Raw genomic sequence first — 228282 nt, 5'->3', positions numbered from 1 at the left:
CGCGGGCGCCTGCGCGGGCGCGGGGAGCGCGGGCATGGGCTGGGCCACGGCCGGCTCCAGCGCCGCGGCGCCGGTCGGCTCCACGGGCTGCTCCTGGCCCTGGACCTGGCCCTGGACCTGGCCCGGCTGCTGCTGCTGCGGTGCGGGCCCGATCGCGATGCGCTGCTGCGCCTCGCCGCCCTGCGCCGGCGGCTGCACCCGACGCCTCCGCCCGGTGGGGCGTTCGGCCACGCCCTGCCCCGCCTGCCCCGCTTGACCGGCCTGCCCGGGAATCGGCGCCTCGGCCGCCGGGGCCAACGCCCGCCTGCGCCGCCCGTTTCCGCCCTCCTGTGCCCGGGCCCGGGCCTGGCCCTGGCCGGGTGAGGGTGCCGGTGCGGGAGCCAACGCCGGCGCCTGGCCCTGCCGCTGGCTCTCGGCCTGTGCCTGTCCCCGCGCCGGCGACGGCTGCCTGCGGCGCCGCCCGGACGGCGTCTGCTGCACGGGCTCTATCTCCGCCGGCTCCCGACGCGCCACCTCGGCGCCCGGCGCACCCGGCGTACCCGCCGTGCCGCGCGCGGGCTGCGCGGGCACCGGCATCACCGTCGTGTCGCCGCTGGCGTCGCGCGTGGACGGCGCCACCGGCCCGCGCGCGCCGTCCGCCGTGACCGGCACCTCCAGCACGTACGCGCTCGCGTCCGCGCCGCCCGGTCCCGGCACCTCGTGCGTCTGGAGTACGCCGCCGTGCTGGCGCACCACGCCGCGCACGATCGGCTCGTGGACCGGGTTGCCGCCGGCGTACGGTCCGCGCACCTCGATCCGCACCACGTCCCCGCGCCGCGCCGCCGCGACCACGATCGTGGAGTCCCCGGCCGGGGCGCCGCCCGCCGCCTGCCCGGTGGCGTCCACGCCCGCGACGTCCGCCACCAGGTGGGCCAGCGCCAGCGCCATCCGGTCCGGGTCCACCTCCGCCTCGATCGGGGGGGCGTGCACCGCGAACTGCGCGCGCCCCGGCCCGATCAGCTCGGTCGCGCCCTCCACCCCGGCGGCGACCACCTCGTCCAGCGCGACCACCCGGCGTTCGAGCTTCTCCATGCCCTCGTCCAGGCGCTGGTAGCTCAGCACGTTGTCCAGCAGCGTGGTCATGCGCGCGTATCCGGCGGCGAGGTGGTGCAGCACCTGGTTGGCCTCGGGCCACAGCTGCCCGGCGGAGTCGGACGCCAGCGCCGACAGCTCGGTGCGCAGCTGGTCCAGCGGGCCGCGCAGGCTCTCGCCCAGCACGGACAGCAGCTGCGCGTGGCGGGCCGCCAGCGCGTCGTACGGGCGGCGGTCGGTGAAGGTCAGCACCGCGCCGACGAGTTGGTCGCCGTCGCGCACGGGCGCGGTCGTGATGTCGACCGGCACCGCCCGTCCGTCCTTGGTCCACAGCACCTGTCCGCGCACCCGGTGCTTGCGGCCGGAGGAGAGCGTGTCGTGCAGGGGCGTCTCCTCGAACGCCAGCGGGGTGCCGTCGGGGCGCGAGTGCTGAATGAGCGGGTGCAGCTCCTGGCCGCCGAGTTGGCTGGCGCGGTGGCCGAGGATCTGCGCCGCGGCGGGGTTCACCAGGACGATCCGGCCGGCGGTGTCGACCCCGACCACGCCCTCGGAGGCGGCGCGCAGGATCATCTCCGTCTGCCGCTGCTGGCGGACCAGCTCCGCCTCGGTGTCCAGCGTGCCGCTCAGATCCCGGACCACGAGCACGAGCAGCTCCTCACCGGAGTAGTCGTCGGCGAACGCCGCCTCGATGGAGGAGGCGTACGCGTACGGGGTGTGACCCGAGTTGAGCCCGGCGCTCGTCACCTCGACGGGGAGCACCACGCCGTCCGTGCGCCGGGCGACCATGCGGGTCGGCGGGGTGCGGACCGTGGGGTCCTCCTCGGGGCGGCGCATGGAGCCCGGGATACGGCGTGGGTCGAAGTCGGGGATGATGTCCAGGAGTCCACGGCCGACCAGGGGCGCGCCCGGGACCTCAAGGGTCTCCACAGCGATGGCGTTGGCGTTGACGACGGTGCCGTTGCCGTTGACGAGCAACAGGGCGTCGGGCAGCGCGTCGAGTATGGCGGCGAGGCGAGCAGCGCCCCTCGCTGGCCTGCTGCTCACGACGTCGTTTCCTCCCTTGACCCAGAGTTCCCAAACGCACGACCCCGTGCGAGTCATTAGAGGGGAGTCTACGGGCAGCACTCCCGGGCGCGGCGGTCCGTTCGAAAGAAGCGATTCACCCGCGTTCAGGCCCGATCACCCGCAATCCGGGGCAGGGCGGGCACAAGGCGGTCCCAGCGGGCGATCTCGCAGCCGTCGCTGCGTTCGAAGCGGGCGTTGACCGGCTCCCCCTGCCAGGTGCCCTCGACCTGGGCGACGGCCGGGCCGCCGTACATGTAGGTGCACAGGGCGTCGTCGGGGACCGGGGCGAACGGGTCGCCGCCGGGGGCCTCCTCCTCGGCGCGGTGGAGGGCATCGCACGCCTCGAGCGGCTCGGGGTGCGGGAAGCCGCGGGCCGGGTCGCAGTACAGCTCGTACGTGCCGTCGGTCTCGCCACTCTCCGTGATGGTGATGACGAGGTGGTTGGCGGCCGCGCCGTGCGCTGGCCAGCCGGCGGGGGTGAGGGCGACGGCGGCGGCGGCGGGGCCGGAGACGGACGCGGCGGCCGTCGCGAGCGCGAGGGCGAGGGATCTGTGCAGCATGGGGTGCTCCGTGGGGTGGCGTTCATGGGGTGACGGGAGGGGCGAAAGTGCCGCCCCTCCCTGCTAACGCTCCCCGACGCCGTCCGTTGCGCAACTCCACGCGACCGTGTTCCCCCCTTAGGGTGGAATCCGATTGGCTGCGTCCCTCGGGCCTGTGGCATCATTTGCACGCACCCGGCGTTCGCGCTGCTGTGCGAGGAGGCTTCGCCTAGTCTGGTCTATGGCGCCGCACTGCTAATGCGGTTTGGGGTAACCCCCCATCCCGGGTTCAAATCCCGGAGCCTCCGCCACCCTCTCCAGCACCTCGCAGGCCCTGGCCGCTCGCCAGGGCCTTTGCGCTGCTCAGAGCGGGTGCGAACAATGGATTTCACCCGCGCCCCAGGGTCATGTACGCTGGTGCCGCATCCCAGCCCAACCCCTGCGGACGGGCTGAGCGCTCGTAGCTTAACGGATAGAGCATCTGACTACGGATCAGAAGGTTGGGGGTTCGAATCCCTCCGAGCGCGCTCCTGCTGAAGGGCCCTGTCGCACGATCGACAGGGCCTTTTGCTTACCCATGTGGCTGATGGTGTCACGCTGTGCGTCCGTTCGGGTGACGGCGCGGATGGCCCCGGGCTTCCATGATCATTTGGGTGGCCTGCCTTGCCCGTGTAGGAGCGATGGGCAGGTGTGCCGAAGATCGTGGGACCGGACCGTGCAGCCCCGCGCGGAGGCGTTCGGCTGCCCGACTCCACGTCCGCCGACGGCACGCCGTGATCGGAACGGGGCTTCTTCGTTCGGATTAGCGGACAGGCCGTGCGCTGAGGGCGTTTGCCTCGTTGCCGTGAGTGGGAGGCCGTTGAGCCTTCCGCGATGCGTCCCCGATGCGGAGAGCTGGGAAGCCATGGCATACGCCTGTCCCTCCTGCGAGGCCGAGAAGACCGTCGTCGTGCTGTTCGGGGAGGAGGGGTCGTTTCCGTATCCGTGTCTGCGGTGTGCGTGGGTGCCGCGCTGGCTGCCGGCGGCGGCGGTGCAGCGGGCCAACGCGCCGTGCCCGACGCGGGGGTGCGACGGGTCGGTGTGCGCGGTCTACGTGTACGACCGCGACCGGGAGCTGCGGCAGGTGCGGCACGAGGCGTGCGCGCAGTGCTACGGGGGTGAGCGGGGGGAGGGCCGTGAGGTGGGTGTGGCGACGACGGGGTGGGGATAGCGAGGCACCACGAGGGGGACGCGCGCATGCCGTGCTCCCGCTGCTCCGGAGAGGGGTATGCCGGCGTGCGGGGGCACGGGGCCGGGGACCAGGCCGGCGCGGCGCCGAGGCACCAGCAGAAGCCCCAGCGGCAGGACGACGAGGAGCAGCGGCAGCGGCAGCAGCGGCGGCAGGGCATGCCGCCCGCGCCGCGGCGGCGGGCGCGGGCCGTGTGACGGGGCGGCGGCGCGGCGGCGCGCTCAGGTCCGCGTGGAGCCGCGCACGCGCAGGCCGTCCATCAGGCGCTGGGTGGCCTCGGCTATCGAGTCCACCGCCTCGTCGAACACCTCCCGGTTGTGCGCTGCCGGGGCGCGGAAGCCGCTCACCTTCCGCACGAACTGCAGGGCCGCCGCGCGCACGTCCTCATCGGTCACCTCGGGCGTCGCGGGCGGGCGGAGTGTCTTGATGCTGCGGCACATACGGCCAGTCTCGCACCCGGCACTGACAGGCGGGCCGCGTCATAGTCCACACAGCGACCGTCATCGTCCACAGAGCCCGCCCTAGCATCGTGCCAGTGCCTACCCGAACGTTGCCGAGAGCCGCGGCACGGGTTCGGGATCGGTGACCGTAAGACCCCCACACACCGCACAATCCCACACCCCCCACAGAGACCCCCACACTCGGATGGAGATTCCCATGCGCAGGACGAGCGCACGGTTCAGGCTGGGCAGCGCCGTCGCGGTGGTGACCGCCGCGGCGACCGTCGGCGGGCTCACCGCGTGGAACGGCGCCGCCGCCGAGCCCGAGGCGGCGGAGACACTGCAGGTCGGCACCCCAGAGGGCTACGGCGCGGCCGCCACCGGTGGCGCGGGCGGCGACGTGGTCCAGGTGGCGAGCGAGGAGGAGCTCGTCGCGGCGCTGGAGACCGAGGGCGCGCTGCAGATCGAGGTCACCAGCAACATCGCGCTCGGCGACTCGGTCGACGTGACCTCCAACAAGAGCATCGTCGGCTCCGGCACGTCCGGCGGCATATCCGGCGCCACCCTGAACGTCAGCGAGGCCGACAACGTCGTCATCCAGAACCTCACGTTCACCGGCTCCAACGACGACGCCATCAACGTGGAGTACTCCACCAACGTGTGGATCGACCACAACGACGTGAGCGGCGCCGCAGACGGCGGCATCGACATCAAGCGCGCCTCGGACAACATCACCGTGTCGTGGAACCACATGCACGACCAGGACAAGAACATGCTCCTGGGCCACGACGACGGCAACGGCTCGGAGGACTCCGGCAAGCTGCACGTCAGCTACCACCACAACTGGTTCGACGGCACTGGCCAGCGCAACCCGCGCGTCCGCTTCGGCAACCCGGTGCACGTCTACAACAACTTCTACGACGGCGTCGGCAGCTACGGCGTCGCCTCCACCATCGACGCCGGCGTGCTCGTCGAGGGCAACTACTTCCTGGACACCGAGGACCCCTTCCACCTCGGTGAGGGCGACTCGCCCGGGGGCGCCCTGGTGGCCCGCGACAACGTCTTCGACAACTCCGGCGAGGGACAGCAGGGCGGCTCGGTGAGCGACCCGTCCTACAGCTACAACCTCGACCCGGCCGACCAGATCCCCTCGATCGTGTCGTCCGGAGCGGGCGTCGGGAACATCTGACCCCCTTTAGCCCGACCCACTCCGGTCGCACAGGCCGGCCCGGACAAGGCAGCCAGCAATTGGCGTTGCGGTGCCGACAGCCTTGTCCGGGCATTGGCCTGCCGCTATCGTCCTCGCGCGTCAAGCGTCTCCAAGGAGCGAGCGAGGCGAGCCCCCATGGCGGAACGCGGGCCCGCAGCGGCGCGGGCGCCGAGACGGACCCGGCCCACCGTCGGGCTCGTCACGGCAAACATTCACCTGGGCGTCGGCGCCACCCTGTGGTCCGGGGTGCTGGAGGCGGCCGAGCGCAACGACGTCAATCTCGTATGCTTCCCCGGTGACGCGCTGCGCCCCGGCGGCGCCCCGCGCAACGCCCTCTACGACCTGATCGGCGGCGTCGGCCGCGTGGGCGGCCCCGCGGGGCCGCTGCACCTGGACGGCGCCATCTGCTGGACCTCCACCCTCGGCCTGCCCGCCCCCGACGACGAGCGCGCCGAACGCCTCACCCGCCGGCTGGCCGCCCTCCCCGTCGTCAGCCTCAACCGCGCCCTCGGCGAGGACCACCCCGACCACGAGACGCTGCTGCTCGACTCCGACGCCGGCATGCGCAGGGCCGTCGGCCACCTCGTCGAGGCCCACGGCCGCCGCCGCCTCGCCTGCCTGCGCGGCCCGCTGGCCAACCCCGTCTCCGTCAACCGCTACCGCGCCTACACCGACGCCCTCTCCCGCCACCGCATCCCGCACGACGGCGCGCTCGTCGCCGCCTCCGTCGACTTCGCCAACAGCGCCGGCGCCTCCGCCATGCGGGTCCTGGTCGACGTGCGCGGCCTGCGGCCCGGCCACGACTTCGACGCCGTCGTCGCCGTCAGCGACGTGCTCGCCGCCGACGCGCTGCGCTTCCTGGCCGAGCGGGGCGTGCGCGTGCCGGAGGACGTCGCCGTCATCAGCTTCAACGACTCCCTGGAGGCGCGGCTCGCCGACCCGCCGCTGACCTCGGTCGCGCTGCCCTTCGCCGAGCTCGGCGCGCTGGCCGTGGACACGCTGCTCGCCCGGCTGCGCGGCGACCAGCCGCCCGGCCGCCGCGCCGTGCCCGGCACGCTCGTCACCCGCCGCTCCTGCGGCTGCCACTCGCCGCTGGTCACCCAGGGCGGGCCCGAGCCGGAGGCGGGGATCGCGGACGACGACGCGCCGGTGCGGCTGCCGGAGGCCACGGCCGAGCTGAGCGAGGCACTGCGCGCCGACCTGGCCGCGCCGCACGGCATCGGCTTCCTCGGGCTCCTCGAACGCCACCTCGACCGGTGGATCGAGAGCTTCGAGGACGTCGCCGCCTGGGACCGCGCCCTGCTGCGGCTGCGCGCCCGCCACGCGGCGTCCCCGCGCGCCGAGCGGCTGCTCGGCCAGGCCCGGCTGCTGGTGGCCGACAAGTCCTACCGCCTGCTGGAGTACGAGCGCTGGACCCGCGAGCAGGAGTCGCGGCGGCTGCGCGAGCTCGGCACCACCCTCACCACCGTCACCGACACCGGGGCGATACGCGACGCCCTCACCCGCCACCTCCCCGGCCTCGGCGTCCCCGGCTGCCGCCTGATGCTGGACGGCGACGGCGACGGCGACGGCGACGGCGACGGCGACGGCCAGGGCGACGGCGACGACTCCCGCTCCGGCTCCGGCTCCGGCTCCGGTCAGGGCGGCCCGCGCCGCCTCCTCAGGCCGCCCCGCGAGGGCCGCTTCACCGCCGTGCTGGAGCCGCTGCACATCGGCGAGGAGCAGCTCGGCTTCGCCCTCTTCGACGCCGGGCCGCGCCAGTTCGCCGCCCGCCACGGCGCCCTCTACCGGGCCCTGGGCGACCAGATCAGTGCCGCGCTCAAGGGCGTCCGGCTGTTCGAGGAGGTACGCCGCGCGCGGGACGCGGCCGAGCAGGCCAGCCGGTTCAAGACCCGGCTGCTGGACAACGTCACCGACGAGCTGCGCACCCCGGTCGAGACGATCCTGCGGCACACCCGGGGCCGGGACCCGGCCACCGCCGAGGACGCCGAACGCCTGCTGCGGCTCATCGACGACCTGCTGGACCTCAGCCGGTCCGAGATCGACGCCCTGGACCTCACCCGCCGCCTGCTCGACCCGGGACCGCTGCTGGAAGAGGCGTTCACGGCCCTGGCGCGGCCGGGCTGGCGTCTGTCGCTGCCGCGCCGCCTGCCCGCGCTGCGCGCCGACGCGACGAGGCTGCGGCAGATGGTGCGCGGCCTGCTCACCGCCGCCGGGTCGGCCGCCGGGTCGGCCGCCGCGTCGGCCCACGGCCCCGGGCCGAACGCCGGGCCGGCCGCCGGCGTAACGACCGAGCTGGCCGCCGAGGCGGGCGTGGACCGGCTCCACATCCGCGTCACCAGCCCCGGCCTCGCACGGCAGGACGAACGCCTCTTCGAGCCCTTCGCGTCCGGCGAGCGCGGCAGCCGGCTGGGCCTGGCCATCGCCCGGCGCCTGGCCGTGCTGCACGGCGGCTCGGTCACGCTGCTGCGCGGTGACGGCGCGACTACGCCGGGGTTTCACGTGGAACTTCCCCTCCCCACCCCCGCCGAGCCCACCGGCCCGCCCGCCGCCCCGGCCGCGCCCGGGGAACGCCGCAGGGTGCTGCTCGCGGCGGCGCACGGCGGCACGCGTGGCGACACGTGCGGCGACACGCGTGACCGCGAGGAGCCCGTGCCGCCGGGGCTGCCCGAGGAGATCGCCGCCCTCGCCCGCCGCGAGGGCCTGATCCCGCACCCGCTCCACCCCGACGACGACATCGCCTCCCTCACCAGCGAGCCCGGCCCCGCCGCCGTCGCCTGGGACACCGAGGGCGCCACCCCGCAGGACTGGGCCACCATCAGCCGCCTCCACGACCACCCCGCGCTGCGGCACACCCCCTTCCTCCTCTACGGGCTCATGGAGGGCGCGGAGCTGGCCGACCTGAGCCAGGCGCTGCGGGCGCTGCGCCCCTTCGGCCTGGCCGAGCCCGCCCTCATCGTCGACGCCTCGGAGCACTCACGGGAGGCGCTGCGCGTGCTGCTCACCGGCGTACTCCCCGGCCGCCCGGTGCGGGCCGCCGCCGACGGCACGGCCGCCTGCGCGCTCCTCGCCGAGGACCCGCCCGGCCTGCTCATCGTGGACCGGGCGCTGCCCGACATGGACGGCTTCGAGCTCGTGGAACGCCTGAGCGAGACCACCGGCCAGCAGGGCATCCCGGTCCTGATGCTCAGCGGCAACGGCTTCACCTTCGCCGACGCGCGCCGCGCCGAGCGGCACCCGGGGGTGGTGCTGCTGGGCCGGGACATCCTCACCGAGGCCGAGACAGCGCGGCTGCTGGCGGCGATGCTGCACCGCGCCCGCACCGACCCGATGGCGCAGCGCACCTACGCGCCGGTCCGGCACGCCCTGGCGTACCTGGAGGAGCACTACCGGCACCGCTTCTCCCGCTGGCAGGTGGCGCAGGCCGCCGGGGTCAGCGAGGACCACCTCGGGCGGCTCTTCCACCGCGAGCTCGGCGTGACGCTGTGGGAGTACCTCACCCGGCTGCGGATCCGCCGGGCCAAGGAGCGGCTGCAGCGCAGCGACGACAGCGTGCAGACCATCGCCCGCGCGGTCGGCTTCCACGACCGCGCCTACTTCAGCCGCGTCTTCCGCAAGGTGACCGGCATCGCGCCGCACGCCTACCGCGACGCATCGTAGGCGTTATGCCCCATTTTGACGGACTATGGGGGAATGGCGCAGCAATCAGAGCATCCTGTCATCGGCTATCTGGTGTGGGCGGCCCTCTTCGGGGCGCTGTTCGTCTGGGAGGGGATCGGGCTGGTCCGCTCCGGGGACGGCTATCCGACGCTGAGCGACGCCATCGACGCGGTGATGCGTTATCCGCTGGCGCGCTGGGCGCTGTTCGCGGCGTGGCTGTGGTGGGGGTGGCACACGTTCGTCCGCGGCTGGCACTTCCTGCTCCGGGGGCCCATCGAGTGAGCGGCGGCGGGCCGGCGTGAGCGTTCCGAAGATCGTCGTCATCATGCTCGCCGGGTACACGCTGGTGATGGGGCTGCTGGCGTTCGGCCTGGCGGCGAGGCCCACGACGGCCGCCGAGCCGAGGCTGGCGGCGGCGCGACGCCCGCGCCGCGGCTGGCGCGGCCTGATCCGCCAGGTGGCCGCCACCATGCTCGGCGGCTACCTGCTGCTGATGGTGGTGGTCTTCGGCTACTACTACGCCGTCGCGCGCGTCGGCAGCGACTTCCTCGTCAACGCGGTCACCGGCTCGGCGATGCTGATGGGCCTGGCCCTGCCGCTCTTCCTCGCCACCTCCTGGCTCGTCGAACGCCACCGGCGCACCCGGCGAAAACCGCTACGCGGCGCCCGGCGGCGGGAGTTACCGTCAGCGCATGACCGAGACCGCCGGAAGCGGCATCGACTGGCAGCGGATCAACCGCGAGAACTGGGACGACCGGACGCGGGTGCACGCCCAGAGCGCCACCTACGACCTGCCGGGCTTCCGCGCCAAGCCCTCCTCCACGCTGCGGCCCTTCGAGCCCGGGGAGATGGGCGAGGTCGCGGGCCGGAGCCTGGTGCACCTCCAGTGCCACATGGGTCTGGACACCCTCTCCTGGGCGCGGCTCGGGGCGCGCGTCACCGGCGTCGACTTCTCGGCACCCGCCATCGACACCGCCCGCTCGCTCGCCTCGGACATCGGGGTCGCCGACCGGGCGCGCTTCGTGGTCTCGGACGTGTACGGGGCGCCCGCCGCGCTGGCGGGGGAGCGCTTCGACATCGTCTACACGGGTGTCGGGGCGCTGGTGTGGCTGCCCGACCTCACCCGCTGGGCCGAGGTGGTGGCCTCGCTGCTGAAGGAGGGCGGGGCGCTGTACCTCGTCGAGTTCCACCCGGTGACCGACATGCTGGACGACGAGACCGGGCACCGCGTGACGCACGACTACTTCTGCGACGAGCCGCACGTCGAGGACTTCCCGTACACCTACACGGACGGGCCGCAGCTGACGAAGGCGCAGCACGTGGAGTTCCACCACACGCTCGGCGACCTGATCAATGCGATCGCCGGGGCCGGGCTGCGGATCGAGTTCTTCCACGAGTTCGACTACACGCTCTTCGGGCGCTACGAGTCGCTGCGCTGGGACGACTCCGACGGCGGCTACGGCTTCCGGCTCCCGGCCGGGCAGCCGCGCGTCCCGCTGATGTACTCGCTGCGCGCCACCCGCTAGCCGCTCCCGAACCGCTCCTCGCACATCTGGCGCATCTCGGCGCTGCCCCAGTAGTCGTTCGGCTCCGCCATCTCACACCACGCGCGCAACTCCTCGTCCACGTCCACGCTCGGGCTGGCGCCCGGCTCCTGGCCGGGGGCGGAGGGCGGCGCCGAGGGCAGGGCGGTCTCGCCGCCCGAAGGGCTGGGCGAGGGGTCAGGGGACTCGCTGGTGGGCTCGGGGAGGGGCGAGACCTCGGTCAGGCTCTCGTCGGGCGAGGCCGGGGTCAGGCTGGTGGTCTCCGGCTTGGGGCTCAGGGAGAACTCCGGGCGCGGCGGGGCGCTGGGGGCCGCGCGGTTCTCCGGCGGCGACTCGTCGGAGGAGAGCTGGATACCCGCCATCACCCCCGCCGCCATGGCTACCAGGGCCGCCGCCACCAGGGCGACGACCCGCGCGTCGAGCACGCGGCGCGGCTGACTGCTGCTCACGTTCCCCTCCCCCTCGGGAAGTTGACCGGAGATCGATGGGGATCACCGTACCGGCCGCGCGCACATCGCGGTGCCCGTGGGGCCCTTGGGAGGCGGGACCGCGGGACGCGCGGTCAGGCGCCCACGAGGGCCGCGAGCTCGGCCGGCGTCATCGACCCCGGCTCGCGGCCGGCCGCCGCGGCGGCGTTGGCCGCGTGCCGCAGCGCCTCGTTGACCGGCGTCGGAACGCCGTGGAGGCGGCCGAGCAGCACGATCTCGCCGTTGAGGTAGTCGGCCTCGATGGAGCCGGAGCCGCGCCGGAGGCTCTGCCAGGAGGAGCCGCCGCCGTACTCCTCGATCGGCTGGATCTCCATCCTCCCGCCGCGCAACTCGTCCTGCTCGTCCTGGCCGGCGTAGGGGATGCCCGCCGCCGCCAGCACGGCCTCGCCCTCGGCGCGGGCGCGCCGCACCACCGCGCCGGCCTCGGCCATCCCGGCCCGGCCGACCAGCGCCTCCACGGCGTTGCCCAGGTTCAGCAGCAGCTTGGCGTGCTTCCACCGCATCACGTCCGGCACCACCGGCGCCAGGAAGCGGGACTTCTCCAGGTCGCCGGCGATGGCCCGCGCCGTCTCGTCGGGGGCGGCCTCCGGGTAACGCCCGAGGTGCAGCATCCCGGTCAGCGGCACGCACGGCGCGACGACCGAGCCCGGCTCGAGGTGCTGCGACGGCAGCCACACGCACACGCCGTACACCTGATCGAAGCGCCGCAGCGCCAGCCGCTCGCCCGCCACGCCGTTCTGCGCGCACAGCAACGGCAGGCCGCCGGCCGCCCTGGCGTACGGCGCCCAGGCGTCCAGCGCCGCCACGGCCTGCTGCGTCTTCACCGCCAGCACCAGCACGTCGCCGGGACGCGGAGCCACCTCCTCGGGACCGGCGGCCGCCGGCACCGGCAGCGTCAGCGTGCCCTCCGGGGTCCGCAGCCGCAGCCCGCCCTCGCGCAACGCCGCCAGGTGCGCGCCGCGCGCCACCAGCACGACCTCGTGCCCGCTCTCGTGCAGCCGCCCGCCTATGGCGCCGCCGACCGCTCCTGCCCCGATGATGATGTAGCGCATTGGCCAATTATCGGCCGGAGCCCGCTCACCCGTACACGATCACCGTTCGCCGATCACCAGTACACGCCGATCACCAGTACACGATGACCTTGTCGCCCACGTTCACCTCGTCGAAGAGCTGGGCGATCGCCGCCTCGTCCCGGACGTTGACGCAGCCGTGGGAGGCGCCGTTGTACCCGTTGACCGCGAAGTCCTCCGAGTAGTGCACGGCTTGGCCGCCGTCGAAGAACATCGCGTACGGCATCGGCGAGTCGTAGATCGTCGAGTGGTGGTGGCGCGACTTCCAGTACACCGCGAACTCGCCCTCGCGCGTGGGCGTCTCCTCGGCGCCGAAGCGGACGTCCATCGTCATCTCCACCTCGCCGTCGATGACCCACGACAGCGTCGAGGAGGTCTTCGATATGCACAGCACGCGCCCCGTCAGGCATCGCTCGTCCAGCTCCTGCGCGGGCTGCGCGTCCGGCACGTCGACCGGCGGGTACATCTCCTCCTGCGTCGGCATCGTGGTCTCGCCGGTCAGCGCCTCCCACGTGTCCTCGTACACCGTGCCGGTGGCCTCAAGGCCGGCCGCCTCCTGGTACGCCGTGACGGCGGCCGTGGTGACGTCGCCGTAGTACCCCGTCGGGTTCTCCTCGAAGTGGCCGAGCTGGGCCAGCCGGGCCTGGAGCTCCCGCACCTGCTTGGAGGACTCGCCGTAGTCCATGACGGGCTGCGGCGGGAACATCTCCTCCTCGGTGGGCATCGTGGTCTGCCCGGTCAGCGCCTCCCACGTGGACTCCGGCACGTCCCCCGTGACCTCGATGCCCTCCGCCCGCTGGAACTCCGAGACCGAGCCCAGGGTGATGTCGCCGAAGTACCCGGTGGGCTGGGCGGTGAAGAACTCCAGCTGCGCCAGCCGGGCCTGGAGCTCCCGCACCTGGTCGGAGGTGTCCCCGAACCGGAAGAGGATCTCCTCGGCGGGCTCGGTCTCCTCCGCCTGCGGCTCCTCGGCCTCGCCGCCAGGGTCCTGCGACTCCTCGGCGGCCGGGCCCGTCGGCTCGGCGGCGGCCGACTCGTTGTCCGGCGAACACCCGGCCAGCAGCAGCGTCGCCGCCACGGCAACGGCGGCGACGCCCGATCGCGCCCTGCGCGAGACGAGCCATGTGAAAGACATGCGGTGAAGAGCGGTGCGCATGCGTGATCCCCCTGAAGTAACACAATGCCACTGGGAAAACTCTGTCCCAACGGCCCTCACTGGTAAAGACCGCCCGAACCCCCAGGTTCGTTGCCCATCTCCCATAACGATGCCGCGACGAAACAGCATCGGCCTCTGCGAGATCGGCCTCGACGGCCTCGGCCAACTCGGCGGGGGCCTCAGCGCAGCAGCGCCAGCACCGACGCGACCGTGTCCGCCTCCGCCGCCGACTTGTCCTCCCTGTACCGCACTACCCGCGCGAACCGCAGCGTCACACCCTCGGGGTAGCGCGGCGAGCGCTGCACGCCGTCGAACGCAACCTCCACCACCAGTTCCGGCCGCACCCGCACCACCCACCCCCCTTCCTCCTCGCCCACCGCCAGCTCCCGCAGCCGCTCCGTCTGCCACGCCAGCATGGCGTCCGTCAGCCCCTTGAAGGTCTTGCCGAGCATCGAGAAGCCGCCGTCCTCCCGCCGCGCTCCCAGGTGCAGGTTCGACAGCTTCCCCGTGCGCCGCCCGTGCCCCCACTCGGCGGCCAGCACCACCAGGTCGAGCGTGTGCACCGGCTTCACCTTCAGCCACGCCGCGCCCCGCCGCCCCGCGCTGTACGCCGCCCCCAGCGCCTTCACCATCACGCCCTCGTGCCCCCGCTCCAGCACCCGCCGCGCGAACTCCCGCGCCGCCTCGCGCTCCCCGGCGTCCGCCGGGTCCGACACCACCACCCGCCGCACCCGCCGCGGCTCGGGCGCGATCCGCGCCAGCTCGGCGTTGCGCTCCCCGCCCGGCAGGTCCAGCAGGTCCCGCCCGTCCACCGCCAGCAGGTCGAAGAAGACCGGCGTCAGCGGCAGGCCCCCGGCGCCCGCGAGCGTGCCGACCCGGCCCGAGGTCTCCTGGAAGGGCCTGGGCCGCCCCGCCGCGTCCAGCGCGATCACCTCCCCGTCGAGCACCGCCCGCTCCGCCGCCAGCTCCATCGCCGCCGCCCGCACCTCCGGCAGCCGCGCCCCGATCTCGTCCAGCGTCCGCGTGTAGACCCGCACCTCCTCCCCGTCCCGGTGCACCTGCACCCGGATGCCGTCGAGCTTCTCCTCCACCGCCACCGGCCCGGGGACCTGCCGGGCCAGCCGGTCCAGCGCCTCGTCCAGATCGACGGCGCTCTGCGCCAGCATCGGTTGCACCGGCCGCCCGACCACCAGCCGGAACTCGCCCAGCGCCGCCGGGCCCTCGGCCAGCACCGCCCGCGCCACCGCGCCCAGCGAGCCGCCCAGCATCACCGCCCGCCGCACCTCCTCCGGCGCCGCGCCGACCGCCTGCGCCAGTCCCTCAACGGCCAGCGCGTCCAGCGCGCCCTGCCGCAGCTCGCCGCTGATCAGCCGGAACAGGAAGTCCCGCTCCTCCTCCGTGGCCGCCGCCATCAGCTCGCCCAGCAGCCGCCGGCGTTCCGCGGCCGAGCCCTTCCCCTTCACGGCCGCGATGCGTTCCAGCGCCCGGTCGACCGCCGGCACGGTCAGCGTGGGCACCTCCGGCGCCGCGACGCCCGCCGCACGCGCCTCGCCCAGCGCCCGCCACCCCACGCCGATCCGTCGCTGCGGCAAGCGCCCGGCGAGGTAGGTGGTCACCACCTCCGCCTCCTCCGGCTCCGCCAGGGCGAAGAGCCGTGCGAGTGCGGCGATCTTCGCGGAGCGGGCGGCGGTACCCGCCACCTCGCGGGAGGTCGCGGCAAGATCGGCCATCAACATGACCCCATCATGACCGGACCTGTCCTTTCCCGCCCGGAATTGGCGGCTAATCGTCTGTTCACAGATAGGATGCGCATTCTATTGTCGCCTGGTGCAGGAGTGGCGGCGGGCGCGAGCTGTGAGAGTGTGCGAGTGCGAGTTTTCGGACGATCAAGATGGCGGCGCAGCGGCGGCCCGGCTCGAGTGCGGCCCGAGGCGTTCCCGATCCCACGCGGTGCGGGCCGGGTGATGTGCGAGGTGCTCGACCCGGTCGGCCTGCCGATGCAGCGGGCCGAGGTCGCGCTCATCGGCGCGGACGGCCGCCCGGTGGCGCGCGGCACCAGCGATCCCTACGGGCAGTACCAGGCCACGGTGCCGCCCGGCGACTACCAGCTCGCGGTGACCGCCGACGGCTTCCAGCCACACCGCTCCCCCGTCCGCATCGACGAAAGCGGCTGCGCCGCCGCCGGCCCCATCCGGCTCGACGTCGCCCCGCCCTCGCCGCTGCCCGGCCCCGGCCGCTGGGACATCGACCCCGCCCACACCGCGATCCGCTTCATCGCCCGCCACATCGGCCTGGGCGACGTGCACGGTCGGTTCAACGCCTTCCAAGGCGCCATCTGGGTCGGCGATCCGCTGGCCACCTCCCAGCTGGAGGTCGTCATCGAGGCCGCCAGCATCGACACCGGCGTCAGGATGCGCGACGACCACCTGCGCTCCCCCGACTTCCTCGACGTCGACCACTACCCCACGCTCCGCTTCACCGGTGATCGCTTCACCCACCGCGGCGGCTCGCGCTGGTCGGTCGCGGGCGTGCTCGACCTGCACGGCGTCGCCAGGACCGTGCGGCTGGACGCCGTCTACCTCGGCAAGGGCACCGGCATGGAGGGCGAGGCCCGTGCCGCCTGCCGGGCCGGCACCGAGCTGCACCGCGAGGACTTCACCCTCAACTGGCGCAAGATGCTGGCGGCCGGCATCGCCGTCGTGGGCCCCACCATCCGCGTCGAGCTCGACATCCAGGCGGTCAAGTCCTCATAGCCCCTCCAACCCCTCCAGCCCCTCCAGTGGCTCGGCCTCCGCCAGCTCGTCCAGCAGGTCCGCCGCCCGCCGCACGTCGGCGTCCAGCGTCCGGTCCGGATCGATCGCCGGCACCAGCGCGCACAGCCGTTCCAGGAACGCCGCGCACCCCGGCGCCGTCGGCGTCGCGCCCCCGCGTGCGCGGCGGCGGCAGCGGTCAGCGAGGTGCCGTTGACCATGGCCAGCGCGTCGCGCCCGTCGAGCGACAGCGGCAGCGGCACGAGAGCCCGGCCCGCTTGAGCGCCTCGTCAGCCGGGAACGCCTCGCCCCCGACGTACGCCCGCCCGCGCCCGCGCAGCGCCTGCACGGCGTACCCCAGTGGTATCAGGTCGCCGCTGGCGCCGACGGAGCCGAACCTCGGCACGGCGGGCGTGAAGTCGGTGCCGACCTCCTGGGCGCCGCGCATGCCGCCGCGTTCGGCTGACCGCCGCTGGAGTAGTTCCTCCGCTGCGATCTCGCACGGCACGGGTCCGGGGATCTCCACATGAGCCGTTTCCAACCTCAGTTTGAGCTTGCCAGGTGGAGGGCGAGGATGGCTTTGACGAGGTTGGTGATGCGGGTGGTGCTGCACCGCAGCTTCCGCAGCAGCCGCCAGGACTTCAGCGTGACGACGGCCTGTTCGCCGAGTGCTCGTATCCTCGCGTGGGAGCGATTGTGGGCCTGCTGGCCGGTGGAGAGCGTCTCCCACCGGCCGCGGTAGGGGACGCGGAGCGTTCCACCAGCGACCTGGTACGCCTTGTCCGCCCAGCACGGGACGTCCTCGCTGGTCAGCGTGTCGATGATGCCGTGGGTGCGGGCCGCGCGGATGTCGTGGACCGCGCCGGGCAGCGCGGGTGAGGCCCACACGAGCCGGCCAGGTGCCGCAGGGATGAGCTGGACAGATCGATCCCGGATGGGTAGACAAGCACGACGAAGCTCCTGGTACAGCGAGTGATCTTGGTCGCGAACTCGTCTACCAGGAGCTTCACCACGTCGTGCAACCGGGGGCGGGCCCTCACCAACCAACGCTGCCCGTCAGCGGGTTGGAAACATCTCAGTGCCGGAGGTACGCTTCGACGCCCTCGCGCGTGCCGGGTCCGCCGTTGCCTTCATCACAGCCGTGACCACCGGCCAGCTCGGCCCCCGCTGACCACACGATCGGGGCGTACGGGACCACCACCCGGTCCCGTACGCAGGCTTGATCATGTTCCGTGGGTGTCCGGGTCGTTCGCTGATGGCCGGGGAGTCCACGAAAGAGAGGAACCCCGGCCGACGGGCGGCTGGGGTTCTTCAAGGCGGTGGGTATCGGTCAGCGGGTGACGTTGCCCACGGCGTAAACCGCTCGTCTACTCGTCGGTGGACCGCACCACATGGCGATCACCGTGGATCCGGCTGGTCATTGCTGCAGGGTAAGCAGGCCCGGCCGCCACGGCAGCATGCCGTAGTCAGTGTCCGGCGGTGTGCCGAGGGGCAGGCCCTGGTAGAGGAACTCCATGTTGCAGGGGTCGATGGTCTTGGTCTGGTCGGGGTTGTGGCGGACCAGGTCACCGTGGCTGATGTCGTTGGTCCAGGTGGCGCCGCTGTTGGCCTTGCCCGCGAAGGGGTTGTCCTCGGTGGCGGCCTGCGGGGTCCACTCACCGTCGAGGCTGGAGGCGGTGAAGGAGCGGAAGTAGCGCGCGCCGTTGCCTATCGCCTCGACGATCATGAGGTACTGGTCCTGGCCCTCGACCTTGTAGACCTCCACCCCCTCGAACAGATTCTCCCTGGTGTCGGTCATGATGGTCTCGTAGGAGGAGCCGAAGCTGCCGGGGAAGTCCCCGATCGGCATGCTGGACCGGTAGATGCTGCCGTTGTCGCCGGCGAAGAACATGTACATGTTCTCGTCGTCAGCGATCAGGCTCTGGTCGAGCGGGGCGCTGTCGGGGATGCTGCCGGTGAACAGCTCCTGGGGCTCGGACCAGCTGGTGGGGTCGGTGGGGTCGGTGGAGGTGCTGTAGAAGAAGGGCCACTGACCCCACTGGGACGCCATCACCCAGATGTCCTTGGGCGCGAAGTAGAACAGCGTGGGCGCCACCGTGCCCACGTTCATCTGGGTCTGGGGGGCCGAGGCCATGTCCGGCCAGTCCGTGAAGGGAGCGAAGCCCATCGAGTGGTACGCGCCGGACTCGTCGACGGTCGAGCCGTAGACCAGGTGCTGGCCGTTGTGGACGACACTGGTGAAGTCCTTCAGCGAGACCCACCCGTTGGCCGGCTGCGCCAGCGGCGCATCCGTCGAGGACCAGTTGTACGTCGATGGAAGAGAACACTGCTTGGTGTCGCTGGTGCCCGCCTGAGCCGTGTTGCCGACGAGCAACGCCGCCACCGCGACCAGGGCCGCGACCACGGCGGTGAGCATCGCGGACAGACGCCCGCGGCTGATTCTTCCTATTCGCATGGGGGGACTCCTAGTGCCTGACTGATTCCAGAGCAAGCGGTTCCGGTCGGCCTCGTTCCGCCAGAGGCTGTCCGGACTGTCGATGTGGTGCGCTACGTTTCAGCCCTTGATGGCGCCGATGAGCACTCCCTTCTTGAAGTGGCGCTGGACGAAGAGGGAGAGGACGGCGACGGGCAGCAGCGCGAGGATCATGACGGCGGCCTGCGCGGCGCGGCTAGGCACCTGCCGCTGGCGATCATCTCCGACATGCCGGCGGGCCGCTGGCGGCGTTACGACGATCTGGTAGAGCACGTTCCGCAGCGGCAGCTTCTCCAACCTCTCCGGCTGAGCCCGGAGCGTGGGTTCGGCATGACGTCAGCGACCCTCCATGGCTCTGCTTCATCGCAAAATCCAAGGTCCGTGATACGTAAGATGAATGATCGAAGCGCTTCGACGCCTGGCTGAGGTTAGGAGCCCTCAGCGGAGCGCACAAGCCTTGCGGCAGAAGTTCGAGGGGAATTGGCAACGTTACCGACGGGTTCCAGCGGGCACCGCAAGCCGTTGCCACGCGATCTCTTGACAGAAGCAGGACCCTGGCTGAGTATCGAAGCGCTTCGATGAGGGGGTGTTCCCCGCTACTGCGGGGAGCACCCACCGCTCCGCACCTTCGGCTCTCGGTCCCCCACGCGTGAGGAAGCTGATCTCGTATGTCCTGGCTCCAACAGCCCCACGGCCGCCGGAGAGTCATGGGGGCCAGCGCCGGCCTGGTCGCGGGAGGCTCGCTGCCGGCGATGGGCGTGATGCGCGCGGCGGCGGGCACGACGGCCCAGCAGGAGCAGTTCACCAACCCGGTGATCTGGCAGGATTTCGCCGACCTCGAGGTCATCCGCGTCGGCGACACGTACTACTACACCGGCTCGAACATGCACTACTCGCCGGGCGCGCCCGTCCTGCGCTCCTACGACCTGGTCAACTGGGAGTTCATCGGCCACTCGGTGCCGGTCCTCGACTTCGGCGACGCCTACGACCTCAACGGCGGACGGGCCTACGTCCAGGGCACCTACGCGTCCACGATGCGCCACCGCCCCAGCGACGAGACCTTCTACTGGGTGGGCCAGATCGGCTGGCAGCGGTCGTACGTCTACAGCGCCACCGACGCGGCGGGCCCCTGGACCCGGCACGCCGAGATCGGCAGCGTTTACTACGACGCGGGGCTGCTCTTCGACGACGACACCCCGTACGTGGCGTACGGCGCCAACGAGATCCATGTCGCGCAGCTCGCCCCGGACATGCTCACCGAGGTCAGGGACGAGCACGTGCTCACCAAGCCGGACGAGTTCGGCCTGATGGAGGGCTCCCGCTTCTACAAGATCAACGGGAACTACTACATCTTCGTCACCCGCCCGGCCAACGGCCAGTACGTCTGGAAGTCCACCTCAGGCCCCTTCGGCCCGTACGAGATGCGGGAGGTGCTGTGGGACCTGCCCGGCCCGATCCCCGGCGGCGGCGTACCGCACCAGGGCTCGCTGGTCGACACCCCGAACGGCGACTGGTACTACATGGGCTTCATCGACGCCTACCCCGGCGGCCGTGTCCCCGCCCTGGCCCCGGTCATCTGGAACGCCGAGGGCTGGCCCGAGCTCCAGACCGTCGACGGCGCGTGGGGCGGGACATACCCCTACCCGGTCACCCCGCACCCGCTCCCGCCGATGACCGGCGCCGACACCTTCGAGGGGACGGCGCTGGCGCCGTACTGGGAGTGGAACCACAACCCCGACACCGCCGCGTTCACCGTCGACAACGGGCTCACCCTCAGGACCGCCACCGTCACCGACGACCTCTACAGCGCCCGTAACACCCTCACCCGCCGCATCCAGGGCCCCACCTCCACCGCGACCGTCGTGCTCGAGTGCTCCGGGATGGCGGACGGCGACCGGGCCGGGCTGGCGATGCTGCGGGACTCCTCCGCCTGGATCGGCGTCACGCGGCAGGACGGCGTCAGCAGGCTGGTGATGTTCGACGGCCTGACCATGAACGCCGATTGGAGCACCAGCGGCACCGGCACCGAGCAGGCCGGCGCCGACCTCCCCGGCAGCCGCGTCTGGCTGCGCGCCGCCGCCGACATCAACCCGGGGCCGGGCCGCCAGGCGACGTTCTCCTTCAGCACCGACGGCACCACCTTCACCCCGCTCGGACCGGCCTTCACCATGAACGACGCGTGGGAGTTCTTCATGGGCTACCGCTTCGCCGTCTTCAACCACGCCACCCAGGCCCTCGGCGGCGAAGTGCTGGTGGAACGCTTCGAGGTGAGCACGCCCTGACCATCCGATGCAGTCCGGCCCTCAGCCGAACGGCGCGGTGCGCCACTCATCGATGGACGGTGCCAAGGCGTCAACTCCTTCTCAGCCGGGCCCGCATCATAGGCCCCGGCCACGACAACGGCCCAGGTCAGATGGCCTGGGCCGTCGCGCGTTCGCTCAGAAGGCGATCAGCAGGTGATCACGAGCCGATCAGGAGTTGATCTGCTCGGTCACCAGGTCCGAGAAGGTGGTCAGGCGGGTGTACACGCCCGGGTACCCCTCGCGGGCGCAGCCGTTGCCCCACGAGGTGATGCCGGCGAGGCGGCCGTTGATGACGAACGGGCCGCCGCTGTCGCCGGAGCAGGTGTCGACGCCGCCCTCGGGGAGGCCGGCGCAGACCATCGCGGTGCTGTTGAACAGGACCGGGTAGCTGTCCTTGCAGTCGGCGTTGGAGACGACGGGGACCAGCGCGGTGCGCAGGCGGTTGGAGGAGGGGCCGTTCTCACGGGTGGTGCCCCAGCCCAGGACGCGGGCGTCCGCGCCGACGGCGTACGGCTTGGCGGTCGCGGAGACGTACGGGATGGGCTCGTACGGCATGTCCTTCGCCAGCGTCAGCACCGCGACGTCGTTGCGGTACTTGTCCGGCATCCAGTTGGGGTGGATCCACGTGTCGGTGACCCGCCTGACGGTGCCGTCGCTGCCGTCGAGGTAGGTGCGTCCGCCGATGACGCGCGTCTCTTCGGCGCTGATCCAGTCCACGCAGTGCGCGGCGGTGACGACCTTGTTGGGCGCGACAAGGGTGCCGCCGCAGAACTGGCTCTGGGTGGAGTCCGTGATCTGCATCACGTACGGGTACCGGTCGGTGGTGGTGACGGTGCCGCCGACGATGCGGGTGGACGGGGAGTCAGCGGTTGCGGCCTGCGTGGCCAGGACGCCGGTGACGGCGATGGCCGCGGCGATCATGGCGAGCAGCGCCCGTATGCGGGTGCGTCGTCTCAACGAAAACACCATGCCTCTCTGGAGGAGTCGTCAATCGAACTCCTAGACGCTGGAGAGGCGTCAGGCGTTGCACGAAGTTGTGCTTTCTTGACCTCGGATGTCGCGGATGTTGATCGGCGGGCCTTTCGACCGCCTAGGGCGTGCGGCTCACGGTGCGCCCCAACGCCGCCGCCGCGCGGGCGAACCGGGTCGCGTCGGCGACGGCGGCGCCGCCCGTGTCGTTGTTGAGGTACACGTACACGTCGTCCTCGTCGCCCCAGGCGTCCGCCACGCGCCGCGCCCAGGAGGCCAGCGCCTGGCAGCCGTAGCGCGGAGGCGGCTGGGCCGCGCCGCCGTGGAGGCGGACGTAGCCCCAGGGCGCGGTGCGCCACAGCGGCGTGACCGGGCGGGACCACCGGTCGGCCCAGCACAGCGCGGCCCCGCTCCGCTCCAGCGCGGCCCGCAGCTCGCGCTCCGCCTCCCACCACGAGGGGTGGCGGAGCTCGACGGCGACGCGGACCGCGCGGGGGAAGCGGCGCAGGCAGGCGTCCAGGCGGGCGATGGTGTCGGCGTCCGCGTGGAAGGTGGCGGGGAGTTGGAGGAGCACGGGCCCCATGCGTTCGCCCAGGCCCGCCGCCCGGTCCATCAGGCGGGCCACGGGCTCGGCCGGGTCGCGCAGCCGCTTGATGTGCGTGAGGAAGCGGCTCGCCTTGACCGCCATGACGAAGCCCGGCGGCGTCCGCTCCCGCCAGGAGGCGAAGACCTCGGCCGTGGGCAGCCGGTAGAAGGCGTTGTTGTTCTCCACGGTGGCGAAGCGCCGGGCGTAGTCCTCCAGCCACAGCCGCTGCGGCTGGTCAGGCGGGTAGAGAACGCCGCGCCAGTCCGCGTACTGCCATCCCGACGTGCCGACGAGCAGGGGCATGCCTCCACGGTGCCCCCGGGCTCAGCCGTCGGCCAGCCGGCGTACGGCGTCGGCGGCCCGGCCGGCGACCTCCTCGGACGGCGCGTCGATGTCGACCACGGCGCCGCGCTCGTCCTCGGCGAGCGGCTGGAGCGCGGCGAGCTGCGAGTCGAGCAGGGCCAGGGGCATGAAGTGGTCCTTGCGGGCGGCCATCCGGCCGGCGATCAGCTCCCGGGAGCCGCTGAGGTGGACGAAGACCAGCCCGGGGGCCGCCGCCCGCAGCCGGTCCCGGTACGCCCGCTTCAGCGCCGAGCAGCTCACCACGCCGCCGCCGCCGGTCCCGGCGCGCTCGTGGGCCCAGGCTCCTATGGCGTCGAGCCAGGGCGCGCGGTCGGCGTCGTCGAGCGGCTTGCCGGCGGACATCTTGGCGATGTTCGCCGGAGGATGGAAGTCGTCGGCGTCGGCGTAGGGAACGCCGAGCAGCTCGGCGAGCCGGGTGCCGACGGTGGTCTTGCCCGATCCGGACACGCCCATGATGACCACGACGGGGGGCTGTTGCACGGCGTTGTCTCCTTGTCCCTGTTCCTGGGTCTTGTTCCTGGTCTGGATCCCTGGACCGACGCATTAACGTACGACAGGTTTTAGGGGTCTGGCGGTGCGGGTGCTGGAGTCGATGCGCCTGGTGGCGTCCCGGCGGGAAGGGTGGGACGTCTTCGACCCGCAGGTCATCCGCTGGCGCATGGCGGGCAGCGACCGCCCCCGCCAGCTCCGCTCGCTGACGGTGCTGCGCAGCGCCATCGAGCCGGTCGCCGCCGCACTCGCCGCGCGGCAGGCCACCGGCGAGCAGTGCGCGGACCTCCTAAGCGCTCCGACGTGAGCTCGCGCTCGATGCGGTGCCGCAGCTCTCCGGCCAGGGCGGTCAGCCGGGCGCTGGCGGTCGCGTGCGGCGCCTCGGGGTCGCGCACGCGCCGGGCGGAGGGCGGGAGGGCGTCCAGGTCGCCGGCGAAGCGGCGCCGGGCCCGGGCGAGGGTGTCCGGCGGCCCGGTGCGGCGGCCCCCGGCCATCACCGTGCGCAGCAGCGGCTCGCCGTCCCCCGGCGGGTCCTCGCCGCGCAGGCCCAGCACGTCGGCGTACCCCGGCCGCCGCCACACCTGCTTGCCACCCGGTGCGGTCACCTTCGCCGAGGACAGCTTCATCACCGGCCTGCCCTCGTACGCCACGAGCTTGTACGCCGAGTCCAGGAACGGCGCGTCCGCCGCGACGCCGACGCGCGTGCCGACGGCGAAGACGTCGACCGGCGCGCCGGAGCGCACCAGCTCCTCGACGGCGTACTCGTCGAGCCCGCCGCTGGCGACGATCCGCACGCCCGGGAGCCCGGCGTCGTCCAGGATCCGCCGCGCGCGCCGGGCCAGCGTGCCCAGGTCGCCGCTGTCGATCCGGATGCCGCAGCCCCCCGGGTCCCGGCCGAGCTCACGCAGCACGCGGGCGGCCGTCGCCGTGCCCGCCTCGGTGTCGTAGGTGTCGACGAGGAAGGTGACCGGGCCGGGGTGGGCGCGGGCGAACGCCCGGAAGGCGGTCTCCTCGTCGGCGAACGCCTCGATGTAGGAGTGCGCCATCGTGCCGGTCGCGGTCAGGCCGTACGCCGACGCCGCGGCGACGTTGCTGGTGGCGGCGAAGCCGACCATGCCGCCCAGGCGCGCGGCGTGCAGCCCGGCCTGCGGGCCGTGCGTGCGGCGCAGCGAGAAGTCGACGACCGGGCGGCCGTCGGCGGCCAGCACGCAGCGCGCCGCCTTGGAGGCCACGGCGGTCTGGTGGCTGAGCTGGTTGAGGAGGAAGGTCTCGACGAGCTGGGCCTGCGGCAGGGGGGCGGTCACCTCCAGCAGCGGCTCGCCCGCCAGCACGATGCGGCCCTCAGGCACCGCCCGCACGTCACCGGTGAACGCCATGCCACGCAGCGGGGCGAGGTCGCCGACGGGGCGGCCGAGGGCGGCGGCGAACGCCTCGGCGTCCTCCTCGCGCACCCGGAACCGCTCCAGGTAGTCGAGCGCGGGTTCGAGCCCGGCCGCCACGAGGAAGCCGCGCCCGGGCGGCAGGCCGCGGACGAAGAGGCTGAAGGTGGCGGGTCCCGTCATGCCCTCGTGCAGGTAGGACAGGGCCATCGTGACCTCGTAGAGGTCCGTGGTCGTCGTCTCCGTCGCGCCCCTCGGGCCTGTCACGCCCCTCGCGCCCGTCACGCCTGTCGTCCCCACACTCCCCACCGTCGCACCCCTCGGGGCCGAGGGCCATTCGGCTGGCCGGTCCCGGCTGGCAGGGCCGCGCGCGGCGGTCTAGACAGGAAAACATGAAGGCGCTGGTCTTCTACGGGCCTGGCCAGCCGGTGTGGGAGGACGTCGCCGATCCCCGCCTGCTGGAGCCGGGCGACGCCATCGTGCGCGTCGACGCCACGACCATCTGCGGGACGGACCTGCGCATCCTGCGCGGCGACCTGCCGAAGGTCGCGCCGGGCACGGTCCTCGGACACGAGGCCGTCGGCAGCGTCGTCGAGGCCGGACCCGAGGTGCGGGCGGTGCGGCCCGGTGACCGCGTCGTGGTGTCGTGCGTCTCGGCGTGCGGGCGCTGCCGCTACTGCCGGCGCGGCGCGTACGGCCAGTGCGCCGGCGGGGGCGGCTGGCTCCTTGGCCGCCTCATCAACGGCACGCAGGCCGAGTACGTGCGCGTGCCCTTCGCCGACACCTCCACCCACCGCCTGCCCGGGGGCGGAGAGGCGCTGGCCGACGCGGACGCCGTGCTGCTGGCCGACGTGCTGCCCACGGCGTACGAGGTGGGGGTCCTGGGCGGCCGCGTCACCCCCGGCGACACGGTGGTGGTCGTCGGCGCCGGGCCGGTCGGGCTCGCCGCGGTCGCCACGGCCCGGCTCTTCTCGCCCCGCCGGATCGTCGTCCTCGACCCGGCCGCCGACCGCCTGGAGGTGGCACGCGCGCTCGGCGCCGACATCATCGGCGACCCGGGCGAGCAGCCCGAGGCCCTGGTCGGGGACCTCACCGGCGGGGCGGGCGCGGAGGTGGTCATCGAGGCGGCCGGGCGGCCGGAGACGTTCGAGCTGTGCACGCGCCTGGTGGGGCCGGGCGGGCGGCTGGCGAACACCGGCGTTCACAACGCCCCCGCGACGCTCCCCCTCCAGGAGCTGTGGTCGAAGAACGTCACGATCACCACCGGCCTGGTGGACACCCGCACCACCCCCACCCTGCTCTCCCTGCTGGCCGCCGGGCGGCTCTCGCCGTCCGCGCTGGTCACGCACGACTTTCCGCTGGAGGAGGTGGCGACGGCGTACCGCGTCGTCGCCGCGCCCGCCGAGACGGGAGCGCTGAAGGTGGTGCTGGCCGCCGGACCGGCCGAGGAGCGCTCCCTCGTGCGGACGGCGGCGGCGGCATGACGCGCCCCGTCGTCGCGGGCGTCGACCGCTCGGCCGAGGCAGCGGCGGCGGCGGAGTGGGCCGCGGCCGAGGCGGTGCGCCGCACCGCCCCGCTGCGGCTGGTCAGCGCGGTGCCCGAGGACACCGGCGGGGCCGGGGACGCCGGCGAGGCCGGGGAGCTGAGCCGTTCGGCGGAGCGGCTGCTGACGCGGACCCGCGACGATCTGCTGGACCGCCACCGCGAGCTGGCGGTCCAGGGCGTGGTGGCGTTCGGCGCCCCCGCCGCCGCGCTGCTGGACGCCTCCGGCCAGGCCGAGCTGATCGTGCTGGGCTCGCGGGGCCTCGGGACGCTCGCCGGCTTCCTGCTCGGCTCGGTCAGCGCGCCGGTCGTCGCGCGCGCCGCGTGCCCCGTCGTCGTCGTGCGGACGCGGGAATTCGCGGAGGGAGGGGAGGAGGAGCGGGAGGTGGTCGTGGGGCTCAAACGCCTCCGGGAGCCGGACGCCGAGGTGCTGGACTTCGCCTTCGGCGCGGCGAGGCGGCAGCGGCTGGCCCTCCGCGTGGTCCACGCCTGGCGGGGCGGCCCGCCGCCGCCGACGCTCGCCGACGCGCTGCGCCCCTGGCGCTCCCGCCACCCCGACGTGCGGGTCGGCCTCACCCTCCTCCAGGGCAACGCCGCGAAGGCGCTGCTCGACGCCTCCGGCCGGGCCGCGCTGGTCGTCGCCGGACGCGGCACGAGGGCCGTGGTCCACGCGCTGCTCCACCACTGCGCGGCGCCCGTCGCCGTCGTGCCGCGCCCGTAGCCGGTGCACCACGGGCGGCGTGCCGGGCGCGCTCGACCCCTCGATCCCCTCGGCCTGTTCGGCCGCTTTGGCCGCGTCCGCCACGCCGCCCCCGTTCCGCATCCGTGAGCGGACCCACAGTAGCGACGCCGTCGCCGCCCAACGAGCCATGGAGAACGAGGAGTTAGTGAACCGTTACGCAGCGGCGCCACGTAGGGGTGCCACGCGGCGGTGCTGCGCGGCGCTGTCGCGTCACGGGCTGACCCCCCGCGCCGGCTCCGGGTAGAACTCGCGCGGCCTGCCCGCCGGGTCCTTCAGGCGGCCGAGCAGGGCGGCCGGGTACTCGATGACCCAGTAGCTCAGCACCGCCGCGGGCACCGTCACCGCCAGCACGATCGGCACGGCCCAGGGGAAGCCCGCCGGTCCGTCGTCGGGCAGCAGCCCGGCGTTGTAGAGCTGGAGCATGATCGGCTCGTGCCAGATGAAGAGGCTGTAGCTCACCAGGCCCACGTAGTTGAGCCAGCCGACGCGCAGCACGGCGTTCCACGGCACCCGCTCCGCGCCGCCCCGCACGTGGAGCGTGGCGTACAGCAGCACGCCCCACAGCGCGCTGGCGACCGGGTGGTAGAAGGTGAACGCCGCGTTCTCCGGGTCGGCGGCCAGGGACAGCAGGTAGAGGGCCACCACCGACACGGCCTGGAGCGACATCGCCTGCGAGGGGCGCAGCCTCCCCTCGCGGCCGAGGGCGACCATCAGCACCGCCAGCCCCATCCCGACGGCGAAGCCGCCGAAGCGGGCCTGCGGGCCGAAGTACACGGGCCAGTCGGTGTGGGGCACCCCGAAGCCGTAGTGGGCGACGGCGATCCACGCCACGGGCACGGCGTACAGCAGCGCGCACGCGCCCGCGCACGCCGCCACCCGCGCGCGCCGGGTGGCGAGGGCGCGGCACGCCCGCACGCCGAGCGGGCCCAGCGTGACGAGGAGGAGGTAGAACGCCACCTCGAGCGACAGCGACCAGACCGGGCCGAGGGTGTAGAAGATCCGCTTGCTGTCGAAGACGTGGGTGAAGGTGAGGTGCTCCACCAGGTCCCGCCAGTCGCCGGGCAGCGTCGGGTTGCGGCCGGCCCACACCACGAGCACCGCGATGACGTACAGCGGCAGGATGCGGATGGCCCGGCGGAAGAGGAAGTCGCGGGCCGTGCGGATCGAGCCGCCGTCGATCGCGGCGCGGGCGTAGGAGAGCGTCAGCAGGTACGCGGACATCACGAAGAAGAGGTCGATCACCTCGAAGGAGAGCCCGGCCGCGAGGTAGGGGTTGGTGACGGGCGGGTGGCCGCCGGCGGCGTCGTAGGTCCAGTACTGCTGCCAGACGTGGAAGACGACGGTGCTCAGCGCCGCGATGCCCCGGAAGCCCTGGAGCTCGCGGACCCCGCTGCGGGCGGCGGCGGCGCTCACCGCGAACCCCCGGTGCGGGGCGTGACGTGCCACTGCCGCTGGCCCAGTGCCTCCTTCAGGTGCGCGTGCCGGGCCACCAGGTTCTTGAAGTGGGTGTAGAAGAGCGTCGAGGTCAGCAGGTAGCGCCAGAACCACCGCCTGCGCCGCCGCATCTCGGGCGCGGCCAGCCGCCAGGCGAACGCCCCCTGCACCAGCCCCGCGAAGAGCGTGAACGCCAGGGCCAGCAGGCAGATCGGCACGGCCCAGTCCAGCTGCGTCACGCCGCCCGCGCCCCACGCCGAGTAGAGCAGGACGGGCAGGATCTGGAGCGTCAGCCACGGCTGCACCTCGCGCCAGCCCAGCAGCACCGCGAGCCCCGCCTTCTGGCGTGGCGAGAGGTCCGGCGAGCGCAGGCCGCGCCACAGGTGCTTGAGCGAGACCTGGAGCCAGCCCTGCGCCCAGCGCGAGCGCTGCCGCCACAGCGGCGCGAGCATGGTGGGCGCCAGCTCGCGCGAGATGAGGGTCCGGTCCACGGTGAAGCGGGCGCCCGCCGTCAGCCCGCGCATGGTGGCGTCGATGTCCTCGGTGAGCATCGAGCCGTGCATCCGGATCCGGGCGAGCACGTCGGTGCGCCAGTAGCCGTTCGAGCCGCCGAAGACGCCGAAGCCGTACATCCGGGTGCGGCCGGGGTGGCTGACGGCGTAGATCGCCTCGAACTCGACGGCGACCATCCGCGCGACCCAGGAGGCGTCGCCGTTGCGGACCAGGCAGTGACCCTGGACGACGTCGTAGCCGCCTGACAGCCAGTGCCAGGCACGCTGGAAGGAGTCCGGCGCCGGATGGTGGTCCGCGTCGAAGACGCCGACCATCTCGCCGCGCACGCGCGTGATCGCGGCGTTGATGTTCTGCGCCTTGGAGGTGCTGCCGGGCACGGGGAGCAGGACCAGGCGCGGGTCGCGGCGCGCGATGTCGCGGAGCATCTCCTCGACGGGGAGGGGGTGCGGGGTGTTGTAGGCGAGGACGATCTCCAGCTCGGCCGGGTAGTCCAGCTTCAGGAACGACTCGACGGTGTCGACGATCGTCGCGGCCTCGTTCTTCAGGTGCGCGGCGATGATGGCGGTGGCGGGCGGGTAGGGCTGGCCGGGCCGGTCGGGGCGCGCGGGGGCGTCGAGGGAGAAGAGGCACTCCAGCACGATCAGCACGGAGGAGAAGACCAGGCCGGCCACCACCACCCAGTACATGGCGGAGCCGAGGTCCCAGCCCAGCAGCGCGTGGGCCTGCTGGTAGAGGAGGAACGGCGCGCCGACGCCCAGCAGCGGGACGAGCGCGGAGGCCAGGGCCGAGGGCCACCAGCCGCGGCGGCGCGCGGCCCCGCCGCGGCGGTGGCGGTGGCGTCCGCGGGCGGCGGCGGGGTGCATCCAGCGGGCGTACCGGACCGGGCGCAGGTCGCCGTGGCGCAGCGACTCGGTCACCGCGTCGCGGGCGCGCTCGACGGCCTGCCCGGCGTCGGCGCATGCGGCCAGCGGGGTCCAGCCGATGGCGGGGGTGAGGCGCACGTTCTCGCCCGCCACCGTGAAGCGGGTCCCGGCCACGGCGTGGGCGAACGCCGCCAGCCGCCGCTCGGCCTCCTCCTCGTCGATGCCGGGCAGCAGCATCAGCAGGTGGCCGTCGCCGCCGTCCCAGCCGAGGCGTTCGGAGGCGGCGTCATCGCAGAGGCGCCGCACGACGCCGGCCACGCGCTCGGCGACCTCGCGGCGTACGCGGTGGCCGAGGCGGGACTCCAGGGCGGACAGCTCCGCGATGGCGATCATGGCCATGACACCCTTGGGGCGAGGGCGACCCGGGCGGCGCAGCTCCCTCTTCAGCTCGTCGGTGAAGTGCGCGCCCGAGTACAGGCCGGTGCGCGGGTCGAGCGGCAGCCTCTCGACGGGGACGGGCAGCCGCCGCAGCCTCGCCTCGATGCGGGCGGACAGCTCCAGCGGATCGGAGGCGTCGGCGAGGCAGTCGTCCGCGCCCGCGCGCAGCATGTCGGCGACGTCGGCCGGGCGCGGATCGGGGGTGATGGCGAGCAGCGGCAGCACCTGGCCGTCGGGGGCGGCGCGGACCTCGCGGATCACCGCCAGCCGGTCCGCGATGGTGCCGCCCGCGTCGTCGAGGAGGACGACGGCGTCGGGCTGGGCGTGGGCGACCCGCGCGGTCACCTCCCCGGGCGCGGCGTGGACCACCTCGTGACCGGCGGCGAGCAGCGTGCCCGTCAGCCGCTCGCGCCGCGGCCCGGGCACGCCGACCGCCAGGACGCGGCCGTGAACGGGAGGTAAATCGGCGAGCCGAGAAGTCGCGGTGGAATCCGCCGAATCCATCGAATCTGCGTAGTGTGAAATGACCACCTGGAGAAAACCTTCCTGAGATCACTCCTTCAGGACAGGCGACCATGCCACCGGGCGACGGCGGAAATTCGATGATGCTGTTGGGGGTGTGACGGTCGGAGGCGGTCCCATCCTGACGGACGGTGGGGGAGGACCAGTGGGGAGGACCAGCGAAGAGAAGTCTCACCCGCGAGTGTGGACCACAGGTTGCTCCCCATTGCGACTTGATTTCTGACGCTTTTTGTTTGTTCGGCCCGCCGCACACGCGCAGGCAACACGCCGCAGCACCAAGGCGGCCCGGGCCATTGGCCCGGGCCGCCTTGGTGGGGGTGGGGTTTCGCTCAGGAGCTGACGCTCAGGAGCTGATCAGGAGCTGATCAGGAGCTGATCAGGAGCTGATCAGGAGTTGATCTGTGCGGTCACGTCGTCCGAGAACGTCGTCAGGCGCGTGTAGACGCCGGGGAATCCCGCCTGGGCGCAGCCCGAGCCCCAGGAGACGATCCCGGCCAGCTTGCCGTCGATCACCAGCGGGCCGCCGCTGTCGCCCTGGCAGGTGTCCACGCCGCCCTCGGGGAGGCCGGCGCAGACCATGTCCGAGGCGACGTAGCTGCTGCCGTACGCGTTCGAGCACTCCTCGTCGGAGACGGTCGGGACCTCGGCGGTCAGGAGCTCGTCGGACGACTGGCCGCCCTCGCTCGTCGTGCCCCACCCGAGGATGCGGGTGGTGGCGCCCGCCGCGTACACGTCCGTGTCGGTGGGGGCGACGTACGGCAGCGGCTCGTACGGCAGTTCCTCGGCGAGCGTGATGACGGCGACGTCACCGGTGATGGTGCCGCTGTCGTAGCCGGGGTTCACCCAGATGTCGCTCACGTCGGCCACGGTGCCGTCGGAGCCGCTGAGGAAGGTGCGGCCGCCGACGACCTGGATGTCGCCGGGCGCGGTGCCCTCCACGCAGTGGGCGGCGGTGACGACCTTCGTCGGCGCCACCAGCGTGCCGCCGCAGAACTGGAAGCCGGTGGTGTCCGTTATCTGGGTGATGAACGGGTAGGCGTCGGTGGTCGTGGGGGTGCCGCCGACGATCCTTGTCGACGGCTCGTCGGCGCTGGCGGTGGGGGCGGTGAGCACGCCGGCGACGGCCATCGCCGTAGCGGCCAGGGCAAGGGCCGGCCTGAACATGCTGCTCATGCTGCTGCTCCTCGGCTGGATGGGGGGGACGGGCTGCGACGTGCCCAGGCGACGCTGCACGGCGCGCCGAATCACGCTAGGGGCGGCCGTCGGCCCGTCCAATGAGGGAAACCCCTAAACCTCTGAAGGCCCTCACTTTTCAGGCGCGTTGGGCCGCCTCCGCCTCGGCCTCCGCCTCGGCCTCGGCCTCGGCCGTCAGCCGCACCACGTCGACGCGGGAGCGGATGCCCAGCTTGCGGTAGACGCGGGTGAGGGTGGCCTCCACCGTCTTCACGCTCACGCACAGCCGGGCGGCGATCTCGCGGTTGGTCGCGCCCTCCGACACCAGCCCGGCCACCCGGCGTTCCATCGCCGCCAGCCCGGCGAGGGCGCCCATCGCCCCGCCGCGTTCGCGGTCCCGCCCGGGCCCCGGCCCGGCCGCCGCCAGCTCCAGCCAGGGCTTCGCGCGCGCCGTGCGGAAGAGCCCGGTCGCCGCCTCCAACGCCGCCCGCGCGGAGGCGGCGTTGCCCCGGGCCCGCTCGACGCGGGCCAGCTCCAGCAGCGTGCGCCCCTCCTCCAGGCGGAGCCCCAACGCCGTGAACCGCGCGGTCGCCGCCCGCAGCAGCTCGGCCGCCTCGGCCGCGTCGTCCGGCGCACGCAGCAGCGCCTCGGCCCGGTCGAGCGCGGCCAGCACGCTCTCCCGCCCCAGCCGCCGCGCAGCCGCCCGCGCCTCGTCGATCACCTCCCGCGCCTCGCCCTCCGCCTCCCGGCCGCCCCACCGCACCAGCGCCTCGGCGAGGTCCGCGTGCCAACGCCCCCGAGCCGGGTCGGTCACTCCCTGCGCCCGCTCCAGCTCACGCGCCCGCCGCAGGGCCGGCACCGCGCCCCGCGCGTCGCCGCCGACCAGCCGCGCGTGGCCCAGCGCGGCCAGCCCGCGCGCCGCGTACACCGCGTCGCCCTCCTCCTCGGACAGGTGCACCGCGCGCTGCGCCAGCGTCGCGGCCTGCCGCGTGCTGCCCCCGGCGGCCTCCGCGAGGGCGGCGAGCTGGAGCCCGGCGACCGCGCCGACCCCGGCGTCCGTCGCCAGCCGCAGGCAGGAGTGGGCGACGTCGAGCGCGAGCGCGCAGCGGCCCGCCCGCAGCTCCGTCTCGGCGAGGCCGCGCAGGAACAGCACGTGGCTCTCGACGGCGCCGCGCCGCTCCGCCACCCGGACGAGACCGCCGATCACGGCCCGCGCCTCCTCCAGGCGGTCGCTCATCAGCAGCGAGCGGAAGCGGAAGTAGACCGGGCCGTTGTGGTCGCAGGCCACGCGCGGATCCTGCGGCTCGGCGAGGGCGCGGGCGAGGGTGCGCTCGGCGTCGGGGTGGCCCATCAGCACCTCCGCCTGGGCCATGAGGGACAGCGCCAGCAGCTCGGTACGCCGGTCCGCGACGCGCGCGGCCAGCTCGGCGGCGCGCGCCGCCTCGGCGCGGGCGTCGGGGAAGGAGCCGGTCACCAGCAGGGCGCGCCAGGCGAACTGGTAGCGGAGGGGGGCGAGCAGGCGCGGGTCATCGCCCGCGTCGGCCAGCGCCCGGGGGAAGACGTGGTCCACCTCGGCCATGGCCTGCCCGGCGGAGTCGATCACGACGATCCAGGCGCGGACCCGGTCGGCGGGGCGTTCGGCCTCGGCCAGCACCTCGTGGGCGGTGGAGCGGGCCAGGACGGGCTCGCCCGCCGTCAGCGCGTCCTCGGCGGCGTCGAGGCGGCGGGCGACGGCCGCGCCGGGCTCCGCCTCGGGGGTGCGCTCGGCGGCGAGCAGCCCGAGGCGGGCGGCCTCGGCGGGGGCCCCGCGCTCGCGCGCCGCTGCCGCCGCCCCCTGGAGGGTGCGGGCGAGGTGGGCGTCCTCGCCGGGGGTGGCGAGCGCCAGGTGCCGGGCCCGCTCGATGGGGTCGGCGGAGACGCGCGCGAGGACGGCGTGGGCGGCGCGGCGCTGCGCGGGCGTGGCCTCGGCGTAGAGGGTGGCGGAGAGGAGGGGGTGGCTGAACCGCACGACGCCGCCCCGGCCGGCGCGACCGGCCGGGGTGTCCGGCCCGTCGGGCCCGGTCGGCCCGTTCGGTCCGTTCGGTCCGGCCGCTCCGGCCGCCCCGTCCTGCGCGAGCACGCCCGACCGGGTGGCCTCGGCTATCTCCTCCTCCGCCCGCGTCCGGCCCGCCTCGCGCAGCAGCGCGAGCGTGGGGCGGGCGGAGGCGCCGGCGAGCAGCAGCGTGTGCCGCGCCTGGGGCGAGAGCCCGGCGAGCCGCTCCCTCACCAGCTCGCGCAGGCTTCCCGGCACGGGCAGCGGGTCGCCGGGACGCGGCGGCACGGGCTGCGCGGCCAGGGCACGGGCCAGCTCCAGGGCGTAGAAGGGATTGCCGCCGCTGACGCGGTGGATGTCGCGCAGCGCGGCGCGCGGCACGTCCGGCTGCCCGTGGCGGGCCAGCACCTCCGCGAGCTGCGGGTAGCCCAGCGGCGGCACCGGCAGCTCCAGCGCGGGAGCTGGTAACACGCGTAGATGCCGCGTGCCGCCGGCGCCCTCGCTCTCGCCCTCGCCCTCCACGCGCGCGGCGGCGATCATCCGCACCGGCAGCCCGGCGACGCGGCGGGCGGCGAAGGCGAGCAGCTCCGCGCTGGGCGGGTCCATCCACTGCAGGTCGTCGGCGACGATGAGCACGGGGCCGCGCGCCGCCAGGCGCCGCACCACCGACAGCACCGCCAGCCGCAGCGCCAGCCCGTCGCGCTCCCGCTCCGGGACGGGCTCGCGCCGCCCGCCCGCCAGGGCGCTCTCCAGCGCGTCGCGCTGCGCGCCCGGCAGCCCGGTCACCACCTCGCGGCCCACGCCGTCCAGCAGGTCGATCAGCGACAGGAACGGCAGCCCGCGCTCGGCCCACGTCGGCAGGCAGCGCAGCACGGTCGTCTCCCCGGACGCCGCCGCCCCGGCCTGGGCGGCCAGCGCCCCGACCAGCGCCGACTTCCCGATCCCGGCCGGGCCGGTCAGCAGCACCCCGGCCGGGCCGCCGCCGCGCTCCAGGTGTTCCCCGGCCCGCGCGAGCAGCTCCGCCCTGCCGCCCACGGCGGAGCCACAGGAACCAGGACCGGAACCGTCGCCGTCACCCGCACGTATGCCATGCACCCGTCAATAATCTCAGCCCTCAGGTGTACCGGCACAGCCCTCCGATGCCGTGCGCCGGAACGCCCTCGGGCGCGGCCGTCTCCAGCGCGCGGTCTGCCGCCGTCTCCGGCGCCAGGTCCGGCGCGAGAACCCGCACCTCGGCGCCGGTGAGCACGGCCGCCCGCACGGCGACGTCGGCGAGCGGCGCGCGCGTCAGGACGGCGGCCCGCCGCCCCAGCACCCGCCGCCGGTCCGAGACGTCCGTCGGATCGGGCCCGAAGAAGGCGGTACGCCGGTCCGCCGGGTCGTGGACGATCACCAGCGTGCCGAGCTGCCCGCGCGCCAGCGCCTCCAGCGTGGGCCGCACGCCCTCCACGGTGCGCCCGCCCGGCCCCCGCTCGTCGGCCATGCGCCGCAGCAGCGCCCAGGTCTCCTCGCTCGCCGCGCGGTGCGTCTCGGCCGCGACCTGGTCCCGGCGTTCCCCGGCCGCCCCGTCGGCGCTGCGACCGCCGCTCACCGTGCGGACGGCCACCCGGTGGCGTACGCCCTCGGGCAGGTGCTTGGTCAGGTACTGCACGGCGCGCACGTCACCGGCGAGCAGCACCAGGCGCGCGCGGACCCGTGAGGCGGCGTGGCCCAGCGCGTCGGCCACGCGCGCGGCGTTGTGCTCCCAGGAGTCCTCGGCCCGGTGCTGGTAGCGCGCCTGCGACCAGCCGCCGGGGGCGTTGCGTTCGATCTCGTCGTCCGGGCCCAGGACGGTCTGCCGGGTCGGCGCGGTGGAGCCGCGCGCGTACGCCTCCAGGTCGGCCCCGGTGCGGTCGACGACGGCCAGCACGTGCGCCGGGTGGTCCTGGCGCCACCGAAGGAGCGGCAGCAGGTGCGGCAGCGGGCCGTGGACCGCGAGGTCGGGGTGGAGCGGCCCGGGCATCTCGGCGGCGTACAGCACCTCGCCCTCGGCGGCGAAGGCGGCCAGCGTGCCGGAGCCGGGCAGCGACTCCCTCACCCGGCCCCCCAGGGCCTCGATGGTGTCGATGCCCGCCGACTGCCCGGCCAGGTGCCGGGCGAGGGAGTGCCAGCGCAGCTCCGCGTCCTCCGCCTGCTGCGGGCGGGGCTCCAGGCCGAAGTACACCGAGGTCACGGGCCCGGGCGCGGCGAGCAGGTCGCGCAGGACGCCGTCGCTGATCTCGCTGATCGTTCTCATGGGGACCTCCTCGGTCGAGGGAGTCGAGTCGAGGTGAACGCCCCCCACCTACGACGCTAGATCCCCTCCGCCCACGATGCGCGGCGGCCACCGGCTGGCGGCGTTACTCCGGGCCCTCCTCCTTCAGGGCCAGGCCCCGCAGCGCGGCGGCGAACTCGGCCGCTCGCTCGATGGTCAGCGGCTGGGGCTCCTCCACGTCCTCGTGCTTGGTGACGAGGACGATCGCGAACGTGTCGTAGTCCGCCCACGCGCACAGCGGCGACTGGGCGGGCTCGTAGGGCTGCGGCTCGTGCGGCTGGTACATCTGGCACTTCATGACCGCGTTGTCCAGCCCCGACGGGCTGACCTCGGTCCGCTCGCCTGCCAGCACGGCGTAGTTCTCCTCGGTGATGCGGCCTCCCCCGGCGTCGAAGAAGGCGTCCACCGCCGCCTCCGGGTCCTCCACGGTGCCGTACAGGCCCGTGAAGTTGGCGTGGCCGGGATTGTCCCCCTCCTCGAGCGGGAACTCGGTGGTGTAGACCCCGGTGACGCGCCCCTCGACCTGGGCGTTCAGCATGGCGGCCTCCTCGTCCCTGATCTCCCACTCGCTGCGGAACTGCTCCGTGAGCTCGGGGTTGAGGCTGATGCCCTGCACCGCCTCGGGGGCGGTGAGGCTGTAGTCCTTGCCGTCGTCGGTGACGCCGTCGTCGCCGCCGAGGACGAAGAGGAAGAGCCCGGCCGCCACGACGGCGAGCGCGACGACCACGGCGACGACCGCGACGAGCGGCCCCTTCTTCGAAGGCCGCGGGCCCGGCGCCGGCGGCGGCCCGGGATACCCGCCGTACGGCGCCTGCCCCGGCGGCGGCCCGGGCGCCTGCCCCGGCGGCGGCCCGGGCGGCGCGGCGGGCGGAGCCGGGTAGCCGGGCGGCGCCTGCCCGTACGGCGGCTGCGGCTGTGGCTGTCCGTAGGGCTGCCCGTACGGCTGTCCCTGCGGCGGCTGCCCCATGGGCGGGCCCGGCTGGCCGTAGCTCACGATGTCCCCCATCCGATCAAGCGCCCGTCCCCGGTGCGCACTTGGTGTCGCCCGGCATCATCGTGAAGCGGTCCGCGTGGGTCAACCGGCCCCGGGCCCCGTCCCGGCTCCCCGGCGGCAGGCTGGGGACACTCGCAGCAGTCGGGCTCGTGCAGCCTCACATCCGGGATCTCAGCACGTCGACCTCACAGCCCGGCGCGAACGGGTCGAAGCCGTGCTCGATCAGCCAGCGAACCCCCAGCAGGCTTCGCAACGACCACCACGCGCGGATCACGTCGAGGTCGACGTCGGTGCCGTAGCCGGCGATGACGTCGCCGAGGTGCTCCTCGTGTCCGAGCGTGAAGGTGGCGAGGTCGTACAGGGCATCACCCTGGCCGGCCTCGGACCAGTCGATGATGCCCGTGATCTCGTCACCGTCGACGAACACGTGAGCGATCTGCAGGTCGCCGTGCGTGAACACCGGAGTCCACGGCCGGAACGCGGCCTCGGCGACCTGGCGGTTGCGGGTGACCAGGCCGGCGGGCAGGACGCCGTTCGTCACGAGCCACTCGCACTCGCCGTCGAGATCCGCCACCAACTCGTCCAGGCCCCGGCCGGCCCGTCCGGGCCGGGGCGGCAACGGCGCGTCGTGCAACTTCCGGATGGCGGCACCCGCCGCGGCCCACGCCGCCGGCGACGCGGTCGACGGCTCGCCGAGGCGGCCGAGCTCCGTCCCCGGGACCGCGGCGATCGCGAGCACGGGCGGCCTGCACCACAGGACCTTCGGGGTGGGGACCGGCGCCAGGGCCATCGCCTCGGCCTCGACGTCGATGCGCGCCTGATCGGCGTCCACCTTCAGGAACACGTCGCCGACGCGCAGGGTCGCGCGCTCGGAATGGGCGACGACGACCTTGACCTCATCCATGGGCGACCAGTATCCCGGGGGTGATCGCCGACGTCGCCGGGTTTATCGCGGGCGATCGCGCGGCCGACCGCGTCGCGCCACCCGGCGGCCTCCCGGCGCCCTCGTGCACGACGTCGACCGCCGGCCGGATACATTCCGCACCAGTCTGTAATATCGCCACATGACAGCAGAGTCGCCGACGCAGACCGTGCAACGCTTGTTCCCGCTCCTCGCCGACGGGAAGACTGCGGAGGCGGCGGCGCTGTTCGCCGACTCGGTGTCGTTCTCGATTCCGCACCCGCCGGGCCTTCCGTGGGTACCGGAGGTCGACTCGGCCGAGGGCATGCGGACGTTCTTCGAGCTGCTGCGGACCCATGTGCAGCCGAAGGAGTTCGACCTCCGCCAGGTCATCGCAGAGGGCGACGACGTGGTGCTCATCGGGCGCATGGTCTCCGAGGTCAAGAAGACGGGCCGGGACATCGACACCGCGTTCGCCCTGCACACCACGGTCCGGGACGGGCGGATCACGCGCTACCACCTCTACGAGGACACCTACGCCGTCGCCAAGGCCTACTTCGACGACTGATCATCCGGCGGGCACGCTCCGACGGACCGCCGCCTCTGATCGGCATCGCGGGCAGAATGAACGCGTGCCGCCTTTCGACCAGACCCGTTTCCGGCTGCCGCGCGGCGCCCGCGCTGACGCCGCGCTGGCCAGCGGGGTGTTCGTGCTGGTGGCGCTCGGCGCCGAGGGGCAGCGGCTGAGGAACGGCGGGGACTCGGTGCCCCTGCTGATCGCGTCCTGGCTGCTGATCATGGCGGTGTGCGGAGCGCTGCTGTTCCGGCGCCGGTATCCGGTGGCAGTGGGCTGGTTCACGGTGGTGGCCACGGGCGCCTACTACCTCCTGAGCGACATCGACGGCCCGCTGATCGTGGTTCCGATCGTGGCGTTGTACGCCGTCGCGGCCCTGGGCCGGCTGCAGGCGGCCGTCGCCATGGCGGCGGCCATGGTGATCGTCGTGGCCTCGGGCACGCTGGCGGGCAGCGGCGACATCAGCGGCACGGTGGTGTTCATGCTCACCGGCTGGCTGGTCGCCGTCGTGGCCCTCGGCAGCGTGCGGCACAGCCGGGTGGCGTTCGCCGAGGAGGAGGCGCGGCTCCGGGCCAGCGAGGAGCGGCTGCGCATTGCCCGCGAGCTGCATGATGTGATCGGGCACAACGTCTCGATGATCAACGTGCAGGCGGGCGCGGCACTGCACCGGCTGAAGGAGAACCCCGCCCAGGCCGAGGATGCGCTCGGCGCGATCAAGGCGGGCAGCCGGGAGGCCCTGCGGGAGCTCCGGGCCACCCTCGGCATGCTCCGTCAGGTCGACGAGGAGGCGCCCACGGCACCCGCGCCGGGGCTGGCCCGGGCAGACGAGTTGGTGGCCTCGGCGAAGCTGGCGGGGCTCGCGGTGCGGATCGTGCGGACCGGGGTTGAGCGCTCGCTGCCCGCCCCGGTCGACCTGGCCGCGTACCGGATCGTGCAGGAGTCGCTGACCAACGCCGCCAGGCACAGCGGCGCCGGACGGGTCACGATCCGGCTCGCCTACGGGGACGAGGAGCTGACCCTGGCCGTCGAGGACGACGGCCGGGGCTCGGCGGCCCGCTCCACCTCGGCGGGTGGCGGCAGCGGGATCGCCGGCATGACGGAGCGGGCGCGGGCACTGGGCGGCGAACTGACCGCCGGCCCGCGGCCGGAGGGCGGATTCGCGGTGCGGGCCCAGCTGCCGTACGGGATCGCAGGAGAGCCGATGGAGCGGAGAGACCGATGATCAAGGTCCTGCTGGCGGATGACCAGCGGCTCGTCCGGGGCGGGTTCCGGTCGATCCTGGAGGCCGAGGACGACATCGAGGTGGTGGGGGAGGTCGGGGACGGGCAAGCCGCGGTCTCGGCCTGCCGTGAGCTGCGGCCTGACGTGGTCCTGATGGACATCCGGATGCCGGAGATGGACGGTCTGGAGGCCTCCCGGCTGATCACCGGGGATGAGCGGCTGGCGTCGGTGAAGGTGGTCATCCTGACGACCTTCGATCTGGACGACTACGTGTACGGGGCACTGCGCGCCGGGGCGACGGGCTTTCTGGTGAAGGACACGGAGCCGGCGGAACTGCCGCAGGCGGTGCGGGTCGCCGCCCGGGGCGATGCCCTGATCAGCCCGTCGGTCACACGGCGGCTCATCGCCGAGTTCGCGGGCCGGGTGAAGGGCCCGAAGCCGGATCCCCGGCTCGATGCCCTCACCGACCGGGAGCGGGAGGTCATGCAACTGGTGGCCGGAGGGCTCACGAACGACGAGATCGCGGCGCGGCTGGTGCTGTCACCGTCGACGGCGAAGACGCATGTCAGCCGGATCATGTCGAAGCTGGGGGCGCGGGACAGGTCGCAGGTCGTGGTGCTGGCGTACGAGTCCGGAATGGTCAGCCCGGGCTGGCAGGCGGAGTAGACCGGCCGGCGGGGCGGGCGGCCCACCCGGCGTACCGTCGGCCGCGGGCCCCCGCGGCACCCCTGAGGTACGACGCGGCGGCAGCCTGCATCCGCTGGGGTATGACCAGTGTCGGCCGGAGGCTGACGACCCGGGCCCCGCCGCGCGTGCAGGCTCAAGGGCATGAATTCGCCCACCTTCCCCGCACGGGCCACCGCCGCTGTTGTCGGCGCGCTCGTCGGGGCTGCCACTGGAGTTCTGCTGGTCGCGGCCGCCGGGGCCCTGGCCCTGGAGATCGGCGGTGTGCTGACCGCTCTGGCGGTCGGCCCGCCCACACTGTGCGGCGCCGTGGTGGGCGTGGTTTGTACGCCAGGCAACTCCCGCTCGAATCCGAGGTAGGCACCATGTCTCTCACCCGCGGCTCAGCCGCGTCCCTTGCCCCGCCCGCACCGGGCCGGCCGGACAAGCCGCGCGGCGGCCGGTTCGGCGCCATGGCCGGCTGGGCGCAGCGTCACCGCTGGGCCGCCCTGCTGCTCTGGGTGGCCGCCCTGGCCGCCGTCACGCTGGGCTCGCAAGCCGCGGGCTCCGCGTACAAGAACGACTTCTCCCTGCCGGGCACCGATTCCCAGGCCGCCACCGACCTGTTGAAGAAGCACGGTTCCACCCAGGCCGGCGACAGCGTCGAGATCGTGCTGAAGGACGGCCAGGGCATCGACGGCCGCAAGGCCGCGGTCGAGGAGATGCTGGCCGAGGTGGAAGAGCTGCCGAGCGTCGCCGATGTACGCAGCCCGTACGCCGATGAATCCGCCGTGTCCGAGGACGGCACGATCGCCTACGCCACCGTGACTCTCGACGGCAAGGCCGAGACCGTGCCCAAGGGCGACGTCACGGCGATCATCGACACCGCCAAGGGGATCGAGACGGACGGGCTCCAGATAGAGCTCGGCGGCGAAGCCGTGCGCGGCGCCGAGGACAAGGGAAGCCCGACCGCGGAACTCGCCGGCATCGTGGCCGCCCTGGTCATCCTCGGGCTGCTCTTCGGCTCCGTGGTGGCGGCGGCCGTGCCGCTGATCACCGCCCTCTTCGCGGTCGGCGGCGCCCTCGGCCTGATCGCTCTCGCCTCGCACGTCTTCACCATCGCCGACTTCACGCCGCCCATCACGATGCTCGTCGGACTCGGCGTCGGCGTCGACTACGCCCTGCTGATCTTCTACCGCTACCGGCACGAGCTCACCGACGGCGCCGACCCGGCCGAAGCCGCCCGTAAGGCCCTGGACGCCGCCGGTCGCACGGTCTTCTTCGCCGGCTGCACCGTGATCATCGCCCTGCTGGGTCTGGTCGCGCTCGGCCTCGGCTCGCTGCAGGGCGTGGCCCTCGCCCTGGCACTGACCGTGCTGACCACCATGGCCGCGTCGCTGGTTCTGCTGCCCGCACTCCTGGCGCTCTTCGGCAGGCGCATCCAGCGCCACGTGCTGAAGCACGCGGCCAAGGCCGCCGCCAAGGGCAAGGCCGAAGGCCGACGCTGGCGGGCCCTGGCCCAAGCCGTGCAACGCCGTCCGCTGCCGGCGCTGCTGGTCGCCGTCCTCGCCCTGCTGGCCTTGTCCGCACCGGCGCTGAGCATGCGCCTCGGCTTCGCCGACGCGGGCAACGACCCGGGGACCTCGACCTCCAGGCAGGCGTACGACCTGCTCGCCGAGGGCTTCGGCCCGGGCTTCAACGGTCCGCTGGTCGTCGTGACCCAAGGAGACGAGGCCGCCGGCCAGGCCGTCCAGTCCGAACTGGCCAAAGCCGAGGGCGTGGCCGCGGCCAGCCCCGCGATGCCCTCCGAGGACGGCGCCCTGTCCACCGTGATCGTCTACCCGACGACGGCACCGCAGGACGAGGGCACCACCGACCTCGTGCACCACCTGCGCGATGACGTGGCCCCGGGGCTGGAGCGCGACACCGGCGCCGAGATCCTCGTCGGCGGTGCCACCGCCGCCTCCCAGGACTTCGCGGACACGGTCTCGCAGCGGCTGCCGATATTCGTCGCCGTCGTCGTAGGACTGTCGTCGCTGCTGCTGATGCTGGTCTTCCGATCGGTGCTGATCCCCCTCAAGGCAGCCCTGCTGAACCTGCTCTCGATCTCCGCCGCGCTCGGCGCGATGACCCTGGTGTTCCAGGAGGGCTGGTTCGGGGTGCAGCCGGGGCCGATCGAAGCCTTCCTCCCCGTGCTGATCTTCGCGATCGTGTTCGGGCTGTCCATGGACTACGAAGTGTTCCTGGTCTCGCGGATCCACGAGGAGTGGGAACGTACGAAGGACCACTCCCTCGCGGTCCGGGAAGGACTGGCCGCCACCGGCAAGGTGATCACGGCGGCCGGTGCCATCATGATCGTGGTGTTCGGGGCCTTCATGCTGAGCCCCGACCGGATGCTCCAGCAGTTCGGGCTGGGCCTCGCCGTGGCGATCCTGATGGACGCGGTGATCATCCGCTGCCTGATCGTCCCGGCCGCCATGCAGCTGCTCGGCAAGTGGGCCTGGTGGCTACCCGCCCCGCTCGCCCGGCGGCTGCCCAACGTGGCGCTCGAGCGCCCAGCGGACAGCTGACGACCGACCCTGGAGAGCCCGGTCCCTGATGGGCAGACTCCAATGATCGTCGCTACACGGTCGGTTCAACCAGGCGGCCCAGGCGGCGAGGAGTCCATGCAAGCGCTCGGCTGGGTTGCCCAGCCGAGCGCTTTGCGTGGTCGGCCGTTGCGCCCGGCGGCGACCGGGCCGGGGCGGTCAGCGGTTCTCGCCCTGCCCGGCGTCAGCGGTGGCCAGGTCGTCGATGAACCTTCCGCGAGTTCGGCGAGCCGGGACGAGCGGGTGTCGCCGTCCAGGAGCTACACAGCGATCCCCGGGCGCCGCCCTCGGTCAAAGCCAGCGGGTGGGTGCCGCCTACCGGGCCGAGCAGGCACCGAATGGTGACGGACCTATGCCGGGTACGTGCCGGTGGCCGCGTTGAGGGCGAGCAGTTGGGCCTGCGTTTGCACGTACACCAAGCCGTCATGGACGACGGGGTGGTTGCCGCCCCCGGTGAACCCCACCTGTTCGCTGGGTCTGAAGCTCCACACCTCGGAGCCGTCCTTGGCATCCAGGGCCAGGACGGAGGGGAAAAACTCATCGCGGTTGGCGACGTAGACCCGTCCGTCGGCGATGGCCGGGATGGTCCCAACGCCCTCCCGGGCGCCAGCGGTCCACTTCCGCTCGCCGTCGGCCGCGTTCAGCGCGTACACCAGCCGGTCGACCCCGCCGACGTAGACCGTGTCGCCGGCCACCACGGCCGGTGACGTGCTGTCGGTAACCTCCCCATCGTCCCGGACCGGGGAGGTCCACCTCTCCCTGCCGTCGTCCATGCCGAGGGCGATGGCGTTGTCCTGGTCGACGAGGTAGAGGAGACCCCTGGACGCGTCCACCGCGGGCGGTCCCGGCAGGAAGCCGTCCGAGCGACGCGCCCACCGCTGGGCGCCGTCGTCCAGGCGGAGCGCGTACAGCTTGTCGTCGAAGATGTCGACGTAGACGGTGTCGCCGGTCATCGTCAGCGTGTGGTCGTGCCACTCCCCTTCGGACTCCCACCGCTTGGCGCCGGTGGCGGCGTCCAGGCAGTACAGGACCTCGTCGGTGACGAGACACACCGCCTCGCCGTGCGCCCGGACCGCCGTGTTGAACTTCTTCCCCGACCTGAAGGTCCACTGGGGCCGCGCGCCGCCGTCGAACGCGTGCACCGTCGCGTCGGCGTCCACAACGAACACCTGGGAGCCGGACGCCGCGAGGGACCCGGGCAGCTCGACGGACCCGGTCCACAACGTGTCGCCGGTGGACGGGTCCAGGGCGTGGACCCCGCCGTAGTCGATGACGTAGAGCACCCCTTCGGCCACCACCGGGGTGGTGGGGTAGCCGAAGTCGCGCTCGATCGTCCATCCCCGGGCGGCGGCCGGGGAACGGGATCCGGTGGTGGACGCGCTGGGCCCCGTCCCGTCCTTTCCCGGCTCGTCCCCGGAACTCAGCAGCGCGGCGACGCTGGTGCCCGCGGCGGCCACCGCCGCCGCTCCGAGCCCGAGCCACAGGGCCCGGCGGCGGGTGGGCGGTTGGGGCGTCCCCTGGCCGGGGGTGGCCGGCCGCGGGCTGCGGAGGGGTGGGGCCGCCGTCTGGGTGGGCAGGGTGTGTGGGTCGCGGTCCACGGGCCGCTCGGAGAGGCCCGCCTCGCGGGGCGGCTGGGGCGGGTCCGCAACGGTGGGTGTGGCGTTGGCCGCGGGTACCTCGGCGGGGGCGGGGACTGTGGTGTGGAGGAGCGTCTGGAGGGTGTCGTGGACTTCGGCGGCGGTGGCGGGGCGGTCGGCGGGATCCTTGGCGAGGAGCCGCAGGACGAGGGTGTCGAGGGTGGTGGGGATGTCGGAGCGGTGGTGGCTGGGTGGCGTGGGGGATTTGGTGAGGTGGGCGGTCATCATGGCGACGGGCCCGGTGGACTGGAAGGGCGTGCGACCGGTCAGGAGTTCGTGGAGGACGCAGCCCAGCGCGTAGAGGTCGGAGCGGGCGTCACCGGGGTGTTCGTTGAAGCGTTCCGGCGGCATGTAGGCGAGGGTGCCCATGACCTGGCTGGACTTGGTGGTGGCGGCCATGAAGCGGGCGATGCCGAAGTCGAGGACTTTGATCTCGTTGTCGGTGGTGAGCATGAGGTTGCCGGGTTTGAGGTCCCGGTGGACAACGTCGGCGGCGTGGGCGGCGGCCAGGGCCGCGGCGGTCTGGGTGGCCCAGTCCACCGCGCGGCGGATGGGTGGTGGACCGTCTCGCCGCAGGAGTGCGGCGAGGTCGTGTCCGGTGATGTACTCCATGACGAGGTAGAGGGTTCCGTCGAGGGGGTCTTCGCCCATGTCGAAGACGGTGACCACGCCGCGGTGGTTGAGCCGGCCGGCGGTGCGTGCCTCGCGGAAGAAGAGTTCGGCGCCGCCGCCTTCGCCTTGCTGGTGGGGGAGGAGTTTGACCGCGACGCGGCGTCCGATGACACGGTCGCGGCCTTCCCAGACCTCGCCCATGCCGCCCCGGCCCACGAGCGACGCCAGTTCGTAGCGGCCCGCAAGTACCCGATCAGCCACGCTTCCCCCGTCCCCTTGTCCGTCGCACACCAGGACCCCTTGGGCCCACCATTGAACCGCAACCCGCTCACCGTCGGCACCGAAGGGCGAACACCCGCAGCCGTCGGCGGGGTGCGTTGCGGCGGGCGGCGGCATCGCGCTCCGCGACGTGCCGGGCGACCGCATGCCGACCGGCCTCCCTGGTGATGAGTTTTCGCGCCCGCACCCGTCATACCTACGACGGGACACGACGAGGCGGAAGGGTGACGTGATGAGCGCGGACACGTGGCTGGAGGAGCGGGGCGTGAGCGGGCTGGGCGAGATCGACGAGCCGGCGTTCTCGGGGCTGGCGGAGCGGCACCGGCGGGAGCTGCACGTGCACTGCTACCGGATGCTCGGGTCGTTCGAGGACGCCGAGGACACCGTGCAGGAGACGTTCCTCCGTGCCTGGCGGCGGCGGGAGACCTTCGAGGGGCGGTCGACGTTCCGGGCCTGGCTGTACCGGATCGCCACCAACGCCTGCCTGGACCTGCTCGCCAAGTGCCGCCCGGAGCCTGCGACCGGCGGCGAGGTGCTGTGGCTGCAGCCCTACCCGGATCGGCTGCTCGACGAGCTGCCCGCGGGCGACGCGGACGAGCCGGAGGCCGTCGCCGTCGTGCGGGAGACGATCGAGCTGGCGTACCTGGTCGCAGTCCAGCACCTCGCGCCGCGCCCGCGGGCCGTGCTGATCCTGCGGGACGTGCTCGGCTGGCCGGCGAAGGACGTCGCGGAGCTTCTCGGGGACTCCGTCAACTCCGTGAACAGCGCGCTGCAGCGGGCCCGCGCCGGCATGCGGGAGCACCTGCCCGCCGAGCGGCAGGACTGGACCGGCGGCGAGGAGGACGCCGGGACGCGCGAGCTGGTGCGCCGCTTCACCGACGCCAGCGTGGCCACGGACGTCGACAGGCTCGCCGCACTGCTGCGGGACGACGTGCGCTGCTCGATGCCGCCCACGCCGGGCCTGACCGTCGGCCGCGACGCGGTGCTGAACAGCTGGGTCGAGGACGGCTTCGAGGGTATGGAGGGCCTGCGCGCCGTCCTCACCTCCGTGAACCGGCAGCCCGCCGTCGCCTTCTACCTCTGGCGGGAGCGGGAGGGCGCGTATCTGCCGCTGACGATCGACGTCCTGCGCGTCACCGGCGGGGCGATCACAGAGATCATCATCTTCCACGACGACCAGTTCCCGCGGCTCGCGCTGCCGGAGCGCCTGCCGGCGGACGGCACGGAGTAGTCCCGGTGAGGACGCTCGCGCTGCGCGGTGGCGCGCGTGTCGCGGTGGTCGCGGCCGAGTGGTGCGACGCGTTCGGCGTCGTCACCCGCGGGCGGGTGCAGCTGGAGCTGCGCGACGGCGAGCCCGGGCCGGTCCTCGGACGCGGCGCCGGGTTCTGGCTCCGCGGCACCGGCGTCCGGGCCCTGCGGAACCCCGGCCGTCGCACGGCGAGGGTGCGCATCGTAGCGCGGTGTGCTCGTGGGGAACGCCCGAAGGCCGCGGTAATCCAACCAACTGGCGCGCATGGGCCACTCCTACTGGAGCGGGCGACGGGAATCGAACCCGCGCTCTGAGCTTGGGAAGCACCGTGCCAAAGGGACCGAACCTCGGCTCTGGCCAGCATGAACGCCGCTCCTGCGGTCTGCTCGGCGAGGCTGTGAGCGACCCTTGTTGACCGCAGTTCGCCGCCCCATCGGGCATGCATCGGGCACGAGCGTTGCCGCCCAAGGATTCTGATTCTGTCTTTCCGTAACGCGGCGGGTAAGCCATTGGCTTGTTGATCTAATGATCTCGCAAAAATGGCCACAATAGTCCCAGTAGTGCGATCCCTGCCCCCCAGTATTGGATTGGAATCCAAAAAAGAGTGTGTTCATTTCTCATGTATTCTGGATCGTCGATATTCCACACCCACCCCACAAGGAGGATGAGGAGTCCCCCGAGAATTAAGGCCCATTGGGCACCTTCGGGCCCAAGTTTTGCGCCAGAAATTGCCCCGATAATAAACGGTGTCACCGCAATTAATCCACGGCCGCGCCATACGATCATCCGCCCCTCCTTCAAACAGGCACGTCACCGCTCGTATGTGCGTACGACGAAGTCGGCAAAGCTTACGTGGACGCCAAGCGACGGGAGGTTCCTCGGCTCCGGGCCCGGCGGGTCCGACATGGCAGACATCGCGCCCACCCAACCAGGTGATCGAGCGGTGACCAGCATCCTCGGGCATGGGAACGGGGAGGGGTCCCGCACTCGATGGGGTAGGTGACCCCAGGCTCCGCTCGCTCGTAGTCGTTGTCTCGGCGTCGCTGGAGCAGGATGCGGCCCTGGTCGTCGGTGACGACGGCGGAGGCCGCTACCACCATGCTGTTGGGCTCGGGGGCGTTCGGGTCGTCGTGGTACTCGGTGCGTGCCACGCTCACTCCGTGACCGGCGCGGCCGTCGTCCATACGGCGTCGAAGCTCTCGGCGCAGGTGTCGAACATGCCGCCCTTCTCGCTGCGGCGAAGGTGCCACACGGGGGCACCTTAGGCCTTCACGCCCCAGACGTGCGCGTTGACGAGCATCTGCTCATCGGCGCGGTAGAGGGAGTTGTACAGCGTCGTGCCGTGCGTCCTCACCGGGCGGTAGTGCATGAGCGCCAGGCGGCACCGCGTCTCGATGCCGTGGCCGAACTTCTCTTCCTGGCCGCGCTGCTGGACGTTAGGGCTGTCGGCGTCACCGATTGCGATCCGCACCGCGCACCCCAGGAGGCCCTGTTGCCGCAGCCTTTCGCCTCCCGTCCACGGAGTCCGTACGGCAACGCGGCGGAGCGGCAGGTAGTCCCGGCGGCGCTGCCGGTTCCGGCCTGGCTGGAGGGAAGGGGAGGGCGGCCGGCGGCTGACCGGTCTCACGCCTGTCCGATTTCTGGAAGAAGCCAGGCCCACGGCTGCCTAGCGTCGGGTGTATGAGTGTTGACCTGAATGCAGCCCGGCAGTTCATCGAATCCACCGCCCGCGTCCTGGAACGGCACCAGCTCGCTTTCCTTCTCGACGACGGGCCCATCGAGCCCGTCCTGACGGCGCTCAAGGCGTACCACAACGCCGACGGCGGGTTCGGCCACGCGCTGGAGCCCGACGTGCGGTGTCCTGGCCCGCCCGCGCCGCGGCAGCCGTCGACCGTTTCCGCTCCGCGATCCGCGACGACGGCACGGTCGCCGTCGAGGGCGGGATGGAGAACGAACACCTCAAGCCCCTCCATCTCTCGCCACGTCCCGGAACCCCGAGCCGGGCGTTGTTCGGCGACGAGACCATCGCGGCCGATGTGGACCGGCTCGAACGCGAGCAACTGGACGACGGCGGCTGGGATTTCCACTTCCTGCACTTCTCGCCCGGCCAGACCGTGGAATGGCGCGGCGTGGTCACCCTGGGCGCCATCCGCACCCTGCGCGACCACGGCAGGGCATAACCGCGCACGAGCGGTCGGCGTGCCCTGCTCGCCCTCGCACCACGCCCTGGCGGCACCGGCGGTTGCGGCGGCCGGTGCCGACCATCCACGCTCGCTTTCGGGCCTCAGCCCTTCCGCAGACCTCGGAAGAACTGCCGCAGGTCGCCCACCAGCAGGTCCGGTGCGTCGTGGGCCGACCAGTGGCTGCCGCGGTCGAACTCGCTCCACGCCACGATGTTGCTGTGGTCGCGCTCGGCGAATTTCCGGATCGGCCGGAAGTCGTACGCGAAGCTGGCCAGCGCCGTCGGCGCGGTCGTCGGCTCGGTGGGGTGCTCGGCGTGGCGGTCCTCGTAGTACAGACGGGCTGAGGAGGCGCCGGTGTTGGTCAGCCAGTAGATGGTGGCGATGGTCAGCACCGTGTCCGGGTCGACCGCGGTGCCCAGCAGCTGGCCGATCCAGGCGAGCTGGCCCGCGGGGGAGTCGGCAAGGGCGTGCGCGAGGTTCTGCGGCTTCGTGGCCTGGAGGTCGGCGTAGGCCGACATCTCGGAGTGGAAGCTCTGCAGGAACTGCAGCAGCCCCATCTCCTGCTCGGTGAGGCCGTCGAACTCCCCCGGGGTTCCGTTCGGAAAGGAGAAGAGCTGGTTGACGTGGACGCCGATGACGTTGTCCGGGTTCTGCCGGCCCTGCTCGGGGGCGACGAACGCGCCCGCGTCGTTGCCGTGCACGCCGTAGCGCTCGTAGCCAAGCCGGCGCATCAGCTCAGCCCAGGCGGCGGCGACGCGGTGGCGGTTCCAGCCCGCCTCGTGGGTCGGGCCGGAGAAGCCGAAGCCCGGGATGTCGGGGATGACGACGTGGAAGGCGTCGGCCGGGTCGGCCGGGTTGGTGAGCTCGTCGATGAGGCCGACGTATTCGACGAAGGTGTTCGGCCAGCCGTGGGTGAGGATCAGCGGAGTGGCGTTCTCGTGCGGCGAGCGCGCATGCACGAAGTGGATGGTCTGCCCGTCGATCTCGGTGGTGAACTGCGGGTACGTGTTCAGCCGGGCCTCGTGCTCCCGCCAGTCGTAGGTGGTGCGCCAGCGCTCGACGAGGTCCTTCACGTAGGACAGGGGAACGCCACGCTCCCAGCCGGGTGGCACCGGGCCGGTCTGTCTGGCTTCGGGGTCGGGGTCGGGGTCGGGTGGCAGCTCGTTGGTCCAGCGGGTGCGCGCCAGGCGCTCGCGAAGGTCGTCGAGGTCGGCCTGCGGGATGGCGATCTGGAATCGCTTGATCTCTGTCATGCGGGTAGCCTCTCGCCTCTTCTGACCTGCATCAACGGCGAAACGCATCACGGTCGTGATGCCAGACGCAAGGAACTGTCCGGGGCTGGCGGCGCGCTCAGGAGGGCCGTTCGGAGCGCCCCGAAGAATCACGCCAGCTGTCACTCAGCCATCCCGCCTCCGCGGCGTGGACAGCCGCGTGCTCGGCGAAGGCCGCCGCCAGGTGCTCCCTCGGACCCGCCGCCCACACCGCGCGGACCGGCACCGGCGGCAGCCCGGTCAGCGGGGCGAGCACGACGCCCGGACGGTCGTACGCCTCCAGCAGCGATGCGAACGTCAGATGCGCCAACTCCCCCTCGGCGACGAGGCGCAGCACATCCTCGACATACCGCGCGGGCAGCCGCCTCAGGTCCAGGGCCCGGCCGCCGGGCGTGGTCGTGGGAACCCAGAACTCGCCGAACCACGGTGGCAGCTCCGGGTAGATCACCGGATGCCCGCCGACGGCCAGCTCCTCGACATCGACAACGTCCTTCCCGGCGAGGGGATGCCGCGAGCCGAGCATGACAGCGCGGGGGACACGATGAATCACCGGACCGATGTGCAGCGGCGGCTCGACCGGCGCCGAGACGGCGGGCATCCAGGTCACGAAGACATCGACGGGCCACTCCTTGCCGAGCCACCGCAACAGGTCGGTCGTCGGCAAACCCGAAGCGACCACGCGGCAGTCCGGATAGCGGCCCTCGAAGGCGCTGATCAGCCCGGCTCGCAGCTTCGCTGGCAGGGTGGTGGAAAAGCCGACACGCAGCACGCCGCCACCGAGGGTGCTCGCGCGTCGGACGTCATCAAGAACGCGCTCTATCTGGACATAGGCGGCCCGCAGACCGGCGTAGAGCTGCGCGCCCTGCGGGGTCAGCCTGACGACGCGACTGCTGCGCTCGAAGAGCTGCGCGCCGACGCGGCGCTCGACGGCCCGTACGAGATTGCTGACCCGGGAGGTCGACAGGCGTAGCCGCTCGGCCGCCCGGCCGAAGTGCAGCTCCTCGGCAACGCCGAGGAACGCCTCGATCTCCCGCATCTCCAGCACCCCGACACGGTATGCGAGGTATGCCACTCTGCGCACTACACATGCGGAAATCCCCGGTAGTGCCGCAATGCCGTCCGGAGCGGATCACGCGCGGACGGCCAAGATCGATTGCACGGTCGCCAGACGTCGCGGGCCGGACGGTCATGGGAGTAGTCGCCGCGTTGTCGAGCCCGGTTCACGGCCCGCGGCGAGCCACGCGGTGGCTGCCGCGGCTACGGGGAGGCCGGGGAGGGTGAGCGCGAGCGGGATGTACGGGACGTGGGTGAGGGGGCTGCGGTCGTCGGCGTATGCCGCGAGAAGGATCGCGTACGCTCCGGCGGTGCCCAGCAGGACCCCGGCCAGTGCGAGGGCTCCAGTCGTGGCGGCCGCCCGTGGATCTCCAGGTCACCTCGAGTCCGTCTTCTGTGATGATGGCGGTGAAGGCAACGGCGTCGTCGGCGCATCCGAAGCTTTCGCGGTTGATTGCCCGGTGTGCACCGTTCCGCGTGCCGTTGGCGGCGGGGGTAGCGCTGTGGGCGGATACGGTGACGCGCGGGACCCAGAAACCTCTCACGGTGTTGATCGCGGGACCGATCAGGCTGCTGGCGGCGCCGCCGAGGGAGCCGAGGAGGAGATCGCCTGGGTCGGTGGGGCGGCACAGGATCTGGTTGACCGTGTATGCGTAGGCTGCACCGATGGCCGCGTTGACCCCGGTGGAGGTCGCGACGGCTCGTCCGCCGCTGAGGCCGAGGATCTGGGAAACGGCGTTGCCCGTGCCGGGCATCAGCGCTCCGGCCGCACCGCCGATCGCCGCGCCACGTCCTGCCGCTTCACCGAGACCGCTCCAGCTGAAGTCGTCGGTGGTGAGGGCGTAGATTCCGCCTCGACCAGGCCCCCGATAGCGGCGCCGAGGCCGACGCTGACGCACCAGGGGCAGCGTCCGGAGGGGTCGGTCAGGACGGTGGGGGTGTTCTCGGCGTAGGCGTAGGTGCTGATGGCGGGGTCGCCGGTGAGTGATGGTTCGGGGTCGGTGTGTTCAACGACACTCAAGATGCCCATGTGGGCGGCGGGTTGAGCGTCTACATGGTGCTCATGAGCCTGGACCCGACCGGCAAGGGCCGCAAGCGGTGGACCATGCGCTGGAAGGCGCCGCTCAACGCCTTCCAGATCGCCTTCGAGGGCCGCCTCACCCCAGCCGTCCGCTGACCACCCAACAACCAAGATCAGCCGTTAAGTTGACACACCCCTGATAGGGCTTCTCGTCCATGCACACCACCGGCCTGGCCGGGTCGTAGGGCCGGGCGTAGAGCGCGAGAACGCCTTCCATCGCCGCGGCGAACTCCGCGTTCGCCCGTGGTGGGATGGTCCAGCACTTCTTCAGATGAGGACGCAGTTCCGTTTTTTTTAACACCCGTCCGATGGTGGAGTGGTCCAGATCCGGGAGGTCATCGGTCAGCGCCACGTGCTTCTCCAGCAACCGCAGTGACCACCGGGCATAGCTTTGAGGGTGGCTGTGAGCACGCCAGCGCGATCAGCCGGGCCGCGATCACCTCCTGCGAATCGACCTCGCCCGATGAGGTGTCCAACGCGAGCAGCACCCGCGCCCGCCTGATCACCGAGGCCGGATGCACACCTGTCCTGGTCACCCGAACCAACTCTTTACGATCCGCCTCGGTCAACATGACCGGAAGCTTCTTCTGTGAAGGCACGATGACAATCCTGTCAGGCAGACGGGAAGGAAGATCTGCCAGTCCCCAACCCACCCACCAAACATCCCAGAACTAAGCAGCGACATCTACTAGCAGCCGCTATCTGCCACAAGTGGACCACCGGAGCCAAGATCAAAAGATCTTGACCTGCTACGCCCACTGCAAACCTCGGACTCAATCATCTAGCCTGGCAATGTCACAACGGGCCGGTCGACCGACAAGGAGATCCAGCCGTGACCACCACTCCCATTCTCTCCCGCAAGCTGCAGCACATGTTCCGGCTGCTCGACGCCGACAGCGACGGTTTCCTCACCGCCGACGACATGACCACCTATGCCAGCCAGCTGGCGGTGGCCTTCCCCGAGCAGCCGCAGAAGATCGAGAAGCTGAGCATCGCTCTGGGTCATATGTGGGAAGCATACCTGCGCGACATGGACGCGGACGGCGACGGCCGAGTGGACGTGGGCGAGTACGAGCAGGGCGTCCGCACCGCCATCGCTGACGATGCCGAACCGTTCATCGGAGCGCTGCAGGACGCCGTCACCGCCTGGTTCGCCCTGTTCGACGCCGACGACAACGGCCTCTCCGTCGACGAGTACACGCAGTTGGGCCTCGCCGTCACAGACTTCACTCCGCAGGAGTTGGGGGAAGCCTTCCGCCACCTCGACCTCGACGGCGACGGCTTCCTGCAGCCGGAGGAAATCCGCACGGCCGTCACCGAGTTCTTCACCAGCGAAGACCCCGACGCCGACGGCAACTGGCTCTACGGCCCTCTGTAAACCGCCTTTGGCTCGTGGCCGGGGCACAGCGAACGCCACACCCCGGCCGCACCAAGGCGCCGGCCAGCGCCCTACACCGCGCCAAACCGCGCGGAATGTCAACGATGTGGTGGTACTGTCTCGGTTGTTAAGGAGATCGTGAAGCCTCACAGTCCAGCAAGCTGATCGCCACTGAGCGGGCGGCCTACGAGCAGGCCTTCGCACGCGAAGAACTGGCGAATTCCCCTTCGAGTCGGCCTGCCTCTTCGGCAGACCGTGCGCTGCATCCGGCTCATATCCACCAGATTTGAGACCGCGCCACGCTTGCGGAGCTTTACCACTGGTTCCTCGCGTATGCCCTCTCATCTCGCTTGCCGGACCCGGTACGTCTGGCCGTTCCGAACCGTCCCGGCTTTGTCAGCGCCGCTTACCGCCCTTCCCGGCGTTTCCCGGGTCGGACTGCGCTCAGCTCCTATCGGACCGCTGCGACGGTCGGACGAGGAGGTCTTGCACCCCCTTCAATTCCTACGTAGCGGAAGCGGCCATGGCCAGGCCATGGCCGCTTCGGTGCCCAGCGGGATCAGGAGGTGGGACTGCCCGTGCCGGAGTCGCCGATCAGGCAGAGCGGCAGTCCTTTACGGACCCATTCGCAGGAGGCCCTGCGGCCGACGCGTTCGACCGTCGCCGAGCATCACGACCCTGGACCTACTGGCCCCACGGCAGGGCAACGCTTCGGGCCTAGGCTGCGACGAACGAGTTGTCGTCACGAAGGCTGCGCCTGGGTGCCGGCGCGTTGGCCAGTCACTGCCGCTGCCCTTCACGCCTTCGCGTCCTCACGCCGGCGTCGGCGTCTTGGCGCACGGCGGCTGGGCACGGTCAGCCGGCAAGTTCGGACAGGTACTTCAGACGCCGCTCGCACTCGGCAACCATGTCCCGGGTGATGTCCCCGGCCGAACGTAGTTCCTGGAAACCGCCGACCACCTGGCCGACGAAGAATGACTCCAGTGCCATCGCCCCTTCGTGCCCCTGCTCGGCCGCCTTGTCGATGCGGGACCAGGCGTCGCTCACCAGCAGCGGCTGGAGCGGCATGGGCAGGGGGCGGGGACTGTCCGCCTTCTCCCACTCCTCGTGCCAGGCGCTGCGCAGCTGACGCGCGGGCTTGCCTGTCAGGGTCGGTGAGCGGAGGGTGTCGGAGCTGGACGCGGCCAGGAGCTTTTGCTTGACCGCGTCGATCGCGATGTCCTCCTTGCTGGACAGCCACACCGACCCGCACCACACACCGGCCGCTCCCAGCGCCAGGGCGGCCGCCATCTGCCGGCCCGTGGCGATACCGCCGGCCGCGATGACGGGCACATCACCGGCCAGGTCCACGATCTCCGGGGTGAGCACCATGGTCGCGATGGTGCCGGTGTGGCCGCCCGCCTCGGTGCCCTGGGCGATGAGCATGTCGACCCCGGCCGTGAGCTGGCGTCGGGCGTGCTCCGGCTTGCCGACCAAGGCCGCCACCACCACAGCGGCCTTCTTGCCGCGCTCCACCAACTCGGGCGGCGGGGTGCCGAGTGCGTTGGCGATGAGGGAGATCCGGTGGGAGAACGCCACGTCGAGCAGGGCGGACACGCGGCTCGGGCCGAGGTTCTCCATGACGTCGTCGTACTGCCCCGAAGCGTCCGCGAACGCAGGGATGTCGTACTTCTCCATCAGGCCCTCGACGAAGGCGATGTGCTCCGGGGGGATCTGCGCGCGCAGGCTCGTGATGAGGCTGTGCGGATCGCCGATGGCGATGGCGCCCGGCACGAGCAGGTCCACCCCATAGGGCCGTCCGTCGACCTGGTCCTCGATCCAGGTGAGCTGGGCGTCCAGTTCCTCCGGGGTGTAGGCGGTGGCTGCCAGGACGCCGAACCCGCCGGCCTTGGTCACTTCCGCGACGACGGCGGGGGAGCGGTTGAAGCCGATGATCGGGTGCTGCACACCCAGTTTCTCGGTCAGTGCGGTACGCATGCTGTCCTTCCGGGGGTACTCTCAGCGGTTCTTCCACTGCGGGCGGCGCTTCTGGGCGAAGGCCGTCATGCCTTCGATGGCGTCCTGGCTGACGATCAGGTCGTCCAGCGCGGAGGAGGGGTGCTCTATGGCGTCCACCGTGTCGGCGATGCCTTCGGTCTCCGCCATCACCTGGAGGGAGGTGCGGACGGAGATGGGTGAGCCGTCGAGGATCTCGGCGGCGAGGGCGCGGGCGCCTGCCAGGGCCGTACCGGCCGGGACGACGCGGTTGACGAGGCCGAGGGCGAGGGCCTCGCCGGCTGTGACCCTACGGCCCGTGAGGATCATCTCGGTCGCGATCTTGCGAGGAACGGCGCGGGGCAGCCGTACCAGTCCGCCCGCCGCGGCCACCAGGCCCACCTTCACCTCGCTGAGCGCGAACTGCGCGGTCTCGTCGGCGACGGTCAGGTGGCAGGCGAGCGCGATCTCGCAGCCGCCGCCCATGGCGTAGCCGTTGACCGCCGCGATGACCGGCTTGGTCATGCCGCGGCGCGAGGTGAGGCCGGCGAAGCCGTTCCTCGGCACCCACATCGGCTCGCCCGAGGCGGCGTACTTGAGGTCATTGCCCGCGCTGAAGGAGTGCTCGCCGGCTCCGGTGAGGATGGCCACCCACAGGCCGGGGTCGGCGAAGTAGGCGTCGAAGACCTGGTCGAGTTCGTCGTTGGCCTGGGGGGTGAGGCTGTTGCGCGCCTCGGGCCGGTTGATGGTGACTTCCAGCAGGTGTCCGTGGCGGCGGACGGTGACGAACTCGTAGTCGTCTCGGAGGATCGGTTCACGGCGGGGGAAGAGGGCGTTCAGCTGTTCCTCGCCGGTGGCCACCCGGTTGCCGTAACCGAAGGAGCGGACGTAGACGCGCCGGCCGATCGGCTCGTCGGCGGTCAGCAGGTCCAGCATCTCCTCGTCGTCCTCGTGCGTGAGGGCGACGAAGCGCCGGTCGTCCGTCTCCAGGCGTCCGATTACCACTCCAGTGCGTGTCCCGTCACGGCCGTACGTGACGGTGTACGTCTCGATGGTGGCCCATCCGTCGGCGCGGCGAGCCTCCTCGGGTGCCTCCCAGGCGTCGATGTGGGCCTGGAACTCGGCGGAGCGGTCGGGGCGCCAGGCGGTGGGGGTCGTGGCGTAGACGCCGACCGAGTACTTGCTGAGCGAGCCGCCGTTGGCCCCGACCAGGCCGAAGGTGCCGGGGGAGGTACGGGCGCGCTGGACGGTCTCGGCGATGGCGTGCATGGAGTAGTTGTTGCCGGCGCCGCCGAAGAAGGGCAGGCCCCCGGTGAGGGTGAGGCCGCGTGGGTCGTCGGCGGCGATGCCGAGTCCGTCCGCGACGTTGGAGACGGCGATGGGGAAGCAGCTGTAGAGGTCGAGGGTGGCCAGGTCGGCGACGGTGATTCCGGCGATCTCCAGGGCGTGTTCGACGGCCATGACGGCGGCCGGGCTGCGGCTGAGGTCCGCACGCTCCATCACGTCCCGTTCGCGCAGGTCGGCGTGACCGTGCAGGAACACCCATCGGTCCTGCGGCACACCGAGCCGCCGCGCGGTGGCCACCGACATCACCAGTACGGCCGCGCCCTGGTTGACCTTCTCGCGGGCCACGACATAGCGCGGGTACGGCTCCGCGATGAGCCGGTTCTTCTCGGTCACGGCGACCAGTTCCCCGGCCGACCGGCGCACGGGGGCGGCCGAGTGCGGGTTCTTCGCGGCGATGTCGGTGAAGGGGGCGAACAGCGCGCCCATGCCGGCCGCGTACTCCTCGCGGGACTGTCCGAGCCGGGCCCGGCGGGCGTTGTCGAAGAGGGCGTACTGGCTGGCCACGTCGGTCAGCCCGTGGGAGGCGAGGTGCGGTGACATGAGGCCCTCAAGGCCCCAGCCGCGGTCTTCGAGCTGTCCGCCCACGTGCTCGGTGAAGTCGGGGCGGTCCTCGGTCCCGGCGAGGGCCTGGACGGTGGAGATGGCCTCCGAGCCGAAGACGAGCGCAGCCTGCGCGTCGCCACGCGCGATGGTCGCGGCCATCTCGTTGACCAGGTGCTGAGGTGCCTGTCCGCCGACGACTTCGAGGATCGCCCGGGCAGGGGCGGCGCCGATCCGGTGGGCGACGGAACGGGGGTAGTTGTCGGAGAGGCCCAGGGGAGCGGCGGCACCGGGTATGGAGATCTCGAACTGCCGTACCCCGGCGACCGTGTCGATCGCCGAGGTGACGGTCGCGGGGTCGGCGGCGGTGTCGGCCAGTGCCTCGCGTGCGGCCGCGGCGGCCAGTTCGACGGGGGACAGACGCCGGTAGTCGGGGTCCTCCAGGCGCTCGGAGGACTGGCCGACACCGATCACCACGGGGGTGCGCGGGTCGAGGGAGGTCATACGGGGCCCTTTCCGAAGGGGTCAGGAAGCCGTCCAGGTGACGAGGGCGCACAGCGCCTCAATGCGGTCGCCGTCCACCCGCAGCGGCTTGGTCTCCAGCGATTCCAGCTCGTCCCCGCGCGCGGCGGCGAGGTCGCCGATCGCCGCGACGACACGTGCGAGGGCGTCGATGCCGGCGGGCGTGGTCAGACCGGCTGTTCGATGTGGTCGGTGCGGAAGTCCACCGAAGCGGCAAAGACGTCGAGGAGCCCACTCAGCGGTTCCGCAGGCAGTCCGGGCTTCCACAGCTCCACGGCCATCTCGCCGTGGTACAGCATCGGCCAGCGCACGTAGTGTCTGGGATCGCCGGGATCCTGGACTGCCCGGGAGCGGCGCACGGTGTCGGCGGCCACCCGAGCCATCAGGTCGCTACCGCATCCGAAGCCGTACGGGTAGCGCTCCCGGTCCGGCGGAACCGTCTCGATGCGCGTGTCATCGGCTCGTACGACGCCCACGTGGGCGTGCAGCCCGGCCCGGATCAACGGCACCTGGCGCTCGCCGTCCGGGCACTGTTCCCAGGTGCCTTGTGACGTGCGCCCGACACGGATCCAGGGGACGGCGTGCAGGAACTCCCGTACTTCCCATGTCTCCACCGACGGCCCCAGCGGGCGCCGTCCTTCAGGTGCGAGGACCCGCAGCGGGCCGTCCGGTGGGTCGAGCGCCACGATGGTGACCTCGTCGCGACTCAGGTCCCGCTTGTCGATGTCCCAGCTGCCCGACGCGCTCACCACCAAGGCGTTGAGTTCGGGGTCGACGACGAAGAGCATGCCCTCGCTCATCCGCTTCCAGCCCAGGTACTGCGCGTACAGCCGGGCCAGTTCGGGTGACACGTACCGGCTGATGTCCACGGGCGGTGGCAGCAGACCCAGCTCGCCCATGGCGCGGCCGGCCCGGGCCAGCTGTGCGGGGGCGGGGCTCGCGTCCCACGCTCGTGCCGGAACCGCGTCCGGGACCACCTCGTAGGAGTCGGCGACGTCCCGGGCGCAGGCCGCGGCCACCAGCCGGTCCCGCATCCGGTCGGGGACCCGATGGGTCTCGGAAGGGTGGCCGCCCTCCAGGGTGCAGAGGGTGGCCTCGACGACCTCGCCCGGCCGCTTGCCCCGGGTGATGAACAGGACCTTGGGCGCCGCCATGCGCGCCATGGCGGTGCGGGCGATCTGGACGACCTCCTGGTGCGGCAGGTCGCCGAGACGTTCCGGTACGTCGGCCAGGGCCACCACCTGCCGGGAGCCGACGGTCAGACCGTTCTCCTGGCAGGTGGTGACCGCAAGTGGCGGCATCTGCTCGGGCAGGCGGTCCTTCAGCGGGGCAGGGCCGTCGGGGACGCGGACGGCCATGAGGAGGAGGTCGATGTCGCCGTGGGACTCCTCCAGCACCGTGTGCCCTTGGTCCTCGAAGGCCGCGAGCAGCTGCCGGGCGAAGGCGACGAGGGTGGGGCCCTGCCCGCCGAGGCCGACGAGCTGGACGAGGCAGGGGCGCCACCAGGGCAGCGTGGCCAGGTCGCGGTCCGCTCCGGACGGTGCGGCTGAGTCCGAAGGGATGTGCGACGCTGTCATTGTTCCCCCCGGACCAGCGGCAGGACGCGGCGGGCGAGGTCGTCGAGGCAGCCCACCGAGGTGAGTTCCAGTGCGGCGATGTCGCAGCCGATTCGTTTGCGAACCAGGACGGACAGTTCGACGACCATGAGGGAGTCCAGGCCCAGCCCGTCGAAACGGCTGGTGCGGTCGACGTGGTCGGCCGGTTTCTGCAGCACCTTGGCGGCCAACTCGGCCAGGATCTCGGCGGTGGCCTCGAGGGCCTCTTCCACGGGCAGGGCTGCCAGCCGGGCACGTATGTCCTCTTGGCTCTCCATGCCGGCCGTCGTCCCGTCCTCGTCCACGCCCTGGAACAGGCCGGTGTCGAAGGCGGGAAAGAGCTGCCCGATGCGGTGCCAGTCGAAGCTCCCGACCACCGCGGTCTCGGTTTCGCCGGAGGCGAGTGCGTTGAGGGCCCGCCAGCCCTCGCGTGGGTCCAGCGCGACCAAGCCGCTGCGTTCCATGCGGTCGAGCAGTCCCGACCGCTCGGTGATGCCGGTGCCGCCGATGCTGCCCCACTCCACGGCGAGGCCCGGCAGCCCGGCGCGGCGCCGGTCGCGTACCACCGCTTCCCCGAACGCGTTGGCCGCGCAGTACGGCCCCTGGAGGCGGTTTCCGATCAGCGCGGCCAGGGACGAGCACACCACGAAGAAGTCCAGCTCCCGCTCGCGCGTGGCCTGGTCCAGGACGAGGGTGCCGGCCATCTTCGGGCGGAGGACCGCGGCGAAGCGCTCCGGGGTCAGTTCGGCGAGCGGGGCGTCGTCGATGTGCACGGCCGCGTGGATGACCCCGCGCACCGGGTGCCCGTCGTTCTCCGCCTCCGCCAGAACGCGCAGGATGGCGGTGTGGTCGGCGACGTCCGCCGCGTGTGCGTGCACCTCAACGCCTCGTGCCGTGAGCCGGTCCACCAGGGCAGCGCGTTCCGGGGTGTCGGCGCCGCGGCGGCTCACCAGAGACAGGTGGCGGGCGCCTGCCTCGGCGAGGTACTCGGCGAAGGCGGCGCCCAGGCCCGAGAAGCCGCCCGTGATCAGGTAGTGGGCGTCGGGGGCGATGGGCAGGCAGGCCTCGACGGGTTCGACCGGCGGGGCCTCGGTGAGGTCGACGACGACCTTCCCGAGGTGCTTGGAGTGCGACAGGCTCTGGAACGCCTCGTCGACCCGGTCGGCGGCGTAGAGCGTGTGCGGCAGCGGGCGATACCGGCTGTCGCTGACACGCCGGGTCAGCTCCGCGAACCGCGCGGCGGCCGCCTCGGGGGCCTGTGCGGCCAGGCTACCCACGTCCACGCCGAAGAAGGCGATGTTGGTACGAAAGGCACCGAGCAACAACGGGGAGTTGGCGTACAGGTCGCGCTTGCCGAGTTCGACGAAGCGTCCGCCGGGGCACAGGCACTCCAGCCCGCGGGCGATGCCTTCCCCGGCCAGGGAGTTGAGAACCACGTCCACTCCTCGACCGTCTGTCGCCGATCGAACCGCTTCGGCGAAGCCGAGGTCGCGGGAGTCGAAGACGTGGCTGACGCCGAGGCTGTGCAGCAGTTGCCGCTTGGCGGGGGTGCCCGCGGTGGCGACGACCTCGGCCCCCAGATGCTGGGCGTACTGGATGGCGGCGAGACCCACCCCGCCGGCACCGCCGTGCACGAGGACGGTCTCCCCGGGGCGCAGGCGAGCCATCTCCTCCAGCGCGTACTGCACCGTGAGGAACACGGCGGGCAGGGTGGCGGCCTCGCTGAAGCGCATGCCGTCCGGCATACGCCCGGTCTGGTCGGCTCCGACAAGGACCCGGGAGGCCAGGCAGCCGTACCCCGAGGCGTAGACGCGGTCGCCGGGGCTGAAGTCCGTGACGCCGGGGCCGGTCGCCACCACGACGCCGGCGCACTCCAGGCCGAGGCGCGGTCCGCCGTGGGCGGGAGCGTCCTCGTCGGGCAGCAGACCCGTGGCGATCATGATGTCGCGGTAGTTGAGGGCAGCAGCCCGCACCTCGATCACGAGCTCACCCGCCGCCGGCTCCCGCAGCGTCTCGGGAACCCAGCTCAACCGGTGGGCGAGCCCCGGGTCGCGCAGGCACAGCCGGTAGCCGCTGCCCGGGGACGGGCGCCGGGCCGGGGCGTCCGCGGTGGCCAGACAGGGCCGGAAGCGGCCCGCGGCCGTGAGGACCGTCTCGGGAGCGGCGTCACCGTTCAACAGTTCGCCGACCAGGCGGTCCGCGTCGCGGTCGACATCGTCGGTGGACGCAAGCGACACCCTGCGGACCCGAACCCCCGGGTATTCGGTGCCCAGCACGCGTCCGAGACCCCACATCGGCGCATCCGCGGGGCTGAGCGGGCGATCGGGGGCGGGGAAGACGCCTGCGGGCGGGGTGACCAGCCACAGTTCCCCCTCGAGGGCCGCCAGTTCGGCGGCCAGTTCGCGCAGCGCCGCAGCGCGGGCGACCGTCAGCGCCTCCAGCAGCGGGGGGGCGGCCGGGTCAGTAGTGGTGATGCCCGCGTCCAGGAGCACGACGGCCCGTGGCGGGGTGCTGGGATCTGCCGAGACGAGTGAGGGAGCGTCGCCCAGTCCGGCCAGCGGCGCTCCCAACCGGGCAGCGACCGCCGCGCCCAGTTCCCGCGCGGCCGGCTCCGTGACCACGCTCCAGACGCCCGGCAGCGACGTCGGCGGCGTGCTCGTCACCATGGCCGGTCGCGCCGTACGGCGCGCCAGCAGCAGGGCGTTGTCGCCGCGCGGCGGGTCCGGCGCCACGCCGGTGGACGTCACATCGGTGAAGCCCGCGCCGGTCAGGCACCGCGTCCACTCCTCGCGCGACATCAGGGGAGAGCCGCCCCGGCGTTGGTCGCCGCACGCCCAGTACTCGTCGAGCAGCCCGAAGAGCGAACCGACCATATCCCCCTCCAGGGCCTCCAGCCCGAGCAGCAGGCCGCCGTCGGTGAGCAGGCCGGCGACCCGCTCGGCGGTGAGGTCCACATCGGTGGTGGCGTGCAGCACGTTGGCGGCCAGCACAAGGTCGAACGTGCCGTCGCCGTACCCCTGTTCCGGCAGATCGCGGTCGAGGTCCAGGGCTTGGTACGTGACGAAGTCGTAGGCGCGGAAGCGGGCCTCGGCGCGCGGGAAGAACGCGGGGCTGACGTCGGTGAACACATAGCGGGTGCGGTCGGCCGGGAGTTCCGGCAGAACCGCGCAGGTCAGGCCGCCCGTTCCGGCGCCGAGTTCGAGCACCCGCAGGGGGCGGCCATCGGGCCACTGCCGGACGATCTCACGCACCAGGTCACGGGCGTAGAGATTGTGCAGCCGCAGATGCGGTGCGTCGCTGTACAGCTGGGTCACCAGATGCTGGTCGGCTTCCGTGAAGAGCATTTCGCGCGGGTCGGCGGCCCCGCGCAGTACGGCGGCCAGACTGGGGCGGCATCGGTTGAACACCGCGCTCGTCGCCGTCCAGTCCGGCAGCTCCCGCAGCTGGATACGGACCAGCTGGTCGGGGTCGGGCCGAGTGCCGGTGAACCGCCAGCGGGTGGCACCGGTGTCCGGAACACCACAGCGAGCCAGGGTCCCACTGTCGCAGGCGGCCCGGGTGAGCAGCGTCAGCATCGGGGCATACTCGGGCCGGACCCCGGCGGCGTCGAGGTCGGCCTCCGTGAATTCGTCTCGGCCAGGCAGGAGTTCGGCGAAGGCCCGGCTGGCGTAGTGGCCGAGAAGTCGCCAGTTCAGCTCGGCGCTCCGCGGGTAGCGGTCGTCCACGGCGGCGGTGAGTCGTCCCCGCTCCGCGCGCGTACTCGCCAGCAGGGCCTGGGGCGGGGGCAAGTGAAGCGGAGCGGCGGGTTCGTTCAGGATCGGGGCGGCGCGCAGGGCGATCTCGAAGCGCGATGGCGGCCTGCGGCTCTCGTGGTCGAAGCGGCGCAGCCGGCACCCGGTGAGCTCCAGGCTCACCCCGCCGTCCTGGTCCAGCATCCGCAGGTCCCACACGGCTTCCCGGTCACTGATGGTGCGGCTCGTGACGTGCACGAAGCCGTTGTCGGCGGGGCGGCGCCACAGGCGGGCCGCCTCGATGCCGATGGGGAGGAACGGGTGCTCGCCGCCGAGCGCGGCGAGCAGCGGCGCCCCGCTCTGCAGGGCGCCGTCCAGCAGGGTCGGGTGGGCCAGGTAGCCGGCGGCATCCGCCCGGAGGCGATAGGCGGACAGCACTTCACCGTGTGCGGCCCACAGGTCGGTGATCACCTGGAACGCCGGCCCGTGCCGCATCCCGACCCGGGACAGCGCCGCATAGTGCTCGGTCGCGGCACCCGGCCGGCTCTCCAGGCGGGCCGTCAGCGCGTTCAGGTCGACGCGCCGCGGTGCGGCTCGGTGGAGACGCCACACCCGGGCCCGGGCGTGCGACTGCCAGGCGCCGGTCCGGCCGGTACGGCTCGCGATGGCCACCGCTCCCGTTTGCCGCTCCAGCGAGGTCTGGAGCAGCAGTTCGTCTGAGCTGTCCTCGCTCGGCAGCACGCAGGCCGCCGTGATCTGCAGGTCCGTCGCTTCGAGCACACCCGTGTCCAGCGCCTCGGCGCCCGCTTCGAACACGGCCTCGAGGTAGGCGGTCCCCGGCAGCACCGTGGTGGTGCCCACCCGGTGGTCGTCCAGCCACGGCGTACGTGCCGACGACACGACGCCGTGCCACGTCGGCGCGGCCACCGCGGCCCGCTGACCGAGCAGCGGGCGGTCCACGGTGCCGTCGCTGGTGATCCGGGCCCACCAGTCCGGGGCGCCGTTCCAGTGCCGCTCGCGTTGCCACGGGTAGGCAGGCAGGTCGACGACACGTCCCGGCCGTGGGAAGAGAGCGCCGGCTTCGTAGCGGGCCCCGGAAGCCAGGACGTGGGCGACCGCGGTGCGTACGGCGGCGGGTCCGTCACCGCGGCGGGCGCAGGTGCGTACGACGGCCACGGCGCGGTCGCGGCGGCGCTGTCCGAGACGCTGGAGATACGGGCTGAGGACCGCGTGCGGACCCACGTCCACCAGCACGTCGGCACCCAGGTCCAGCAGGGCGTCCACGGCTGGGCCGAAGAGCACGGGACGTCGTACGTTGTGCCACCAGTACGCCGCGTCGACCCGCTGCTCCTCCTCCAGCAGGGCGCCGATGACCGTGGAGGCGAAGGGCAGGCAGGGGCGCTCGGAACGCAGTCCCTTCAAAGAGGCGCGCAGGGGCTCCTCGATGGCGTCCATGGCCCGGCTGTGGAACGGGTAGTCGAGGTCGAGGGGGCGGAAGAAGACGCCACGGCTGGTGAGTTCCTCGCCCAGGGCAGCGAGAGCCGCGTCCTCGCCGGCCACGGTCGTGTCGGTGTGGCTGTTGATCCCGGCGAGCTCCAGCTGGTTCCCGTACCGGAGCAGTTCCTTGAGCACGTCCTTCTCCGGCAGGCCGACCGCTGCCATGATCCCCTGGCCCGCGGTGAGCGCCTGGGCACGGCTGCGGCAGGCAACCACCGTCGCCGCGGCCTCCAGCGAGAGGGCTCCGGCCGTGTAGGCGGCAGCAATCTCGCCGACGCTGTGCCCCGTGACGGCCATGGGACGCACGCCACGGGCGGCGAGCAGTTCCACCAAGCCGACCTGGAAGGCGAACAGCAGGGGCTGGGCCACCTCGGTCGTGCGGATCCGGGCGCTCCCGCCGTCAGCGGTCATTTCCTCGACGACCGACCAGCCGAGGTGCCGGCCGAGCGCCGCGTCCACCTCCTCGACCGCCTGCCGGAACACGGGCTCGGCAGCCAGCAGGTCAGCTCCCATGCCGGGCCACTGCGAACCGTTACCGGCGAAGGCGAACGCCACCTTGCCGTCCGCGACCGCGTGCGCGGTGGCCAGGCCGGGTGCCGGGCGCTCACCGCGGGCCGCGCCACGCAGCGCCTGGGCGGCCTTGGCTGGAGTGGACGCGAGCATGACGGTGCGGTGTGGGTGGCGGGTACGGCGTTGGGCGGAGGTGTAGGCGATGTCGTAGAACTCCGCCGCGTCGCAGCTGGCGAGCCGTTCCGCCATGCGCGCGCAGGCCGCGCCGAGGGCCTCGGGGGTCCGCGCTGAGACGACGACGGGCAGGGGCTCGACGGTCGCGACGTTCACGTGGACCTCCGGCTCTGGATCAGCTGGAGGGGCGAGTACAACGTGAGCGTTGGCACCGCCGAAACCGAAGGAGTTGACGCCCACGACCGACTGGGCCGTCACCGTGAGGCGTTCGGCCTCAACGGTCGGCTTCAGATGGAGGTCGTCGAAGTCGATCGCGGGATTGAGCGGCACCGCGTGCAGGGTGGCAGGAGAGATCCCGTCCCGCAGCACCAGCATGGCCTTGAGCAGACCGGCGACGCCCGAACCCGTTTCCATGTGGCCGACGTTGGACTTCACCGATCCGATCGGAAGGGGCCCGACGGTGCGGCCCCTGGCCAGGGCCTCTCCGATGGCCGTGCACTCGATCGGGTCCCCCACCGCCGTGCCCGTGCCGTGGGCTTCCAGGTAGACGAGCCGGTCCGGTGCGATGTCGGCCTGGCCGTACACCTGCTCCAGCAGAGCCCGTTGGGCCTCGCTGCTCGGCAGGGCCAGCCCGGCCGTGCGTCCGTCGCTGTTGCACCCGCTGGCCACGATCACCGCGTGCACGCGGTCACGGTCCGCGAGCGCCACCGGCAGGGGCTTCAGCAGGAACAGTCCACCGCCCTCGGCCCGCACATAGCCGTCGGCGTTCGCCGAGAAGGCATGGCAGCGCCCCGTCGGGGAGAGCATCGAGGCGTTGGAGAACCCGTTGAAGAGGCTCGGGTCGAGCAGGACATTGATCCCACCGGCCAGGGCCAGCGACGACCTCCCGGCCCTCAGGTGCTCGCATGCCTGGTGCACGGCGGTCAGGGCGGAGGAACAGGCCGTGTCGATGGACACGCTCTGTCCGTGCCAGTCCAGCATGTGGGAGATCCGGTTGGCGGTGTTACTCCCTGCTGTGCCGGACATCGTGTAGGCGTTGGTGGTGTCCGGGCGGGTGGCCTGCAGCGCACCGAAGTCCTTGCCGGAACAGCCAATGAACACGGCACCGTCGGTACCGGCGAGGCGCTCCCCGTCCATGCTCGCGTCGTCGAGTGCCTCCATGGCGAGTTCCAGAAGTAACCGCTGCTGCGGATCCATCCGCGAGGCTTCCCTTGGCGAAATCCAGGAAAAATACCCGCAGTCGAAGCCCGTGACGTCGTCCAGGAAACCCCCGGCATCGGTGTACGTACGGCCTGGACGGCGGCGCCCGCCGTCCAGGAAGTCGGCTGTGGCGAAGCGGTCCGGCGGCACGCTCGTCACGGCGTCCCGCCCGTCCGCCAGGAGTGACGCCAGGTCATCCAGGCAGAGCACCCCTCCAGGAAGCCGGCATGCCATACCGACGATGGCGATCGGATCTCCCGCCCGGCGGGATTGTTCCTGTTCCATAAACCACTCCTCAAGGGCTGCGACCGGGCGGCGTGTGCGGCTCTACAGCGATCTTGCGCGGATCGAGGAAAGTCTCACGGGACCTGTCTCGGTAGATATCCACTGAGGGGATCGCATCGTGACCAGTGGGGGCGATGGCGTGGCCGGGACGGGACGAAGCTCCTCGACGTTGTGTGACGTGGGCAACGGCCGGACAACGCAAGGAGCTTCGGTGATTACTCGGAGTGTGGTTCGTCGTGCTGGAGCGACTACGTAGAACTATGCCCTATGACTTCTGCGTTACACCGACCGCCTGCGGGCGGCGGCACGGTCAGCCGCGCGGCGTGCTGCCCGTCTGAGGCGGGCGTTGGGCCGCCGCGCCCCCGGGGCCGAAGAGGCCGGTGGTCGGGCGAGGCTCGGGGCCACGGCGGAGGTGGCGTCGGGCGAGGGCGGTGATCACCGGCGGCAGGGCGCCGCGCGCGGCCTGGGCGGCGCGCAGCCACGGCTGGGCGTAGACGTGGGCAGCGCGGCGCTCGATCCCGGCGGCTATGCGGGCGGCCACCGGCTCGACGGGGTAGGTGCGGCCCGCCGGCCAGGGCAGGCGGCGGCGCAGCGCGCGGGAGGCCGGGTCGGTGTCGGCGCCGCGCACCAAGTCGGTGTCGGTCCAGCTCAGGTAGGCCACCCCGACCCGCACCCCGTCGACGGCGAGTTCGGCGCGCAGGCTGTGGGCGAACGCCTCCACGCCGGACTTTGAGGCGCAGTAGGCGGACATCAGCGGAGCGGAGGCGATGGCGGCGAGGGAGGCGATCTGGAGGAAGTAGCCCCGGCTTTCGGTCAGCGCGGGAAGGAACGCCCGGCAGGTGATGGCGGAGCCGATGAGGTTGACCTCGATGACCCGCCGCCAGAGGGCCTCGTCGGTGTCGGCGAATGTGCCGCCCAGCCCCACCCCGGCGTTGGCGACCACGATGTCCACGGCGCCGAAGCGGGCGGTCACCTCGACGGCGGTGGCGGCCATCGCCGGGGCGTCGGTGACGTCGGCGGTCCAGTGTGCGGACTCGCCGGGCAGGGCGGCGCCGACGCGGGCCAGGTGGTCGGGCTCCAGGCCGACCAGTGCGATCCGGGCGCCGCGCCGGGAGAGCTCGCGGGCCAGGGCCGCGCCGAGCCCGCGGGCGGCGCCGGTGACCACCGCGACCCGGCCGGTCAGGTCTCGCCGAGGGTGCGTGCCAGAGGTCATGATCGCTGCTGCTCCTGTTCTCGTGCCGGGCCCTCGGGTGCGGGGCCGTCCGGTGCCGCACCCAGGGGGTCCCCGTCCGGCCGGTCCTGCCTGGCCGTCAGGTGGCGCCGTGCCAGGGCGCGCAGCGCTTCGGCGACCCGGTGCGGCGCCTCCAGTGGCGTCATGTGGCCGACGCCGGGCAGCTCGATCAACTCGGTGAGGTGCGGCAGGCGGCCGGCGATGCGGCGGGCGTGGACGGGCGGGGTGAGCCGGTCGGCGGTGCCCTGGACGAGGGTGACCGGAAGGTCGAGCCGGGCGACCCGGTCGGAGAGGTCGAGCCCGGCCAGCACCCGGCCCCACTCGGCGCGTGGCCGGCGCGGGCAGGCCTGCACGGTGTGCGCGGTGAGGGCGCGCAGCTCGGGATCGACGCCCGGTCCGAGGGCGATGCGGCGTACCAGCCGCTGGGAGACGGGCGTGACCGGCCCGAACGGCAGCCGGCTGCGCAGCAGCAGCCGTTGGGCCCGGGCGCGGCGGGCTCCGCGCCGGAACGGCATGACCGTGGCGTCGGTGACCAACCGGTCGGTGCCGGTGCTGCACAGCAGCGCCGCGGCGGCCCGCTCACGCAGCGCTGGGCGGCCGGCGGCGGCCACCACCGCCATCGCGCCCATCGAGTGCCCGCAGACCACGGCCCGTTCGCCCGGCGGCACGGTGGCCGCCAGCACGGCGCACAGATCGTCGGCGAGCGCCTCGGTGGAACAGCTGCCCGGCGTGGCGGGGGTGCGGCCGTGCCCACGCTGGTCGTACAGCACCACGCGGTGGTCGGCCGCCAGCCGCCGCAACACCGGGTGCCAGAAGGAGACGTTGCAGGTCCAGCCGTGCACCAGCACGATGGTCGGGGAGCCGTCCCGGCCGTGGATCTCCGTGTGCAGCCGGGCACCCCGGGTGGACACCACCGAGATCAGGTCGCTCGCAGCGCGGGCAGCGGGCACCGGCGCGCCTGTCCCGCTCACCCCGCCCGCCCCGATCTCCGCGCCGCCGGGGCGCGCAGGATCTCGTACTCCGCCAGCGCCACCGCCCGGGTGACGCGGCGGAACTCCGCGGTGGTGCCGGGCCAGACTGTGGTGTTGCGGCCGCGCGCGTCGAGGTAGTAGCTGCGGCAGCCGCCGGTGTTCCACACCGAGCCGGCCAGCCGCCGCTGCAGCCGGTCGTTCCAGGAGCGGACCGCCGCCGGGCGGGGCGACAGGGCGACCCGCTGCCCGTCGGGGTCCAGCCCTCGCAGCCTGCTGAGCTTGGTGAGGTAGTCCTCCAGGTAGTTCAGCTGGGCCTCGATGATCAGGATCACCGAGGTGGTGCCAACCCCGCTGTTCGGCCCGCTGATCGTCAGCAGGTTCGGGAAGCCGGCGATCGTGGTGGCGCGCAGCGCCGCCATCCCGTCCCGCCACTTCTGCGCCAGCGTGGTGCCGTCGCGGCCCTTGATGCGGTGGCCGAGGGAGCCGTCGGTGACGCGGAAGCCGGTAGCGAAGACGATCATGTCCGCCTCCGCCCGGCGTCCGTCCGCAGCCACCAGGGTGCGGCCGCGCACCTCCCGCAGCCCGGCGTCGATGAGCCGGACGTGCGGCTTGACCAGCGTCGGATACCAGTCGTTGGACAGCAGGACGCGCTTGCAGCCGATCCGGTAGTCCGGGGTCAGCCGGCGCCGCAGCTCCGGGGCCCCGATGGCCTTGTGCATGTGGTGCCGGGCCAGCCACTCCAGCGGCCGCAGCCGGTCGGGGTGCCGGGTGAAGGCGTCGGTCAGCCCTTCCCTGACGGCCCACAGCAGCTGGCGGCGGGCGGCCCGGGTGGCCGGGAACCGGCGGTGCAGCCATCGCTCCAGCTCCGTGGTCCGCCGGTCGGCCCGCGGGATCACCCACGGCGGGGTGCGCTGGAAGACGGTGAGGGCGGTCACCTCCCGCTCGATCGCCGGCACGATCTGGATGGCGGACGCGCCGGTGCCCACCACCGCCACCCGCCGGTCGCGCAGGCCGTGGTCGTGGTCCCAGCGGGCCGAGTGCCACACCCGGCCGGGGAACGCGTCGAGCCCGGGGATCTCCGGCAGCCGGGGCTCGGAGAGCGGGCCGGTGGCCTCCACCACGAGGTCCGCGGTGAGCGGCCCGCGCGGCGTGTCGATGACCCACCACAGCTCGTCGGCGTCCCAGCGCATCGCCTCCGCCGGGCAGCCGAGGCGCAGGTGCGGGCGCAGCCCGAAGACGTCGGTCACCCGCTCCAGGTAGGCGAGGATCTCCCGCTGCCCGGAGAAGATGCGCGGCCAGCGGGCGGTGGGGGCGAAAGAGAACGAGTAGAGGTGGGACGGCACGTCGCAGGCGCAGCCCGGGTAGGTGTTGTCCCGCCAGGTGCCGCCGACCGACGCCCCCCGCTCCAGCACCACGAAGTCGGTGACCCCCATGCGGCGCAGCCGGACGGCGGCGCCCAGGCCCCCGAATCCGGCGCCGATGACCGCGACGTTGACATGCCCCGCGCCGGTGCCCACGCTGCGCTCGCCGCCTTCCGCGCGCTGCCGCCTCGTCCCGGTCGCAGTGTAGGACAGCGGTGTGAGGCCGGGTAGAGGGCCGGGGATGTGGTCCCCCACCCCGCCCCCCACCCCGCCCCTTCCCGCCACGCGGCGGAGCCCGCAGCGGCCGGCGAGGTGTCTTCGATACCGATCCGATGGCCACCCGGGACACCGTCACCCAGATCATCGCTGCCATCCGCGCGGTGATCCGTGAAGTCCCCGGCGCCGACCAGGTGTCCGCCGCGCAGTGCACCGCGCACGATTACACCGACCCCGGCAAGCCCTGCATCGCCTGGAACGATGAGCAGGCCCGCGCGGACCTGGTCGACCCCCTGGTCGGCGACGCGTTGCGGCTGCTGGGCCACCTGCCTGAACAGCAGCTGGGCGAGAAAGCCGCGAACGCGGTCGGCCTGCTGGCCTGGTCGCCGGGCAGGACGTGGAGCCGGCCGAGGACTCCGGCGGCCGCGACGGGCGCTGGCGCATCACCCGGGGCACCGCCTATGACCGGATGGTCTCCACCGTCGATGCCGAGTCCCGGCACGTGCGCGAGACCCGCTCCCACCAACAGGACGGCTACAAGGCCCACCTCGCCGTCGAGCCCGAGACCGGGTTACACACCGCCATCGCCCTCACACCCGGGACCGGCCCCAAGCACCACGAAGCCGCCGTCGGCATCGACCTGCTCGCCGATGAGGAGACGCCGGTGGACGCTTCGGTGACACCGCCTACTCCACCGGCGATGCCCGCCAGACCCTGTGATGCGACCTGAGTTCGGTGGAGCCGGGACGCTGGACGATCAGTCGTCCAGCGTCCCAGGAGGCCCGCACATGCCCTGCGGCTGTGGATCAGCGACCAGACGATGTACACCTGGCCCTGCCGGCACCGCATCGACAGCGGACATGAACCTGGGCTGACCAGCAGCGGCCACGCTGAAGTTGAATCCGAGTTGGCCTCCATCGTCGCGCGGCCGAGCTCCTGAGGCGGCTCTGGCCAGACGAAGGATGCGCAGCTGCGAATATGCCTGTCCGGCTGGGATGGCGCTGCCCGCGTCCGCGTTTCATTGCTCTATGGCCACCTGCTCTGGCCGCAGTTGCCCGCTTTCCCGTCCCTTTACGGGCATGCCGAGGGCGCGCGCCTCGCGACATGGCCTGACCTGGGGTTTTGCCGTGCGCAAAGGAAGCGCCGGGGAAAGTAGGCTCAGGTCTTTGGAGGCCCACAAATACGTACACAATCGACGTGCTGTCGTGGTGTCAGATGCCACGGAAGGCGCCTCCCGGACTGCCGGAAAGCGCCTCTGACCTGCGGTTTTGGAGCGGGCGACGGGAATCGAACCCGCGCTCTGAGCTTGGGAATCACAGGAGCTTCGACTGTGTCTCCGCAGGTCAAACGGCATGTGCATGCGGTCGGCGGGCAGTGGACGTGTTACCGACGCTGCCCGTTGCTGGCCGCGGGGTACTGACCTGCCAGGTGCGGAAGTGGTGCGGACGCGCGTTGCAGGGCCACAGAAAAGCGGAGCACAGCAGCTCAGGGGGAGGTAAGTCAGCGCTTTCCGCGCCGTGACCTTCGTCGACCGGTTGATTGCCGGTCACTGCTCCTCAGGGACTGGGCAGCGCCTGCTCGGGCCAGATGCGTCGCCATTGACGGTCGTCGAGGCGTGGAATGCTTCTGTCCGCAACCCCACAGCCAACGGATCACCAGGTGGTGGCGACCGAGCAGAGCGTGGTCCGTGTGTCGCCCTCGGGGGGACATCTGCCCGAGGCGTTCCTACCTCGTGTCGACCTCCCGCCGGAAGATGCCAGCGGGGGACCCGCTGAAGCACAACCAAGCAGACTGTCACGTACGGTTCCGTGGGAGCCCGGGGGTGAGATTCCCCCGGGCGACCCGACGACTAGCTCACCCCGGTGCCGCAGTCGGTGCGGATGCGCGGGCTGGCGGCCCAGGACTCGCCGACCGTGACGGAGTCCACTTCGACTCTCACCGCGAGGCGGTAGTTGTAGGTGCCCGTCCTGCCCTGCGGGCACAACTCAGTGACGGAGGGGCCCTGCTGGCTCCGCGTCCTGGTCCACGACGTGTAGCGCGGGTCGCCGTAGTCGCGCCAGCCTGACCAGCTGTCGCGCTCGAGTGCGTAGACCTGCCTCATCCGGCCCGGCAGCTCGCCGTGGCACTCGGTGGCGAACCCCTGACCGCCGATCTCGGCACGGGGCTCGGCGCCGCCCACGACGATCTCCCCCTCGACCGCGATCGGCTCGACGGTGGTGGTGCACCACCAGCCGTTGACCGTCTCAATCCGCACCGTCTCGCACTCCGTGACGGCGGCCGGCGCCCGGTAGTCGATGGTGCGCACGGCATCGGGGTCCTCGGGAGCCGCGTCAACGTCGCCTAAGATCATGGCCACCGAGCCGTCCTCGAACTCCTCGGCACGGTAGGCGAGCCGGGTGATGTGCGGCGGCTCGGGAGTGTGCTGCGGGCTCCACGAGGCGCACGGCGTCGGAGACCCGGGCCGAGCTGTCCGGCTCGCGGACATCCTCACAACCGCTCCGGAGCGCCACCGTAACAGGACACGATCCGACTGACCCGGTCACGCCTCAGCAGCACCCCCGCAAACGCGGCTCCCCCGGTTTCACCCATGCCCGGGCGTGATGCCGTAGTGCTCGCGCACCTCGCGGACGTTTGGCGGGCCGTTGAACCCCAGGTCGCCCGCTGAGACGACGATCGACCCGTCCTCGCTCCGGTACTGCTGCGGCGTCGCCCACCGGGGTTCGAGGCGCGGCTCGGCGGCGAACGCTCGCAACAGCGCGTCCATGATGCGAATCGCCTCGTCGCGTGACGAGGCCCGGAGGACCACCTTGCCCCGCTGCCAGCCACCACCGAACATGTCGCTGCAGTTGAACTCGGCCGACACCACACCGTCGACGGCGAGCGCTGTCTCCGTGAAGACGTCCTCGCAGTCCGAGTTCCTCGCCTGCCCCAGGCTGAGCAGCGCCGCGAGCACGCCGCCGACCGGCCCGGCCTGAGACATCCGGTGCACGAGTCGACGCCTGCGGCGTTCCCACCCCTTGCCCATCAGTGCTTCCGGCCGATGTGGGTGCCCTCGGCGGTTACCGTGGCGCCTGGCTGATCCGGGTCCGTCAGGAACCCGCTGTCGCGGAGATCCTGCTCATGGGCGAGGTAGCCAGGATCGGTGCTGCTGTCCATGGACGCCGGGTGGTTCTCGCTGTGATCACGGTTGCCCATCGCGTCGGACGGGGACCCCGGATCGTCGAGCGTGACGGTCGTGAGGCTGGAGCCTCGTTCTGGCCGCCGGGCGGGAACGGGAACCGCGAGTCCTCCCGGGCCCAGCCGGAGGACGGCGTCGTGCTCGTGCTGCATCTCCATGCTCAGAATTCCTTCCTCCGAGGTTCGGGAAGGGGTGATGTGGGGGACCTGCCCCAGCGTGGCGACCATCAGTGCCTTGATGGTTTGGAGGCGGGTCTCGGCCTCGTCGAAGACCTCGTCCGTGACCTCAAGCGAGGCCAGCCCGTGGCGGGCGTGGATCTCGCGGCCCACCGCCGTGCCCAGGTCGTGGAAGGCGGGCAGGCAGTGCAGGAAGTGCACCTCCGGGTTGGCAGTGGCGCGCAGCACATCCACCACCCCCGTCGTGCGCCTGGTCTTCCACGTCTTCGCGGCCGAGTTCATCCGCGAGCTGATGGTGGCCCGTATCCCGTCAGGCCGGCACCCGGCTCACTCCATGGGGGTCTCGTCGATCTGGATTTCGAACTGGGTGTCGTCCCCATCGACCGAGGTCGTCGTGACGGTCGCGCCGTAGGTCGGACCCTCCCCCGTGACCTCGCAGCGGATGGTGGCCCCCACCTCCGCCGGCAGGTCCTCATGGCAGGTGACGTCCTTAGGGGCGCCCTGACCGTATTGCTCCTCCAGGGTCGCGAGCGACTGCTGCTCGACCTCCTCCCTCTCGACGACGGGGTCGCTGCCGGAGCAGCCCGTGGACAGGAGCAGCGACAGCGCCGCCAGAGTCATTCCCGAGACGGCCAGGTTCCGCCGTATCTGCCGCATCGCGATCTCCTTATGGTTTTCCTGCATGACGCATGAACGGACGAGGGGAACTGCGAACCGCGTCCGGCGAATTCCCAGGAGAGCGATCCAGTTCGAGAGACGATTCGACCTCAGCCGTTAAATAACAAGCTCAGTAGCTGTTGTCTTGCCGGTCTTGAGGGATGCGCGTCGAACGGGAGCCCCGATCGGGGTGGTCGCGGGGCGCTTGGCGCATGTGCCGAGGGAAACACGTCCGCCCCGCAACGGTCAGTGTGGGACGGACGCGTTCGGCAGATTACTCACAGTAAGGGATCATCATTTCGCTGGGATTCCAGGTCTTCTCGCCGGAGCCTGCACCCCTCCAACTGAAAGTCGCCACCGCGCTGTAGCTCTGCTCTGGAAAGTTACACGGTTCGACGGAGGTGGTGCTGGCCTTGTCCTCGGTGCCATGCCAGCCGTCGGTGTCCGCCGCGTGACGCAGCGTCACCCAGCCACCGGTGCCGTCGGTGCGCAGAAGCTTCACGTTGGTGACCTTGACCTGGTAGCTGCCGCCACCGGCGACGTCGATGATCTTCGCCCGCGCTTGGAGGTAGCCGGTGGTGTTGTCCCACGAGACGGCCGCGCAGCGCTTGACTTGGCTGCCGTAGCACGTCCATGCAATTCCTGCGGATGCCGGCGTCGGGGTCAGGACGATCGACGCGCCAAGCGCCGCGGCGACCAACGCGCCAGTGGTGCGAAACATGTGACTCCCCGTTCTCTGACCTCTCTGGCCTCGCCCATGGACCTTAGGGTCATCGTGGGCTTCGGACTTTGTCATTCATGCAGGGAAATTTGTCAGTAGTGCACTGCCTCAAGTTGACGCCGCATCGGGCGAGGGCTCTGCGTGTGCCCGTCGAAAGCCGTTGCGCAACGAGAGAGAATCTGCTAAACTGGCGTCAGGAACGTCTGTGTCGTGTCGAGGAGTGGCTTGTGGGGGGACGGGTCGAGGTATTGTCAGGCTGGCTTTATGACCGACGCAGACGAAGGTCTGCCTCATGAGCCCGGTCCTGGACACCGCGTTCATGCCGCCGCAGGACCGGGAGGAAGTGCTCCGGCAAGCGGTGTGGGAATCCATGGCGGCGGTCGAAATCGAGCACCGTCCTCCGGCTGAGGGCATCTCCGTTCGCATGGGGCTCGGCGCCGTTGGGCCCCTCAGGATCTGCTCGGCGCGGGCGACCGCGGCCATTCTCCGCCGGACGGAGCGGCTGGCCCGGGAGGACAAGGAGCCGGCCGTCTTCCTCGGTCTTCAGATGACGGGCACCAGCCTGGTGGTGCAGAACGGTCGCCAGTGCCTGCTGAGGCCGGGAGACTTCGCCGTCTACGAATCGATCGTTCCCTACACACTTCTCTTCGACGAGGGAGTCGACGGCCACTTCTTCCGTTTCCCCCGCGCGGCACTCGCGCTCCCCGAGCGGTTGCTACGAGACATCACCGCGGTCCCCTTGGGATCCGACAACCCCATTGCGCGCCTCGCCTTCACATACTTCTCCCAACTGGCCGTCAGCGATGAATTGCACCAGGGCGTGCACGCCGACGCCGTCGTGGAACCCAGCATCGAACTGGTCCGTGCCGTCTTGGCGTCCCAGCACGGTAACGCCAGCCTGGCCAGAGCACCGTTGGAAGCGACACTCAGCCTGCGGATCACTCAGTACATCCGGGCGCACCTGGCTGATCCCGATCTGTCGGCGGCACGGATCGCCGCTGCACACGGCATCTCCGTGCGTCATCTCTACGCTGTGCTGTCCCGGTCGGGCATCAGCCTCGGAGACTGGATCCGTACACGCCGCTTGGCCGAATGCAGGCGAGAGTTGGCCGGCCCGAACGGCCGACTGCGGACCATCGCAGCGATAGGGCGGAGTTGGGGCTTCGTGGACGCGACCCACTTCAGCAAGGTGTTCAAAAAGGCATACGGAATCTCGCCTCGGGCCTGGCGCGACCAGAAACACCCCCGCTCCTCCGCGTGATGGTCTCCGCGCGGCCGCGCTTCGCGTGACCGACCTTGGATGCTCGGTCTGTGGCGGAGGTCAGGCGACCAGTACCAGTTCTCCGGTTTCGGTGAGTTCCGCGGTTGTGGCGCCGTCACGGGCTCGGCCGAGCACACCCCGAGCCGGCTGACGCGCTCACGCTCGCGGCGTCGGGAGAACCCCCGGCTCTCGCGGCGTGGAGTGCTGGGCCGATAAGGGCTACCGGGGCGCCCGGTGGCACTGTCCGCGTTCCCTTCTCGGGGGCGCTGGGAGACGCTGTCCGCAGGTCAGCAGGCCGTTGACCGCTCGCACACGAAGATCCGCACACTCGTCGAACAGGCCATGGCCACCCTCAGGACCTGGCGGCTCCTGCGCAAGCTGCGCTGCTCCACCACCCGCATCACCTGCTTCGTCCAGGCCATCCTCACACTGCACCTGAGAAGCCGTCTTCCCGGGCGCCGGATGCGGCCTGCGACAGGGCGAGGTCCTCGGACTGTGCGTCGATGAGCTCGCCGTGCGCACCGAGCGCCTGAAACGTCGCGACGCCGCCGGTGGCTGACAGGGTCACCAAGGCGGCCACCCGCTCCCGGCGGTGCTCGTCGGCCCACAAGACGAAGGAGCGAGTTCCGCTGCTGCGGGCCGCGAGGTATGCGGGTATGCCGCCCGGCGGCAGCTCGCGCTCACCCGACCCGCTCCTTCGTCCTTGGGCAGGTGCGGCTCCAGCCGTGCCCACTCAACATCTGTCAGATAACCCCGCCCACAGGGGCGGAATGATTCACGGTCGGCCCGTCACGTGGCCCGTCGGACAGGTCCTGGAGGCCGAATGGTCGCGGATCTTCCCCAGGGGCTAGTGTCCCGTTGAAGCCCGCGTCTGTAGGCCCCACCGCGATGGTGCCGTCCTCGCTCGCGTAGTCGAGGTACGCGACCGTCGCGTCAAAGTGTGATCCCCGCCTGCCGCTGCTGCCGCACACGCCGCGTCATCACCGCACCGGGGATGGCGACCGCGAGCAGGACTGGGATCGCGGCGACGATCCCGAACCAGAGAAAGATAGCGAGGTAACCGTAGCCAGCGTTCCCCACGTCCGCGTCCGCCTGTGCAAGGAGGACAAGGCTCACCACGAACGCACCCACCACGAGGACCGCGATGGTGCTTGCGAGCCAGATGAGAATGCTGGCCCATCGCCGGTAGCTGGCGCTGACCCCCCGGGCTTGCGGTGGCGCGTACGCCGTGGGCGCACCGGGCATCTGGGCCGGGTGAGGGGCTGGCTGCTGGTCAGGCATGGGCCCAGTTCTACTGTGCGCGGACCCGAAGCACCACCCTCACCGCCGCAACGCGCGCCGCGCCGGGGCGTTCCCCAGCCAGTACTCGTCCCTGCCTCGGCCAGGACGACGGCTCCGCGGGGAACCCTCCCCACATCCGCGAGGGATGATCCGGCAGCGTGATGCCATCCTGGAAGGGGCACGATGGATCGCCCACTGCTGTGCTGGTACTGCAAGTCAAGAGACGCGGACCAGAGGGCCATTCACATGCTGAATCTCAGACGCGACGAGCGGAACGTCTGGTTAGTCGTCGGTACCTGCCAGCGATGGCAGACCGGCAGCATCGGGATTCCCCGGTGCTTCCCCTGCAAGCGGACGCATTGGATCTACCAACTCCACAAGTGGACGTTGTTCGGGGCCGGTTGTCTCGTGATCCCGCTCACTATCATCACGCTCGCCGCGGCGATACTGGCTCACGACTACTTCGGATTCCGCGTAATCGTGCCGATCGTGATCCTGCCGATCGTGGCCGTGACGACGCTGATACGCATCCCCACCAGGCTGTACGTACGCCGTCACCCACGCAACGAACCAGAGGAATACCCGCCGCTTGCGGAACTGAAGAGACAGGGATGGACGATCGGGTCCTAGCCGAGGTGCGGCCGTTCGCGGTGCTGTAGGAAGTGGTCCAGCCTCAGGCGCTGTGTGTGGTGCATGCGGAGATCGTCCAGCTCGTCCGGCGAGACGAAGCGGAGTTCGGTGGACTCGTCGGAGATAGCCAGCTCGCCGCCGACGACGCGGGCGGTGAAGCAGACGTTGAACTGGCGGCGTACCTCTCCGTCGCTGTACGCGATAATGTGGCGCGGGTCGGTGTAGGTGCCCACCAAGCCCGTGATCTCGATGTCGAGCCCGGTTTCTTCCTTCACCTCGCGGACTGCCGTTCCGGGCAGGGAGTCGGTCAGCTCCATGCCGCCGCCGGGGAGGGCCCACAGGTCGTTGTCGCGTCGCCGATGGAGCAGGATGTGACCGTGCTCGTTGGTGACGACGGCGGAGGCCGCGACAACCATGCTGTTGGGCTCGGGGGCGTTTGGATCGTCGTAGTACTCAATCCGTGCCACGGTCAGCCTTCCTGTACGGGTCTTGCCGTCTCCCACACCGCGTCGAAGCTCTCGGCGTAGGTATCGAACATCCCACCGCCGTCACCGCTCCGGCGGAGGTGCCAGACGGGCGCGCCGTAGGCGTTGACGTCCCCAGACGTCTGCATTGCCGAACATCTGGTCGTCCGAGCAGTAGATGGAGTTGTAGAGGGTCGTGCCGTGCGTCCTGACATCGATGCCGGCGACGCCAACGAGCGGGCGGTAGTGCATGAGGGCGATCTGGCTGCGCGACTCGATGCCGTGGCCGAACCGCTCCTCCTGGCCACGCTGCTGGACGTGGTGCTGTCGGCGTCGCCGATGGCGATTCGGATGGTGCAGCCTTCGGCGGCCCGCTCCTTCAGGAGGTCGTTCAGCCGGGGGTACGCCTCGTGCAGGAAGACGGCGGCGTACGCGCCGGATCTGCTGTTCGTGGGGGAGAAGGGCAAGCCGTTCCGGCGGCCCTCGTTCGGGCGGAAGGGGCGCAAGGCGCGGGCCAAGGTCGGGCTGCCGGATGACTTCCGGTTCTACGACCTGCGGCACACGGGGCACACGCTCTCGACGCAGAGCGGCGCCACGCTGAAGGACACGATGGTCCTGGCGGGGCAGTCCTCGGAGAAGGCGGCGTTGATCTATCAGCACTCGACGCGGGAGGGAAGGCGGAAGGTCGCCGCCGGGCTCGATGCGTGGGTACGGCCGAGCGGGAGGGGGCGCGAAGGCGGCGCAGGAGAAGGTGAGCCGCTGTGCTTCTGGCACGGATTTGGCATGAAGCCTGTAAATCGGTCTAGACAACGCAGCGGTCCAGGTTGGGATTGTGTCCCTGACCTGGGCCTGAGTGTGTGGAGCGGGCGACGGGAATCGAACCCGCGCTCTGAGCTTGGGAAGCTCATGTTCTACCATTAAACTACGCCCGCGCTGGCCGGTGGTGTGCCGGTCTGCACGGGGGTCAGCGTACCGCATTGGCGGAGTGCCGGGTGTGGGGGTGGCGGGTTCGTCCCCTAATGTGGCGGGGGTTCGTCACGTATCCGGCAGGGGAGAACACGCGTTGCAGAGCAGCACCGCCGCCGTCGAGGTCGTCACCGTTGTGCGTTGCGCCGAGGGGCATGTCTTCGGCACCCGGCGGTTTCCGTTGCGGCAGTTGGGGAGTGAGCGCATCGGGCCGGGGCGGCTGTTGCGGTGTCCGCGGTGTGGGCGGTTGCGGAGGGCCGTGCCGGTGGGGCGTTAGACGCGGGTGCGGTGGAAGTTGAGGTAGGAGCGGGAGGGGGTGGGGCCGCGCTGGTGTTGGTAGCGGGAGCCTACGCCGCTGGTGCCGTAGGGGCGCTCGGACGGGGAGCTCAGGCGGAACATGCAGAGCTGGCCGATCTTCATGCCCGGCCAGAGCTTGATCGGGAGCGTGGCGACGTTGGAGAGCTCCAGCGTCACGTGGCCGGAGAAGCCCGGGTCGATGAAGCCGGCCGTGGAGTGGGTGAGCAGGCCGAGGCGGCCCAGGGAGCTCTTGCCCTCCAGGCGGGAGGCGATGTCCTCGGGGAGGGTGATCACCTCGTAGCTGGAGGCGAGCACGAACTCCCCGGGGTGGAGGATGAACGGCTCGTCGCCCGGCGGCTCGATCATGCGGGTCAGGTCGGGCTGCTCGACCGCCGGGTCGATGTGCGGGTAGCGGTGGTTTTCGAACACCCGGAAGTAGCGGTCGAGCCGGACGTCGATGCTGGAGGGCTGGACCATGGTCGGGTCGTAGGGATCGATCCGCACGCGCCCGGCGTCGATCTCCGTCCGGATGTCCTTGTCTGACAGAAGCACGCCGCCGAGGCTACCGCTCTCAGAGGGTGCCGAGCTTGACCAGGGCCAGTATCGCGAGGAGCTGGATGGCGGAGGCGGCCAGGGCGCGGGGCCAGGCGATCTCGTGGGAGCGGCTGACCATCATGGTGAACAGAACGCCGGCGAAGAGCCAGGTGGCCCAGCCGAGGACCTGGACCACGGGGGCGGCGCCGCCGAGGAAGAGGGCGACGGCGAGGCGTGGCAGGTCGGTCAGCGTCATGATCAGCATGGCGAGGCCGGTGGTGGGCGCCCACAGGCCGTTGCCGCCGAACTGCCGGGCAAGGTTGTGCGTGACGGTGCCGAGGAGCAGGGCGCCCAGCACCATCGCCACGCCGGTGACGGCCAGGTAGGGGATGAGGGTGCTGGTGGTGGTGTCGAGGATCGAGTCCCGCGCGCTGTCGAGGCCGAAGACGGCGACCAGGCCGTAGAGGAAGGTGACGACGAGCGCGGGGCCCCACATGCTGTAGTCCCGCATCTGCCAGAAGGTGGCGCTGGGGCGGAAGAGGATGCCGGCCAGCAGGTCCTTCCAGTGGAGCTTGGGCGGCGGCGGGGCCGGGGCGGGGGGCGGGGCGGGCTCGGCGTACGGGTACGGCTGAGGCTGCGGGGCTGCGGCGTACGGGTCGGCGTACGGCTCGGGGTGGGGCTGGGGGTGGGGCTGGGGCGCAGGCGGGGGGTACTGCTGCGGGTGCTGCCCGTACGGGCCGTACGGGTCGTCGTCTCTGTAACCGGCCACGCCTACGAACGTACCGCCTCCGGCTCCGGAGCGTCCTTCGCCCTGACCGAGTCGAGGAGCAACTGCGCCACATCGACGACCCGGACCCCCTCCTGGCCCTCCCGGGAGTTCACCGAGTCGCTCAGCATCACCAGGCAGAAGGGGCAGGCGGTCGAGACGTAGTCGGGGCTGAGGGAGAGCGCCTCGTCGACGCGCTCGTCGTTGATGCGCTTGCCGATCCGCTCCTCCATCCACATCCGGGCGCCGCCCGCGCCGCAGCAGAAGCCGCGCTCCTTGTGGCGGTGCATCTCCTCGTTGCGCAGCCCGGGAACGCTGCCGATGATCTCGCGCGGCGGGGTGTAGACGCGGTTGTGGCGGCCCAGGTAGCACGGGTCGTGGTAGGTGATCAGGCCCTCGACCGGCGTGACCGGGGTCAGCTTGCCCGCCTCGACGAGGTGCTGGAGGAGCTGGGTGTGGTGGATGACGTCGTACTCGCCGCCGAGCTGGGGGTACTCGTTGGAGATGGTGTTGAAGCAGTGGGGGCAGGTGGTGACGATCTTCTTCGCGGCGGCGCCCTCGAAGGCGGCGTTCAGCGTCTCGACGTTCTCGCGGCCGAGCTGCTGGAAGAGGAACTCGTTGCCGAGCCGCCGGGCCGAGTCGCCGGTGCAGGTCTCGTCGCCGCCCATGATCGCGAAGCGCACGCCCGCGATGTGGAGGAGCTCGGCGAACGCCTTCGTCGTCTTCTTCGCCCGGTCCTCCAGGGCGCCGGCGCAGCCGACCCAGTAGAGGTAGTCGATCGCGGAGAGGTCCTCGACGTCCTGCCCGAGGACGGGGACGGGGAAGGGCACTTCCTTCGTCCATTCGAGACGCTTCTTCTTCGCCAGGCCCCAGGGGTTGCCGCGGCGTTCGAGGTTCTTGAGCATCGTGCCGGCTTCGGAGGGGAATGACGATTCGATCATGACCTGGTAACGCCGCATGTCGACGATGTGGTCGACGTGCTCGATGTCGACGGGGCACTGCTCGACGCAGGCGCCGCAGGTGGTGCACGACCACAGCACGTCGGGGTCGATGACGCCGTTCTCCTCGGCGGTGCCGACCAGCGGGCGTTCCTCGTCCGGGGTGGTGCCCGCCAGCAGGTAGGGGGCGGTGGCGTTGGCGTGGTCGCGCAGCGACATCACCAGCAGCTTGGGGGAGAGCGGCTTGCCGGTGTTCCACGCCGGGCACTGCGACTGGCAGCGGCCGCACTCGGTGCAGGTGGAGAAGTCCAGCAGGCCCTTCCACGAGAAGTGCTCGATCTGGGAGACGCCGAACTGGGCGTCCTCGTCGGGGTCGTCGAAGTCGATCGGCTCGCCGCCGGAGGTCATCGGCTGCAGCGCGCCGAGCGCCGGGGCGCCGTCGGCGTTGCGCTTGAGCCAGATGTTGGGGAACGCGAGGAAGCGGTGCCAGGCGACGCCCATCGTCGTGTTCAGGCCGAGGACGATCGCCCAGATCATGCTGGTGGCGAGCTTGATGAGGGCGACGAGGTAGACGAGGTTCTGGAGGGTGCCGGTGGACAGGCCGTCGAAGGCGGCGACCAGGGGGTAGGTGACCAGGTGGGCGGCGCCGTAGCCGCCGACGTGGTGCAGGGCGCCCTCCAGGCCGCGCAGCAGGAGGATGCAGACGCCGATGATGAGGATGACGTACTCGACGAAGTACGCCTGCCACGCCGTGGAGCCGGCGAAGCGGGACTTGCGGCCGGCGCGGGAGGGCAGGCTCGCCAGGCGGATGGCCATGAGGGTGAGGATGCCGAGCGTGGTCAGGGCCGCGAGGAGCTCGACGTACACGGCGTAGGGCGTGAAGTCGCCGAGCAGGGGCAGCGTCCAGTCGGCCTGGAAGAGCTGGCCGAAGGCCTGGACGAGGGTCAGGATCAGGGTGAGGAAGCCGATCGCCACGAACCAGTGGGCGAGGTAGACGAGGCCCCAGCTGTTCATGCGGGTGTGGCCGAGGAACTCGCGGGCGAGGGTGAGGGTGCGGCGGCGCGGATCGTCGGTGCGGGTGCCGGCGGGGATCGGCTGGCCCAGGCGCAGCGAGCGCACGATCTCCACGACGGCCCGGCCGAAGAGCGCGGTGGCGACGGCGGTCAGCACGAGCGAGACGACGATCGCGACGAGTTGCATGGCGTTTCCTCGGATCCTCGGGCCTGAGGGACGGGATCGTGCTCAGGATCTTGGTCAGGATCTTGCTCAGGACCTGCACGATAGCCCAGATGAGCCAATCTTACTAGCCGGTAACTTGACGCCCTCGCCGCGGGGCGGTGCGCCACCGTTTGGGGGAGATATCCGCAAATCATCCCGGATGTCTGACGCGGCCCGCAGTCCGTCGTGGATGGTGGTGCCGGGGATCACCGAGATCGGACCGAGGAAGGGCGGAGGGCCGGGATGACGCGCGGTCAGAGGGTGCTGTGGTGGGTGCTGCTGGCGTTCGGCGTGGTGCTGGCGATCACCGCCGGCATCGCGCTGTGGGCGTACCAGAGCCTGGACGACAACATCCGCACCGACCACGCCGCCGCCGACGCCCTCGACCGCCACGCCGCCGAACGCCCGGCCCCCGGCGGCGACGGCGAAGCCCGCAACATCATGGTGATCGGCTCCGACCGCGGATCGACGCCCGACAGCGCCCGCTCCGACACCGTGCTGCTGCTCCACCTCTCCGGCGACGGGCGGCGCGCGGAGGTGGTCAGCGTGCCACGCGACATCGTGGTGGACATCCCCGCCTGCCGGGGGTGGAACGGCGAGCGGCACCCGCCGGAGCGGGCGCAGTTCAACTGGGCGTACCACTTCGGCGGCGCGGCCTGCACCATCCGCGCGTTCGAGCGCTTCGCCGACGTGCGCGTCGACCACCACCTCGTGATCGGCTTCGAGGACTTCGCCGACGCCGTGGACGCGCTCGGCGGCATCGAGGTGGTGCTGCCCCGGGCCGAGCACGACCCGAACGTCGGCCACCACCAGCCCGCCGGGCGCCAGCTGCTGGACGGCGAGGAGGCGCTGGCGTACGTCAGGGCCCGGGTCTACGTCGGGGACGGCAGCGACCTGAACCGGGTGGCGCGGCAGCAGGAGTTCCTGCGGCTGCTGTACGGAAAGGTGACCGACGAGTCGGTCGTCACCAGCCCGACCCGGCTGTACCCGGTGCTGGACGCGCTGACCTCGTCGGTGACCGCCGACCCCGGGCTGGACTCGCTCGGGAGCCTGTACGCGCTGGCCAGCGACGTCCGGGCGGTGCCGGGGAAGGGGCTGAGCTTCCACACCGTGCCGACGCGGCCCCATCCGGACCGGCCCAACCGCCTGCTGCTCGACCGGCCGGCGGCCGACCGGCTCTTCGCGGCGCTGCGCGAGGACCGGCCGCTGGAGGGAGCATGACTGGAGGGAGCATGACTGGAGGGAGAACGAGGGGCGGAGCGCGTCAGTCAGGAGGGCGTTGTGATGCGTGTGCGTGTGCGTGTGCGCGTGCGGCGGGTGTATGAGCCGCCGTCCCCGGAGGACGGCACGCGGGTGCTGATCGACCGGCTCTGACCGCGCGGGCTGAGCAAGGCCGACGCCGGGATCGACGAGTGGCCCAAGGAGGTGACGCCCTCGAACGAGCTGCGCCGCTGGTTCCACGGCCCGGAGGGGAGCTGGGAGGAGTTCCGCGGCCGGTACGAGGCGGAGCTCGCCGCGGAGGCGCCGGCCGCCGAGGCGCTCGACCGGCTGCGCGCGCGGGCCCGCTCCGGAGGGGTGACGCTGCTGACCGCCGCCCGCGCCCCCGACCGCAGCCACGCCGCCGTGCTGGCGGAGCTGCTGCGCTCCTGACGTGCTCGTGACGTGCTCCTGACGTGCTCCTGAGATGCGGGTCGCCGGGGGGCGTGCTCGCATGGAGAAATGATTGTTTCCATCATCGGCGCGGGGAACATGGGCCGTGGCATCGCGAGCCGTGCCCTGGCCGGCGGGCATACCGTCCGGCTGATCGACAGAAGCCACAAGAAGGCGGCGGACCTCGCCGACGAGCTGCGCGGCAGGGCCCCCGGCGCGGCGGAGGTCAACGCCTCCGACGCCATCGGGGTCGAGGACGCCGACGTGGTGGTGCTGGCCGTGCCCTACCCGGCGGGCCGCGACGTGGTCGCCGAGTACGGCACCGCGCTGACGGGCTCGGTGCTGGTCGACATCTCCAACCCCGTCGACTTCAACACCCTCGACGGGCTCGCGGTGCCGGCCGGGACCTCCGCCGCCGAGCTGATCGCGGCCGAGGCCGCCCCGGGCGCGCCGGTGGTGAAGGCGTTCAACACCACGCTCGCGGGGACCCTGGTGGACGGGCAGGTGGCCGGGCAGCCGCTGGACGTGCTCATAGCGGGCGACGAGGCGGACGCCAAGCTGACCGTCGCGGAGCTGGCCTCCTCGAGCGGGCTGCGGGCCCTGGACGTCGGCCCGCTGCGGCGCGCGCGTGAGCTGGAGGCGTTGGGGTTCCTCAACATCACCATCCAGGAGCCGCTGGGCCTGAACTGGTCGAGCGCGATCAAGATCATCTCCTGAACTGCTGAGCGGCTGAGCGACTGGGAGGCTGATCGGCGATGTCGGGGCGAGGGTGGTCGGGATCGGGATCGTGGTCGTGGTCGTGGTCGGGGTCGTTCCGGGCGAGGGTGCGAAGGGCGGCGGTGTGGGCCACGCTGCTGGCGGTGCTGCCCCTCGCCCTGCTGGTGACCTGGCGGGCGACGCCGCCGAACGCCGGGCTGCCGGGCGCCTCGCCGGCGTACGAGCGCGCCCGCGAGCGCGTGGGCGGCGGCCCGGCCGAACGCCGCCCCGCCGCGCCGCGCCCGGCCGTGGTCAGCCGGGTGGAGTGGGGGGCGGACGACGGCCTGCGCGACGACCCGGTGACCTACACGGGCGCGGCCAGGGCGGTCTTCATCCACCACACCGGCCACCCCGACGACTACGACTGCGCGGACGCTCCCGCCATGCTGCGGGCGATGTACGCCGACCACGTGCTGCGCCTGGGCTGGGACGACCTGGGCTACAACTTCGTCGTCGACAAGTGCGGCACGATCTACGAGGGCCGCGCGGGCGGCATCGACCGCTTCGTGCTGGGGGCACACACCACCGGCTTCAACCACGACAGCGTGGGCATCGCGGCGCTCGGCGACTTCAGCTACGCGGAGGCCGTGCCCGAGCCGCTGCTGGACGCCGTCGCCCAGATCGCGGCGTGGAAGCTGCGGCCGGGCGCGGATCCGCGGGGGCGGGTGCGGCTGGTCTCCAGCAACGACGCCAGCCGCGTCCCGGAGGGGACGGCGGCCGAGGTGGACGTCGTCGCCGGGCACCGCGACATCTTCTACACGCACTGCCCGGGGGACGTGATCTACGCCGCGCTGCCGGAGATCCGCGCCCGTACCGACCGGCTGCGGGCGGAGGCCGCGAAGGCCGCGGAAGCCGCGGAGACCGAGGAGTCCCGGTCGGACGCGGACGCGGACGTGGACGCGGACGCGGGCCCGGCCCGGGCGGATGCGGCCCGGTGACCCGTGGTCGCCAGGGCGGTGGGCATCGTCGGCGCCGGTCAGCCCGGCCTGCTGCCGCGCTGGCTGCGGGCTCTGCCGTGGGTCCTGTTCGCGGTGCTGGCCGTGCTGGAGCCGATCGCCGCGCGCGTGGAGCTGGTCGGCACCCTGATCGCCGCCGTGCCGCCGCTGGCCGGGCTGATCTACGGGCCGCGCCAGACCGCGCTGCTGGCCGCCGGGGTGGTGGCCGTGCTGGCGACGCCGCAGACCCGGGCGGAGCACATCAGCGGCGGGGACCTGGCGGCGGTCGTCGCGATCGCGGCGTTCAGCGTGCTCGTGGCATGGGTGCGCAGCCGTTACACCAGCGACCTGGTCGTCGTCCGCAGCGTGGCCGAGGCGGCGCAGCGGGCCGTGCTGCCGCCGCTGCCGCCGGCGGTGGGGCCGGTGCGCTGCGCCGCGCTCTACCGCCCGGCGCTGCGGGCCGCGCTGGTGGGCGGGGACCTGTACGACGTGCGGGAGGGGCCGTACGGGGTGCGGGCGGTCATCGGGGACGTGCGGGGGCACGGGCTGGCGGCCGTCGGCACGGTGGCGGCGCTGCTGGGCTCGTTCCGGGAGGCGGTGCTGTACGAGCCGGAGCTGGGCGGGGTGGCCGCGCGGCTCAACCGGCGGCTGCGGGTGGACGTGGCCACCGCCGGGGAGGAGGCGGACGCCGAGCTGTTCGCCACGGCGCTGCTGCTGGAGGTGGCGTTGGACGCCGGGGAGGTGCACGTGGTGAGCTTGGGGCATCCGTCGGCGCTGCTGATCCGTGGGGGCGTGGTGCGGGAGCTGGCCGCCGAGCCGGGGCCGCCGCTGGGGGTGGCGCCCGAGGTGGTGCCGCCGCCGGTCGCGAGCGAGCCGCTGCGGCCGGGGGACGTGCTGCTGGGGTACACCGACGGCGTGACGGAGGCGCGCGACCGGCACGGGGCGTTCTATCCGCTGGGGGAGCGGCTGGAGGCCCTCCTCGTGGAGGGAACGCCGACGCCCGGGTGGCTGGTGGACGCGGTGTGGCGGGACCTGTCGGCGTACGCCCCCACCATCCGGGACGATGTCGCGCTGCTTTCGCTCCGGCTGGGCTGAGTTGCGCTGAGCCGGGCTGAGTTGGCTGGGCTGAGCGTAAGAGCTGGATAAGAGTTGAGTGGACTCGACTCAGGTCATTTGACTGCCGATGTTTCCTCATGCACTCTTGAGCCTGTCCCACTCAGGCACGCGCGCCGACACAGGCGTGCGACGCAGGCTCAGCTAGCAGCTGGAGGAAATCGACATGGCACGTGCGGTCGGCATCGACCTGGGCACGACGAACTCCGTCGTCAGTGTTCTCGAAGGCGGTGAGCCCACCGTCATCACCAACGCCGAGGGCGCCAGGACCACGCCGTCCGTTGTGGCCTTCGCGAAGAACGGCGAGGTGCTGGTGGGCGAGGTCGCCAAGCGCCAGGCCGTCACCAACGTCGAGCGGACCATCCGGTCGGTCAAGCGCCACATGGGCACCGACTGGAAGATCAAGATCGACGACAAGGACTTCAACCCGCAGCAGATCAGCGCCTTCATCCTGCAGAAGCTGAAGCGGGACGCCGAGTCGTACCTGGGCGAGAAGGTCACGGACGCGGTCATCACCGTCCCGGCGTACTTCAACGACCACGAGCGCCAGGCCACCAAGGAGGCCGGCGAGATCGCGGGCCTGAACGTGCTGCGTATCGTCAACGAGCCGACCGCCGCCGCGCTCGCGTACGGGCTGGAGAAGGAGGACCAGACGATCCTGGTCTTCGACCTCGGCGGCGGCACGTTCGACGTCTCGCTGCTGGAGATCGGCGACGGCGTGGTGGAGGTCAAGGCCACCAACGGCGACAACCACCTCGGCGGCGACGACTGGGACCAGCGCATCGTCGACTACCTGGTCAAGCAGTTCCAGAACGCGCACGGCGTGGACCTCAGCAAGGACAAGATGGCCCTCCAGCGGCTGCGCGAGTCCGCCGAGAAGGCGAAGATCGAGCTGTCCTCGTCGAGCGAGACGACGATCAACCTGCCCTACATCACGGCCTCGGCCGAGGGCCCGCTGCACATGGACGAGAAGCTCACCCGGGCGCAGTTCCAGCAGCTCACGTCCGACCTGCTGGAGCGCTGCAAGACGCCGTTCCACAACGTGATCAAGGACGCGGGCATCCAGCTGTCCGAGATCGACCACGTGGTGCTCGTCGGCGGCTCGACCCGCATGCCCGCCGTCGCCGACCTGGTGAAGAACCTCACCGGCGGCAAGGAGGCCAACAAGGGCGTGAACCCGGACGAGGTCGTGGCGATCGGCGCCAGCCTCCAGGCGGGTGTGCTGAAGGGTGAGGTCAAGGACGTCCTGCTGCTGGACGTCACGCCCCTGTCGCTCGGCATCGAGACCAAGGGCGGCATCATGACCAAGCTGATCGAGCGCAACACCACGATCCCGACCAAGCGCTCGGAGATCTTCACCACGGCGGAGGACAACCAGCCGTCGGTGCAGATCCAGGTGTACCAGGGCGAGCGGGAGATCGCGGCGTACAACAAGAAGCTGGGCATGTTCGAGCTGACCGGGCTGCCCCCGGCGCCGCGCGGCGTGCCGCAGATCGAGGTCACCTTCGACATCGACGCCAACGGCATCATGCACGTCTCCGCCAAGGACCTGGGCACCGGCAAGGAGCAGCGGATGACCGTCACCGGCGGCTCCGCCCTGCCGAAGGACGACATCGAGCGCATGATGCGCGACGCCGAGCAGTACGCCGAGGAGGACCGCCAGCGGCGCGAGGCGGCCGAGACCCGCAACCAGGCCGAGCAGCTCGTCTACACCACGGAGAACTTCCTGAAGGAGAACTCCGAGAAGGTGCCGGGCGACGTGAAGACCGAGGTCGAGGCGGCGATCGCGGACCTGAAGGAGAAGCTGAAGGGCGAGGACACCGCCGCCATCCGCGAGGCGTCCGAGAAGGTCGCGGCCACCAGCCAGAAGCTGGGCCAGGCCATGTACGCCGACGCGCAGGCGCAGCAGTCCGGCGGCCCGTCGGCGGCGGGCGGCGGCGAGGGCGAGGGCGGCGCGTCGTCGGCCTCCGCGGCTGACGAGGACGTTGTCGACGCCGAGATCGTGGACGAGGAGAAGCCGAAGGGTGGTGCCGCGTGACTCAGGACCCGCAGGGCTTCGACAAGGAGCCCGAGGTCCCCGACGCCGAGGCCGCCGGCCCCGAAGCGCCGGCTGAGTCCTCTGGGGGGTCTGCCGGGAAGTCCCCGGGCTCTGAGAGTTCATCGGAGAACGCCAACGCCAACGCCGCGGGCGGCGGCGAAGGGAACGGCGGTCACGGGGAGGCGCCGGCCGGGGACGACACCCCGGCCGGGGCCGCCCACCCCGAGCCGCAGGTCCCGCAGCCCCCGCACGCCACCGAGGTCCAGCAGGTGGCGTTGACCGCCCAGCTGGACCAGGCCCGTTCCGCGCTGAACGAGCGCACCCAGGACCTGCAGCGGCTCCAGGCGGAGTTCCAGAACTACCGCCGCCGGGTCGAGCGGGACCGGATCGCGGTCCGCGAGATGGCCGTGGCCAACCTGCTGACCGAGCTGCTCCCGGTGCTCGACGACATCGGGCGTGCCCGGGACCACGGCGAGCTGGTCGGCGGCTTCAAGCAGGTTGCCGAGTCGCTGGAGACGGTGGCCGCCAAGATGGGGCTGATGCAGTTCGGCAAGGAGGGCGAGCCCTTCGACCCGACCATCCACGAGGCCCTGATGCACAGCTACTCGCCGGATGTCACCGAGACGACGTGCGTGCAGATCCTCCAGCCCGGGTACCGAATCGGCGACCGGACGATCCGTCCGGCCCGGGTCGGGGTAGCCGAGCCGCAGCCGGGCGTGCAGCGTTCGGAGAGCACCGAGGGCGACACGTCCGGCAAGGGCGGCAAGGGCGGCAAGGGCGGCAAGCCCGGCAAGTCAGGTAAGGGCGGCGCGGGCGAGTCGGGCGAGGCGGACGAGGAGAAGCGGCAGGAGGCGGCGGAGGCCGAGACCGAGCAGCCGGATACGAAGGAGAGCGGTGGCCCGGACAAGGGCTGAGGCCGAGGCCGAGGCCGGCAGGGCGAGACACGCGAGAGAGGAGGGACGCCGGGGATGAGCACCAAGGACTTCATCGAGAAGGACTACTACAAGGTCCTCGGCGTTCCGAAAGACGCCACCGAGGCGGAGATCAAGAAGGCGTACCGCAAGCTCGCGCGCGAGTTCCACCCGGACGCCAACAAGGGCGACGCGCGGGCAGAGGAGCGTTTCAAGGACGTCTCCGAGGCGTACGACGTGCTCGGCGACGCCAAGCGGCGCAAGGAGTACGACGAGGCGCGGGCGCTCTTCGGGGGCGGCGGCTTCCGGCCGGGCCCCGGCGCCGGCGGCCAGTTCAACTTCGACCTGGGGGACCTCTTCGGCGGCCCCCAGGGCCCCCAGGGCGGTGGCGGCGGCTTCGGCGGCGGGGGCGTGGGTGGCGGCGGCATCGGGGACGTCTTCGGCGGCCTGTTCAACCGCGGCGGCGCCGGGACCCGCACGGCGCCGCGCCGCGGCCAGGACATCGAGTCCGAGGTGACGCTCAGCTTCACCGAGGCGGTCTCCGGGGCCACGGTGCCGCTGCGGATGTCCTCCTCGGCCGCGTGCAAGGCGTGCTCCGGCACCGGCGACAAGAACGGCACGCCACGGGTCTGCCCGACCTGCGTCGGCACCGGGCAGGTCAGCCGGGGCGGCGGGGGCGGCTTCTCCCTCACCGACCCGTGCGTGGACTGCCGGGGGCGCGGCCTGATCGCCCAGGACCCGTGCCCGGTGTGCCGGGGCAGCGGGCGGGCCACCTCCTCGCGCACCATGCAGGTGCGCATCCCCGCGGGCGTCGCGGACGGGCAGCGGATCAGGCTGCGCGGCAAGGGCGCCCCGGGGGAGCGCGGCGGACCCAGCGGAGACCTGTACGTGGTGGTGCACGTCGACGCGCACCCGGTCTTCGGCCGGCGAGGGGACAATCTCACGATCACCGTGCCGGTGACCTTCCCCGAGGCGGCGTTGGGTGGTGAGATCAGGGTGCCGACCCTGGGTGGCGCCCCGGTCACGCTGAAGCTGCCGCCGGGAACGCCGAGCGGGCGCGTGATGCGCGCGCGCGGCAAGGGGGCGGTGCGCAAGGACGGCACCAGGGGCGACCTGCTCGTCACGATCGAGGTGGTCGTCCCCCGCGAGCTGGGCGACAAGGCCAGAACGGCCCTGGAGAGCTACCGCGCGGCTGCCGGAGACGAGGACCCTCGGACGGCGCTGTTCGAGGCCGCGAAGGGAGAGTAGTGAGATGGACGGCCGGAACGGACCCACGAACCCTTACGAGCTGACCGACGAGACTCCGGTATACGTCATCTCCGTCGCGGCGCAGCTGTCCGGGCTGCACCCGCAGACGCTGCGCCAGTACGACCGCCTCGGCCTCGTGTGCCCGGACCGCACCCCGGGCCGCGGCCGGCGCTACTCCGCCCGTGACATCCAGCTGCTGCGCGAGGTGCAGCGGCTCTCCCAGGACCACGGCATCAACCTGGCCGGGATCAAGCGGATCATCGAGCTGGAGACCCAGGTCGCGGCGCTGCAGGCCAAGGTGGCCGAGCTTCAGCAGGCTCTGGAGGGCGCGGCGGTGGCGATGCGCCAGCGCGAGGCGCAGGTGCACGCCTCGTACCGCCGCGACCTCGTGCCGTACGAGGACGTGCGGGCCTCCTCGGCCATCGTCGTGTGGCGGCCCGACCGCAACCGGTAGGCGGCTGCGGGGCGGCCCGCCATCCGCGCCGCCACGCCCACCATCCGCGCCGCTACGCCCGCGACGTCCGCCGTCAGTGGGCCGTGCCGGTGTGCCACAGCGAGCGGCCGTCGGCGGCGCGGATCGACACATCGCCGTCGACCCCGACCACCAGGGTGGCGCCCGGGTTGCCGTCGGTCGGGGTGGACCAGACGATCTCGCCGACCGCATCGGGCAGGACCAGCTCGCCCGTCTCGCGGAACTCGGCGTGCACCGCGCCACGCCCGGCCACCCCCGCCCGCCACATCTCCCGCTCGCCCTCGTCGCGCACCACCAGGTCGCCGTCGCTCTCGTAGCGCAGCCGGGCCCGGCCGGAGCTGACGACCTCGTCGCGCAGGATGGTCGTCGGCGCGGTCAGCGCCCGGTCCTCCAGCGGGCCGCCGCCGACCGGGATGAGGCCGTCGGCGAGCTGCCCCAGCGCCGTCAGCGAGGGCGTGAAGGCGTAGAGCGCGCCCTGGGTGCGCACGAACTGCTTCAGGCCCAGCGGCACGCAGGCGGTGGGCCCCTGCCGCTGGGCGGGGAAGGACACCGTGGAGTCCTTGCCGATCACCCCGTCCCGGCCCACGCGCGGCTCGCGCTGCGGGAAGTTGTCGTTGTTGACCCAGGAGCGCTGCACGAACTCGAACTGCGCGACCAGGTCCGACTGGTAGCTGACGAAGAGCAGGCCGCGCGTAATGTGCTCCCCGCCCGCCGTGTCGGGGTGGGGCTGGTCGAGGGGCGGGCCGAAGGGGACGCCCCGGCGCATGATGCGGCGTCCGTCGATCGCGCCCTCCTCCGGGATGACGTCGCCGTTCACGAGTGTCAGGCCGTCACGGGGGTTGGTCTTCCGCAGGTGGCAGAAGAGTGGCGTGATCCGGCCGTTCAGGTCGTCGGCGTACCCGAAGTCGTTGTTCTCCTCGGGGCCGGGCGGAACCTGCGGCTCCGCGTCCGGATACTCCGCCACGGGCGCTCCCGAGCGCCAGCGGCCCACCATGCGGGAGGCCACCCAGTCCTCGGTGGCGTCCTCCGGGGCCGCGCCCTGGCCCTTGAGCACCTTCAGCTGCTCGGCCGCCTGGCCCCACCAGCCGGTGACGTCCTGGGCCAGGCGGCGGATCACCTGGAAGGAGCCGTCGTTCATCCAGCGGGGCAGCCAGGCGGGCAGCCGGTGGTCCGTGGCGTAGCCCACCACGAACTCGCCCGGCGGGATCAGCCGCGTGCCCGGCTTGCCCAGCACCTCGCCCGGCCGCTCGGGGTCGGGCTCGTCGAAGTCCTCCACGCCCGGCTGGCTGATGGCGTCCTTGAAGCCGAAGTGCTCCGTGCCGCTGCGATCGCCCGGCAGGGTGGCGCCCGCCTGCTCGAAGACGATGGTCATCCCGTGGCAGGAGATCTCCCGCCGCTCCCGCTCCAGCGCCGTGCGCAGGTCCTCGGCGCGGTCGGAGGCGACGGTGAGCACCGCGTGCACCGGGTCCGTGTGGTCCGCGCCGAACAGCCAGTGCTCCGGGGCGTCGTCCTCGGTGTCGCCCAGCATCTCGCCGCGCTCCGCCGGGCCCTGGACGAACGCCTCCTGGGTGGTGCCGCGCGGCACGTCCGCGATGGGGCTGCCGCCGACCAGGGCGACGAGACCGGCGTGGGTGAAGCCGACGCTGCGCCAGACGGCGGCCATCGTGTCCGTGCCCGGGTCGCTCCCGCCCAGGCGCAGGCGCTCCTCGCGGAAGGTGGCGTTGAACGCGGCCACGTCGCGGGTGGTCGCGATCCGCTCCCTGAGCTGCCGCAGCCACAGCCGGGCGTGCCAGGGGTCGCCGAAGCGGATGAGGAGCAGCCGGACATGGTCCTTCTTGAAGCCCGCGAGGATGTCGCCCTGGATCTCGGTGCTCTCGCGCAGCGGAAGGGAGGCGGCGGTGGTCTCGGGCGCGGTGCTCATGAGCCCTCCAGATGCGTCAGGTGTCAGTGTGATTACGCTGAGTGATAACGTATCCGGCCGGTCGGCGAGATCGGGAGTCTTTGCCCGTTAATCCACCCGTTCGAGGGATCGCCGTTGCGTAACGCCGCCGCCCGGCGCCGCGCTGTCCGCGGCGCCGGGCGGGGGAAGCGGGCCCGAGGCGTGTCCGGCCCGTGAGGAGGGTGATCGCGGAGGTGATCGTCCGGTTGGTCGCTAGGAGGTGATCGTCTCCGCCGGGTCGGCCGACTCCGCCGGGCCGCTCGGCTTGCCCGCGTCGTCGCCGGGGCCGGCCGTGTCGTCCATGGCGATGCCGCGCCGCTTGGAGGCGTAGACCGCGCCGAAGATGATCAGCATCGCGGCGACGGCGATCACCGCGCGGAGCGGCGCGCTGGCGTCGTCCCCGTAGGTGAGGCTGATCACCGCGGGCGCGATCAGCAGCGCCACCAGGTTCATCACCTTCAGCAGCGGGTTGATGGCCGGGCCCGCCGTGTCCTTGAACGGGTCGCCCACCGTGTCGCCGATGACCGTGGCCGCGTGAGCCTCGCTGCCCTTGCCGCCGTGGTGGCCGTCCTCGACGAGCTTCTTGGCGTTGTCCCAGGCCCCGCCGGAGTTGGCGAGGAAGACCGCCATCAGCACGCCCGTGCCGATCGCGCCCGCCAGGAAGGAGCCCAGCGCCCCGATGCCGAGGCTGAAGCCGACCACGATGGGCGCCATCACGGCCAGCAGGCCCGGCGTCGCCAGCTCGCGCTGGGCGTCCCGGGTGCAGATGTCCACCACCCGGCCGTACTCCGGCTTCTCGGAGAAGTCCATGATCCCGGGGTGCTCGCGGAACTGCCGGCGCACCTCGTAGACCACCGCGCCCGCCGAGCGGGAGACGGCGTTGACCGCCAGGCCCGAGAAGAGGAAGACGACCGCCGCGCCGATCATCATGCCGACGAGGTTGTTGGGCTGCGAGATGTCCAGGCTGAGGCTGGTCGCGCCCAGCACCTCCTCGACGGTCATCCCGGCGTCGCCGACCGCCTCGTCGATGGCGTCCTGGTAGGAGCCGAAGAGCGCGGCGGCGGCCAGCACCGCCGTGGCGATCGCGATGCCCTTGGTGACCGCCTTGGTGGTGTTGCCGACCGCGTCCAGGTCGGTCAGGACCTGCGCGCCGTCGCCCTCGACGTCGCCGGACATCTCGGCGATGCCCTGGGCGTTGTCGGCGACGGGCCCGAAGGTGTCCATGGCGACGATCACGCCGACCGTGGTGAGCAGGCCGGTCCCGGCCAGCGCCACGGCGAAGAGCGCCAGCATGATCGTCCCGCCGGCGAGCATGTACGCCGAGTAGACGGCGAGGCCGACCAGCAGCGCCGTGTAGACGGCGGACTCCATGCCGAGGGAGAAGCCGGCGAGGATCACCGTGGCCGGGCCGGTCCTGGAGGTCTTGCCGATGTCCTGAACCGGGCGGCGGCTCGTCTCGGTGAAGTAGCCGGTGAGCTGCTGGATTATGGCGGCCAGCACGATGCCGATGGCCACGGCGGCCAGCGCGAACAGCCGCGGGTCGGCGTCGTGGGAGGCGATGTCGGGGTCGGAGATGCCCTCGAGCTCGGAGAAGCTGCCGGGCAGGTAGACGAACGCCGCGAGCGCCACCAGCACCAGCGAGATCGCCGCGGAGATGAAGAAGCCGCGGTTGATGGCGGTCATGCTGGTGCGGTCGGTGCGGCGGGGCGAGACCAGGAAGATCCCGGCCATCGCGGTGAGCACGCCGATCGCGGGGACCAGCAGGGGGAACGCCAGGCCGGAGTCGCCGAAGGCGACGGTGCCGAGGATGAGCGCGGCGACGAGCGTCACGGCGTAGGACTCGAAGAGGTCGGCGGCCATGCCCGCGCAGTCGCCGACGTTGTCGCCCACGTTGTCGGCGATGGTCGCGGCGTTGCGGGGGTCGTCCTCGGGGATGCCCTGCTCGACCTTGCCGACCAGGTCGGCGCCGACGTCGGCGGCCTTGGTGAAGATGCCGCCGCCGACACGCATGAACATGGCGATCAGGGCGGCGCCCAGGCCGAAGCCCTCCAGCACGCGAGGGGCGTCGGCGGCGTAGACCAACACGACGCACGACGCGCCGAGCAGGCCGAGGCCCACGGTGCACATGCCGACGACGCCGCCGGTGCGGAACGCCAGCCGCATCGCCTGGTGCCGCACCGGGATGATCTGATCGGTGCCCTCGGAATCGTTCGCCTGCCGCGCCGCGGCGGCCACTCTGACATTGCTGCGCACCGCCAGCCACATGCCGGCATAGCCGGTGGCGGCGGAGAAGGCCGCGCCGATCAGGAAGAACGCCGAACGGCCAATGCGCTGATTCCAGTCGTCCGCCGGCAGCAGCAGCAACAGGAAGACGACGATGCCGGCGAAGAACGCCAGGGTGCGCATCTGGCGCGCGAGATAGGCATTGGCGCCCTCCTGCACGGCAGCGGCGATCCGCTTCATGTTGTCGGTGCCCTCGTCGGCCGCGAGAACCTGTCTGACCAGCACGACGGCTACAGCCAGAGCCCCGGCGGCGATCACCGCGATGACGAGGATGAGCCCACGATTACCGCCAGTGAGTTCCACATCCTCGGCGGACTGCGCCAGCTCGGCTGTCTTCACAAAATACGGTTGATCGTAAAGTTGGCCCGCCATTCGTCCTCCTCGACGCTCGGGCGCTGAACAGACGTGCCCGGAGTGTAGAGACGTGACGTGGATCAAAACAGAGGGCCGGATGGGAAATTACGGCAGCCGGCGGATAGACGATCTTCTCGGCGATCTTTCCATTCGAAGATCGCTTAAAGAAATTCCCCTGATCAGGGGATGGAGGCGGTGGCCGTGGGCCAGCTCATACGGATCTTCCCGCCGTGAGAATCGGAGACCACCTCGACGTCGTCGACCAGCCCGCTGATCACGGCCAGGCCGAGCTGATCGGTGTCCTCGGTGGACTCCGGCGAGGGCTGCTCGGGGGCGGCGGGGCTCTGGTCACGGGGGGCGGGCACGACGCCCGGCGCGTCGTCGCCGACCTCGATGGAGAAGGACTTCTCACCCTCGGTGAGCATCACCCGGACAGGGGAGGTCAGCCCGTGGGCCGAATGCAGGCCCACCGCGCGGCTGCAGGCCTCCCCCACGGCCAGCCTCAGCTCGTCGAGGACCGACTCGTCGACCCCGGCGCGCCGCGCCACCGCCGCGGCCACCAGCCGGGCCGTGCGTACGTGCTCCGGAGACGCGCTGAAGCGGAGTTCGACGGTGGCCATGCCCTACCCCTTGATCGTGCTGTGACCGTGCGATCGTGCGGCGGCACCTCCCCGGGGGCGGGGGCCGGCGCTGCCCGAGGGCGACGCCGGCACCGCCGTCCCCGGGGGGCAGCCGCGGTGATGTACATGTGATGTACGGGTTGATATTCGGGTGACGTTCTTGACGCGAAGACCGGACTTCCGGTCCGGACCCGGCGGGCTCAGTCGGTGGCCGACACGGCCTCGTCGACGGACTCGTGAATCGGGAACACCTTGGTCAGGCCCGTGATCCGGAAGATCTTCAGAATCCGCTCCTGGTTGCACACCAGGCGCAGCGAGCCCTCCTGGGCGCGCACCCTCTTGAGGCCTCCGACCAGCACGCCGAGCCCCGTCGAGTCCAGGAAGTCCACGCGCTCCATATCCACCACGAGGTGATGGTTGCCGTCGTTGACCAGCTCGACGAGCTGCTCGCGCAGCTTGGGCGCGGTGTATACGTCAATCTCGCCACCCACCTCGACGACCGTGCGGTCGCCGACCCTACGGGTAGACAGGGACAGGTCCACGGATCCTCCAGCACCTTGCTAACGGGCGGCCGCCGCCTGGGTATCCCCGCCCACGGCAGGGGACGGATCGGCAACCGCCAAGGCATTCAACCACTTACCGCCTGCCCAGGACGACGTCTTACAGCCATTGTCCGTCGGACCGGTGACAGACGGGAGTGTCCGAGGCAGGTGACAGACTCGTGCGGTGATGTCCTCCGAGGCGACTCCCGGGCCGTCGTCGGCGCGCCGCCGCGCGCCGGCCGCGGTCCTCGCGCGGCTGACCGGCCGGCCGGAGCGGGCCGACCGCATCACCCATGCCGAGCGTCTGCCCGCCCGGCCCGGCCGTCACGCCTCCTGGCCCCAGGAGATCCGCCCCGAGGTCGTCGAGGCCGTGCGGGCCTTCGGCATCGGCGAGCCGTGGGCGCACCAGGCCCGCGCGGCCGGGCACGCCCTGCGCGGCGAGTCGGTGGTGCTCTCCACCGGCACGGCCTCCGGCAAGTCGCTCGCCTACCAGGCGCCCGTGCTCAGCGCCCTGCTGGAGGGCCACGACGCCCCCGGCAGGAGGGGCGCGACCGCGCTGTACCTCTCGCCGACGAAGGCCCTGGCCGCCGACCAGCTGCGGGCGCTGCGCCGCCTGGCCGCCCCCCTCGGCGCCGCCGTGCGCCCGGCCACCTACGACGGGGACACCGGTCCGGAGGAGCGGGCCTGGGCGCGGCAGCACGCGAACCTGCTGCTGACCAACCCCGACATGCTCCACCGGGCGCTGCTGCCCGGCCACCGGCGGTGGTCGGCGTTCTGGCGCGCGCTGGCCTTCGTCGTCATCGACGAGTGCCACGTCTACCGGGGCGTCTTCGGCTCGCATGTGGCCCAGGTGCTGCGGCGGCTTCGGCGTGTCGCGGCCCACTACGGCGCCCGGCCCGTCTTCCTGCTCGCCTCCGCCACGACCGCCGAGCCCGGCGTCTCCGCGTCGCGGCTGACGGGCCTGCCCGTCGCCGAGGTCACCGAGGACGCCTCGCCGCGCGGCGAGCTGGTCTTCGCCCTGTGGGAGCCGCCGCTGACCGAGGCCCGCGGCGAACGCGGCGCCCCCGTCCGCCGCACCGCGACCGCCGAGACCGCCGAGCTGCTCACGGAACTGGCCGCCTCGCGCGTCCGCACCGTCGCCTTCGTCCGCTCCCGGGCCGCCGCCGAGCTGGTCGCCGTGATCGCCCAGGAGCGGCTGGCCGCCACCGACCGCGCCCTCGCCGGCCGCGTGGCCGCCTACCGGGGCGGGTACCTGCCGGAGGAGCGCCGCGAGCTGGAGCGGGCCCTGCACTCCGGCGAGCTGCTGGGGCTGGCCGCCACCACGGCGTTGGAGCTCGGCGTCGACGTCGCCGGGCTCGACGCCGTGCTGCTGGCCGGCTACCCCGGCACCCGGGCCTCCCTGTGGCAGCAGGCCGGGCGCGCCGGCCGGCAGCGGCAGGGCGCGCTGGCCGTCCTGATCGCCCGCGACGACCCGCTCGACACCTATCTCGTCCACCACCCCGAGGCCCTGTTCCGGCGGCCGGTGGAGACCACCGTCCTGGACCCCGCCAACCCCTACGTGCTCGCCCCCCACCTGTGCGCCGCCGCCGCCGAAATTCCGCTGACCGGGGGCGACTTCGCCGCCGACCTGTTCGGCGACACCGCGGCCGGGCTGCCGGAGAAGCTCGTCGCCCGCGGGCTGCTGCGGCGCCGCGGCACCGCCTGGTACTGGACGCGACGGGAGCGGCCGGCCGATCTCGTCGACATCCGGGGCCAGGGCGGCGAGCCGGTGCGCGTCGTGGAGGCCGGCACCGGGCGGCTGCTGGGCACCGTCGACGCCGCCGCCGCGCACACCACCGTCCACGACGGGGCCGTCCACCTCCACCAGGGCCGCACCTACGTCGTGCGGGAGCTGGACCTGGCCGACTCCGTGGCGCTGGTGGAGGAGTCCAGCCCGCCGTGGACCACCTCGGCGCGGGACGTCACCGAGCTGTCGGTCCTGGAGACCGACACCGAGGTCCCCTGGGGCGAGGCCCGGCTGTGCTTCGGCTCGGTCGAGGTCACCCACCAGGTCGTCTCCTACCTGCGCCGCAGGCTCATCACCGGGGAGGTGCTGGGCGAGACCCGGCTCGACCTGCCGCCCCGCACGCTGCGCACCCGCGCCGTGTGGTGGACCATGACCGAGGACCAGCTCGACGCCGCCGACCTCGACCCGGACGTCGTGCCCGGCGCGCTGCACGCCGCCGAGCACGCGGCCATCGGCATGCTGCCGCTCTTCGCCACCTGCGACCGCTGGGACATCGGCGGCGTCTCCACCGCCCTGCACGCCGACACGCTGCTGCCCACGGTCTTCGTCCACGACGGCCACCCCGGAGGGGCGGGCTTCGCCGAACGCGCCTTCCACACCGCCCGCCCCTGGCTGACCGCCACCCGCGACGCGATCGCCGCCTGCGAGTGCGAGACCGGCTGCCCGTCCTGCATCCAGTCCCCGAAGTGCGGCAACGGCAACGACCCCCTCCACAAGGGCGGCGCCATCCGGCTGCTGACCCAGCTGCTGCGCTAGACGCGGGACGCCGCCCGGCCGGCCCGGCGCCTCGGCGGACGCCCCGTCCCCGGCCCCGTCCCCGGCCGCGGACGGGGGCCCGGCGCGGGCGCGGGCGCGCGCCGCGTAGGGGCCGGTGCGGGCCTCGGCGGTCAGGTCGGCGATCTCGCCGCCGACGTGGCAGCGCACCAGCCGCGCGCCCTGGGCCTCGGCCACCCGCCCGGCCGCCTCGCAGGCCCGCTGGGGTCCGGACAGGGCCAGGTCGGCGGCGGCCAGCGCCGCCAGGTCCGCCGCCTGGGCCGCGTGCTGCCTGGCCGCCATCACCTCACCCAGCGCCAGCAGGGCGGCGAAGGCCAGGCACAGCACCGTGGCACAGGCCACCGCCCAGACCGTCGCCGAGCCCCGGTCACTCCGGCTCCGCGCGGGCCACCGCCTCCCGCGTGACGTCCACGGCCAGCGGCCCGGGCCCGAGGGTGTGGGCCTGGACCCGCACCCGGTACAGATCGCCGTCCCGCTCCACCCGCACGGTCGCCCCGTCCGGTGCCGCCGCCCGGGCCACCTCCACCGCGACGGCGACCGGCTCCCCCCGGGCAACGGCCCGCGCCCAGGCGGGGACCGCGTCGCCGCACCGCAGCTGCACGGAGACGGCCCCCAGGCCCCACAGCAGCATCCCCAGCAGCACGACGATGCAGGGAATGACCACCGCGGCCTCTGCGGTGACGTATCCGCCGTCACGGGGGTCACGGGGGTCACCGGGGTCACGGCTGTGCACTGAGGGCCCGCTCGATCAGCTGCCCCAGGGAGTCGCTGACCGACCCCGAGGTGACGACGCCGTAGAGCACGGCGCCCAGCGCCGCCGCGGCGATGGTGCCCACCGCGTACTCGGCCGTGCTCATCCCGGCGTCGCGCCGGATCCCCCTCCAGGCCCTCCGGAGCCCCTGCGGCAGCCCCGTCGCGCGCCTGCGTGGCGAGGTCGGGCTCGTCAGATGCGTCGGAAGCGTCGGGAACATCGGAAAGGTGGGAAACATCGGACACATGGTTGATCTCCTCCGGTTGGGTTCGTCGCGAGGTCACAGCAGCTCCCTGGCCAGGCCCAGCACCACCGGGGCCACGCCGACCAGCAGGAACGCGGGCAGGAAGCAGAGGCCGAGCGGGCCCGTCACGTACACCGCCGCCCGGCGGGCGCGTATCTGGGCGGCCCGCAGCCGCCGGGCCCGGCAGGTGGCGGCCTCCGTCGCCACCAGCCCCGCCACCGGGGCTCCGGTGGACTGCGCCAGCTCCAGTCGCCTGGCGAGCCCTGCCGCGCCCGGAAGTTGTCCGAATCTCTCCCATGCGCTGGCCGGATCGCCGCCCAGCCGCAGCTCGGCCGCCACCCGGCGCAGCCCGTCGCCCACCGGGCCGTCCAGCGCGGAGCCCACGGCCCCCGCCGCCTCCCCGGGCGAGGCCCCGGCGGCGAGGCAGGCGGCCAGCAGCTCCGTCGCCAGCGGAAGCCGGTCCTCCCGCCCCCGCGCCGCCCGTTCCGCCCGCGCCTCGGCGAGTCGGACCCGGCCGCGCCGCAGCCTCGCGCGCCACCCGCCCCGGCGCGGCTCCCGTGCCGGCTCCGGCACCGCCGCCGCCACCGACAATCCGGGGGCCGCCGGCAATCCGGGGGCCGCCGGCAATCCGAGGGCTGCCGACGCCCCCGCCACCGCGTACGCCCTGCCGCGCACCGCCCGGCCGGGGCGGGCCCGCACCGCGAACCCCGCGCCGCACACCGCGGCCACCAGCAGTGCCCAGCCCGTCATGCCGCACCCCTCTCCGCGGCCCGGGCGATCGCCATCGTCCAGGCGATCCCGGCCCACTCCAGCAGGGCGCCCAGGAGCAGGCAGGCCAGCCCCGCCTGGCTGTGCAGCAGCTCCCACAGCGGCCGAACCCCCATGGCGGCGCCCAGCAGCAGCCCGAACAGCGGCAGCACCGCCAGCACCACGGCCGTGGCACGAGGGCCCGCGAGCTGCGCCCGCAGCTCCTCGCGCTCGTCCCGCTCGGCCCGCAGCGCCTGCGCCACGCGCTCCAGGCCGGAGGCGAGCGACGCGCCGCCGTCCACCGCGACCTGCCAGCACGCGGCGACGCCCCGCAGCCCGCCCGCGCCGGGCTGCCCGGCGGCGGCCCGCAGCGCCGCAGGCACGTCGCCCCCGTACCGGGCGGCCGCCAGCACCGCGGCGCCCGGCTCGCCCAGCGACTCCGGCCGCGCCTCGGCCAGGGCCTGCCCGGGCGTCCGGCCCGCGCGGACCTCTCCCGCCACCGAGCCGCACAGCTCGATCACCGCCTCCTCGAGTCGCTCCGACGCCCGCCGCTCCCGCCGGGCGCGCCACCGCCGCACCGCGAGCGGGGCGAGCAGCCCGGCGGCCGGCAGCGGCAGCCACGAGCCGCCCCACAGCGCCACCACCCCGCCGGCCGCCAGGCAGCACAGCACCACCCGGACGGCCTCGGGCTCCGGCCGGCGCGGCGTACGCCACCACCGCGCCGGCCCGGGGGAGAGGACGCCGCCCGCGGCCGACAGCAGCCGGGCCCGGCGCCGCCCCGGCCCGTCGTCCGCCAGCAGCAGCCACGCCCCCGCGCCCACGCACAGCGCCACGGCGAACTGCGCCAGCTGAGCCATCTGCCCGCTCACAGCCGCCCGCCTCCCCTCGCGCACATCCGCGCCAGCCGGGCCCAGCCCTGCTCCCGCGCGAAGCCGCCGGGGGACCAGCGGGCGGCGGGAACGGTGTGCACCAAGCCGTCGCCGTCGCGCTCCAGCACGTGGATCTCGGCGATCCTGCGCCGCCCCGAACCCCGATCGCGGACCAGGTGCAGCACGACCGACAACGCCGCCGCCAGCTGGCTGTGCAGCGCGGCCCTCGGGAGCCCCGCCGCGCTGCCCAGCGCCTCGAGGCGCGCCGGAACATCGGCCGCCGCGTTGGCGTGGAGCGTGGAGCAGCCGCCTTCGTGACCGGTATTGAGGGCGCCGAGGAGCTCCGTCACCTCCTGGCCGCGCACCTCGCCGACGACCAGCCGGTCCGGGCGCATCCGCAGGGCCTGGCGCACCAGCTCGCGCAGCTCGATCCGCCCGGCGCCCTCCTGGTTGGCGGGCCTGGTCTCCAGCCGCACCACGTGCGGGTGGGCGGGCCGCAGCTCCGCCGAGTCCTCGACGAGCACGATCCGCTCCTCACCGGGGACCAGGCCGAGGAGCGTGGCCAGCAGGGTGCTCTTGCCCGAGCCGGTGCCGCCGGTGACCAGGAACGACAGCCGGGCGTCGAGCAGGGCCCGCAGCAGCCGCTCTCCGCCGGGCGGCACCGTGCCCGCCGCGACGAGCTCGGCCAGCCCGAACGCCCTCTGCCGCACCACGCGCAGCGACAGGCAGGGCGAGCCAACCGCCACCGGGGGCAGCACGGCGTGCAGCCGGGTGCCGTCCGGCAGCCGTGCGTCGGCCCAGGGCCTGGCGTCGTCCAGCCGGCGGCCCGCGGCGGCGGCCAGCCGCTGTGCGAGCCGGCGCACGGCGTCCGCGTCGGGGAAGCGCACCGCCGCCCGCTCAAGGCCGCGGCCACGGTCCACCCAGACCGCGTCCGGCCCGTTCACCAGCACGTCGGTGACCTCGGGCTCGGCGAGGAGTGGCTGCAGCGGGCCCGCGCCGACGAGCTCGGAGCGCAGGGCGCGCACCACCGCCACAACCGCGCCGTCGCCCAGCAGCCGACCGTGGTCGCCGAGGGCCTCGGCCACCCGCCCCGGCGTCGGCTCGACGCCCTTCGCGGCCAGTCGCAGCCGCACCTCCTGCAACAGCTCCGGCAGCTCCGGCAGCTCGGGCAGCTCCGGCAGCACCGGAAGCTCGTGGTCCGCCGCCCCCGGCGGCGGGGGCGCCTGGCCGCTCATGCGACGGCCTCCGCCGTGGGCAGGGCACGCTCCAGCAGTGAGGCGCAGAACCGCCCCAGCATTCCCCCGGCGTCCGCGCCCGGCGGCTCGCCGCGGTCCGCCGCCGCGGGCAGGCCCGCGTCCTCGGGCAGCTCCCCGGCCAGCGGCAGCCCCAGCAGCCGCGCCAGCTCCTCGGCCACCAGCCCTCTGGAGCCGGACTCGCGCGCCACCACCCGCAGGTCCGCCACCAGCGCCCCGGACGTGGCGACCACCTGCCGGGCCGCGGCCAGGGCCCGCAGCTCCGCCGGCACCACCAGCAGCCCGAGGTCCAGGCGCGCGAGCGCCTCCGCCGCCGCGTCGTCCACGGCGCGCGGCAGGTCGAGCACGACCACGCCGCCGCCACGCCGCGCCGCGGCGATCACCGCGCGCATCGCCTCCGCCGGCAGCCGCACCATCCCGGCTCCGGCCCGGTCCCAGCTCAGCAGGCTCACCCCGTGCGGCCGGGGAAGCGACTCCTCCAGCGCCGCCCCGGACAGCCTCCCCTGGGAGCAGGCCAGGGCCGGCCACCGCGGCCCGGGATCCTGCTCCGCGCCGAGCAGGACGTCCAGCCCACCTCCCAGCGGGTCGCCGTCGATCAGCGTGGTGCGCCGCCCGAGCCGCGCCGCCGTCACCGCGAGCGCGCAGGCCAGCGTGGAAGCGCCGGAGCCGCCCCGCCCGCCGATCACGCCCACCGTGAGCGCCGGCCGCTCGGGCCCCTCGACGGCGTCCGCGATGCGGTCGGCCAGCCACGGCTCGTCGCCCGGCAGGTGAACCACCTGCTCGGCGCCGAGCGCCACGCCGCGCTCCCAGATCGTGTGATCGTCCAGGTCCCGCCCCACCAGGAGCACGCCATCCCGTCGGCCGGGCCACTGCCCGTGCCCTCGGCGCGCTGCCGCCCGGTCGTCGCCGACCAGGACGAGCGCGGCCCGCTCCCACCGGTCGGCCGCCACCGGCGCCCCGTGCGCCACCTCCGCCTCGGCACCCGCCGCCGCGCAGAGCCGCAGCAGGTCGTCGAGGAGCACCTCGTCCTCCGTGAGAATCAGAATCGACCGCGTCGTGGACTGTGCGGACCGCGTCGCCCGCGTTACCCGAGTCACGTCCGGGTCCCCCTTCCCCATGTCAGTGCCGTTCGCCGCCAGCGGTCTCGCGCACGGCATCCGGACGATCACCGAACGCGACGACCCGCTGCGACAACGGTGCCCGCCCAGGCACGCCCGTGGGGCCCCCGCCGCGAATCTGTGGACAACTCGGGGGCTGTGGAAAACTTGGTCACCCTCGCCGGTGAACGCCCTGGGAACGCGCCATGAGCGCTGGCACGACATGCCCCGCGATCTGCCCCGCGATAACCCCCGCGATATGCCCCCGGACATGCGACGACCCCCGCCGGGGGGGAGAGCGGGGGTCGTCTTCCTCGGCCGACTCGGGGGGGAGGAGTCGGACCGGGTTAGCACGGTCGCGAACGATCCGTGACTTCCATGGTGTACCCGAGAGGCCTCTCAGGCAAACCCACGCGCACCAGCGTACGCCGAATGGCGGGCCCGTATGCTCGCCTCGTGGAAAATCCGCCCCGGCCGTCCTCCTCGCCTTCCCCGACGCGCACCGCCGCCTTCTTCGACCTGGACAAGACCGTGATCGCGAAGTCGAGCACGCTCACCTTCAGCAGGTCCTTCTATCAGGGCGGCCTGATCAACCGCCGCGCCGTGATGAGGAGCGCCTACGCACAGTTCGTCTTCCTGCTCGGTGGCGTGGACCACGACCAGATGGAGCGGATGCGGGCGTACCTGTCGTCCCTGTGCAAGGGCTGGGACGTTCAACAGGTGAAGGAGATCGTGGCCGAGGCGCTGCACGAGGTGATCGACCCGATCATCTACGACGAGGCCGCGTCGCTGATCGAGCAGCACCACGCCGCAGGGCGCGACGTCGTGATCGTGAGCTCCTCGGGCGCGGAGGTGGTCGAGCCCATCGGCGAGCTGCTCGGCGCCGACCGCGTGGTCGCCACCCGCATGGTGATAGAGGACGGCCGCTACACCGGCGAGGTCGGCTACTACGCCTACGGACCCGCCAAGGCCGCCGCCATCGCCGAGCTGGCCGTCTCCGAGGGCTACGACCTGCGGCGTTGCTACGCCTACAGCGACTCCGTCACCGACCTGCCGATGCTGGAGGCCGTCGGCCACCCGCACGTGGTCAACCCGGACCGCTCGCTGCGCCGGGAGGCCGCCGCACGCGGCTGGCCGGTGCTGGCGTTCGAACGCCCGGTGCGGCTGCGGCAGCGGCTCCCCTCCTTCGCCCTGCCGCCCCGCCCGGCGCTGGCGGCGGGGGCGGCCGTCGCGGCGGCGGTGTGCGCGGCGGGGCTCGTGTGGTTCGCCAGCCGCCGCAGGCGGAGCGCCCGCTACGTGACCGTTTGACCGGTTGATGGCAAAAGTAAAATCTGGGGCGCGGCCGGTCGCCGGGCTTTGCCTACTCGCCCGTTCGGAGTAGAAAGGACTCAACGGCCCGCGAGACCAGCGGCGATCCGAGCAGGCGTCGCTCTCATTACGGCCCACGGACCGGAGACATGAACACCGGCACCCACGCGTAGCCGACCCGCCAACCGGGCCAGCCGCACCAGGCAACGGACAGCAGATTCCGGCCTGATCGGCTCAACATCGTGCACGCATGATCACCGGTGGACATGTCTGGCGGCGGCGCGACGTCACTGACGGCGACGCCGCCGCTTTACGTGCCGTCCTAGGCGACCTTCCCGGGCGTCCCACCCGGGCGGCCTGCCCGCCGTCAGGCCGCAGCACCGCGTTGCAGCGCCTCGCAGACCGCCGCCGACTCCCGCACCCCCAGCTCCACCGCACGCGCGCAGTGCCCGATCCACCGCGCCATGCCCTCCCCGCTGCCCGAGGCGTAACCGGCCAGCGCCTCCAGGTACGCCGCCCGCCCCGCCTCGGCGTGCCCCACCTCGGCCGGGGCCACGGCCTTGACGTCCAGACCCCCGGCGATCAGGGCGATCCGCTGCGCCGCCCGTGCCACGAGGGCGTTGTGCGAGACGAAGGGCCGCAACGCCAGCAGCTCGCCGTGCACCACCGCGGCGGTCACCAGCGCGGGCGCGGCCGAGCCGCCCACGACCAGCCGGGCCACCGCGTCGAGCCGGGCCGCGACCTCCCGCGCGTCCGGCGGCTCCCCGAGGCACTGGGCCACCTCGGCGGCCTCGGTTCCCGCCCCCTCCGCCCCCGCCCCCTCGGCGCCGTCCTGGTCCGCGACGGCCTCGCCCGCCAGCCGAGGCCGCCCCACCGTCGCCGCCGGTACGCCGCCGCCACCCGCCGCGACCAGGTGCAGCCGCGCCAGGACCCGCGTCGGCGAGCCGCGCCAGACGCCGGTCAGCTGCCCGGCCTCGGCGTTCAGCCGCAGCGCCGCGCCGACGGTGCGCGCCGCCGCGTCGCCCCCGAAGTCGCTCCGCCGCCGCACCTCCTCGAGCGGCCAGTCGGCCCCGGCGAGCGCGGCCGAGGCGCGGGCGCCGCGCAGCGCCGCCTCCGCGGCGACCTCCGGCGCGCGGCGCCGCATGACCCGGTGCCGGTGAAGGCGGTCGACGGCCGCGCGGGCGGCGTCGACGGCCTCGGCGACGCCGGGCAGGGCGGCGAGCCGGACCAGCGGGTCGGCGCCGGCGGCGCTGGCGGCCCCGTTGGCGTTGGCGTCGGTGTCGGCGTTGGCGTTGGCGCTCATGCGGGGCAGCCTATGGGGCGGGTCTGACGCTAGGCTAATGAACATGAAGATCGCTTTCGTGGGAAAGGGAGGCAGCGGCAAGACCACGCTGTCCTCGCTGTTCATCCGGCACCTGGCCGCCCGCGGCGTCCCGGTGACCGCCGTGGACGCCGACATCAACCAGCACCTGGGCGTCGCCCTGGGCCTCGAGGAGGACGAGGCCGCCGCGCTGCCCCCGCTGGGCGGCCGACTGCCGCTCATCAAGGACTACCTGCGCGGCGACAACCCGCGCATCCTCTCCGCCGACACCATGATCAAGACGACCCCGCCGGGCGCGGGCTCCCGGCTCCTGCGGCTGGGTGAGGACAACCCCGTCTTCGACGCCTGCGCCCGCACCGTCCCGCTGGACGCCGGGGAGGCCGGCGACGCCGGGCAGATCAGGCTGCTGGTCACCGGCCCGTTCACCGAGGACGACCTCGGCGTGTCCTGCTACCACTCCAAGACCGGCGCGGTGGAGCTGTTCCTGAACCACCTGGTCGACGGGCGCGAGGAGTACGTCGTCGTCGACATGACGGCCGGCAGCGACTCCTTCGCCTCCGGGCTCTTCACGCGCTTCGACATGACCTTCCTGGTCGCCGAGCCGACCCGCAAGGGCGTCTCCGTCTACCGCCAGTACCGCGAGTACGCCCGGGACTTCGGCGTCGCGCTGCGCGTGGTGGGCAACAAGGTGCAGGGTCCGGACGACGTGGCGTTCCTGCGCGAGCAGGTGGGCGACGACCTGCTGGTGACGATGGGCCACTCGGACTGGGTGCGGGCCCTAGAGCGCGGCACGGAGCGGCCGTTCGACAGCATCGAGGAGCCGGGGCGGCGTGCGCTGGCGGCGTTGCACGAGGCCGCCGACGCCTCGTACGAGGGCCGGGACTGGCGGCGTTACACCGAGCAGATGGTGCACTTCCACCTCAAGAACGCCGTGAGCTGGGGCAACGAGCGCGCCGGCGCCGACCTCGCGGCCCAGGTGGACCCCGACTTCGTGCTCGGTGAGCCGCAGCAGCAGCAGCTCCAGGCGACCGCCTGACGCACACTCAGGCCCGCCTGCCAGACTGCCCGCCGCCTAACGCCCTTCCGCGCGCCCTCCGTCTCCGTCACGCGCGCCGTGCCGGAACGCCGCCCAGCCCTCGCGCGGCGCCTGCCCGACGTCCAGGGTCCGCAGCCGCTCAAGCACCTGGGGATCCTGGGCGTCCAGCCAGTCCACGAGCTGGCGGAAGGAGACGCAGTGCACGCCGTCGCGCGGGCACAGCTCCTTGATGACGTCCTCGACGGCGTCCATGTAGATGCCGCCGTTCCAGTCGTTGAAGTGGTTGCCGATGATGAGCGGCGCGCGGTTGCCGTCGTAGGCCCGCTCGAACGCCGCCAGCAGCCCGTCGCGCATCTGGCGTTCCCAGACCGGGTACATCGCCGGGTCGCCGTCGGCGGTGCCGGACTGGTTGACCATGAAGTTGTAGTCCATGGACAGGGTCTCGAAGGGCTGGCCCGGCACCGGGACCGACTGGAGCGGGATGTCCCATACGCCGTTCAGGCGCCTGGGCCAGACCTGCAGGCCGTTGCCGCTGGAATCGTAGCGGAAGCCCAACTCGGCGGCGACGGCGAGCAGGTTCTCCTGGCCTTCCAGGCAGGGGGCGCGCCCGCCGACGAGTTCCTTGTCGTAGTCGAAGGGGAGCGGCGCGGGGTCCTCGAAGCCTGTGGTGGTGCGCCAGTTCCGCACCATCCACTTGGCCTGCTCGATCTCCTTCCGCCAGTCCTCGGGTGACCAGGCGGCGACGCCGGTGGGGCCGCAGAAGTGGCCGTTGAAGTGGGTGGCGATCTCGCTGCCGTCGAGCCAGGCCAGGCGTAGCTGTTCGAGGGTGTCCGCGATGTGCTCGTCGCTGAGGTAGCCGATGTCGGAGGCGCCGCGGGGGTGGCCGGGCGGGCGGTAGCGCTCGCGCTCGCGCTCGGGGAGGAGGTAGAGGCCGGAGAGGAAGTAGGTCATGTCCGCGTCGTGGCGGCGGGCGACCTCGCGGAAGCGGGAGAACAGGCCGCTGCCGTCCTCGCCGGCGCCGTCCCAGGAGAACACGACGAACTGGGGCGGCGCCTCGCCCTTGGCGAGCGGCTTGGCGGGCGGCTGGCCCGGCTGCGGGCCGGTGTACGCCGTCGAGCCGTCGCCGATGAGGCGCGGCGCCGTGCGCGGCGGGCCGGGCTGCGGGGCCGCCGCGGCTCCCTTGGACCGGGGCTCGCCGGGGGCTCCGCGGCCGCCGGAACCGCCGGTGCCGCTGGAACAGGCGGTGTTCACCAGAGCCAGGGCCAGCGTCAGGGCGGCGGCCGTCGCACAGGTCGTCCGCCCCGACCGCCCCATCCGCCCCGACCGCCCCGACCGCCCCGACCGCCCCGTCGGTCCTGTCCGTCTGGTCCGTCTGGTCCGTCTCGCGAAGGGCATGAGGTCGCTCCCGCTACGTCTCAGTGATGGATGCCGGTGCGACAAACATCCCGGTGCGGGGGAGGGGAGCTAGGTAAGACAAGCGGATTAAATGATTAATTCACTCGATCGGAGGACTTTTGGCCTTTAGGGCGACCTCGGGGTAGAGGCGAGCTTTGCACGCCATTACTCTCTGTTTACCAGCGCTTGAGAGTAGCCATACCGACACTATCCGTGGCCATCGCTCGTGACCCTCGGTAGACCCTCCCAAGTTCGGAGACGCCCATGCCACCGCGCGCCGACCTGTCCGCCTCCATCGCGGTCTTCCTGATCGCTCTGCCGCTCTCCCTGGGCATCGCCCTGGCCACCGGGGCCCCGCTCCAGGCGGGGCTCGTGGCCGCGGCCGTGGGAGGCCTCGTCGCGGGCGCGCTCGGCGGCGCCCCGCTCCTGGTCACCGGGCCCGCCGCCGGCCTGACCGTGATCACCGCCGAGCTCATCCAGGAGCACGGCTGGCGCACCACCTGCGCGATCACCGCCCTGGCCGGGCTGGCCCAGCTCATCCTGTCCGCCCTGCGGGTGGCCCGCTCCGCACTCGTCATCAGCCCCGCCATCGTGCACGGCATGCTGGCCGGTATCGGCGCCACCATCGCGCTCGCCCAGCTCCACATCGTCCTCGGCGGCAACCCCGAGAGCGAGGTGATCGACAACCTCGCGCAGCTCCCCGGCCAGCTCGCCGACCCGCACCCGGGCGCGCTCGCCATCAGCGGGCTCACCGTCGCCGTGCTGCTGCTGTGGCCGCGGCTGCCCGGCGGCGTCGGCGGCGCCGTGCGCCGGGCGGTGCCCGCCGCGCTCGCCGCCGTCCTGCTCGCCACTGCCCTCACCTCGGCGACCTCGCTCCACCAGCCCCGCGTCGACCTGCCGTCCTGGAGCAGCCACGCCCTGCCCTCCGCGCCCGACGGGCCGGTGCTCGGGCTGATCGCCGCCGTGCTCACCGTCACGCTCGTCGCCAGCGTCGAGTCGCTGCTCTCGGCCGTGGCCGTGGACAAGCTGGCCGCCGCCCGGCAGCGGCGGTCCGGCGGCGAGGACCGCCGGGTGGCCCGTGCCGACCTCGACCGCGAGCTGCGCGGCCAGGGCGCGGCCAACGTGGTCTCCGGCCTGCTGGGCGGGCTGCCGGTGACCGGCGTCGCGGTGCGCAGTTCCGCCAACGTCGCGGCCGGCGCCGTCAGCCGCGCCTCCGCCATGCTGCACGGCTGCTGGATCCTGCTCGCCTCCGGCCTGCTGGTCGGCCTGCTGGAGCTGATCCCGCTGGCCGCGCTCGCCGCGCTGGTGATGGTTGTCGGCGTGCAGATGGTCAGCATCACCCACATCCGCACAGTCACGCGGTACCGCGAGCTGCTCGTGTACGCCCCCACCGCGCTGGGCACCGCGCTGCTCGGCGTGCTGGAGGGCGTCGGCATCGGCATCGCGGTGGCGGTCGCCGTCGCGTTGCACCGCCTCAGCCACACGGGCGTCAGCCACGAGCGGCTGCCGGACGGCAGCCACCGGCTGCGGGTCCACGGCCAGCTCACGTTCCTCGCCGTGCCCCGGCTCAGTCGCGCGCTGGCGCAGGTGCCCGAGGGCGCCACCGCCACGGTCGAGCTCGACGGCGGCTTCCTGGACCACGCGGCGTACGAGACGCTCCACGACTGGCAGGCCGCCCACATCGCGCACGGCGGGCGGGCGGAGATCAGTGGCCGTTCCGGGCAGCGCATCGGGGAGCCCGCCTCGACCCACCGCTGCTGGCCCTGGCAGCCGTGGCGCAACCACCAGTGCACCGCCCCCGTGACGACGACGGTGGCGGGCGGGAACGGCGCCCACGGCGGCACCTCGACCGGCACCGGCACCGTGCGGCACGACCAGCTCCTCAGCGGCGTGCGGAACTTCCAGCGCACCACCGCGCCGCTGGTCCGACGCGAGCTGGCCCGGCTGGCCCGGGAGGGGCAGCGTCCCGGCCACCTCTTCCTCACCTGCGCCGACTCCCGGCTGGTGACCAGCATGATCACCTCCAGCGGCCCCGGCGACCTGTTCACGGTGCGCAACGTGGGGAATCTCGTGCCCCGCCCGGGCGGCCCGGCGGCCGGGGAGGGCGACGACTCCGTCGCCGCCGCCATCGAGTACGCCGTGACCGTGCTGCGGGTCACCACCATCACCGTCTGCGGGCACTCGGGATGCGGCGCGATGGACGCGCTGCGCGCGGGGCGCGGGAGCCTCGCCGGCGCCAGCCCGCTGGAGCGGTGGCTGCGGCACGCGCTGCCCAGCCTGGAGCGGCTGGCCGCCCTGGCCGGCACCCCGCCCTGCCTCGACGGGCGGCCCGCCACCGACCCCCTGGAGGCGCTGTGCCTGGCCAACGTGGTCCAGCAGCTCGACCACCTTGCGCGGCACGAGTGCGTGGCGCGGCGGCTGGCCGAGGGCGGCCTGGAGCTGCGCGGCATGTACTTCCACGTCGGCCAGGCCCAGGCGTACGTGCTGGGGCCGGGCCGGGGAGGGGCTCCGCAGTTCACCGCCGTCAGGCCCGACGAGCATCCGGCGGCCGAGTCCGGCCTCCTCGCGAGCTGACGGGGCGCGAGGGAGGAACGCCCCGCCGGCGGGCCGTTCGGCGCGGCCGCGGGCCGCCCGGCGCGGAGCCGTGGCCGTTCGGCGCACCGGGCCGCCACGCTGGGGGACCATGGAGGCGCTTGCCCTTGTCAAAGGGCACCGGGGCTGATGGGCTGTGCCCTGGGACACCGCAGACACCACCGCATCGCAGGGGAGATGTCGTGAGCAACGAAAGCCTTGCCAATCTCATGACGGAGGAGCGGAGGTTCGCTCCCCCCGCCGACGTTGCCGCCGCCGCCAACGTCACCGCGGCGGCGTACGAGGCTGCCTCGTCCGACCGGCTGGGCTTCTGGGCGCAGCAGGCGCGCAGGCTCGACTGGGAGACCGAGCCCAGCCAGACGCTGGACTGGTCCAACCCGCCCTTCGCCAAGTGGTTCGCCGACGGCAGGCTCAACGTGGCGTACAACTGCGTGGACCGGCACGTCGAGGCGGGCCTCGGCGACCGGGTGGCGATCCACTTCGAGGGCGAGCCCGGCGACTCCCGCGCGATCACCTACGCCGAGCTGCTGCGCGAGGTGTCCCAGGCCGCTCACGCGCTGACCGAGCTGGGCGTCCAGGCCGGCGACCGGGTCGCGATCTACATGCCGATGATCCCCGAGACCGTGGTGGCCATGCTGGCCTGCGCCCGCATCGGCGCCCCGCACTCGGTGGTCTTCGGCGCCTTCTCCGCGGACGCGCTCGCCACCCGCATCGAGGACGCCGACGCCCGCGTCGTCATCACCGCCGACGGCGGGTTCCGGCGCGGCGCGCCCGCCGCCCTCAAGCCCGCCGTGGACGAGGCGCTGATCCGCCCCGGCGCGGCGAACGTGCGCAGCGTGCTGGTGGTGCGCCGCACCGGCCAGGACATTCCGTGGACTTCGGGTCGCGACGTGTGGTGGCACGAGCTGACCTCGCGTCAGCCCGAGCGGCACACCCCGCAGGCGTTCGAGGCCGAGCACCCGCTGTTCATCCTCTACACCTCGGGCACCACCGGGAAGCCCAAGGGCATCCTGCACACCTCCGGCGGGTACCTCACCCAGGTCTCCTACACCCACCACGCCGTCTTCGACCTCAAGCCCGAGACCGACATCTACTGGTGCACCGCCGACGTCGGCTGGGTGACCGGCCACTCCTACATCGTCTACGGCCCGCTGTCCAACGGCGCGACCCAGGTGCTGTACGAGGGCACCCCCAACACCCCGCACAACGGGCGCTGGTGGGAGATCGTCCAGAAGTACAAGGCCACCATCGTCTACACCGCGCCCACCGCCATCCGCACCTGCATGAAGTGGGGCGACGACGTCCCGGCGAAGTTCGACCTCTCCAGTCTGCGCATCCTGGGCTCGGTGGGCGAGCCGATCAACCCCGAGGCGTGGATCTGGTACCGCAAGCACATCGGCGGCGACAGCACGCCCGTGGTCGACACCTGGTGGCAGACGGAGACCGGCGGCATGATGATCAGCCCGCTGCCGGGCGTCACCGAGGCCAAGCCGGGCTCCGCGCAGGTACCGCTGCCGGGCATCAGCGCCACCGTCGTCGACGACGACGGCAACGAGGTGCCCAACGGCTCCGGCGGATACCTCGCCCTCACCGAGCCGTGGCCGTCCATGCTCCGCACCATCTGGGGCGACGACCAGCGCTTCATCGACACCTACTGGTCCCGCTTCCCCGGCAAGTACTTCGCCGGCGACGGAGCGAAGAAGGACGCCGACGGCGACATCTGGCTGCTGGGCCGGGTCGACGACGTGATGCTCGTCTCCGGGCACAACATCTCCACCACCGAGGTCGAGTCGGCGCTGGTCTCCCACCCGAAGATCGCCGAGGCCGCCGTGGTCGGCGCCACCGACCCGCAGACGACGCAGGCCATCTGCGCCTTCGTCATCCTGCGCGGCGGCGCGGCCGCGGAGGAGGGCCTGGTGGAGGAGTTGCGCGCCCACGTCTCCAAGGAGCTGGGCCCGATCGCCAAGCCCAAGCGGATCCTGGCCGTCGACGAGCTGCCCAAGACGCGCTCGGGCAAGATCATGCGCCGCCTGCTGCGCGACGTGGCCGAGAACCGCGAGCTCGGCGACGTCACCACCCTCACCGACCCCGCGGTGATGGAGCTCATCCAGGAGAAGCTTCCCTCGGCCCCGAGCGAGGAGTGAGCCGGCGCGCCCTTATACCATCGGCCTCCAGACCGCTCCACACCATCTGCCTCGTCACTCCCCAGGGCGACGGTGAGGTGTCAGGGACTGACGCACCACCACCGCCCCACTAGTGTCACGTGCACCAGGGGCAGTAACCGCCCTGCGGGAGAGGGAAAGAGGGAGAACGCGATGAGCGCAGCCGACGAGGGACGCAGCCTAGGGGAGCTGGTCGCCTCGGCCACCGCTGATCTGTCCGCGCTGGTGCACGACGAGATCGCGCTGGCGAAGGCGGAGATCCGACAGGACGTCAAACGAGCGGTGTTCGGCAGCGCGGCCGGGGCGATCGCCGCGATGCTCGCGCTCTTCGCGGTCCCCCTGTTCAGCTTCGGCCTGGCGTTCTGGCTGCGGAACTGGTGGGACATCCCGCTCGCCGTCGCCTGCGCCATCGTCGGCGGGCTGTACGTGGTGCTGGCGGTCGCGCTGATCCTGATGGCGAAGTCCTCCTTCGGCCGCATCACCCCGCCCGAACGCAGCATCGCCTCCGCGAAGGAGTCGGCCTCGGTGCTCTCCAGCGTCCGGCCCCGGCCGCGCGAGGAGCAGGCGTCGGGGCCGGACGGTCACCGCCCGGATCCGCGGGACCAGCGGGACCAGCGGGATCAGCGCGACCAGCAGCGGCCCGGCGGGCAGCGGCGGGGTTCGGCGGCGGGGGCGGGTTCGGTCACGTGACCCCCGCCGACCACGACGGAACGAGGTCCTCGGTCGTCCTGCGAGAGGGACCCTGGACCCACCGCGACGTGGCAGCGAACGGCGCCCGCTTTCACATCGCAGAGCTGGGCGAGGGCCCGCTCGTGCTGCTGCTGCACGGCTTCCCGGAGTTCTGGTGGGCCTGGCGGCACCAGCTCACCGCCCTCGCCGAGGCCGGGTACCGGGCCGTCGCCATGGACCTGCGCGGCGTCGGCGGCTCCGACCGAACCCCCCGGGGCTACGACCCGGCCAACCTGGCGCTCGACGTCACCGGCGTGATCCGCTCCCTCGGCGAGCCCGACGCCGCCCTCGTCGGCCACGACCTCGGCGGATACCTGGCGTGGACCGCGGCCGTGATGCGCCCCAAGCTCGTACGCCGCCTCGCGGTCGCCTCCATGCCGCACCCGCGGCGGTGGCGCGCCGCGCTGCTGACCGACCCCCGCCAGGCCGTGGCCAGCTCCTACGTGTGGAGCTTCCAGCGGCCCTGGCTGCCGGAGCGTCAGCTGGTCGCCGACGACGCGGCGGAGGTCGGGCGGCTGCTGCGCGACTGGTCCGGCCCGCGCCAGCCCGACGCGGAGAGCGTCGACGTCTACCGCCGCGCCATGACCATCCCCTCCACCGCGCACTGCGCCGTCGAGCCCTACCGCTGGCTGGTCCGCTCCATCGGCCGCCCGGACGGGGTGCAGTTCAACCGGCGCATGAAGCGGCCCGTCCTCGTGCCGACGCTGCACCTGCACGGCTCCCTCGACCCCGTGATGCGCACGCGCAGCTCCGCCGGGTCCGGCGAGTACGTCGAGGCCCCCTACCGCTGGCGCCTCTTCGACGGCCTGGGCCACTTCCCGCACGAGGAGGACCCGGTGGCCTTCAGCGGCGAGCTCATCGACTGGCTGCGCGACCCCGAGCCCGACCGCTAGGAGCCGGGCCGCCGACGCCGCTCTGGCATGTGCCCGGGGCATACGCCCGACGACTTCGCATCCGGGTGGTTATGGACCATGGAGCCCGGGCAGTGACGAAGGTATGGGCTGGACGCACGACTTCCGTGACGTTTCACGTAATCGCAGCGGCAACGGCGCCGCCGCCCGGACGCAGCAGACGCAGCGCACTCTGCGGCGCGTTCAGGCGGGGGCCGTGCCGGATCCACACATCGGATTTCCCGATATCCTCCGGCGCCGGGCCCGCTGGGTCGGCGTCCGGCTCCGGCACCCACGCGGCTGACCCCGCGCGGCTGACCCGAGCCCGCACGACACCCCGTACGACACCCAGCACGAGACCCCGCGCGATCCTCGCGCGCCCTCGGAACGCCTCACATCGCGCATGCCTGGCTGTCGACCGGCCGCTCGGCCGCGCGCCCCCGGGTGACGGCCTCGCGCACCTCGTCGGCGGTCAGCGCGTACCCCGTGCTGTCGTCGTCGAGCGACTTGGCGAAGATCACCCCGAACACCTCGCCCTCCGGCGTGAGCAGCGGGCCCCCCGAGTTGCCCGGCCGCACCGTCGCGCGGAGGGAGTACACGTCGCGGCTGACCGTGCCCCGGCGGTAGATGTCCGGGCCGCTGGCCTGGAAGCGCTCGCGCACCCGTGCCGGGCGCGCGTCGAAGGGGCCGCTCTCCGGGAAGCCCGCCATCACCGCGTCGTCGCCGCCGACCGCGTCGCCCTCGCTGAAACGCAGCGCCGGCGCCGTGAGCCCCGGCACGTCCAGCACGGCGATGTCGCGCTCCCAGTCGTAGAGCACGACCCGCGCCGCGAGTGGCTCCCCTACGCCGCCCAGCCGCACGGTGGGCTCGTCGACGCCGCCCACCACGTGGGCGTTGGTCATCACCCGCTCCTCGGCGAAGACGAAGCCCGTGCCCTCCAGCACCTTGCCGCAGTCCGGCGCCGTGCCCGTCACCCTGACCACCGAGTCGCGGGCGCGGGCGACGGCGTCGGCGTTCACCAGCGCCGGGTCCGGCGGCGGCACCTCGGTGATCGGCTCGCTGGCGAAGGGCGAGAAGACCTGCGGGAAGCCCTGCTGGGCGAGGACCGAGCTGAAGTCGGCGACCAGGGAGTCGGCCCTCTCCGGCACCACCTGCGAGACGCCCAGCAGCACCCGGGAGCCGCGCACCTCGCGGCCGATGGTCGGCAGCGTCGTGGTGGCCAGCGCCGAGCCGATCAGCCACGCCACCAGCAGCATCGCCAGCACGTTGACCAGCGCGCCGCCGGTGGCGTCCAGCGCGCGGGCCGGGGACCAGGTGATGTGCTGCCGCAGCCGGCCGCCGAGCTGGGTGGTGAGGGCCTGGCCGGCCGAGGCGGCCACGATCACGATCACGACCGCCGCCAGCGCCCCCGCCGTGCCCGGCCGGGCGCTGCCCGCGACGCCCTCCCACAGGGCCGGCAGGGCGTACACGGCGAGCAGACCGCCGCCGAGGAAGCCCGCGACCGACATCAGGCCCACGACGAAGCCCTGCTTGTACCCCACCACCGCGAACCACACCGCCGCCAGCAGCAGCAGCACGTCGAGCGCGTTCATGCTCGCGATGCCGTCCGCCACACTGCCCACGCCCGCTACGCTCGCCACGCCAGCCACACCCGCCGTGATGCCCGTCACGCGCTTAGGCTCTCACGACCGCAGCCATGGCATCACGCGCGGTGGTCGAGAGGCATCTCCCGGTCGCTGTCCCAGGGCCGCTCCCAGCCCGCGTAGTGCAGGATCCTGTCGATCACCCCGGCGGTGAACCCCCACACCAGCGTCCCGGCGACGCTGAAGCACGGCCCCCGGTACCCGCTCGGATGAACGGCGGTGCCGCGGTGCCGCGGGTCGGCCAGCTCGGCCACGGGCACGGCGAAGACCCGGGCCGTCTCCGCCGGGTCGACCGGCCCCACCGGGGAGGGCTCGCGCCACCACGCCAGCACCGGCGTCACGACGAAGCCGCTGACCGGGATGTACAGCCGCGGAAGCGTGCCGAAGATCCGCACGCCCGCCGGGTCGAGACCGGTCTCCTCCCGCGCCTCCCGCAGCGCGGCGCGCAGCGCGCCCTCGCCCAGCGGATCGCCGTCCTCCGGGTCGATCGCGCCGCCCGGGAAGGACGGCTGCCCGGCGTGCGCGCGCAGCGACGTGGCCCGCTCCATGAGCAGCAGCTCGGGGCCGCGCGCCCCCTCGCCGAAGAGCACGAGCACGGCCGACGGCCGCCCGCCGTCCGGCGGCGGCAGGAAGCGGCTCAGCTGCGAGGGCCTGATCTCGCGCGCCAGGCGCGCGACGGGCCGCAGCCAGTCGGGGAGCCCTTCGGCCGTGACCTCCGGGATCGTGGTCATGAATCCCTTCTCACATCCCCGCTCACGTCCCCGTTCACATCCCTCCTCACGTCTCTCCTCACGGCGCCGGGGAGGCCGGGCGGCCCGGGTAGTCCGCGGGCGGCTTGAGGCGTTGCCCCGGCAGGCCCGCCAGCTCGTACTTCAGGAGCTTCTTCGCCTTCTCCGGGTCGGTCTCGCCCTCGCCGTACGACGGGCACAGCGCCGCGACCGGGCACGCGCCGCACGCGGGCCTGCGGCTGTGGCAGACGCGGCGCCCGTGGAAGATCACGTGGTGCGAGAGCATCGTCCAGTCCTTCTTCGGGAAGAGGCCCCCGACCTCCGCCTCGATCCGGTCCGGATCGGTCGCCGACGTCCACCTCCAGCGCCGCGCCAGCCGCTGGAAGTGCGTGTCGACCGTGATGCCGGGCCTGCCGAAGGCGTTGCCCAGCACGACGTGGGCGGTCTTGCGGCCGACGCCGGGCAGCGACACCAGGTCCTCCAGACGCCCCGGCACCTGCCCGCCGAACCGGTCGCGCAACGCCGCCGAGAGGCCCAGCAGCGACTTCGCCTTGTTCCGGAAGAAGCCGGTGGGCCGGATCAGCTCCTCCAGCTCTGCCGGGTCGGCCATGGCCATCTCCTCCGGCGTCGGGTAGGCGGCGAAGAGCTTGGGCGTCGTCTGGTTCACCCGCAGGTCGGTGGTCTGGGCCGAGAGGACGGTGGCCACCAGCAGCTGGAAGGGGTCCTCGAAGTCCAGCTCGGGGTGGGCGTAGTAGTACACCTCGCCCAGGACGCGGTCTATCTTCCGGGCGCGCCGCACCAGGGAGAGCCGGCTCTCGCCCCGCTCGCCCCGCTCCTCCCGCCTGCCCCGCGTCGCCGCCGCGCGGCCTCGTTCGCTCTCAGCGGAATCCTGGCTAGCGTTCACCCGGCTGGTCCTCACTTCCTTACTCGCGCACGCTCTACCCCATGAGCCCCATGGGTGGTTGAGCACCCGGCCAGCGTAGACGGCCCCACCGACAATCGCGCTGCATACCGTCCAATCCGACCGCTCGCCAACCCCTGACGTGGGCGCTACTGTCCCGGTACGCCAAACTTGTGACTGATAGCACCGCTGAACCCCTTGCCGAACCGTCCGGCATCATGTGGGCGTACACCAGCCGACAAGGAGAGAGAACTCGTGGACGACGTTCTGCGGCGCGCCCCGCTCTTCGCGGCGCTAGACGACGAGCAGGCCGCCGAGCTGCGCGCTTCCATGGCCGAGGTGACCCTCGCCCGGGGCGACACCCTCTTCCACGAGGGCGATCCGGGCGACCGGCTCTACGTCGTCACCGAGGGCAAGGTCAAGCTGCAGCGCACCTCACCCGACGGGCGCGAGAACATGCTGGCCGTCCTCGGCGCGGGCGAGCTCATCGGCGAGCTCTCCCTCTTCGACCCCGGCCCGCGCACCGCGACCGCCATCGCCGTCACCGAGGTGCGGCTGCTGGGCCTGGGCCACCCCGACCTGCAGCCCTGGCTCAAGGCCCGCCCCGAGGTCGGCGCCGCCCTGCTGCGCGCGGTCGCCCGCCGCCTCCGCCACACCAACGACCGCATGTCCGAGCTGGTCTTCTCCGACGTGCCCGGCCGCGTCGCCAAGGCGCTGCTCGACCTCTCGCGGCGCTTCGGCGTTCAGTCGGACGAGGGCATCCACGTGGTGCACGACCTCACCCAGGAGGAGCTGGCGCAGCTCGTGGGCGCGTCCCGGGAGACGGTCAACAAGGCGCTCGCGGACTTCGCGGCCCGCGGCTGGCTGCGGCTGGAGGCCCGCGCGGTGATCCTGCTGGACATCGAACGCCTGGCCCGCCGCTCGCGCTAGGCCCTGGCCGGGCAGGCCGGCCGGACCCGCAGCGTGGGGTGCCGGGCCCGTGAGCCCACAGGCCCGGCAGGCCGGGCAGGCCGGGCAGGATCGCCCCGCCAGGCAGCAGGCTCAGCGGGCCTCGTGGCGGCCGTCACACGAGGCCGTGCTCGCGCAGGTACTCCAGCTGTGCCCGCACGGTCAGCTCGGCCGCCGGCCACACCGCGCGGTCCACGTCGGCGTACACGTGCGCGACGATCTCGGCCGGCGTTCGCAGCCCGTTCTCCACGGCCGTCTCCACCTGCGCCAGCCGCGCCGCGCGGTGCGCCAGGTAGTAGTCGATCGCGCCCTGGGCGTCGCGCAGCACGGGCCCGTGCCCGGGCAGCACCGTCCGCACTCCGCCGTCCACGGTCAGCGCGCGCAGCCTGCGCAGCGAGTCCAGGTAGTCCCCCAGCCGCCCGTCCGGGTGGACGACGATCGTCGTGCCGCGCCCCAGCACGGTGTCGCCCGTCAGCACCGCGCCGTCCGCCGCGAGCAGGAAGCTCAGCGAGTCGGCGGTGTGCCCCGGCGTCGGCACCGCCCGCAGCTCCAGGCCGCCGACCGTGATCGTCTCGCCCGGCGCCAGGCCCTCCTCACCGAGCCGCCGCCGCGGGTCGAGCGCCCGCACCGGGGCCCCGCCAGCCAGCTCGGCGAAGCGGGCGGCCCCCGCCGCGTGGTCGTCGTGGTGGTGGGTCAGCAGCGTCATGGCGACCCGGCGCCCGCCGCGCTCCACCGTGTCGAGAACGCGCCGCAGGTGCGCCTCGTGCTCCGGCCCTGGATCGACCACGACGGCGAGCGCGGAGCCCGGCTCGGCGAGGATCCAGGTGTTGGTGCCGTCCAGCGTCATGGGGGAGGGATTGGGCGCCAGCACGCATGCGGCCCGCTCCGTGACCGGCCCGTCCAGCGCGCCGATCCTGGGCCGTCCGGGCAACTCGTTGCCGCTCGTGCCACTCGTGCCGCTCGTGCCGCTCTTGCCGCTCGTTTCCATGCCCGGATGCTACGAGGCACAGTGGGGGGTGAGGCCATGGGGAGGCCTCGCGAAGCAGCCATCGCCGGGAGGTGCCATGTCCAAACGCCACCGCCCCCGCCAGGGCCCGTTCCCCGCCGACGCCGCGCAGAACGCCGCGCGGAAGGCCGCCGCCGAGCAGCGCGAGCAGCGCGCACGGCAGGCGCTGCGCGAGCTGCGGACGAGCATGGCCAGGTCTCACGGAAAGACCGAGAAGGCCACGGTCAAGCACCGCGCGCCCGGCTTCGAGTGACCGAAACGCCGACCGTGGCGGCGTTAACCGCTGCGCTGCGCCGAGCCTCGTATCTCGTCGACCCCGGCGGCCGTCGCCAGCACCGACTCGCCGAGCGCCACGATCAGCAGCAGCCCGTGGTTTCGACGACGTGTGGCGCCCCGTCGAGCGCGCCCGCGGCGATGAACGGCCGTAAGCCCTTCGGCCTCCTCGGGTGGGCGGCCATGCCGGCGCCCATCGCTGCCACTGCCCACGTGGAATGATCCCTCGCCCTGACGTGCGGCCGCACGTCGCACGCGCGACGTCAGCTGCTCTCCGCCAGCGCGGCCACCACGGCGGCGTGGACCTGCGGGAGATAGGTGTCGGCGACCCAGTCGGCCAGTTCCTCGTCCGTGAAGGAGTAGACCTGCTCCTGCTGCTCCTGATCCCAGGCCACCGGGTCGGCGTCGTAGTTGATCTCGCACGAGATCGACCACGTCTCGTCGAACAGCTTGCCGATCACGACGCGTTGGCTGCTGTAGGCGTCGGGGGTGTCGCTGCCGATGAAGAGCGAGCCCTCCGTCCAGTCGCCTTCCAGGGGCCGCTCCTCCACCACGTGGCGGCCCTCGACCGTGGTGCTTCCCTCCGCCCAGACGTCGTAGGCGTTCTGGTAATCCTCGGCGAAGGTGTCAGCCGCTTGGTAGTAGTTCACGCGCAGGTACATGTAGCCGCTGAGGGAGTCATCGGTCTCCGTGTCGCCCATGGCGGTGGTGCGTTCCCACAGGGGCATGTCGAAGTCGGCGACGTCGCAGCCCACCACGTCGGTGCTGAAGCCACCGCCCGGCGCGTGCGCGCCTGGCTCGACACCGAACGCCCGGATTCCCATGAACTGCTTGATGGCCTCCACGTCATGCACGGCGCAGGCGTTGTCCCACGCGGAGATGATCCCGCTCTCCGAGGGGGGCAGGGTCGAGGCGCCGTCGCCGATGCCCCCGGCCGAGCCACCCGAATCGTCGGAACCGCACGCGGTGATCCCGAAGAGCAGCGCTGTCGCCACCGCCCCGGCGGCCCTCCCCCGGGATGCCCAACGGTGATGGGTCACCGGGTTTCCTCTTTGCCTGACCTTGGACATGCTTCCTCGCTGCACTACTAGGGTTACCCGTTCTGAGAGCGAGTCTGGCGAGGGTGCTTTCTCGGCGCTTTCATGTGACTCCCGGCCCAGATCGGTGTGCCCGGGCTGAGCCGGAGCCCACGTGGAGATCCAGCCCGTCCACCTTGTGATGCCGTTGGTGTAGCCGTGCGTCAGCGGACGCATCCGCCGATCATCAGCCACAACGCAGAACTCCGGCTACCTCTACCCCCAGACGGCTTCCGCCCCGGTGCACGGTCTGGGGCCTTCCGAACTGGCGGCGGCCATGCGGGACCTGTGCGACCCGAGGCGGCGCGCGGCGATGATCCCGGCGGCGGCGGAGCAGGCTGCCGCCGCCGCGTATGGCCCGGACGAGGATGTGCTTGACCGCAGGTCGGCGTCTATCGGGAGGCTTCCGAGCGGCGCCGACTGCGGGCGGCCGCCAACCGGGCCACCACGCTGACCTCATGACGGTTGTGATGAAGCTGTCTCGCGAGAAGAACGTCATAGCGCCTGCTCAGCAGGCTGAGACACGACCGCACGGTCCGCTCCGGGGAGTTCTTCCCCAGCTTGAGCGTCACCACCGCGAGGGCGTCCTGGTTCAGCACACGCGCCACCTCGAGCATGGTCTCGCAGGAGAGCATCGGTGGCATGCGCATGTCGTTCGTGGCCAGATCGAACCGCAGGCTGGTCGAGTGCAGGAAGCTTCCCGTGGTGGTCCGCTCGTGGTGCACCAGGGGATCCTTGAGCAGCGGCGGGGCCAGGTCGCCCGGGTCGATCGACCACACCTCAAGGCCGCGCTCCCGGAGGATGCGGGTCCATCCTCCCGGGCTGGCTCCGAGGTCAACCGCCTTGCCGCGCCGGGGGAAGTCGATGTCCGTCGTCGCGATGAGCTCCTCCAGCTTGAACTCCGCCCGCGAGACGGAGTTCTCGGGCCGTGCGAGCCGTACGCGCCCGCCGGGCCAATTGCTGAGGGCCTGGCGGTCGGTGGCCAGCCCCAGCGAGATCCCCTTGTCGTGGATGCAGGCGGACAGGATCGCCTCGGGCCCCGACCGCCGGACGACGAAGCCCTCGGCGGTGTGCGCCTTCATGATCGCCTCGAAGAGCGCGGAGGAGCCGAAATCAGTCCTGGCCTTTCCGCTCACCCAGCACTGAAGCGCCACCTCGTCGCCCTGCCGGAGACGCGAGCCCGTGGCTGCGACGGCGGCGGCTGTGACGGCGGGAAGGCCGTCAAAGGGAAGACGGGACACCTCCTCGGAGAGGTGCTTCACGAAGGCGACGGGCGCGTCGCGGACGATGCCGGAGAGCTCCGCTATGCCTATCCCTTTCAGGGCGACCCCGGCCAGGTCCGGTCCCAGCCGCTCGATGGAGAGCGCGGGAAGCTCGCGTCGCAATTCCCGTGACATGGCCGCAAAATAGTCTTCGGCAAATGAAATCAGGATCGTCGTTTCCGGCGCGCCGCTCATCGGGTCAGAGTACCAGGCCGCTGTTTTTCATGGGGTGCCGGGGCCGGTGCTCCTCTCCTCGCGGAACCTCCGGTGGCCCTCGGAGCGAGAAACGCTCCGAGGGCCACCGGCGGGCGAGTCCGGCGCGCCCGCGGAGCATCATCGGTGATCGTTCCGGCCAAGCAGTATCTGAGGAAACAGGCTGCCGCGTTGCTTCATGAGGAGAGAGCAAGGCGGGGGATAGAGAAAGTGCGGCGGGGTCAATATGGACCTCGGCTATGCGGAGAATGGCGAAGAATACATCAGGATTCCCGCCATGATTCGATCTCTGTCCCAAAGCGAAGTCCGGGGCTGTCTGTCAGCGAGTTCATGAGTGCGCGGTCGCTGAGAAGCTTGGCGCGTCGCATCAAGTAATCGCCGACCCAGCTTCAAGAGTCCCGGCAGAGTCACGCTCATGCCTTGCGCCCGTGCAGGGCGAGGCTGCGCAGGGACAGCGGGCGAGCCCCGTGTAGCCCAGATCCGCCAGGCGGGCCAGGACGGCGGGGACCTCGCTCAGGGCACCATCCGTCTCGACACAGCTCAGGTCCGGGCCGGCACGGGGCGCCGCGCACACCTCGGCGACCGCCGTCAACAGCGCGTCGAGCAGTTCCCCGGACGGCCGGTCACCCGTGGCGTTGCTTCCCACTGACCTCCAGACGCGCTCAGAGGCCCCCTCCCTGATGGGGAGAGAGCCTCTGATCTGCTACTTCATCGGTCGGGGTGGCGGGATTTGAACCCACGGCCTCTTCGCCCGAAGCAATTCGGCGCTCGGTGGGCCCAAGCACAACGCCGGAGCTGACCAGCGTCACAAGTCCGCCAGCGTCCGTGGATGTCCACGGCTGTCCTGGGTGGTTGTCACGCAGTTAGTCATTCACTCCGGGACGCTAGTGCCGCATCAGTGGCTCTGTTCACGTCGCAGGGTTCTGGCTCGCTTTTCGTGACGCGGTAGCTCTCCGTCACGCGAGGAGGACTCGCTTGCGGAGGAGGCTGAAGCCAGCGCGGCCGAACATTTGCCGTTTTAGCATCTTGATGCGGTTGACGTGTCCTTCGACGACGCCGGAGTTCCAGGGCAGGGTGAGACCGGCGATGACGGCGTCGCGGTCGCTCACCTGAGACGGCCGGCGCCGGTGCCGATCAGCCTGGCCATTTCATCGAGGGTGGCTTGGGGGGTGAGGTTCGAGTTGTCCAGGCGGGCCGAGCCAGGATGGATCCGGCGCGCGAAATGCTCGACTTCAGCGGTGACGCGCGCCGGGTCGCGGCCGGGCGTGGTGGCGCACCGGCGCAGTACGGTGGCCAGGTCCGGGATCAGCGTGACGTGATGGATCTGCGCGACTGGGCCAAGTGTGGCCACAACTGGCGCGGTATCGGCTGGGTCGAAGAGGCTGTTCCCGCAGATCACAACGGTGGGCCAGCCATGCTCGAACAGTGAGATCGCCAGGTGTGCCGCCTGAGCCAGCACCATGGCGTTGCGCCGGTCGTCGTAGGGCAGCTCCCAGCGGGCGTCCACGTTGGCATACAACTGGTCTACGTCGATGGCGGCGGCGGGATGCCCCCAGGCCGCCACCATCGCATGATGCCCGAGTCGGCAGACCGTCGTCTTGCCGGAGCCCGCCGGTCCCGACAGCAGCACACAGCGCCAGACCGGGGTCGGTGGTGGCTTAGCGTGCGCCATGGCCCCATAGTGTCAGCGCGGCAAATCCAGCTCCAGCCACTGCCCCGGCCAGGGATGAGCCGACACTTCTCAGGTAGGCACCTCGCGTCCGGGTCTGACACCGCCCGGCCGCACACCGTCACCACGTTGTCGGCCAGAGCCAGGAATCCTCCGTGGTGTCGGTTCTCGGGTCTGAATCGCCTTTCGTGACGCGGTGGCTCTCTGTCATGCGAGGAGGACGCGTTTGCGGAGGAGGTGGAAGCCAGCGCGGCCGAATATATGCCGTTTCAGGATCTTGATGCGGTTGACGTGTCCTTCGACGACGCCGGAGTTCCAGGGCAGGGTGAGGCCAGCGATGACGGCGTCGCGGTCGCGGTCGATGCCGACGGCGAGGGTGTGGAGGCTGGGCACGTCGTCCTGGCGGACGGCGTCGAGCCACTGCGGGAGCCGGGTGCCCTGGCGCTCGGTGAGCATCTGGGCGAAGGCCCGGACGTGGCCGGTGAGGGCGTCGAGCTCGGGACACTCGGCCAGCACGGCCTTGAGCCGGAGCTGTTCGATCTCGGTGAGGGTTTCCGGGCGGCTGAGGATCCATCGGGTCACCACCCGGGGTGCTGGGGGCCGTGCTATGACTGGGCGGGGTGAGGTGCGCTTCTTCCTGATGTAGGCGCTGACGATGCCGTAGCTGCCCTGGTAGCCGAGCGGGATGATCTCCTCCCAGAGCTTCCAGGCGTTGGTGCAGCCCTCGTCCCAGCGTTCGTCGAGGTAGAGCTTGTACTCATCCAGGGCGGAGGTTCGGTTGTACTGCCACTGGCCGCGGAAGAGGTCTTCGGGCCTGGCGGCGTCGGCGAGGCTCTTGACCGTGCGGTGGGTCATGTGGAGCTGGCGGCCGAGGAGCGGCGGCTGTGGCCAGCTTCCAGCATCGCGTGGACGAGGGCGTGCCTGGTCCGGATGCGGTTGGCGAACCGCTGGCTCTGCCACGGCGAATCCGGTGTCTCCTCGGATGGCGTGGGCTCGCCGGCCTTCTCCCCGGTCGGTTCGGGGACCAGGACGCGCAGGCACTGGCGATGCCGAGCGACTTCGCGCTCCGCGGCCTCGCCGAGATTGCTCCACAAATGCCACCTGTCAGCCACCTGGGTGGCCTGCGGGGCCCCGGCCGTGGCGCCTTCCGCGAAGAACGGTGCCCGGTCCCGGCAGACGACCTCGATGCCGGGGCGCTTCGCCAGCCACTTGGCCAGGCTAGATGCCTCCCGGTCAGGCAGCAGGTCCACCGGCCGGCGGGTCTCGACGTCGACCAGGACCGTGCCGTAGACGCGGCCCTTGCGCGTGGCGTACTCATCAACACCGACCACACGCGGGGACGGTGCGACCGGCTCGGGCAACGCGTCGACCAGCCGCAACACCGCGCTGCGGCTGATGGACACCCCGAACACGCGGGCCATCCGGGCACCAGCCCGGCCGGCGAGAGCGAGACCGACCGCGGCGAGCGTCGAACGCAACCGCTCGGTCCACCTGCTATGACGCCGGGTCAGCCCCGGCATCTGCTCGGCGAACGTCCGCCGTTCGCAAGAAGCCTCCCGACAGAAGAACCGGCGGACCCGCAGACGGAGGACCACCCGCCGTCCCCCACTGGGGACATCGGCGGGAAACCGCAGGTAGGAGCTGTGAACCCGGCTCGACCCGCTCCCACAGTCCGGACATGCCGCCCCGGCCCTCGTGCTGCGGGCCTCGATGCATATCGCCTCGTTGTCCACGTCCACAGACAGCACCGCCACGTCCGTGATGGACGGGAACAACAACTCCTCCAGCCGGGGCAACGTCTCTTCCACGGCGCCGAACTGTCGGCCACACCAAGATCACCAGAGATCATTTTCAGGCAACTTCCCGGAGCCCGGTCCGAGCGTCAGTCATCACTCAGCGTGGCCGCGTCACGGAAAGCGAGTCAGAACCGGAACTCGTGAACAAAGCCACGCATCAGGCAACGTTGCCCTGTTGTGGACGATGCCAGCTGCGACCGACGCCTTACCCACGTGTACGGCACCGGCCCGGCCTCGGCCGGAGTGGACCCCGGCGAGGACCATGAGGTCCAGACGGTCTGGACGCCGACGAGGTCGAATTGCCGTCAACCGGACAAAGGTTCCTGGAGCTCGTGCCACCGCTCTTCCACGGTGACGTGGGAGGGAAGCAGCCGCACGAGCGCTTGGCCCAACGTGGGATCGTGGTCGCAGACGAATGATCGGCTTCCATGGCGCCAGTCCAGCTCCAGCGATGTCCCCGCGTAGCCGTTTACAGTGTCGCCTGTGTGTTCAACCCACACCGCCCTTACGTCGGCGATGCGCACTGTCTGCACGTTCGCGCGGCTTTCCAGCCGGACCTGCGCCTTGGTGAACTCGACCGCGCGCACGACGTACCGGCTCCTGAGCAGGCCGGTGCAGACGGTCAGCACCAACATCCCGCCGAAGATGAGAAACTCCCCGGGATGCCAGGGTTGGTGGCGCAGCCACCGGAGCCCCACTACCCCCAGCCCACCGAGCCACACCAGGCTGATTCCCACCACGGCGCTTGGGAAGTAAGGGACTTCGCACCGCACCGACTGCTCCGTGCCCACCCCTCCACCATGACCGCCCCCGTCGAAGGATCGCAACCACCAGCGAGCGACAGGGCCAACATTGCTTGATGCGGTACTTGTCAGGTGACAGCCACGCGCAGGATGTCGCCCTCGGCTGTGAGCACCCACAGGGTTTCACTGCCTGCGGGGAGAAGTGCAACGGGTGACGCCGCAATGGTCAGCCACTCGGGTGCTCCGCTGAGACCGCCTTGCCCGTCCAGGGGGACGCGCCATAGCCCCCCGTCTGTGGCACCGGCCCACAGCGAGCCAGCGACCTGCGCGAGTCCGCTCGGTGGGTGGGTCCGCCTCGGCCAGCGGCTCGACCGTGCCAGCGTCGCCGGGCACGACGGCCCGCACCACCCCGCCGGAGTCCACGGCCCACCCGCTCCCAACCGCGTCCCACGCGAGCCCTGCCGCAACGTCGCCGTGCCCGCTGGAGCAGGTAGCCGACCCTGGCTCGGGATTGTCGTCCGGGATGCCGCTGTCCGTCTTCGTCCGCAGCACCTCCCCGCCCGCCTCGCCTGCGTACAGCGTCCCGTGCGGCCCAGCGCCAGGGCGCCCCCGGTGGCAGGATCGGCTGAGACAGGCAGATCCGGCATCATCGTCCACGCCGACCACGCGATCCGTTCGCCCTCTGGCATCTCCCAGTCCAGCAAGTACCGGTCAACGACAGCGTCACCGCTCCGCGTTTAATACGTGTACAGCGATTCCAGGTCATCGTGCGACGTGGTGAGCCCGAGTAGCCGGTAATCCCCCTCCCGAACGCCACGCCGCTCAATGTGCCCAATTGGCTCGTGGTGCCGGTGTCCGGGGACACGCAATCCCGAGGCGCGCATGGTCGTGATCGACGTGTTCGCCAAGATGCGCGGCCCGGCCGTGCCCGGCGCCTCCGCCTATGACGCGGACTACGCGGCCGTCGGTCACGCGAAGCGATCGCGGATCACTACGGCGTGGCCGTCGTCCTCGTGCACCAGTCACGCAGTTAGTCACGCACAAGGATCAGGGCCAACATCCTCATGTGAGGATGTTGGCCCTGACCTGCATCTTCTCTGTCGGGGTGGCGGGATTTGAACCCACGGCCTCTTCGTCCCGAACGAAGCGCGCTGCCAAGCTGCGCCACACCCCGTAGAAGCGAACACCACTCTAGCCGACCGCCTGGCCAACGGGAAATCTGCTTTTAGCGGGGCAGCGGCCGGGCTAGGCGCGGGCGGTGAGGGTGAGGAGCGTGGCCTCCGGGGGGCAGGCGAAGCGGACGGGGGTGTAGCGGTTGGTGCCGCAGCCCGCCGAGACGTGGAGGTGGGCGGTGTGGCCGGCGGTGGTGTGGGTGGTCAGGCCCTTGACGCGGGCGGGGTCGATGTCGCAGTTGGTGACGAGGGCGCCGTAGAGGGGGACGCAGAGCTGGCCGCCGTGGGTGTGGCCGGCGAGGATGAGGGGGTAGCCGTCGGCGGTGAAGGCGTCCAGGACGCGCAGGTAGGGGGCGTGGACGACGGCGAGGGAGAGGTCGGCGTCCGGGTCGGGGCCTCCGGCGACCTCGGTGTAGCGGTCGCGGCGGATGTGGGGGTCGTCGAGGCCGGTCAGGGCGATCTGCGCGCCGCCGGCGGAGGGGAGCTTCACGCGGCCGCGGGTGTTGGTGAGGTTGGCCCAGCCCGCGGCGTCGAAGGCGTCGCGCAGCTCCCACCACGGGTTGCGCGGCACGTTCGAGGCGGGCGGGTTGCCGTTGAGGCCGTGGCGGCCGGAGGCGCGCTCCGCCAGGTACCGGGCGGGGTTGCGGAAGACGGGGGCGTAGTAGTCGTTGGAGCCGAAGACGTAGGCGCCGGGGAACTCCAGCAGCGGGCCGAGGGCGTCGAGCGTCTCGGGGACGGCCTCGGGGTCGGACAGGTTGTCGCCGGTGTTGATCACAAGGTCGGGGCGGAGCCCGGCGAGGGAGTTCAGCCAGAGGCGTTTCTTGCGCTGGCCGCAGACCATGTGGATGTCGGAGACGTGCAGCACGCGCAGCTCGGGCAGGCCCGGGGGCAGCACGGGCACGGTGGCCCGGCGCAGGCGGAAGGAGCGGACCTCGTAGCCGGCGGCGTAGCCGAGAACGCCGGCGGCGAGGGCGGCGAGGGACAGCGGGAGGGCGTGTCGGGCGCGCATGGGGCCATGCTTTCAGATGCGGGAGGGGTGTCGGTGGCGGCTGTCAGAATGGGGCCATGACCACGTTGAAGGACCGGCTCAGAGGTGACCTGACCGCAGCGAGGAAAGCGCGCGACGAGGTGCGCCAGGCGACGCTGCGCTTGACGCTGGCGGCGATCACGACGGAGGAGGTGGCGGGCGAGGCGGCCCGCGAGCTCTCCGACGACGAGGTGATGAAGGTGATCACCCGCGAGGCGAAGAAGCGGCGGGAGGCGGCGGAGGCGTTCGAGAAGGGCGGCCGGGCCGAGCAGGCGGAGCGGGAGCGGGCCGAGGGCGCGGTGCTCGCGGAGTATCTGCCGAAGCAGCTCGGTGACGAGGAGCTGGCCGCGCTCGTGGCCGAAGCGGTGGCGGAGGCGAAGGCGGGCGGGGCCGAGGGGCCGCGGGCGATGGGCGCGGTGATGAAGATCGTGAACCCGAAGGTCGCCGGGCGCGCGGAGGGCCGCCGGGTGGCGGACGCGGTGAAGAAGGCCCTGGCGGGCGGCGAGGGCTGACCGCGCCGCCGCCGGCGTCCGTCAGTCGCGGCCGTTCCCGTTGCCGTTGCCGTTGCCGTTGTTCCAGTTCTCCCAGTCGCCCCAGTCGCCGGGCCAGCCGTCGCCGCCGCCGTCGTCCGGGGGCTCGGGCAGGCCGGGCAGGTCCGGGAGGTCGGAGTCGTCGTCCGGCGGGGGGATCACCGGGTCGTCGGCGCGCGGCACGTCCACCTCGGTGAAGGTCGAGGCCGGGACGCCAGCCAGCGCGCCGGCCATGGCCTCGTGCCAGATCGGGCCGGCCACCGCGCCGCCGCTGGCCTGCTCGTGGAAGACGCCGCCGATGGTGATGTCGAACATCGGCAGCGGGTCGGTGTCGCTGCCGACCCGCACCGCGGTGGCCACCTCCGGCGTGTAGCCGACGAACCACACGTCCCGCACATCGTCGGTGGTGCCGGTCTTGCCGGCGTTGTCCCGGTCGGTGAGCCCGGCGGTCGCGCCCGTGCCGTCCTCCACGACGCCGCGCAGCATCATGTTGATCGTGTCGGCGGTGCGGGCCGACATCACCTGCGAGCAGTCCGACTCGGGCGCCAGCTCCTCCCCGCCGGCCGTCGTGACCGACGTGATGGAGACCGGCTCGCAGTACGTGCCCCGGTTGGCGAAGGTGGCGTAGGCGGCGGCCATCTGGAGCGGAGCGATCTCCTCGCCGCCCAGCGTCATCGAGGGGTTGACGCCGAGCGGCTTGTTGTCGCCGCGCTCGATGCCCATGCGTGCCGCCAGCTCGGCCGTCTCGCAGACGCCGACCTCCTTCTCCAGCTCCACGAAGTAGGTGTTGACGGACTGGGCCAGGGCGTCGGTCATGTCCCAGGTGCCCTGCATGCTCTCGTCGTAGTTCTCCACGTCCCACTCGCTGTTGCCGGCCTCGCCCAGCGGGGTGCCCTCGCAGTCGCGGAAGTCGCTCATCTGCACCACCATCTCGTTGTCGGTGGTGTAGGTCTTGGCCGGGGACATGCCCGCCTCCAGGGCGGCGGCCGCGGTGATCGGCTTGAAGGTCGAGCCGGGCTGGAAGCCGTACGTCGAGCCGCCCATGGCGTTGGATGCGTTGAGGTTGATGATGGTCTCGTGGGCCTCGGCGTCGTTGCCGTACGGGCGCGACTGCGCCATGGACAGGATGCGGCCGGTGCCGGGCTCCACCTGGACGACGGAGGAGGCCACCGGGTCGTCGGTGTTGACGCCGTTGACCGCCGCCGCGGCGGCCGCGGACTGCGCCTGCGGGTCGAGCGTGGTGCGGATGGTCAGGCCGCCCAGCGCCCACATCTCCTCGCGCTTTTCCCGGGTCTCGCCGAAGACCGGGCTGCTGAGGAACTCCTCGTGCACGTAGTCGCAGAAGAAGCCGGCGTCGTTCACGGCGGTGATGCAGCCGTTGCGCGGCTCGCTGAGTTTCAGGCCCAGGTCCAGCGCCTTGGCCTCGTCGGCCTCCCGCTGCGTGATGTCGCCGGTCCGCACCATGGCCTGGAGCACGGTGTCGCGCCGCGCGCGGGCCGCCTCCGGACTGGTGACCGGGTCGTACGCGCTGGGCGACTGCACCAGGCCCGCCAGCATCGCCGCCTCGTGCAGCTCGAGCTCGCTCGCGGGCTTGGAGAAGTACTGCCGGGAGGCGGCCTCGATGCCGTACGCCTGCTGCCCGAAATAGGTGATGTTGAGGTAGTTCTCCAGGATCTCGTCCTTGGAGAGCTCCTGCTCCAGCTCGATGGCGTACTTCATCTCGCGGACCTTGCGGCCCAGGCCGTCGGCGCCCGACTGGTCCGTCGCCTCGGCGATCGCCTCCTGGTCGTCCCCGGCGGCCTCCACGAAGACGTTCTTCACGTACTGCTGCGTGAGGGTGGAGGCGCCCTCGGAGACGCCGCCCGCCTCCAGGTTGTTGTTCAGCGCCCGGATGATGCCCTCGAAGTCGACGGCGCCGTGCTCGTAGAAGCGGGCGTCCTCGATGGCGACGATGGCCTGCCGCACGTACTCGCCCATGTCGTCCAGGCCGATCACCGTGCGGTTGCGGTGGTAGACGTCGGCGATCTTGTTGCCCTCGGCGTCGAGGATCGTGGTCCGCTGGCTCAGCGGCGGCCGCTTCATCATGGCGGGGATCTCGTCGAAGCCCTGCGCCGTCCCCTTGGCCGCCAGACCGAGCGCTCCCACGGCCGGCAGGGCCAGCCCCGCCAGCACCGCCCCGGAGAGCACGCTCACGCCGAGGAACCTGACCGCCTGCCCCGCGGTGCTCAGCCCGCTGCCCGGACGCCTTCTACCCATGACCGCAAGCCTACGGGCTCAAAACGCCGGACAGGAGGGCATGTGTTCGCCTACGCTGGTCGTCGCCCTTCATCGGCGTTCATCGCCGTTCACACTTCACGCAAATCCGCTGGTGTACACAGGTGCTCACCCGACCGGGTGACCTGCGAAGGGGCCATAGTCCGATCGGGCCATGCAAGATTAGGCCCCCTGGGGGTGTTGCGCCCCCGCTGCCTTCCGTAACGTCCTCAACTGGCAAGGGTGAATATGCCACTTGCCGCCGTGGGGGAGCCTCGATTCGGGAGAGGACGGCACCGGCAGAGATGAGCTGGGTTACCGACTGGTCCGCGCACGCGGCGTGCCGCGAGACCGATCCGGATGAACTGTTCGTGCAAGGGGCTGCTCAGAACCGGGCCAAGGCGGTCTGCAGCGGCTGCCCGGTACGCACCGAGTGTCTCGCTGACGCGCTGGACAGCCGCGTGGAGTTCGGCGTCTGGGGTGGCATGACGGAACGCGAGCGGCGCGCCCTGCTGCGCCGCCGCCCCACGGTCACCTCGTGGCGCCACCTGCTGGAGACGGCACGCAGCGAGTACGAGCGCGGCGGCGCTCGCGCGGTGCCCGACCGGCGCGAGGGCCGCCGCCGCGAGCGCGACCGCTACCGGCGTGAGGAATACGAGAGCTACGCCGCGGCTGGCTGACGGCCACGAGGTGGCAGCAGCGGCTCGCAGGCGATGGCGTCCGTTGCGGACATTCCGGGCGTTTTGCGGGCGTTAGGGCGCGCCGGGGCGGGCGAGGCGCTCGCCGATGGCGCGCAGCCCCGCCAGGTCGTGCACGTCGCTGGGCAGTGCGGCAACCTCCACCACGGGCACCTCCGGGTGCACGGCCGTGAAGCGGGCGCGCATGCGCGCCTCGCGGGCCACCTGCCGCATGCGCTCGGCGTGCACGCGAAGCAACCCCGCGGCCAGGGCGTCATCGGCGTCGTTGGCGTGGTCGGCGTCGCCCTCGGCCGGGGAGCTGGGATCTTCGGGAGACCGGCCGCGGGACGAGCCTTGCGAGCCCGTGCCATGGGGATGGTGGGGGTTGTCCCGAAGGCGAGTTTGCCCGGTGCGATGATCGACAATGCCCTCGTCCGCAAGATTCTTTGAGCCGGACCCGGCCGTGGCGCCGTCCCCGCCGCCTTCTCCCTTCAGGCCCTGAACGCCGTTGGCGTCGTTGGCGCCGTTGCGCCCGTTGCCCCCGTTGGCCCCGTTCACTCCGCCGAGGCCGTTGACGAGCATCTCCGCCGCCGCCAGGGCGCGTTCGGCGCTGAGCCGCGCCGCGCCCGAGGCGTGGACCCGGTTCAGCACCAGCCCGGCCAGCGGCATCCGGTCGGCGGCGAGCCGCTCCACGAAGTACGCCGCCTCCCGCAGCGCGTCCCGCTCCGGCGCGGCCACCACCAGGAACGCCGTTCCCGGCGCCTGGAGCAGCCGGTAGGTGGCGTCCGCACGCGTGCGGAAGCCGCCGAACATGGTGTCCATCGCCGCCACGAAGGTCTGCACGTCCCTCAGCAACGCCGTCCCCAGCACCTTGCCGAGCGGCCCGGCGACCAGCGAGAGACCGGCCATGCCCAGGCTCATCACCTTCCGCCCCGCGCGGCCGCCCGCCTTGGCCGGCGCCATCAGGACCTTGATGAACCGCCCGTCCAGGAACGAGCCGAGCCGCTGCGGCGCGTCCAGGAAGTCCAGCGCCGACCGGCTCGGCGGCGTGTCCACCACGATCAGGTCCCACTCGTCGCGGGCGGCGAGCTGGCCCAGCTTCTCCATCGCCATGTACTCCTGCGTCCCGGCGAAGCCGGCCGACAGCGACTGGTAGAAGGGGTTGTCCAGGATGGCGCGGGCCCGCGCCGGGTCCGCGTGCGCCTCGACGATCTCGTCGAAGGTGCGCTTCATGTCCAGCATCATCGCGAACAGCTCGCCGCCCGCCGCCGCGTCGACGCCGGGCACCGGGCGCGGGACGTTGTCCAGCTCCGTCAGCCCCATCGACTGCGCCAGCCGCCGCGCCGGGTCGATCGTCAGCACCACCACGCGCCGCCCGCGCTCCGCCGCCCGCAGGCCCAGCGCGGCGGCGGTGGTCGTCTTCCCCACACCGCCCGCGCCGCAGCAGACCACGATGCGGGTGCCGGGATCGTCCAGCAGCTCGTCCATCGCCAGCCCCGCCACCTCGCGGACGCCGGCGTCCTCCTCGTCCATCAGCACCACGCGATCAGCCCCCGCTCCTCACCAGTCCCACTCGCGCAGGCGGCGCGCCAGCCGGTACAGGCCCGCCAGGTCCATGCCCTCCGCCAGCAACGGCAGCTCCCGCACCGGCAGTTCCAGGGCGTCCAGCTCGGCACGCTGCTCCCGCTCCAGCGCGTGGCGCTGGGCGTACTCCCGGCCCTGTGACAGCAGCGGCACCGCCAGCCCGGCCGCGCCGCGTACGCCCGCCCGGGCCAGCGCCCGCGCGATCCTCGCCTCGGCCGCGACGCCGCCGTCCGCGACGCCGCCGTCCGCGACGCCGCCGTCCGCGACGCCGCCGTCCGTGCCGCCGTCCAGGCCGGCGGACTCCGCCGGCAGCTCGGCGCCGATCGGCGGGCGCACCATGTTCACCACCACGCTGCCCACCGGGAGCTGGTGGGCCCGCAGCTCGGCCACGCCGTCGGCGGTCTCCTGCACAGGCATCTCCTCCAGCAGCGTCACCAGGTGCACGGCGGTCTCCGCCGACTTCAGCACCCGCATCACCGCCTGTGCCTGGTGGTGGATCGGGCCCATCCTGGCCAGCCCGGCCACCTCCTCGTTGACGCCGAGGAAGCGGGCGATGCGGCCGGTCGGCGGGGCGTCCATCACCACGGCGTCGTAGACGAAGCGCCCCCCTTCACCGCCGCCGTCGCGCCGCCGGACCGCCTCGCACGCCTTGCCGGTCAGCAGCACGTCCCGCAGGCCGGGCGCGACCGTGGTGGCGAAGTCGATCGCCCCGATGCGGCGCAGCGCCCGGCCCGCGCCGCCGAGCTTGTAGAACATCTGGAGGTAGTCCAGCAGCGCCAGCTCGGCGTCGATCGCCAGCGCGAACACCTCGCCGCCGCCCGGGCCGATGGCGATACGGCGCTCCTCGTAGGGCAGCGCCTCGGTCTCGAAGAGCTGCGCGATGCCCTGCCGCCCCTCGACCTCGACCAGCAGCGTGCGCCGCCCCTCCTCCGCGAGCGCCAGCGCGAGCGCGGCGGCGACGGTCGTCTTTCCCGTGCCGCCCTTGCCGCTGACCACGTGCAGCCTGTGCGCCAAACTCACCCTCGCGAGCCTACGGCTAGAGTCGGGGCCATGACGAAGTGGGAATACGTGACCGTGCCGCTGCTGGTGCACACGACCAAGCAGATCCTGGACAACTGGGGCGAGGACGGCTGGGAGCTGGTCCAGGTCATCCCGGGGCCGAACCCCGAGCAGCTGGTGGCGTACTTCAAGCGTCCGAGGGACGCGTCGTGAGTGCCGTCGAGAAGCGGCTGGGCGAGCTGGGGCTGGCGCTGCCCGAGGTGGCGGCGCCGGTCGCGGCGTACGTGCCCGCCGTGCGCACCGGGCGTTACGTCTACACCGCGGGACAGGTGCCGCTGGTCGAGGGCCGGTTGCTGGCGGCCGGGAAGGTCGGCGCCGAGATCGGCCTGGAGCAGGCCAAGGAGCTGGCCGCCACCTGCGCGCTGAACGCCCTTGCCGCCGTGAAGTCGGTCGCCGGGGACCTGGACCGGGTCGCCCGCGTCGTGAAGGTCGTCGGCTTCGTGGCCTCCGACCCCGGCTTCACCGGCCAGCCGGAGGTCATCAACGGCGCCAGCGAGCTGCTGGTCGCGGCGCTGGGTGAGAAGGGCCAGCACGCCCGCAGCGCGGTCGGCGTGGCCGTGCTGCCGCGCGACGCGCCCGTCGAGGTCGAGATTCAGGTGGAACTCGACCATGAGTGACGAGCGCGCGCCCGAGGAGATGCCCGAGCCGGAGGGGATGCCCGACTGGGAGAAGCGGTTCCGCGCGCCGCGCGTGAGCCTGCCGCAGTGGGCCGAGGACGCGCCGGACCGCTCGCTGTTCATCTCGAACGCCACCGGCACATTCGAGCTGTACGCCTGGGACCGCGCCAGCGGCAAGCAGCGGCAGGCCACCGATCGGCCCAACGGCACCGTGGACGGCGGGCTGTCGCCGGACGGCGAGTGGATCTGGTGGTTCAACGACACCGACGGCGACGAGTTCGGCCACTGGATGCGGCAGCCGTTCCACGGCGGCCCGGACGAGGCGGCCGTTCCCGGGCTCGATCCGTCCTACTCGGCCGGGCTGGCGCTGGGCCGCGACGGCACCGTGGTGGTCGGGCGGATGACCGAGGAAGCCGGCACCACCATCCACGTGGCGCCGCCCGGCGGCGGGGAGCCGGTGGAGATCTACCGCCACCGCCAGTCCGCCGGCGTCGGGGACCTCTCCCACGACGGCGCGCTGCTGGCCATCGAGCACACCGAGCACGGCGACGCCATGCACGCGGCGCTGCGCGTGGTCCGGCCGGACGGCACGGCCCTGGCCGAGCTGGACGACACGGAGGGCGGGACGCGGGAGCTGGGCCTCACGGTGCTCGGCTTCGCGCCCGTGGCCGGGGACGCGCGGCTGCTCGTCGGGCACCAGCGGCGCGGCCGCTGGGAGCCGATGATCTGGAACCCGCTGACCGGCGAGCAGACCGAGCTGGAGCTCGACCTGCCGGGCGACACCCGCGCCCGCTGGTACCCCGACGGCAGCGGGCTGCTGATCGTCCACTCCCACGCCGCCCGCAGCGAGCTGTGGCGCTACGACCTGGCCGCCCGGAGGCTCGCCCGCGTCGAGACCGCGCCGGGCACCATCTCGGGCGCCACCGCCCGGCCGGACGGCGCCGTGGAGTACCTGTGGTCCTCGGCCGCCGAGCCGCCGCAGGTGCGCTCCACGGCGGGCGGCACGGTGCTGCGACCGCCGGGCCTGCGGGCGCCCGCCTCCGTGCCCGTCACCGACCTGTGGGTCGAGGGGCCGGGTGGCACGATCCACGCCCTGGTGCAGACCCCCGACGGCGAGGGACCGTTCCCCACCGTCTTCGACATCCACGGCGGGCCCACCGCGCACGACACCGACGCCTTCGCCGCCGGCCCCGCTGCCTGGGTCGACCACGGCTTCGCCGTCGTCCGCGTCAACTACCGCGGCTCCACCGGGTACGGGAGGGAGTGGACCGACGCCCTCAAGCACCGCATCGGGCTCATCGAGCTGGAGGACATCACGGCGGTCAGGGCCGAGTGCGTCCGGCGCGGTCTGGCCGACCCCGAGAGGCTGGTGCTCACCGGCGGCTCCTGGGGCGGATACCTGACGCTGCTGGGCGTCGGCACCCGGCCCGGGGACTGGACCGTGGGCGTCGCCGCCGTGCCGGTCGCCGACTACGTCAGCGCCTACCACGACGAGATGGAGGCGTTGAAGGCGATGGACCGCACGATGTTCGGCGGCACGCCAGAGGAGCAGCCGGAGCGCTGGCGGGCCTCCTCGCCCATCACCTACGTCGACCACGTGCGGGCACCCGTCTACATCTCGGCGGGCGTCAACGATCCGCGCTGCCCGATCCGGCAGATCGAGAACTACGTGGACCGGCTGGCCGCGCGCGGCGTCGTCCACGAGGTCTACCGGTACGACGCCGGGCACGGCTCGCTGGTCGTCGAGGAGCGGATCAAGCAGGTGGGGATGGAGATCCGCTTCGCGCTCCGGCACCTGCCGGCTCGGGATCGGGACGGTCAGACGGACCGGGGGGACCAGCCCCAGGCTCCTGCCCAGGTATGAGCGGACCGGGAGGTCCGAGGCCCAGCTCGGCGTCGCGCCGGGCCTCGACCTCCCGCCGGAAGAGCCGGAACCACATGAAGACCGCGAATGCGGCGAAGGCGAACCACTCCGCCGTGTACCCCAGGTTCTGGAAGGCGTCGGCGTCCAGGCCGGTGCCGGAGGGCGCGCTGGGCGGCACCGCGGCCAGCGGCGGGGTGGCCTCCCGCACCGTGATCCAGGCATCCAGCACCTCGTACGGCAGCACGTTGATGAGCGAGGCCGCGCCGATCACGCCGATCCGCCCGGCGGGCAGGCCCGTCGGAGCGCCCACCTCGCTCGGCGACTCGGCGGCCTGCAGCGCGCCGGTCACCGTCACCTCGCCCGACGGCGCCTCGGGCACGCGCGCCGGATCGGCCGCGCCGGGCAGCCAGCCGCGCACCACCGGCACGGCCGGGCCGCCGTCCTCCGGCAGCAGCGGCGTGAGCACGTAGAACCCCCGCTCGCCGTCCAGCGTGCGGTCGGGCACCAGCAGCTCCCGCCCGGCGTCGAACTCCCCCGTCACCCGCGCCTGCTCACCGACCGTCTCCGTGGTGGCCGGCAACAGCCGCTCCAGCGGCCGGACCTGGCCACCGGGGTCACCCGCGGCGTCGGCGGCGTCCTGCTGCTCGCGGTGTTCGGCCACCCGGTCCTCGAAGCGCCCGAGCTGCCAGGTGCCCGCCACCAGGCACACCGGGATCGCCAGCACCACGAAGACGTTGATGGCCCACCAGCGGGGGGTCAGCAGGAACCGGTACACGCCACCACGGTAATGGGTGCCACCGACAGTCCGGCCGCCGCCCGGCGGCGTTACTCGGTCTCGGCCGGCAGCGCGTCGGTCCGGTAGACCGTGCCCGAGCAGACTCCGGGGAGCTCGACCTCGGCCGCCGGCGGCTCGCCCGCGTCCGGGGTGTACACCAGCACCACGCCGTTGTCCCTGTCGTCCTCGCCGCCACCGCCACCGCCACCGCTGTCGCCGCCGCCGGTGTCGTCGCCCGTCTCGCCGCCGACCTCGCCCGCGCTGCCGCCGCCCGCGCCGGTGTCGCTGCCGCTGCCCGTGTCGCCGCCGGTCCCGCCGGTTCCGCCGGTTCCGCCGTCGGCCTCCCCGGCCGGTTCGTCCCCGGTGCCCTCGCTCGTGCCACCGGCGTCCGTCCCGGACGTCGGCTCGCCCGTCCCGGACGACGGCTCGGTCGGGTCGGGGGTGGGCTCGTCCGTCGGCCCCGACTGCACGCAGCCGCCGCCCGTGGAGCCGTCTTCCGGCACGTACGCGAACATCACCTCGTACGCCGCGCCCGGGTCGAGCACCAGCTGCTCCACCGCCTCCTCGGGCGCGGGCAGCGCCGTCGCCTGGACGTCGTCCGTCTGCTCGACCACCTGCACGTCCGTGCCGATTGTGGTCGCGTCGCCGAGCGGCGCCACGTCCATCTCGCCGGAGCCGTCGATCAGGCAGGCCTCGTCGGAGACGTTGACCAGCCGGAACGCCCCGTAGATCTGCCCGGCGTCGTCCGGCTCATGCGTGATCGTCTCGGCCTCGCCCAGCATCTCGCGCGAGCAGACGCTGGACGCCGACTCGGTCGGCTCCTCGCTGGGCTCGGTCCCCTCGGTGGCCGTCTCGCCGCCGGTCCCGCCGTCGTCCTGGCTCCCGCCCCCCGGGCCGCCGCCGTCCTCCGTCTCCGGGTCGTGCGTCTGCCCGCTCGAGTCGTCCGACCCGGTGCCGTCGGAGGCGCCGCCGTCGCCGCCGCTGTTCACCCCGACGGGAAACTCGCCATGGTCCCCGTGGGCTGTGGAGTCGCCGCCGCCCTCGCCCACGCTCGCGGCGGTGCGGATCGTCAGCGGCATCCCCACGCCGAGCAGCACCACGGAGGCGACCGCGCCCACCAGCAGCTGCCGGCGCCGGCGCTGCCGCGCGGGCACCGCCAGTTGCAGCTGCGTCAGTGAGTCCGGCGAGGGCTCGATCGGGCTCACCGTCTCGCGCAGCAGCCGCCGCAGGGTCTCCTCGGCATCCTCCGGGCCGGGCTCCCACGGGAACGCCTGCCGGCTCTCCTGCGGGTCGTGGTGCTCGTCGCGCCCGCGCGGGAAGCCGGGGTCGCGGTCGTTCATCGGGCTGCCTCCATGGCGACGCGCAGCGCAGCGATGCCGCGTGAGCCGTACGCCTTGACCGAGCCGGCCGATATGCCGAGGGCGCTGGCGACCTCGGCCTCGCTCATGTCGGCGAAGTAGCGCAGGACGAGGACCTCGCGCTGCCGGCGTTGCAGCCCGCGCATGGCCTGGATCAGGTCGGCGCGCTCCAACTGCTCGTACGCCCCCTCCTCGGCGCTGGCGGCGTCGGGCATGGGACGGGAGAGCAGCTTGAGGCCGAGAATGCGGCGGCGCAGCGTGGAACGGGAAAGGTTGACAACGGTCTGCCGCAGGTAGGAGAGGGTCTTCTCGCGGTCACGGATGCGGTTGCGTGCCGCATGCACGCGGATGAACGCCTCCTGGACCACGTCCTCGCAGGACGCGGTGTCGTCGAGCAGCAGGGCGGCGAGGCCCAGCAGGGGGCGGTAGTGCTCCCGGTAGGTCTCGGTGAGGAAGTCGACCGTGGTGCCCTCGGCCCCGGCGTGGGCCTCCGTCCCGGCGGTGTCCTCGTGGGCGCCGCGCACACCCTGCGTGTCCTGCGCGCCCTGCGCGCCATGGCCGTCTACGTCGCCGGCCTCGGTGGCGGTGCCCTCAGCCATCGTGCCGCCGTCCGCGTGCCGGCCGCCGCGGGCACGGGTGACTGCCGGCTGGGTCGCCGGCATGGGGGCGATCACGGGCATGCCTCCGCCTGACGCGTTCGCGCCTCTCGTGCCGCGCTGCTCCCGGGACGGGCCGGGGCGCGGCGCGCGTCGTCGCGATAGGGCTGCCGTGAATTCGAGGACCTCTGCCACGCCTGTTGGACACGCTTATCCCCGGAAAGGTTGTATGGCGCGGGCAGGTTGCCGGTCGACGAGTCGTTCGACCCGATTTCCACCGCCTACCCCTAAATGTCCTTGTTGTCGCCGCGCCCAACGCGCCTGTGGAGGAGCGAGAAAGACGCTCCCCGCGCCGCCCGAGGTTCCGCGGATCCGAGCAGGCTCCACAGAATCCGTGCCGACGCGGGGAGTTGAAATCGTCCACCCCGGAAACCGTCCAGGGCAAGCTATTCGCGCTTGCTGTCCGGTCACAAAATCTTCACAAGTGCCCGCGCTGACGCTCAGTATCAACGTAGGCATCAACGTTCAGCATCAACGTTCAGTTTCATATTTCCGTATCAACGCCCAGCGTCAGCGCCAGAGCCAGCGCCCGGCCCAGGCCCGGCGTCACCATCAGCGTCCCACGCTAGCGCCCCGTGCCGCCGTACACGACGGCCTCGTCGCTCTCGCTGTCGAGCCCGAACGCCGTGTGCACCGCACGCACCGCCTCGTTGACGTCGTCCTCGCGCGTCACCACCGAGATCCGGATCTCCGAGGTCGAGATCAGCTCGATGTTCACCCCTGCCCCCGCCAGCGCCTCGAAGAAGGTGGCGGTGACCCCGGGGTTGGTCTTCATTCCCGCGCCGACGAGCGAGATCTTCGCGATCTGGTCGTCGTAGCGCAGCGCCTCGAACCCGATGGCGGTCCGCTCGCGCTCCAGCGCGGCGATCGCCCGCCGCCCCTCGCTCTTCGGCAGCGTGAACGAGATGTCCGTCAGCCCCGTGGCGGCGGCCGAGACGTTCTGCACCACCATGTCGATGTTGATCTCGGCGTTGGCGACGGCCCGGAAGATCACCGCGGCCTCGCCCGGCTTGTCGGGCACGCCGACCACCGTGACCTTCGCCTCCGAGGTGTCATGCGCGACCCCCGAGATGATCGCCTGCTCCATCGCCTCGTGCTCCCCTTGTGGTTCGTTGCTGACCCAGGTCCCCGTCAGCCCGGAGAAGGACGACCGGACGTGGATCGGGATGTTGTAGCGGCGCGCGTACTCCACGCAGCGGTGCAGCAGCACCTTCGAGCCGGAGCTGGCCAGCTCCAGCATGTCCTCGAAGGAGATCCAGTCGATCTTGCGGGCCTTCTTCACCACGCGCGGGTCGGCGGTGAACACCCCGTCCACGTCGGTGTAGATCTCGCAGACCTCCGCCCCGAGTGCGGCGGCCAGCGCCACGGCGGTGGTGTCCGAGCCACCGCGGCCGAGGGTCGTGATGTCCTTGCTGTCCTGCGAAACGCCCTGGAAGCCCGCGACGATCGCGATGTTCCCCTCGTCCACGGAGGACTGGATACGCCCCGGCGTGACGTCGATGATCCGGGCCCGGTTGTGCACCGAGTCGGTGATCACGCCCGCCTGGCTGCCGGTGAACGACTGCGCCTCGTGCCCGAGGGCCTTGATCGCCATCGCCAGCAGCGCCATGGAGATCCGCTCCCCGGCCGTCAGCAGCATGTCCATCTCGCGGCCGGCGGCCACCGGCGACACCTCCGCGGCGAGATCGATCAGCTCGTCCGTCGTGTCACCCATCGCCGAGACGACCACGACCACCTGATGGCCGCGCTTCTTCGCCTCGACGATCCGCTTGGCGACGCGCTTGATGCCCTCGGCGTCGGCGACTGAGGAGCCGCCGTACTTCTGCACGACCAGGCCCACGTCTGCTCGCTCCTCGTCTCTCTCACTCTCCGTAGCCGCAGCGCGGCCACGGCCGGATGAAGTCTACCGAGCGAAATCGCCATCAACCGCCCGGCTCAGGACCGACCCCTGCCCGCCAGCCTGGTCACTACACGGGAACGCGGGCGAAACGTAAGGCAGCTCACAGCGGAGACGCCGCACAGCCGGGCGTCGGTGGGCGCGGGCGGGCGTCGGCGGGCGCGGCTGTGGGGGAGGTGCTGATCCGGCAGCCGCTAGGTTGGAGGAGAGTGCGCACAGGGCGAGTTGGTCTTCCGCGGAAGGAGCGGCCCATGACGGAACGCAAGCCACCAGGAGTCAGCTTCGAGTCATGGGTGGACAAGCAGATCCGGGAGGCGGAGGAGCGGGGGGCGTTCAAGGACCTGCCGGGGGCCGGGAAGCCGCTCCAGGACCGCGGAGAGCCCTACGACGAGAACTGGTGGGTGAAGGAGAAACTGCGCCGCGAGGGCGTTTCGGTGCTGCCGCCGACGCTGCGGCTGCGCAAGGAGGCGGAGGACGCGCTGGCCGAGGCTCTGCGCGCGCCGTCCGAGCGTGTGGTGCGGCGGATCGTGGCGGAGATCAACGAGAAGATCCGCGAGGCGATCCGCCGGCCGCTCGACGGGCCGCCGCTGAACCTGGTGCCGTTCGAGGCCGAGCGCGTCGTACGCGAATGGCGGGAGGCGCGCGAGGGCCGCGATGTCAGTGGCGGGTGACACACTCGTGGCATGGCGACGGAGAGTAACGAGGTAGAGGTAGAGGTAGCAGAGGCAGAGGTAAGCGCGCAGGGGAGGTGCTCGCTCGCGGTGTGGCGGGCGGAGTGCGCCCGCTCCCGCGAGATCGTGGCGGCGGCGCCACGGGGTCCTGGCCGGGTGGCTCGCAGCTGGCTCGTGGCTAGCTGCGCTGCTTCAGGCCCAGCGGCGTGGCGATCTCGGCGGCCATGACGCGGCCCGCCTGGCGCTCCAGGTCGTCGTCATCGGCGGCGTCGCTGTCGGTGTCCAGCCCGTTCAGCTCGGCCAGCGGCGTGTCCAGGCGGACGTGCGCGACCAGGGACTGGAGGGCGCGCAGCGTGGCGCTCGCCGTCGGGCCCCAGTTGGTGAGGTAGGAGAACTGCCACCACCACAGTGCCTCGCTGACGCGGCCCTCGCGGTAGTGCGCCATGCCGTGCCGCAGATTGGAGACGATGTCCGCCAGGTCGTCGGAGATGCGGGACGCCACGGGGGTGCTGCGCGGCACGTACGGGTCGAAGACCTCGGAGTAGACGTCGACGGGCGCCAGCAGCTCCGCGAGCTGCTCCCGCATCTGGTCCATGTCCGGCTCCGGGCCGGTGTCCGGCTCGTACCGCTCCTCGGGGACGATGTCCTCGTACGCCCCGAGCCGGCCGCCCGCCAGCAGCAGCTGGGAGACCTGGAGCAGCAGGTAGGGCACGGCGCTGTCCGGGTCGTCGCCCTTGGCGACCTCCGCCACGGCGACGGTGAAACTCTCGACCTGGTCGGCGATCTGCACGGCGAAGCTGTCCGGCCCGTCCGCGGGCAGACTGCCGCCCTGGCCCTGCGCCGCGCCCTGCGTCCGCTGCGCGTCCGTGGCCGCGGTGGTTCCGCTCGTGCCTGCTGTGGTCTCGGACATCACGCGGTCGCCTCCCCAACGGGCCCACCCGTGGGCCCTTCGTGTGCGCCGGTCTCGGCCCGGCGGATGTGCATCGGCTCTGCATTACACATCAAGCAGCCGCCTCCCCTCGAAGGCACGCCCCAGCGTGACCTCGTCGGCATACTCCAAGTCTCCCCCTACGGGCAGCCCACTGGCTAGCCGGGTGACCCGCAGGCCCAGGGAACCGACCATGCGGGCCAGATACGTGGCGGTGGCCTCGCCCTCCAGGTTCGGGTCGGTGGCCAGGATCAGCTCCGCGACGGAGCCGTCCGCGAGGCGGGCCAGCAGCTCCCGTATCCGCAGGTCGTCGGGGCCTACGCCGTCGATGGGGCTGATCGCGCCGCCGAGCACGTGGTATCGGCCCCGGAACTCGCGGGTGCGCTCGATCGCCACCACGTCCTTGGGCTCCTCCACCACGCAGATCAGCGTGGGGTCGCGCCGCGGGTCGAGGCAGACCCGGCACTGCTCCTGCTCCGCCACGTTCCCGCACACCGAGCAGAACCTGACCTTCTCCTTCACCTCGGTCAGGGCGTGGGCGAGGCGGCGGACGTCGGTGGGCTCGGCCTGCAGGATGTGGAAGGCGATCCGCTGCGCGCTCTTGGGCCCGACGCCGGGCAGCCTCCCCAGCTCGTCGATGAGGTCTTGGACCACGCCTTCATACACCGGGCACCCTCCAGCGCGTCAGAGCGGCAGACCCGGGATGCCGCCGCCGCCCAGTCCCTGGGCGAGGGGCCCCAGCTTGGTCTGGGCCAGCTCCTGCGCGGCGTTGTTCGCGTCGCGGACCGCGGCGATCACCAGGTCGGCGAGGGTCTCGGTGTCCTCCGGATCCACCGCCTTGGGGTCGATCTCCAGGGCGGTGAGCTCACCGGAGCCGGTGACCGTGGCCTTGACCAGCCCGCCGCCCGCGCTGCCCTCCACGGTTGACTCGGCCAGCTCCTGCTGGGCCGCCGCGAGATCCTGCTGCATCTTCTGGGCCTGCTGCAGCAGCTGCTGCATGTCGACCCCACCACCAGGGAACACGGCCTCACTCCAATAGCTGTCGGGCTGTCGCGGCTGTACAGGCACGAGCCTACGGGGTTCGGCCGCCCTGGTCTCATTCGTGGTGGAACTCCTCGAGGACCGTGGCCCCCAGCTCCCGGATGATCAGCTCCGCACGGCTGCGGGCGATGCTCCCCCCGCCGCCCCCGGCCCCGGGGGACGCGGACACCGGAGGATCCTCCGGGTCGATCACCGCGTACTCCTCCTCGTCCGGCTCCTGCGGCGCCCGCTGCGGCGGGGCCTGCGGCTCGGGCGCCGCCGGGCGCGGCACCGACGCCTGCGGCCGCGGCTGGGCCGGCGCCTGCCCCTGCGGCGGTCCCTGCGGCGGAGCCGGGGAGGCCGGCGGAGCGGCCCGGTCAGGTCCGGCCGGCGGCACGTGCGGCGGCGCGGGCGGCGGCGGCCCGCCGCCCCCGGGCCCCGTGGGCCCGCCGGGACCGCCCGGCGGCGGCCCGCCACCGGAGTCCACCACGGCCTCGATCCTCCACCGCACGCCCATCGACTCGCCCAGGGCCTGCCGCAGCACCTCCTCGCTGCCGCTGTTCACGAAGTTGTCCCGGGCACCGGCGGAGGTGAAGCCGAGCCGCAGCGTGCTGCCGTCGAAGCCGACGACCTGTGCGTTCTGGCTCAGCAGGATCCAGCTGTACCGGCGGCGGCCCTTGACGGCCTCGAGGATCTGCGGCCACATCTGCCGCACCTGGGTGGCGTCGCCGCCGCCCCCGCCGCCCCCGCCGCCTCCGGCGGCCGGGGCGGTGGGCGCGGCGGGCGCTGGAGGCGCCTGGCCTCCGCCGCCCGGCCAGGCCCCGGACGCCCGGGAGCCCTCCTGCGCCGCCGCCGTGGGCCACGCACCCGGTCGCGAGCCCGACGTGCCTTCCGGCGCAGGTCCGCCACCGGGCCGGGCACCGGGCGGCTGAGCGGCGGTGCTCCCCGATCCCGGCTGACGCCCCTGCGCCTGCGCCTGGCGCTGCCCCGTGCCCGCGGGCCAGGCCGCCCGGGGCTGCGCGTCGCCCTCATCACTCGCCGCGCGTTCCGCGTCGCCGGCGCCCGGCTCTGTGCCCCCACGAGCCGGCCACGCTCCGGGCCGCCCGGCGGCCGGACCACCCGATGCCCCCGAACCCTGTTCCTGGCTCTCTGCCCCCGGCCCAGCAGGCCCCGGCCCGACCGCCTCGGCCCGCCCGGCGTCGGCCGGCCCTGCCGCCATCGGCTGCGCACTCCCCACGAAGTTCGTCACCGCGGCCCCGCGCTCCAGCCGCTCAAGGCGCGCCATCAGCGAGCGCTCGTCCTCATACGCCGCCGGCAGCAGCACGCGGGCGCAGATCAGCTCCAGCTGCAACCGCGGCGAGGTCGCGCCGCGCATCTCCGTCAGCCCGGTGTTCACCAGGTCCGCCGCCCGGCTCAGCTCGGCCGGGCCCAGCGCCGACGCCTGCGCCCGCATCCGCTCCAGCACATCGGCGGGCACGGTGATCAGCCCCTTCTCCCCGGCGTCCGGCACCGCCGCCAGGATCACCAGGTCCCGCAGCCGCTCCAGCAGGTCGGTCACGAACCGGCGCGGATCGTGGCCACCCTCGATCACCCGGTCCACGACCTCGAACGCCGCCGCCCCGTCCCCGGCCGCGAAGGCGTCCACGATGGAGTCGAGCATGGCCGCGTCCGTGTACCCGAGCAGCGCGGTGGCCATCTCATACGTGACGCCGTCCTCACCCGCGCCCGCGAGCAGCTGGTCCATCACCGACATCGAGTCCCGCACCGACCCGGCCCCGGCCCGCACCACCAGCGGCAGCACGGCCTCGTCCACCGTGATCGCCTCGCGCTCGCACACCTCGGCCAAGTAGTCACGCAGCGTGCCCGGCGGGACGAGCCGGAACGGATAGTGGTGCGTCCGCGACCGGATCGTGCCGATGACCTTCTCCGGCTCCGTGGTCGCGAAGATGAACTTCAGGTGCTCGGGCGGCTCCTCCACCACCTTCAGCAGGGCGTTGAACCCTGCCGGGGTGACCATGTGCGCCTCGTCGATGATGTAGATCTTGAAACGGCTGGCGGCCGGCCCGAAGAACGCCTTTTCCCGCAGCTCCCGGGCATCGTCCACGCCGCCGTGCGACGCCGCGTCGATCTCGATCACGTCGATCGACCCCGGCCCGTTCCGCGCCAGGTCGCGGCAGGAGTGGCACTCCCCGCAGGGCGTGGGCGTCGGCCCCTGCTCGCAGTTGAGACACCGGGCGAGGATGCGCGCGCTGGTGGTCTTGCCGCAGCCCCGCGGCCCGCTGAAGAGATACGCGTGGTTGACCCGGTCGTTCCGCAGAGCCTGCTGCAGCGGGACGGTCACGTGCTCCTGCCCGATGACCTCGGCAAAGGTCTCGGGTCGGTAGCGGCGGTACAGCGCGAGGGAGGACACGACTCCGACGATATCGGCCCCCACTGACACACGAGGGCCCCTCGCGCACCCGACAGAGCCCACCTACCCTTGCTGCCTTCCGGCCCTGGGGGAGTTCAGCGGGATAACGCCGCGCGAGGGGCTTCCGCCAGCCTACCGGATCCCGCACCGCCCCACCCACCGCCCTCGCCCCACCCACAAGCGGTTCGCTACCGCCCTGGCCGGTCTTGTATCGTGTCCGGCGGAGGATTCGCCTAGAGGCCTAGGGCGCACGCTTGGAAAGCGTGTTGGGTTCACACCCTCACGAGTTCGAATCTCGTATCCTCCGCCCCGCCTGACCAGGCAAAATGCGGCTCCGTCCACTCTGTGGCCGGAGCCGTTTGGCTTGCGCTGGTCTCAGTTCTGGTCTCATTCGTATCTGGCATATAGCGATATATAGGTCGATTCTTCGCCGTGCATGCTCTCCTCAACGGCCCGTCCGACAGTCGGTCGTCAGGCACTTGAATCGCCGTATCAGCAGTTCAATCGCCACCGGCAGCCCGCCCAGCGCCGCTCGTACCGGCCGTGCACCCGTTCGGAGTTCTCCCCACACCGTGGACACGACGCTGACGACGTACGCGGGAGGGCACGAAACACCACACCGCCCACGCCTCGCCTTGGCGATCTCCGTGGGATTCGTCGTGATGTTGCTCCTTCGGACAGCCTCGCTGTCGGCGTCGGTCAGGGCCGGCCGAGGGCCGATCCGTAGAAGGCCGCCAGATCAATCATTCGGATCTCGGAGTCGGCTTCCCGGAGAAGACCCCGCTATCCGATCTGGTACGAGCTGGCCGCATCCGCCGCCATCCCGTCTCTCCCCATGACCTCACTCCGGGGCTTACGCTCTACCGAGCGTGGCACGCCACACACATCGGGCGATTGCCAGGCGGGAGATGGGAGACTCCGTGCACGAGATGGTCAAGGGCTCCAATGTGAGCTTGGGGGATCTGAGCGAGGACATCGGTTCGCTCATCGTCAGCCTGGGCTGGGTCAGCCCCACCGGTGAGAGCGACGCGGACGTGTCCGTCCTGCTGCTGGACGGGAACGGCAAGGTGCGCAGTGACGACGACTTCTACTTCTACAACAACCCCGTCGCCGCCGATGGGAGCGTGCAGGTGCTGGGCAAGACGCCCACGGCGGACGGCAACGAGGACCGGATCAGTTTCGACCTGACCTCGGTTCCGCCCGACGTCGACCGGATCGTCGTGGCCGCGAGCCGGTACGACGAATCCCACTTCGAGGAACTGGACGACCTGCGGGTGGTGGTGAGCGACGGCGGTGGCGAGAAGCTTCTCCGGTTCGCCATCGAGGACGCGGGCACGGTCAGCGCGATCATCTTCGGTGAGATATACCGGCGCGGGGAGGAGTGGAAATTCCGCGCCGTCGGACAGGGCTACGGCAATGGCCTGGCCGGTCTGGCGACGGACTTCGGCGTCGACATCGACGACACGGACACGGACACGGACGCGGAAAGGGACGACTCGGATACAGACGCGGCGAAGGCACCGGACAGCGCTGGCACCGGGGCCGAGGCCGTGGCGCTCGGGCACGCCTCGGTGCCCACACCGGCCCCGGCCAGCGAGCCGAAACCACCGGCCATGCCCGCCCCCCGTCCGCCCGCCGACGAGCACCGGCCGGCGAAGCGGACGACACGACCGCGCACCGCGCGCAGGAAGATCACGCTGCCCAAGGCCGCAACGAAGTCCCTGGCGGAGAACGACTCGTGGCAGGAGGCCAGGCTCTTCCCCGTGTCGGGGCTGAAGAGCGACCGGGACCGTGAGACGCGCGCCACCTCGGTGCTGCTGTCCGTCATGGCAGAGGTGCCGGAGTTCGGCAGGAGGCTCACCGCCGCGTTCGGAGCGCCGGCCGGCCGCATGGAAACGTTCACGGAGGTCTCCCTGCCACACGGCGACACGCCACGGCGACCGGACGGCGTGATCCGCGTAGAGCGGGCCGGCAAGCTGTGGACGGCGTTACTCGAGACCAAGACCAGCGGCCACGCTCTCAAGGCCGAGCAGGTGCAGGCGTACATGGACATCGCCGCACGCCGCGGCTACGAGGCCGTGATCACGCTGTCGAACGACGTCTCGCTCGACGGCGGCCCACCCGTCAACGTCAAGATCGACGGACGACGCAAGCACAAGGTGGCGCTCTGGCACCTGTCGTGGGCTGAAGTCACATATCAGGCACAGATGTTGATCCGCCACGAGGGCGTCGGAAACAAGGCGCACGCCTGGCTGCTCCAGCAGCTGCTGCACTACTTGCGGCACGAGAACTCCGGCTGCCACAGCTTCCAGAACATGGGCCGGTCCTGGGTCCCCGTGCGCAACGGAATCGACGAAGAGACCCTGTCCCAGGGGGACCCGCGCGCCCTGGACGTCATCGAAAGCTGGGAGCGGCTCATCCGTCACATCTGCCTCAGGCTCGGCGGCGAGATCGGGCAGAAGGTCCTCCCCGTCCAACGGGCCAGGCGCGGCAGCGACCCGAGCCTCCGCCGGAGTCGCCTCGCCGACGAGCTCTGCGCCGATGGGCGGCTTCGGGCGGAGCTACGCATCGAGGACGCGGTCGGCGTGCTCGCCGTCACCGCCGATCTGCGGACCGGCAAGCTCCGTACCTCCGTCGAGATCCCGGCCCCCGAGCAGGGCTACCCCCTGGCATGGGCCAAACGCCTCATCCGCCACCTGGCCGAGGCACCGGCGGACCTCCACATCGAGACTCTGGTCGACGGCGAGGCGCCAGGCCCACGGGGCACCTTGGAACGTTTGCGCCCCGAGCCGGCGGACCTGCTTCCCCATGCCAGCGGCTCCCAGATCACGGGCTTCCGCCTGTCCCTCCTGACAGGGATGGGAAGCACCCGGGGCAACGCCGAGTCCGGCTTCATCCGCAGCGTCGACGACGGCGTCCACCGCTTCTACACCACGGTGATGGTCCATCTGGACCGCCCGGCACGCCGGAGAAAGTCGTCGAAGGAACGCACCACGACGGCCTGAGAGCTGGCCAGCATGCGCGAAACTCCTACCTGGGGGCGGAACCTGTTCAGCGGCGACGCCGAACACAGGGACCAGCCCACCGGAGACGCTCTCGCTGCCGAGGGAAGAGAGGCCAGTCGTGGTGTCCGTCGTAGCCGAGGCTGCCGTACTGGGGATCCTCCGGATACAGCTTCCTCCAGGGCGCGCTCGCTGCGGTGCACGGCGGGCCGAGTGCGCGAAATTGCCAAACTGAGATTGTTGATTTCTTTGAGGGTTTAATTGTAGATTTCCGCTGTGGATGTCTCACAGCTTCCCGAGCTCGTCGCGGTTCTTCGTGCGGAGGGCAGTGACCTGGCGGAGGTGGAGGTCAAGCACGCTGCGGGCGGGTTCCCGCGGTCGGTCGCGACCACCGTCTCGGCGTTCGCGAACACCCCGGGCGGTGGCCTGCTGCTGTTCGGGCTGGACGAGAAGGCGGGCTTCGCGGCGTCGGGTGTGTACGACGTCACAGCGTGCAAGGCGGCGCTGGCCTCGCTGGCGCGCCAGGCGCTTGACCCTCCGGTCACCTTTGTGGCCGAGACCGTCGCGTTCGAGGGCACCTCATTGGTCGCCGCCGAAGTACACGAGGCGCCCAGCGTGGCCAAGCCCGTCCGGGTCAGGGCGAACGGGCGGGCTTATCTGCGCGCCAATGACGGTGACTACGAGCTGTCGCAGGTCGAGGAGCAGGCGTTCCTCGCCAATCGGGAGACCCCTCGTTTCGACCAGGCAGCGGTAGAAGGCGCGAGCGTGGGTGGGGATCTGGATCCCGCTCTCGTCGAGGCGTACCTGGATTCCTGCCGTCGCTCGTCCGCCAGCCTCGTGCGTCTCTCGGATGCGGACATCCTCTTCCGTACCGGCGTCACCACAGGCCCCGAGCGCACCCCCACCCTGGCCGGACTCCTTGCGCTCGCTATCCATCCGCAGCAGTTCGTCCCCAACGCGGTCATCCAGGCGAGCGTCGCGCCCCAGCCTGGCGATCCGCCCGGCACGCGGGCCCGGGACGCCAAGCGTTTCGACGGGCCTGTCCCCCTGATGTTGGACGAGGCGCTGCGCTGGGTGGCCCGCAATACCCGTACCCGGGTGCGCTTCGGTGCCGACGGCCACGGACACGACGAACCCGAGTACCCGCCGGAAGCCGTACGGGAGCTGCTGTCCAACGCCCTGGTCCACCGCGACCTGGGCCCGCACGCCCTCACCCAGGCCATCACGCTCAAGCTCGACCCCAACCAGCTACTGATCAGCAATCCGGGCGGGCTGTGGGGGCTCACCGTCAGCAGCCTGGGCACCGTCGGAGTCTCCTCCACCCGCAATAGCTACCTGGCCCGGATCTGCCAGAACGTCCGCTCAGGCCGGGACCGGCGCGTCATCGAGGCCCTTGCCTCCGGGGTCCCTACCATCCTCGCGAGCCTGAGCGCGGCGGGGATGGTTCCGCCACGCTTCCACGACCAGGGCATCCGGTTCACCGTGCGCGTACCGAACGACGTCCTGCTGGCCCCGGACGACCTCGCCTGGCTCAACGGCATCACACCGGCCGGGGGCCTGTCCGACGTCCAACGCCACGCTCTGGCAGCCATGCGGCACGGCACAGTGTGGAGCAACAAGTCATTGCGCGAGGCGTATCCCATGGACTCGCGCGAGGCCACCGCCGTACTCACCGGCCTGGTCACCGCCGGACTGGCCGAGCCAGTCGGCGAAGGCGGCGCCCGCGCCTACCAACTCGCGAGCCATGGCACCCGGCCCTCGCCAGATACCGCGACCCGAAGCCCGCGCAGATACACCAGCCGCCGCGACAACGCCCGGAAGATCCTCGACCACCTCACTCGGGAGGGACCCGCCACACTCGTGGAACTCGGAGCGGCCTGCGGCCTCTCGAACAGGCAGACCCAGTACGCCCTCGACCTCCTGCGCGAGCAAGGCGACGTCGAGTTGCTCGGAGGCCGGGGCACCACAAGCCGTTACCGCGCCGGCCCTCGGAACTGACGTTTCCATCAACTCGGGGCCGAGCCCAGCCGTGGTCTCAGTTCTGGTCTCATTGGCACCTGTCCGGCACCGTCCGGAAAGTCGTCAGGCTCTGATCACCCCGCAGGTCAAAACACCTCCGACCATGCCCGGACACCCGGACGGACAGTTGGAAAACGCGTTGGGTTCACACCCTCACGAGTTCGATCTCGTATCCTCGGCCCCGCCTGACCAGGCGAAATGATGATCCCGGCTGCTCCGGCGGCCGGGACCATTGGTATGCCCTGGTCTCAGTTGTGGTCGCGTTTATTTCCGGCATTCGAGACAATCAGTCCGGATGTGGTGAAGCGAGGCTCCTCTCGTCGACGAGTGGCCGTCAGACCAGGGGGTAGCCCAGGGCAACGGCTCCTTGCGGAACCTTGGCAGACGGTCGGGGGAGACGGCCAAGTGGCGGTCGCCGAGCCAGGTGCACAGTGCTCGTAGGCGGCGGTCGCCGGCCATAAGGGCTGCCAGTGCCGTGCGGCGGCAGGCGGCGACCACGACGGCGATGTGGAACGTCGAATCGGCGCGCAGCAGGCGGGTCCTGGTCCAGCCAGCCTCGCGGGCGGTGGCCAGGGCCTGGTGACGAAGCGCTGCGCGCCGCGGGCGTCGGGGGCCTTGTGCCACAACCGCACTCCAGCGATCACCGGCCTGGGGATGCCACGCGGTGCCGGTTCCAGCGGATGGGCCACCACGTCGTCTTCATCAGCGGCGATGTCACGTCCAAGATCGGCGACCCGTCGGGACGCTCCTTGGAGCGACCGCCCTCACCAACGAGGACGTCGCCCGCAACCTGAGCGGCTCCTGAGCCGGACCGCTACTGCAAGATCTCACCCATGACACCGGTCAGGCATCGGCTCTACGGATCTTGTCGCCTTCTGCGGGGTGGCTGAGTAGCGCCGGATTTCCGGCTCCTCCGTGACCGTGTCATCGGAGTGGTGGCGGGAGAGTCCCTCTCCGCGGTGAGTGGCCTGACGGCGTGCGGCTCGCGTGCCTCGATCTCCTCGGTCCCGGGGATGGGGTCGGTCTGTATCGGTGCGGGAGCGGAACGGCGTGCGGTGTCCGGGACGGGCAGGACGTTCCGACGCCGCAGTTCGGCGACGCTGACCAGCGGTGACATAAGAACAGCGTCGAGCAGCCCATCCTGAGCCGACTGCAGCTCGACCAGATGCCACAGGACGGCGAGCACGTACTGGAGTTCCTCGCTCCAGGCGGGGCGCCACCGGTCGGGACGGATGTGGTCCAGCTGGCTGACAGCCCTGCGAGACCGCGGTCCCGTCCTGCGTTTCAACCAGCCGTCGAGAACGTTCTGTCCGCTGACCTGGTAATCCCGCATCTCCTGACTCACCGGCCCGAAGACGCCCTGGCCGAAGTGGAGTTCGAAACCGTCGGGATCGTAGACGAAGCTCTCGGGTAGTTCGCCCCTACCGACCTGCCTCCGGTACGTGATCGTCGGCTGCGCGGTCCTCCAGACCTCCCGAGGCCCATCAGACCTCCCCGCCACCGGATCCACAAACCTCTCTCCGAAGGTCGAGGCCCAGATCACCTTCCGCCCGATAGGCAGCGCCTCCGACCACAGTGTGGTGTCACCGGTGAGTGGTACGCGGACGCCGTTGGTGGTGAGTTCGTCGTCGAAGCGGGAGCGGAAACCGGGGTGGGCCGTGATCGCGGCGATGTACGCGGCCAAATCCTCGGCGGTGACAGGCAGACCACCGAAGGAGTTACGAAGGTGCTGGAGAAGGCCGGGGGTTACATTGGGGGTGCCATCCTTCTGCAGGAGGGGTAATACCCTGCCACCACCCCAGCCGGCGAAGTGATCCATATCCGGCATCAGCGCGGTGAACAGCGTAGCGGGGCCGTCGCCGAAACGTCCGGAGTGCCGCTCCACGATGTGTATCTGCCCCTCGGCCCGGTTCTCCCACAGCTCCGGCGAGCATCTGTCGAGGACCCTGTTGTCGGGAATGATCCACTGCCGATCGAAAGGACGGAAGGCGAACAGTGCCGGTTCCGGGCACTCGGGGCCCGCCTCCAGCATCGACCGCCTTCGCTGCGCTGAGCCTGGGAGGGGCTTGACCTGCCGGTCGACGGTACGGCTCTGGGTCTCCCTGAACAAGGCGCGCTTCTCGGCAATGTCCGTCTCAGCGGTCAACCTCCGCCATCGGGAGCGCAGCGTGTCGGAGTCTGGGGAGTAGACCCACGTCCGCTTCGGCAAGATGCCGGGCACTGTCCACGGCAGCAGATCATCCAACGCGGGATAGGTATCCCATGCTCCGTGTGCCGCGGGCGTGAACGGGGCGTGGGTGTCCTGGCGCACCGACCGCCACTGGTCGCTGTCCGGCTCGAGAGCCTCGAGCTGCGCGTATTTCTCCTCACGGGTGCCGTCCAGGGCGATGTACCTGATGTGGGCGGGTTCGGTGTCGGCCCTGCTGCGGACGAACACGGCGATCGTCAGTGGCTGCTGTACGCCTTCGAAGAGGCGTGTCCGCATCGGTGGCTGGATGCCCTCCGGGCTGAGGTCGATGATCCAGCCCTCCGAACAAGTCTCACGCAGGTACTTCCTCATCCCTCGGAAACCGGGCCCGCTGAGGAAGCCCGCGGTACTGATGAAGGCGACGATTCCGCGGTCCGACTCGGAACGATGCTGTTCGAAGACCTTGAAGGTGGCCCAGCGCCAGAAGTAGACGTACAGGTTCTTGAGCTTGTTCTCGTGCACTCCGTTTCTGCCACCGAGGCGGAAGTCATCGAGCAGAGGTGCTTTGTCCTCGTCCTCGCGGCCTTTCTCCACCCAGCCGCCCTCCCCCTCGGCTCTCTCCCGGTCCGGCGGGTTGCTGATCATGACGGTGACCTGCTGCTCACGCTTGATCCAGTCCGCCTTGCGCATGTTTTCGACCAGAGGATCGCCATCGGGCAGGAACGTGAAGAGCGTGGCCCTCTCGTAGGGGTCTGCGAGGGTGTCGGCGAGATGGAGTCGCAGATCGCCGAGTTGAGTGTCGGTGACTTGCTCGCGGAGGGTCTGGGTGATCCTCATCTGGGCGACCGCGTAGGCGGCCATCTGACGCTCGAAGCCGATCAGCCGGCCCGCCAGTTGTTCCACCGCTTCGCCGCGGAAGCCCTCCCCACGGCGGGAGCGCTCTTCGGCGACCCTGTCGATGATCTCGCTGAGGAATGTGCCCGTGCCCATCGCGGGGTCGACGATCGTCACCTGCTCGTCGGCGAACCCCTCTACGCAACTCAGGCGGGTGCGCAGTACGGCGTCGGTGAAGCGGACCATCTCCTTGACGAGACGGGGCGGGGTGTAGTGCGTGCCGGAGCGCTTGCGCAGCTCGCGGTCGTATTCCTGTAGGAAATTCTCGTAGAGATGAACGTGGGCGTCAGGATTCTGGGCTCGGATCGCCTCCCAGTTGACGGCGTCGATGACCTGCACGAGCGTGTCGATACGGCGGGCGAACTCAGCGTCCACCGTCTCCGTCAGCAACTGCAGGGCTCGTCCCATGACCGTGTTCTCGGCCTTCAACTCACGTGCAACGTCCCCGAAGTTACGGCCGGCGAGCGGTACGTTCTCGATACGGGCCAGCAGCAGGGCGAAGGCGATCGTCTGCGTATAGCGGTCGGCGAAGAGGTGGTCGGGGTCCTGTCCATCGGTCGAGGGGAAGAGCACCTTGCTCCAGTGGTGCGCGAGAGCGGTGAAGGGCTTAGGGACACGCCGTCGGCTGCGGGGACCGTCTGGTGCTCTGCGCTCGAGGGCAAGCTGCTCCAGCACCTCCTCGCGCAGGTACTGGCACAGTGGAGCGATGGACGTTACCAACTGACCTACGGTGGCGATATGTTGCGGCTGCCATCCGAGAAATTCCCGCAGCAGATCTCGAAACGCCGCACCGTCGGCTTCACTGGTACGCAACCGTCTGCCGGAGCGGTAAAGATCACCATCGAGCCGGACCATGCGGAGAGGTCGCGAACCGCCTCGGTACAAGCACCAGGTGTGGCCGTTGCTGTACAGCACGTTGGGTAGCCGACACATCAGCTCCCACTGCTCGCGATCCCGCTTGGTGAAGCCGTCGGGTGTGACGTCGTGCCCAGGGGCCTTCAGCTCCAGGAAGCCGGTGATGCGCCCCGATGTCTCCACCGCGTAGTCCGGGCGCACCCGGGCCTCGGGCAAGGGGTATTCGGGATGAAGGCGAGGACTCAGCTTCCAGCGCGCACCGAAAGTCTCCACCAGCTTCGCCACCGGCAGGCTGATGGATGCCTCCGTGTCACTGACCCGCAGACGCTCCCTGCACTCGGCTCCGAAGTCGGCCAAGAGAGCCCATATCCACTCCTCCGGCACCTCGCCCCCCTCCAGGCTGTGGTCTCGGGCGGTGGACCACCGCAGATACAGCGTCGCTGGAGGCGAAAGGGCCGGCTCAGTGTGCACGGGGGGCGCGCGAGGGGCACTGACGGCGCGTTCCGTGACTGCTGGGAAATCAGGTGCGGGTGTTGGTCAGGAAGGGACCGCAATAGCCGACGCAGACCTTGCCGGGACGCGAGGCGTCGTCGTGGAAGTGCACGCGGGACGCAATTGTGTTGCCGTCGCCGACACGTAGGTGCGCCTTCGTGTTCACGCACTTCAACGGGTCCACCTCAGGCGGGAAGGTGCATTCCACGCGCTGGACGACATGGAGAAACTGGTCCCTCATTCCATCGTGGTCAGGAAAGTGTGATCCGCCGCGCTGGTCTCAGTCCTGGTCTCAGTTGGCTGATCAGCTCCCGGCGGGCATCGGACGCCGTCGACGTCCCCGGCTCTCGGACCGGAAACGCGTCCTGATCTACGCTGGCGCCCATGCCAGCGGACGATCAGCCGGCCGAAGTGGGCCAGGACGTTGAGATACCAGTGCCCAAGGAAGGGGAGGTCTGGACCGTCGGCGCGGTGATCCTGAATCAGCACGGTGAGGCCTTCGCCCAGAAGCGCAGCCCCGACCGACGCCTCTTCCCCAACACCTGGGACATAGTGGGCGGACATGTCGAGCCCGGTGAGACGCTGCTGGAGGCGCTCGCCCGCGAGGTCCGAGAAGAGACCGGCTGGAATCTCCGCCGGGTGCGTCGACTGCTCGGCATCGCCACCTGGGTCGGAGACGACGACGGCAGGGTCCGGCACGAAGCCGACTATCTCGTAGAGGTCGACGGCGACTTGGACGACCCGGCGCTGGAGTGGTCCAAGCACTCCGCCTACGACTGGTTCGGCCCCGCTGACCTTGATCGACTCAAAGAGAACCGCTCACCTGGGGAATGCCTGATCTTCAATCTGATCAACAAGGTCCTGCAAGAGCGGCCCGACAAGCCTTAGGAAATTGCCCGGTTCAGAACGTGTCGGGTCCACGCCCTCGCCAGTGGGCGAAATGGGGAACCGGAACCGCTCAGGCCGCGCGGGGGCCGGATACGGCGCGATCATGTGGCGGCGAATCCCTCCGGGGAGTGAGCGGGCCGCCGGCCGCGGCCAGGGGCTGCTCGCACCAGATCGTCTTGCCCGCCGCCGTCTGCCGGGTGCCCCAGCGCTCCGTGAGCTGCGCGACCAGCAACAGGCCCCGGCCGCCCTCGTCCAGCACCCGGGCCCGCCGCAGATGCGGTGCGGTGCTGCTGGAGTCGGAGACCTCGCAGATCAGCATGCGGTCGTGGATCAGCCGCAGCTGGATCGGCGGGTCGCCGTACCGGATGGCGTTCGTGACCAGTTCACTGACCACCAGTTCGGTGACCGACGCGGCCTCTTCCAGTCCCCACTCGTCAAGGACGCGGACGGCGTCCGACCGCGTCCGCGCCACGGCGGCGGCTTCGGCGTCCACGTCCCACACGGCGACCCTGCGCCTGTCCAGGGCCCGGGACCGCACCAGGAGCAGGGCGGCATCGTCGGCGGAGTGGTCGGGCAGCATCGTGCGTACGACGTGGTCGCAGAGCGAGTCCAGCGAGTCCGCCGGCGCGGCCAGTGCCTCCCGCAGGGCGTCGAGTCCCTCTCCGATGTCAGCGTGGCGAGCATGGATCAGGCCGTCGGTGTAGAGGGCGAGCAGGCTGCCCTCCGGGAGGGTGACGTCCGCCGGTTCGAATGGCAGCCCGCCCAGTCCGAGCGGCGGTCCCACGGGGACGTCCAGGAACCCGGCGGTGCCATCCGGGCGCACGACGGCGGGTGGCGGGTGACCGGCGAGTGCCATGGAACAGCGCCTGGAGACCGGGTCGTACACCGCGTACAGGCACGTGGCCCCGATGTCCCCGGCGACCTGCGTCCCCTCCGGCTCCGCGCCGGCCCCGGACTCCGCCGACAGCCGGATGACCAGGTCGTCGAGGCGGGTGAGCAACTCCTCGGGCGCGAGGTCGACATCGGCGAGGGTGCGTACGGCGGTACGCAGCCGGCCCATCGTGGCGGCCGCGTGGATGCCGTGCCCGACCACGTCGCCGACCACCAGCGCGACCCTGGCTCCGGAGAGCCCGATCACGTCGAACCAGTCGCCGCCCACGCCGGGACGCTGTGCGGCGGGGAGGTAGCGGGAGGCGGCTTCGACCGCGGACTGTTCCGGCATCCGCTGCGGCAGCAGGCTGCGCTGGAGAGTGAGAGCCGCGGCGCGTTCGCGGGTGAAGCGCCGGGCATTGTCCAGGCAGACCGCCGCTCTTGCCACCAGGTCCTCGGCGAGGGAGAGGTCGTCCGCCCCGAAGCTCTCGGGAGTCCCCGGGTGCGGGTGAACCACACCACGCCGAGTGTCGTACCCCTGGCTTTCACCGGGACGAGCATCCATGAGTGCGTCCCGAGCCGCCGGACCTTCGCCTGCCGCTCGGGGGTCTGGTCGATATAGCTGCGGATCGGCGGCTCATCATTGGTCCGGTACAGCGCGGACCGGCCGGTGGCCAGGCACAGGGCGGCCGGTGAGTTCGCGAGGTACACGTCGGCTTCGCCGGCGGTGTGCTGTGCCGTGGTGACCCCCTCGGACAGCGTCAGTTCCGCGATACGCCGCAGCCGTACGGGGCCGGCCAGCGGCCCCGGAGCGGGTTCGTCGCCATGGAGGATGACCTCCAGCAGGTCCACGCGGGCGACGTCGGTGAACCTGGGTACGGTCACCTCGGTGAGCTCCCGTGCGGTCTGTGCGATGTCGAGGGTGCTGCCGATGCGCAGGCTCGCGTCGTTCAGCAGGGAGAGCCGTTCGCGGGCACGACGCCTGTCGGTCACATCGCCGACGAGGGCGCAGACCCCGAGCGTACGGCCCTCCGCGTCCAGCAGCGGCGTCGCCGAGACACTGAAGACACGGGATCCGGGGTCGGTCCTGATGGTGCCCTTGAGCTCGCTGACCTGCTCCTCACCCGTGACCATGGCCAGCCGCAGCCGTTCCTCCCACTCCACCGCGTCGGAGCCGCCGAAGACCTCCGTCAGCCGGCGTCCAGGCCGGGCCTCGTCCGGCAGGCCGCCGAGGCGCCGCATCGCGGCGCTCTGCCACACGCAGCACAGATCGGTGTCGTACACCGTCAGGGCCAGGGGCGAGTCCTGCAGTATCCAGCCGGGCAGCGACTGCCGCAGGCGCTCCGCCGCCTGCCCGGACGGCGGGCCGATGAGCAGGACGCTGCCGGACCCTGTCCCGGTGCCGTCCGCCTCAGGGGCGAATGCGTGCCGGGAGACGGCCACGCTCAGCCGGTGCCCGTCCCTGTGACGCACGTCGAGGCCCGGGTGCCGCTCACCGGGCTCAACGGGCTCAACGGGCTCGGCGGGCTCAACGGGCTCGGCGGCCCCCGGGCCCTGGGCCGGCTCCCCGCCCGCGAGTGCGGGAGCGCCCAGCAGTTCCGCCGCGGACCGGCCGCGGGCCTCGGCGTCGGTGTACCCGAGCAGGCGCTCCGCTCCGGCTGTCCACCCGATGATCAGTCCCTGCCGGTCGGTCACGACCACTCCGAGCGGCGGATATGCGTCCATGCCCTTAAGGATCACGCCAGATATATCCATAATCAACCTAAATAATCGACTTCATGCCCCTCCTTTACGCCGCAGTGGGGGGCGCTCGGGGCGCGTCGCTTGGTCGCCGAGGTCGGTGCGGGCCAGGGCGGCGAGTGCGGCACCGACGGCACGGGCCGGTTCGGTGAGCAGCCGGTCGTAGGTGCGTGCCCCCACGAACCGCAGCGTCTGGTCCCGGTCCAGGACGAACCACGCGCCGATGGTGCGCAGGCCGTGCGGGGTCAGTCGCCACAGCTTGTCGGCGTCCTTGACCACGGCGTCGTCCACGCCGAGGGCATCGCGGCGGGTGTCGTGCCCGTCGATGATGGCGACGATCCGCTCGGTGTCCCGTGCGGGGTAGCCGATGTCGGAGAGGATGCGGGCGGCGATGGCGGCTCCCTCGGTCTCGTGCCTGCGTATCGTCTCGTGCGCGGCAGGCCCGGACCGCCCAGCGATGGCGGGCAGGATGTCCGCGGGGTCGACCATCTTCCAGCCGGTGTCGTGCAGGAGTACGGCGGGCAGCACGACGTCCGCCCGCGCCCCCGGCAGAGCGTCCATCAGCGCCGCCGCCAGCGCATAGGCGCACAGCGAATGGGCGGCGTTGTCCCGCACGTCGAGGTAGGGAAGGGCACGGTCCCATATCTCCCGCCGGACGCCGCTCAACGGCACGGGCCGGGGAAGCGGGTCGCCCGGGGGGATCTCCGAGGTGTCGAGCGGAAGCACCGGCACCGGCACCGGCAGCGGTTCGCGGGCCGTTCTGTTGGAGGGCATGGCGTCTCCTGTCGCACGTAGCTGGTCAGTCGAGAAGGGTGACGGTGCCGGCCGTGCCGTCCACACGGATCCGCTGGCCGGTCCTGATCCGGGTGGACGCCGAGCCTGTCCCTGTGACGGCGGGCAGGCGGTACTCGCGGCAGACGATGGCGGCGTGGGACATGACTCCCCCGATGTCGGTGACGGTCGCGCGGATCTTGCCGAAGACCGGCGCCCAGCTCGGCGCGGTGACCGGCGCGACGAGGATGTCCCCCTCCCGGACGAGGTCCAGTTCGTCGGGGCTGTGGATCACACGGGCCGTGCCCTCGACGACGCCCGGCGAGGCGGCCATGCCGGTCAGGTCGCCCAGGTCGCCCAGGTCGCCCAGGTCGCCCGGGCCTCCCGGGGCTGCCAGCCAGGACCGGATCCGCTCGCTGGTGATGCCCCACAGCATGACGCTGAACGGCTCGGTGACCTCTCCCGGAGGCTCGTTCAGTGCCGGTTCCGGACGCTGCCGCGCGAGCGCGGCCACGATCCGGCGTCGCCGTTCCACCTCCGGGGGCCAGTGGCCGGGTCCGGCCGGCTCGACGCCGATCGCCCACCCGGACGCGTAGTCGAACAGCGCGGTCCGGACTTCGTCACACGTGAGGTAGAACATGTCGTTCGCGCCGGGCCAGAACCCCGCCCGGTGCAGCAGGGCGGACAGCTCCCTGGACTTGCGCCAGAAGACGCCCATCGACCAGTGCTCGATGTAGAAGTTGTGGTTCTCCACATACGGGTAGACCTGGCGGGCAAGGCTCAGTTTCGCCTCGAAGTCGGCGCGTGCCGAGGAGTCGAGCAGTGCGGCGTACTCGCTGGTGATCCGCTCGCGCTCGGCGACGAGTTCGGCGAGGGGCCGGTCGATGGTCTCGCCCCGCCGCAGGCGCAGGATGTAGTCGCGGATGTACCCCAGGGGAAGCGAGAGGGTGTCCCTCCAGTACCGGTCGCTGCTGTAGAGGCCGTTGCCCGACGTGAAGTTGAACCAGGGGTCGCGGGCGGCGTTCCAGGCGTCGAGCCAGTCACGGCCGCCCGGCTCGCGGCCGACGGCGGTCAGGGTGTGCTCCCCGGGGTCGGGCACGGTCAGTGCCCCGTCGGCACCCAGGGCGACAGCGAGCTTGGCGAGTTTCCTGAGCTCGTCGTCCGGGCGGAACAGCTCCATCTCCGCGCCCGTCACCATCGCCGCGATGCCCTGGTCCGGGATGCCCGGGAACCGTTGCTTGCAGAAGTGGAAGAAGTCCAGGTAGGCCGCGTAGCCAAGGTTCAGGAACTCGAAGTGGTACTGCCAGGCGCGGTGGCACAGGGCGAGGAGCCGGTCGTACCCGCCGAGCAGGGCATCGGCGGCATCCAGGCCGACACCCGCTTCGATCTCCTCGAACGGCTGGACCTCCGGCGGCTCGGTGAAGCTGATCGACTCCAGTTCCCGGATGGTGCCGAGGACCTTGCCCTTCCAGTTCTCCAGCAGCCTGTCCCAGTTCGCGTAGTAGTACCCGGCGCGTTCCAGGAACTGCGGCACGCGGGCGGGGATCCGGCTTTCCGGCGCGTCCACCGGGCTCAGATAGACGTAGCCCTGGTGGACGCGGAACGCGATGCCGTACGCGGGCGGCACGACGAAGTGCCGGGTGTTGAACTGGCCCAGGCCCTTGAACGCGAGTTCGACGACGACCGTCTCGAACGGCTTCACCACGGTGGGCCAGTGCTGGCTGTCGCGGAACCAGAACCGCCCCTCCTCGGCCGCACGCCGCCAGGGCTGGAAGAGCATGTGGTACGGGTACAGCCGTTCCCAGCCCGCCGCGCCGGCAGGTGCGGGCATCTCGTAAGGGCTCGGGAACGCCGTGCGCGACGCCGTCGTCATGACGTGGTCCCTTCATCACTGGGGCCGAGCAGGGTGTCGCTGATGCTGGAGGCGCCCGCGCCGTGGCTGGTCCGGGCAGGCGTCCTCGGCCGGCGGCTCCAGACCGTCTCGGGCCGCGACTGGAGCAGCACCGGGGTGGCGCCCGTACTCGTGGAGGTGCTCCGGTGGTGGCGGTCGACGGCCCACTCGATGTCCTGCGGGAAGCCGAAGTGCCGTTCGGCGGTCTTGGCCAGACGGGCGATCTCGACGACCTCCCGCGGATCCAGGCAGGGGACCCGCTGACGGCCCTCCTCGACCGCCCGCCGTACGAGCCCCTGCCTGTCGGGGGCGGGCACCAGTTCCTGGTGCTTCGGCGACACCGTCGTCCGTACCGTGGTGAGCAGGACCTTGTCCACCAGGTAGGCATCCGGGGTCACCTGGCCGGACGCCATGAGCTGCCCCAGTCCCCAGATCGCCTCCACCACGATCTTCGAAGGGTCGCCGTCCGCCGGGTTGACGGTCGCGGCGGCGCCGGAGGTACGGGCATCCACCATCTGCTGCACCCCGACCGCCATGCGCAGCCCTCGCTCCGGCCGCCCATGGGCCGCGCGGTACGTGATCGCGTGGTCGGTCCACAGGCTCGCCCAGCAGCGCTGAACGGCGTCGAGGACGGCATCGGCGCCCCGGATCCACAGGAACGTGTCGTGCTGCCCGGCGTAGCTCGCCTCGGGCAGGTCCTCCAGCTGGGCGCTCGACCGGACGGCCACCGCGGTGTCAGGGCGGCCGACGGCCCGGCAGAGCTTCTCGTACGCCGCCGTCACCGCCGCCGCGACCGATGCGTGCACGGGCCGGTCGCCCACCAGGGCGCGGATCTCGGCGCCGCGCGCCGCAGCGGCGCCCGGATCGGCGGTGAGCCCGGCGAGGGCGTCGTCGACGGCCTGGCGCAACCCTCCGTGGTCAAGCTGTGCCTCAAAGGCATCCGTGGTCACCGCGAATCCGGGCGGCACCGGAGCGCCGGCCCGGGTCATCGCGACCAGCGCGGCGCACTTGCCACCGAGCCGGCTCGTTCCGGCCTCGGCGAAGCTGTCGAACGCTACGGTGTACGGAGAGTTCATGGGCTTTCACCCTGCTGCACACGGACGTCAGCGAGTGGCCCCCGGCGTCGGCCGTGCCCTCTTCCATGAAGACACGATCCCTGGATACCAGCCTAGTGCTCCTGGGGCGCCCGTGCTCTTCGGCACCAGGCCCCACCGACCCGCCCGCCGGCCTCGGTGTAACGCCGGGTGAGGCAGTCGAGGAGTTCGTCGTTCGACCGGGTCGGGCCGGGCGTCGACGCAGGCGTCGGAGTGGGCCTGGGCCAGATCGTTGGCCCGGACCGTGATCACGGGTCGATGAGCGACTCGTACGCGGCGCGCACGTCCGAGGGGGACGAGTCGACGTACGTGTCCGAGGGCGGGCCGAGGTCGACGGAGTAGTACTCGTACTCCAGGACGTCGGGGCAGCTGGTGCCGCCGATTTCGATGCGGGTGTCGTCGATGACTTCTCCGGTGCGGACCTCGTACACCTCGACGGGGAAGCGCCTGTTGTGGAAGGTCACGTCCGTGTAGCCGAAGACGGCGGCCTCGGATTCGTACGAGCAGGTCGCGACCGAGGTGCCCTCCTTCAGGTCGCCGACGCAGATGACCAGGACCGCGTCCTGGGCGTCGTCGGCCAGCCAGGAGTCGGGGAGGTGCCTGGTGTGGGCGCCTGGCTCGCCGTAGATGAGGGCCGGGTTCGTGGCGTCGCCGCGGTACGGGTCGGCGCCCCGGTACGGGGCCGGGTCGTCGCAGTAGGTGCCGGTCCTGACGAGGTCGCGCAGGTGGTCGAGTTCGATCTCCGTCTCGGCCTGGTTGACGCCCTCCGCTGCCGCGTCGGCGAGCGCGTGCCCGGGGTACTGGTCGAGCAGCTGCTCGTAGCGCTCGATCGCCAGGGTCCAGGAGTCGTCCGCCAGGGCCTCGTCGCCGCACTCGACGATCGCCGCGGGCGCGATCTCGGGGACGACGTCGGCGGCGCGGTCCAGGGCGTCGCCGCTGGCCGGGCGGTCGCCGAGCCAGTCGGTGATCTGCTTGGTGTCGCAGGCGCCGTCGGCGGGCAGACCGCCGAGGAAGCCGTCCATCACCTGCTCGACCTCGCCCTCCCGGCCGGGAAACTCCCCCAGCACCGTGGAGAGATGCTCGAAGCCGAGGGACAGGGACTGAACGCTGCCCGACTCGATCGCGGTGTCGAGCTGGTGGGTGGCCTCCGCGAGGAAGAGGTCGGCACGCCGGCCCTGGGCGCCGTCCCACAGGGCTCCGGGGTGGTCGGCGTAGCGGGCGAGCGTGCTCGCGGCTTCGAGCCTGTCCTCGCCGGCCTCCCGCTCGGCCTCCATCAGCAGTGCGCACGCCTCGACGCTCTCGTCGGCGCGCTCGACCAGTCGGCCGTCGGCCACCTCGTGCCCGGCCCACAGCCCGTCCAGGATCGACAGCGCCCGCGCGCAGTCGCCCTCGCGGTGGGCCTCGGCGGCGTCGTCCTCGATCCCGGAGGCGTCGGCGCGGAGGACGGCGAACGCCAGGACCGCGGGGAGCGCGACGCCGAGGGCGACGAGCCGCTGCCGCGCGGGCCGGTCGGGACGCCGTGGCCAGCCGCGCGCCAGGTACCAGCCGTGCGCGGTGACGGCCAGCCACCACAGGAGGACGGCCGTCCTGAACCACGCGGCGTGTGCGCCCGAGGCCAGGATGCCGACGAGGACGACAGAGACGATCGCGTTGCCCACGGCGAGTGGCCACCGGCCGAGCATGGCGTACCCGATGCCGAGGAGGGAGGCGTTGGCGAGCCCGGCGGCATGGGGGTCCCTCCCAGGCCCCCGAGGGCCTGGGGGAGGGTCGGCTGGCGGGGGGCTGGCTGGCGCTGATATCGGGTCCACGTCGAACGTCCCTCCCTGGACGGGCCACCGTTGGCGGCACTCATTGTGGGATGCGGGCCCGGGGAGGGGTCCCGGCCCGGCGAGGGGCCCGCCCGGCGCCAGCGCCGCGGGGCGGCGCGCGCGTTACAGGAGCGTGCGGGCGCGGCGTTCCCACTGGGCGACGCGCTCGAGGGCGTCGCCGAAGTCGGAGAGGGCGGTGATGATGTCGCGCCCGGGGCCGCGCAGCTGGCGGCTCATGGTCGTCAGCCGCGTGATCTTGCTCCCGACATCCCGCAGGGACTCGGCGTAGCCCGCCGCCTCGGCCGACATGCCGATGATGTCCAGCAGGAACTTGCGGTCCTCCTCGCCGCGCAGCTCGGGCGGCACGGCCTGGAGGAAGTCGAGCGCGGCGTTCATGGCGACGTCGATGTCGGCCATCCGCCCGGCGAACCGCTCGACGACCGCCTTGAGCCGCGCCGACGGCTCGGTGATGGCCAGGGCGTACCGCTTCGCCACCGTCAGGTACTCGCTCATCGAGCTGCCCGACTGCGACAGCCGCTCGAAGTCGGGGCCGAAGCCCTTGCTCTTCTCGCCGATGAGCTGGATCGAGCCGGTGATCTCCTCCATGTCGGCCTGCATGGCGCCCATCTGCTCCTCGACCTGGGCGAACCTGTCCATCAGGCCGTGGGCGTCGTCGTCCGCCTCGGCCTCCGCGTCCGGCTCCGCGTCCGGCCCCGGGGCCTGCTCGGTGGCGCGCATCGCGAGGAGGATGCGCGCGGGGCTGAAGAGGTCGAAGCCGTCCTGGATGCCCCTGGCGAGGGTTTCGGCCAGCTCGTTCCTGGCGTCCACGATCCCGCTGCGCGTCCGCTTGAAGGTGATGGTGCGGATGGGCGCGATGTCGAAGGGCAGTTCCCCCGCCTCGCCGACGTGGACGGTGGGCTTGCCGAGGAGGTGGCGGATGCCCAGCTCGTACATGACGTTGGGGTTGCCGCCCGTCACGTCGGCGATCACGATGTCGTCGTTCACCAGGTGGCGGTGGATCTGCTCGGTGATCTCGCCGGTCTGCGCGATCTCGTCGGCCCTGAGGGAGTGGATGCCGTGCTTCGCGCAGGCGGGGAGGATGATCTTCTCGTACGTGTCGAGGGCCTCCTCGTACGCCCTGCGCTCCGGGCTGTCGGGCTCGGCGTGCCTGTCTCCGATCGGGCCGATGACGAAGCACGTCCGGGTGCTGGTGGTCGTGGTGCTCATGGGCGGTCCTCCGTGCGGGGGTCGGCGGGGCGGGCGGGGTCGGCGGGGTCGGGGGCGTAGATGGGCTTCTCCTCGATGCCGAGAGAGCGCAGCAGCGGAGCGGTCGGAATCCGGTAGCGGTAGCCGATCCGGAGGACGGGGCACGGGAAGCGGCCGAGCCGGATCTGCTTGTACGCCGTCGCCGGGCAGACGCCGAAGGCGCGGGCGGCGGTGCGGAGGTCGACCGTCAGGGGCAGGTCGAACGCCTCCGCGAAGGAGAGGGTCCAGCGGGGGCGGGGGTGGTGGCCGGTCACGGGGCGGCTCCCGCCGGGCGCAGGGACAGGACGCCGATGGGCGTGCCCTCGCCGGGGCGGCGCGCGCGGTAGACGATGTCGCGCAGGCCGAGTCGGTGGGCCATGTCGGTCAGGCGCTCCTCTTCCGGGTCCGAGTCCGGGTCCGGGTCCAAGTCCGGGTCCAAGTCCGGGTCCGGGTCCGGGGCCTGTTTCGGGACGGGGCGGGTGGTACGGGGGACGGTGAACCGCAGGGGCGCGGCGAGTCCTTCGGGCCGGTCGGGCGGTTGGATCTCCAGCTCCCACGCGCGGTCAGGGACGGGGAGCACGGCGGCGACGTCCGCGACCGGGGTCTCCGGGGCGGCGAGCTTGGCGTACGCCCACACGCGGCCGATGGCGGCCTTGACGAGCCGGCCGCCGGGTTCGGGCGGCTCCGGGTCGATGGCGTTCAGGGTTTCCAGGACGGCGAGCAGCGCCTCGGCCTGGAGATCCTGGTGGTCCGCGCGCAGCGCGAAGGAGATGGAGCGGACGCTGCGGCGGAGCCCGGGGAGGGCCAGCCACGCCGTGAGCGCCTGCCACGAGGACCCCGCGCCCTCGCGCTGCGCCGCGACGATGACCTGCCGCCAGAGGGCGTCGCGGAACGCCGGGTCCGCGTCCGGGCGGTAGAGCAGGTCGCGGGCCTGGCCGGGGGAGAGGTGGCGGACGCCCGCGGCGAGGCTGTCTTCCACCAGCCGGAAGGGCCACCGGGAGGTGATCAGCGTCACGGGTGGCCTCCTCGGGTGCGGAGGTAGGTGGCGAGCGCGTCGCCCATCTGGCCGCAGACGGAGCCGAGGGCGGAGACGGACCGATCGATCTCGTCGAGGAGTTCGGGCGGCGGACAGTCGGTCCGCGCCGGACCCGGTTCGCGCGGCGGGACCAGGAGGTTCCCCGAGGGCGAGGGGACGTAGAGCCACGCGGGCTGCTGGAATTCCTTGCCCTCCACCGTCGCCACGACCTCGGTGCACCGCTTGGGGGGCAACGCCGTGTAGCCGCCGAGGACCACGTCCTGGTAGACGCGCTGGGAGATGATCACGGCCAGGTGGGTGGTCTCCGCGTCGGACTCGGCGAGTGCCTGCCGAAGCGGCTGCGCGTCCAGCAGGCGGTGGGCCTCGTTCCGCGCGATGCCGTTGCCGTCGCCGTCGCCCGGGGCTCCCGGGTCGCCGGAGCCGGGCAGCGGGCCGACGTGGACCACGGCCCGTAGGCGGACGCGAGGGCCGCCGCCCCGCGCGGCGTGCGTGCCGAGGACGTCCTGCAGCACGTTCAGGAAAGGCCACAGAAAAGAGGGGAGATGGGTGGTGGGAAAGCCGAAGACGACGCCGTCTCCGGTGTTGGCCAGAAACGAACGCGTGCGCCTCAGATGGCCGAGCCCCGCGCGGTCGAGGGCCTCGTCCACGAGACGTGGGATGCGCTGGCTCATCTCGACATGCTGAACAGACGACAGGGTCGTATAGCCCTGCATGTCTACGGCGAACAGCGCCCGGTACGCGGGGAGCTGTCGACTCACGAATGTCCTCCAGACGGATAACAAGGTCCGTAAGGCCGCGCATCGGCGCGCGGTCGAGTCGAGGATGTGTGAGTGGCGAGTCGCCGCGTGTCCAGCATCGGACACGAGGCTGAGGCGTGCGTCACCTTCCGCGAAGGTGTTCGTTTTTTTCTCTTTATCTATTCCGATGTGTGTTCGGCGGCTCGTCGCAGCGCGTTCCTGTCGGTAATCGAGATCTTGCGGGGCCTCACCGCGATCGCCCCGGATTCGATGAGCGAGCTGAGGACCGGCTGGAAGGTGCTGCGCGACACGCCGACGAACCGCGCCAGTTCGTCCTGGCTCCAGCCCTCCACCACCTGCGGTGCGGCGTACTCGGTCAGCGTCAGCAGGAACTGAGCGATCCTGGGCTGGGTGGGCAGGGCGAGGAGCCGGCTGTTCTCCTGATCCGAGTCGTCGCGTTTTCTGGTGCCTTCCCGCAGCAGGCGAAAGGCGCGGTCGCCGTCGCTGACGTACTCGAGGAAGGGGCGCCGCTCGACGGAAACCGCGATGCAGCGCGTCATCGCGAACACCTCCGCGCTGCGCAGGTCGTCATTCATGACGGCTCTGGAGCCGAGTAGATATGTGGGCTGCCGCTGCCCGAGCCACGTCTCCGATCCGTCCGCCATGCGATGACGGACGCCCGCGACACCCTCCTTGAGAACCAGCACCTTCGTGCCGGGGTCGCCCTGTCTGAGCATCACCTGGCGCGGGTCAAACACCCGTTCTCGCCCCAGCGGTATGAGTTCCGCCAGCGGTCCGCTCGTCTCCACGCGGTCGTCTCCCTTGTCGTCACCGGGTTTCGAGTACGTGTTACCAGCCCGGCGTGGCGCCGTCCGATGAACGCCGAGAAGGGGGCGCAGAATATGCCGTTCGCGTGCGACGCCGAGCTCGCGCAGGGTCGTGACGGGGGAGGCGACGACCTGGGGGCGCCCGGCTCCCCGCCCGTCACCTCACACCCGGCACCCGGGTCTCGTCGGGCGCGTCGCGGCGCGCCGCGACGCGGCCGGCTGCCGCCGAGGCGGTGAGGGCCTCAGGCGGCAGCGGTGGCGTTCAGCGCCGCGAGCTCCTCGGCGGTGAGGGTGAGCTCCCCCGCAGCCGCCGAGTCGCGGATGGTCTCGGGGCGGCTGGCGCCCGGGATCGGCACGACCACCGGGGACTTGGCGAGCATCCAGGCCATGCACGCGCGCTGCGGGCTGACGCCGTGGGCCTCGGCGACCCGCGCGAAGGGCGCGTAGCGGGAGCCCAGCTCGCCGGCGCGCGAGATGCCGCCGAGAGGGCTCCAGGGCAGGAACGCGATGCCGAGCTCGTCGCACAGCTCAAGCTCCGGCTCGCTGGAGCGGAACGCCGGGGAGAACTGGTTCTGCACGGAGACCAGGCGGCCGCCGAGGATGTCGTTGGCCTGCCGGATCTGGGCGGGGTCGGCGTTGGAGATACCCGCCATGCGGATCTTGCCCGCGTCGAGGAGGTCGCGGAGCGCGCCGATGGAGTCGGCGTACGGGATGCGGGGGTCGGGGCGGTGGAACTGGTAGAGCCCGATCGCCTCCACCCCCAGGCGGCGCAGGGAGGCCTCGCACGCCCGCCGGATGTGGTCGGGGGAGCCGTCCTGCGTCCAGGTGCCGTCGCCGGGGCGCAGGTGGCCGGCCTTGGTGGCGACCAGCACCTCGGCGCCGCGGTCGTGGGAGGCGAGAGCCTTGGCTATCAGGGACTCGTTGTGGCCGACGTCGTCGGCGTGGAGGTGGTAGGAGTCGGCGGTGTCGATCAGAGTGACGCCGGCGTCGAGCGCCGCGTGGATGGTGGCGAGGGAACGCGCCTCGTCGGGCCGCCCCTCGATGGACATGGGCATGGCGCCGAGCCCGATCGTGCTGACCTCGACGTTCCCGATGCGGCGTGCGTGCATGAGCGTTCTCCTTAGTCTCCGGGCTGTAGCGTGGCTGGTCAGGCCCTGGAAGTCCAGGGAAGAGTCCAGGGACGTGTCCAGGGAAGAACGCGAACTCCGGCCCGGTGTCCGCGCGCGCCGGTGCGCGGCTAGGCTCGGCGGGCATGGACTGGCTGGAGCGGGTCGCGCGGCTCAGGCAGTGGAACAGGAACGGGGTGCGCGCCCCGCACAAGCCGCTGCTGATGCTCTACGCGCTCGGGCGCTTCCAGGAGGACGCCGACGGCGAGCTGCGCTACAGCGAGGTCGAGGAGGACCTGCGGCGCCTGCTGGCCGAGTACGGGCCGGTGAACGGCACGACGCCCGCCTACCCCTTCCACCACCTGGCCAGCGACGGCGTGTGGGAGGTGCGGACCGACCGGGGGCCGGGCAGCCCGGGCAGCGGGGTGCGGCTGCTGCGGTCCAGCGGGGCCGCCGGGCGCCTGGCGCCTGAGCTGCGGGCAAGCCTGCGGCGCGAGCCCTCCCTGCTGGGGCGCATGGCGCGCGTGCTGCTCGACCTTCACTTCCCGCCGTCCCTGCACGGCGAGCTGTGCGAGGCCGTGGGCATCGAGCTGGAGGAGGCCGAGACCGGGCCGGTGGCGGCCGGGCGCGAGGAGCGGGCGCCGCGCGACCGGCGGATGCGGGAGCTGGTGCTGACGGCGTACGAGTACCAGTGCGCGTTCTGCGGGTACGACGGGCGGGTCGGCGCCGTGCCCGTCGGGCTTGAGGCCGCGCACGTGCGGTGGTGGGCGTTCGGCGGCCCGGACGAGGTGGACAACGGCGTGTGCCTGTGCGCGCTGCACCACAAGCTGTTCGACAAGGGCGTGCTGGGCGTCGGCGACGGCCACCGGATCCTGGTGTCGCAGCGCTTCGTCGGCGCCAGTCGGGCGGCGCGCGACCACGTGCTCGCGCTGGCCGGGCGCCCGCTGCGTGGCCCGCAGCCGGGCGTGGCGCCGGTCGCGGCGGCGCACCGGGCGTGGCATGCGCGGGAGGTCTTTCAGGGCGGGCCGCGACCGGCGTTCGCGGGGTGATCTCGTGGGGGCGACGGCGTGAGGTGATGGTGATCAGCGGCTCGCCTCGTCCGCCTCGTCCGCCTCGTCCGCCTCGTCATGCTCGTTCTCGAGTTGTGCGGTGACGGGTGGGGTGAGTTGTGCGGTGAGGTGTGCGGTGAGCATGGCTGCGCCCCCAACGGCCGGGCGGACCCGGAGGGTGTGTGCGCGTCGGATCACCAGCGTAGGGGGAGCGCGCGCTCGGCGCTCGTTGAGCGCGAACGCCGTGTCAGGCGTCGGCAGAGCGGTCGCCGACGACGGGCAGGAGCCGGAGTTTGTCGTGGCTCTCGGTCCCGGGCGTGGCGGTGAAGACCAGCAGGAACTGGTCCTGGTCGGCGTCGTGCAGGAACTGGCAGTGGAGTTGGAGAACGCCGAGCTCCGGGTGGACGACGCGCTTGAGCTCGGGGTGGCGTACGCCGACCTCGTGCCGGCGCCACAGCGCGGCGAACTCCTCGCTCCGGCCCAGCAACTCCACGACCACCTCCGCCGCGCGGGACCCCGGGCCGTGGCGGGCGTACGCGGCGCGCAGGTCGGAGGCGAAGGCGCGGCCGTGGGTGGGGTGGTCGGCCTCCGGGTAGAGGCGCCGGGCGCGGGGGTCGGTGAACCAGCGGTAGATCGAGCTGCGCGCCAGCCCGGTGAAGCGCGTCTCGTCGCCGAGCAGCGCGACGGCGTGGCGCGTCTGCACCAGCGTCTCGTCCAGGCCGTTGAAGACCTGGGCCGGGGTGTCGGTCAGCCGGTCCAGGATCCGCATCATGCCGGGGCTGACGTGGTCGCCGCCGGCGCCCGGGGCGCGGTTGGGGGCGTTGTGCCCGCCGATGCGGAACAGGTGGTCGCGCTCGGCCAGGGTGAGGCGCAGGCCGCGGGCGATCGCGGCGAGCATCGGCTCGGAGGGGAGCGGGCCGCGCTGCTGCTCGATGCGGGTGTAGTAGTCGGTCGACATGGCGCACAGCACGGCGACCTCCTCCCGCCGCAGGCCCCGGGTGCGGCGGCGCGGGCCGCGCGGCAGGCCCACGTCCTCGGGCTGGAGGGCCTCGCGGCGGGTGCGGAGGAAGTCGGCGAGCTGGGCGCGGTCCACGGTCACGCTCCCCATGATGCCCAGGCCTCAGCGGGTGGGAGCGGGGAGGAGGACGTTGCGGTAGCGGGCCCGGCCCATGGCCTGGAACGCCTCCTCGGCTCGCTCCAGCGGGTAGGTCTCGACGATCGGGCGTACGCCCTTGAGCGCGGCGAAGTCCATGGTCTCCTCCGCGTCCTTGGCGTGGCCGCTGTACCAGCCGCCGAGCTGGCGGCGGCCCAGGAGCATGGGGCCGGCGCCGACCTCGATCGGCCCGGCCTCGTCGATGGCGAGAACGACGAGGCGGCCGTTCGGCGCCAGGCCCTGGATCAGGTCGCTCTGGGCGGCGCTGACGCCGACGGCGGCCAGGATGGCGATCGCGCCGCCGAGGCGGGCCAGCGCCTCGCCCGCGCTGCCCTCGGTGCTGTCGATGTACTCGTCGGCGCCGAGCCCGCGGGCCTCCTTCTCCTTGGCGCGGCCGCGGCTGATCGCCACGGTGCGGAAGCCCATCCTGTCGGCGAACTGGAGGGCGAGGTGGCCCAGGCCCCCGATGCCGTGGACGGCGACGGTGTCGCCGGGGCGCGCGCCGCTGTGGCGCAGCGCGTTGAAGGTGGTCAGCCCCGCGCACATCATGGGAGCGGCCTCCTCGTAGGAGAGGGCGTCGGGGATGCGGGCGAGGGCGTCCTGCGGGGCGACGGCGTACTCGGCGTAGCCGCCGTCGTAGGTGGAGCCGACGATCTGGCGGTTGGCGCAGGTGGCGAAGTCGCCCCGGCGGCAGGCGGCGCAGGCGAAGCAGGAGCCGCCGTGCCAGCCGATGCCGACGCGGTCGCCGACGCGCCAGGCGGTGACGCCCGCGCCGACCGCGTCCACCTTCCCGGCGATCTCGTGCCCCGGCACGCGCGGCAGCCGCGTGCCGAGCGCGCCGTGGCGGGCGATGTTCTCGCCGCCGCACACGCCGCAGGCGCGCACCCGCACGAGGACCTGGCCGGGGCCGGGCTCGGGCACCGGGAGGCTGGTCATGGCGAAGGCGGCGCCGGGGGTGACGGCCTGGACGGCGCGCATGGTGGTCGTGGACGGCATGGGGGTTCTTCCCTCCGGGGATGCATTGGGGATGCGTTGGGGGTTGTGCGCGCATGCTGCTGCCGCGCGTCGACAACACCCTGCGCCCCCAGGGTCCGGGGATGAAGGCACAACCCATCCAGGGACCGCCGATCCCCCCATACGATCAGTCGGTGGACACCGAGGGCAGCATGGACGCCAAGTACCCCAAGAAGTGCACCCACTGCGGTGCCGCCGGGCTGGAACAGGGTTTCGTCGAGGACGCCGGGCAGGCGTCCCGCGGCTACGCGCGCTGGATCAAGGGCCCCCTCGAACGCGGCATCTTCGGCGGTGCCAAGCGCGTGGGCCGGGAGCGCTGGCGCATCGACGCCTACCGCTGCGCCCGGTGCGGGCATCTGGAGCTGTTCGCCCTGCCGGACTGGTGACGACGGCGCGGGACGTGACGGCGCGGGACGTGACGATGCGGGACGCGACGGCGCCGTGGCGCGGCCGGCGTGGGGCCGGTCGCGCCACGGCGGCGCGTCGCGTCGTCAGGCGGGGCAGGAGATGCGGGGGTTCTCGGCGGTGAAGAGGCCGTGGGGGTTCTTCTCCCAGACCCAGGCGTGGAGGGAGTAGAAGGGGACGCTGGTCGTCGGGGAGTCGAAGCGATGGCCGAAGAGTTCGTCGGCGGACTCGGAGCCGTACTCGACGGCGACCAGTTCGAGTGAGCCGTCGCGCTGCGGGGCGTACACCAGGATGTTGGGCTGGGTGATATCCAGCTCCTCCTGGTCAGTGGCGATGGCGCGGGCGTAGTGGACGCCCATGCCCGGCACGCACTCCGTGGCGAGGAGGTAGCCGTCGGCCTCGGCTTCCTCGACGTCGTGGTACTGGGCGGTGGCGTGCTTCACCGCCTCGATCTGGCTTCCGAGGTCGGAGTGGTGGTCCCCGTGCTGGTCGTTGCCCTGCCTGTTGCCCTTGTGCTCGGGCTGCTGCTGGGCGGCGGTCGGCTGCTCGTGGCCGCCGCCCCCGCCGCCGGAGGCGAAGGCGACGCCGGTCGTCGGCGTCAGGGCCAGGGCGAGGGCGGTGATCCCCGTCAGGGTTCTCTTGCGCATAGGTGCCGTCTCTCCTCATGTGTCCGTGGGGGTTGTCGGTGGATACAGGCCGTGTGGGATGGGCGGCCATGACTGATCGTTGTCCGGCACCCGAGGGGCGGCGAGCCGGGGACGGCCGAACGGGAAGCGGGCGCGGCCGAACGGGGGGTGGGAGGGCGGGCGGATGTGCGGAGGGATGTGCGTCCGATGTCTTGACGGCGCGCGCGGGCGCTCGTAGCGTCACGGCCGTCGCCGTTTGAAACGACTCAATGAGCGACTCAATGAATGACTCAATGAGCTCGATGGCCCCGCGCGGAAGGGATGTCCCATGAGATCCGACAAGCGTGCCCGGCGACGCCGCCGGGCGGTCGGGTTGCTCGCCCCGGTGTTGGTGGCCGGGGTGGTGGTGACCGGCGGCGCCGCGCCCTCGGCCGCGGGGGCGGGGGCGGTCGAGACAGGGCGCCACCACGGGCCCCGGCTGGAACGCCTCGACCGGGGCCTGGTGGCCGTCTCCACCGGCGAGGGCGTCTTCCTGAGCTGGCGGCTCCTCGGCGACGAGGTCACCGGCTCGACCGAGACCGGCATGGACGGCGTTGACTTCCGCGTATATCGGAACGGCAAGCGCATCGCCAGCGTGACCGACAGCACCAACTACCTCGACAGGGACGCCGGTACGGGCGGGGAGTACCGGGTCGCCGCCGTGGTGCGCGGGCACGTGGTGGACGTGAGCGAGCGCGTCTCGCCCGAGGCCCAGGCGTACTACGAGGTGCCGCTGACCAAGCCCGCCGACGGAGTGACCCCGGCCGGGGAGGAATACACCTACCGCGCCAACGACATGAGCGTCGGCGACGTGGACGGCGACGGCGCGTACGAGTACGTGGTGAAGTGGGACCCCTCCAACTCCAAGGACGTCTCCCAGGTCGGATACACCGGGAACACGTACGTCGACACCTACGAGTTGGACGGGACCTTGCTCCACCGCATCGATCTGGGCGTCAACATCCGCTCCGGCGCGCACTACACGCAGTTCCTCGTCTACGACTTCGACGGCGACGGCCGCTCGGAGCTGATGTTCAAGACCGCGCCCGGCACGAAGGTCATCCGCTACGACGAGGACGGGGACGTCGTCTCCGAGGAGTACATCACCATGCCGCGCCGGGACATCCGCGCCGGGTACTCCCACACCGATGACTACCGGCTGAGCGCCGAGGGCTACTACGACCACCTCGTCGGGATGTTCATGGACTGGCACGCGCACCCCGAGGTGGTGTCGGGGGACTGGCCCGCCACCATCGAGGAGGCCCTCGGCATCACCGGCCGCGAGCCCTACGACTACCCCCTCAGCCGCGCCCACGCCGAGGACCTGGCCGACCACTTCATCGACGTCTACGCCCCCGCCCGCAGCAGCCGCAACAACCTGCGCGCCTTCGCGGGCTTCGTCCTCACCGGCCCCGAATACCTCACCGTCTTCGACGGCGAGACCGGCGAGGAGCTCGACACCGAGCGATACCCGGTCCCGCGCGGCGACGACGGCCTGATGTGGGGCGACTACGCCATGAGCCGCATCGAGCCCGGCAACCGCGTCGACCGCTTCCTCTCCGGCGTCGCCTACCTGGACGGCACCCACCCGTCGGCCGTCTTCGCCCGCGGCTACTACACCCGCACCACCGTCGCCGCCTACCGCTGGGACGGCCGCGACCTGCGCCCGCAGTGGGTGGCCGACAGCGGCCACGCGCCGATGAGCAACCCGTTCAACGCCTCCCCGCACGGCGTCGAGGGCCCCGACCCCGAGTGGGGCACCCTCACCACGCAGGGCTTCCACTCCCTCGGCGCCGCCGACGTGGACGCCGACGGCCGCCAGGAGATCGTCTACGGCGCCGCCACCCTCGACGACGACGGCAGCCTGCTCCACAGCTCCTACGCCGAAGGGCCGCCGGAGAGCGCCGTGCCCGGACAGAACGTCAAGCTCGGCCACGGCGACGCCATGCACGTCGGCGACCTCGACCCGGAGCGGGACGGCCTGGAGATCTTCACCGTCCACGAGGGCGGCACCTACGCCCCGTACGGCTTCGCCATGCGCGCGGCCGAGAGCGGCGAGGTGATATACGGCGACTACACCGGCGTCGATACCGGCCGCGGCATGGTGGGCGATGTGCGGCCCGACGTGCCCGGGCTGGAGACCTGGGCCTCGGTGCCGCAGCAGGCCTCCCAGACCGGCCTGTGGTCGGCGTCCGGGGAGCACCTCGGCGGCGAGACGCCCGGCACCAACGCCAGCATCCGCTGGTCCGGCGACCTGACGACGCAGTTCGTCGAGGGCACCGCCACCGATGTGCTGGAGACGCCCACCATCGAGGACTTCCGGCGCGGCACCCTGCTGAACGCCGAGGGCACGCTCACCAACAACCACACCAAGGGCAACCCGTCGCTCGTCGCCGACGTCTTCGGCGACTGGCGCGAGGAGCTGATGGTCCGTACCGCCGACAGCTCGGCGATGCGGATATACATCAGCACCGAGGTGACCGAGCACAAGCTGTACACGCTGATGCATGACCCGCAGTACCGGGTGGACATCGCGCGGCAGCAGACCGGATACAACCAGCCCGCGTACCCCAGCTTCTACCTCGCCTCGGACATGGACTTCTCGGAGGTGCCGCTGCCCGAGCTGTGACCGAGGGCCCGAGCTGTGACCGAGGGGCCGAGGGCTAGGGCTCCAGGTCCTTGAACTCCATCGGGCCCGCGTCCATCTCGATGGTCCCGTCGAGGTGCAGCACCGGCCGCTCCTCGCTGTCCGGCGCGCCGTACTCCTCGACCTGACGGATGGCCGCGCCCTCGGGCTCGGTGAAGTCGACAAAGGCGATCGCGACCCAGTACCGGAAGTCGTGATCCTCGTAGAGAGGAACGGTGACGGTGGAGCCGCGCCCGTCGGTGACCTCGACGTGGGCGCCGAAACCGCGGAAGGAGCCGTCGCCGTTCTCGACCGCGGAGTACGCGCACAGCAGCACGTATCCCTGCTCGTCGGGGCGGGCGATGCGGATCGTCTCGCGGCCGGGGACGCGGGCGTCGCCCTCGAGCGCGATGTACGGCGGGGCGTCGAGCGAGCCCAGCCTGCGGTAGTAGACGGCGTTGGTCTCGTCGGGGCGGTACGCCTCGGGCCTGGGCTCCTTGGCCTTCCGCCGCCACCGCGACGTCTTCCCACTCTCGTCCGGAGCGGGCGGCGGCGGCGTCTGCGGGGCGGTGCGCAGGGGCGTGCCCTCCGGGCGGTGGCCGTGGCGCACCACGGTGCCCGCCGCGACGGACCCGCGCAGCGCGGTGGCGGCGGGCACGTACAGCGCGTACAGGTCGAGGTCCGCGCCCTTCTCGCGCCGCTCGTCGCTGCCGCCGTCCCACACCAGCGAGGCGGTGACGACGAGTTCGCGGTCCTGCTTGTCGAGGCTGATCGAGACGCGGCCGCTCTTCTCCAGGCTGATGCTGACCGGCGCCGGGGGCTCGGCTGCCGTGGGGTCGTCGTCGACGGTGATGCCGAAGTCGGTGGCGAGGCCGGCGAGTCCGGAGGCGTAGCCCTGGCCGACGGCGCGGATCTTCCAGCCGTCGCCTCGGCGGTAGATCTCCAGGAGCACGGCGGCGCGTTCGCCCTCGGTCATGGGCGGGACGGGGAAGACGACCTGCCGGCTGTCCTGGGTGGCGGAGGCGGAGAGTTCCTTGACCTCGGCGAAGGTGCGGGCGGGGTCCTCCGGGTCGCAGCTGGCGACGATGGCGACGCGGTCGACGGCCGGCGGGAGGGCGTGGGGCTGGATGGTGAGGCGTTGCTCTGCTTCGAGGCGGACGGCGCCGGCTTCGGCGGTGGGCTGGTTGAAGAAGACCATGTCGTCGTCGGAGCGCACCCGCCCGTCCGGGCCGAGGAGCAGCGCGCTGACGTCGAGCGGCCCGCCCGCGTACCGCAGCTCCACCGCCACCGGCACACCGTCGGCCAGCGGCGCGTTCCCGCCCTTCGCCAGCTCCGTCATGCCAGATCTCCCCCTGATGCCCCCCTTGTGCCGGAACCATACGACCGTAACACCCGCCCTCGCGCCGGGGGCCTACGCTGGAAGGCGTGATCGGTCAACAGGACGTCGTGCGGCGGCTGTTCTTCGGGCGGGACGACGCGGAGAACGATCTCGCGGACGGGCTGCTGCGGGAGGGCTTCGTTCCCACCTCCGCGTACGAGGCCGCGCTGACAGGCCGCAAGAGCCTGATCATCGGGCGCAAGGGCTCCGGCAAGTCGGCGATCTGCCGGCGCCTGGCCTCCAAGGACGGGTACGCCGGCGCCTCGGTCCTCATCACCCCCGACGACGCGGCCGGGGACGAGATCCGGCGCTTCGAGCTGCGCGGGCTGACCCCCGACACCGCCAAGTCGCTGATCTGGCGCTACGTCTTCGCCGTCCACGCCGCGCGCCACCTCGTCGCCCACACCCCCCGTCGCTGGCGCCGCGCGCCCGCCGCCGTGCGGGCGCTGCGGGCGTTCCTGAAGGCGAACGACGAGGCCGGGGACGAGCGGCTCTACGACGACCTGCGGCGCGGCGCGCTCGGGCTCCAGGCGGCGTCCCTGTCCCTGAACGCCTTCGGCATCGTCGAGGCGTCCGCCGAGCTGGCCGGCGGCGGCGCCGGAGGGTCGGAGGGCGCCCGCGCCACGCGCCTGCTGGAGGTGCTGGAGCGCGGCGTGGCCGCCGCCTTCGCCGAGGTGGACTACGCCGCGACCCACCCGCCGCTGCTCTTCCTCGTCGACCAGCTCGAACAGGTGTGGACCGTCGACCCCGACAGCCACGCCCTCGTCACCGGCCTGCTGCTCGCCGCCAAGCACGTCACCAGCGAGTACGGCCGGGCCGCGCGCTGCGTGCTGTTCCTGCGCTCCGACATCTACGACTCGCTCAACTTCTCCGACGGCGACAAGTTCCACAGCGACGAGCTGCGCATCGCCTGGGACAAGCGGGCGCTGCGCGATCTGGCGGTCGCCCGCGCCAGCGCCTCCCTGCGCCGGCAGGTCGGCGACGTCGAGATGTGGCGCGACATCTTCCCCCAGACCGTGCAGGGCGCCTTCACCCCCGACTACCTCTTCTCCCGCACGCTTCTGCGGCCCCGCGACGCCATCCAGTTCCTGACGCTGTGCCGCGACACGGCGGCGGGCAACGGCCATCCGGTGGTGGGCGAGATCGACGTGTGGGAGGCGACGCGTCAGTTCTCCCAGTGGAAGCTGACCGACCTCGCCAAGGAGTACCTGGTCAACTACCCCTTCCTGCGCGCCCTCTTCGCCTTCTTCGAGAACGCCGGCCCGGTCGTGACGCGGGAGGAGCTGGCGGCCCGCTTCGAGCGCCGCCGCGAGACGCTGCACGCCGAGTACCCGGCGTACGCCCAGTACCTCACGCCGCAGGGCATCGTGGACGCGCTGTTCAGCATCAACTTCCTGGGCGTGCGGCGCGGCAACGACGTGGTGTACGTGGGCGGCACGCGCGCCCCCGTCCAGCCGGACGAGGACGAGTTCCACATCCACCCCTGCTTCCGCCCCGCGCTGGGCGCGGACGCGGCTCCCGACGCGCGGCCGGCTCCCCCGGCGGAGCCGCAGCGCTACGCGGTCCCCAGCTGGTCGGCGTACCAGCAGCGGCAGAGCGGGGCCGACGTCGGCTTCGGCCTCGACCGGCGGTCGCGCCTGCCCATGGCGTACGAGCGCGCCATCACGCGGGTGCTGGAGGAGCTCGACCGGTCCGCCGTCCCCGCGTCCCGGCGGTCCGAGCTCTCCGGGGAGCTGCGCGCCCAGCTCCTGGCGCCGCACGACTCCGACGCGCACGTGCTGACGGGGGCGGAGTACCTCAACCGCGTCGCCGCGCGGATCCTCCGCGAGGACCCCGCGCTCGCCCGGGCGATCGAGGACGAGGTACGCGCGCTGCGCCGCGTCGTCGGCGGCGCCGAGGGGCGCGGCACCGGCTCGTCCTCCGGCTAGGGCGGCCTGCGCTACGCGCCGTCACGCGCGCAGGGCGACCTGGGCCGGGCCGTTGAACGGTGCCAGTGACAGCACCGTGGCCGGCGTCCGCAGTTCGTCGTTCTCCGTGAACAGCGTGCGCGCCGCGCCGAAGGGCACGTCGTCGCCCGCCACCTCGGCGACGCGGTCGTAGAGCTCGCGAATCGCGTCCGTCATTTCCCCGTCGCCGTCCGCCTCCGTCCCCCAGACGTCCCACAGCAGCGTCTCCACCTTGTTGAGCGCCGCGAGGTCCAGCCGCATGTTGCCCGCCACGAACCGCTCTCCCACCAGGGGCCCGTCCGGGAGGAGCAGCCCGAACGTCTTCGGGTCCGCCTCGCCCGCGCGGATGGCCCGCCAGGCGGAGCCCGCGACCAGGAAGCGGTCGCGTGGCACGTCCATCGGATCGAAGTCCACCTCGTACCTGTCGGTGATCGACGGGTCGGGCAGCTGCGGGTCGGCCAGCAGCCAGCCGCGCTCGTCGTCCCAGTACTCGGTGACCACGTGATCGAAGTGGAAGCCGTCCGCGCCCCAGTAGTCGGCGAAGCCGGAGCGCAGGCGCGCCGGGATGCCCGCCTGGCGCAGGAAGGAGCAGTAGAGCAGCGCGAAGTCGCGGCAGACGCCGACGAAGCGGTCGGCGAACTCGCGCCGCAGCGCGAGTGGCGCGTCGTTCCGCTCGGTGATGATCCGCAGGATGTCGTCGACGTACCGCGTCTCGGCGTCGTTGTGGAGGCGCTCGCGCGGGATGGCGTAGTGGAAGTGTTCGCCCTCCAGGCGATGGATGATCAGATGCCGGGCAACGGTGAGGAGCTGGGCACGGTCGGCGGGCAGTCCCGAGTAGAGCGGAGCGAGGGCTCCAGGGTCCGAGCAGGTGCTGTGGGTGGCGTAGAAGGCGGCGGCCTCCGGTGCGAGGTCGGCGGATGGCATGGCTGGGCCCCCAGGAGGCATCGATCTCATGTTCGACTGTCGGGTGACGCCGCTCAGCGTGCCAATTTCACTCGGAACTGTCCAGAGATTCCGCGCGGCCGTGGCTCGTGCCAGGGGCCCAGGCTCCAGGTCAGATCCCTGGTGCCGAGGTGTGACCGATGAGCGTCAGAGGGGGGCGAGGCGGGCCTTGAGCAGGCAGAACTCATTGCCTTCGGGGTCGGCCAGGACGTGCCACTGCTCCTCCCCTGTCTGGCCGATGTCGGCCGGGCGGGCACCGAGCTTGAGAAGGCGTTCGAGCTCGGCGTCCTGATCGCGGTCGGTGGCGTTGACGTCGATGTGCAGCCGGGACTTCGCCTTCTCCGGCTCATCGCTGCGACTGAGGATGATCGTCGGCTGCGGACCGCCGAACCCTTCGCGCGGCCCGATCTCCAGCGTGCCGTCGTCCTCGCGATCGAGCACGACGAAGTCCAGGACCTCGCACCAGAACCGGGCCAGCAGCTCAGGGTCGCGGCAATCGAGCACGAGCTCACTGATACGACATGCCATGAACGGAACCTACTCTCAGCCTGGGCCATGCGGGGGAGGTCGCACGCGGACCTCTTGGCTCCCAGCAGCGAAAACAATCCCGCAAATTTTATCGGACGAGGCGAGCACGGGCGAAAGGATTTCAGGGCTGCCCCTGTCCTGATCAACTCACGTCGTCGCGCACATCGGTCCCCGCTCCGGTCCCCGCTCCGGCCCCTGCTCCGGCCCCCGCTCGCGCCAGCCACGTGCCGCAGCCCACCAGCGCCGCCATCACCACGCCCGCCACCAGCACCGACGCCGCGTCCCCCGCGAAGGTCGCCAGCAGCACCAGCAGCGCGGCGGCCGGGAAGAGCAGCGCGTGCAGCGGGCCCGTGTGGTGGGGCCGCACCTGGAGGAACCACAGCACCAGCAGGAAGACCGCCACGGGCACGGTGAACGCCGCCGAGGCCGCTGTGGCGGTGGTGTGGGCGTGGTGGGTGACGTGGTCGACGTTCACCGCCAGGCCCGCGCCGACCGCCGCCGCCGAGGCGAAGACGATCCAGTGGCCGTACCCCCACAGGAAGGCGGTCCTGCCCGACTCGCTCAGGAAGGCGTGCGCGGGCTTGGAGAAGTACAGCCACCACATGGCGAAGACCGTCAGCAGCCCGCCCCCGGCGACCACGAACAGCTCGCCGCTCACCTCGTCCGCGTCGACCGCCTGCTGCACGGCGAAGGTCGCGGAGAGCACCGACTCGCCCAGCACGATGATGGTGAACAGCCCGTAGCGCTCGGCGATGTGGCGCGGATGCCAGGGCGTGGCCCCGGCTCGCTCGGCCCAGACCGGGACCGCCAGGTCGAGGAGCGCGAACAGCGCGAAGACCGGCATCTGCCAGGACGACGGCACGGCCAGCCACGCCACCCACAGCGACTGGACGACCGCCAGCCCCAGGGCGTAACGCCGGGCCGTGGCCCGCCGCTCCACGTCCGCGCGGGCGGCGCGCAGCCACAGGCTGATCAGCGCCAGGCGCATGATCATGTAGCCGATGACGGCGATCGCGAAGTCGTCGTCGGAGAAGGCGCGCGGCACCCCGGCCGCCAGCACCAGCGCGCCGGTGATCGTCACCAGCGCCGCGATCCGGTACGGCACGTCGTCGACGTCGTAGGCGGAGGCGAACCAGGAGAAGTTCATCCACGCCCACCAGATGGCGAAGAAGACGGCGATGTAGCTGCCGATGGCCGTGGCCTCGTGGCCGTCGCTGAGGTAGTGGTGGAGCTGCGCGGCGACCTGTGCGACCGCCACGACGAAGCACAGGTCGAAGAAGAGCTCCAGCGGCGTCGCCGCCCGGTGCTCCTCCCCGCTGTCGCGGGCGTACATCGGGCGGCGCAGGGCGAAGGGGACGTGCGCGTCGCGGGCCATGCGACGGTTGTAGCAGCTCGGCCGGCGCCGCCGAAGGGGGATCGCGGCACGGGGCACTCCCGAGCAGCGGCAGCCCCACCCCAGGGAAGGGCGGGGAAGGGCGGGGGAGGGGGCGGAGCGGGGGGCGGGTGAGGCGTGTCACTACGCCGTGGCCACATGATCGCCCGAACGGACCACCGAAGGGGGATCGGGCGCTCACACCCGATCGCTTCTGACGCCATCGTGCCTGGTCTGCGGCGTTTCCTTTACATCATCTGACTGCTTGTCCCGTTGTATCGGCCGACGGCGCTCGATCACTATTGATCACGGCGGCCCGGTGGGGACTGTCCCCATGGCGTGGCCGCGCTGCGCGCATTTGTCCGCGCCTATTCTTTGCGAACCCCTCCCCTGCCCTGCGTGTATCCAGAGGGATGCCGAGGGCATGTGAACGGAGACCCTCCTGTGCGAATGACCGATATCCAGCGCTGCGAGATCCGGCCCGGCCGTCTGGTCGAATGGACGCTGGATTCGACGACCATCGAAGCGGCGACCGGCCTGCCGGACGACTCCCGACCGCCCGCGTATATCCAGGAATCCCACGTCCGGACCGCGCGGTCGGTGCGCGAGGACGGCCTGTTCGTGCCGACCTGGCTGGGGACGGCGTTCGACATCCCCGGGCCGGTCGACCTCGACGTGCTCCAGGAGGCGCTGCGGGCCTGGACCCTGCGGCACGAGACGCTGCGCAGCGGCTTCCGCTGGATCGGCGACGAGATGCGGCGCTTCACCCTGGACGCGGACGACCTCGTGCTGCGCCGCGAGGACATCGGAGACTTCCCCGAGGCCGAGAAGCTGACCCAGTACCTGCAGGACCGATTCGACGTCGCGGCGGACGCGCTCACCTGGCCGAACTTCATCTACACGGCGGTCGTCCGGGACGAGGGCACGAGCGTCTACATGGCGTTCGACCACACCAACGTCGACGCCTACTCGATCCAGCGCATCACGGCAGAGATCCACGAGCTCTACGCGGCCGGCGTCGAGGGCCGCACGGTCGAGGCGACGCCGAGCGCCAGCTACGTCGACTTCTGCGCGAGCGAGCGGAGCAACGCCGACCAGATCGACGACACGCACGCGATCGTCGCGCGCTGGCGGGAGTTCATCGCCCGCTGCGGCGGCAAACTGCCGAATCTGCCGCTCGACCTCGGCCTCGACCCCGACGGGCCGCTGCCCACCCAGAAGTTCATGCACGAGATGATCGCCGGCCCCGAGGAGGCGGCGGCGTTCGAGGCGTACTGCCGCCCCCACGGCGGCAGCCTGATCGGCGTCCTCGCGGCCACCGGCCTCATCGTCCGCGACCTCGCCGGGAAGGACGTGTACCGGACCGTCGTGCCCTTCCACACGCGGGTGAAGTCGCAGTGGTCGGACTCGCTGGGCTGGTACGTGGGCGGCGCGCCGATCGAGATTCCGGTGGCTCGGGCGCGGGATCTCGACGACGCCATGGCGATGGTGCGCGCGGCCCTGCGGGAGAGCCGGCCGCTGTCGCGTATACCGATTCCGCGCGTGCTCGGCCTGCTGGGCTCGGACTTCCGGCCGACCTCTCCGGACCTGTACTCCATCGTCTCCTTCGTCGACGCGCGCGGCGTCCCGGCGTCGGAGCGGTGGGAGGAGCTGAGGGCGTACGGGCTGATCCGGGTGTCCTACGGCGACCAGGTGTGCGTGTGGGTCACCCGGGTCCACGAGGGGCTCCAGTTCGCCGGCCGCTACCCGGACAACGACGTGGCGTACAAGAGCATGCGGCTGTACGTCGAGCGGCTGCGGGACTTCATCGTCTCGGCGCCGGTGCCGGTGCCAGCGGCGTAGCCGTGTCCTGAGAGATCGGGGTCGAACAGACCAGCCAGCCCGCTCTGTTCGACCCCGATCTCACGTGCTACAGCCGTACAGGGTGGCCAGGTCGATCAGCCGGACACTGGCGTCGGCGTCGACCTCGGCGCGGGCCTTGCCGTTGAATCCCGCGCCGCTGAAGCAGAGCAGGCGGGTGTCGGTGGTGTCGTAGCGCCCGGTGGCGGCGATCAGCTCGCGGATGTGCCGGAGGCGCTCGACGTGCGCGGCGCCCATCATGTCGTTCCACTTGGCCTCGCCGATGGCGATCAGCGGCGGCTTGGCGTGGCCGTCAGGGATGCCGATGACGGCGACGTCGACCTCGTGGCCGGTGCGGGCCATGCTGTCGTGTACGACGCCGTGCCCGACGCGCGCGGGCAGGCTGCCGAGCAGCTCGGGATCGGCGTGGTGCAGGGCCCAGTCGCGGCAGACCTGTTCGAAGTGGGGCCCGAGGACGTTGCTGACGAAGCGACGGCGGCTGGCCTGCCAGACGCGGGCGGCGTTGCCCGGGCGTTCGAGCTGGTCCCATACCGGTCGCATGATGGCGTGGTAAAAGCGGATCAGCGGTTCGGCGATGCGATAGGTCGGCCGGTTGTCGCGGAAGACGTCGGCGTCCCGGTGCAGCAGCCCGGCGTCTTCGAGAACGTTGATGGGGTGCGCGATGTCGGTGGCCTTGCGCTCCAGGTACCCGGCCATGCCGCCCCGGGTGGCGTTGCCGTCGGCGACCGCGCCCAGGACGGAGAGGTACAGGGCCGTGTCGCGCAGGTCGGGCTCCTCGGCCAGCAGGTACCGGGCCTCGCGGAAGAGCGGCGTCTCGGGGTTGAGGACCGTGCGCACCACCCAGTCGTCGAAGTCCTCGGGCCCGCTCGGCGTGTCGCCACGGGCGAACTCACGCCGGTACGCGGGCGTGCCGCCGACGATCGCATTGACCTGGAGCGCCAACCGGGGATCGCCGATGCCCCAGAAGTCGGCGGCGAGCCGGTGGTCGAGGGTGCGCACGACCAGCTCAAGCCCGGCCCGGCCGCGGAGGGGGGCGCTGCCGGACAGCAGCTTGCCCATGAAGGACAGCGCAGAGCCGCACAGCAGGAGCCGGGTGCGGGAGCCGGTGCGCTGCTCGCGCAGCGGGCCCAGGGCGTTCTGGATGATCGAGGGCAGTTCGGGATTCGCCTTGGCGAGGTAGGGAAACTCGTCGATCACGACCGGCACGGGCCGGTCAGAGCCAGCGCCCAGGCCGAGCAGCGCGTCGATGGCCTCGGACCAGTCGGCGAAGTGGTACGGGGTGCCGGGCCGGGCGTGCTCGGTGAGCGCCGCGCTGATGCGCCGCAGCGACTCGGCGTCGGCCGCCTCGGTCGCGCCGAAGTAGAAGCCACCGGCGACGCGGCAGGCGGCGTCCAGGAGGAAGGTCTTCCCCTGGCGGCGGCGTCCGGAGACCACGCCCAGGGTGGCCCCGACCTGCTCGTCGGTGATGAAACGGGTGAGCGCCGACCACTCGTAGTCGCGGTCGAACATCTCGGCGGGTTTGCGCATGGCCGCCCCGAGAAAAGTAGAGGTACGTTTCTATTAAACATACCTCTACATGCTGCACGGGGATCCCTTGATCGGAGGATCACACGCCGTCCGGACCGTAGCCGAGGATGGCCTCCGGCTCCGCCTTGGTGATGGGCGGCTGGTCCCGCAGGGACTCCGCTGCCAGGCGTTCCTCCTCGGCGAACACTTCGTCGAGGAGCTGCTCCGCGCGCTCCTTCTCTTGCTGGGAGAACGGACCTTTGCGGCGCTCGTAGTCCGCCAGGTAGGCGTCCAGGATCCGCCTGCGTCGTTCGCGATCTTCTTCTTCGGATGGCGCGGAGCGCATGCTGGTTGTTGTCCTTCCACCCCGCCATGCCTGAGGTGCGGAGGGGCCTGTTCTCGTCAGGCGGATGCGATCGTGGAGACGAACGCCGTCCAGGCTGCCGCCGGGAAGGTGAGGGCCCGGCCGGTGGGGTTCTTGGAGTCGCGGACGGGGACGGTGCCGGTGGTGGCGGCGGTCGTGGGTGCCCATTCGACGCAGGAGCCACCGTTGTTGTTGCTGTGGCTGGACTTGACCCACTCCACGCCGGAGAGGTCAGGGATGGTGCTCATCGGGCAGTTCCTCCATGACGCTTGCGAGAAACGCCGCCGTCTCGCGCGGAGACAGCGCGTGGGATCTCAGCCGATCGTATGCCCGCTGGCGGGCCCTGACCCGCTCCCGGTCCTCGATGAGCGTCCCGGAATCGATGCTCTCCTCCCAGGCGACCGTGGTGCCATCGTCGATGGTCATCAGCGTCAGCAAGCCCCCTGTCAGGGCGTGCTCTCCGTGTGCGAACGGGATCAGCTGAACGACGCCGTTGGGCCGCTCGACCTGTTCGATGAGGGAGGCGAGTTGCGCCCGCATCACGGCCGGGCCGCCGACCGGCCGCCGGATGGCTGCCTCGTCCAGTATTGCCGAGTACTCCGGTGAGTTGGCCGAGCGCAGCCGCGCCTGGCGGCCCAGCCTGCCGTCCATCAGTCGCTGGATCTCCTTCTTGGTCCGCCGGGGATCGCCGACGCGGAAGGAGGCGAGGGCGTACGCCTCCGTCTGGAGCAGACCGGGGACGCTCATCCCGGCGTACTCCTCGATGGTGTGGGCCTTGGCCTCCCACTCCATCCGGTGCTTGTACTGGTCCGGGTGGATCTCCAGCTTGAGCAGCTCGTAGAGATCGACGAACCACCCACCGGTCTCAAACACGCGGTCGGCGATCTCGCTGAAGCCGTCCTGTGGCGGGGTCTCGGCGAGTTCCAGGCGGGAGAGCGTGCTCTTGCTGACGTTGAGCTTGGCGGCCGCCACCTCCAGCCCCCAGTCCGCGCGCTCGCGGAGGCGACGCAGGCGGGAGCCGTAGAAGTGCCTCACCGACAGGTACGGGTCCAGATCCTTGGGCTCGAATGTCACCTTTCCATCCCTTTGTCCTTCCCATCTTGAAGATGGGACAGGGGCCTTCTGCCAGGCCAAACGTCGCTGGGCAACGATCGGCATACTCAAGGTAGTTGGTCCGAACCCCCTCGGGGGATGACTTCTCGGGATTCGTTGAGATTTGTGGTGGTTGACGACGTGACCGAGCAGAACGACCAGGAGCAGCAGCAACAACAGTTGCCCAGCCTCGCGGAGTTGAGGGAGCGGCAGAAGAAGCTCGACGAGGAGGTGCGCAGGCACCTCGAAGCACTCAAGAAGGCGGGGCAGCAAGGCCGGTGAGCCCCAACGTCACCCTCCGGGGCGCGGACTTCGCGCTCACCGCCGAGCGGGCGCCGGGGGCGCCCGTGGCGACGTACGTGTCGCAGTGCCTGCTGTGCCGGGCGGAGTCCGGCTTAGTGGACTACGACCCCAAGCCCGTGGCCGTGTGGTCGGTGACTCCACCCACGACTAAAGTCGCGGGCTTCCTGCATCGCTGGCTAAGCAGCGACGCAGAGGACCAGCCCGGCCCTGTGCTGAACGTTCAGTGCGCCCACGTGGTCGGCATTGCCGGACCAGCCGCAGTTGATGCACTCGAACTTCGATTGGGTGACGCGGTTGTCCTTGGCGACGTGTCCGCAGCCTCCTGCGGAGAGCGGGCACGTGCGGGATGTGTTGCGGGGGTCCACCGGAACCACCAGGCGACCGGCACTCTCAGCCTTGTTCGCCAGTATGTTCAGGAAGAGTCCCACGCCCACGTCGAGGATGCTCTTGTTGAGCCCGGCCTTGGCGGCGGCACCATTCGGGAGGAACGCGCCGTCTTGTTCGGGGTCGGGCTTGGGTGCGGGCGTCTTGGTCATGCCGGCAAGGTTCAGCTTCTCGTATCCGATCACGTCGTGATCGCGGATCAGCGCGTTCGCGGCCTTGTGGTGGTGGTCGAGGCGCTGGCGCCGGATCTTGGCGTGCAGCTTGGCGACCTTCCGGGCGGCAGCCCTGTGCTTCTTCGTCCGCCTCCGGGTGCGCTTGGGGAACGTCGAAAGGTGCTGCTGCGCCTTCTCCAGCTCCCCGGCCATGCGTTCAAGGAAGCGCGGGTTCTTGACGTGTTCGCCGTTGGAGTCGGTGTAGAAGTGCACCACACCCATGTCGATACCGATGCTGCTTCCTGTAGCCGGAAACGGCTCGGCTGGTACGTCGTCACAAGTGAGGACGACATACCAACGGCGGCCTTCTCGCTTGATACTGATCGTCTTGACGCGGCCCTTCAGGGGTCTGTGCTGGTTCACGCGGACGTGCCCGACGCCTTGCAGCCGGACACGGGTCTGGCGGTCACGAGGGGTGGAGTCCCAGCGGCAGCCGTCCCCGTCCTTCGGGAAGGTCACCGTGTCGAAGTGCCCGATGCCCTTGAAGCGCGGGTATCCGGGCGTGAGACCGGCCTTCACGCGCTTGAAGAACGCAGCGAACGCCTTGTCCAGACGACGAATTGTTGCCTGCTGCGAGGAGAACGACCAGCGCCCCTGCCCTTCCGGATCGAAGGCGCGGATCTCCTTGAGCTGCGCGGACTGATCCCCGTACCTGACCGAGGTCTTGGAGGCGTGCCGGTAGGCGTCGCGGCGTTCCTGCAACGCCCCGTTGTAGAGCGAGCAATGATCCCGCAGCATCTCGGCAAGGGCCTGCTCCTGGCGCACGGTAGGGCGGAGAAGGAACTTGTAGGCGCGTATCACTTCCACGCCTCCTTCTCGCCCTTCTTCCAGGGGCGCTCCCACTGGGTATTGATGTACTTCTCCACCGTCGCGGCGCTGACCGCGCCGACGGAGGCGGCGAAGTACGACGACGACCACAGCGTGGGCATCTGCGACTTCAGGTGCGGGAACTCCGCCCGCAGTACGCGGGAGGTGAAGCCCTTGAACTGGTTCGCCACGAACGATGCCGAGTCCTTCGGACCGTGCTTGACGAAAAGGTGCACATGGTCGGGCATCACCTCAAGGGCGATGATCTCCCACCCGCGCTCCTCCGCCTTGGCCCGGACCAGCTCGTCCAGACGTGCTGCGACCCGGCCACCGAGAACCGGACGGCGGTACTTCGGGCACCACACCACGTGGAGCCCGAGGTCGTACACGCCGCCGGAGAATCGGCGAACCTTCCTGGTCACAGTCACGCGATCACTATACCTACCCGCTAGGTCTAGTACGGAGAGAGAAGCAGTACAGGGTGAACAGCGCAGATCCGTGGGTCCCGCTGATGTCAGAGCGGGCCAAAGAAGCCATTCCCCACCCCGCTAAAGCGGTGCGTCCCCTGGCTAGGTATTTGATGGATCGCTGAGTACCTGGGTCGGTACGAGTTCGAGATCAGGGACGTCATCGGCCGTTACCGCCTCTTTCGCACCAGCGACTCGGGAGGTGGCGGTTCGGGCGGCGGATATGACGGTTTCGGCTTCGGCAGTGGCGGTGACGGCGGGGGCGGAGGCGGGGGAGGTGGGGAGCAGGCGCGCCTGCGTCCGCGCATAGGGTCTGGACATGTCCTTGAGCTGGATGGTCCTCGCCTCCCGCCGGTCGATCAACCTCTCCGAGGTGCGGATGTCCTCGACCTACGCCGGGATGATCGTGGGCCAACCGTCCAAGCACGCCAACGACTCCATCATCCGGAGACGCGTGCGTGCCGCTGAGGAGGCGTACCCCGACCTGCCCGTCCATCTGGTGCCGCCCGTCATCGAATACCCGGACCTGCTGCCAGGCGCGCTCGGGCGTGTGGAGATGCTGCCCGCCGTGGCCTGCATCGGCGTGTTCGAGTCCGGGGCGATCGACCCGGCCAACGACGACGGCTGGACCTTCTCCGCGCTCGCCGTCGTCTGGTTCCAGCCCACGCCGGACCTCCCGTCGGGCGAGAGCGTCGATCCGGCCGCCCTCCGCGACATCGCCTGGGATGAGCTGGCCCGGGACTACGAACACTAGGGCGTTCACGTCACGTGATCGCGCGGCCGGGGAGCGGGCTGGAGTAGACGACGCTGGTGGTGACGGTGCCGAGGGTGGCGATGCGGCCCGTGGTGCGTTCGAGGTCGCGCATGGAGCGGGCCAGGACCTTGAGGACGAAGCAGTCCTCGCCGGTCACGTGGTGGGCCTCGATGATCTCGGGGGTGGTGTCGAGCAGGTCGTGGAACGGCTTGTAGTTGCCGGTGGGGTACGCGACGCGGACGAAGGCGAGGATGGTGAAGCCCAGGCGTTCGGGGTCGACGACGGCGGCGTAGCCGCTGATGACGCCGCTGGACTCCAGCCGCCGCACGCGCTCGGTGACGGCGCTGGGCGACATCGCGACCGCGCGGGCCAGCTCGGCGTAGCTCGCTCGGCCGTCGCGTTGCAGGGCCGCCAGGATGCGCATGTCCGTCTCGTCCAGGGTGGTGGATGGGCTATCCGTGGTCATGGGCGGAGAATGCCGTGGGATCGGCGGTGAGGCAAGCCGAACGCCGTGGATCGTGGGTTCGCGAGCTGCGGGCGGCGCCGTAGCGTTTTGGACATGATCGATGTCAACGCCAATGCCAGCGCCAACGCCAGCGCCGCCGCGTTCTTCGCCGCGCGGCTCGCCTTCCAGACGGACGTCTCCGACGTTCACGCCGCCCGCGAATCGGGTGCGCCCGGCTTCGTCCTGATCGACTCGCGCGGGGCGGAGGGCTGGGCGCAGGGGCACATCCCGGGTGCCGTCCACCTGCCCACCGCCGAGATCCCCGCCCGCGCGCCGGGGCTGCTGGACCAGGCGGTCCCGGTCGTCACGTACTGCTGGGGGCCCGGCTGCAACGGCGCCACCCGCGCCGCGCTCGCGCTGGCGCGGCTCGGCTACGAGGTGAGGGAGATGATCGGCGGCGTCGAGTACTGGGTGCGGGAGGGCTTCCCCGTGGAGACGGCGGCGGGGAGGGAGCGGCGGGCGGCCGACCCGCTGACGGCGCCGGTGGGAGGGGTTGGCTGCGCGTGCTGAGAGGGCGGCAATGCTAGCGCTGGCGGTAGTATCAAGGGCGATACTATCGCTGGCGTAACTAAGCGAGGGGTGCCGCGTGCATCGCTTCATCGGGCGGCAGCGCGAGCTGCGCGTGCTCCGGGATGTTCTCGACGAGGTCCGCTCGGCCACAGGGCCGCGGCCGGGCGGCAAGCCTGGCCAGTGCGTCCTCATCCGGGGACGCCGCCGGATCGGCAAGTCCAGCCTGGTGGAGGAGTTCCTCCGGCGTGCCGAGGTGCCCAGCGTCTTCTTCACCGCGGCGGGCCAGCCGGCGGAGGCGGAGCTGGCGGAACTGGTCGAAGCGGTGCGCGATTCGACGCTGCCGGACCGCGAGCTGTTCGTCGAGGAGGCCCCGCGGCAGTGGAACGCGGCGTTCAGGCTCCTGGCGGAGATCCTGCCCGACGACACCCCCAGCGTGGTGGTGATGGACGAGGTCCCGTACCTCATGAACCGCGTCGATGCCTTCGAAGGCATGCTGCAACGGGCCTGGGACCGTCAGCTCAGCCGCAAGCCGGTGCTGCTGCTGCTCATCGGCTCGGACCTGTCGATGATGGAGGCCCTCAACAGCTACGAGCGGCCCTTCCACCAGCGGGGGCGCGAGATAGTGGTGGGGCCGCTCAACCCGGCCGATATCGCCGACATGCTCGACCTCGCCCCCGCCACGGCGTTCGACGCGGCTCTCGTCACCGGCGGACTGCCGCTCGTCTGCCGGGAGTGGCGCGCCGGGGACGGCCTGTGGGACTTCCTCCGGGCATCGCTGGACAACCCGATCTCCGCTCTCCTCGTCTCGGCGGAACGCTCGCTGGCGGCGGAGTTCCCGCCGCGGGCGATGGGCTGGGAGGTGCTGCGGGCCATCGGCGCGGGAGAGCGCACGTTCAGCAACATCGCCCGTGCGGCGGGCGGCATCGCCCACACCACCCTCACCAGGGCGGCGGAGCTGCTGACGAGCAAGGGAGTGGTGGCCGCCGAACTGCCCGTCTCGCTGCGCCCCTCCAGGGAACGCCGCTACCGCATCGCCGATCCATACCTCCGCTTCTGGCTGGCGTTCCTCGAACCGCACATGGCGGAGATCGAGCGCATGCGCGGCGACCTGACCCTGACGCGGATCCAGGAACAGTGGACCAGTTGGCGGGGGCGGGCGGTCGAGCCGCTGATCCGCGATTCGCTGGCCCGCATCCTGCCCGACGGCGATCTGCCTGCGGCGCCAGTCGTCGGCGGTTACTGGACGCGCGGCAACGAGGTCGAGATCGACCTCGTCGGCGCGGATCGGCAGCCCGTCGTCAAGCGACTGCTGTTCCTGGGATCGATCAAGTGGCTGGAGGGCTCCCCGTTCGACGCGCACGACCTCGCGGCGCTCCACAAGCACCGGGCGGCGATCACGGACGACCCCGTGCCGCTGGTCGCGGTCTCCCGCAGTGGCGTCAAGTGCGCGGGCCTGACGGCGGTGTACGGACCGGAGGAGCTGATCGCCGCCTGGCACCGCGATGGAGGCGTTCGGTAGGTAGATGCGATCTACGAAGCCGGCTTCTACGTAGATCGCTTCTACGTAGATCGCTTCTACGTAGATCGCTTCTACGTAGTTCGCATCTACCAAAATCTTCAACTGAATCCGCTGCGCGGGCGGTCTACCGGCTACCCCTTCACCGCCCCGTCCGTCAGGCCCGACAGCACCGCCCGGCGGAAGACCAGGACCAGCAGCGCGATCGGCAGCGTGGCCGCCATCGCGGCGGCGAAGATCGTGCCGTAGGGGACCTGGTAGCGGTCGCCGAAGATCGCGATGCCGACCGGTATGGTCCGCAGGTTGTTCTCGCTGTTGAGCGTCAGCGCCATCAGGAACTCCGTCCAGCACGCCGTGAAGGTGAAGACCCCCGCCGTGAAGAGCGCCGGGCCCGCCTGCGGCAGGATCACCGAGAAGAGGGTGCGGTTGGCGGTCGCGCCGTCGATCGTGGCCTGTTCCTCCAGCTCGGTCGGTATGTCGAGGAGCGAGTTGCGCAGCATCCAGATCGCGAAGGGGAGGTGGAAGGCGACGTAGGGGACGATCAGGCCGGGGTAGGAGTTGAGCAGCCCCAGCTGGCGTTCGACCAGGTAGAGGGGGGTCACGACGGCGATCACCGGGAAGACGGAGATCATCAGCAGGCCGACCATGATGGGCGCGCGGCCGCGCATCGGCAGGCGGGCGAGGGCGTAGCCGGCGAAGAGGGCCAGGCCCAGCACGACGGCCGTCGAACTGACGCAGACGACGGCGCTGTTGAACAGGTAGCGGCCCATGTCGGCCGTGACGAGGGCGTCGTGGTAGTTGTCGAGCGTGGGGTCCTCGGGGATGACGGTCGGTGGGGAGGCGCCCGCCTCGACGGGCGTCTTGAAGGAGGTCAGCGCCATCCACAGCAGCGGCGCCGCCGTGATGACGACGAGGACGAGGCCGCCGAGCGTGACGGGGTTGACGTAGCGGCGTACGCCGGTGCGGCGCGTGCGGCGTGCCCAGCTCATGCCGCGCCCCCTTCCCCTTCCTCGACCTGGGAGCGGAAGAGTCTGAGGAAGAGCAGGCAGCAGCCGAGGACCAGCACGCCGGTGGTGGTGGCGATGGCCGCGCCCATGCCCATGTTGAGGTCCTGGAAAAGGGACTTGTAGCCCAGGATCGCGAGGGACTGGGTGGCGGTGCCCGGCCCGCCCTGGGTGAGGACGAAGGGGAGGTCGAAGATGCCGAACGCCTGGAGCACGCGGAAGAGGACGGCGACGGCGATGACGGGGCGGAGGGCGGGCACGACGATGCTGAAGAAGGTGCGCCACTCGCCCGCGCCGTCCACCTCGGCCGCCTCGTAGCGCTCGCGCGGGACGCGGACCAGGCCGGCCAGGACGATCACGGCCACGAACGGCGTCGTCTTCCAGATGTCGGCGACGGCCATGGCGGTGATCGCGGGCGCGGGCGTGCCGAGGATCACCGGCGGCTCGGCCTGGACGAGGCCGAACATCCAGGTGACGGCGCCGTAGGAGGCGTTGTAGAGGTAGCCCCACAGCTGCGCGGAGACGACCGTGATCATCGACCAGGGGATGAGCAGCAACGCCAGCAGCCAGCCGCGTCCGACCTCCAGGCGGTCCAGGAGGACGGCGACGGCGGTGCCGAGGGCCAGCTCGATCGCGACCGTGACGATGGTGTACCCGACGGTGAAGACCAGGGCGTCCAGCCAGGCCGGGGAGGTCAGCATGGTGGTGTAGTTGGAGATCGTCCAGTTCTCGATCTCCATGCCGTCGTAGGTGAGCCGCACCTGGGTGAAGCCCATGGCCACGGAGTAGGCGACGGGGAAGATGGTGACGGCGGCGACGACGATCAGCGCCGGGGCGGTGTAGTACCAGCCGGTGCGCGCCCGCCGTTCCCTGATGCTCGTCGGCTGACGGGTCGCGGCGTTCACAGCGATTTCCCTTCCAGGGCGTCCGCCATCTCGGAGCGGGCGGAGGCGAGCGCGTCGCGCGGCGAGGAGCCGCCGTTGAGCACCGTGTTGACGTGCGTGTAGACCGCCTTGCTGACCTGCGGGTAGCGCGGCGACTGGGAGGGCCGGGACACCAGGCCGACCTCGCTCGCCAGGGCCAGGGTCGGCGTGTCGGAGGCCCGCGCCTCCGCGCTGTCGCGCAGGGCGGCGAGGGCGGGCAGGTACGCCGACGTGCGCATCATCGTCGCCTGCGCCTCCTCCTCGGCGCAGAAGCGGGCGAAGGCGACGGCCGCGCCCAGGTTCTCCGAGTGCGGGTTGACGAGGTTGCACCAGCCGCCGAGGCAGCCGTGGCCGTCTCGCGGCTCGCCGTCGAAGCCGGGGCGGGGCGCGACGCCGACCCTGCCCCGCACCGGGGAGTCCTCGGCGTCGACCACGCCCCACACGTACGCCCAGTTGCGCAGGAAGAGCGCCTCGCCGCCGGTGAAGGCGTCCGTCGTGTCCTGCTCCCGGAAGGTGGAGGTGGCCGTGGGGATCACGCCGCGCGTCACCGCCTCGTCGAGGAAGGCCAGGGTGCGCTCCCCGGCCGGGCCGCCGAAGGTGACGCGGGTGCCGGACGGGTCGAGGAGGCTGCCGCCCGCGTCCGCCACGAACTCGGCGACGTTGCAGGTCAGCCCCTCGTACACGGCGCCCTGCATCGCCAGGCCGACCTCGGCGTCGCCCGCCCGGACGACGGTCTCGGCGGCGTCGGCCAGCTCCTCCCAGGTGCGTGGCACGTCCAGGGAGTGCTTGTCCAGCAGGTCCGTGCGGTAGTACAGGTACGCCTGGTCGGCGTAGAAGGGGAAGGCGTAGACCTGGTCCTGGAAGGAGATCGCCCGGATCACCGCCTCGGGGTAGCGGCGCCAGGTGCCCGGCGGCACGACGGAGCCGAGCGGCAGGGCGAGGGCGTTGTACGCGAACTGCGCGGGCCAGGCGATGTCGCCCATGTAGAGGTCGGGCGTCGCCGCGCCGCTGGCCACGATCGTGGAGATGGTGGTGCGGGTGATGTCGGTGTTGGCCGGGGCCTCGATCGTCTCGACGGAGATGTTCGGGTGGCGCCGGCGGAAGGCGTCGATGAGGGCGGGGCGCAGGTCGCCGCCGTCGTTGGTGGCCAGCCGGAAGGACCACCAGCTGAGCCGGATCGGGCCCTCGGGGACGGTGGCGGCCGCCGCCAGGTCGGGCGCGCCGCCCGCGCCGCACCCGGCGAGGGCCGGGGCGGCGAGGGCGGCGGCGGTGCCGGCGGCGCCTGCTCCGAGCAGGCGCCTGCGGGTCAACGGCAAGGGAACCTCCTGGTGGGGGAGCGGTCAGGCGGGTTGCCGTGCGGGTGCTGGCCTGCGGCGCGGGGCGTTCGGCGTGGGGCGTTCGGTGTGGGGCGTCAGCCGATGCCGACGATGTCGATCATCACAGGCAGGAAGAGGATGATCAGGATCGCGCCGATGATGTCGAAGCTGATGCCCGATCGGATCATCCGGGTGATGGGCACGAGCCCCGAGCCGTAGGCGATGGCGTTCTGCGGCGTGGACACCGGCAGCATGAAGCCGAAGGACGCCGCGAACGTCGCCGCGAGCCCCACCTGCACCGGATCGACATCCGCCGCCAGCGCGATCGGCAGGATGATCGGCACCACCACCGACGCCGAGGCCGTGTTGCTCGTGGTCTCGGAGACCAGCACGGCCAGCACGGCGGCGAACGCGGTGATGGCCAGCGCGTCGGTCAGGCCCAGCCAGTCGGACGCCGACTCGCCGATCGTCTCCGCCAGCCCGGTCGACTCCAGCAGCGAGCCGAAGATGATGCCGGTGCCGAAGAGGATGATCGTGCCCCAGTCGATGCGGGCGGCGTCGCTCCAGTTGAGCGTGGCCTGGCGGCGGCGCCAGTTCACCGGGAGGATGAAGAGCAGCGAGGCGCCGAGCACGGCGACCACGCCCTCGTCGAGGCGGTCGGAGACGGTCGCGTAGACCGAGGAGCCGGTCCCGGCGAAGAGCGCGACCACGCCGGGCGTGATCCACAGCGTGACGGTGACGCCGAAGGCGATCAGGGTGTTGATCTCCGCGCGCGACATGCGGCCCAGCGACGCGCGCTCCCCGCGCACGTACTCCTCGATGCCCTCCAGGTGGCGTATCTCGGGCCGGTTGACCAGCAGCAGGATCACCGCGAGCACCACGAACATCAGCGCGCAGAGCGGCAGCGCCATCGCCGTCCACTCCAGGAAGGAGATCCGTTCCTCGGTGGCCTTCTCGATCGCCTCACGGCCGATGAGGTTGGGAGGCGAGCCGATCGGCGTCAGCAGCCCGCCGACGCTCGCGCCGTACGCCAGCATCAGCACCAGCGCCGCGCCAAGACGCAGCCGCAGCGGGTCGAAGTCGGCCGCGACGACGCCGCGTTGCTGCATCAGCTTGGCCATCACCGCGAGCATTCCGAGCGCCGTCGGCAGCAGCATCGCGACCGTCGCGGTGTTGGAGACGAACGCCGACAGCACGCAGGTGATGCCGCCGAACGTCACGATGACGCGGGTGGTGGTGCGGCCCACGCCCGGCAGCGAGAGGATGCGGAAGGCGAAGCGGCGGGCGAGCCCGCTGGCCAGCATCGACTGGGCGAGGATGAACGCCCCGATGAAGGTGAAGATGGTGCTCGACCCGAAGGGCGCCAGCGCCTCGTCCGCCGGGACGACGCCGAGCACGACGACCGCGCCGACGCCGATCAAGCCGCCGACCGGGATCGGCACGGGCTCGGTGACCCACAGGACGATGACGCCGAGCAGCACGGCGGCCAACTGCTGCTCCTGCACGGCCATGTCGAGCGGGAGGAAGAGGAAGACGATGGTGACGAGCGGCGCCAGCCACAGGCCGGTGGTCTGGCGGGCCCTCTCGAAGCGCTCCTCGGCGGGCGACAGCTTCTGCTCGCCGAGGCTGCGGTAGGTCGCGTGGCCCAGCAGGGCCTTGTCAACGTCGGTTCGCTCGACGGGTCTCGCCTTGCTCAACTCGCCCGTCTTCTCAACCTGGCCTGACTGGTCTGACTGGTCTGACGTCATCGGCAGCCCCCTGGCTTGAAACAAACGTTCGCGGCGCGAATACAAAACGTCTGCCCCAGGCCGTGGGACGATGAACACACGATCACGACTGCGTTCAACGGGGGAACGGGGAACGGGGGATCGGATGACGACGCAGTTCATCTTCGAGGACAGGTCCTGGAATCCGCGGGTCGCCAACATCCGGCTGACGGAGAGCTGGCTGGAGATCGACTCCCGGAACATGCCGCTGAGCGAGCTCAACGCCGCCGCCATGGCCGACGCCTACCTGCGCGGCTTCTGGCTGGGCGGGGGCGGCTCCGAGCGCCACCTTTCGACGATTCCGGCGGACACGGGGGTGGTGCCGCTGATCCGGATCACGGGCTCGTCGAGGCCCGTGCGGACCCGGCGCGCCGCGGAGTTCGCCCAGCGGCTGGGCGAGCTGATGGTGAGGACGTGCGGCGGCCCGGAGGCGGTCGCGGCCCACGCGCAGCGCGCGGCGGCGGAGGGCGTGCCGCTGTGGATCACCCGGCGTTACGCACAGGGCCCGGCCGGGCCGGTCACCGTCACCGTGGATCGCCGCCTGGTGCGGGCCGACGTGTGGGGGCCGGGCGCGCCCGCCATCCGGCTGCGCGGGCCGTACGGGACCCAGGCCGGCCCGCGCACGTACCAGCGGCTGACGGTGACCGTCGGGGAGGCGCAGGCGCAGCTGGGCGTGGTGGACGTCGGGCGGAAGTCGCGGCGCTCCGTGGCGCTACAGACCGCGTACGACCGCTGGGAGCTGTGGCGGAGGGACCACGCCGCCTCCCGGCTGACGCGGAACGGGCACCCGGTCGCCGTGCTCGGCCGTCCCTCGGGCGCCGCGCGGTCGCAGCAGCTGGTGCTGCCGCTGGCGCACGTGTGGCATGAGAGCGACGACCCGCTCGACGCGGTGATGGCGCACTTCTTCGCGGTCTGCTTCGGGCTGGGCGACGGCACCGGCCGGGTGCGCTTCGGCAGGCGCCGCCAGCTGCCGGAGGTGGAGCTGGACATCACGGAGTTCGCCAGCACGTGGGAGCGGTCCTGGCACACCGGCCTCGGGCACGGCAGCTACGACTCCGGGCCCGGGGGCAGCGGCGACGGCTGGTCGGGCGACGGCGGCGGGGGTGACGGCGGCGGCTTCGGCGGCGGGGGTGACGGCGGTGGCGGTGGCGGGGGAGGCGACGGCGGTGGCGGTGGAGGTGGCGGGGGAGACTGATCCGCGCCTCGCCCCCGCGCCCGCCGTCGCCCCCGGCCGCCTGTCACAGCCCCTTGGTCAGCAGCAGCTCGCGGGCCAGCCGCGCGCCGCGCGCGGCGCGGTCGTCCTCCTCGGTGTGCACGACGGGTTCGGGCTCCAGCCCGTCGATCAGGGCGTGCACCGCCTGCACCAGGGCGTCGACCTGGCCCTCCAGCTGCGCGATCCGCTCATCCGTGGTGTGCCACTGCTCTCGCCGCTGTGCCTGCTCACGTGCCTCGGTCATCGTGGACCCCTCGCGTCTTTTGAGATGGTCTGCACCGATATGGCCAGCGTGACACCCCACGCCCGATCAGGCAACGGGCGCCCGCCCCGCTCCTGTGTGGGTGCGGGCAGTCGTTCCGCTGGGCGATGGGGGTGCTCCCAGGACGGCAGGCCACGGCACTGAGATGCTCGGCGCATGACGACGACCACCTCGCCCACCCTGGCCATGGACGAAAAGATCCGCGCCCGCCGCGCCGCAGGCGCCCGCGTCCTGCACCTCGGCTTCGGCGAGGCCGGCCTCCCCGTGCCCGAGGGCGTCGCCGCCCTGCTGGCCCAGGCGGCCCCGCTCAACGGCTACGGCCCCGTCGCCGGGACCGCGCGGGCACGCGAGGCCGCCGCCGGGTGGTTCGCGCGGCGCGGCCTGCCCACCCGCCCCGAGCAGGTCATCTTCGCGCCGGGCAGCAAGCCGCTGCTCTTCGCGCTGCTCACCGCCCTCCCCGGCGACCTGGCGCTGCCCCGCCCCGCCTGGGTGAGCTACGCCGCGCAGAGCGCCCTCGCGGGCAAGCGCACCATCCCCGTCCCCATCCCCGCCGAGGCCGGCGGCGTACCCGACCCCGAGCGCCTGACGGCCGCGCTGCGCGAGGCCCGCGCGGCCGGCGCCGAGCCCGGCGTCGTGATCCTCACCGTCCCGGACAACCCGACCGGCACCGTCGCCCGCGCCGAGCACGTGCGCGCGGTCTGCGCCATCGCCGAACGCGAGGGCCTGGCGTTGATCGCCGACGAGATCTACGCCGAGCTGGTGCACGACGGCACCGCCCCGCCCCGCGCCGCCGCCCACCTCCCGGACCGGACCGTGATCACGACCGGCCTGAGCAAGTCCCTGGCGCTGGGCGGCTGGCGCATCGGCTTCGCCCGCCTGCCCGAGGGCCCGTGGGGCGAACGCCTCACGGCACGCGTCACCGGCGTGGCCAGCGAGATCTGGTCCGCGCTCGCCGCCCCCATGCAGGCGGTCGCCGCCCACGTCCTCGACGACCCGCCGGAGATCCTGGCCCACATCGCGGCCTCCCGCGCCCTCCACGCCGCCCTCGCCCGCGCCGTCCACGCCGAGCTCACGGCAGCCGGGGCCGCCTGCCGCCCACCCGAGGCGGGCTTCTACCTCTACCCCGAGCTGACGGCGGCCGACGGCGGGGGCGCGGCCCTCGCCGCCGCGCTCCTGGAACGCCACGGCGTGGCCGTCCTCCCCGGCGCGGCGTTCGGCGACGACCCGGCCGCGCCACGGGTCCGGGTGGCGACCAGCCTGCTCTACGGCGAGACGGCGGAGCGGCGGCGCCGGGCCCTGAGCGCCCCCGACCCGCTCGCGCTGCCGTGGATCGCCGACGCCCTGGCCCACCTGCGCGAGGCCTTGGACGCCCTCACACCGACTTCCGGATGACGAGCTCGGGCGGGGTCACGATGGGCGCCAGCGGCTCTCCTCCCCCGGAGGCCCCGGAGGCCCCGGAGGCCCCGGAGGCCCCGGAGGGCCCGGACGCCGTGCCGGCGTCGGCCCGGCCCATGCGGCGCAGCAGCAGGCCCGCCATCAGCTCGCCCATCCGCCGCACGTCCTGCCGGACCGTCGTCAGCGGCGGATCGGCCCAGCCGGCCGGCTCCAGGTCGTCGTAGCCCACCACCGCCACGTCCTCGGGCACGCGCCGCCCCCGGGCGCGCAGGGTGCGCAGCGCGCCCGTCGCCATCAGGTCGTTTCCGGCGAAGACGGCGTCGAGGTCCGGCGAGCGGTCCAGCAGCTCCGCCATGGCGCGCTCCCCGCTCTCGGGCGTGAAGTCGCCGTGGGCCAGCAGCGCGGGGTCGGGGCTCTCGACGCCCAGCGCGTCGCAATACCCGGCCAGCCGGTCGGCCGCCGCGGTCTGGTCGAGCGGCCCGGTGATGACCGCGATGCGCCCCCGCCCCCGCGCCCGCAGGAACGCCACGGCCTGGCGGGCGCCGTCGCGGTTGTCGGTGTCGACGTACAGCAGCCCCTGCTCGTCCTGCCAGCCGGGCCATCCGGGCCGGCCGCCGAAGACGGTCGGCACCCCGGCCGCCTTGGCGAAGGCGGGCAGCGGGTCGGCGTCGTGGAGGGAGAACATCAGCGCGCCGTCCACGTGCCGGGCCGAGAGGTAGCGGGCGATGCGCGCGTAGTCGGACGGGCGCTCCACGAGCAGCAGCAGGAGCTGCGTGTCGTGCGTGGCGAGCTGCCGGCTGATGCCGCGCAGCTGCTGCGTGAAGAACGGGTCGTTGAACACCCGCGTCTCCGGCTCCGCGATCACCACGGCCACCGCGCCCGTGCGGCGGGTGACGAGGGCGCGCGCCGCCTTGTTGGGGACGTACCCCAGGGCGTCCACCGAGCGCTGGACCCGCTCGCGCAGCTCGGCACTCACGCCCGGAGTGCCGTTGACGACGCGCGAGACCGTGGCGCGGGACACGCCGGCGTGCGCCGCCACGGCCTCCAGGGTCGGCTGGTCGGTGGCAGGGGCTGGGTGCACGGTGCAAGTCCTCTTGTCTCCCGGATCGTTCCGGGGTCTTGACGGTACCGCCAGAGGGCGGGAAGGTGCAGGGGCACGGCGCTGAGAGCGCTCTCAGCAGCAGGGCTGAGAGCGCTCTCAGACTAAGGGATTCCGAGGCTCAGAGATTCTGAGATATTCAGAGATCGCCCCTCACCACCCCCACACACGACAGAGGGCTGCATCATGGACAAAGATGTCATGGGCATGAAACACCGCCACACGCGGCGCGGGCGGCGGCGCCCGCTGCCCGCCCTGGCGGCCGGGCTCGCCGCACTGGCCGCCTCGGCGGCCGTCGCGCTCCCGTCGGCGGGCGCCCAGGAGCCGGCGGAGGAGAGGGCCTCTCAGGCCTCTCAGGCCGCACGGGACGCGGGACCGGCCCCGCTCGCGGAGATCTGGCGCACCGACTTCGACGGCGCCGCCGGATCGCTGCCCTCCAGCGAGGACTGGATCATCGACACCGGCACCAGCTACCCGGGCGGCCCGGCCAACTGGGGCACCGGCGAGGTCCAGACGTACACCGACGACCCGGCCAACGTCCAGCTCGACGGCGAGGGCCACCTGCGGATCACCGCCCTGAAGGACGGCGAGACCTGGACCTCCGCCCGCATCGAGACCCAGCGCACCGACTTCGCCGCCCCGGCCGGCGGGCTGATGCGCATCGAGGCCGGCCTCCAGCTCCCCGACATCACCGGCGAGGCCGCGCTCGGCTACTGGCCGGCTTTCTGGACCCTCGGGGAGGCGTACCGCGGCAACTACCAGAACTGGCCCGGCATCGGCGAGTTCGACATCATGGAGAACGTCAACGGCGCCGACGAGACCTGGAACGTGCTGCACTGCGGGGTCAACCCCGGCGGCCCGTGCAACGAGAGCACCGGCCGGGGCGCGGGCACGCCGTGCACCGACTGCCGCACCGCCATCCACGACTACGCCGTCGAGCTCGACCGCACCGGCGAGACCGAGTACCTGCGCTGGTACCGCGACGGCCAGCTCACCCACACCGTCAGTTCCGCCGACGAGGGCATGGACGCGGCGACCTGGGAGAGCGCCACGCATCACGGCCACTTCATCCTGCTGAACCTCGCGATGGGCGGGGCCTTCCCGAACGGCGTCGCCGGCCAGTCCACACCGACGGCCGCCACCCAGCCCGGTGCCTCGCTGCTCGTGGACTACGTCTCGGTCTCGGTCTCCTAGGGACCCTTCGTCCGCAGGCGATAACCGGATGCGCCGGCGCGGCACGCCGGTCCAGGCTGGGGCAGTGACCACCGCACTGGACCGCGTGCTGCGCCAGGCCGGCGTTCCCGGCCTGCTCGAAACGCTGGCCGAGCACCTGCCGCCCACCGACCTCCAGACCCTGCTGCTCGAGGTCTACCGCCGCCGCGCCGCCGCCGTCTCCCCCGGCCGCCTGCTGGACGCCTACGCCCGCAACCGCTTCACCGCGCCCTCCGCGCTCGCCGCGCCGGGCGAGCTGGCTCGCCTTGAGGCGTTGATCCACGAGCGGCTGGCCGCCCACGGCGTCACCGGCGTGGCCCTCTCCCCGCTCAGCCCGCTCGGCACCAACGCGGCGGTGGCGACCGTGGACCAGAACAAGGTGGTCAGCACGGCCCGCAACACCGAGGTCGTCGCCGACGCCACCAACGTCCTCGCCCTCGAATGCGCCGTGCGCCGCCGCGCCGCCCCTCGCGGCGAGGTGGTGCGGCTCGGCGCCACGCACCGGGTGGTGCGCGCCCAGGCGTTCGACGGCCCGGCGATGGCGGCCCACTTCGCGCTGTTCGGGCTGTGCACGGCCGGGCGCGACGCCGGGTCGTTCCGCTTCGAGACGCGCGCGCTGACCGAGCAGCTCGCGCTCCACCTCGACCTGCTCGGGCGCGCCGCCGACCTCGGGCACCGGGCCACCGCCGTCCGCGTGAGCCTCACCGACCTCACCACCGAGGGCCGCCACCGCGCCGCGCTGCGGGAGCGCGTGCTCGATCCGCTCGCCGCCGCCCATCCGGGCGTCGCCTTCGGTTTCGACGACGAGCGGCCCCACGGACGCGGCTACTACGCAGGCGTCTGCTTCGAGATCCACGCCGCGACGCCGGCCGGGGACGAGATCACCCTGATCGACGGCGGCTTCACGACCTGGACCGCGTCCCTGCTGAGCAACGCCAAGGAGCGGCTGCTGATCAGCGGCCTCGGCACCGAGCGCCTGATCGCGGCATTCCGGGCGACACCGGCGGGCGGCTGAGGGGACCGGTGCGGGCGGTGCATTACCGTCCGTAGCATGATCGCATCGTTGCGTATTCATTCTCGCTGGCGGCTGCTGCTGGCCGCCGCGGCCGTGCTCCCCGCCCTGGCCGCCGCCACGCCCGCGCCCGACACCGACACCGCCGACGCCGATGCCTCGGGCGAGCTGCTGGCGGAGCGGCTCGCCCAGGCGACGACCCGCGAGGGCGTCGCGCAGCACCTCTCGGCGTTCCAGCGCATCGCCGACGCCAGCGACGGCACCCGCGCCGCGGGCACCCCCGGCCACGAACGGTCCGCGCGCTACGCCGGGCGGCTGCTGCGCGCGGCCGGGTACGAGGTCACCTATCAGCGGTTCACCTTCTCCTACCGCGAGACGCTCGCGGAGCGGCTGACCCGTTCGGACGGAACCGAGGTCCCCGTCAGAGTGATGACGTACTCGCCCAGCACGCCAGCCGACGGCCTGACGGCCGAGCTGGCGGCCGTGCCCGGCACCGGCTGCTCGCCGGACGCCTTCGACCCGGACGCCGTCGACGGCCGGATCGCGCTGGTCGAGCGCGGCGAGTGCACCTTCGCCGAGAAGCAGGCGGCGGCGGCCGAGGCGGGCGCGGTCGCGGCGTTGATCAGCAACGACGGGCCCGGCGCGCTGTCGGGCACCCTCGGCGACGCCGACGCCGGGGTCATCCCGACGGCCGGCGTCTCCCGCGAGGACGGCCGGGCGCTGGCGGAGGCGGGCGGCACCGTGCGGCTCCGCCTGGAGCAGCGCGCCGAGGACCGCGACACCGTCAACGTCCTCGCCACCACGCCCGGCGGCGACCGGGACACGGTGGTGATGGCCGGCGCGCACCTCGACTCGGTCGCCGAGGGCCCCGGCATCAACGACAACGCCTCCGGCGCCGCCGCGCTGCTGGAGACGGCGCTGCGCCTCGCCGCAGAGGACGGCGAGGGCGGCGAGGGCGGCGAGGGGCACCCGAACGCCGTGCGCTTCGCGCTCTGGTCGGCCGAGGAGTCCGGGCTGCTGGGCTCGGAGCACTACGTCGCCGGGCTGACCGGGCGGCAGCGCGAGAACATCGCGCTCTACCTCAACCTCGACATGATCGGCTCCCCCAACCCCGGGTGGTTCGTCTACGACGGCGACGCCGCCGAGAGCGAGGCGCCCGGATCGGCCCGCATCGAGCGCGAGCTGGCCGGCTTCCTCGGCTCGCGCGGGCACGCCACCCGCCCCGCGGAGCTCGACGGGCGCAGCGACTACGCCCCCTTCCTCGACGCCGGGATCCCGGTCGGCGGCGTCTTCAGCGGTGCCGAGGGCGTGATGACCGAGACCGAGGCCAGTCTGTGGGACGGCAGGGCGGGCGAGGCGTACGACCCCTGCTACCACGCCGCATGCGACGACCTGGACAACATCAGCCGCACCGCCCTCACGAGCAACGCGAAGGCGATCGCGCACACCATCGGGGCGTACGCGTGGCACGCGCCGAGCTGAGCGCCGTGACGATCTGTCCGGCCTTCCGGTCGCCGCACGAGGCTGCGGACGGAGGGGCCCGCCCGGTAGGCTCTCCGTGTGATCTTCAAGCGCATCGGAAACGGACGACCGTACCCTGACCACGGCCGGGACAACACCCGGCAGTGGGCAGACGTCGCGCCGCGCCCCGTGCGCCTGGACCAGCTGATCACCACCAAGGGGCAGCTCGACCTGGAGACCCTGCTGGCCGAGGACTCCACCTTCTACGGCGACCTCTTCGCCCACGTCGTGAAGTGGCAGGGGGACTTGTATCTGGAGGACGGGCTGCACCGCGCGGTGCGGGCCGCGCTCCAGCAGCGGCAGGTGCTGCACGCCCGGGTGCTGGAGCTGGACTGAGCGGCGGGCGCGGCGGCGTTGCCCCGTTCGGGGCGAGCGCGGCATTTCAGCTGATCATTCGGTAGGCACTCGGCATGGCGCTGGCTACGCTGCGCCCATGAGCATGCTGACGCCGCCGGGGATGCGAGGCCGGAAGTACCGCATCACGGGCAACCGCTACCCGAGGATGCGGCCCCGCCCTCGCCGCCGCAGGAACCTTCTCCTCGTCGTCGCGGCCGCCGCCCTGGTCGGCCTGCTGAGCTACGGGACGCTGCAACTCGTCGGCGTGTTCACCGCCGAGGACGACGAGGGCACCGGCCCGGCGAGCGCCGAGGCGGGCGCCTCCCGGCCCGGCGCCTGCGGCCCGCCCGCCGAGGACCCCGACCGGCCCGACCTCCCGGCCGTCCTCCCCGAGCCCGAGACCATCACCGTCAACGTCTACAACGCCACCACCCGCACGGGCCTCGCCCAGAACACCGCCGACGCGCTGGCCCTGCGCGGCTTCACCATCGGCGAGGTGGCCAACGCCCCCGCCCGGCTCGACGGGAAGGTCGAGGAGCCCGGCTTGCTGCTGGCCACCACGCGCGCGGCCGAGTCCGGCGCCGTCGCCGTCGTCGGCACCCACCTGAAGGGCGCCGAGACCGGCGAGCCCAAGCCCAGCGGCGGCCGGGCCGAGGTCGACCTCGTCCTCGGCACGGGCTTCACGGAGCTGCTCAGCCCCCGCGACGCGGCCCGCGAGCTGGAGGCGCTCGCCAGCCCCAGCCCCGCCCCAGACCAGCAGCGCGGCGAGGCCGACTGCTAGGCCCTGTCCGGGTGATCCTGGGCCCCCTACACCGTCCCGTACATCCGGTCGCCCGCGTCGCCGAGGCCGGGCACGATGAAACCCCGCTCGTTCAGCCCCTCGTCCAGCGCGCCGGTCACCACCGTCACCGGCGACCCCGCCAGCTCGCTCTCCAGCCGCTCGACCCCCTCCGGCGCCGCCAGCAGGCAGATGGCCGTGACGTCCTCGGCGCCCCGCCGTATCAGCTCCTTGACGGCGGCCACCAGCGTCCCGCCGGTCGCCAGCATGGGATCCAGCACGTAGACCTGCCGGCCGGCGAGCGTCTCCGGCATGCGGTTGGCGTACGTGGAGGCCTCGAGGGTGGCCTCGTCGCGGATCATGCCGAGGAAGCCGACCTCTGCCGTGGGCAGAAGGCGGGTCATGCCGTCCAGCATCCCGAGCCCGGCCCGTATGATCGGCACGACCAGCGGACGGGGATGCGAGAGTCGAACACCCGTCGTGGCCGCCACCGGTGTTGTGATGTCGACCAGTTCGGTGCGGACGTCGCGAGTCGCCTCGTACGCCAGCAAGGTGACCAGCTCGTCGGCGAGCCGCCGGAAGGTCGGTGAGTCGGTGCGCGCGTCGCGCAGCGTGGTCAGCTTGTGCGCCACCAGCGGGTGGTCGACGACGTGGGTCCGCATGGATTCGACAGTATCGAACACCACTGACACCGGAGGCCGCCGGTGGGGGAGTTATCACGGTGGACATGGGCGTGGTGGGTGTGGAGAGTGGTCCCGTGAGGGACGAGCACAACGTGGAGGGATGTGGAGGTGCCGCGCCCGCGCCGCCGGGAAGAGAACACGCGGACATTCCGTTGGTGAAGTGCCAGTGCCGAGTTACCCGACAGCACACTTCTTTTCTGCCACGATGCAGGTGGCACGCCGAACCGAGTGGGGAGAGACACGGTGTATTTCACCGCACTGCTCGCGCGGACCGATGAAGGTTGGGAAGCGAGCGATACGGAGCTCGATGACGTGGAAAGTCTCGACGAGCTGGCCGAGTTGGCCCGCGAGACGTCTCCCGATGACGAGACGGTTCTCGTCTGCATCGAGCAGGAGGGATCCTGGTTCGGCATCGTCCGGGTGGACGGCGAGGACGACCCTCGGGTGTTCGTCTCCGACGCCGCACGGGCGATGCGCAGCGCCTACGGGGAGATCCTGCTGACCGACGAGCTGCTGGGCCGCGAGCCGGAGGACCCGGGCGCACTGGACCAGCTCGTGGACCTCGACGGCACCGAGGACGGGCCGGGCGAGGACGACGCGGACGACGACGATCAGCTGGCGTCCGAGGTGCCGCGCGGCCCGCTGGGCGACTCCCAGCTGCTGGCCGACCTCGGCATCGACGCGGACACGGTGCTGAAGCTCGCGCCGGACGACGCCCTCAGCGAGATCGCCGACGCCCTGGGCTGCTCCGAGGTGCTGGAGGCCGTGCGGTGACGTGCGCGGCGTCGCGCTCGCGGCCGGGCCGCCCGGGGCCGCCCTCGGGGTGCCGGGCGTGACCGAGCCGCCGCGCGACCTGCCGCGCGCCCCGTCGCCTGACCCGCTGCGCGATCCGTGGCGCCCGGCGATGCGGCGCGCCCTCGCCGAGGCGGAGGCCGCCCGTGCCACGGGCGACGTCCCCGTCGGCGCGGTGGTGCTCGGCCCCGGCGGCCCCGGCGGCGTGCTGCTCGGTCACGGACGCAACGAGCGCGAGGCGAGGGGCGACCCCACCGCCCACGCCGAGGTGCAGGCGTTGCGCGAGGCGGCCAAGCAGCTGGGGAACTGGCGGCTGGAGGGCTGCACCCTCGTCGTCACCCTGGAGCCGTGCACCATGTGCGCGGGCGCGAGCGTCCTGGCCCGCGTCGACCGCGTGGTCTACGGCGCGGTCGACGAGAAGGCGGGCGCCGCCGGCTCCCTGTGGGACGTGCTGCGCGACCGCCGCCTCAACCACCGGCCCGAGGTCGTCGGGGGCGTGCTGGCCGAGGAGTCCGGCCGGCTGCTGACCGACTTCTTCCGTGCCCGCTGAGCCCCGGCCGGCTGCTAGGCTTTGCCCCGGTAGCGTGTCCGAGCGGCCTAAGGAGCTCGCCTCGAAAGCGAGTGTGGGGGCAACTCCACCGAGGGTTCAAATCCCTCCGCTACCGCGTCAGAAGGGGCGGACCCACTCGGGTCCGCCCCTTCTCGTCCGTCCGCGGCCAGCGAGGTGTGCGAGGTGAGCATCGGATGAGTGGGACGCGCGGGACGCGCGGGACGCGCCGGGTGTGGCGGAGCAACGAGCGCCACCAGTGGGAGAAGGACCGGGCCTGCCGCCCGCTGCCCGTCCGGGAGCGGACCGGCGTCACCGAGCGGGACACCGGACTCGACGTGGACGACCTGGTCTTCAGCGCCACCTACCGCGAGCGCGCGGCCGACGACGACCTCGCGGCGGCGTTCGGCGTGCCGCCCGGCACCCCGCTGCTGGAGCGCGTCTACCGCACCCGCTACGAGCGGGAGGACGCCCCGTTCGACGTCTCCCACTCCTACCTGGTGCGGGAGCACGTCGCCGCCAACCCGGCGCTGCTCGACGAGGCGAACGAGCCCTGGCCCGGCGGCACGTCGCACCAGCTGCGGACGGTGGGCATCGAGGTGGCCCGGGTGGTGGAGCGGATCACGGCGGCCCGGCCGCCCACGGAGGGGGAGGCGCGGATGCTGGGCATGGGCCCGGACACGGCCGTGATCGTGCTGCGCAAGACCTGCCAGGACACCACCGGGCGGGTGGTGGAGGTCGCGGACGTGCTGCTGCCGGGGGACCGCACGGAGCTGACGTTCGTCACGCCGCTGGAGAGCTGGTGACCGGGGACGGGGGCCGGGTCATCTCGGTCGTGACGGCCCTGCACGCCCCGTACGCGCGCTTCCTGCCGGACGCGTACGCCTCGCTGCGGCGCCAGGAGCTGCCCGACGGGTGGCGCTGGCAGTGGGTGCTGCAGGAGGACGGCGCGACCGACGCCGTGGCCGGGGCGGTCGCCCGGCTGACGGCGGGCGACCCGCGCGTGAGCTTCGGCCAGGGGCGTCCGGGCGGCCCTGGGGTGGCCAGGACGCTGGCGCTGGCGCGGGCGGCGGGGGCGTACGTGCGGGTGCTGGACGCCGACGACGCGCTGACGCCGGGCGCCCTGGCCCGGGACGTGGCGGTGCTGCGCGGCGAGCCGGGCATCGGCTGGGTGACCTCGGGAGCGCTGGACTGGCTGCCCGACGGCTCCACCGCCGGCTACGCCCACGACCCGCCGACCGGGCCGGTCGAGCGGGGCGCGCTGCTGGCGCTGTGGAGGGCCGGCGGCGGGCGGCCCCCGGTCGTCCCGGGGACGATGGCGGTGCGGCGGGAGCTGTTGCTGGCGCTCGGCGGGTGGATGGCGTTACCCGCCTCGGAGGACACCGGGCTGCTGCTGGCGCTGAACGCCGTGAGCCGGGGCTGGTTCACGGGCACGGCCGGGCTGCTCTACCGCAAGTGGCCGGGGCAGAGCACGGCCCAGACGGCGCACGGCGCCGGGGCCGAGCGGGCGGCGCGGATGGCCGTGATCGAGGCGCGGGCGCTGGCGCTGGCGGCGATGACGGGCGCCGTGGAGTGGGCAGGGCCGGACGGGGACGCGGACCCCAGCCCGGATCCGGACCTGAACCTGGATCTGGATCTGGAACGCCGACGCGAACGCCGACTCGAATGTCAGTGCAGCCCTCTAGGGTGACCGTCATGAGCACCGAGGACACGACGGGTACCGATGACACCACGGAGATCGCCTGGCAGCGGGAGCTGGTCGACCAGCTCGACTGGCACTGGCGGGGGCTGCTGCGTCCGCGCTTCGAGGGGCTGACGGACGAGGAGTGTCTCTGGGAGCCGGCGCCCGGATGCTGGAGCGTGCGGCCCGACGGGGCGGGCGGCTTCACGCGGGACGACGTGGCGCCCGGCGAGCCCGATCCGGAGCCCGCGCCGCTGACGACGATCGCCTGGCGCATGGGCCACCTCATCGCCGACATCCTCGGCGGCCGCGCCTCGCGCCACTTCGGCGGGCCGCCCGTCGCCCACGCCACGTGGGGGTACGCCGGCACGGCGGCGGAGGCGCTGGCGCAGCTCGACGAGGCGTACGAGCGGTGGATGGCGGGCGTGCGGTCCCTGGACGAGGCGGGCCTGGCCCGGCGCTGCGGCCCCGCCGAGCGGCTGTACCCGGACGCCCCGCTGGCCGCGCTGGTGCTCCACATCAACCGCGAGACGATTCACCACGGCGCGGAGATAGCCCTGCTGCGCGATCTGTACCGGGCGGGGAACGTGAGCTTCGGGAGGCAGCCATGACCCTGGTCCGGGCGCGGCGGATCGCGCTCTATCTGCTGGCCGTGTTCCTGCTGTACGCGGTCATATCCTCCCCCGACGGCTCGGCCGACTTCGTCGGCCTCGGCTTCCAGGCGGTCTCGGACGCGGCCGAGGGCGTGGGGGATCTGCTGGCGGAGGTGATCAACTGATCGGCGCTGATCGGCCATCAACACGTCGTGACGTGGTGCTTGCACACCGCGGACATGTCTTGTGATGCTATGACAGCTTTTGCACTGCGATGGGCGTGAAAGGCGTGAAGGGGTGGTCGGCAGGTGGCAGCGGCACGGGGCCGGGGGGTCAAGGCGCGTGCGCTCACGCAGGCCCTCTTCGAGCGGCTGGCCGCGCTGGAGCCCGGCTCTCCCGAGCACGCCCGGGTGCGCGGCGCGCTGATCGAGGCCAACCTGCCGCTGGTGCGGTACGTCGCCCTGCGTTTTCGCAGCCGCAACGAGCCGATGGAGGACGTGATCCAGGTCGGCACGATCGGCCTCATCCACGCCATCGACCGCTTCGACCTGGGGCGGGGCGTGCAGTTCCCGACCTTCGCCATGCCGACCATCGTCGGGGAGATCCGGCGGTACTTCCGCGACAACGTGCGCGGCGTGCACGTGCCCCGGCGGCTGCACGAGCGGTGGGCGCAGGTGCGGGCGGCCAGCGAGGAGCTGACCGCGGCGCTGGGGCGGGCGCCGACCACCGCCGAGGTGGCCGAACGCCTCCAGATCGCCGAGGAGGAGGTGGCGGCCGGCGTGGAGGCGGGCCACGCCTTCCGGGTCTCCTCCCTCGACGCGGCCCGCGAGCGGGAGGACGCGCCGGGCCTGATCGACCGTCTGGGCTACGAGGACCCGGGACTGGCCGGCGTGGAGCACCGCGCCCTCGTGCGGCACCTGCTGGTCCAGCTCCCGGAGCGGGAGCGGCGCATCCTGCTGCTGCGCTACTACCGCAACCTGACGCAGTCACAGATCAGCGCCGAGCTCGGCGTTTCGCAGATGCACATCTCCCGTCTGCTGGCGCGCAGCGTCACCCGGCTGCGAACCGGAAATCCGAGCGACGCCTAAGCCGGAAGAGGTATCCAACTCCGGGAACTCGCACATCACCTGTGCCGTTTTATCGACAAGAAGCTACATCGTGTTGACGACCTGTGACATTCTGCTAGAACCGCGTTTGCCGTGGCGGCAGCTCCGGTATCCACGAGAGGGCGCCTCCTCTCGTGGGGGCTCATCCGAGTCTCACGGGGGCGCGCCGCCGCGACCCGTCCACGACCTCAAGGGGGTGGCATGTCCGTAGAACTGGGCAGCTCCAAGGTGCTCACCGAAACCGGCACGCCGCATGTACCCGAGCAGCACACACCCTCGCTGCCGCCCGAAGCTCCCGCGGAGACCGACAACCTCGACACCCGCACCCTCTCCCGTTCCCTCTTCCAGCGGTTGGCCACTCTCGACAAGGACAGCCCGGAGCGCGGCTACGTCAGGGACACCCTGATCGAGCTCAACCTCCCGCTGGTGCGCTACGCGGCGGCCCGGTTCCGCAGCCGGAACGAGCCGATGGAGGACATCGTCCAGGTCGGCACGATCGGTCTGATCAAGGCGATCGACCGCTTCGACTGCGAGCGGGGCGTGGAGTTCCCGACGTTCGCCATGCCGACCGTGGTCGGTGAGATCAAGCGGTTCTTCCGCGACACCTCCTGGTCGGTGCGCGTCCCGCGCCGGCTGCAGGAGCTGCGGCTGGCCCTCACCAAGGCCAGCGACGAGCTGTCCCAGCGCCTCGACCGCTCCCCCACGGTGGCCGAGCTCGCCGCCTGCCTCGGGGTGTCCGAGGAGGAGGTGGTCGACGGCCTGGCCGTGGGCAACGCCTACACCGCCAGCTCGCTGGACTCGCCCTCCCCCGAGGAGGACGGCGGCGAGGGCTCGCTGGCCGACCGCCTGGGGTACGAGGACGCGGCCCTGGAGGGCGTCGAGTACCGCGAGTCGCTCAAGCCGCTGCTGGCCCGGCTCCCCGCCCGGGAGCGCCGGATCATCATGCTGCGGTTCTTCGGCAACATGACCCAGTCCCAGATCGGTGAGGAGGTCGGGATCTCGCAGATGCACGTCTCCCGGCTGCTCACCCGCACGCTCGCGCAGCTGCGCGACGGCCTGACGGCAGAGGAGTGAGGCACGCCCGGACCGGCGGCGGTCCTCCGCCGGTCCGGGGAAAGAGAAGGCCCCTCGCGCCGGCCGTCTCGCTCAGCCCAGCGCCAGCCAGGCCACCGCGGCCAGCGCCGCCACGGCCACGACGACGCCCACGATCAGGCCGACTCTCGGCCCCGACGCCGACGCCGACGCCGGCCCCGCCGGGGCGGCGGCCCGGCGCCCGCCGTCGGGTGCCCCGTCATTGACGAACGCCTGGAACATCTGCGTGCTGCCCGCCGGGTCGGGCTCCTGGTGCTGCTGCGGCTGGTTGTGCGACATGGCAGCCGACCCTAGCCCAATCGACTGATCGTTTGGGGGCCGGCCGCCGGCCGTCCCGGTCGGCTCATCCGGACACGTCCGCGCGCAGCACGGCGTAGCCGTGGGTGCTGCGCACCTCCAGCGTCTCGATGTCCGCCGGATGCAGCTCCGTGCCCACGCTGAGGGTGACGTCGCGGTCCCGGATCGTGGCCCAGCTCGCCAGCTGCACCTCCTCGCCGTCCCGCGTGATCGCCACCAGCACGTAGTCGTTGGAGGAGTCCGCCCCGTAGACGCACTCCATGTTCACGCGGGTGCCCCAGTCCGCGTCCGTCAGGCTCACCGTCGCCGACACCGGGTACTCCACCAGCGAGGTCATCGCGATCGGCTCGCCGCCGCCTCCGCCCGTGCCCCCGCCCGTGCCCCCGCCGTCGCCGCCGACCGGCATCACCAGCACGAACAGCAACGCCAGGCAGGCGGCCAGCGCCAGCCCCAGGCCCGGCAGCATCGCCCGCCGCCGCTGCCGCCGCCGCTCCCCGGCCACCCGGTCCAGCAGCGCGGGCAGCAGATCCGCCGGCGGCGGCTCGGCGTTCGCCTGCGGCGGCCGCGGCAGGGCCTGCGCCTGCCCGAGCAGCCCCGGCATCCCCGCCAGCTCCCGCACCGCGCGGGCGCAGTCGCCGCACTCCCGCAGGTGCGCCTCGTACGCGGCCCGGTCCTGCGGCGACAGCGCGCCCAGCACGTAGGCCCCGTCCCAGGTCAGGAAGCGGTCACCTCCTGTCGGTCCCATCTGCTCGGTCTGTTCTCCCGGCTCTCTCGGCCCGTGCGGCCCTGTGGGGCCGCCGCCCGGCCAGTTCATCCCGCTCATTGCGTGACGCCCTTCTCTTCCAGCACCAGGCGCAGCGAGCGGAGTGCGTAGTGCGTGCGTGACTTCACGGTGCCCTCCGCCACCCCGAGGCGCGCCGCGGCCTCGGCCACGGACAACCCCTGGAAGTAGCAGAGCGTCAGCACCTCGCGGTGGCGGGGGGACAGCTCGGCCAGCGCGTCGGCGACCAGCCAGCCCTGCACGGCGCGTTCGATGTCGTCCGGCGCGGCCGTGTCGGGCGGGGAGTCGGTGGTGATCTCCGAACGCGCCGCCGCGGACCGCCAGCCGTCGATGACGATCCGCCGGGCCACGGTGAACAGCCAGGCTCGGGCGGAGCGTGTGGACTGGTCCAGCACCCCCGGGTGGCGCCAGGCCCGCAGCAGCGTCTCCTGCGCCACGTCCTCGGCGCGGGCCCGGTCCCCGCCCGTGAGGTGCAGGGCGAAGGACCACAGCGCCGCGGCGTGTTCGTCGTGCAGCGCCCGCATCAACTGGTCTTCCGCCGAGCCTTCGCTCACGCCGTCTGCCTCTGCCGCCGCCTGTGCCCGGTCTGCTGGACCCCCTGGAGCCGCTGGAAGCCGAGGAGCCCGAACCGGAGGAGGAGCAGCATAGCCCCGAACACCACGCACGCCGCCTCGGTGATCACGCCCCACAGCTCCTCGTCGGTCCGGAACTGCTCCTCGATGCCGAAGAAGCCGGTCGTCAGGGACATCACGTACGCCCCCAGGGTGGCGGCGCCGAAGCCGACGCTCGCCAGCTCGGGCAGCCAGTGGGTGCGCCAGGCCAGCACCAGCAGCGCGATGAGGAGCCCGGCGACGACGTTCGCGAGGAACATCGGCCCGACCACGTCGTCGTACCGGACCCAGTCCTGCCACACCACCAGGTGCACCCACGCCGAGCCGAGCAGTCCGAGGGCCACGAGAATCCGCAGAATCCAAGCGATCATGTCCCTCCATACGGGACAGACGAGCCCATGGTTCACGCCCGGCGCACCCCGGTGCGCGCCGACATGCCTCGCACCGAAAATCTCTCTCCCACAGTGAACCGAGGACCGGGCGGCCTCGTTTGCAGGGGTATGACAGCAACGCCACGCAGCACATCACGCAGCCGCCGCGCCGTTCTGACGACCGCCGCCGGGGCCGCTGGAGCGTTCACGCTCACGGCCTGCGGCAGCGACGACGAGTCGAGCGGCTCCAACGACACCAGCGGCTCGGCCTCGGATGGCGACTCGCCGGACTCCTCGTCCGATGGACAGGGCGGGGATGAGGGCCAAGGCGGGTCCGGATCCGGGGGCGAGCCGCTGGCCTCCGTCGACGAGGTGCCTGTCGGCGAGGCCGCGGGGCCGTTCGCCACCCCCGACGGCGAAGCGATGCTCTTCCGCCCCGACGAGTCCTCGGTGGTCTGCTTCAGCGCCGCCTGCACCCACAAGGGCTGCACGGTCGAGGCGGACGGCACCGAGCTGAGCTGCCCCTGCCACGGCTCGGTCTTCGACGCCGCCACCGGCGAGGTCCTGAACGGCCCGGCGGACGAGCCGCTGCCCGCCGTAACGGTCCGGATCGAGGGCGACCAGATCGTCACGGCGTAACGCCACGGACCCCCGGGGCCGGACGGGTGACGGCCCCGGGGCGGCCGGAATAGCGAGCGCCGGCCGCCCGGTTGTCCCCCCACATGGGAAACGACCAGCACACCCGCACCCACCCGGCCGACCTCGGACGCATCGGCGTATGGAACGCCGTGCTGCGCTCGGAGGACCCCGCGCGGCGCCAGGAGATCGCCGACGCCGCCCGCGAACTCGACGAGCTCGGCTACGGCACCATCTGGCTGGGCAGCAGCCCCGGCGTCGCGCACGCGCTGCCCCTGCTGGAGGCCACCTCACGCATCACGGTGGCCACCGGCATCCTCAGCATCTGGCAGCACGAGCCCGCCGACGTCGCCGCCCAGTACGCCGACGCCAACGCCGCCCACGGCGGGCGCTTCCTGCTCGGCCTCGGCGTGAGCCACAGCGCGCTCACCGACCGCTACCGGCGCCCGTACTCGGCGATGCGCGACTACCTGACCGCGCTCGACGAGGCCCCGCGCCCGGTCCCGGCCGGCGGGCGCGTGCTGGCGGCGCTCGGCCCCCGGATGCTGGAGCTGGCCCGCGACCGGGCCGCCGGCGCGCACCCTTACCTCGTCACGCCCGAGCACACCGCGCGGGCCCGCGCCGTCCTCGGCGACGGCCCCATGCTGGCGCCGGAGCTGAAGGTCGTGCTCGACACCGACCCCGGCCGGGCCCGGGCCACCGCCCGCGCGTACCTCGCCATGTACCTGGCGCTGCCCAACTACACCAACAACCTGCTGCGGCTCGGCTTCGCCGAGGAGGACTTCGCGGGCGGCGGCAGCGACCGGCTGCTCGACGAGGTCTTTGCCCTCGGCGACGCCGAGGCCGTCCGCCGCCGCGCCGACGACTTCCTCGCCGCCGGGGCCGACCACCTCGCCCTCCAGGTCGTCACCGATAGCCCCCACGCGGACATCCCGCTTCCCGCCTGGCGCGCCCTCGCGGAGGTGTTGCCGCTCACACCCCGGTAGCGCCCCAGTCACTTGATCAGGCGTATTCGTCGGCCAAGCGGCCAGTCATACGGGACGACAAGCCCTCGGATCACCCGGACGAGCGACTCCGCCGTGTAAGTTCCCGCCCAGAGGTACGAAAGGACGGGACACCGGTGAAGACGGTTCGGCTCGCAGTGGCGCGCTCAGCGCGGAGGGGTTGTGCGGCGTTGGCGTTCGCGCTGTCGCTGTCTCTGTCACTCGCGGCGTGCGGGGGCGGCGACGACGGCTCCGACGAGACGGAGGCGTGGGCGCGGCAGGTCTGCAACGAGATGCGGCCCCACGTGAAGCGGATCCAGTCGGCCAACGCCGCGATCACCGAGGCGAGCGAGAGCGACGCGGCCCCCAAGGAGCTCCAGCAGGCCGACTCGACGGCGTTCCAGGACGTCTCCGAGGCGTACACCGCGCTCGCCGAGACGGTGCAGCGCGCGGGCGACCCGCCCGTCGAGGACGGCCCCCGGCTGCGGCGCAACGCGGTGACGGAGCTGAACGACATCTCCGACTCCTACACCGACCTGAAGGACACGATCGACGGCCTGGAGACCTCCGACCGGGCCGCGTTCGCCGAGGGGCTCGGCGGCATCGCCGAGCGGCTCGGCCAGCTCAGCGAGAGCAGCGACCGGGCCCTGCACGACCTGCAGGAGGGTGAGCTGGGCGAGGCCATGGCGCAGCAGCCCGGCTGCCAGTCCCTCTCCGCGACGGCGCAGCCGGACGCCGGCTCCTCGCCCGCCGAGGAGTGACGGGCATCCGGGCCACGGGCATACGGGCCGCCGGGCCGCCGGGCCCTCGTGCCGCATGATCAAATGGCGCCGTGAGCAACGTGAGCGACATGAGCGACGCTGACCTGTCACAGCTCCCGGTCCCCGGCCCCGGCACGGCGCGGCTGCGCGACGCGCTGCGCGAGGCCGACTTCACCGCCGACGGGCTGCTGGAGCTGCTCGGCGCGCCCGCGTACGCCGCGCTCGCGCGGGGCGAGACCGTGCCCGCGCTGCGCGCCACCCGCGCGGGCGACGGCGCGGACGGCGGGCCGCCGGCCACGCTGACGCGGCTGCTCCTGCTGCGGCGACCCGTGCCCCGGCGCCAGGCGCGCGCCGCGCTGGGCGGGGCGGCGTTCGACGCGGCGCTCGGCGACGGCTGGGTGCGGGCCGAGGGGGACGACGTGCGCGCCACGGTTGAGGTGCGGCCGTACGCCGGCGAGGGCGGCCTGGACTGGTGGGTGGTCTCCGACCCCCGCCCGGCGTTCCGCGCCGGCGCGCCCCGCCGCCCCGACGTGGTGCTCGGCGTCGGCGGCGCCTCCGCGACGCTGGCGCAGCTCACCGTGCGGCGCCCCGTGCGCCGCGTCCTCGACCTGGGCACCGGCTGCGGCGTCCAGGCCCTGCACGCCTCCCAGCACGCCGAGCGGGTGACCGCCACCGACGTCAACCCGCGCGCCCTGCGCATGGCCGCGCTCACGCTGGCGCTCTCCGGCGCGCCCGAGGCGGACCTGCGGCAGGGGTCGCTGTACGAGCCGGTGGCCGGCGAGTCCGACTTCGACCTGATCGTGGCCAACCCGCCGTTCGTGATCTCCCCGGCCCGGGAGGAGCGGCTCACCTACCGGGACGCGGGCCTGCCCGGCGACGAGCTGTGCCGCGCGCTGGCCGGCGGGGCCGCGGCCCACCTGGCCGAGGGCGGCTGGTGCCAGCTCCTGGCGAACTGGGAGGAACCGGAGGGATCCGAGGGAGGGGAGTGGCGCGAGCGGCTCGCCTCCTGGGTCCCCGAGGGCTGCGACGCGTGGATCGTGCGCCGCGAGGCGCAGGACGTCACCGAGTACACCGAGCTGTGGCTGCGTGATGCGGGCGCCCACCTCGGCGAACCGCAGGCGTACGAGAAGCGGTACGAAGAATGGCTCGCCGACTTCGCCGCGCGTGGCACCAGGACGATCGGGCTCGGCTGGATCACGCTGCGCCGCACCACCGCCGCGCGACGGGCGCCCGCCATCACCGTCGAGGAGTGGACGCACGCGGTCGAGCAGCCCCTCGGAGAGACGATTCCCGGCCACTTCGCCCGGCAGGACTTCCTCCGCGACCGGCGCGATGACGACGCCGCGCTGCTCGGCTGCCGCCTGGCGCTGGCCGACGGCGTCGTGCAGGAGCAGCTCGGCCAGCCCGGCGCCGAGCACCCGCAGCAGATCGTGCTGCGGCAGCGCCACGGCATGATGCGGGCCCGAGCGGTGGACACGGTGACGGCCGGCGTCGCGGGCGCCTGCGACGGCACCCTCCCGCTCGGCGCGATCGCCGACGCGGTGGCCGACCTCCTCGGCGAGGACCCGGCGACCATTCGCGCCCAGGTCAGCACCGAGACGCGCACCCTGATCGAGCAGGGCTTCCTGCTCCCGGCCTAGCCAGCCCGCGGGCACGGGCCCGGACAGGCGGAGCCCCGGCTAGCCCACGGCGTTGCGCACCACGGCCCACACCACGGCGAGGCCCAGCACCGCCGCGACGGCCACCGGCCTGAACCGGGGCCGGTAACGCCGCCCGCGCAGGCCCTCGTACAGCCAGCGCCCCCCGAGCCACGCCGCCAGCGGCACGCCGAGACACAGCAGCACCGCGTTGTCGTGAAACGCCGCGGCGAGGTCCCCGTGCATCGCGTCGTACGCCATGCGCGTCCCGCCGCATGCCGGGCACAGCAGCCCGGTGGCCCAGTTGAACGGGCAGCGCGGCAGGAACTGCCCGCCGTCGTGCGGATCGGTGCGCCACAGGTACGCCGCACCCGCCAGCCCGGCGGCAAGCGTGGCGACCGGCGGCAGCGCCGGGTGGACGGGGCGGCGGGGGAAGCGCCCCGGCCGCCGCCGCCACCCGGCGGTCGCCGTCACCATCAATCGCCTCGCCTCAGCTGCGCAGCGGTCGTCCCTGGGGGTCGGTGCGGTCATCCTTCACGAGGAAGAGGATGCCGTCCACCAGCGCCCAGATGCCGACACCGCCGCAGGTCAGGAGCTGCGCGACGGCCATGCCGGTGTGGCCGGTGTACCAGCGGCCGGCGCCGAGGCCGCCGACGAGGAGCTGGAGGATGCCCGCGGTCGTCTTCGACTTGTTCGAGTACGGCCGGCCGTGAGGGTCGTAGCCGTAGGGCGCGTTCGGGTCGCCGCCGTACTGCGGGCCGCCGGGGTAGGGCGCGGGCGCCTGCTGCGGGTAGCCGCCGGGGGCTCCGGGGGCTCCGGGGGCTCCGGGCGGCGGAGCCATGCCGGGGGCACCTGGGGCGCCGGGTGCGCCGGGACCGCCCGGGGGCGGGCCGGGGTAGCCGTAGCCGGGCTGGCCCTGTCCGGGCGGCGGGCCGTAGGCGCCGGGCCCGGGCGGCGGCGTCTGCCCAGGAGGCTGCTGGTACGGATTGGCATTGGGGTCTGACATCGTTCCCCCCTTGTTGGAGCGGTGATTTTCGGGTGTATGCCGTCCTTGGCACTGACGGACCCCCGACATCCTGCCAGAGCACCGGTCGGCGGGAGCAAGGGCTTCGGGTTACCGTTCCTTGAGCCCCTCCATGAGCCACTGGGCTTTCCCGTTTGACACGGAGGCGGGAGGTACCGTCACACTCCGCACCATGAGCCGTACCCCCGGATCGACCACCGGACCTACGGAGAGAGAAGAGCGAGGACACGTGTCGCCGACCAGCGAGACCGCGCACGGCGGACGCCGACTTGTGATCGTCGAGTCGCCCGCCAAGGCGAAGACGATCAAGGGCTACCTCGGCCCCGGCTATGTTGTCGAGGCCAGCGTCGGGCACATCCGCGACCTCCCCAACGGCGCCGCAGAGGTCCCGGCCCGGTACAAGGGCGAGCCCTGGGCCCGCCTCGGCGTCAACGTCGACGAGGGCTTCCAGCCGCTGTACGTCGTCAACAGCGACAAGAAGGACCAGGTCAAGAAGCTCAAGGAGCTCCTGGCCGACTCCGACGAGCTCTACCTCGCCACCGACGAGGACCGCGAGGGCGAGGCCATCGCCTGGCACCTGAAGGAGGTCCTCAAGCCCAAGGTGCCCGTGCGCCGCATGGTCTTCCACGAGATCACGCGCGACGCCATCCGGGAGGCGGTCAACAACCCGCGCGAGCTGAACCAGCTCCTCGTCGACGCCCAGGAGACCCGCCGCATCCTCGACCGGCTCTACGGCTACGAGGTCTCGCCCGTGCTGTGGAAGAAGGTCATGCCGCGCCTGTCGGCCGGGCGCGTGCAGTCCGTGGCGACCAGGCTCGTCGTCGAGCGCGAGCGGGAGCGGATCGCGTTCCGCTCCGCCGAGTACTGGGACCTGACCGGCACCTTCGCGACCATCCCCGGCGAGGACACCTTCGACGCGCGCCTCGCCGCCGTCGACGGGCGGCGCGTCGCCCAGGGCCGCGACTTCGGCCCCGACGGGCAGCTCAGGAGCCCCGGCCAGGTCGAGCACCTCGGCGAGGAGGCCGCCCGCGCGCTGGCCGCCGCGCTCGCGGACACGGCGTTCTCCGTCCGCTCCGTGGAGTCCAAGCCCTACCGCCGCTCGCCCTATGCGCCCTTCCGCACCACCACCCTCCAGCAGGAGGCGTCGCGCAAGCTCGGCATGGGCGCCAAGATCACCATGCAGGTGGCGCAGCGGCTGTACGAGAACGGCTACATCACCTACATGCGGACCGACTCCACCACCCTGTCCGCCACCGCCGTCAACGCCGCCCGCGCCCAGGTCGCGCAGCTCTACGGCGCGGACTACCTGCCCGACCGCCCGCGCACGTACGCCAGCAAGGTCAAGAACGCCCAGGAGGCGCACGAGGCGATCCGCCCCTCCGGCGACCGCTTCCGCACCCCCGCCGAGACCGGCCTGACCGGCGACCAGTACCGGCTGTACGAGCTGATCTGGAAGCGGACCGTCGCCTCGCAGATGAAGGACGCCGTCGGCCAGTCCGTGGCCGTGCGGGTCGGGGGCACGAGCGCCGACGGCCGCGACTGCGAGTTCAGCGCGACCGGCAAGGTGATCACCTTCCACGGCTTCCTCAAGGCGTACGTGGAGAGCGCCGACGAGCCCGGCGCCGAGCTGGACGACCGCGAGCGGCGGCTGCCCGCCGTCGGCGAGGGCGACCCGCTCGCCGCCCGCGACATCACCGCCGACGGCCACGCCACCAAGCCGCCCGCCCGCTACACCGAGGCGACGCTGGTGAAGGAGCTGGAGGAGCGCGAGATCGGCCGCCCGTCGACGTACGCCACGATCATCGGCACCATCCTCGACCGCGGGTACGTCTTCAAGAAGGGCACCGCGCTCGTCCCCTCCTTCCTCTCCTTCGCCGTCACCAACCTGCTGGAGCAGCACTTCGGGCGGCTGGTCGACTACGACTTCACCGCGAAGATGGAGGACGACCTCGACCGCATCGCCACCGGCGACGCGCAGGCCGTGCCGTGGCTGCGGCGTTTCTACTTCGGCGAGGGCGCTGGCGTCGGGGAGGGCGCGCAGGACGGCGACCACCTCGCCGGCCTGAAGGCGCTGGTCACCGACCTGGGCGCCATCGACGCCCGCGAGATCTCCTCCTTCCCCGTCGGCGACAGCATCGTGCTGCGCGTCGGCCGCTACGGGCCGTACGTGGAGGCGCCGCCGTCGCCCGACGACCCCGAGGGCGAGAGCAAGCGTGCCGACGTGCCCGGCGACCTGCCGCCGGACGAGCTGACCGTCGATCTGGCCCGCGAGCTGCTGGCCAAGCCCAGCGGCGACTTCGAGCTGGGCACAGACCCGGCCACCGGCCACCAGATCGTCGCCCGCGACGGCCGCTACGGCCCGTACGTCACCGAGGTGCTGCCCGAGCCCGCCGAGGGCGCGCCGAAGAAGCGGGGCAAGGCCACGAAGGCCGCCGCCAAGCCGCGCACCGCCTCGCTGCTGAAGTCGATGTCGCTGGAGAGCATCACCCTCGACGACGCGCTGAGGCTGCTGTCGCTGCCGCGCGTCGTGGGCACCGACCCGGAGTCCGGGCAGGAGATCACCGCGCAGAACGGCCGCTACGGCCCGTATCTGAAGAAGGGGACGGACTCGCGCTCGCTGGAGAGCGAGGAGCAGATCTTCACCGTCACCCTGGAGCAGGCGCTGGCGATCTACGCCCAGCCGAAGACGCGCGGGCGCGCCGCCGCCAAGCCGCCGCTGAAGGAGCTGGGCGAGGACCCGGCGACCGGCAGACCGGTGGTGGTGAAGGACGGCCGCTTCGGCCCGTACGTCACGGACGGCGAGACCAACGCCACGCTGCGCCGCGACGACGACCCGCAGACGATCACCCCCGAGCGCGGCTTCGAGCTGCTGGCGGAGAAGCGCGCCAAGGGCCCGGCGAAGAAGACCGCGAAGAAGGCTGCCGCCAAGAAGGCCACCACGAAGAAGACGGCGGCCAAGAAGACGTCGACGGCGGAGAAGACCGCCGCCAAGAAGACCACGACGGCGAAGAAGGCGGCTGCGAAGAAGACCGCCGCCAAGAAGACGACGGCGAAGTCGGCCACGCCGCCGAAGGGCACGTCGACGCGGGCCGTGGCCGGCTAGGCCAGCCCTCGCCGTCACTTACGACGGCGCTCAGCCCCGGGTGGGGTGCCGGGGTGTGGGCGGCAATGGGGGGTCCGGGGGCGAAGCCCCTGGTG

Annotated in this window: 194 protein-coding genes, 6 tRNA genes, 1 other RNA gene and 18 pseudogenes (1 of these 219 only partly in view); 88 read left to right on the top strand and 131 right to left on the bottom strand. The window is 72.2% G+C overall.

The features are described from left to right. Together ACTWQH_RS02770 and ACTWQH_RS02765 are read right to left on the bottom strand one after the other, a co-directional pair. On the bottom strand, positions 1-2115 hold the 5' portion of the coding sequence (locus ACTWQH_RS02770) for a PAS domain-containing protein (RefSeq protein WP_443284639.1). The gene continues 1350 nt to the left of window position 1, outside the view; 2115 of the gene's 3465 nt are visible here — the first part of the coding sequence; it begins with the start codon at positions 2113-2115; its stop codon lies beyond the left edge, outside the window. A gap of 125 nt (positions 2116-2240) precedes the next feature. Continuing rightward, positions 2241-2696 carry an SSI family serine proteinase inhibitor gene (locus ACTWQH_RS02765; RefSeq protein ID WP_443284638.1) on the bottom strand — a complete coding sequence of 152 codons (456 nt, stop codon included), beginning with the start codon at positions 2694-2696 and terminating at the stop codon, positions 2241-2243. A 197-nt stretch (positions 2697-2893) separates the two neighbouring features. Between ACTWQH_RS02765 and ACTWQH_RS02760 the strand changes: the two genes are divergently transcribed. The 4 genes from ACTWQH_RS02760 to ACTWQH_RS02745 all read left to right on the top strand — a co-directional run bounded on the left by ACTWQH_RS02760 (position 2894) and on the right by ACTWQH_RS02745 (position 4100). Next, positions 2894-2986 (top strand) — tRNA-Ser (locus ACTWQH_RS02760). Between the two features lie 143 nt (positions 2987-3129). Beyond that, positions 3130-3202: transfer RNA gene (locus ACTWQH_RS02755), tRNA-Arg, on the top strand. Positions 3203-3579: 377 nt separating this feature from the next. Then, positions 3580-3885: a hypothetical protein gene (locus tag ACTWQH_RS02750; protein ID WP_443284637.1), complete on the top strand. Its 306-nt coding sequence runs from the start codon at positions 3580-3582 to the stop codon at positions 3883-3885. A 65-nt stretch (positions 3886-3950) separates the two neighbouring features. After that, a complete protein-coding gene (locus tag ACTWQH_RS02745) occupies positions 3951-4100 on the top strand; it encodes a hypothetical protein (RefSeq protein WP_443284636.1) in 150 nt (49 codons plus the stop codon). 24 nt (positions 4101-4124) lie between these two features. Here ACTWQH_RS02745 and ACTWQH_RS02740 read toward each other — a convergent pair whose 3' ends face one another. After that, on the bottom strand, positions 4125-4343 hold the full coding sequence (locus ACTWQH_RS02740; RefSeq protein WP_443284635.1) for a DUF2277 domain-containing protein: 219 nt from the start codon (positions 4341-4343) through the stop codon (positions 4125-4127). A gap of 217 nt (positions 4344-4560) precedes the next feature. Here ACTWQH_RS02740 and ACTWQH_RS02735 point away from each other — a divergent pair, with 217 nt between their 5' ends. The 5 genes and pseudogenes from ACTWQH_RS02735 (at position 4561) to ACTWQH_RS02715 (ending at position 10739) form a co-directional block, all read left to right on the top strand. Then, the gene (locus ACTWQH_RS02735) at positions 4561-5532 is read left to right on the top strand and encodes a pectate lyase family protein (protein WP_443284634.1); all 972 of its coding nucleotides are present in this window, start codon (positions 4561-4563) and stop codon (positions 5530-5532) included. A 156-nt stretch (positions 5533-5688) separates the two neighbouring features. Then, positions 5689-9213: a substrate-binding domain-containing protein gene (locus ACTWQH_RS02730; protein WP_443284633.1), complete on the top strand. Its 3525-nt coding sequence runs from the start codon at positions 5689-5691 to the stop codon at positions 9211-9213. Positions 9214-9246: 33 nt separating this feature from the next. After that, complete coding sequence (locus tag ACTWQH_RS02725; RefSeq protein WP_443284632.1) at positions 9247-9495, top strand: DUF6186 family protein; 249 nt, start codon at positions 9247-9249, stop codon at positions 9493-9495. A 43-nt stretch (positions 9496-9538) separates the two neighbouring features. Continuing rightward, positions 9539-9862, top strand: a pseudogene (locus ACTWQH_RS02720) (DUF6256 family protein); the annotation flags it as partial. 43 nt (positions 9863-9905) lie between these two features. Further along, complete coding sequence (locus ACTWQH_RS02715) at positions 9906-10739, top strand: class I SAM-dependent methyltransferase (RefSeq protein WP_443284631.1); 834 nt, start codon at positions 9906-9908, stop codon at positions 10737-10739. On the opposite strand, the gene ACTWQH_RS02710 is transcribed toward ACTWQH_RS02715, so the two are convergent. The 4 genes from ACTWQH_RS02710 to ACTWQH_RS02695 form a co-directional block, all read right to left on the bottom strand. Further along, on the bottom strand, positions 10736-11206 hold the full coding sequence (locus tag ACTWQH_RS02710) for a hypothetical protein (protein ID WP_443284630.1): 471 nt from the start codon (positions 11204-11206) through the stop codon (positions 10736-10738). The two genes, ACTWQH_RS02715 and ACTWQH_RS02710, sit on opposite strands and share 4 nt — an antisense overlap. 113 nt (positions 11207-11319) lie before the next feature. Beyond that, positions 11320-12297, bottom strand: coding sequence for a ketopantoate reductase family protein (locus ACTWQH_RS02705; protein ID WP_443284629.1), 978 nt, complete (start codon positions 12295-12297; stop codon positions 11320-11322). A gap of 70 nt (positions 12298-12367) precedes the next feature. Next, entirely contained in the window at positions 12368-13450 is a 1083-nt protein-coding gene (locus ACTWQH_RS02700) for a L,D-transpeptidase family protein (RefSeq protein ID WP_443284628.1), read from the bottom strand. A 200-nt stretch (positions 13451-13650) separates the two neighbouring features. Then, complete coding sequence (locus ACTWQH_RS02695; protein ID WP_443284627.1) at positions 13651-15207, bottom strand: ATP-dependent DNA ligase; 1557 nt, start codon at positions 15205-15207, stop codon at positions 13651-13653. A 228-nt stretch (positions 15208-15435) separates the two neighbouring features. On the opposite strand from ACTWQH_RS02695, the gene ACTWQH_RS02690 reads away from it, so the two are divergent. Beyond that, positions 15436-16224: a YceI family protein gene (locus tag ACTWQH_RS02690; RefSeq protein ID WP_443284626.1), complete on the top strand. Its 789-nt coding sequence runs from the start codon at positions 15436-15438 to the stop codon at positions 16222-16224. A 196-nt stretch (positions 16225-16420) separates the two neighbouring features. Here the strand turns inward: ACTWQH_RS02690 and ACTWQH_RS02685 are convergent, their stop codons facing one another. The 4 genes and pseudogenes from ACTWQH_RS02685 to ACTWQH_RS02670 all read right to left on the bottom strand — a co-directional run. After that, entirely contained in the window at positions 16421-16729 is a 309-nt protein-coding gene (locus ACTWQH_RS02685) for an aromatic amino acid lyase (RefSeq protein WP_443284625.1), read from the bottom strand. Positions 16730-16764: 35 nt separating this feature from the next. Further along, positions 16765-17145 (bottom strand): annotated as a pseudogene (locus ACTWQH_RS02680) (transposase family protein); the annotation flags it as partial. Between the two features lie 493 nt (positions 17146-17638). Beyond that, positions 17639-18760: a non-reducing end alpha-L-arabinofuranosidase family hydrolase gene (locus tag ACTWQH_RS02675; RefSeq protein WP_443284696.1), complete on the bottom strand. Its 1122-nt coding sequence runs from the start codon at positions 18758-18760 to the stop codon at positions 17639-17641. 15 nt (positions 18761-18775) lie between these two features. Then, positions 18776-18886 (bottom strand): annotated as a pseudogene (locus ACTWQH_RS02670) (carbohydrate ABC transporter permease); the annotation flags it as partial. A gap of 476 nt (positions 18887-19362) precedes the next feature. On the opposite strand from ACTWQH_RS02670, the gene ACTWQH_RS02665 reads away from it, so the two are divergent. Then, positions 19363-20976, top strand: a complete 1614-nt coding sequence (locus tag ACTWQH_RS02665; protein WP_443284624.1) for a glycoside hydrolase family 43 protein — start codon at positions 19363-19365, stop codon at positions 20974-20976. Positions 20977-21165: 189 nt separating this feature from the next. Here the strand turns inward: ACTWQH_RS02665 and ACTWQH_RS02660 are convergent, their stop codons facing one another. The 3 genes from ACTWQH_RS02660 to ACTWQH_RS02650 form a co-directional block, all read right to left on the bottom strand. Beyond that, on the bottom strand, positions 21166-21963 hold the full coding sequence (locus ACTWQH_RS02660) for a S1 family peptidase (RefSeq protein ID WP_443284695.1): 798 nt from the start codon (positions 21961-21963) through the stop codon (positions 21166-21168). A 124-nt stretch (positions 21964-22087) separates the two neighbouring features. Then, positions 22088-22855 carry a DUF72 domain-containing protein gene (locus ACTWQH_RS02655; RefSeq protein ID WP_443284623.1) on the bottom strand — a complete coding sequence of 256 codons (768 nt, stop codon included), beginning with the start codon at positions 22853-22855 and terminating at the stop codon, positions 22088-22090. A 21-nt stretch (positions 22856-22876) separates the two neighbouring features. Further along, on the bottom strand, positions 22877-23395 hold the full coding sequence (locus tag ACTWQH_RS02650; RefSeq protein ID WP_443284622.1) for a gluconokinase: 519 nt from the start codon (positions 23393-23395) through the stop codon (positions 22877-22879). Between the two features lie 94 nt (positions 23396-23489). Here ACTWQH_RS02650 and ACTWQH_RS02645 point away from each other — a divergent pair. Further along, positions 23490-23693: pseudogene (locus ACTWQH_RS02645) on the top strand (GntR family transcriptional regulator); the annotation flags it as partial. A gap of 10 nt (positions 23694-23703) precedes the next feature. Here ACTWQH_RS02645 and ACTWQH_RS02640 read toward each other — a convergent pair. Next, positions 23704-25050: pseudogene (locus ACTWQH_RS02640) on the bottom strand (nicotinate phosphoribosyltransferase); the annotation flags it as partial. A gap of 125 nt (positions 25051-25175) precedes the next feature. Between ACTWQH_RS02640 and ACTWQH_RS02635 the strand changes: the two are divergent. Together ACTWQH_RS02635 and ACTWQH_RS02630 are read left to right on the top strand one after the other, a co-directional pair. Further along, positions 25176-26267: an alcohol dehydrogenase catalytic domain-containing protein gene (locus ACTWQH_RS02635; protein WP_443284621.1), complete on the top strand. Its 1092-nt coding sequence runs from the start codon at positions 25176-25178 to the stop codon at positions 26265-26267. Beyond that, positions 26264-27046, top strand: coding sequence for a universal stress protein (locus ACTWQH_RS02630; protein ID WP_443284620.1), 783 nt, complete (start codon positions 26264-26266; stop codon positions 27044-27046). The genes ACTWQH_RS02635 and ACTWQH_RS02630 overlap by 4 nt, the downstream gene beginning before the upstream one ends. Before the next feature lie 231 nt (positions 27047-27277). Here ACTWQH_RS02630 and ACTWQH_RS02625 read toward each other — a convergent pair whose 3' ends face one another. The 7 genes from ACTWQH_RS02625 to ACTWQH_RS02595 form a co-directional block, all read right to left on the bottom strand. Further along, positions 27278-28480, bottom strand: a complete 1203-nt coding sequence (locus tag ACTWQH_RS02625; RefSeq protein WP_443284619.1) for an acyltransferase family protein — start codon at positions 28478-28480, stop codon at positions 27278-27280. Next, the gene (locus tag ACTWQH_RS02620; protein WP_443284618.1) at positions 28477-30819 is read right to left on the bottom strand and encodes a glycosyltransferase; all 2343 of its coding nucleotides are present in this window, start codon (positions 30817-30819) and stop codon (positions 28477-28479) included. Before ACTWQH_RS02620 ends, ACTWQH_RS02625 begins: the two co-directional genes overlap by 4 nt. A 405-nt stretch (positions 30820-31224) precedes the next feature. Further along, positions 31225-32010, bottom strand: a complete 786-nt coding sequence (locus ACTWQH_RS02615; protein WP_443284617.1) for a S1 family peptidase — start codon at positions 32008-32010, stop codon at positions 31225-31227. A gap of 139 nt (positions 32011-32149) precedes the next feature. Further along, positions 32150-35077, bottom strand: coding sequence for a helix-turn-helix transcriptional regulator (locus tag ACTWQH_RS02610; RefSeq protein WP_443284616.1), 2928 nt, complete (start codon positions 35075-35077; stop codon positions 32150-32152). A 79-nt stretch (positions 35078-35156) separates the two neighbouring features. Continuing rightward, entirely contained in the window at positions 35157-36317 is a 1161-nt protein-coding gene (locus ACTWQH_RS02605; protein ID WP_443284615.1) for a baeRF2 domain-containing protein, read from the bottom strand. 103 nt (positions 36318-36420) lie between these two features. Continuing rightward, positions 36421-37341, bottom strand: coding sequence for a hypothetical protein (locus tag ACTWQH_RS02600; protein WP_443284614.1), 921 nt, complete (start codon positions 37339-37341; stop codon positions 36421-36423). Positions 37342-37486: 145 nt separating this feature from the next. Next, positions 37487-38233, bottom strand: coding sequence for a phosphotransferase family protein (locus ACTWQH_RS02595; protein ID WP_443284613.1), 747 nt, complete (start codon positions 38231-38233; stop codon positions 37487-37489). A 160-nt stretch (positions 38234-38393) separates the two neighbouring features. Here ACTWQH_RS02595 and ACTWQH_RS02590 point away from each other — a divergent pair, with 160 nt between their 5' ends. From ACTWQH_RS02590 to ACTWQH_RS02570, 5 genes are all read left to right on the top strand, one after another. Continuing rightward, positions 38394-38798 carry a nuclear transport factor 2 family protein gene (locus tag ACTWQH_RS02590; RefSeq protein WP_443284612.1) on the top strand — a complete coding sequence of 135 codons (405 nt, stop codon included), beginning with the start codon at positions 38394-38396 and terminating at the stop codon, positions 38796-38798. A gap of 64 nt (positions 38799-38862) precedes the next feature. Beyond that, positions 38863-40026: a sensor histidine kinase gene (locus ACTWQH_RS02585; protein WP_443284611.1), complete on the top strand. Its 1164-nt coding sequence runs from the start codon at positions 38863-38865 to the stop codon at positions 40024-40026. Next, positions 40023-40691 (top strand): response regulator, encoded by a 669-nt coding sequence (locus ACTWQH_RS02580; protein WP_443284610.1) that lies wholly within the window; start codon positions 40023-40025, stop codon positions 40689-40691. The genes ACTWQH_RS02585 and ACTWQH_RS02580 overlap by 4 nt, the downstream gene beginning before the upstream one ends. A 162-nt stretch (positions 40692-40853) precedes the next feature. Then, positions 40854-41069, top strand: a complete 216-nt coding sequence (locus ACTWQH_RS02575; RefSeq protein ID WP_443284609.1) for a hypothetical protein — start codon at positions 40854-40856, stop codon at positions 41067-41069. A 5-nt stretch (positions 41070-41074) separates the two neighbouring features. Then, positions 41075-43258, top strand: coding sequence for an MMPL family transporter (locus ACTWQH_RS02570; protein WP_443284608.1), 2184 nt, complete (start codon positions 41075-41077; stop codon positions 43256-43258). 368 nt (positions 43259-43626) lie between these two features. Here ACTWQH_RS02570 and ACTWQH_RS02565 read toward each other — a convergent pair whose 3' ends face one another. Then, on the bottom strand, positions 43627-45786 hold the full coding sequence (locus ACTWQH_RS02565; protein WP_443284607.1) for a protein kinase domain-containing protein: 2160 nt from the start codon (positions 45784-45786) through the stop codon (positions 43627-43629). 250 nt (positions 45787-46036) lie between these two features. On the opposite strand from ACTWQH_RS02565, the gene ACTWQH_RS02560 reads away from it, so the two are divergent. Continuing rightward, a complete protein-coding gene (locus ACTWQH_RS02560; protein WP_443284606.1) occupies positions 46037-47035 on the top strand; it encodes an RNA polymerase subunit sigma-70 in 999 nt (332 codons plus the stop codon). A gap of 1043 nt (positions 47036-48078) precedes the next feature. Here ACTWQH_RS02560 and ACTWQH_RS02555 read toward each other — a convergent pair. The 3 genes and pseudogenes from ACTWQH_RS02555 to ACTWQH_RS02545 all read right to left on the bottom strand — a co-directional run. Beyond that, positions 48079-48204, bottom strand: a pseudogene (locus tag ACTWQH_RS02555) (DNA mismatch repair protein MutT); the annotation flags it as partial. A 2-nt stretch (positions 48205-48206) separates the two neighbouring features. Beyond that, positions 48207-48533: pseudogene (locus ACTWQH_RS02550) on the bottom strand (XRE family transcriptional regulator); the annotation flags it as partial. Positions 48534-48676: 143 nt separating this feature from the next. After that, on the bottom strand, positions 48677-48889 hold the full coding sequence (locus ACTWQH_RS02545; protein ID WP_443284605.1) for a hypothetical protein: 213 nt from the start codon (positions 48887-48889) through the stop codon (positions 48677-48679). Between the two features lie 20 nt (positions 48890-48909). Between ACTWQH_RS02545 and ACTWQH_RS02540 the strand changes: the two genes are divergently transcribed. After that, positions 48910-49233 carry a hypothetical protein gene (locus ACTWQH_RS02540; protein WP_443284604.1) on the top strand — a complete coding sequence of 108 codons (324 nt, stop codon included), beginning with the start codon at positions 48910-48912 and terminating at the stop codon, positions 49231-49233. A gap of 104 nt (positions 49234-49337) precedes the next feature. Here ACTWQH_RS02540 and ACTWQH_RS02535 read toward each other — a convergent pair whose 3' ends face one another. From ACTWQH_RS02535 to ACTWQH_RS02525, 3 genes are all read right to left on the bottom strand, one after another. Continuing rightward, positions 49338-50489 (bottom strand): epoxide hydrolase family protein, encoded by a 1152-nt coding sequence (locus ACTWQH_RS02535; protein WP_443284603.1) that lies wholly within the window; start codon positions 50487-50489, stop codon positions 49338-49340. Positions 50490-50586: 97 nt separating this feature from the next. Further along, complete coding sequence (locus ACTWQH_RS02530; protein WP_443284602.1) at positions 50587-51579, bottom strand: LysR family transcriptional regulator; 993 nt, start codon at positions 51577-51579, stop codon at positions 50587-50589. 735 nt (positions 51580-52314) lie between these two features. After that, positions 52315-52581 (bottom strand): hypothetical protein, encoded by a 267-nt coding sequence (locus tag ACTWQH_RS02525; protein ID WP_443284601.1) that lies wholly within the window; start codon positions 52579-52581, stop codon positions 52315-52317. 9 nt (positions 52582-52590) lie between these two features. Between ACTWQH_RS02525 and ACTWQH_RS02520 the strand changes: the two genes are divergently transcribed. Beyond that, entirely contained in the window at positions 52591-52737 is a 147-nt protein-coding gene (locus tag ACTWQH_RS02520; protein WP_443284701.1) for a hypothetical protein, read from the top strand. On the opposite strand, the gene ACTWQH_RS02515 is transcribed toward ACTWQH_RS02520, so the two are convergent. Both ACTWQH_RS02515 and ACTWQH_RS02510 read right to left on the bottom strand, forming a co-directional pair. Beyond that, positions 52718-52993 carry a hypothetical protein gene (locus tag ACTWQH_RS02515; protein ID WP_443284600.1) on the bottom strand — a complete coding sequence of 92 codons (276 nt, stop codon included), beginning with the start codon at positions 52991-52993 and terminating at the stop codon, positions 52718-52720. The two genes, ACTWQH_RS02520 and ACTWQH_RS02515, sit on opposite strands and share 20 nt — an antisense overlap. Next, complete coding sequence (locus ACTWQH_RS02510; RefSeq protein ID WP_443284599.1) at positions 52977-53240, bottom strand: hypothetical protein; 264 nt, start codon at positions 53238-53240, stop codon at positions 52977-52979. The genes ACTWQH_RS02515 and ACTWQH_RS02510 overlap by 17 nt, the downstream gene beginning before the upstream one ends. Positions 53241-53473: 233 nt before the next feature. Between ACTWQH_RS02510 and ACTWQH_RS02505 the strand changes: the two genes are divergently transcribed. Next, positions 53474-54019 carry an EF-hand domain-containing protein gene (locus ACTWQH_RS02505; protein WP_443284598.1) on the top strand — a complete coding sequence of 182 codons (546 nt, stop codon included), beginning with the start codon at positions 53474-53476 and terminating at the stop codon, positions 54017-54019. Between the two features lie 530 nt (positions 54020-54549). Here ACTWQH_RS02505 and ACTWQH_RS02500 read toward each other — a convergent pair. From ACTWQH_RS02500 to ACTWQH_RS02465, 8 genes and pseudogenes are all read right to left on the bottom strand, one after another. Then, positions 54550-54656: pseudogene (locus ACTWQH_RS02500) on the bottom strand (IS21-like element helper ATPase IstB); the annotation flags it as partial. Positions 54657-54874: 218 nt separating this feature from the next. Next, positions 54875-55996: an NAD(P)H-dependent flavin oxidoreductase gene (locus ACTWQH_RS02495; protein WP_443284597.1), complete on the bottom strand. Its 1122-nt coding sequence runs from the start codon at positions 55994-55996 to the stop codon at positions 54875-54877. Between the two features lie 21 nt (positions 55997-56017). Then, positions 56018-58384, bottom strand: coding sequence for an acetyl-CoA acetyltransferase (locus tag ACTWQH_RS02490; protein ID WP_443284596.1), 2367 nt, complete (start codon positions 58382-58384; stop codon positions 56018-56020). 185 nt (positions 58385-58569) lie between these two features. Continuing rightward, positions 58570-59979 carry a hypothetical protein gene (locus ACTWQH_RS02485; protein WP_443284595.1) on the bottom strand — a complete coding sequence of 470 codons (1410 nt, stop codon included), beginning with the start codon at positions 59977-59979 and terminating at the stop codon, positions 58570-58572. Continuing rightward, complete coding sequence (locus tag ACTWQH_RS02480) at positions 59976-67394, bottom strand: SDR family NAD(P)-dependent oxidoreductase (RefSeq protein WP_443284594.1); 7419 nt, start codon at positions 67392-67394, stop codon at positions 59976-59978. The genes ACTWQH_RS02485 and ACTWQH_RS02480 overlap by 4 nt, the downstream gene beginning before the upstream one ends. A 310-nt stretch (positions 67395-67704) precedes the next feature. Next, the gene (locus tag ACTWQH_RS02475) at positions 67705-68607 is read right to left on the bottom strand and encodes an SDR family oxidoreductase (RefSeq protein WP_443284593.1); all 903 of its coding nucleotides are present in this window, start codon (positions 68605-68607) and stop codon (positions 67705-67707) included. Beyond that, a complete protein-coding gene (locus tag ACTWQH_RS02470; protein ID WP_443284592.1) occupies positions 68604-69596 on the bottom strand; it encodes an alpha/beta fold hydrolase in 993 nt (330 codons plus the stop codon). Before ACTWQH_RS02470 ends, ACTWQH_RS02475 begins: the two co-directional genes overlap by 4 nt. Next, positions 69593-71113, bottom strand: coding sequence for a flavin-containing monooxygenase (locus ACTWQH_RS02465; protein ID WP_443284591.1), 1521 nt, complete (start codon positions 71111-71113; stop codon positions 69593-69595). Before ACTWQH_RS02465 ends, ACTWQH_RS02470 begins: the two co-directional genes overlap by 4 nt. Positions 71114-71250: 137 nt before the next feature. On the opposite strand from ACTWQH_RS02465, the pseudogene ACTWQH_RS02460 reads away from it, so the two are divergent. Next, positions 71251-71890: pseudogene (locus ACTWQH_RS02460) on the top strand (IS5/IS1182 family transposase); the annotation flags it as partial. A 1132-nt stretch (positions 71891-73022) separates the two neighbouring features. On the opposite strand, the gene ACTWQH_RS02455 reads toward ACTWQH_RS02460, so the two are convergent. From ACTWQH_RS02455 to ACTWQH_RS02435, 5 genes and pseudogenes are all read right to left on the bottom strand, one after another. Then, a complete protein-coding gene (locus tag ACTWQH_RS02455) occupies positions 73023-73658 on the bottom strand; it encodes a hypothetical protein (RefSeq protein ID WP_443284590.1) in 636 nt (211 codons plus the stop codon). A gap of 96 nt (positions 73659-73754) precedes the next feature. Beyond that, complete coding sequence (locus tag ACTWQH_RS02450; protein ID WP_443284589.1) at positions 73755-74162, bottom strand: hypothetical protein; 408 nt, start codon at positions 74160-74162, stop codon at positions 73755-73757. A 398-nt stretch (positions 74163-74560) separates the two neighbouring features. Continuing rightward, a pseudogene (locus tag ACTWQH_RS02445) lies at positions 74561-74761 on the bottom strand (ornithine carbamoyltransferase); the annotation flags it as partial. Between the two features lie 93 nt (positions 74762-74854). Further along, positions 74855-75184, bottom strand: a complete 330-nt coding sequence (locus ACTWQH_RS02440) for a DUF4333 domain-containing protein (RefSeq protein WP_443284588.1) — start codon at positions 75182-75184, stop codon at positions 74855-74857. Between the two features lie 274 nt (positions 75185-75458). Then, positions 75459-75905 carry a hypothetical protein gene (locus tag ACTWQH_RS02435; protein ID WP_443284587.1) on the bottom strand — a complete coding sequence of 149 codons (447 nt, stop codon included), beginning with the start codon at positions 75903-75905 and terminating at the stop codon, positions 75459-75461. Positions 75906-76197: 292 nt separating this feature from the next. Here ACTWQH_RS02435 and ACTWQH_RS02430 point away from each other — a divergent pair, with 292 nt between their 5' ends. Both ACTWQH_RS02430 and ACTWQH_RS02425 read left to right on the top strand, forming a co-directional pair. Further along, entirely contained in the window at positions 76198-77166 is a 969-nt protein-coding gene (locus tag ACTWQH_RS02430) for an AraC-like ligand-binding domain-containing protein (RefSeq protein WP_443284586.1), read from the top strand. 196 nt (positions 77167-77362) lie between these two features. After that, positions 77363-77673: pseudogene (locus tag ACTWQH_RS02425) on the top strand (transposase family protein); the annotation flags it as partial. A gap of 426 nt (positions 77674-78099) precedes the next feature. Here ACTWQH_RS02425 and ACTWQH_RS02420 read toward each other — a convergent pair. Then, positions 78100-78447: a hypothetical protein gene (locus tag ACTWQH_RS02420; RefSeq protein WP_443284585.1), complete on the bottom strand. Its 348-nt coding sequence runs from the start codon at positions 78445-78447 to the stop codon at positions 78100-78102. A 246-nt stretch (positions 78448-78693) separates the two neighbouring features. On the opposite strand from ACTWQH_RS02420, the gene ACTWQH_RS02415 reads away from it, so the two are divergent. Further along, positions 78694-79077 (top strand): hypothetical protein, encoded by a 384-nt coding sequence (locus tag ACTWQH_RS02415; RefSeq protein WP_443284584.1) that lies wholly within the window; start codon positions 78694-78696, stop codon positions 79075-79077. On the opposite strand, the gene ACTWQH_RS02410 is transcribed toward ACTWQH_RS02415, so the two are convergent. Beyond that, positions 79074-79544, bottom strand: coding sequence for an NUDIX domain-containing protein (locus ACTWQH_RS02410; protein WP_443284583.1), 471 nt, complete (start codon positions 79542-79544; stop codon positions 79074-79076). The two genes, ACTWQH_RS02415 and ACTWQH_RS02410, sit on opposite strands and share 4 nt — an antisense overlap. A 2-nt stretch (positions 79545-79546) precedes the next feature. Further along, positions 79547-79972: pseudogene (locus ACTWQH_RS02405) on the bottom strand (XRE family transcriptional regulator); the annotation flags it as partial. A 1-nt stretch (position 79973) separates the two neighbouring features. On the opposite strand from ACTWQH_RS02405, the pseudogene ACTWQH_RS02400 reads away from it, so the two are divergent. Then, positions 79974-80255: pseudogene (locus ACTWQH_RS02400) on the top strand (tyrosine-type recombinase/integrase); the annotation flags it as partial. A 144-nt stretch (positions 80256-80399) separates the two neighbouring features. On the opposite strand, the gene ACTWQH_RS02395 reads toward ACTWQH_RS02400, so the two are convergent. Then, positions 80400-80473: transfer RNA gene (locus ACTWQH_RS02395), tRNA-Gly, on the bottom strand. A 131-nt stretch (positions 80474-80604) separates the two neighbouring features. Between ACTWQH_RS02395 and ACTWQH_RS02390 the strand changes: the two genes are divergently transcribed. Next, on the top strand, positions 80605-80784 hold the full coding sequence (locus ACTWQH_RS02390) for a hypothetical protein (protein WP_443284582.1): 180 nt from the start codon (positions 80605-80607) through the stop codon (positions 80782-80784). On the opposite strand, the gene dcd is transcribed toward ACTWQH_RS02390, so the two are convergent. Genes dcd through ACTWQH_RS02375 form a run of 3 tightly spaced genes read right to left on the bottom strand, consistent with a single transcriptional unit; the run spans position 80781 to position 84242 of the window. Further along, a complete protein-coding gene (dcd, locus tag ACTWQH_RS02385; RefSeq protein WP_443284581.1) occupies positions 80781-81356 on the bottom strand; it encodes a dCTP deaminase in 576 nt (191 codons plus the stop codon). The genes ACTWQH_RS02390 and dcd overlap by 4 nt on opposite strands. 19 nt (positions 81357-81375) lie before the next feature. Then, positions 81376-82107, bottom strand: coding sequence for a Yip1 family protein (locus ACTWQH_RS02380; RefSeq protein ID WP_443284580.1), 732 nt, complete (start codon positions 82105-82107; stop codon positions 81376-81378). A gap of 2 nt (positions 82108-82109) precedes the next feature. Then, positions 82110-84242, bottom strand: coding sequence for a (Fe-S)-binding protein (locus ACTWQH_RS02375; RefSeq protein ID WP_443284579.1), 2133 nt, complete (start codon positions 84240-84242; stop codon positions 82110-82112). A 261-nt stretch (positions 84243-84503) separates the two neighbouring features. Here ACTWQH_RS02375 and ACTWQH_RS02370 point away from each other — a divergent pair, with 261 nt between their 5' ends. From ACTWQH_RS02370 to ACTWQH_RS02330, 9 genes and pseudogenes are all read left to right on the top strand, one after another. Continuing rightward, positions 84504-85481, top strand: a complete 978-nt coding sequence (locus ACTWQH_RS02370; RefSeq protein WP_443284578.1) for an LCP family protein — start codon at positions 84504-84506, stop codon at positions 85479-85481. A 63-nt stretch (positions 85482-85544) separates the two neighbouring features. Continuing rightward, a pseudogene (locus ACTWQH_RS02365) lies at positions 85545-85910 on the top strand (DUF488 domain-containing protein). Positions 85911-85979: 69 nt separating this feature from the next. Further along, positions 85980-86627: an NADPH-dependent F420 reductase gene (locus tag ACTWQH_RS02360; protein ID WP_443284577.1), complete on the top strand. Its 648-nt coding sequence runs from the start codon at positions 85980-85982 to the stop codon at positions 86625-86627. Between the two features lie 122 nt (positions 86628-86749). Further along, a complete protein-coding gene (locus tag ACTWQH_RS02355; protein ID WP_443284576.1) occupies positions 86750-87604 on the top strand; it encodes a peptidoglycan recognition protein family protein in 855 nt (284 codons plus the stop codon). 3 nt (positions 87605-87607) lie between these two features. Further along, positions 87608-88696 (top strand): PP2C family protein-serine/threonine phosphatase, encoded by a 1089-nt coding sequence (locus tag ACTWQH_RS02350; RefSeq protein ID WP_443284575.1) that lies wholly within the window; start codon positions 87608-87610, stop codon positions 88694-88696. A 184-nt stretch (positions 88697-88880) separates the two neighbouring features. Next, the gene (dnaK, locus tag ACTWQH_RS02345) at positions 88881-90752 is read left to right on the top strand and encodes a molecular chaperone DnaK (RefSeq protein ID WP_443284574.1); all 1872 of its coding nucleotides are present in this window, start codon (positions 88881-88883) and stop codon (positions 90750-90752) included. Beyond that, positions 90749-91666: a nucleotide exchange factor GrpE gene (gene grpE, locus ACTWQH_RS02340; protein WP_443284573.1), complete on the top strand. Its 918-nt coding sequence runs from the start codon at positions 90749-90751 to the stop codon at positions 91664-91666. Before dnaK ends, grpE begins: the two co-directional genes overlap by 4 nt. A 54-nt stretch (positions 91667-91720) precedes the next feature. Further along, a complete protein-coding gene (dnaJ, locus tag ACTWQH_RS02335) occupies positions 91721-92911 on the top strand; it encodes a molecular chaperone DnaJ (protein WP_443284572.1) in 1191 nt (396 codons plus the stop codon). A gap of 4 nt (positions 92912-92915) precedes the next feature. Further along, positions 92916-93365, top strand: a complete 450-nt coding sequence (locus tag ACTWQH_RS02330) for a heat shock protein transcriptional repressor HspR (RefSeq protein ID WP_443284571.1) — start codon at positions 92916-92918, stop codon at positions 93363-93365. 73 nt (positions 93366-93438) lie between these two features. Here the strand turns inward: ACTWQH_RS02330 and ACTWQH_RS02325 are convergent, their stop codons facing one another. The 4 genes from ACTWQH_RS02325 to ACTWQH_RS02310 all read right to left on the bottom strand — a co-directional run bounded on the left by ACTWQH_RS02325 (position 93439) and on the right by ACTWQH_RS02310 (position 99121). After that, positions 93439-95304, bottom strand: a complete 1866-nt coding sequence (locus ACTWQH_RS02325) for a Dyp-type peroxidase (protein WP_443284570.1) — start codon at positions 95302-95304, stop codon at positions 93439-93441. A 231-nt stretch (positions 95305-95535) separates the two neighbouring features. Further along, positions 95536-97977, bottom strand: a complete 2442-nt coding sequence (locus ACTWQH_RS02320; RefSeq protein WP_443284569.1) for a sodium-translocating pyrophosphatase — start codon at positions 97975-97977, stop codon at positions 95536-95538. Between the two features lie 161 nt (positions 97978-98138). Next, positions 98139-98579, bottom strand: a complete 441-nt coding sequence (locus ACTWQH_RS02315) for an ATP-binding protein (protein WP_443284568.1) — start codon at positions 98577-98579, stop codon at positions 98139-98141. Positions 98580-98779: 200 nt separating this feature from the next. Further along, positions 98780-99121, bottom strand: a complete 342-nt coding sequence (locus ACTWQH_RS02310) for an STAS domain-containing protein (protein WP_443284567.1) — start codon at positions 99119-99121, stop codon at positions 98780-98782. Between the two features lie 187 nt (positions 99122-99308). Here ACTWQH_RS02310 and ACTWQH_RS02305 point away from each other — a divergent pair, with 187 nt between their 5' ends. Next, positions 99309-101663: a DEAD/DEAH box helicase gene (locus ACTWQH_RS02305; protein ID WP_443284694.1), complete on the top strand. Its 2355-nt coding sequence runs from the start codon at positions 99309-99311 to the stop codon at positions 101661-101663. 135 nt (positions 101664-101798) lie between these two features. Here the strand turns inward: ACTWQH_RS02305 and ACTWQH_RS02300 are convergent. The 7 genes and pseudogenes from ACTWQH_RS02300 to ssd form a co-directional block, all read right to left on the bottom strand. Beyond that, positions 101799-102146 (bottom strand): annotated as a pseudogene (locus ACTWQH_RS02300) (Rv3654c family TadE-like protein); the annotation flags it as partial. Next, positions 102049-102345 carry a TadE family type IV pilus minor pilin gene (locus tag ACTWQH_RS02295; RefSeq protein WP_443284566.1) on the bottom strand — a complete coding sequence of 99 codons (297 nt, stop codon included), beginning with the start codon at positions 102343-102345 and terminating at the stop codon, positions 102049-102051. The pseudogene ACTWQH_RS02300 and the gene ACTWQH_RS02295, both read right to left, overlap by 98 nt. A gap of 55 nt (positions 102346-102400) precedes the next feature. Then, positions 102401-102538 carry a DUF4244 domain-containing protein gene (locus ACTWQH_RS02290; RefSeq protein WP_443284565.1) on the bottom strand — a complete coding sequence of 46 codons (138 nt, stop codon included), beginning with the start codon at positions 102536-102538 and terminating at the stop codon, positions 102401-102403. A 174-nt stretch (positions 102539-102712) separates the two neighbouring features. Further along, complete coding sequence (locus ACTWQH_RS02285; RefSeq protein ID WP_443284564.1) at positions 102713-103426, bottom strand: type II secretion system F family protein; 714 nt, start codon at positions 103424-103426, stop codon at positions 102713-102715. Then, entirely contained in the window at positions 103423-104292 is an 870-nt protein-coding gene (locus ACTWQH_RS02280) for a type II secretion system F family protein (RefSeq protein WP_443284563.1), read from the bottom strand. The genes ACTWQH_RS02285 and ACTWQH_RS02280 overlap by 4 nt, the downstream gene beginning before the upstream one ends. Further along, the gene (locus ACTWQH_RS02275) at positions 104289-105527 is read right to left on the bottom strand and encodes a TadA family conjugal transfer-associated ATPase (protein ID WP_443284562.1); all 1239 of its coding nucleotides are present in this window, start codon (positions 105525-105527) and stop codon (positions 104289-104291) included. The genes ACTWQH_RS02280 and ACTWQH_RS02275 overlap by 4 nt, the downstream gene beginning before the upstream one ends. After that, positions 105524-106567 carry a septum site-determining protein Ssd gene (ssd, locus tag ACTWQH_RS02270; protein WP_443284561.1) on the bottom strand — a complete coding sequence of 348 codons (1044 nt, stop codon included), beginning with the start codon at positions 106565-106567 and terminating at the stop codon, positions 105524-105526. The genes ACTWQH_RS02275 and ssd overlap by 4 nt, the downstream gene beginning before the upstream one ends. Before the next feature lie 507 nt (positions 106568-107074). Between ssd and ACTWQH_RS02265 the strand changes: the two genes are divergently transcribed. Continuing rightward, positions 107075-107950 (top strand): HAD family hydrolase, encoded by an 876-nt coding sequence (locus tag ACTWQH_RS02265; RefSeq protein ID WP_443284560.1) that lies wholly within the window; start codon positions 107075-107077, stop codon positions 107948-107950. A 367-nt stretch (positions 107951-108317) separates the two neighbouring features. On the opposite strand, the gene ACTWQH_RS02260 is transcribed toward ACTWQH_RS02265, so the two are convergent. Beyond that, positions 108318-109253, bottom strand: coding sequence for an oxidoreductase (locus ACTWQH_RS02260; RefSeq protein WP_443284559.1), 936 nt, complete (start codon positions 109251-109253; stop codon positions 108318-108320). Between the two features lie 43 nt (positions 109254-109296). Between ACTWQH_RS02260 and ACTWQH_RS02255 the strand changes: the two genes are divergently transcribed. Then, positions 109297-110307 carry a nucleotide-binding protein gene (locus ACTWQH_RS02255; protein ID WP_443284558.1) on the top strand — a complete coding sequence of 337 codons (1011 nt, stop codon included), beginning with the start codon at positions 109297-109299 and terminating at the stop codon, positions 110305-110307. A gap of 36 nt (positions 110308-110343) precedes the next feature. On the opposite strand, the gene ACTWQH_RS02250 is transcribed toward ACTWQH_RS02255, so the two are convergent. Further along, positions 110344-111621, bottom strand: coding sequence for a hypothetical protein (locus ACTWQH_RS02250; RefSeq protein ID WP_443284557.1), 1278 nt, complete (start codon positions 111619-111621; stop codon positions 110344-110346). A 345-nt stretch (positions 111622-111966) separates the two neighbouring features. Between ACTWQH_RS02250 and ACTWQH_RS02245 the strand changes: the two genes are divergently transcribed. The 4 genes from ACTWQH_RS02245 to ACTWQH_RS02230 all read left to right on the top strand — a co-directional run bounded on the left by ACTWQH_RS02245 (position 111967) and on the right by ACTWQH_RS02230 (position 118078). After that, the gene (locus ACTWQH_RS02245) at positions 111967-114276 is read left to right on the top strand and encodes a SulP family inorganic anion transporter (RefSeq protein ID WP_443284556.1); all 2310 of its coding nucleotides are present in this window, start codon (positions 111967-111969) and stop codon (positions 114274-114276) included. Positions 114277-114476: 200 nt separating this feature from the next. Next, the gene (gene acs / locus ACTWQH_RS02240) at positions 114477-116438 is read left to right on the top strand and encodes an acetate--CoA ligase (protein ID WP_443284555.1); all 1962 of its coding nucleotides are present in this window, start codon (positions 114477-114479) and stop codon (positions 116436-116438) included. Positions 116439-116609: 171 nt separating this feature from the next. Then, positions 116610-117146 carry a phage holin family protein gene (locus ACTWQH_RS02235; RefSeq protein ID WP_443284554.1) on the top strand — a complete coding sequence of 179 codons (537 nt, stop codon included), beginning with the start codon at positions 116610-116612 and terminating at the stop codon, positions 117144-117146. Next, a complete protein-coding gene (locus ACTWQH_RS02230) occupies positions 117143-118078 on the top strand; it encodes an alpha/beta fold hydrolase (RefSeq protein WP_443284553.1) in 936 nt (311 codons plus the stop codon). The genes ACTWQH_RS02235 and ACTWQH_RS02230 overlap by 4 nt, the downstream gene beginning before the upstream one ends. A 389-nt stretch (positions 118079-118467) precedes the next feature. Here the strand turns inward: ACTWQH_RS02230 and ACTWQH_RS02225 are convergent, their stop codons facing one another. The 3 genes from ACTWQH_RS02225 to nth form a co-directional block, all read right to left on the bottom strand. Next, a complete protein-coding gene (locus ACTWQH_RS02225; protein WP_443284693.1) occupies positions 118468-119667 on the bottom strand; it encodes a MarP family serine protease in 1200 nt (399 codons plus the stop codon). A 110-nt stretch (positions 119668-119777) separates the two neighbouring features. After that, a complete protein-coding gene (locus ACTWQH_RS02220) occupies positions 119778-120449 on the bottom strand; it encodes an NUDIX hydrolase (protein ID WP_443284552.1) in 672 nt (223 codons plus the stop codon). Positions 120450-120507: 58 nt separating this feature from the next. After that, positions 120508-121350: an endonuclease III gene (gene nth / locus ACTWQH_RS02215; protein ID WP_443284551.1), complete on the bottom strand. Its 843-nt coding sequence runs from the start codon at positions 121348-121350 to the stop codon at positions 120508-120510. 252 nt (positions 121351-121602) lie between these two features. Here nth and ACTWQH_RS02210 point away from each other — a divergent pair, with 252 nt between their 5' ends. Continuing rightward, entirely contained in the window at positions 121603-122277 is a 675-nt protein-coding gene (locus ACTWQH_RS02210) for a Crp/Fnr family transcriptional regulator (protein WP_443284550.1), read from the top strand. A gap of 133 nt (positions 122278-122410) precedes the next feature. On the opposite strand, the gene ACTWQH_RS02205 is transcribed toward ACTWQH_RS02210, so the two are convergent. Further along, complete coding sequence (locus tag ACTWQH_RS02205; protein WP_443284549.1) at positions 122411-123283, bottom strand: MBL fold metallo-hydrolase; 873 nt, start codon at positions 123281-123283, stop codon at positions 122411-122413. Between the two features lie 76 nt (positions 123284-123359). Here ACTWQH_RS02205 and ACTWQH_RS02200 point away from each other — a divergent pair, with 76 nt between their 5' ends. Next, complete coding sequence (locus tag ACTWQH_RS02200; protein ID WP_443284548.1) at positions 123360-123554, top strand: hypothetical protein; 195 nt, start codon at positions 123360-123362, stop codon at positions 123552-123554. Between the two features lie 283 nt (positions 123555-123837). Here the strand turns inward: ACTWQH_RS02200 and ACTWQH_RS02195 are convergent, their stop codons facing one another. The 8 genes and pseudogenes from ACTWQH_RS02195 to ACTWQH_RS02160 all read right to left on the bottom strand — a co-directional run bounded on the left by ACTWQH_RS02195 (position 123838) and on the right by ACTWQH_RS02160 (position 132514). Continuing rightward, positions 123838-124569 carry a hypothetical protein gene (locus tag ACTWQH_RS02195; RefSeq protein ID WP_443284547.1) on the bottom strand — a complete coding sequence of 244 codons (732 nt, stop codon included), beginning with the start codon at positions 124567-124569 and terminating at the stop codon, positions 123838-123840. A 473-nt stretch (positions 124570-125042) separates the two neighbouring features. After that, positions 125043-126107 (bottom strand): SAM-dependent methyltransferase, encoded by a 1065-nt coding sequence (locus ACTWQH_RS02190; protein ID WP_443284546.1) that lies wholly within the window; start codon positions 126105-126107, stop codon positions 125043-125045. A 974-nt stretch (positions 126108-127081) separates the two neighbouring features. Beyond that, the gene (locus ACTWQH_RS02185; RefSeq protein ID WP_443284700.1) at positions 127082-127234 is read right to left on the bottom strand and encodes a hypothetical protein; all 153 of its coding nucleotides are present in this window, start codon (positions 127232-127234) and stop codon (positions 127082-127084) included. Beyond that, complete coding sequence (locus ACTWQH_RS02180; protein ID WP_443284545.1) at positions 127231-127797, bottom strand: hypothetical protein; 567 nt, start codon at positions 127795-127797, stop codon at positions 127231-127233. Before ACTWQH_RS02180 ends, ACTWQH_RS02185 begins: the two co-directional genes overlap by 4 nt. A 204-nt stretch (positions 127798-128001) precedes the next feature. Next, a pseudogene (locus ACTWQH_RS02175) lies at positions 128002-129602 on the bottom strand (ISL3 family transposase). Between the two features lie 293 nt (positions 129603-129895). Next, the gene (locus ACTWQH_RS02170) at positions 129896-130381 is read right to left on the bottom strand and encodes a hypothetical protein (protein ID WP_443284544.1); all 486 of its coding nucleotides are present in this window, start codon (positions 130379-130381) and stop codon (positions 129896-129898) included. 1052 nt (positions 130382-131433) lie between these two features. Further along, a tRNA-Pro gene (locus ACTWQH_RS02165) sits at positions 131434-131507 on the bottom strand. Positions 131508-131578: 71 nt separating this feature from the next. Beyond that, positions 131579-132514, bottom strand: a complete 936-nt coding sequence (locus ACTWQH_RS02160; protein WP_443284543.1) for a metallophosphoesterase — start codon at positions 132512-132514, stop codon at positions 131579-131581. 56 nt (positions 132515-132570) lie between these two features. On the opposite strand from ACTWQH_RS02160, the gene ACTWQH_RS02155 reads away from it, so the two are divergent. After that, positions 132571-133044 (top strand): GatB/YqeY domain-containing protein, encoded by a 474-nt coding sequence (locus ACTWQH_RS02155; protein WP_443284542.1) that lies wholly within the window; start codon positions 132571-132573, stop codon positions 133042-133044. A 21-nt stretch (positions 133045-133065) separates the two neighbouring features. Here the strand turns inward: ACTWQH_RS02155 and ACTWQH_RS02150 are convergent, their stop codons facing one another. Continuing rightward, positions 133066-135318, bottom strand: a complete 2253-nt coding sequence (locus tag ACTWQH_RS02150) for a transglycosylase domain-containing protein (RefSeq protein ID WP_443284541.1) — start codon at positions 135316-135318, stop codon at positions 133066-133068. 302 nt (positions 135319-135620) lie between these two features. On the opposite strand from ACTWQH_RS02150, the gene ACTWQH_RS02145 reads away from it, so the two are divergent. After that, positions 135621-135995, top strand: coding sequence for a WhiB family transcriptional regulator (locus tag ACTWQH_RS02145; RefSeq protein WP_443284540.1), 375 nt, complete (start codon positions 135621-135623; stop codon positions 135993-135995). A gap of 72 nt (positions 135996-136067) precedes the next feature. Here the strand turns inward: ACTWQH_RS02145 and ACTWQH_RS02140 are convergent, their stop codons facing one another. Together ACTWQH_RS02140 and ACTWQH_RS02135 are read right to left on the bottom strand one after the other, a co-directional pair. Beyond that, positions 136068-137525, bottom strand: coding sequence for an ArsA family ATPase (locus ACTWQH_RS02140; protein WP_443284692.1), 1458 nt, complete (start codon positions 137523-137525; stop codon positions 136068-136070). A 27-nt stretch (positions 137526-137552) separates the two neighbouring features. After that, positions 137553-138590, bottom strand: coding sequence for an ArsA-related P-loop ATPase (locus ACTWQH_RS02135; protein ID WP_443284691.1), 1038 nt, complete (start codon positions 138588-138590; stop codon positions 137553-137555). A gap of 36 nt (positions 138591-138626) precedes the next feature. Between ACTWQH_RS02135 and ACTWQH_RS02130 the strand changes: the two genes are divergently transcribed. From ACTWQH_RS02130 to ACTWQH_RS02120, 3 genes are read left to right on the top strand one after another with little or no spacing between them, the layout of a single operon-like run. After that, a complete protein-coding gene (locus tag ACTWQH_RS02130; protein WP_443284539.1) occupies positions 138627-138788 on the top strand; it encodes a DUF4177 domain-containing protein in 162 nt (53 codons plus the stop codon). Then, positions 138785-139252 carry a RidA family protein gene (locus ACTWQH_RS02125; RefSeq protein ID WP_443284538.1) on the top strand — a complete coding sequence of 156 codons (468 nt, stop codon included), beginning with the start codon at positions 138785-138787 and terminating at the stop codon, positions 139250-139252. The genes ACTWQH_RS02130 and ACTWQH_RS02125 overlap by 4 nt, the downstream gene beginning before the upstream one ends. Continuing rightward, entirely contained in the window at positions 139245-141116 is a 1872-nt protein-coding gene (locus ACTWQH_RS02120; RefSeq protein ID WP_443284537.1) for a prolyl oligopeptidase family serine peptidase, read from the top strand. Before ACTWQH_RS02125 ends, ACTWQH_RS02120 begins: the two co-directional genes overlap by 8 nt. Here the strand turns inward: ACTWQH_RS02120 and ACTWQH_RS02115 are convergent. From ACTWQH_RS02115 to ACTWQH_RS02100, 4 genes are all read right to left on the bottom strand, one after another. After that, positions 141007-141891: an SURF1 family protein gene (locus ACTWQH_RS02115; protein WP_443284536.1), complete on the bottom strand. Its 885-nt coding sequence runs from the start codon at positions 141889-141891 to the stop codon at positions 141007-141009. The two genes, ACTWQH_RS02120 and ACTWQH_RS02115, sit on opposite strands and share 110 nt — an antisense overlap. 50 nt (positions 141892-141941) lie before the next feature. Next, positions 141942-143231: a hypothetical protein gene (locus ACTWQH_RS02110; RefSeq protein WP_443284535.1), complete on the bottom strand. Its 1290-nt coding sequence runs from the start codon at positions 143229-143231 to the stop codon at positions 141942-141944. Further along, complete coding sequence (locus ACTWQH_RS02105; RefSeq protein WP_443284534.1) at positions 143228-143848, bottom strand: SigE family RNA polymerase sigma factor; 621 nt, start codon at positions 143846-143848, stop codon at positions 143228-143230. Before ACTWQH_RS02105 ends, ACTWQH_RS02110 begins: the two co-directional genes overlap by 4 nt. A gap of 622 nt (positions 143849-144470) precedes the next feature. Then, entirely contained in the window at positions 144471-145745 is a 1275-nt protein-coding gene (locus ACTWQH_RS02100; RefSeq protein WP_443284533.1) for an aspartate kinase, read from the bottom strand. A gap of 308 nt (positions 145746-146053) precedes the next feature. Between ACTWQH_RS02100 and ACTWQH_RS02095 the strand changes: the two genes are divergently transcribed. Further along, positions 146054-146473 (top strand): J-domain-containing protein, encoded by a 420-nt coding sequence (locus tag ACTWQH_RS02095; protein ID WP_443284532.1) that lies wholly within the window; start codon positions 146054-146056, stop codon positions 146471-146473. A gap of 178 nt (positions 146474-146651) precedes the next feature. On the opposite strand, the gene ACTWQH_RS02090 is transcribed toward ACTWQH_RS02095, so the two are convergent. The 5 genes from ACTWQH_RS02090 to ffs all read right to left on the bottom strand — a co-directional run bounded on the left by ACTWQH_RS02090 (position 146652) and on the right by ffs (position 150956). Next, complete coding sequence (locus ACTWQH_RS02090) at positions 146652-147383, bottom strand: DUF5063 domain-containing protein (RefSeq protein ID WP_443284531.1); 732 nt, start codon at positions 147381-147383, stop codon at positions 146652-146654. An 84-nt stretch (positions 147384-147467) separates the two neighbouring features. Next, positions 147468-148067: a recombination mediator RecR gene (recR, locus tag ACTWQH_RS02085; protein ID WP_443284530.1), complete on the bottom strand. Its 600-nt coding sequence runs from the start codon at positions 148065-148067 to the stop codon at positions 147468-147470. Positions 148068-148085: 18 nt separating this feature from the next. Then, positions 148086-148424 carry a YbaB/EbfC family nucleoid-associated protein gene (locus ACTWQH_RS02080; protein WP_443284529.1) on the bottom strand — a complete coding sequence of 113 codons (339 nt, stop codon included), beginning with the start codon at positions 148422-148424 and terminating at the stop codon, positions 148086-148088. 73 nt (positions 148425-148497) lie between these two features. Beyond that, on the bottom strand, positions 148498-150831 hold the full coding sequence (locus ACTWQH_RS02075; RefSeq protein WP_443284528.1) for a DNA polymerase III subunit gamma and tau: 2334 nt from the start codon (positions 150829-150831) through the stop codon (positions 148498-148500). Positions 150832-150861: 30 nt separating this feature from the next. Continuing rightward, positions 150862-150956: signal recognition particle sRNA small type (gene ffs, locus ACTWQH_RS02070), an RNA gene on the bottom strand. A 97-nt stretch (positions 150957-151053) separates the two neighbouring features. Between ffs and ACTWQH_RS02065 the strand changes: the two genes are divergently transcribed. After that, a tRNA-Ser gene (locus ACTWQH_RS02065) sits at positions 151054-151138 on the top strand. 185 nt (positions 151139-151323) lie between these two features. Here ACTWQH_RS02065 and ACTWQH_RS02060 read toward each other — a convergent pair. After that, on the bottom strand, positions 151324-151446 hold the full coding sequence (locus ACTWQH_RS02060) for a transposase family protein (protein ID WP_443284690.1): 123 nt from the start codon (positions 151444-151446) through the stop codon (positions 151324-151326). 314 nt (positions 151447-151760) lie between these two features. Here ACTWQH_RS02060 and ACTWQH_RS02055 point away from each other — a divergent pair, with 314 nt between their 5' ends. Together ACTWQH_RS02055 and ACTWQH_RS02050 are read left to right on the top strand one after the other, a co-directional pair. Further along, entirely contained in the window at positions 151761-153836 is a 2076-nt protein-coding gene (locus ACTWQH_RS02055; RefSeq protein WP_443284689.1) for a TerD family protein, read from the top strand. A gap of 273 nt (positions 153837-154109) precedes the next feature. Then, positions 154110-155831: an ATP-binding protein gene (locus tag ACTWQH_RS02050; protein WP_443284527.1), complete on the top strand. Its 1722-nt coding sequence runs from the start codon at positions 154110-154112 to the stop codon at positions 155829-155831. Between the two features lie 877 nt (positions 155832-156708). Here the strand turns inward: ACTWQH_RS02050 and ACTWQH_RS02045 are convergent. Both ACTWQH_RS02045 and ACTWQH_RS02040 read right to left on the bottom strand, forming a co-directional pair. Next, positions 156709-160074, bottom strand: coding sequence for a type ISP restriction/modification enzyme (locus ACTWQH_RS02045; protein ID WP_443284526.1), 3366 nt, complete (start codon positions 160072-160074; stop codon positions 156709-156711). Positions 160075-160309: 235 nt separating this feature from the next. Continuing rightward, positions 160310-160522: a hypothetical protein gene (locus ACTWQH_RS02040; RefSeq protein WP_443284525.1), complete on the bottom strand. Its 213-nt coding sequence runs from the start codon at positions 160520-160522 to the stop codon at positions 160310-160312. A gap of 143 nt (positions 160523-160665) precedes the next feature. Here ACTWQH_RS02040 and ACTWQH_RS02035 point away from each other — a divergent pair, with 143 nt between their 5' ends. Then, positions 160666-161169, top strand: coding sequence for an NUDIX hydrolase (locus tag ACTWQH_RS02035; RefSeq protein ID WP_443284524.1), 504 nt, complete (start codon positions 160666-160668; stop codon positions 161167-161169). A gap of 70 nt (positions 161170-161239) precedes the next feature. Here the strand turns inward: ACTWQH_RS02035 and ACTWQH_RS02030 are convergent, their stop codons facing one another. The 12 genes from ACTWQH_RS02030 to ACTWQH_RS01975 form a co-directional block, all read right to left on the bottom strand. Then, positions 161240-162328: an ATP-binding SpoIIE family protein phosphatase gene (locus tag ACTWQH_RS02030; protein ID WP_443284523.1), complete on the bottom strand. Its 1089-nt coding sequence runs from the start codon at positions 162326-162328 to the stop codon at positions 161240-161242. After that, entirely contained in the window at positions 162304-163764 is a 1461-nt protein-coding gene (locus tag ACTWQH_RS02025) for a PAS domain-containing protein (RefSeq protein WP_443284522.1), read from the bottom strand. The genes ACTWQH_RS02030 and ACTWQH_RS02025 overlap by 25 nt, the downstream gene beginning before the upstream one ends. A 51-nt stretch (positions 163765-163815) precedes the next feature. Then, positions 163816-164553 (bottom strand): HD domain-containing protein, encoded by a 738-nt coding sequence (locus ACTWQH_RS02020; RefSeq protein WP_443284521.1) that lies wholly within the window; start codon positions 164551-164553, stop codon positions 163816-163818. Positions 164554-164578: 25 nt separating this feature from the next. Then, positions 164579-166423, bottom strand: coding sequence for a PEP-utilizing enzyme (locus tag ACTWQH_RS02015; RefSeq protein WP_443284520.1), 1845 nt, complete (start codon positions 166421-166423; stop codon positions 164579-164581). Further along, entirely contained in the window at positions 166420-167517 is a 1098-nt protein-coding gene (locus tag ACTWQH_RS02010; RefSeq protein WP_443284519.1) for a PEP/pyruvate-binding domain-containing protein, read from the bottom strand. The genes ACTWQH_RS02015 and ACTWQH_RS02010 overlap by 4 nt, the downstream gene beginning before the upstream one ends. Positions 167518-167783: 266 nt before the next feature. After that, positions 167784-169343: a hypothetical protein gene (locus ACTWQH_RS02005; protein ID WP_443284518.1), complete on the bottom strand. Its 1560-nt coding sequence runs from the start codon at positions 169341-169343 to the stop codon at positions 167784-167786. 123 nt (positions 169344-169466) lie between these two features. Further along, positions 169467-170570, bottom strand: coding sequence for a hypothetical protein (locus ACTWQH_RS02000; protein WP_443284517.1), 1104 nt, complete (start codon positions 170568-170570; stop codon positions 169467-169469). Beyond that, a complete protein-coding gene (locus tag ACTWQH_RS01995; protein ID WP_443284516.1) occupies positions 170567-170863 on the bottom strand; it encodes a DNA-binding protein in 297 nt (98 codons plus the stop codon). Before ACTWQH_RS01995 ends, ACTWQH_RS02000 begins: the two co-directional genes overlap by 4 nt. Then, positions 170860-171603 (bottom strand): hypothetical protein, encoded by a 744-nt coding sequence (locus tag ACTWQH_RS01990; RefSeq protein ID WP_443284515.1) that lies wholly within the window; start codon positions 171601-171603, stop codon positions 170860-170862. Before ACTWQH_RS01990 ends, ACTWQH_RS01995 begins: the two co-directional genes overlap by 4 nt. Beyond that, positions 171600-172295: a hypothetical protein gene (locus ACTWQH_RS01985; protein ID WP_443284514.1), complete on the bottom strand. Its 696-nt coding sequence runs from the start codon at positions 172293-172295 to the stop codon at positions 171600-171602. Before ACTWQH_RS01985 ends, ACTWQH_RS01990 begins: the two co-directional genes overlap by 4 nt. Before the next feature lie 245 nt (positions 172296-172540). After that, complete coding sequence (locus ACTWQH_RS01980; RefSeq protein ID WP_443284513.1) at positions 172541-173170, bottom strand: Crp/Fnr family transcriptional regulator; 630 nt, start codon at positions 173168-173170, stop codon at positions 172541-172543. Between the two features lie 260 nt (positions 173171-173430). Next, positions 173431-174297: an aldo/keto reductase gene (locus ACTWQH_RS01975; protein WP_443284512.1), complete on the bottom strand. Its 867-nt coding sequence runs from the start codon at positions 174295-174297 to the stop codon at positions 173431-173433. A 143-nt stretch (positions 174298-174440) separates the two neighbouring features. Between ACTWQH_RS01975 and ACTWQH_RS01970 the strand changes: the two genes are divergently transcribed. Beyond that, on the top strand, positions 174441-175343 hold the full coding sequence (locus ACTWQH_RS01970; protein WP_443284511.1) for a phosphorothioated DNA-binding restriction endonuclease: 903 nt from the start codon (positions 174441-174443) through the stop codon (positions 175341-175343). A gap of 247 nt (positions 175344-175590) precedes the next feature. Here the strand turns inward: ACTWQH_RS01970 and ACTWQH_RS01965 are convergent, their stop codons facing one another. Both ACTWQH_RS01965 and ACTWQH_RS01960 read right to left on the bottom strand, forming a co-directional pair. Then, the gene (locus ACTWQH_RS01965; RefSeq protein ID WP_443284688.1) at positions 175591-176436 is read right to left on the bottom strand and encodes a helix-turn-helix transcriptional regulator; all 846 of its coding nucleotides are present in this window, start codon (positions 176434-176436) and stop codon (positions 175591-175593) included. A gap of 27 nt (positions 176437-176463) precedes the next feature. Further along, positions 176464-177492: an alcohol dehydrogenase catalytic domain-containing protein gene (locus ACTWQH_RS01960; protein ID WP_443284510.1), complete on the bottom strand. Its 1029-nt coding sequence runs from the start codon at positions 177490-177492 to the stop codon at positions 176464-176466. A 170-nt stretch (positions 177493-177662) separates the two neighbouring features. Between ACTWQH_RS01960 and ACTWQH_RS01955 the strand changes: the two genes are divergently transcribed. Continuing rightward, on the top strand, positions 177663-177896 hold the full coding sequence (locus ACTWQH_RS01955; protein ID WP_443284687.1) for a hypothetical protein: 234 nt from the start codon (positions 177663-177665) through the stop codon (positions 177894-177896). 105 nt (positions 177897-178001) lie between these two features. Here ACTWQH_RS01955 and ACTWQH_RS01950 read toward each other — a convergent pair whose 3' ends face one another. Then, entirely contained in the window at positions 178002-178562 is a 561-nt protein-coding gene (locus ACTWQH_RS01950; RefSeq protein WP_443284509.1) for a hypothetical protein, read from the bottom strand. A gap of 307 nt (positions 178563-178869) precedes the next feature. Here ACTWQH_RS01950 and ACTWQH_RS01945 point away from each other — a divergent pair, with 307 nt between their 5' ends. Beyond that, the gene (locus ACTWQH_RS01945) at positions 178870-181209 is read left to right on the top strand and encodes a rhamnogalacturonan lyase (RefSeq protein ID WP_443284508.1); all 2340 of its coding nucleotides are present in this window, start codon (positions 178870-178872) and stop codon (positions 181207-181209) included. A gap of 34 nt (positions 181210-181243) precedes the next feature. Here ACTWQH_RS01945 and ACTWQH_RS01940 read toward each other — a convergent pair whose 3' ends face one another. Then, positions 181244-182545: a TerD family protein gene (locus tag ACTWQH_RS01940; protein WP_443284507.1), complete on the bottom strand. Its 1302-nt coding sequence runs from the start codon at positions 182543-182545 to the stop codon at positions 181244-181246. A gap of 86 nt (positions 182546-182631) precedes the next feature. Between ACTWQH_RS01940 and ACTWQH_RS01935 the strand changes: the two genes are divergently transcribed. Continuing rightward, positions 182632-184512 carry a P-loop ATPase, Sll1717 family gene (locus ACTWQH_RS01935; RefSeq protein ID WP_443284506.1) on the top strand — a complete coding sequence of 627 codons (1881 nt, stop codon included), beginning with the start codon at positions 182632-182634 and terminating at the stop codon, positions 184510-184512. A gap of 21 nt (positions 184513-184533) precedes the next feature. Here the strand turns inward: ACTWQH_RS01935 and ACTWQH_RS01930 are convergent, their stop codons facing one another. The 3 genes from ACTWQH_RS01930 to ACTWQH_RS01920 form a co-directional block, all read right to left on the bottom strand. Beyond that, positions 184534-185454 carry a transglutaminase-like domain-containing protein gene (locus ACTWQH_RS01930; RefSeq protein WP_443284505.1) on the bottom strand — a complete coding sequence of 307 codons (921 nt, stop codon included), beginning with the start codon at positions 185452-185454 and terminating at the stop codon, positions 184534-184536. A gap of 165 nt (positions 185455-185619) precedes the next feature. Further along, on the bottom strand, positions 185620-186000 hold the full coding sequence (locus ACTWQH_RS01925; protein ID WP_443284504.1) for a VOC family protein: 381 nt from the start codon (positions 185998-186000) through the stop codon (positions 185620-185622). A gap of 142 nt (positions 186001-186142) precedes the next feature. After that, a complete protein-coding gene (locus tag ACTWQH_RS01920) occupies positions 186143-187375 on the bottom strand; it encodes a low temperature requirement protein A (RefSeq protein ID WP_443284503.1) in 1233 nt (410 codons plus the stop codon). Positions 187376-187822: 447 nt separating this feature from the next. Between ACTWQH_RS01920 and ACTWQH_RS01915 the strand changes: the two genes are divergently transcribed. After that, on the top strand, positions 187823-189214 hold the full coding sequence (locus ACTWQH_RS01915) for a condensation domain-containing protein (protein WP_443284686.1): 1392 nt from the start codon (positions 187823-187825) through the stop codon (positions 189212-189214). A gap of 60 nt (positions 189215-189274) precedes the next feature. On the opposite strand, the gene ACTWQH_RS01910 is transcribed toward ACTWQH_RS01915, so the two are convergent. The 4 genes from ACTWQH_RS01910 to ACTWQH_RS01895 all read right to left on the bottom strand — a co-directional run bounded on the left by ACTWQH_RS01910 (position 189275) and on the right by ACTWQH_RS01895 (position 192176). Next, positions 189275-190759 (bottom strand): AAA family ATPase, encoded by a 1485-nt coding sequence (locus ACTWQH_RS01910; protein ID WP_443284502.1) that lies wholly within the window; start codon positions 190757-190759, stop codon positions 189275-189277. A 79-nt stretch (positions 190760-190838) separates the two neighbouring features. After that, entirely contained in the window at positions 190839-191084 is a 246-nt protein-coding gene (locus tag ACTWQH_RS01905) for a hypothetical protein (RefSeq protein ID WP_443284501.1), read from the bottom strand. Between the two features lie 56 nt (positions 191085-191140). After that, a complete protein-coding gene (locus ACTWQH_RS01900) occupies positions 191141-191350 on the bottom strand; it encodes a DUF397 domain-containing protein (protein ID WP_443284500.1) in 210 nt (69 codons plus the stop codon). Beyond that, positions 191334-192176 carry a helix-turn-helix domain-containing protein gene (locus tag ACTWQH_RS01895; protein ID WP_443284499.1) on the bottom strand — a complete coding sequence of 281 codons (843 nt, stop codon included), beginning with the start codon at positions 192174-192176 and terminating at the stop codon, positions 191334-191336. Before ACTWQH_RS01895 ends, ACTWQH_RS01900 begins: the two co-directional genes overlap by 17 nt. A gap of 159 nt (positions 192177-192335) precedes the next feature. On the opposite strand from ACTWQH_RS01895, the gene ACTWQH_RS01890 reads away from it, so the two are divergent. After that, a complete protein-coding gene (locus tag ACTWQH_RS01890; RefSeq protein ID WP_443284498.1) occupies positions 192336-192476 on the top strand; it encodes a hypothetical protein in 141 nt (46 codons plus the stop codon). Next, positions 192473-192619: pseudogene (locus ACTWQH_RS01885) on the top strand (DUF7848 domain-containing protein); the annotation flags it as partial. The gene ACTWQH_RS01890 and the pseudogene ACTWQH_RS01885, both read left to right, overlap by 4 nt. A 54-nt stretch (positions 192620-192673) precedes the next feature. Here ACTWQH_RS01885 and ACTWQH_RS01880 read toward each other — a convergent pair. Then, positions 192674-193894, bottom strand: a complete 1221-nt coding sequence (locus tag ACTWQH_RS01880; protein ID WP_443284685.1) for an RNA-guided endonuclease InsQ/TnpB family protein — start codon at positions 193892-193894, stop codon at positions 192674-192676. Next, positions 193891-194328 (bottom strand): IS200/IS605 family transposase, encoded by a 438-nt coding sequence (gene tnpA, locus ACTWQH_RS01875; RefSeq protein ID WP_443284497.1) that lies wholly within the window; start codon positions 194326-194328, stop codon positions 193891-193893. Before tnpA ends, ACTWQH_RS01880 begins: the two co-directional genes overlap by 4 nt. A gap of 358 nt (positions 194329-194686) precedes the next feature. On the opposite strand from tnpA, the gene ACTWQH_RS01870 reads away from it, so the two are divergent. Next, a complete protein-coding gene (locus ACTWQH_RS01870; RefSeq protein ID WP_443284496.1) occupies positions 194687-195121 on the top strand; it encodes a hypothetical protein in 435 nt (144 codons plus the stop codon). Positions 195122-195131: 10 nt separating this feature from the next. Here the strand turns inward: ACTWQH_RS01870 and ACTWQH_RS01865 are convergent, their stop codons facing one another. After that, the gene (locus tag ACTWQH_RS01865; protein ID WP_443284495.1) at positions 195132-195587 is read right to left on the bottom strand and encodes an Lrp/AsnC family transcriptional regulator; all 456 of its coding nucleotides are present in this window, start codon (positions 195585-195587) and stop codon (positions 195132-195134) included. 93 nt (positions 195588-195680) lie between these two features. Between ACTWQH_RS01865 and ACTWQH_RS01860 the strand changes: the two genes are divergently transcribed. Together ACTWQH_RS01860 and ACTWQH_RS01855 are read left to right on the top strand one after the other, a co-directional pair. Next, positions 195681-196136 (top strand): rhodanese-like domain-containing protein, encoded by a 456-nt coding sequence (locus ACTWQH_RS01860; RefSeq protein ID WP_443284494.1) that lies wholly within the window; start codon positions 195681-195683, stop codon positions 196134-196136. 76 nt (positions 196137-196212) lie between these two features. Continuing rightward, on the top strand, positions 196213-197655 hold the full coding sequence (locus ACTWQH_RS01855) for an ATP-binding protein (RefSeq protein WP_443284493.1): 1443 nt from the start codon (positions 196213-196215) through the stop codon (positions 197653-197655). A 22-nt stretch (positions 197656-197677) separates the two neighbouring features. Here ACTWQH_RS01855 and ACTWQH_RS01850 read toward each other — a convergent pair. The 5 genes and pseudogenes from ACTWQH_RS01850 to ACTWQH_RS01830 all read right to left on the bottom strand — a co-directional run. Continuing rightward, positions 197678-197737, bottom strand: a pseudogene (locus ACTWQH_RS01850) (hypothetical protein); the annotation flags it as partial. 49 nt (positions 197738-197786) lie between these two features. After that, the gene (locus tag ACTWQH_RS01845) at positions 197787-198641 is read right to left on the bottom strand and encodes a carbohydrate ABC transporter permease (RefSeq protein ID WP_443284492.1); all 855 of its coding nucleotides are present in this window, start codon (positions 198639-198641) and stop codon (positions 197787-197789) included. Then, a complete protein-coding gene (locus ACTWQH_RS01840) occupies positions 198638-199561 on the bottom strand; it encodes a carbohydrate ABC transporter permease (protein ID WP_443284491.1) in 924 nt (307 codons plus the stop codon). The genes ACTWQH_RS01845 and ACTWQH_RS01840 overlap by 4 nt, the downstream gene beginning before the upstream one ends. Next, positions 199558-200889, bottom strand: coding sequence for an extracellular solute-binding protein (locus tag ACTWQH_RS01835; RefSeq protein ID WP_443284490.1), 1332 nt, complete (start codon positions 200887-200889; stop codon positions 199558-199560). Before ACTWQH_RS01835 ends, ACTWQH_RS01840 begins: the two co-directional genes overlap by 4 nt. A gap of 101 nt (positions 200890-200990) precedes the next feature. Next, complete coding sequence (locus tag ACTWQH_RS01830) at positions 200991-202592, bottom strand: SLC13 family permease (protein WP_443284489.1); 1602 nt, start codon at positions 202590-202592, stop codon at positions 200991-200993. Positions 202593-202767: 175 nt separating this feature from the next. Here ACTWQH_RS01830 and ACTWQH_RS01825 point away from each other — a divergent pair, with 175 nt between their 5' ends. Then, positions 202768-203856, top strand: a complete 1089-nt coding sequence (locus ACTWQH_RS01825) for a hypothetical protein (protein ID WP_443284488.1) — start codon at positions 202768-202770, stop codon at positions 203854-203856. A gap of 43 nt (positions 203857-203899) precedes the next feature. Here ACTWQH_RS01825 and ACTWQH_RS01820 read toward each other — a convergent pair whose 3' ends face one another. After that, the gene (locus tag ACTWQH_RS01820; RefSeq protein WP_443284487.1) at positions 203900-204118 is read right to left on the bottom strand and encodes a hypothetical protein; all 219 of its coding nucleotides are present in this window, start codon (positions 204116-204118) and stop codon (positions 203900-203902) included. 174 nt (positions 204119-204292) lie between these two features. On the opposite strand from ACTWQH_RS01820, the gene ACTWQH_RS01815 reads away from it, so the two are divergent. Next, on the top strand, positions 204293-205528 hold the full coding sequence (locus ACTWQH_RS01815) for a pyridoxal phosphate-dependent aminotransferase (RefSeq protein ID WP_443284486.1): 1236 nt from the start codon (positions 204293-204295) through the stop codon (positions 205526-205528). Here ACTWQH_RS01815 and ACTWQH_RS01810 read toward each other — a convergent pair. Next, on the bottom strand, positions 205509-206612 hold the full coding sequence (locus ACTWQH_RS01810; RefSeq protein WP_443284485.1) for a LacI family DNA-binding transcriptional regulator: 1104 nt from the start codon (positions 206610-206612) through the stop codon (positions 205509-205511). The two genes, ACTWQH_RS01815 and ACTWQH_RS01810, sit on opposite strands and share 20 nt — an antisense overlap. Positions 206613-206831: 219 nt before the next feature. Here ACTWQH_RS01810 and ACTWQH_RS01805 point away from each other — a divergent pair, with 219 nt between their 5' ends. From ACTWQH_RS01805 to ACTWQH_RS01785, 5 genes are all read left to right on the top strand, one after another. Further along, positions 206832-207824 (top strand): glycoside hydrolase family 16 protein, encoded by a 993-nt coding sequence (locus ACTWQH_RS01805; protein WP_443284484.1) that lies wholly within the window; start codon positions 206832-206834, stop codon positions 207822-207824. A 64-nt stretch (positions 207825-207888) separates the two neighbouring features. Beyond that, on the top strand, positions 207889-208857 hold the full coding sequence (locus ACTWQH_RS01800) for a hypothetical protein (RefSeq protein ID WP_443284483.1): 969 nt from the start codon (positions 207889-207891) through the stop codon (positions 208855-208857). A gap of 36 nt (positions 208858-208893) precedes the next feature. After that, positions 208894-210336, top strand: coding sequence for a M28 family peptidase (locus tag ACTWQH_RS01795; protein WP_443284482.1), 1443 nt, complete (start codon positions 208894-208896; stop codon positions 210334-210336). A gap of 78 nt (positions 210337-210414) precedes the next feature. After that, the gene (locus ACTWQH_RS01790; RefSeq protein WP_443284481.1) at positions 210415-210711 is read left to right on the top strand and encodes a type II toxin-antitoxin system VapB family antitoxin; all 297 of its coding nucleotides are present in this window, start codon (positions 210415-210417) and stop codon (positions 210709-210711) included. 97 nt (positions 210712-210808) lie between these two features. Next, positions 210809-211492: a LytR C-terminal domain-containing protein gene (locus ACTWQH_RS01785; RefSeq protein WP_443284480.1), complete on the top strand. Its 684-nt coding sequence runs from the start codon at positions 210809-210811 to the stop codon at positions 211490-211492. A gap of 26 nt (positions 211493-211518) precedes the next feature. Here the strand turns inward: ACTWQH_RS01785 and upp are convergent, their stop codons facing one another. Further along, positions 211519-212151, bottom strand: coding sequence for a uracil phosphoribosyltransferase (gene upp / locus ACTWQH_RS01780; RefSeq protein ID WP_443284479.1), 633 nt, complete (start codon positions 212149-212151; stop codon positions 211519-211521). A 264-nt stretch (positions 212152-212415) separates the two neighbouring features. On the opposite strand from upp, the gene ACTWQH_RS01775 reads away from it, so the two are divergent. The 9 genes from ACTWQH_RS01775 to ACTWQH_RS01735 all read left to right on the top strand — a co-directional run bounded on the left by ACTWQH_RS01775 (position 212416) and on the right by ACTWQH_RS01735 (position 217965). Next, positions 212416-212946, top strand: a complete 531-nt coding sequence (locus tag ACTWQH_RS01775; protein ID WP_443284478.1) for a tRNA adenosine deaminase-associated protein — start codon at positions 212416-212418, stop codon at positions 212944-212946. 58 nt (positions 212947-213004) lie between these two features. Continuing rightward, positions 213005-213514 carry a tRNA adenosine(34) deaminase TadA gene (gene tadA, locus ACTWQH_RS01770; protein ID WP_443284684.1) on the top strand — a complete coding sequence of 170 codons (510 nt, stop codon included), beginning with the start codon at positions 213005-213007 and terminating at the stop codon, positions 213512-213514. A 28-nt stretch (positions 213515-213542) separates the two neighbouring features. Beyond that, positions 213543-213629: transfer RNA gene (locus ACTWQH_RS01765), tRNA-Ser, on the top strand. Between the two features lie 79 nt (positions 213630-213708). Continuing rightward, a complete protein-coding gene (locus ACTWQH_RS01760; protein ID WP_443284477.1) occupies positions 213709-214317 on the top strand; it encodes a UTRA domain-containing protein in 609 nt (202 codons plus the stop codon). Beyond that, entirely contained in the window at positions 214314-215201 is an 888-nt protein-coding gene (locus ACTWQH_RS01755; RefSeq protein WP_443284476.1) for a glycosyltransferase, read from the top strand. The genes ACTWQH_RS01760 and ACTWQH_RS01755 overlap by 4 nt, the downstream gene beginning before the upstream one ends. Positions 215202-215206: 5 nt before the next feature. Continuing rightward, a complete protein-coding gene (locus tag ACTWQH_RS01750) occupies positions 215207-215803 on the top strand; it encodes a DinB family protein (RefSeq protein WP_443284475.1) in 597 nt (198 codons plus the stop codon). Continuing rightward, positions 215800-215970, top strand: coding sequence for a hypothetical protein (locus ACTWQH_RS01745; RefSeq protein ID WP_443284474.1), 171 nt, complete (start codon positions 215800-215802; stop codon positions 215968-215970). Before ACTWQH_RS01750 ends, ACTWQH_RS01745 begins: the two co-directional genes overlap by 4 nt. Before the next feature lie 123 nt (positions 215971-216093). Continuing rightward, positions 216094-216873: an RNA polymerase sigma factor SigF gene (locus ACTWQH_RS01740; protein WP_443284473.1), complete on the top strand. Its 780-nt coding sequence runs from the start codon at positions 216094-216096 to the stop codon at positions 216871-216873. Positions 216874-217092: 219 nt separating this feature from the next. Further along, entirely contained in the window at positions 217093-217965 is an 873-nt protein-coding gene (locus tag ACTWQH_RS01735; RefSeq protein ID WP_443284472.1) for an RNA polymerase sigma factor SigF, read from the top strand. A gap of 72 nt (positions 217966-218037) precedes the next feature. Here ACTWQH_RS01735 and ACTWQH_RS01730 read toward each other — a convergent pair whose 3' ends face one another. The 4 genes from ACTWQH_RS01730 to ACTWQH_RS01715 all read right to left on the bottom strand — a co-directional run bounded on the left by ACTWQH_RS01730 (position 218038) and on the right by ACTWQH_RS01715 (position 220043). Further along, positions 218038-218262: a hypothetical protein gene (locus tag ACTWQH_RS01730; protein ID WP_443284471.1), complete on the bottom strand. Its 225-nt coding sequence runs from the start codon at positions 218260-218262 to the stop codon at positions 218038-218040. A gap of 64 nt (positions 218263-218326) precedes the next feature. Then, positions 218327-219025 carry a zf-HC2 domain-containing protein gene (locus ACTWQH_RS01725; RefSeq protein WP_443284470.1) on the bottom strand — a complete coding sequence of 233 codons (699 nt, stop codon included), beginning with the start codon at positions 219023-219025 and terminating at the stop codon, positions 218327-218329. A gap of 74 nt (positions 219026-219099) precedes the next feature. Further along, the gene (locus tag ACTWQH_RS01720) at positions 219100-219615 is read right to left on the bottom strand and encodes a sigma-70 family RNA polymerase sigma factor (protein ID WP_443284469.1); all 516 of its coding nucleotides are present in this window, start codon (positions 219613-219615) and stop codon (positions 219100-219102) included. Beyond that, entirely contained in the window at positions 219612-220043 is a 432-nt protein-coding gene (locus ACTWQH_RS01715; RefSeq protein WP_443284468.1) for a hypothetical protein, read from the bottom strand. Before ACTWQH_RS01715 ends, ACTWQH_RS01720 begins: the two co-directional genes overlap by 4 nt. Positions 220044-220172: 129 nt before the next feature. Here ACTWQH_RS01715 and ACTWQH_RS01710 point away from each other — a divergent pair, with 129 nt between their 5' ends. The 4 genes from ACTWQH_RS01710 (at position 220173) to ACTWQH_RS01695 (ending at position 224063) form a co-directional block, all read left to right on the top strand. Beyond that, positions 220173-220682, top strand: coding sequence for a Rieske (2Fe-2S) protein (locus ACTWQH_RS01710; RefSeq protein ID WP_443284467.1), 510 nt, complete (start codon positions 220173-220175; stop codon positions 220680-220682). 83 nt (positions 220683-220765) lie between these two features. Then, the gene (locus ACTWQH_RS01705; RefSeq protein WP_443284466.1) at positions 220766-221665 is read left to right on the top strand and encodes an LLM class F420-dependent oxidoreductase; all 900 of its coding nucleotides are present in this window, start codon (positions 220766-220768) and stop codon (positions 221663-221665) included. Between the two features lie 188 nt (positions 221666-221853). Beyond that, positions 221854-222423 carry a small secreted protein gene (locus ACTWQH_RS01700; protein WP_443284465.1) on the top strand — a complete coding sequence of 190 codons (570 nt, stop codon included), beginning with the start codon at positions 221854-221856 and terminating at the stop codon, positions 222421-222423. Positions 222424-222512: 89 nt separating this feature from the next. After that, the gene (locus tag ACTWQH_RS01695) at positions 222513-224063 is read left to right on the top strand and encodes a DUF7059 domain-containing protein (RefSeq protein WP_443284464.1); all 1551 of its coding nucleotides are present in this window, start codon (positions 222513-222515) and stop codon (positions 224061-224063) included. Positions 224064-224102: 39 nt separating this feature from the next. Here ACTWQH_RS01695 and ACTWQH_RS01690 read toward each other — a convergent pair whose 3' ends face one another. Together ACTWQH_RS01690 and ACTWQH_RS01685 are read right to left on the bottom strand one after the other, a co-directional pair. Continuing rightward, positions 224103-224537: a DUF2752 domain-containing protein gene (locus ACTWQH_RS01690; protein ID WP_443284463.1), complete on the bottom strand. Its 435-nt coding sequence runs from the start codon at positions 224535-224537 to the stop codon at positions 224103-224105. Positions 224538-224550: 13 nt separating this feature from the next. Continuing rightward, positions 224551-225066, bottom strand: coding sequence for a TM2 domain-containing protein (locus tag ACTWQH_RS01685; RefSeq protein ID WP_443284462.1), 516 nt, complete (start codon positions 225064-225066; stop codon positions 224551-224553). A gap of 247 nt (positions 225067-225313) precedes the next feature. Between ACTWQH_RS01685 and topA the strand changes: the two genes are divergently transcribed. Next, positions 225314-228187: a type I DNA topoisomerase gene (topA, locus tag ACTWQH_RS01680; protein WP_443284461.1), complete on the top strand. Its 2874-nt coding sequence runs from the start codon at positions 225314-225316 to the stop codon at positions 228185-228187. The last annotated feature ends 95 nt before the right edge of the window (positions 228188-228282 follow it).

This window comes from Streptomyces sp. 6N223, from assembly GCF_052246635.1.
Classification (GTDB): domain Bacteria; phylum Actinomycetota; class Actinomycetes; order Streptomycetales; family Streptomycetaceae; genus Streptomyces.
The sequence above is the reverse complement of the archived record's forward strand: the minus strand, read 5'-3'. Positions and strand labels throughout refer to the sequence as shown.

Coding starts and splice junctions, on each gene's coding strand:
- ACTWQH_RS02765 (WP_443284638.1), bottom strand. CDS start 2,696: ATGCTGCACAGATCCCTCGCCCTCGCGCTCGCGACGGCCGCCGCGTCC.
- ACTWQH_RS02750 (WP_443284637.1), top strand. CDS start 3,580: ATGGCATACGCCTGTCCCTCCTGCGAGGCCGAGAAGACCGTCGTCGTG.
- ACTWQH_RS02740 (WP_443284635.1), bottom strand. CDS start 4,343: ATGTGCCGCAGCATCAAGACACTCCGCCCGCCCGCGACGCCCGAGGTG.
- ACTWQH_RS02735 (WP_443284634.1), top strand. CDS start 4,561: ATGCGCAGGACGAGCGCACGGTTCAGGCTGGGCAGCGCCGTCGCGGTG.
- ACTWQH_RS02730 (WP_443284633.1), top strand. CDS start 5,689: ATGGCGGAACGCGGGCCCGCAGCGGCGCGGGCGCCGAGACGGACCCGG.
- ACTWQH_RS02725 (WP_443284632.1), top strand. CDS start 9,247: ATGGCGCAGCAATCAGAGCATCCTGTCATCGGCTATCTGGTGTGGGCG.
- ACTWQH_RS02715 (WP_443284631.1), top strand. CDS start 9,906: ATGACCGAGACCGCCGGAAGCGGCATCGACTGGCAGCGGATCAACCGC.
- ACTWQH_RS02705 (WP_443284629.1), bottom strand. CDS start 12,297: ATGCGCTACATCATCATCGGGGCAGGAGCGGTCGGCGGCGCCATAGGC.
- ACTWQH_RS02700 (WP_443284628.1), bottom strand. CDS start 13,450: ATGTCTTTCACATGGCTCGTCTCGCGCAGGGCGCGATCGGGCGTCGCC.
- ACTWQH_RS02695 (WP_443284627.1), bottom strand. CDS start 15,207: ATGTTGATGGCCGATCTTGCCGCGACCTCCCGCGAGGTGGCGGGTACC.
- ACTWQH_RS02690 (WP_443284626.1), top strand. CDS start 15,436: ATGTGCGAGGTGCTCGACCCGGTCGGCCTGCCGATGCAGCGGGCCGAG.
- ACTWQH_RS02665 (WP_443284624.1), top strand. CDS start 19,363: ATGTCCTGGCTCCAACAGCCCCACGGCCGCCGGAGAGTCATGGGGGCC.
- ACTWQH_RS02655 (WP_443284623.1), bottom strand. CDS start 22,855: ATGCCCCTGCTCGTCGGCACGTCGGGATGGCAGTACGCGGACTGGCGC.
- ACTWQH_RS02635 (WP_443284621.1), top strand. CDS start 25,176: ATGAAGGCGCTGGTCTTCTACGGGCCTGGCCAGCCGGTGTGGGAGGAC.
- ACTWQH_RS02630 (WP_443284620.1), top strand. CDS start 26,264: ATGACGCGCCCCGTCGTCGCGGGCGTCGACCGCTCGGCCGAGGCAGCG.
- ACTWQH_RS02620 (WP_443284618.1), bottom strand. CDS start 30,819: ATGGATTCGGCGGATTCCACCGCGACTTCTCGGCTCGCCGATTTACCT.
- ACTWQH_RS02615 (WP_443284617.1), bottom strand. CDS start 32,010: ATGAGCAGCATGTTCAGGCCGGCCCTTGCCCTGGCCGCTACGGCGATG.
- ACTWQH_RS02605 (WP_443284615.1), bottom strand. CDS start 36,317: ATGAGAACGATCAGCGAGATCAGCGACGGCGTCCTGCGCGACCTGCTC.
- ACTWQH_RS02600 (WP_443284614.1), bottom strand. CDS start 37,341: ATGGGGGACATCGTGAGCTACGGCCAGCCGGGCCCGCCCATGGGGCAG.
- ACTWQH_RS02595 (WP_443284613.1), bottom strand. CDS start 38,233: ATGGATGAGGTCAAGGTCGTCGTCGCCCATTCCGAGCGCGCGACCCTG.
- ACTWQH_RS02590 (WP_443284612.1), top strand. CDS start 38,394: ATGACAGCAGAGTCGCCGACGCAGACCGTGCAACGCTTGTTCCCGCTC.
- ACTWQH_RS02580 (WP_443284610.1), top strand. CDS start 40,023: ATGATCAAGGTCCTGCTGGCGGATGACCAGCGGCTCGTCCGGGGCGGG.
- ACTWQH_RS02575 (WP_443284609.1), top strand. CDS start 40,854: ATGAATTCGCCCACCTTCCCCGCACGGGCCACCGCCGCTGTTGTCGGC.
- ACTWQH_RS02570 (WP_443284608.1), top strand. CDS start 41,075: ATGTCTCTCACCCGCGGCTCAGCCGCGTCCCTTGCCCCGCCCGCACCG.
- ACTWQH_RS02560 (WP_443284606.1), top strand. CDS start 46,037: ATGAGCGCGGACACGTGGCTGGAGGAGCGGGGCGTGAGCGGGCTGGGC.
- ACTWQH_RS02535 (WP_443284603.1), bottom strand. CDS start 50,489: ATGACAGAGATCAAGCGATTCCAGATCGCCATCCCGCAGGCCGACCTC.
- ACTWQH_RS02495 (WP_443284597.1), bottom strand. CDS start 55,996: ATGCGTACCGCACTGACCGAGAAACTGGGTGTGCAGCACCCGATCATC.
- ACTWQH_RS02490 (WP_443284596.1), bottom strand. CDS start 58,384: ATGACCTCCCTCGACCCGCGCACCCCCGTGGTGATCGGTGTCGGCCAG.
- ACTWQH_RS02485 (WP_443284595.1), bottom strand. CDS start 59,979: ATGACAGCGTCGCACATCCCTTCGGACTCAGCCGCACCGTCCGGAGCG.
- ACTWQH_RS02480 (WP_443284594.1), bottom strand. CDS start 67,394: ATGGAACAGGAACAATCCCGCCGGGCGGGAGATCCGATCGCCATCGTC.
- ACTWQH_RS02475 (WP_443284593.1), bottom strand. CDS start 68,607: ATGACCTCTGGCACGCACCCTCGGCGAGACCTGACCGGCCGGGTCGCG.
- ACTWQH_RS02455 (WP_443284590.1), bottom strand. CDS start 73,658: ATGTCCGCGAGCCGGACAGCTCGGCCCGGGTCTCCGACGCCGTGCGCC.
- ACTWQH_RS02440 (WP_443284588.1), bottom strand. CDS start 75,184: ATGCGGCAGATACGGCGGAACCTGGCCGTCTCGGGAATGACTCTGGCG.
- ACTWQH_RS02435 (WP_443284587.1), bottom strand. CDS start 75,905: ATGTTTCGCACCACTGGCGCGTTGGTCGCCGCGGCGCTTGGCGCGTCG.
- ACTWQH_RS02430 (WP_443284586.1), top strand. CDS start 76,198: ATGAGCCCGGTCCTGGACACCGCGTTCATGCCGCCGCAGGACCGGGAG.
- ACTWQH_RS02420 (WP_443284585.1), bottom strand. CDS start 78,447: ATGCCTGACCAGCAGCCAGCCCCTCACCCGGCCCAGATGCCCGGTGCG.
- ACTWQH_RS02415 (WP_443284584.1), top strand. CDS start 78,694: ATGCTGAATCTCAGACGCGACGAGCGGAACGTCTGGTTAGTCGTCGGT.
- ACTWQH_RS02375 (WP_443284579.1), bottom strand. CDS start 84,242: ATGCAACTCGTCGCGATCGTCGTCTCGCTCGTGCTGACCGCCGTCGCC.
- ACTWQH_RS02370 (WP_443284578.1), top strand. CDS start 84,504: ATGACGCGCGGTCAGAGGGTGCTGTGGTGGGTGCTGCTGGCGTTCGGC.
- ACTWQH_RS02360 (WP_443284577.1), top strand. CDS start 85,980: ATGATTGTTTCCATCATCGGCGCGGGGAACATGGGCCGTGGCATCGCG.
- dnaK (WP_443284574.1), top strand. CDS start 88,881: ATGGCACGTGCGGTCGGCATCGACCTGGGCACGACGAACTCCGTCGTC.
- dnaJ (WP_443284572.1), top strand. CDS start 91,721: ATGAGCACCAAGGACTTCATCGAGAAGGACTACTACAAGGTCCTCGGC.
- ACTWQH_RS02330 (WP_443284571.1), top strand. CDS start 92,916: ATGGACGGCCGGAACGGACCCACGAACCCTTACGAGCTGACCGACGAG.
- ACTWQH_RS02325 (WP_443284570.1), bottom strand. CDS start 95,304: ATGAGCACCGCGCCCGAGACCACCGCCGCCTCCCTTCCGCTGCGCGAG.
- ACTWQH_RS02320 (WP_443284569.1), bottom strand. CDS start 97,977: ATGGCGGGCCAACTTTACGATCAACCGTATTTTGTGAAGACAGCCGAG.
- ACTWQH_RS02315 (WP_443284568.1), bottom strand. CDS start 98,579: ATGGCCACCGTCGAACTCCGCTTCAGCGCGTCTCCGGAGCACGTACGC.
- ACTWQH_RS02305 (WP_443284694.1), top strand. CDS start 99,309: ATGTCCTCCGAGGCGACTCCCGGGCCGTCGTCGGCGCGCCGCCGCGCG.
- ACTWQH_RS02290 (WP_443284565.1), bottom strand. CDS start 102,538: ATGAGCACGGCCGAGTACGCGGTGGGCACCATCGCCGCGGCGGCGCTG.
- ACTWQH_RS02285 (WP_443284564.1), bottom strand. CDS start 103,426: ATGACGGGCTGGGCACTGCTGGTGGCCGCGGTGTGCGGCGCGGGGTTC.
- ACTWQH_RS02275 (WP_443284562.1), bottom strand. CDS start 105,527: ATGAGCGGCCAGGCGCCCCCGCCGCCGGGGGCGGCGGACCACGAGCTT.
- ACTWQH_RS02265 (WP_443284560.1), top strand. CDS start 107,075: ATGGCGGGCCCGTATGCTCGCCTCGTGGAAAATCCGCCCCGGCCGTCC.
- ACTWQH_RS02260 (WP_443284559.1), bottom strand. CDS start 109,253: ATGAGCGCCAACGCCAACGCCGACACCGACGCCAACGCCAACGGGGCC.
- ACTWQH_RS02255 (WP_443284558.1), top strand. CDS start 109,297: ATGAAGATCGCTTTCGTGGGAAAGGGAGGCAGCGGCAAGACCACGCTG.
- ACTWQH_RS02250 (WP_443284557.1), bottom strand. CDS start 111,621: ATGGGGCGGTCGGGGCGGACGACCTGTGCGACGGCCGCCGCCCTGACG.
- ACTWQH_RS02245 (WP_443284556.1), top strand. CDS start 111,967: ATGCCACCGCGCGCCGACCTGTCCGCCTCCATCGCGGTCTTCCTGATC.
- ACTWQH_RS02235 (WP_443284554.1), top strand. CDS start 116,610: ATGAGCGCAGCCGACGAGGGACGCAGCCTAGGGGAGCTGGTCGCCTCG.
- ACTWQH_RS02225 (WP_443284693.1), bottom strand. CDS start 119,667: ATGAACGCGCTCGACGTGCTGCTGCTGCTGGCGGCGGTGTGGTTCGCG.
- ACTWQH_RS02220 (WP_443284552.1), bottom strand. CDS start 120,449: ATGACCACGATCCCGGAGGTCACGGCCGAAGGGCTCCCCGACTGGCTG.
- ACTWQH_RS02205 (WP_443284549.1), bottom strand. CDS start 123,283: ATGGAAACGAGCGGCAAGAGCGGCACGAGCGGCACGAGTGGCACGAGC.
- ACTWQH_RS02200 (WP_443284548.1), top strand. CDS start 123,360: ATGTCCAAACGCCACCGCCCCCGCCAGGGCCCGTTCCCCGCCGACGCC.
- ACTWQH_RS02190 (WP_443284546.1), bottom strand. CDS start 126,107: ATGAGCGGCGCGCCGGAAACGACGATCCTGATTTCATTTGCCGAAGAC.
- ACTWQH_RS02180 (WP_443284545.1), bottom strand. CDS start 127,797: ATGGCGCACGCTAAGCCACCACCGACCCCGGTCTGGCGCTGTGTGCTG.
- ACTWQH_RS02160 (WP_443284543.1), bottom strand. CDS start 132,514: ATGCGCGCCCGACACGCCCTCCCGCTGTCCCTCGCCGCCCTCGCCGCC.
- ACTWQH_RS02155 (WP_443284542.1), top strand. CDS start 132,571: ATGACCACGTTGAAGGACCGGCTCAGAGGTGACCTGACCGCAGCGAGG.
- ACTWQH_RS02150 (WP_443284541.1), bottom strand. CDS start 135,318: ATGGGTAGAAGGCGTCCGGGCAGCGGGCTGAGCACCGCGGGGCAGGCG.
- ACTWQH_RS02145 (WP_443284540.1), top strand. CDS start 135,621: ATGAGCTGGGTTACCGACTGGTCCGCGCACGCGGCGTGCCGCGAGACC.
- ACTWQH_RS02140 (WP_443284692.1), bottom strand. CDS start 137,525: ATGGACGAGGAGGACGCCGGCGTCCGCGAGGTGGCGGGGCTGGCGATG.
- ACTWQH_RS02130 (WP_443284539.1), top strand. CDS start 138,627: ATGACGAAGTGGGAATACGTGACCGTGCCGCTGCTGGTGCACACGACC.
- ACTWQH_RS02120 (WP_443284537.1), top strand. CDS start 139,245: ATGAGTGACGAGCGCGCGCCCGAGGAGATGCCCGAGCCGGAGGGGATG.
- ACTWQH_RS02110 (WP_443284535.1), bottom strand. CDS start 143,231: ATGAACGACCGCGACCCCGGCTTCCCGCGCGGGCGCGACGAGCACCAC.
- ACTWQH_RS02105 (WP_443284534.1), bottom strand. CDS start 143,848: ATGGCTGAGGGCACCGCCACCGAGGCCGGCGACGTAGACGGCCATGGC.
- ACTWQH_RS02095 (WP_443284532.1), top strand. CDS start 146,054: ATGACGGAACGCAAGCCACCAGGAGTCAGCTTCGAGTCATGGGTGGAC.
- ACTWQH_RS02090 (WP_443284531.1), bottom strand. CDS start 147,383: ATGTCCGAGACCACAGCAGGCACGAGCGGAACCACCGCGGCCACGGAC.
- ACTWQH_RS02055 (WP_443284689.1), top strand. CDS start 151,761: ATGGTCAAGGGCTCCAATGTGAGCTTGGGGGATCTGAGCGAGGACATC.
- ACTWQH_RS02040 (WP_443284525.1), bottom strand. CDS start 160,522: ATGAGGGACCAGTTTCTCCATGTCGTCCAGCGCGTGGAATGCACCTTC.
- ACTWQH_RS02035 (WP_443284524.1), top strand. CDS start 160,666: ATGCCAGCGGACGATCAGCCGGCCGAAGTGGGCCAGGACGTTGAGATA.
- ACTWQH_RS02025 (WP_443284522.1), bottom strand. CDS start 163,764: ATGGACGCATATCCGCCGCTCGGAGTGGTCGTGACCGACCGGCAGGGA.
- ACTWQH_RS02020 (WP_443284521.1), bottom strand. CDS start 164,553: ATGCCCTCCAACAGAACGGCCCGCGAACCGCTGCCGGTGCCGGTGCCG.
- ACTWQH_RS02015 (WP_443284520.1), bottom strand. CDS start 166,423: ATGACGACGGCGTCGCGCACGGCGTTCCCGAGCCCTTACGAGATGCCC.
- ACTWQH_RS02010 (WP_443284519.1), bottom strand. CDS start 167,517: ATGAACTCTCCGTACACCGTAGCGTTCGACAGCTTCGCCGAGGCCGGA.
- ACTWQH_RS02000 (WP_443284517.1), bottom strand. CDS start 170,570: ATGAGCACCACGACCACCAGCACCCGGACGTGCTTCGTCATCGGCCCG.
- ACTWQH_RS01985 (WP_443284514.1), bottom strand. CDS start 172,295: ATGAGCCAGCGCATCCCACGTCTCGTGGACGAGGCCCTCGACCGCGCG.
- ACTWQH_RS01975 (WP_443284512.1), bottom strand. CDS start 174,297: ATGCACGCACGCCGCATCGGGAACGTCGAGGTCAGCACGATCGGGCTC.
- ACTWQH_RS01970 (WP_443284511.1), top strand. CDS start 174,441: ATGGACTGGCTGGAGCGGGTCGCGCGGCTCAGGCAGTGGAACAGGAAC.
- ACTWQH_RS01960 (WP_443284510.1), bottom strand. CDS start 177,492: ATGCCGTCCACGACCACCATGCGCGCCGTCCAGGCCGTCACCCCCGGC.
- ACTWQH_RS01955 (WP_443284687.1), top strand. CDS start 177,663: ATGGACGCCAAGTACCCCAAGAAGTGCACCCACTGCGGTGCCGCCGGG.
- ACTWQH_RS01950 (WP_443284509.1), bottom strand. CDS start 178,562: ATGCGCAAGAGAACCCTGACGGGGATCACCGCCCTCGCCCTGGCCCTG.
- ACTWQH_RS01945 (WP_443284508.1), top strand. CDS start 178,870: ATGAGATCCGACAAGCGTGCCCGGCGACGCCGCCGGGCGGTCGGGTTG.
- ACTWQH_RS01940 (WP_443284507.1), bottom strand. CDS start 182,545: ATGACGGAGCTGGCGAAGGGCGGGAACGCGCCGCTGGCCGACGGTGTG.
- ACTWQH_RS01930 (WP_443284505.1), bottom strand. CDS start 185,454: ATGCCATCCGCCGACCTCGCACCGGAGGCCGCCGCCTTCTACGCCACC.
- ACTWQH_RS01925 (WP_443284504.1), bottom strand. CDS start 186,000: ATGGCATGTCGTATCAGTGAGCTCGTGCTCGATTGCCGCGACCCTGAG.
- ACTWQH_RS01920 (WP_443284503.1), bottom strand. CDS start 187,375: ATGGCCCGCGACGCGCACGTCCCCTTCGCCCTGCGCCGCCCGATGTAC.
- ACTWQH_RS01915 (WP_443284686.1), top strand. CDS start 187,823: ATGACCGATATCCAGCGCTGCGAGATCCGGCCCGGCCGTCTGGTCGAA.
- ACTWQH_RS01910 (WP_443284502.1), bottom strand. CDS start 190,759: ATGCGCAAACCCGCCGAGATGTTCGACCGCGACTACGAGTGGTCGGCG.
- ACTWQH_RS01905 (WP_443284501.1), bottom strand. CDS start 191,084: ATGCGCTCCGCGCCATCCGAAGAAGAAGATCGCGAACGACGCAGGCGG.
- ACTWQH_RS01900 (WP_443284500.1), bottom strand. CDS start 191,350: ATGAGCACCATCCCTGACCTCTCCGGCGTGGAGTGGGTCAAGTCCAGC.
- ACTWQH_RS01870 (WP_443284496.1), top strand. CDS start 194,687: ATGTCCTTGAGCTGGATGGTCCTCGCCTCCCGCCGGTCGATCAACCTC.
- ACTWQH_RS01865 (WP_443284495.1), bottom strand. CDS start 195,587: ATGACCACGGATAGCCCATCCACCACCCTGGACGAGACGGACATGCGC.
- ACTWQH_RS01860 (WP_443284494.1), top strand. CDS start 195,681: ATGATCGATGTCAACGCCAATGCCAGCGCCAACGCCAGCGCCGCCGCG.
- ACTWQH_RS01845 (WP_443284492.1), bottom strand. CDS start 198,641: ATGAGCTGGGCACGCCGCACGCGCCGCACCGGCGTACGCCGCTACGTC.
- ACTWQH_RS01825 (WP_443284488.1), top strand. CDS start 202,768: ATGACGACGCAGTTCATCTTCGAGGACAGGTCCTGGAATCCGCGGGTC.
- ACTWQH_RS01820 (WP_443284487.1), bottom strand. CDS start 204,118: ATGACCGAGGCACGTGAGCAGGCACAGCGGCGAGAGCAGTGGCACACC.
- ACTWQH_RS01815 (WP_443284486.1), top strand. CDS start 204,293: ATGACGACGACCACCTCGCCCACCCTGGCCATGGACGAAAAGATCCGC.
- ACTWQH_RS01805 (WP_443284484.1), top strand. CDS start 206,832: ATGGGCATGAAACACCGCCACACGCGGCGCGGGCGGCGGCGCCCGCTG.
- ACTWQH_RS01795 (WP_443284482.1), top strand. CDS start 208,894: ATGATCGCATCGTTGCGTATTCATTCTCGCTGGCGGCTGCTGCTGGCC.
- ACTWQH_RS01785 (WP_443284480.1), top strand. CDS start 210,809: ATGAGCATGCTGACGCCGCCGGGGATGCGAGGCCGGAAGTACCGCATC.
- upp (WP_443284479.1), bottom strand. CDS start 212,151: ATGCGGACCCACGTCGTCGACCACCCGCTGGTGGCGCACAAGCTGACC.
- ACTWQH_RS01760 (WP_443284477.1), top strand. CDS start 213,709: ATGAGTGGGACGCGCGGGACGCGCGGGACGCGCCGGGTGTGGCGGAGC.
- ACTWQH_RS01750 (WP_443284475.1), top strand. CDS start 215,207: ATGAGCACCGAGGACACGACGGGTACCGATGACACCACGGAGATCGCC.
- ACTWQH_RS01745 (WP_443284474.1), top strand. CDS start 215,800: ATGACCCTGGTCCGGGCGCGGCGGATCGCGCTCTATCTGCTGGCCGTG.
- ACTWQH_RS01735 (WP_443284472.1), top strand. CDS start 217,093: ATGTCCGTAGAACTGGGCAGCTCCAAGGTGCTCACCGAAACCGGCACG.
- ACTWQH_RS01730 (WP_443284471.1), bottom strand. CDS start 218,262: ATGTCGCACAACCAGCCGCAGCAGCACCAGGAGCCCGACCCGGCGGGC.
- ACTWQH_RS01725 (WP_443284470.1), bottom strand. CDS start 219,025: ATGGGACCGACAGGAGGTGACCGCTTCCTGACCTGGGACGGGGCCTAC.
- ACTWQH_RS01715 (WP_443284468.1), bottom strand. CDS start 220,043: ATGATCGCTTGGATTCTGCGGATTCTCGTGGCCCTCGGACTGCTCGGC.
- ACTWQH_RS01710 (WP_443284467.1), top strand. CDS start 220,173: ATGACAGCAACGCCACGCAGCACATCACGCAGCCGCCGCGCCGTTCTG.
- ACTWQH_RS01705 (WP_443284466.1), top strand. CDS start 220,766: ATGGGAAACGACCAGCACACCCGCACCCACCCGGCCGACCTCGGACGC.
- ACTWQH_RS01695 (WP_443284464.1), top strand. CDS start 222,513: ATGAGCGACGCTGACCTGTCACAGCTCCCGGTCCCCGGCCCCGGCACG.
- ACTWQH_RS01690 (WP_443284463.1), bottom strand. CDS start 224,537: ATGGTGACGGCGACCGCCGGGTGGCGGCGGCGGCCGGGGCGCTTCCCC.
- ACTWQH_RS01685 (WP_443284462.1), bottom strand. CDS start 225,066: ATGTCAGACCCCAATGCCAATCCGTACCAGCAGCCTCCTGGGCAGACG.